The sequence below is a fragment of the Bacillus infantis NRRL B-14911 genome (assembly GCF_000473245.1).
Taxonomy (GTDB): Bacteria; Bacillota; Bacilli; order Bacillales; family Cytobacillaceae; genus Bacillus_AB; species Bacillus_AB infantis.
The window spans coordinates 3,545,341-3,776,026 of record NC_022524.1; the positions used below are offsets into that span (position 1 = coordinate 3,545,341).

The 230,686-nt window shown below is 46.9% G+C and carries 216 protein-coding genes, 2 riboswitches and 4 other annotated features (2 of these 222 running past the window's edge); of the genes, 58 read left to right on the top strand and 158 right to left on the bottom strand.

Annotated elements, in window-relative coordinates; all coding sequences use genetic code 11:
* The 8 genes from recQ to N288_RS17960 form a co-directional block, all read right to left on the bottom strand.
* Nucleotides 1-873, bottom strand: partial view of a DNA helicase RecQ gene (gene recQ / locus N288_RS17925; protein ID WP_009796036.1) — the 5' end (the start) only. The gene continues 1,287 nt to the left of window position 1, outside the view; 873 of the gene's 2,160 nt are visible here — the first part of the coding sequence; it begins with the start codon at nucleotides 871-873; its stop codon lies off the left edge, out of view.
* A gap of 207 nt (nucleotides 874-1,080) precedes the next feature.
* Nucleotides 1,081-1,881: a glutamate racemase gene (racE, locus tag N288_RS17930; RefSeq protein ID WP_009796035.1), complete on the bottom strand. Its 801-nt coding sequence runs from the start codon at nucleotides 1,879-1,881 to the stop codon at nucleotides 1,081-1,083.
* 10 nt (nucleotides 1,882-1,891) lie between these two features.
* The gene (locus N288_RS17935) at nucleotides 1,892-2,353 is read right to left on the bottom strand and encodes a MarR family winged helix-turn-helix transcriptional regulator (protein ID WP_022544251.1); all 462 of its coding nucleotides are present in this window, start codon (nucleotides 2,351-2,353) and stop codon (nucleotides 1,892-1,894) included.
* A 227-nt stretch (nucleotides 2,354-2,580) separates the two neighbouring features.
* On the bottom strand, nucleotides 2,581-2,805 hold the full coding sequence (gerE, locus tag N288_RS17940; protein WP_009796032.1) for a spore germination transcription factor GerE: 225 nt from the start codon (nucleotides 2,803-2,805) through the stop codon (nucleotides 2,581-2,583).
* Between the two features lie 260 nt (nucleotides 2,806-3,065).
* Nucleotides 3,066-3,530 (bottom strand): acyl-CoA thioesterase, encoded by a 465-nt coding sequence (locus N288_RS17945; RefSeq protein ID WP_022544252.1) that lies wholly within the window; start codon nucleotides 3,528-3,530, stop codon nucleotides 3,066-3,068.
* 121 nt (nucleotides 3,531-3,651) lie between these two features.
* On the bottom strand, nucleotides 3,652-4,413 hold the full coding sequence (sdhB, locus tag N288_RS17950; RefSeq protein WP_009796030.1) for a succinate dehydrogenase iron-sulfur subunit: 762 nt from the start codon (nucleotides 4,411-4,413) through the stop codon (nucleotides 3,652-3,654).
* Between the two features lie 3 nt (nucleotides 4,414-4,416).
* The gene (gene sdhA / locus N288_RS17955; protein WP_009796029.1) at nucleotides 4,417-6,177 is read right to left on the bottom strand and encodes a succinate dehydrogenase flavoprotein subunit; all 1,761 of its coding nucleotides are present in this window, start codon (nucleotides 6,175-6,177) and stop codon (nucleotides 4,417-4,419) included.
* A gap of 107 nt (nucleotides 6,178-6,284) precedes the next feature.
* Nucleotides 6,285-6,893, bottom strand: coding sequence for a succinate dehydrogenase cytochrome b558 subunit (locus N288_RS17960; RefSeq protein ID WP_009796028.1), 609 nt, complete (start codon nucleotides 6,891-6,893; stop codon nucleotides 6,285-6,287).
* 393 nt (nucleotides 6,894-7,286) lie between these two features.
* Here N288_RS17960 and N288_RS17965 point away from each other — a divergent pair, with 393 nt between their 5' ends.
* Complete coding sequence (locus N288_RS17965) at nucleotides 7,287-7,736, top strand: YslB family protein (protein ID WP_009796026.1); 450 nt, start codon at nucleotides 7,287-7,289, stop codon at nucleotides 7,734-7,736.
* A 112-nt stretch (nucleotides 7,737-7,848) separates the two neighbouring features.
* Here N288_RS17965 and N288_RS17970 read toward each other — a convergent pair whose 3' ends face one another.
* The 13 genes from N288_RS17970 to zapA form a co-directional block, all read right to left on the bottom strand.
* Nucleotides 7,849-9,081 (bottom strand): aspartate kinase, encoded by a 1,233-nt coding sequence (locus tag N288_RS17970; RefSeq protein WP_035403573.1) that lies wholly within the window; start codon nucleotides 9,079-9,081, stop codon nucleotides 7,849-7,851.
* Between the two features lie 146 nt (nucleotides 9,082-9,227).
* A riboswitch (Lysine riboswitch) is annotated at nucleotides 9,228-9,407 on the bottom strand.
* A gap of 69 nt (nucleotides 9,408-9,476) precedes the next feature.
* Nucleotides 9,477-11,249: an excinuclease ABC subunit UvrC gene (gene uvrC, locus N288_RS17975; RefSeq protein ID WP_009796022.1), complete on the bottom strand. Its 1,773-nt coding sequence runs from the start codon at nucleotides 11,247-11,249 to the stop codon at nucleotides 9,477-9,479.
* A 263-nt stretch (nucleotides 11,250-11,512) separates the two neighbouring features.
* Nucleotides 11,513-11,827: a thioredoxin gene (gene trxA / locus N288_RS17980; protein ID WP_009796020.1), complete on the bottom strand. Its 315-nt coding sequence runs from the start codon at nucleotides 11,825-11,827 to the stop codon at nucleotides 11,513-11,515.
* A 272-nt stretch (nucleotides 11,828-12,099) separates the two neighbouring features.
* Entirely contained in the window at nucleotides 12,100-13,077 is a 978-nt protein-coding gene (locus tag N288_RS17985) for an electron transfer flavoprotein subunit alpha/FixB family protein (RefSeq protein WP_009796019.1), read from the bottom strand.
* Between the two features lie 38 nt (nucleotides 13,078-13,115).
* On the bottom strand, nucleotides 13,116-13,889 hold the full coding sequence (locus tag N288_RS17990; RefSeq protein WP_009796018.1) for an electron transfer flavoprotein subunit beta/FixA family protein: 774 nt from the start codon (nucleotides 13,887-13,889) through the stop codon (nucleotides 13,116-13,118).
* A gap of 151 nt (nucleotides 13,890-14,040) precedes the next feature.
* Complete coding sequence (locus tag N288_RS17995) at nucleotides 14,041-14,814, bottom strand: enoyl-CoA hydratase (protein WP_022544255.1); 774 nt, start codon at nucleotides 14,812-14,814, stop codon at nucleotides 14,041-14,043.
* A 52-nt stretch (nucleotides 14,815-14,866) separates the two neighbouring features.
* Nucleotides 14,867-15,451: a TetR/AcrR family transcriptional regulator gene (locus N288_RS18000; protein WP_009796016.1), complete on the bottom strand. Its 585-nt coding sequence runs from the start codon at nucleotides 15,449-15,451 to the stop codon at nucleotides 14,867-14,869.
* Nucleotides 15,452-15,734: 283 nt separating this feature from the next.
* Nucleotides 15,735-17,438 carry a long-chain-fatty-acid--CoA ligase gene (locus tag N288_RS18005; RefSeq protein ID WP_009796015.1) on the bottom strand — a complete coding sequence of 568 codons (1,704 nt, stop codon included), beginning with the start codon at nucleotides 17,436-17,438 and terminating at the stop codon, nucleotides 15,735-15,737.
* A gap of 299 nt (nucleotides 17,439-17,737) precedes the next feature.
* A complete protein-coding gene (locus N288_RS18010; protein WP_009796014.1) occupies nucleotides 17,738-18,142 on the bottom strand; it encodes a DUF350 domain-containing protein in 405 nt (134 codons plus the stop codon).
* 14 nt (nucleotides 18,143-18,156) lie between these two features.
* A complete protein-coding gene (locus N288_RS18015) occupies nucleotides 18,157-20,511 on the bottom strand; it encodes an endonuclease MutS2 (protein WP_009796013.1) in 2,355 nt (784 codons plus the stop codon).
* Between the two features lie 88 nt (nucleotides 20,512-20,599).
* Complete coding sequence (polX, locus tag N288_RS18020) at nucleotides 20,600-22,318, bottom strand: DNA polymerase/3'-5' exonuclease PolX (RefSeq protein ID WP_009796011.1); 1,719 nt, start codon at nucleotides 22,316-22,318, stop codon at nucleotides 20,600-20,602.
* A 275-nt stretch (nucleotides 22,319-22,593) separates the two neighbouring features.
* Entirely contained in the window at nucleotides 22,594-23,136 is a 543-nt protein-coding gene (locus N288_RS18025; protein WP_009796010.1) for a CvpA family protein, read from the bottom strand.
* Nucleotides 23,137-23,144: 8 nt separating this feature from the next.
* Nucleotides 23,145-23,405 carry a cell division protein ZapA gene (gene zapA, locus N288_RS18030; protein ID WP_022544258.1) on the bottom strand — a complete coding sequence of 87 codons (261 nt, stop codon included), beginning with the start codon at nucleotides 23,403-23,405 and terminating at the stop codon, nucleotides 23,145-23,147.
* A 220-nt stretch (nucleotides 23,406-23,625) separates the two neighbouring features.
* Between zapA and rnhC the strand changes: the two genes are divergently transcribed.
* On the top strand, nucleotides 23,626-24,552 hold the full coding sequence (gene rnhC, locus N288_RS18035; protein ID WP_022544259.1) for a ribonuclease HIII: 927 nt from the start codon (nucleotides 23,626-23,628) through the stop codon (nucleotides 24,550-24,552).
* 734 nt (nucleotides 24,553-25,286) lie between these two features.
* Here rnhC and pheT read toward each other — a convergent pair.
* The 3 genes from pheT to N288_RS18050 form a co-directional block, all read right to left on the bottom strand.
* Complete coding sequence (gene pheT, locus N288_RS18040; protein WP_009796007.1) at nucleotides 25,287-27,701, bottom strand: phenylalanine--tRNA ligase subunit beta; 2,415 nt, start codon at nucleotides 27,699-27,701, stop codon at nucleotides 25,287-25,289.
* A 12-nt stretch (nucleotides 27,702-27,713) separates the two neighbouring features.
* Entirely contained in the window at nucleotides 27,714-28,751 is a 1,038-nt protein-coding gene (pheS, locus tag N288_RS18045) for a phenylalanine--tRNA ligase subunit alpha (RefSeq protein ID WP_009796006.1), read from the bottom strand.
* Between the two features lie 61 nt (nucleotides 28,752-28,812).
* Nucleotides 28,813-29,060, bottom strand: a binding site (T-box leader).
* A gap of 79 nt (nucleotides 29,061-29,139) precedes the next feature.
* Nucleotides 29,140-29,889: a TrmH family RNA methyltransferase gene (locus N288_RS18050; protein WP_009796005.1), complete on the bottom strand. Its 750-nt coding sequence runs from the start codon at nucleotides 29,887-29,889 to the stop codon at nucleotides 29,140-29,142.
* A 119-nt stretch (nucleotides 29,890-30,008) separates the two neighbouring features.
* Here N288_RS18050 and sspI point away from each other — a divergent pair, with 119 nt between their 5' ends.
* Nucleotides 30,009-30,215, top strand: coding sequence for a small acid-soluble spore protein SspI (gene sspI / locus N288_RS18055; RefSeq protein ID WP_009796004.1), 207 nt, complete (start codon nucleotides 30,009-30,011; stop codon nucleotides 30,213-30,215).
* Nucleotides 30,216-30,329: 114 nt separating this feature from the next.
* On the opposite strand, the gene N288_RS18060 is transcribed toward sspI, so the two are convergent.
* Nucleotides 30,330-31,415 (bottom strand): M42 family metallopeptidase, encoded by a 1,086-nt coding sequence (locus N288_RS18060; RefSeq protein ID WP_009796003.1) that lies wholly within the window; start codon nucleotides 31,413-31,415, stop codon nucleotides 30,330-30,332.
* 114 nt (nucleotides 31,416-31,529) lie between these two features.
* Complete coding sequence (locus N288_RS18065) at nucleotides 31,530-32,018, bottom strand: dUTP diphosphatase (protein ID WP_022544260.1); 489 nt, start codon at nucleotides 32,016-32,018, stop codon at nucleotides 31,530-31,532.
* Between the two features lie 172 nt (nucleotides 32,019-32,190).
* On the opposite strand from N288_RS18065, the gene N288_RS18070 reads away from it, so the two are divergent.
* Nucleotides 32,191-32,586 (top strand): hypothetical protein, encoded by a 396-nt coding sequence (locus tag N288_RS18070; RefSeq protein WP_009796133.1) that lies wholly within the window; start codon nucleotides 32,191-32,193, stop codon nucleotides 32,584-32,586.
* 112 nt (nucleotides 32,587-32,698) lie between these two features.
* Here N288_RS18070 and N288_RS18075 read toward each other — a convergent pair whose 3' ends face one another.
* The 26 genes from N288_RS18075 to N288_RS18200 form a co-directional block, all read right to left on the bottom strand.
* A complete protein-coding gene (locus N288_RS18075) occupies nucleotides 32,699-33,271 on the bottom strand; it encodes a TVP38/TMEM64 family protein (RefSeq protein ID WP_009796132.1) in 573 nt (190 codons plus the stop codon).
* Between the two features lie 63 nt (nucleotides 33,272-33,334).
* Nucleotides 33,335-33,604 (bottom strand): DUF1294 domain-containing protein, encoded by a 270-nt coding sequence (locus N288_RS18080; protein ID WP_009796131.1) that lies wholly within the window; start codon nucleotides 33,602-33,604, stop codon nucleotides 33,335-33,337.
* 86 nt (nucleotides 33,605-33,690) lie between these two features.
* Nucleotides 33,691-34,050 carry a 50S ribosomal protein L20 gene (gene rplT / locus N288_RS18085; RefSeq protein ID WP_009796130.1) on the bottom strand — a complete coding sequence of 120 codons (360 nt, stop codon included), beginning with the start codon at nucleotides 34,048-34,050 and terminating at the stop codon, nucleotides 33,691-33,693.
* Nucleotides 34,051-34,075: 25 nt separating this feature from the next.
* Complete coding sequence (gene rpmI, locus N288_RS18090; protein WP_009796129.1) at nucleotides 34,076-34,276, bottom strand: 50S ribosomal protein L35; 201 nt, start codon at nucleotides 34,274-34,276, stop codon at nucleotides 34,076-34,078.
* A gap of 16 nt (nucleotides 34,277-34,292) precedes the next feature.
* Nucleotides 34,293-34,796 (bottom strand): translation initiation factor IF-3, encoded by a 504-nt coding sequence (gene infC / locus N288_RS18095; RefSeq protein WP_022544261.1) that lies wholly within the window; start codon nucleotides 34,794-34,796, stop codon nucleotides 34,293-34,295.
* A 147-nt stretch (nucleotides 34,797-34,943) separates the two neighbouring features.
* Nucleotides 34,944-35,070: a sequence feature (ribosomal protein L20 leader region), on the bottom strand.
* Nucleotides 35,071-35,328: 258 nt separating this feature from the next.
* Complete coding sequence (thrS, locus tag N288_RS18100) at nucleotides 35,329-37,260, bottom strand: threonine--tRNA ligase (RefSeq protein ID WP_022544262.1); 1,932 nt, start codon at nucleotides 37,258-37,260, stop codon at nucleotides 35,329-35,331.
* 410 nt (nucleotides 37,261-37,670) lie between these two features.
* A complete protein-coding gene (gene ytxC / locus N288_RS18105; RefSeq protein ID WP_009791381.1) occupies nucleotides 37,671-38,537 on the bottom strand; it encodes a putative sporulation protein YtxC in 867 nt (288 codons plus the stop codon).
* A 240-nt stretch (nucleotides 38,538-38,777) separates the two neighbouring features.
* Entirely contained in the window at nucleotides 38,778-39,704 is a 927-nt protein-coding gene (gene dnaI, locus N288_RS18110) for a primosomal protein DnaI (RefSeq protein ID WP_009791379.1), read from the bottom strand.
* Between the two features lie 12 nt (nucleotides 39,705-39,716).
* Complete coding sequence (locus tag N288_RS18115) at nucleotides 39,717-41,114, bottom strand: replication initiation and membrane attachment family protein (RefSeq protein ID WP_035401185.1); 1,398 nt, start codon at nucleotides 41,112-41,114, stop codon at nucleotides 39,717-39,719.
* Nucleotides 41,115-41,221: 107 nt separating this feature from the next.
* Complete coding sequence (nrdR, locus tag N288_RS18120) at nucleotides 41,222-41,680, bottom strand: transcriptional regulator NrdR (RefSeq protein ID WP_009791377.1); 459 nt, start codon at nucleotides 41,678-41,680, stop codon at nucleotides 41,222-41,224.
* Nucleotides 41,681-41,785: 105 nt separating this feature from the next.
* Complete coding sequence (locus N288_RS18125) at nucleotides 41,786-42,187, bottom strand: hypothetical protein (protein ID WP_009791375.1); 402 nt, start codon at nucleotides 42,185-42,187, stop codon at nucleotides 41,786-41,788.
* A gap of 259 nt (nucleotides 42,188-42,446) precedes the next feature.
* Nucleotides 42,447-42,827, bottom strand: a complete 381-nt coding sequence (speD, locus tag N288_RS18130; protein WP_009791374.1) for an adenosylmethionine decarboxylase — start codon at nucleotides 42,825-42,827, stop codon at nucleotides 42,447-42,449.
* 576 nt (nucleotides 42,828-43,403) lie between these two features.
* Nucleotides 43,404-44,435 (bottom strand): glyceraldehyde-3-phosphate dehydrogenase, encoded by a 1,032-nt coding sequence (locus N288_RS18135; protein WP_009791373.1) that lies wholly within the window; start codon nucleotides 44,433-44,435, stop codon nucleotides 43,404-43,406.
* A gap of 235 nt (nucleotides 44,436-44,670) precedes the next feature.
* Nucleotides 44,671-45,285 carry a dephospho-CoA kinase gene (gene coaE / locus N288_RS18140; RefSeq protein WP_035401182.1) on the bottom strand — a complete coding sequence of 205 codons (615 nt, stop codon included), beginning with the start codon at nucleotides 45,283-45,285 and terminating at the stop codon, nucleotides 44,671-44,673.
* A 21-nt stretch (nucleotides 45,286-45,306) separates the two neighbouring features.
* Nucleotides 45,307-45,942, bottom strand: coding sequence for a sporulation membrane protein YtaF (ytaF, locus tag N288_RS18145; RefSeq protein ID WP_022544264.1), 636 nt, complete (start codon nucleotides 45,940-45,942; stop codon nucleotides 45,307-45,309).
* Between the two features lie 464 nt (nucleotides 45,943-46,406).
* Complete coding sequence (mutM, locus tag N288_RS18150; RefSeq protein WP_009791368.1) at nucleotides 46,407-47,234, bottom strand: DNA-formamidopyrimidine glycosylase; 828 nt, start codon at nucleotides 47,232-47,234, stop codon at nucleotides 46,407-46,409.
* 87 nt (nucleotides 47,235-47,321) lie between these two features.
* Nucleotides 47,322-49,955, bottom strand: coding sequence for a DNA polymerase I (polA, locus tag N288_RS18155; RefSeq protein ID WP_009791367.1), 2,634 nt, complete (start codon nucleotides 49,953-49,955; stop codon nucleotides 47,322-47,324).
* 196 nt (nucleotides 49,956-50,151) lie between these two features.
* Entirely contained in the window at nucleotides 50,152-51,087 is a 936-nt protein-coding gene (gene hflC, locus N288_RS18160; protein ID WP_009791366.1) for a protease modulator HflC, read from the bottom strand.
* A complete protein-coding gene (hflK, locus tag N288_RS18165; RefSeq protein WP_022544265.1) occupies nucleotides 51,080-52,048 on the bottom strand; it encodes an FtsH protease activity modulator HflK in 969 nt (322 codons plus the stop codon). Before hflK ends, hflC begins: the two co-directional genes overlap by 8 nt.
* A 242-nt stretch (nucleotides 52,049-52,290) precedes the next feature.
* Nucleotides 52,291-54,054, bottom strand: coding sequence for a two-component system histidine kinase PnpS (gene pnpS / locus N288_RS18170; protein ID WP_009791364.1), 1,764 nt, complete (start codon nucleotides 54,052-54,054; stop codon nucleotides 52,291-52,293).
* Nucleotides 54,054-54,767, bottom strand: a complete 714-nt coding sequence (locus tag N288_RS18175) for a response regulator transcription factor (protein ID WP_009791363.1) — start codon at nucleotides 54,765-54,767, stop codon at nucleotides 54,054-54,056. Before N288_RS18175 ends, pnpS begins: the two co-directional genes overlap by 1 nt.
* 221 nt (nucleotides 54,768-54,988) lie before the next feature.
* The gene (locus tag N288_RS18180; protein ID WP_009791362.1) at nucleotides 54,989-55,465 is read right to left on the bottom strand and encodes a MaoC family dehydratase; all 477 of its coding nucleotides are present in this window, start codon (nucleotides 55,463-55,465) and stop codon (nucleotides 54,989-54,991) included.
* 108 nt (nucleotides 55,466-55,573) lie between these two features.
* Nucleotides 55,574-56,512, bottom strand: a complete 939-nt coding sequence (gene mdh, locus N288_RS18185; protein ID WP_009791361.1) for a malate dehydrogenase — start codon at nucleotides 56,510-56,512, stop codon at nucleotides 55,574-55,576.
* A 130-nt stretch (nucleotides 56,513-56,642) separates the two neighbouring features.
* Nucleotides 56,643-57,911 (bottom strand): NADP-dependent isocitrate dehydrogenase, encoded by a 1,269-nt coding sequence (icd, locus tag N288_RS18190; protein WP_009791360.1) that lies wholly within the window; start codon nucleotides 57,909-57,911, stop codon nucleotides 56,643-56,645.
* Between the two features lie 240 nt (nucleotides 57,912-58,151).
* The gene (gene citZ, locus N288_RS18195) at nucleotides 58,152-59,270 is read right to left on the bottom strand and encodes a citrate synthase (RefSeq protein WP_009791359.1); all 1,119 of its coding nucleotides are present in this window, start codon (nucleotides 59,268-59,270) and stop codon (nucleotides 58,152-58,154) included.
* A 369-nt stretch (nucleotides 59,271-59,639) separates the two neighbouring features.
* Nucleotides 59,640-60,098 (bottom strand): DUF441 domain-containing protein, encoded by a 459-nt coding sequence (locus N288_RS18200; protein ID WP_009791357.1) that lies wholly within the window; start codon nucleotides 60,096-60,098, stop codon nucleotides 59,640-59,642.
* Nucleotides 60,099-60,481: 383 nt separating this feature from the next.
* Between N288_RS18200 and ytvI the strand changes: the two genes are divergently transcribed.
* Nucleotides 60,482-61,609: a sporulation integral membrane protein YtvI gene (gene ytvI / locus N288_RS18205; RefSeq protein ID WP_009791355.1), complete on the top strand. Its 1,128-nt coding sequence runs from the start codon at nucleotides 60,482-60,484 to the stop codon at nucleotides 61,607-61,609.
* 80 nt (nucleotides 61,610-61,689) lie between these two features.
* Here the strand turns inward: ytvI and N288_RS18210 are convergent, their stop codons facing one another.
* Complete coding sequence (locus tag N288_RS18210) at nucleotides 61,690-62,076, bottom strand: FxsA family protein (RefSeq protein WP_022544267.1); 387 nt, start codon at nucleotides 62,074-62,076, stop codon at nucleotides 61,690-61,692.
* A gap of 36 nt (nucleotides 62,077-62,112) precedes the next feature.
* On the opposite strand from N288_RS18210, the gene N288_RS25230 reads away from it, so the two are divergent.
* A complete protein-coding gene (locus N288_RS25230) occupies nucleotides 62,113-62,289 on the top strand; it encodes a hypothetical protein (protein ID WP_156917018.1) in 177 nt (58 codons plus the stop codon).
* Here N288_RS25230 and pyk read toward each other — a convergent pair.
* From pyk to dnaE, 7 genes are all read right to left on the bottom strand, one after another.
* Nucleotides 62,262-64,022 (bottom strand): pyruvate kinase, encoded by a 1,761-nt coding sequence (gene pyk / locus N288_RS18215; protein ID WP_009791352.1) that lies wholly within the window; start codon nucleotides 64,020-64,022, stop codon nucleotides 62,262-62,264. The two genes, N288_RS25230 and pyk, sit on opposite strands and share 28 nt — an antisense overlap.
* A gap of 173 nt (nucleotides 64,023-64,195) precedes the next feature.
* Nucleotides 64,196-65,155, bottom strand: a complete 960-nt coding sequence (gene pfkA / locus N288_RS18220) for a 6-phosphofructokinase (RefSeq protein WP_009791350.1) — start codon at nucleotides 65,153-65,155, stop codon at nucleotides 64,196-64,198.
* A gap of 270 nt (nucleotides 65,156-65,425) precedes the next feature.
* The gene (gene accA / locus N288_RS18225) at nucleotides 65,426-66,403 is read right to left on the bottom strand and encodes an acetyl-CoA carboxylase carboxyl transferase subunit alpha (protein ID WP_009791349.1); all 978 of its coding nucleotides are present in this window, start codon (nucleotides 66,401-66,403) and stop codon (nucleotides 65,426-65,428) included.
* Entirely contained in the window at nucleotides 66,397-67,263 is an 867-nt protein-coding gene (accD, locus tag N288_RS18230; protein ID WP_009791348.1) for an acetyl-CoA carboxylase, carboxyltransferase subunit beta, read from the bottom strand. The genes accA and accD overlap by 7 nt, the downstream gene beginning before the upstream one ends.
* A 198-nt stretch (nucleotides 67,264-67,461) precedes the next feature.
* Entirely contained in the window at nucleotides 67,462-68,028 is a 567-nt protein-coding gene (locus tag N288_RS18235; protein WP_050767249.1) for a FadR/GntR family transcriptional regulator, read from the bottom strand.
* A gap of 66 nt (nucleotides 68,029-68,094) precedes the next feature.
* Nucleotides 68,095-69,333: an NAD(P)-dependent malic enzyme gene (locus N288_RS18240; RefSeq protein WP_022544269.1), complete on the bottom strand. Its 1,239-nt coding sequence runs from the start codon at nucleotides 69,331-69,333 to the stop codon at nucleotides 68,095-68,097.
* A gap of 243 nt (nucleotides 69,334-69,576) precedes the next feature.
* Entirely contained in the window at nucleotides 69,577-72,936 is a 3,360-nt protein-coding gene (gene dnaE / locus N288_RS18245) for a DNA polymerase III subunit alpha (protein ID WP_009791345.1), read from the bottom strand.
* Between the two features lie 411 nt (nucleotides 72,937-73,347).
* On the opposite strand from dnaE, the gene N288_RS18250 reads away from it, so the two are divergent.
* Complete coding sequence (locus N288_RS18250; RefSeq protein ID WP_009791343.1) at nucleotides 73,348-73,683, top strand: YtrH family sporulation protein; 336 nt, start codon at nucleotides 73,348-73,350, stop codon at nucleotides 73,681-73,683.
* Nucleotides 73,680-74,183: a sporulation membrane protein YtrI gene (gene ytrI, locus N288_RS18255; protein ID WP_009791342.1), complete on the top strand. Its 504-nt coding sequence runs from the start codon at nucleotides 73,680-73,682 to the stop codon at nucleotides 74,181-74,183. The genes N288_RS18250 and ytrI overlap by 4 nt, the downstream gene beginning before the upstream one ends.
* 38 nt (nucleotides 74,184-74,221) lie before the next feature.
* Here ytrI and N288_RS18260 read toward each other — a convergent pair whose 3' ends face one another.
* The gene (locus N288_RS18260) at nucleotides 74,222-75,154 is read right to left on the bottom strand and encodes a DHH family phosphoesterase (RefSeq protein WP_009791341.1); all 933 of its coding nucleotides are present in this window, start codon (nucleotides 75,152-75,154) and stop codon (nucleotides 74,222-74,224) included.
* Nucleotides 75,155-75,334: 180 nt separating this feature from the next.
* On the opposite strand from N288_RS18260, the gene N288_RS18265 reads away from it, so the two are divergent.
* Nucleotides 75,335-75,646, top strand: a complete 312-nt coding sequence (locus N288_RS18265) for a YtpI family protein (RefSeq protein ID WP_022544270.1) — start codon at nucleotides 75,335-75,337, stop codon at nucleotides 75,644-75,646.
* A gap of 315 nt (nucleotides 75,647-75,961) precedes the next feature.
* On the opposite strand, the gene N288_RS18270 is transcribed toward N288_RS18265, so the two are convergent.
* The 3 genes from N288_RS18270 to N288_RS18280 form a co-directional block, all read right to left on the bottom strand.
* Nucleotides 75,962-77,281, bottom strand: coding sequence for a CBS domain-containing protein (locus tag N288_RS18270; RefSeq protein WP_009791760.1), 1,320 nt, complete (start codon nucleotides 77,279-77,281; stop codon nucleotides 75,962-75,964).
* Between the two features lie 131 nt (nucleotides 77,282-77,412).
* On the bottom strand, nucleotides 77,413-77,664 hold the full coding sequence (locus tag N288_RS18275; RefSeq protein ID WP_022544271.1) for a hypothetical protein: 252 nt from the start codon (nucleotides 77,662-77,664) through the stop codon (nucleotides 77,413-77,415).
* 108 nt (nucleotides 77,665-77,772) lie between these two features.
* Nucleotides 77,773-78,453: a metal-dependent hydrolase gene (locus N288_RS18280; RefSeq protein ID WP_009795444.1), complete on the bottom strand. Its 681-nt coding sequence runs from the start codon at nucleotides 78,451-78,453 to the stop codon at nucleotides 77,773-77,775.
* Between the two features lie 158 nt (nucleotides 78,454-78,611).
* Between N288_RS18280 and N288_RS18285 the strand changes: the two genes are divergently transcribed.
* The gene (locus N288_RS18285; protein ID WP_009795445.1) at nucleotides 78,612-79,706 is read left to right on the top strand and encodes a M24 family metallopeptidase; all 1,095 of its coding nucleotides are present in this window, start codon (nucleotides 78,612-78,614) and stop codon (nucleotides 79,704-79,706) included.
* 44 nt (nucleotides 79,707-79,750) lie between these two features.
* Here N288_RS18285 and ald read toward each other — a convergent pair whose 3' ends face one another.
* A complete protein-coding gene (gene ald, locus N288_RS18290) occupies nucleotides 79,751-80,872 on the bottom strand; it encodes an alanine dehydrogenase (protein WP_022544272.1) in 1,122 nt (373 codons plus the stop codon).
* A gap of 248 nt (nucleotides 80,873-81,120) precedes the next feature.
* Here ald and N288_RS18295 point away from each other — a divergent pair, with 248 nt between their 5' ends.
* Complete coding sequence (locus tag N288_RS18295; RefSeq protein ID WP_009791721.1) at nucleotides 81,121-82,446, top strand: purine-cytosine permease family protein; 1,326 nt, start codon at nucleotides 81,121-81,123, stop codon at nucleotides 82,444-82,446.
* A 41-nt stretch (nucleotides 82,447-82,487) separates the two neighbouring features.
* On the opposite strand, the gene N288_RS18300 is transcribed toward N288_RS18295, so the two are convergent.
* Nucleotides 82,488-82,673 carry a hypothetical protein gene (locus N288_RS18300; RefSeq protein WP_009791720.1) on the bottom strand — a complete coding sequence of 62 codons (186 nt, stop codon included), beginning with the start codon at nucleotides 82,671-82,673 and terminating at the stop codon, nucleotides 82,488-82,490.
* A gap of 77 nt (nucleotides 82,674-82,750) precedes the next feature.
* On the opposite strand from N288_RS18300, the gene N288_RS18305 reads away from it, so the two are divergent.
* The gene (locus tag N288_RS18305) at nucleotides 82,751-83,203 is read left to right on the top strand and encodes a universal stress protein (RefSeq protein ID WP_009791719.1); all 453 of its coding nucleotides are present in this window, start codon (nucleotides 82,751-82,753) and stop codon (nucleotides 83,201-83,203) included.
* 40 nt (nucleotides 83,204-83,243) lie between these two features.
* Here N288_RS18305 and argH read toward each other — a convergent pair whose 3' ends face one another.
* Both argH and N288_RS18315 read right to left on the bottom strand, forming a co-directional pair.
* Nucleotides 83,244-84,632 carry an argininosuccinate lyase gene (argH, locus tag N288_RS18310; RefSeq protein ID WP_009791718.1) on the bottom strand — a complete coding sequence of 463 codons (1,389 nt, stop codon included), beginning with the start codon at nucleotides 84,630-84,632 and terminating at the stop codon, nucleotides 83,244-83,246.
* Nucleotides 84,629-85,834: an argininosuccinate synthase gene (locus N288_RS18315; RefSeq protein ID WP_009791717.1), complete on the bottom strand. Its 1,206-nt coding sequence runs from the start codon at nucleotides 85,832-85,834 to the stop codon at nucleotides 84,629-84,631. Before N288_RS18315 ends, argH begins: the two co-directional genes overlap by 4 nt.
* A 225-nt stretch (nucleotides 85,835-86,059) precedes the next feature.
* Between N288_RS18315 and N288_RS18320 the strand changes: the two genes are divergently transcribed.
* On the top strand, nucleotides 86,060-86,374 hold the full coding sequence (locus N288_RS18320; protein ID WP_022544274.1) for a hypothetical protein: 315 nt from the start codon (nucleotides 86,060-86,062) through the stop codon (nucleotides 86,372-86,374).
* A gap of 73 nt (nucleotides 86,375-86,447) precedes the next feature.
* On the opposite strand, the gene N288_RS18325 is transcribed toward N288_RS18320, so the two are convergent.
* From N288_RS18325 to sppA, 9 genes are all read right to left on the bottom strand, one after another.
* Nucleotides 86,448-86,963 (bottom strand): MogA/MoaB family molybdenum cofactor biosynthesis protein, encoded by a 516-nt coding sequence (locus N288_RS18325; RefSeq protein WP_009795327.1) that lies wholly within the window; start codon nucleotides 86,961-86,963, stop codon nucleotides 86,448-86,450.
* Nucleotides 86,963-87,802 carry an EcsC family protein gene (locus N288_RS18330; protein ID WP_009795328.1) on the bottom strand — a complete coding sequence of 280 codons (840 nt, stop codon included), beginning with the start codon at nucleotides 87,800-87,802 and terminating at the stop codon, nucleotides 86,963-86,965. Before N288_RS18330 ends, N288_RS18325 begins: the two co-directional genes overlap by 1 nt.
* Nucleotides 87,803-87,940: 138 nt before the next feature.
* Complete coding sequence (locus N288_RS18335) at nucleotides 87,941-89,128, bottom strand: acetate kinase (RefSeq protein WP_009795330.1); 1,188 nt, start codon at nucleotides 89,126-89,128, stop codon at nucleotides 87,941-87,943.
* Between the two features lie 494 nt (nucleotides 89,129-89,622).
* On the bottom strand, nucleotides 89,623-90,609 hold the full coding sequence (locus tag N288_RS18340; RefSeq protein WP_022544275.1) for a class I SAM-dependent methyltransferase: 987 nt from the start codon (nucleotides 90,607-90,609) through the stop codon (nucleotides 89,623-89,625).
* A 154-nt stretch (nucleotides 90,610-90,763) separates the two neighbouring features.
* A complete protein-coding gene (gene tpx, locus N288_RS18345) occupies nucleotides 90,764-91,264 on the bottom strand; it encodes a thiol peroxidase (protein WP_009795332.1) in 501 nt (166 codons plus the stop codon).
* A 141-nt stretch (nucleotides 91,265-91,405) separates the two neighbouring features.
* Nucleotides 91,406-91,894, bottom strand: a complete 489-nt coding sequence (gene ytfJ / locus N288_RS18350) for a GerW family sporulation protein (protein ID WP_022544276.1) — start codon at nucleotides 91,892-91,894, stop codon at nucleotides 91,406-91,408.
* Between the two features lie 18 nt (nucleotides 91,895-91,912).
* Nucleotides 91,913-92,614: a DUF2953 domain-containing protein gene (locus N288_RS18355; protein WP_009795334.1), complete on the bottom strand. Its 702-nt coding sequence runs from the start codon at nucleotides 92,612-92,614 to the stop codon at nucleotides 91,913-91,915.
* Between the two features lie 146 nt (nucleotides 92,615-92,760).
* A complete protein-coding gene (locus N288_RS18360; RefSeq protein ID WP_009795335.1) occupies nucleotides 92,761-93,264 on the bottom strand; it encodes an RDD family protein in 504 nt (167 codons plus the stop codon).
* A 13-nt stretch (nucleotides 93,265-93,277) separates the two neighbouring features.
* A complete protein-coding gene (gene sppA / locus N288_RS18365; protein ID WP_022544277.1) occupies nucleotides 93,278-94,285 on the bottom strand; it encodes a signal peptide peptidase SppA in 1,008 nt (335 codons plus the stop codon).
* A gap of 144 nt (nucleotides 94,286-94,429) precedes the next feature.
* Here sppA and N288_RS18370 point away from each other — a divergent pair, with 144 nt between their 5' ends.
* The gene (locus tag N288_RS18370; protein WP_035403221.1) at nucleotides 94,430-95,233 is read left to right on the top strand and encodes an NAD kinase; all 804 of its coding nucleotides are present in this window, start codon (nucleotides 94,430-94,432) and stop codon (nucleotides 95,231-95,233) included.
* Nucleotides 95,234-95,468: 235 nt separating this feature from the next.
* Here N288_RS18370 and rarD read toward each other — a convergent pair whose 3' ends face one another.
* From rarD to N288_RS18400, 6 genes are all read right to left on the bottom strand, one after another.
* Nucleotides 95,469-96,395, bottom strand: coding sequence for an EamA family transporter RarD (gene rarD, locus N288_RS18375; RefSeq protein ID WP_009795338.1), 927 nt, complete (start codon nucleotides 96,393-96,395; stop codon nucleotides 95,469-95,471).
* A gap of 94 nt (nucleotides 96,396-96,489) precedes the next feature.
* Nucleotides 96,490-98,094 carry an amidohydrolase gene (locus tag N288_RS18380; RefSeq protein WP_022544279.1) on the bottom strand — a complete coding sequence of 535 codons (1,605 nt, stop codon included), beginning with the start codon at nucleotides 98,092-98,094 and terminating at the stop codon, nucleotides 96,490-96,492.
* 148 nt (nucleotides 98,095-98,242) lie between these two features.
* Nucleotides 98,243-99,829: an acyl-CoA synthetase MbcS gene (gene mbcS, locus N288_RS18385; RefSeq protein ID WP_009795340.1), complete on the bottom strand. Its 1,587-nt coding sequence runs from the start codon at nucleotides 99,827-99,829 to the stop codon at nucleotides 98,243-98,245.
* 139 nt (nucleotides 99,830-99,968) lie between these two features.
* Nucleotides 99,969-100,172 carry an alpha/beta-type small acid-soluble spore protein gene (locus tag N288_RS18390; RefSeq protein ID WP_009795341.1) on the bottom strand — a complete coding sequence of 68 codons (204 nt, stop codon included), beginning with the start codon at nucleotides 100,170-100,172 and terminating at the stop codon, nucleotides 99,969-99,971.
* 103 nt (nucleotides 100,173-100,275) lie between these two features.
* On the bottom strand, nucleotides 100,276-101,481 hold the full coding sequence (gene thiI / locus N288_RS18395) for a tRNA uracil 4-sulfurtransferase ThiI (RefSeq protein WP_009795342.1): 1,206 nt from the start codon (nucleotides 101,479-101,481) through the stop codon (nucleotides 100,276-100,278).
* The gene (locus N288_RS18400) at nucleotides 101,482-102,624 is read right to left on the bottom strand and encodes a cysteine desulfurase family protein (RefSeq protein ID WP_009795343.1); all 1,143 of its coding nucleotides are present in this window, start codon (nucleotides 102,622-102,624) and stop codon (nucleotides 101,482-101,484) included.
* A gap of 230 nt (nucleotides 102,625-102,854) precedes the next feature.
* Between N288_RS18400 and brnQ the strand changes: the two genes are divergently transcribed.
* The gene (brnQ, locus tag N288_RS18405) at nucleotides 102,855-104,180 is read left to right on the top strand and encodes a branched-chain amino acid transport system II carrier protein (RefSeq protein ID WP_009795344.1); all 1,326 of its coding nucleotides are present in this window, start codon (nucleotides 102,855-102,857) and stop codon (nucleotides 104,178-104,180) included.
* A gap of 58 nt (nucleotides 104,181-104,238) precedes the next feature.
* On the opposite strand, the gene ezrA is transcribed toward brnQ, so the two are convergent.
* Entirely contained in the window at nucleotides 104,239-105,936 is a 1,698-nt protein-coding gene (ezrA, locus tag N288_RS18410) for a septation ring formation regulator EzrA (RefSeq protein WP_009795345.1), read from the bottom strand.
* A gap of 350 nt (nucleotides 105,937-106,286) precedes the next feature.
* On the opposite strand from ezrA, the gene hisJ reads away from it, so the two are divergent.
* Nucleotides 106,287-107,084 (top strand): histidinol-phosphatase HisJ, encoded by a 798-nt coding sequence (gene hisJ / locus N288_RS18415; RefSeq protein ID WP_009795346.1) that lies wholly within the window; start codon nucleotides 106,287-106,289, stop codon nucleotides 107,082-107,084.
* On the opposite strand, the gene refZ is transcribed toward hisJ, so the two are convergent.
* Nucleotides 107,081-107,710: a forespore capture DNA-binding protein RefZ gene (refZ, locus tag N288_RS18420; RefSeq protein WP_035403253.1), complete on the bottom strand. Its 630-nt coding sequence runs from the start codon at nucleotides 107,708-107,710 to the stop codon at nucleotides 107,081-107,083. The two genes, hisJ and refZ, sit on opposite strands and share 4 nt — an antisense overlap.
* A gap of 231 nt (nucleotides 107,711-107,941) precedes the next feature.
* Between refZ and N288_RS18425 the strand changes: the two genes are divergently transcribed.
* Entirely contained in the window at nucleotides 107,942-108,421 is a 480-nt protein-coding gene (locus N288_RS18425; protein WP_009795348.1) for a GAF domain-containing protein, read from the top strand.
* 55 nt (nucleotides 108,422-108,476) lie between these two features.
* Here N288_RS18425 and N288_RS18430 read toward each other — a convergent pair whose 3' ends face one another.
* The 4 genes from N288_RS18430 to N288_RS18445 form a co-directional block, all read right to left on the bottom strand.
* Nucleotides 108,477-108,902, bottom strand: coding sequence for an OsmC family protein (locus tag N288_RS18430; protein ID WP_022544280.1), 426 nt, complete (start codon nucleotides 108,900-108,902; stop codon nucleotides 108,477-108,479).
* Between the two features lie 102 nt (nucleotides 108,903-109,004).
* On the bottom strand, nucleotides 109,005-110,192 hold the full coding sequence (megL, locus tag N288_RS18435) for a methionine gamma-lyase (RefSeq protein WP_009795350.1): 1,188 nt from the start codon (nucleotides 110,190-110,192) through the stop codon (nucleotides 109,005-109,007).
* Between the two features lie 128 nt (nucleotides 110,193-110,320).
* Nucleotides 110,321-112,123 carry a sensor domain-containing diguanylate cyclase gene (locus N288_RS18440; protein ID WP_022544281.1) on the bottom strand — a complete coding sequence of 601 codons (1,803 nt, stop codon included), beginning with the start codon at nucleotides 112,121-112,123 and terminating at the stop codon, nucleotides 110,321-110,323.
* 53 nt (nucleotides 112,124-112,176) lie between these two features.
* Nucleotides 112,177-112,767: a hypothetical protein gene (locus tag N288_RS18445; RefSeq protein ID WP_022544282.1), complete on the bottom strand. Its 591-nt coding sequence runs from the start codon at nucleotides 112,765-112,767 to the stop codon at nucleotides 112,177-112,179.
* Nucleotides 112,768-113,238: 471 nt separating this feature from the next.
* Here N288_RS18445 and rpsD point away from each other — a divergent pair, with 471 nt between their 5' ends.
* Entirely contained in the window at nucleotides 113,239-113,841 is a 603-nt protein-coding gene (gene rpsD / locus N288_RS18450) for a 30S ribosomal protein S4 (RefSeq protein ID WP_009795353.1), read from the top strand.
* 102 nt (nucleotides 113,842-113,943) lie between these two features.
* Here rpsD and tyrS read toward each other — a convergent pair whose 3' ends face one another.
* On the bottom strand, nucleotides 113,944-115,200 hold the full coding sequence (gene tyrS, locus N288_RS18455; protein ID WP_009795354.1) for a tyrosine--tRNA ligase: 1,257 nt from the start codon (nucleotides 115,198-115,200) through the stop codon (nucleotides 113,944-113,946).
* Between the two features lie 75 nt (nucleotides 115,201-115,275).
* Nucleotides 115,276-115,498 (bottom strand) — a binding site (T-box leader).
* 754 nt (nucleotides 115,499-116,252) lie between these two features.
* Between tyrS and N288_RS18460 the strand changes: the two genes are divergently transcribed.
* Nucleotides 116,253-119,132, top strand: coding sequence for a transglycosylase domain-containing protein (locus N288_RS18460; protein WP_022544283.1), 2,880 nt, complete (start codon nucleotides 116,253-116,255; stop codon nucleotides 119,130-119,132).
* A 40-nt stretch (nucleotides 119,133-119,172) separates the two neighbouring features.
* Here N288_RS18460 and acsA read toward each other — a convergent pair whose 3' ends face one another.
* Nucleotides 119,173-120,891 carry an acetate--CoA ligase gene (gene acsA, locus N288_RS18465; RefSeq protein WP_009795357.1) on the bottom strand — a complete coding sequence of 573 codons (1,719 nt, stop codon included), beginning with the start codon at nucleotides 120,889-120,891 and terminating at the stop codon, nucleotides 119,173-119,175.
* Nucleotides 120,892-121,139: 248 nt separating this feature from the next.
* On the opposite strand from acsA, the gene N288_RS18470 reads away from it, so the two are divergent.
* The 4 genes from N288_RS18470 (at nucleotide 121,140) to N288_RS18485 (ending at nucleotide 124,194) form a co-directional block, all read left to right on the top strand.
* On the top strand, nucleotides 121,140-121,772 hold the full coding sequence (locus tag N288_RS18470; protein ID WP_009795358.1) for a GNAT family N-acetyltransferase: 633 nt from the start codon (nucleotides 121,140-121,142) through the stop codon (nucleotides 121,770-121,772).
* Nucleotides 121,773-121,808: 36 nt separating this feature from the next.
* Nucleotides 121,809-122,456, top strand: a complete 648-nt coding sequence (locus N288_RS18475) for an acetoin utilization AcuB family protein (RefSeq protein WP_009795359.1) — start codon at nucleotides 121,809-121,811, stop codon at nucleotides 122,454-122,456.
* Nucleotides 122,453-123,625, top strand: a complete 1,173-nt coding sequence (locus N288_RS18480) for an acetoin utilization protein AcuC (RefSeq protein ID WP_009795360.1) — start codon at nucleotides 122,453-122,455, stop codon at nucleotides 123,623-123,625. Before N288_RS18475 ends, N288_RS18480 begins: the two co-directional genes overlap by 4 nt.
* 104 nt (nucleotides 123,626-123,729) lie before the next feature.
* Nucleotides 123,730-124,194, top strand: a complete 465-nt coding sequence (locus tag N288_RS18485) for a hypothetical protein (RefSeq protein ID WP_022544284.1) — start codon at nucleotides 123,730-123,732, stop codon at nucleotides 124,192-124,194.
* 58 nt (nucleotides 124,195-124,252) lie between these two features.
* Here N288_RS18485 and motS read toward each other — a convergent pair whose 3' ends face one another.
* The 4 genes from motS to N288_RS18505 form a co-directional block, all read right to left on the bottom strand.
* Complete coding sequence (motS, locus tag N288_RS18490; RefSeq protein ID WP_022544285.1) at nucleotides 124,253-124,993, bottom strand: flagellar motor protein MotS; 741 nt, start codon at nucleotides 124,991-124,993, stop codon at nucleotides 124,253-124,255.
* Nucleotides 124,983-125,801, bottom strand: a complete 819-nt coding sequence (gene motP / locus N288_RS18495; protein ID WP_009795363.1) for a flagellar motor protein MotP — start codon at nucleotides 125,799-125,801, stop codon at nucleotides 124,983-124,985. Before motP ends, motS begins: the two co-directional genes overlap by 11 nt.
* 106 nt (nucleotides 125,802-125,907) lie before the next feature.
* Entirely contained in the window at nucleotides 125,908-126,906 is a 999-nt protein-coding gene (ccpA, locus tag N288_RS18500) for a catabolite control protein A (RefSeq protein ID WP_009795364.1), read from the bottom strand.
* Between the two features lie 543 nt (nucleotides 126,907-127,449).
* Nucleotides 127,450-128,526, bottom strand: a complete 1,077-nt coding sequence (locus tag N288_RS18505) for a bifunctional 3-deoxy-7-phosphoheptulonate synthase/chorismate mutase (RefSeq protein WP_035403260.1) — start codon at nucleotides 128,524-128,526, stop codon at nucleotides 127,450-127,452.
* A 245-nt stretch (nucleotides 128,527-128,771) separates the two neighbouring features.
* On the opposite strand from N288_RS18505, the gene N288_RS18510 reads away from it, so the two are divergent.
* The gene (locus N288_RS18510) at nucleotides 128,772-130,931 is read left to right on the top strand and encodes a cell division protein FtsA (protein WP_009795367.1); all 2,160 of its coding nucleotides are present in this window, start codon (nucleotides 128,772-128,774) and stop codon (nucleotides 130,929-130,931) included.
* A gap of 40 nt (nucleotides 130,932-130,971) precedes the next feature.
* Here the strand turns inward: N288_RS18510 and ytxJ are convergent, their stop codons facing one another.
* From ytxJ to N288_RS18525, 3 genes are all read right to left on the bottom strand, one after another.
* On the bottom strand, nucleotides 130,972-131,301 hold the full coding sequence (gene ytxJ, locus N288_RS18515; protein ID WP_009795368.1) for a bacillithiol system redox-active protein YtxJ: 330 nt from the start codon (nucleotides 131,299-131,301) through the stop codon (nucleotides 130,972-130,974).
* A gap of 66 nt (nucleotides 131,302-131,367) precedes the next feature.
* Nucleotides 131,368-131,868: a YtxH domain-containing protein gene (locus tag N288_RS18520; protein ID WP_009795369.1), complete on the bottom strand. Its 501-nt coding sequence runs from the start codon at nucleotides 131,866-131,868 to the stop codon at nucleotides 131,368-131,370.
* 22 nt (nucleotides 131,869-131,890) lie between these two features.
* A complete protein-coding gene (locus N288_RS18525) occupies nucleotides 131,891-132,406 on the bottom strand; it encodes a DUF948 domain-containing protein (protein ID WP_022544286.1) in 516 nt (171 codons plus the stop codon).
* 416 nt (nucleotides 132,407-132,822) lie between these two features.
* Here N288_RS18525 and N288_RS18530 point away from each other — a divergent pair, with 416 nt between their 5' ends.
* Nucleotides 132,823-133,938, top strand: coding sequence for an aminopeptidase (locus tag N288_RS18530; protein ID WP_009795372.1), 1,116 nt, complete (start codon nucleotides 132,823-132,825; stop codon nucleotides 133,936-133,938).
* A 325-nt stretch (nucleotides 133,939-134,263) separates the two neighbouring features.
* Here N288_RS18530 and murC read toward each other — a convergent pair whose 3' ends face one another.
* The 8 genes from murC to N288_RS18570 all read right to left on the bottom strand — a co-directional run bounded on the left by murC (nucleotide 134,264) and on the right by N288_RS18570 (nucleotide 144,268).
* Entirely contained in the window at nucleotides 134,264-135,559 is a 1,296-nt protein-coding gene (gene murC / locus N288_RS18535; protein ID WP_009795373.1) for a UDP-N-acetylmuramate--L-alanine ligase, read from the bottom strand.
* Between the two features lie 234 nt (nucleotides 135,560-135,793).
* Complete coding sequence (locus N288_RS18540; RefSeq protein WP_009795374.1) at nucleotides 135,794-136,429, bottom strand: hypothetical protein; 636 nt, start codon at nucleotides 136,427-136,429, stop codon at nucleotides 135,794-135,796.
* A 40-nt stretch (nucleotides 136,430-136,469) separates the two neighbouring features.
* Complete coding sequence (locus N288_RS18545; protein WP_009795375.1) at nucleotides 136,470-137,570, bottom strand: nicotinate phosphoribosyltransferase; 1,101 nt, start codon at nucleotides 137,568-137,570, stop codon at nucleotides 136,470-136,472.
* A 79-nt stretch (nucleotides 137,571-137,649) separates the two neighbouring features.
* The gene (locus N288_RS25565; RefSeq protein WP_022544287.1) at nucleotides 137,650-140,970 is read right to left on the bottom strand and encodes a DNA translocase FtsK; all 3,321 of its coding nucleotides are present in this window, start codon (nucleotides 140,968-140,970) and stop codon (nucleotides 137,650-137,652) included.
* A gap of 349 nt (nucleotides 140,971-141,319) precedes the next feature.
* Nucleotides 141,320-142,120, bottom strand: coding sequence for a DUF1444 domain-containing protein (locus N288_RS18555; RefSeq protein ID WP_009795377.1), 801 nt, complete (start codon nucleotides 142,118-142,120; stop codon nucleotides 141,320-141,322).
* Between the two features lie 89 nt (nucleotides 142,121-142,209).
* Nucleotides 142,210-142,527 (bottom strand): thioredoxin family protein, encoded by a 318-nt coding sequence (locus tag N288_RS18560; RefSeq protein ID WP_009795378.1) that lies wholly within the window; start codon nucleotides 142,525-142,527, stop codon nucleotides 142,210-142,212.
* Nucleotides 142,514-143,557, bottom strand: coding sequence for a PTS transporter subunit IIC (locus N288_RS18565; RefSeq protein ID WP_009795379.1), 1,044 nt, complete (start codon nucleotides 143,555-143,557; stop codon nucleotides 142,514-142,516). The genes N288_RS18560 and N288_RS18565 overlap by 14 nt, the downstream gene beginning before the upstream one ends.
* A gap of 201 nt (nucleotides 143,558-143,758) precedes the next feature.
* The gene (locus N288_RS18570; protein WP_035403264.1) at nucleotides 143,759-144,268 is read right to left on the bottom strand and encodes a hypothetical protein; all 510 of its coding nucleotides are present in this window, start codon (nucleotides 144,266-144,268) and stop codon (nucleotides 143,759-143,761) included.
* A gap of 160 nt (nucleotides 144,269-144,428) precedes the next feature.
* On the opposite strand from N288_RS18570, the gene N288_RS18575 reads away from it, so the two are divergent.
* Entirely contained in the window at nucleotides 144,429-144,875 is a 447-nt protein-coding gene (locus N288_RS18575) for a YtoQ family protein (protein ID WP_009795381.1), read from the top strand.
* A gap of 41 nt (nucleotides 144,876-144,916) precedes the next feature.
* Here N288_RS18575 and N288_RS18580 read toward each other — a convergent pair whose 3' ends face one another.
* Nucleotides 144,917-145,441 carry a DUF84 family protein gene (locus N288_RS18580; protein ID WP_022544288.1) on the bottom strand — a complete coding sequence of 175 codons (525 nt, stop codon included), beginning with the start codon at nucleotides 145,439-145,441 and terminating at the stop codon, nucleotides 144,917-144,919.
* A 95-nt stretch (nucleotides 145,442-145,536) separates the two neighbouring features.
* Nucleotides 145,537-146,610: a M42 family metallopeptidase gene (locus N288_RS18585; RefSeq protein ID WP_009795383.1), complete on the bottom strand. Its 1,074-nt coding sequence runs from the start codon at nucleotides 146,608-146,610 to the stop codon at nucleotides 145,537-145,539.
* A 212-nt stretch (nucleotides 146,611-146,822) separates the two neighbouring features.
* Between N288_RS18585 and N288_RS18590 the strand changes: the two genes are divergently transcribed.
* Nucleotides 146,823-147,137, top strand: coding sequence for a PepSY domain-containing protein (locus N288_RS18590; RefSeq protein ID WP_009795384.1), 315 nt, complete (start codon nucleotides 146,823-146,825; stop codon nucleotides 147,135-147,137).
* A gap of 49 nt (nucleotides 147,138-147,186) precedes the next feature.
* Here N288_RS18590 and N288_RS18595 read toward each other — a convergent pair whose 3' ends face one another.
* Nucleotides 147,187-148,026 (bottom strand): YtnP family quorum-quenching lactonase, encoded by an 840-nt coding sequence (locus N288_RS18595; protein WP_022544289.1) that lies wholly within the window; start codon nucleotides 148,024-148,026, stop codon nucleotides 147,187-147,189.
* A 421-nt stretch (nucleotides 148,027-148,447) separates the two neighbouring features.
* Nucleotides 148,448-149,086 carry a tRNA (guanosine(46)-N7)-methyltransferase TrmB gene (gene trmB / locus N288_RS18600; protein ID WP_022544290.1) on the bottom strand — a complete coding sequence of 213 codons (639 nt, stop codon included), beginning with the start codon at nucleotides 149,084-149,086 and terminating at the stop codon, nucleotides 148,448-148,450.
* A gap of 283 nt (nucleotides 149,087-149,369) precedes the next feature.
* On the opposite strand from trmB, the gene N288_RS18605 reads away from it, so the two are divergent.
* Together N288_RS18605 and N288_RS18610 are read left to right on the top strand one after the other, a co-directional pair.
* A complete protein-coding gene (locus tag N288_RS18605) occupies nucleotides 149,370-149,549 on the top strand; it encodes a hypothetical protein (RefSeq protein WP_009795231.1) in 180 nt (59 codons plus the stop codon).
* 112 nt (nucleotides 149,550-149,661) lie between these two features.
* Complete coding sequence (locus N288_RS18610) at nucleotides 149,662-149,940, top strand: YtzH-like family protein (protein WP_009795233.1); 279 nt, start codon at nucleotides 149,662-149,664, stop codon at nucleotides 149,938-149,940.
* Here N288_RS18610 and N288_RS18615 read toward each other — a convergent pair.
* From N288_RS18615 to thpR, 4 genes are all read right to left on the bottom strand, one after another.
* The gene (locus tag N288_RS18615; protein ID WP_009795234.1) at nucleotides 149,937-150,716 is read right to left on the bottom strand and encodes a phosphotransferase family protein; all 780 of its coding nucleotides are present in this window, start codon (nucleotides 150,714-150,716) and stop codon (nucleotides 149,937-149,939) included. The genes N288_RS18610 and N288_RS18615 overlap by 4 nt on opposite strands.
* 366 nt (nucleotides 150,717-151,082) lie before the next feature.
* Nucleotides 151,083-153,224 (bottom strand): type I pullulanase, encoded by a 2,142-nt coding sequence (gene pulA / locus N288_RS18620; RefSeq protein ID WP_009795236.1) that lies wholly within the window; start codon nucleotides 153,222-153,224, stop codon nucleotides 151,083-151,085.
* Nucleotides 153,225-153,421: 197 nt separating this feature from the next.
* On the bottom strand, nucleotides 153,422-154,375 hold the full coding sequence (locus tag N288_RS18625; protein ID WP_009795237.1) for an NERD domain-containing protein: 954 nt from the start codon (nucleotides 154,373-154,375) through the stop codon (nucleotides 153,422-153,424).
* Nucleotides 154,376-154,404: 29 nt separating this feature from the next.
* The gene (gene thpR, locus N288_RS18630) at nucleotides 154,405-154,962 is read right to left on the bottom strand and encodes an RNA 2',3'-cyclic phosphodiesterase (protein ID WP_009795238.1); all 558 of its coding nucleotides are present in this window, start codon (nucleotides 154,960-154,962) and stop codon (nucleotides 154,405-154,407) included.
* A 229-nt stretch (nucleotides 154,963-155,191) separates the two neighbouring features.
* Between thpR and cysK the strand changes: the two genes are divergently transcribed.
* Nucleotides 155,192-156,124, top strand: a complete 933-nt coding sequence (cysK, locus tag N288_RS18635) for a cysteine synthase A (protein WP_009795240.1) — start codon at nucleotides 155,192-155,194, stop codon at nucleotides 156,122-156,124.
* Nucleotides 156,125-156,203: 79 nt separating this feature from the next.
* On the opposite strand, the gene dat is transcribed toward cysK, so the two are convergent.
* The 6 genes from dat to N288_RS18665 form a co-directional block, all read right to left on the bottom strand.
* Nucleotides 156,204-157,079 carry a D-amino-acid transaminase gene (dat, locus tag N288_RS18640; RefSeq protein WP_022544292.1) on the bottom strand — a complete coding sequence of 292 codons (876 nt, stop codon included), beginning with the start codon at nucleotides 157,077-157,079 and terminating at the stop codon, nucleotides 156,204-156,206.
* A 38-nt stretch (nucleotides 157,080-157,117) separates the two neighbouring features.
* Nucleotides 157,118-158,536 (bottom strand): dipeptidase PepV, encoded by a 1,419-nt coding sequence (gene pepV / locus N288_RS18645; protein ID WP_009795242.1) that lies wholly within the window; start codon nucleotides 158,534-158,536, stop codon nucleotides 157,118-157,120.
* Nucleotides 158,537-158,640: 104 nt separating this feature from the next.
* Nucleotides 158,641-159,828 carry an ABC transporter permease gene (locus N288_RS18650; protein WP_009795243.1) on the bottom strand — a complete coding sequence of 396 codons (1,188 nt, stop codon included), beginning with the start codon at nucleotides 159,826-159,828 and terminating at the stop codon, nucleotides 158,641-158,643.
* Nucleotides 159,821-160,534: an ABC transporter ATP-binding protein gene (locus tag N288_RS18655; RefSeq protein WP_009795244.1), complete on the bottom strand. Its 714-nt coding sequence runs from the start codon at nucleotides 160,532-160,534 to the stop codon at nucleotides 159,821-159,823. Before N288_RS18655 ends, N288_RS18650 begins: the two co-directional genes overlap by 8 nt.
* A 51-nt stretch (nucleotides 160,535-160,585) precedes the next feature.
* Complete coding sequence (locus N288_RS18660) at nucleotides 160,586-161,314, bottom strand: MOSC domain-containing protein (RefSeq protein ID WP_022544293.1); 729 nt, start codon at nucleotides 161,312-161,314, stop codon at nucleotides 160,586-160,588.
* A 134-nt stretch (nucleotides 161,315-161,448) separates the two neighbouring features.
* On the bottom strand, nucleotides 161,449-162,744 hold the full coding sequence (locus tag N288_RS18665; RefSeq protein WP_022544294.1) for a M48 family metallopeptidase: 1,296 nt from the start codon (nucleotides 162,742-162,744) through the stop codon (nucleotides 161,449-161,451).
* A gap of 433 nt (nucleotides 162,745-163,177) precedes the next feature.
* On the opposite strand from N288_RS18665, the gene N288_RS24860 reads away from it, so the two are divergent.
* The gene (locus N288_RS24860) at nucleotides 163,178-163,399 is read left to right on the top strand and encodes a DeoR family transcriptional regulator (RefSeq protein WP_009795247.1); all 222 of its coding nucleotides are present in this window, start codon (nucleotides 163,178-163,180) and stop codon (nucleotides 163,397-163,399) included.
* A gap of 65 nt (nucleotides 163,400-163,464) precedes the next feature.
* Here the strand turns inward: N288_RS24860 and N288_RS18670 are convergent, their stop codons facing one another.
* Entirely contained in the window at nucleotides 163,465-164,184 is a 720-nt protein-coding gene (locus N288_RS18670; RefSeq protein WP_009795248.1) for a pseudouridine synthase, read from the bottom strand.
* A gap of 99 nt (nucleotides 164,185-164,283) precedes the next feature.
* Here N288_RS18670 and N288_RS18675 point away from each other — a divergent pair, with 99 nt between their 5' ends.
* Nucleotides 164,284-164,529 (top strand): hypothetical protein, encoded by a 246-nt coding sequence (locus N288_RS18675; protein WP_022544295.1) that lies wholly within the window; start codon nucleotides 164,284-164,286, stop codon nucleotides 164,527-164,529.
* Nucleotides 164,530-164,594: 65 nt separating this feature from the next.
* On the opposite strand, the gene N288_RS18680 is transcribed toward N288_RS18675, so the two are convergent.
* A complete protein-coding gene (locus tag N288_RS18680; protein ID WP_009795249.1) occupies nucleotides 164,595-166,211 on the bottom strand; it encodes a putative polysaccharide biosynthesis protein in 1,617 nt (538 codons plus the stop codon).
* Nucleotides 166,212-166,496: 285 nt separating this feature from the next.
* On the opposite strand from N288_RS18680, the gene N288_RS18685 reads away from it, so the two are divergent.
* Complete coding sequence (locus N288_RS18685) at nucleotides 166,497-167,756, top strand: BaiN/RdsA family NAD(P)/FAD-dependent oxidoreductase (protein WP_022544296.1); 1,260 nt, start codon at nucleotides 166,497-166,499, stop codon at nucleotides 167,754-167,756.
* 17 nt (nucleotides 167,757-167,773) lie between these two features.
* Here the strand turns inward: N288_RS18685 and N288_RS18690 are convergent, their stop codons facing one another.
* From N288_RS18690 to N288_RS18725, 7 genes are all read right to left on the bottom strand, one after another.
* Nucleotides 167,774-167,956 (bottom strand): sporulation protein Cse60, encoded by a 183-nt coding sequence (locus N288_RS18690; RefSeq protein ID WP_009795251.1) that lies wholly within the window; start codon nucleotides 167,954-167,956, stop codon nucleotides 167,774-167,776.
* Between the two features lie 97 nt (nucleotides 167,957-168,053).
* Nucleotides 168,054-168,359 (bottom strand): rhodanese-like domain-containing protein, encoded by a 306-nt coding sequence (locus tag N288_RS18695; RefSeq protein ID WP_009795252.1) that lies wholly within the window; start codon nucleotides 168,357-168,359, stop codon nucleotides 168,054-168,056.
* A 163-nt stretch (nucleotides 168,360-168,522) separates the two neighbouring features.
* On the bottom strand, nucleotides 168,523-170,940 hold the full coding sequence (leuS, locus tag N288_RS18700) for a leucine--tRNA ligase (protein ID WP_009795254.1): 2,418 nt from the start codon (nucleotides 170,938-170,940) through the stop codon (nucleotides 168,523-168,525).
* A gap of 99 nt (nucleotides 170,941-171,039) precedes the next feature.
* Nucleotides 171,040-171,258, bottom strand: a binding site (T-box leader).
* A gap of 177 nt (nucleotides 171,259-171,435) precedes the next feature.
* Nucleotides 171,436-172,212 (bottom strand): 3-hydroxybutyrate dehydrogenase, encoded by a 777-nt coding sequence (locus N288_RS18705; protein ID WP_009795255.1) that lies wholly within the window; start codon nucleotides 172,210-172,212, stop codon nucleotides 171,436-171,438.
* A gap of 63 nt (nucleotides 172,213-172,275) precedes the next feature.
* A complete protein-coding gene (locus tag N288_RS18710; protein ID WP_022544298.1) occupies nucleotides 172,276-173,595 on the bottom strand; it encodes a GntP family permease in 1,320 nt (439 codons plus the stop codon).
* A 321-nt stretch (nucleotides 173,596-173,916) separates the two neighbouring features.
* Nucleotides 173,917-175,281, bottom strand: a complete 1,365-nt coding sequence (locus N288_RS18715) for a sigma-54 interaction domain-containing protein (RefSeq protein ID WP_009795258.1) — start codon at nucleotides 175,279-175,281, stop codon at nucleotides 173,917-173,919.
* Between the two features lie 457 nt (nucleotides 175,282-175,738).
* Nucleotides 175,739-176,926 carry an MDR family MFS transporter gene (locus tag N288_RS18725; protein ID WP_022544300.1) on the bottom strand — a complete coding sequence of 396 codons (1,188 nt, stop codon included), beginning with the start codon at nucleotides 176,924-176,926 and terminating at the stop codon, nucleotides 175,739-175,741.
* 245 nt (nucleotides 176,927-177,171) lie between these two features.
* Between N288_RS18725 and N288_RS18730 the strand changes: the two genes are divergently transcribed.
* Nucleotides 177,172-177,975: an alpha/beta fold hydrolase gene (locus N288_RS18730; protein WP_022544301.1), complete on the top strand. Its 804-nt coding sequence runs from the start codon at nucleotides 177,172-177,174 to the stop codon at nucleotides 177,973-177,975.
* A gap of 39 nt (nucleotides 177,976-178,014) precedes the next feature.
* On the opposite strand, the gene N288_RS18735 is transcribed toward N288_RS18730, so the two are convergent.
* Entirely contained in the window at nucleotides 178,015-178,197 is a 183-nt protein-coding gene (locus tag N288_RS18735) for a hypothetical protein (protein WP_022544302.1), read from the bottom strand.
* A 12-nt stretch (nucleotides 178,198-178,209) separates the two neighbouring features.
* Nucleotides 178,210-178,473: a YtzC family protein gene (locus N288_RS18740; protein ID WP_009795263.1), complete on the bottom strand. Its 264-nt coding sequence runs from the start codon at nucleotides 178,471-178,473 to the stop codon at nucleotides 178,210-178,212.
* A 347-nt stretch (nucleotides 178,474-178,820) separates the two neighbouring features.
* Between N288_RS18740 and N288_RS18745 the strand changes: the two genes are divergently transcribed.
* Both N288_RS18745 and N288_RS18750 read left to right on the top strand, forming a co-directional pair.
* Nucleotides 178,821-179,792, top strand: coding sequence for a TIGR01212 family radical SAM protein (locus tag N288_RS18745; RefSeq protein ID WP_009795265.1), 972 nt, complete (start codon nucleotides 178,821-178,823; stop codon nucleotides 179,790-179,792).
* Nucleotides 179,793-179,893: 101 nt separating this feature from the next.
* On the top strand, nucleotides 179,894-180,466 hold the full coding sequence (locus N288_RS18750) for a class I SAM-dependent methyltransferase (protein ID WP_009795266.1): 573 nt from the start codon (nucleotides 179,894-179,896) through the stop codon (nucleotides 180,464-180,466).
* Nucleotides 180,467-180,610: 144 nt separating this feature from the next.
* Here the strand turns inward: N288_RS18750 and N288_RS18755 are convergent, their stop codons facing one another.
* Both N288_RS18755 and N288_RS18760 read right to left on the bottom strand, forming a co-directional pair.
* Nucleotides 180,611-181,702 carry a tetraprenyl-beta-curcumene synthase family protein gene (locus N288_RS18755; RefSeq protein ID WP_022544304.1) on the bottom strand — a complete coding sequence of 364 codons (1,092 nt, stop codon included), beginning with the start codon at nucleotides 181,700-181,702 and terminating at the stop codon, nucleotides 180,611-180,613.
* Between the two features lie 11 nt (nucleotides 181,703-181,713).
* The gene (locus tag N288_RS18760) at nucleotides 181,714-182,517 is read right to left on the bottom strand and encodes an alpha/beta hydrolase (protein ID WP_009795268.1); all 804 of its coding nucleotides are present in this window, start codon (nucleotides 182,515-182,517) and stop codon (nucleotides 181,714-181,716) included.
* Nucleotides 182,518-182,684: 167 nt separating this feature from the next.
* Between N288_RS18760 and N288_RS18765 the strand changes: the two genes are divergently transcribed.
* A complete protein-coding gene (locus tag N288_RS18765) occupies nucleotides 182,685-183,197 on the top strand; it encodes a gamma carbonic anhydrase (protein WP_009795269.1) in 513 nt (170 codons plus the stop codon).
* Nucleotides 183,198-183,315: 118 nt separating this feature from the next.
* Nucleotides 183,316-184,191: a C39 family peptidase gene (locus N288_RS18770; RefSeq protein WP_009795270.1), complete on the top strand. Its 876-nt coding sequence runs from the start codon at nucleotides 183,316-183,318 to the stop codon at nucleotides 184,189-184,191.
* Here N288_RS18770 and asnB read toward each other — a convergent pair.
* From asnB to N288_RS25725, 4 genes are all read right to left on the bottom strand, one after another.
* Nucleotides 184,188-186,092 carry an asparagine synthase (glutamine-hydrolyzing) gene (gene asnB, locus N288_RS18775; RefSeq protein WP_009795271.1) on the bottom strand — a complete coding sequence of 635 codons (1,905 nt, stop codon included), beginning with the start codon at nucleotides 186,090-186,092 and terminating at the stop codon, nucleotides 184,188-184,190. The two genes, N288_RS18770 and asnB, sit on opposite strands and share 4 nt — an antisense overlap.
* 323 nt (nucleotides 186,093-186,415) lie before the next feature.
* Nucleotides 186,416-187,615 (bottom strand): methionine adenosyltransferase, encoded by a 1,200-nt coding sequence (gene metK / locus N288_RS18780; RefSeq protein WP_009795273.1) that lies wholly within the window; start codon nucleotides 187,613-187,615, stop codon nucleotides 186,416-186,418.
* 431 nt (nucleotides 187,616-188,046) lie between these two features.
* A riboswitch (SAM riboswitch) is annotated at nucleotides 188,047-188,224 on the bottom strand.
* A 115-nt stretch (nucleotides 188,225-188,339) separates the two neighbouring features.
* Complete coding sequence (locus N288_RS18790) at nucleotides 188,340-188,705, bottom strand: thiol-disulfide oxidoreductase DCC family protein (protein WP_009795275.1); 366 nt, start codon at nucleotides 188,703-188,705, stop codon at nucleotides 188,340-188,342.
* A gap of 114 nt (nucleotides 188,706-188,819) precedes the next feature.
* Nucleotides 188,820-188,942 (bottom strand): hypothetical protein, encoded by a 123-nt coding sequence (locus N288_RS25725; protein WP_009795276.1) that lies wholly within the window; start codon nucleotides 188,940-188,942, stop codon nucleotides 188,820-188,822.
* 132 nt (nucleotides 188,943-189,074) lie between these two features.
* Here N288_RS25725 and qoxA point away from each other — a divergent pair, with 132 nt between their 5' ends.
* The 4 genes from qoxA to qoxD are packed head-to-tail and all read left to right on the top strand — an operon-like array spanning nucleotide 189,075 to nucleotide 192,900.
* Nucleotides 189,075-190,022 carry a cytochrome aa3 quinol oxidase subunit II gene (gene qoxA, locus N288_RS18795; RefSeq protein ID WP_009795277.1) on the top strand — a complete coding sequence of 316 codons (948 nt, stop codon included), beginning with the start codon at nucleotides 189,075-189,077 and terminating at the stop codon, nucleotides 190,020-190,022.
* Between the two features lie 41 nt (nucleotides 190,023-190,063).
* Entirely contained in the window at nucleotides 190,064-192,016 is a 1,953-nt protein-coding gene (gene qoxB / locus N288_RS18800) for a cytochrome aa3 quinol oxidase subunit I (protein ID WP_009795278.1), read from the top strand.
* On the top strand, nucleotides 192,016-192,612 hold the full coding sequence (qoxC, locus tag N288_RS18805; RefSeq protein ID WP_009795279.1) for a cytochrome aa3 quinol oxidase subunit III: 597 nt from the start codon (nucleotides 192,016-192,018) through the stop codon (nucleotides 192,610-192,612). The genes qoxB and qoxC overlap by 1 nt, the downstream gene beginning before the upstream one ends.
* A 3-nt stretch (nucleotides 192,613-192,615) precedes the next feature.
* Nucleotides 192,616-192,900 (top strand): cytochrome aa3 quinol oxidase subunit IV, encoded by a 285-nt coding sequence (gene qoxD / locus N288_RS18810; RefSeq protein ID WP_035403236.1) that lies wholly within the window; start codon nucleotides 192,616-192,618, stop codon nucleotides 192,898-192,900.
* Nucleotides 192,901-193,943: 1,043 nt separating this feature from the next.
* On the opposite strand, the gene N288_RS18820 is transcribed toward qoxD, so the two are convergent.
* Complete coding sequence (locus N288_RS18820; RefSeq protein WP_009795282.1) at nucleotides 193,944-194,186, bottom strand: hypothetical protein; 243 nt, start codon at nucleotides 194,184-194,186, stop codon at nucleotides 193,944-193,946.
* A 271-nt stretch (nucleotides 194,187-194,457) separates the two neighbouring features.
* Here N288_RS18820 and pckA point away from each other — a divergent pair, with 271 nt between their 5' ends.
* A complete protein-coding gene (pckA, locus tag N288_RS18825) occupies nucleotides 194,458-196,047 on the top strand; it encodes a phosphoenolpyruvate carboxykinase (ATP) (protein ID WP_009795283.1) in 1,590 nt (529 codons plus the stop codon).
* An 84-nt stretch (nucleotides 196,048-196,131) separates the two neighbouring features.
* On the opposite strand, the gene N288_RS18830 is transcribed toward pckA, so the two are convergent.
* Together N288_RS18830 and N288_RS18835 are read right to left on the bottom strand one after the other, a co-directional pair.
* The gene (locus N288_RS18830; RefSeq protein ID WP_022544307.1) at nucleotides 196,132-196,578 is read right to left on the bottom strand and encodes a DUF4385 domain-containing protein; all 447 of its coding nucleotides are present in this window, start codon (nucleotides 196,576-196,578) and stop codon (nucleotides 196,132-196,134) included.
* A gap of 72 nt (nucleotides 196,579-196,650) precedes the next feature.
* A complete protein-coding gene (locus N288_RS18835) occupies nucleotides 196,651-197,529 on the bottom strand; it encodes a LysR family transcriptional regulator (RefSeq protein WP_009795285.1) in 879 nt (292 codons plus the stop codon).
* 110 nt (nucleotides 197,530-197,639) lie between these two features.
* On the opposite strand from N288_RS18835, the gene N288_RS18840 reads away from it, so the two are divergent.
* On the top strand, nucleotides 197,640-198,719 hold the full coding sequence (locus tag N288_RS18840; protein ID WP_022544308.1) for a citrate synthase/methylcitrate synthase: 1,080 nt from the start codon (nucleotides 197,640-197,642) through the stop codon (nucleotides 198,717-198,719).
* 60 nt (nucleotides 198,720-198,779) lie between these two features.
* Here N288_RS18840 and N288_RS18845 read toward each other — a convergent pair whose 3' ends face one another.
* Together N288_RS18845 and N288_RS18850 are read right to left on the bottom strand one after the other, a co-directional pair.
* Nucleotides 198,780-199,022, bottom strand: coding sequence for a DUF2584 domain-containing protein (locus N288_RS18845; RefSeq protein ID WP_009795287.1), 243 nt, complete (start codon nucleotides 199,020-199,022; stop codon nucleotides 198,780-198,782).
* A 21-nt stretch (nucleotides 199,023-199,043) separates the two neighbouring features.
* Entirely contained in the window at nucleotides 199,044-199,844 is an 801-nt protein-coding gene (locus N288_RS18850; protein WP_009795288.1) for an alpha/beta hydrolase family protein, read from the bottom strand.
* A 144-nt stretch (nucleotides 199,845-199,988) separates the two neighbouring features.
* Between N288_RS18850 and N288_RS18855 the strand changes: the two genes are divergently transcribed.
* The 3 genes from N288_RS18855 to N288_RS18865 are packed head-to-tail and all read left to right on the top strand — an operon-like array spanning nucleotide 199,989 to nucleotide 202,580.
* Nucleotides 199,989-200,984 carry an ABC transporter substrate-binding protein gene (locus tag N288_RS18855; RefSeq protein ID WP_009795289.1) on the top strand — a complete coding sequence of 332 codons (996 nt, stop codon included), beginning with the start codon at nucleotides 199,989-199,991 and terminating at the stop codon, nucleotides 200,982-200,984.
* Nucleotides 200,985-201,019: 35 nt separating this feature from the next.
* On the top strand, nucleotides 201,020-201,790 hold the full coding sequence (locus N288_RS18860; RefSeq protein WP_009795290.1) for an ABC transporter ATP-binding protein: 771 nt from the start codon (nucleotides 201,020-201,022) through the stop codon (nucleotides 201,788-201,790).
* Nucleotides 201,777-202,580 (top strand): ABC transporter permease, encoded by an 804-nt coding sequence (locus N288_RS18865; RefSeq protein ID WP_009795291.1) that lies wholly within the window; start codon nucleotides 201,777-201,779, stop codon nucleotides 202,578-202,580. The genes N288_RS18860 and N288_RS18865 overlap by 14 nt, the downstream gene beginning before the upstream one ends.
* Nucleotides 202,581-202,941: 361 nt before the next feature.
* Here N288_RS18865 and ytkD read toward each other — a convergent pair whose 3' ends face one another.
* Nucleotides 202,942-203,409, bottom strand: coding sequence for an RNA deprotection pyrophosphohydrolase (gene ytkD, locus N288_RS18870; RefSeq protein WP_009795293.1), 468 nt, complete (start codon nucleotides 203,407-203,409; stop codon nucleotides 202,942-202,944).
* 317 nt (nucleotides 203,410-203,726) lie between these two features.
* On the opposite strand from ytkD, the gene N288_RS18875 reads away from it, so the two are divergent.
* Complete coding sequence (locus N288_RS18875) at nucleotides 203,727-204,620, top strand: DUF6612 family protein (RefSeq protein ID WP_035403269.1); 894 nt, start codon at nucleotides 203,727-203,729, stop codon at nucleotides 204,618-204,620.
* A 424-nt stretch (nucleotides 204,621-205,044) separates the two neighbouring features.
* On the opposite strand, the gene N288_RS18880 is transcribed toward N288_RS18875, so the two are convergent.
* The gene (locus tag N288_RS18880) at nucleotides 205,045-205,374 is read right to left on the bottom strand and encodes a hypothetical protein (protein WP_009795295.1); all 330 of its coding nucleotides are present in this window, start codon (nucleotides 205,372-205,374) and stop codon (nucleotides 205,045-205,047) included.
* Nucleotides 205,375-205,550: 176 nt separating this feature from the next.
* On the opposite strand from N288_RS18880, the gene N288_RS18885 reads away from it, so the two are divergent.
* On the top strand, nucleotides 205,551-205,808 hold the full coding sequence (locus N288_RS18885) for a DUF6154 family protein (RefSeq protein ID WP_009795296.1): 258 nt from the start codon (nucleotides 205,551-205,553) through the stop codon (nucleotides 205,806-205,808).
* Between the two features lie 113 nt (nucleotides 205,809-205,921).
* Here N288_RS18885 and N288_RS18890 read toward each other — a convergent pair whose 3' ends face one another.
* On the bottom strand, nucleotides 205,922-206,359 hold the full coding sequence (locus N288_RS18890) for a Dps family protein (RefSeq protein WP_009795298.1): 438 nt from the start codon (nucleotides 206,357-206,359) through the stop codon (nucleotides 205,922-205,924).
* Nucleotides 206,360-206,561: 202 nt separating this feature from the next.
* Here N288_RS18890 and ytzI point away from each other — a divergent pair, with 202 nt between their 5' ends.
* Nucleotides 206,562-206,747, top strand: coding sequence for a YtzI protein (gene ytzI / locus N288_RS18895; protein ID WP_022544311.1), 186 nt, complete (start codon nucleotides 206,562-206,564; stop codon nucleotides 206,745-206,747).
* Nucleotides 206,748-206,869: 122 nt separating this feature from the next.
* Nucleotides 206,870-208,318 (top strand): cardiolipin synthase, encoded by a 1,449-nt coding sequence (cls, locus tag N288_RS18900; RefSeq protein WP_009795300.1) that lies wholly within the window; start codon nucleotides 206,870-206,872, stop codon nucleotides 208,316-208,318.
* Nucleotides 208,319-208,371: 53 nt separating this feature from the next.
* Here cls and N288_RS18905 read toward each other — a convergent pair whose 3' ends face one another.
* Nucleotides 208,372-208,845: an S-ribosylhomocysteine lyase gene (locus N288_RS18905; RefSeq protein WP_009795301.1), complete on the bottom strand. Its 474-nt coding sequence runs from the start codon at nucleotides 208,843-208,845 to the stop codon at nucleotides 208,372-208,374.
* Nucleotides 208,846-209,023: 178 nt separating this feature from the next.
* On the opposite strand from N288_RS18905, the gene yidD reads away from it, so the two are divergent.
* Entirely contained in the window at nucleotides 209,024-209,251 is a 228-nt protein-coding gene (yidD, locus tag N288_RS18910) for a membrane protein insertion efficiency factor YidD (protein WP_022544312.1), read from the top strand.
* Here yidD and N288_RS18915 read toward each other — a convergent pair whose 3' ends face one another.
* A complete protein-coding gene (locus N288_RS18915; protein WP_009795303.1) occupies nucleotides 209,252-209,815 on the bottom strand; it encodes a beta-class carbonic anhydrase in 564 nt (187 codons plus the stop codon).
* A 220-nt stretch (nucleotides 209,816-210,035) separates the two neighbouring features.
* Here N288_RS18915 and N288_RS18920 point away from each other — a divergent pair, with 220 nt between their 5' ends.
* The 4 genes from N288_RS18920 to N288_RS24870 all read left to right on the top strand — a co-directional run bounded on the left by N288_RS18920 (nucleotide 210,036) and on the right by N288_RS24870 (nucleotide 213,843).
* A complete protein-coding gene (locus N288_RS18920) occupies nucleotides 210,036-211,028 on the top strand; it encodes a metal ABC transporter solute-binding protein, Zn/Mn family (RefSeq protein WP_009795304.1) in 993 nt (330 codons plus the stop codon).
* 150 nt (nucleotides 211,029-211,178) lie between these two features.
* A complete protein-coding gene (locus N288_RS18925; protein WP_022544313.1) occupies nucleotides 211,179-212,540 on the top strand; it encodes a cytochrome ubiquinol oxidase subunit I in 1,362 nt (453 codons plus the stop codon).
* A 13-nt stretch (nucleotides 212,541-212,553) separates the two neighbouring features.
* A complete protein-coding gene (locus N288_RS18930) occupies nucleotides 212,554-213,603 on the top strand; it encodes a cytochrome d ubiquinol oxidase subunit II (protein ID WP_009795306.1) in 1,050 nt (349 codons plus the stop codon).
* Nucleotides 213,604-213,687: 84 nt separating this feature from the next.
* Nucleotides 213,688-213,843: a DUF1540 domain-containing protein gene (locus tag N288_RS24870; RefSeq protein WP_009795307.1), complete on the top strand. Its 156-nt coding sequence runs from the start codon at nucleotides 213,688-213,690 to the stop codon at nucleotides 213,841-213,843.
* A gap of 44 nt (nucleotides 213,844-213,887) precedes the next feature.
* Here the strand turns inward: N288_RS24870 and N288_RS18935 are convergent, their stop codons facing one another.
* From N288_RS18935 to N288_RS18965, 7 genes are all read right to left on the bottom strand, one after another.
* Nucleotides 213,888-214,574, bottom strand: coding sequence for a hypothetical protein (locus N288_RS18935; RefSeq protein WP_009795308.1), 687 nt, complete (start codon nucleotides 214,572-214,574; stop codon nucleotides 213,888-213,890).
* 635 nt (nucleotides 214,575-215,209) lie between these two features.
* Nucleotides 215,210-216,319: an o-succinylbenzoate synthase gene (gene menC, locus N288_RS18940; protein WP_009795310.1), complete on the bottom strand. Its 1,110-nt coding sequence runs from the start codon at nucleotides 216,317-216,319 to the stop codon at nucleotides 215,210-215,212.
* Entirely contained in the window at nucleotides 216,316-217,803 is a 1,488-nt protein-coding gene (locus N288_RS18945) for an o-succinylbenzoate--CoA ligase (protein ID WP_009795311.1), read from the bottom strand. Before N288_RS18945 ends, menC begins: the two co-directional genes overlap by 4 nt.
* A 93-nt stretch (nucleotides 217,804-217,896) precedes the next feature.
* Nucleotides 217,897-218,715 carry a 1,4-dihydroxy-2-naphthoyl-CoA synthase gene (gene menB, locus N288_RS18950; RefSeq protein ID WP_009795312.1) on the bottom strand — a complete coding sequence of 273 codons (819 nt, stop codon included), beginning with the start codon at nucleotides 218,713-218,715 and terminating at the stop codon, nucleotides 217,897-217,899.
* A 16-nt stretch (nucleotides 218,716-218,731) separates the two neighbouring features.
* Complete coding sequence (gene menH, locus N288_RS18955) at nucleotides 218,732-219,541, bottom strand: 2-succinyl-6-hydroxy-2,4-cyclohexadiene-1-carboxylate synthase (RefSeq protein WP_009795313.1); 810 nt, start codon at nucleotides 219,539-219,541, stop codon at nucleotides 218,732-218,734.
* Nucleotides 219,542-219,543: 2 nt separating this feature from the next.
* Complete coding sequence (gene menD, locus N288_RS18960; protein WP_009795314.1) at nucleotides 219,544-221,292, bottom strand: 2-succinyl-5-enolpyruvyl-6-hydroxy-3-cyclohexene-1-carboxylic-acid synthase; 1,749 nt, start codon at nucleotides 221,290-221,292, stop codon at nucleotides 219,544-219,546.
* Entirely contained in the window at nucleotides 221,289-222,695 is a 1,407-nt protein-coding gene (locus tag N288_RS18965) for an isochorismate synthase (RefSeq protein WP_009795315.1), read from the bottom strand. Before N288_RS18965 ends, menD begins: the two co-directional genes overlap by 4 nt.
* A gap of 356 nt (nucleotides 222,696-223,051) precedes the next feature.
* On the opposite strand from N288_RS18965, the gene N288_RS18970 reads away from it, so the two are divergent.
* Both N288_RS18970 and N288_RS18975 read left to right on the top strand, forming a co-directional pair.
* Nucleotides 223,052-223,984 carry a 1,4-dihydroxy-2-naphthoate polyprenyltransferase gene (locus tag N288_RS18970; protein WP_022544314.1) on the top strand — a complete coding sequence of 311 codons (933 nt, stop codon included), beginning with the start codon at nucleotides 223,052-223,054 and terminating at the stop codon, nucleotides 223,982-223,984.
* A gap of 185 nt (nucleotides 223,985-224,169) precedes the next feature.
* Complete coding sequence (locus tag N288_RS18975; RefSeq protein WP_009795318.1) at nucleotides 224,170-224,928, top strand: TraR/DksA C4-type zinc finger protein; 759 nt, start codon at nucleotides 224,170-224,172, stop codon at nucleotides 224,926-224,928.
* Nucleotides 224,929-224,991: 63 nt separating this feature from the next.
* On the opposite strand, the gene N288_RS18980 is transcribed toward N288_RS18975, so the two are convergent.
* The 4 genes in view from N288_RS18980 to N288_RS18995 are tightly spaced (at most 25 nt apart) and all read right to left on the bottom strand, a layout consistent with a single transcriptional unit that may run on beyond the window.
* Nucleotides 224,992-227,397 carry a glycogen/starch/alpha-glucan phosphorylase gene (locus tag N288_RS18980; RefSeq protein ID WP_009795320.1) on the bottom strand — a complete coding sequence of 802 codons (2,406 nt, stop codon included), beginning with the start codon at nucleotides 227,395-227,397 and terminating at the stop codon, nucleotides 224,992-224,994.
* Between the two features lie 4 nt (nucleotides 227,398-227,401).
* Nucleotides 227,402-228,838 (bottom strand): glycogen synthase GlgA, encoded by a 1,437-nt coding sequence (glgA, locus tag N288_RS18985; protein WP_009795321.1) that lies wholly within the window; start codon nucleotides 228,836-228,838, stop codon nucleotides 227,402-227,404.
* Complete coding sequence (locus N288_RS18990; protein WP_022544315.1) at nucleotides 228,835-229,863, bottom strand: GlgC family sugar phosphate nucleotidyltransferase; 1,029 nt, start codon at nucleotides 229,861-229,863, stop codon at nucleotides 228,835-228,837. The genes glgA and N288_RS18990 overlap by 4 nt, the downstream gene beginning before the upstream one ends.
* 25 nt (nucleotides 229,864-229,888) lie before the next feature.
* Nucleotides 229,889-230,686: the 3' portion of a glucose-1-phosphate adenylyltransferase gene (locus tag N288_RS18995; RefSeq protein ID WP_022544316.1), read on the bottom strand. It continues 348 nt past the right edge of the window; only the last 798 of its 1,146 coding nucleotides appear in the window; its start codon lies off the right edge, out of view; the stop codon is at nucleotides 229,889-229,891.

Sequence of the window (230,686 nt, forward strand, 5' to 3'; positions counted from 1 at the left end):
AAACGCATTGGTGGCCACCATGATGTCTGTCTGGTCATGGACGAAATCATTCTGGGCTGTTTTCCTGTCTTCCTCATTCATGCCGGCATGGTAGCGTGAAGCCGGGATGTTTTTCCCCTGCAAAAATTGCTGCAGCTGATCGGTTTCCTTGCGGCTCGAGGTGTAAATAATACCCGGCTGTCCTTGATGCTTACGGATATAACTTGCAATGAATTCTCTCTTGTTGACGCCTTTGGCCACTTTAAAAGCAAGGTTTTCCCTCGCGAACCCGGTAATGAAAATATCTTCGTCCCTGATCTGCAGCAGCCCGCAGATATCATTGGCCACATCCTCTGTCGCAGTTGCGGTGAGCCCGACAAGGATCGGCCTGCCGTTCAACTGCCCGAGCGCAGGAATAATGGAGCGGTAGCTCGGCCTGAAATCGTGGCCCCATTGGGAGATACAATGTGCTTCATCGAATACAATCATCGAAATATCGATGGAATTCAGCAGATGGATGAATCCAGTGGAATCAAAACGCTCCGGCGCAGCATAAACCAGCTTATACTCTCCATTCCGGATCCCTGAGGTCCTTTCCATCAGCTCCTGCTGAGTGAGGCTGCTGTTTATGAAAGTGGCGGACACGCCTGCTGCAAGCAATGCGTCTACTTGGTCCTTCATTAAAGAAATGAGCGGGGAAATGACGATGGCGGTGCCAGGCATCGCGAGTGCGGGAATTTGAAATGAGAGGGATTTTCCTCCTCCTGTCGGGAGGATGCCAAGAGTATGGCGGCCATTCATGACATTCTGAATGATTTCTTTTTGGCCATTACGGAAGGTGGAATAGCCGAAATATTGCTTAAGCAGCTTTTCCGCTTGTTCTATCAATATCATCACCTTTTTCTTTTAGAGATACTAGAATTGTACCATTTTCGGAAGCCTTATGCCTTTATTTCTGCTATTAACTTTTGGCATTGTTAAACATTGCTGTTGATTTTGGGCTCATTTCAGCTGTTCTGAAATGAGCCCAAAATCAACAAGGTACAATAACACAGCCTGACTTTTTAAAAAATCGAACAGCAAAAGCCCCCAATAAGGAGGCTATCCTTCCAGCTTTATTTTTTCAATATGGTCAATCGGCCTTTGCAGCCATTGGCCCGCAATCTTCGTAAAAATGCTTATGGATCCTGTCGCAAAATATTTATGGACAGGCTCGTCCGCACTTTGATTGAGCAATCCCCGGTAGTCCAGTATGGTGCTGACTTCCCTTGCGGTCTCTTCACCTGAGCTGATCACTTTCACACCCGGCCCCATGATATTTTTAATCAAGGGTTCAAGCAGCGGGTAGTGCGTACACCCAAGGATCAGTGTATCAAGATCCTTGTTCCTTAAAGGCTTCAAGGTTTCAGCAACAATTTTCTTGGCTACAGCACTCCCATATTCCCCGCTTTCCACAAGCGGGACAAATTTCGGGCAGGCCAAAGGTTTCACACATACCTTCCGGTTGATTTGCTTAAGGGCCTTTTCATAGGCTTTGCTGTTGACCGTGCCGATCGTGCCGATGATTCCGATCTTATTGCTTTTGGATACCTTTAAAGCCGCCCTTGCCCCGGGATAGATGACCCCAAGGACAGGAATGGGGAGCTTTTCCTGTATTTCCTCAAGCACGACCGCAGTTGCCGTATTACAGGCAATCACAAGCATTTTGATATCCTGAGTCAATAAAAACTCAGTCATCTGCCATGTAAACCGCCTTACTTCTTCAGCCGTCCTCGGCCCGTAGGGGCACCGGGCAGTATCTCCCAAATAAACGATATTCTCATTCGGCAGCTGCCTCATGACTTCTTTTGCCACTGTCAAACCGCCGACCCCTGAATCAATGATCCCAATTGGTTGCTTCAAACATACCGCCTCATTTTTCGCGCATATCTTGGTGTAGTTGCGTTAAGTTGTTCTTCAGTACGGTTACTTCATCCTTGGAGAAATTCTTGAGAACCTCGCGCAAGTAGATCTGCCTCTTCACGATAACCTCTTCGATGATCCGCTCTCCCTCCGGCAGCAGATGGATGCGGACGACCCGCCTGTCATTCGGGTCCTTCACTCTCTGGACGAGCTCGTTTTTTTCCATTCTGTCCACAAGGTCTGTCGTTGTACTGAAGGCTAAATACATTTTATTAGAAAGCTCGCCGATTGTCATGTCCCCTTCCTCGTGCAGCCACTGCAGGGCAACAAACTGTGGGGGCGTAATTGTATAATTGCTTAATATTTCCCGGCCTTTTTGCTTAATGATGCCGGATATGTAGCGAAGGTCTTTCTCAATATCTGCAACAATATCAATCGTTTCTTTTATGTCTTTATTATTTCCATGCGTCATCCCATACAACTCCCATTTAAGCAATTCCAGTCTTTATGCAGGCGGAAAGATTGCAGTTCTTTGCTTTATTGTCTACTTTTTTCATCCAATTTTCAAGATGGAAATCCAGGCAATGCAAAAAATGCGTCAATTCTGCAGACTGCACGTCCTGCCGGCAGGCTCTCCCCTGCAAAAATGCCCTATAAAATATGATAACCGGCAACCTTATCCAAGATTGCCGGCCATAATCAAAGTTCTAGCTCTCCCATTCGAAGGAGCTCTACAACGGCTTGAGAACGCCCCTTAACGCCAAGCTTTTGCATAGCATTTGAAATATGGTTGCGAACCGTCTTTTCGCTAATAAATAGTTCACCAGCGATTTCTTTCGTTGTCTTGTCTTGAACTAATAGCTCGAATACTTCTCTTTCACGTTTGGTGAGTAACGGCTTGTGAGTATATTCGTTCTCCTTCAAGTATTGTAACCCTCCTTGCCTTCGCCAGCTATGAACCGCGGGATGGGTATATATTTAGTCACCATATCATATGTAATCTGTACTGGCGGAGTGACTGCATTTACTGGAAGGAGAGATTATTTTTTCTAAAAGGGCCATTGCCTGGTTTAGTTGGGGGTCCGCGCCATACAGCCACATGATTTATGATTCATGCTCCATACACCTGCTCCCCCAATTATATGCAGCTGCAGGAGCAGGTGTGAAAGAACTGCTCCTGCGGCTTAAGCGTGGATGGTTTTTCCGGCTGTAAGAAGATTCCTCATTCCCTCGGTCCAGGGTACGCCTTTTCCTGTTTTCCTGGAAATTTGCACGATTGTCCCCCTGCCCGCAAAGCAGACTGCTCCATCTTTCCGTTTTGCCATATAATGAAGATCTGCTGAAGACCGCCCAATGCTTTCTGCTTTTACATGGATGCTGAGGCTTTCATCGAAAAATACCTGCTTCAGGAAATCGCACTGCAGATCGGCTACAACAGGAATCGTTTCGTTCCCAGGCTTCACCCATTCCTGCATGAAGCCGATGCTCTTGAAAAACTCTATTCTTGCTTCCTCAAAATATGTGAAGGGAACTGTGTTATTCAAATGGCCAAACATATCTGTTTCTGAAAACCGGACCTTGACAGGATGGGAAAACACAAAGCTTTCCTCCCAAGCCGCAAAGTCATCAACATAATTCATTTTACTCATGACGCGCCTCCAATAATGAATGAACATTCAGTCGTTTTATATTATTATAATTTCTTTCACCGGATTTGGAAACATCAAATGCACAAAAACCCCCTTTCAGCCTGAAAGGGGGTCTGTTCTATTAAGCCTGATCGCTTCCGAAGAAGCTTCTGAATGACTGGATTGTTGTATCCCGGTTCAATGCTGCGATTGAGGTAGTCAAAGGGATGCCTTTCGGGCAGGACTGAACGCAGTTCTGGGAATTTCCGCAGTTCGCCAGTCCGCCATCGCCCATGATCTGCTCCAGGCGTTCGGATTTATTCATTTCACCAGTTGGATGGGCATTGAACAAGCGCACCTGTGATAACGGGGCAGGACCGATGAAATCGGCTTTGCTGTTCACATTCGGGCAGGCCTCAAGGCAAACGCCGCAAGTCATGCACTTGGACAGCTCATAAGCCCATTGGCGCTTCTTCTCAGGCATGCGCGGTCCAGGTCCAAGATCGTATGTTCCGTCAATCGGAATCCATGCTTTCACCTTTTTCAGGGAGTCGAACATGCGGCTTCTGTCTACCTGAAGGTCGCGGACGACAGGGAATGTACGCATCGGCTCAAGCCTGATCGGCTGCTCGAGCTTGTCGACAAGCGCAGTACAGGATTGGCGCGGCTTGCCGTTTATGATCATTGAGCAGGCGCCGCATACTTCTTCAAGACAGTTCATGTCCCATGCAATCGGCGTCGTGCTCTCCCCTTTGGAATTTACCGGATTACGGCGGATTTCCATCAGTGCTGAGATAACGTTCATATTCGGGCGGTAAGCCAGTTTGAACTCTTCTTGATAAGGGGCTGAATCAGGCGAGTCCTGCCGGGTGATTTGAAATGTAACTGTTTTGTTTTCAGACATCGTTTATTTTCCCCCTTTCTTCTTCGTGTAATCACGTTTACGAGGCGTGATCAGGCCTGTATCTACTTCCTCGTAATGGAATTGTGGCGCTGAATCAGGACCAGCGAACTTTGCCATGGTCGTTTTCAGGAACTCATCATCATTACGGTCAGGAAATTCAGGCTTATAGTGAGCCCCGCGGCTTTCATTCCGGTTATAGGCACCAATTGTGATGACCCTGGCAAGCTGCAGCATGTTTTGAAGCTGGCGTGTGAAGACAGCTCCCTGATTGCTCCATTTTGCTGTGTCATTGATATTGATATTTTTATAGCGTTCAAGCAATTCTACGATTTTTTCATCAGTTTTCAATAGCTTATCATTATGGCGGACAACCGTTACATTATCTGTCATCCATTCGCCCAGCTCTTTATGGAGAACATATGCATTCTCTGTTCCATTAAGGGACATGATGCTGCTCCATTTTTCTTCTTCCTGTCTGACATACCTGTCGAAAACGGAAGACGAAACATCTTCTGCACTCTTTTCAAGGCCGGCGATATATTCGAGTGCTTTCGGACCTGCAACCATTCCGCCGTAGATGGCAGACAGAAGTGAGTTGGCGCCCAGGCGGTTTGCACCATGCTGGGAATAATCGCACTCCCCTGCTGCAAATAAACCTGGGATATTCGTCATCTGATCATAATCTACCCACAGTCCGCCCATCGAATAGTGTACGGCAGGGAAAATTTTCATAGGTACCTTGCGAGGGTCATCCCCCATGAATTTTTCATAGATTTCAATGATTCCGCCTAGCTTGATGTCAAGCTCTTTAGGATCTTTATGGGACAGGTCAAGATAAACCATGTTCTCGCCATTGATGCCAAGCTTCTGATTGACGCAGACATCGAATATTTCACGTGTGGCGATATCACGCGGCACCAGGTTTCCGTAGGCAGGATATTTCTCCTCCAGGAAGTACCATGGCTTTCCATCTTTATAGGTCCATACACGGCCGCCTTCACCGCGTGCCGATTCACTCATCAGGCGCAGTTTGTCATCCCCCGGGATGGCTGTCGGGTGGATCTGGATGAATTCGCCGTTTGCATAATATGCTCCCTGCTGATATACGATCGATGCAGCAGACCCTGTGTTGATGACAGAGTTGGTTGATTTTCCGAAGATGATGCCCGGGCCTCCGGTTGCCATGATCACAGCATCCCCTGAGAACGATTTAATCTCCATGGATGTGAGATTTTGAGCAATTACCCCGCGGCAAATGCCTTCATCATCGACGACAGAGCCAAGGAACTCCCAGCCTTCATATTTTGTTACAAGGCCAGCCACCTCATGGCGGCGCACCTGCTCATCCAATGCGTACAAAAGCTGCTGGCCGGTCGTGGCGCCTGCAAATGCTGTACGGTGATGCTGGGTTCCGCCGAAGCGCCTGAAGTCCAGCAGTCCTTCCGGTGTACGGTTGAACATGACGCCCATGCGGTCCAATAAATGGATGATTCCCGGCGCTGCTTCAGTCATGGCCTTTACAGGCGGCTGATTGGCAAGGAAATCTCCCCCGTAAACCGTATCATCGAAATGCTCCCAAGGTGAATCCCCTTCACCCTTTGTGTTGACCGCTCCATTAATACCGCCCTGGGCACAAACAGAGTGAGAACGTTTAACCGGGACAAGAGAAAATAATTCAACCGGAGTCCCTGATTCTGCTACTTTAATTGTTGCCATCAAGCCGGCCAGTCCGCCGCCGACAACGATTACTTTTCCTTTACTCATCATGGCTCACTCCCTCAATACTAGTACAGCTCTATTTCAAACTAAGCCTAAGCGCATTTTCCCCTGCGCTATGCTGAAAATTACAAGATTTAAGCACTCTGAAACTCTTAAACAAATGCCGTGATTGCGCGGATCCCAACGATGGAAAGGGCAATGAAAATTGCGATTGTAACATAAGTGGAAATCAGCTGTGAACGAGGAGTAACGGTGATTCCCCAGCTTACTGCGAAAGACCACAAACCGTTTGCAAAGTGGAATATTGTAGAAATAACGCCGACAATGTAGAACCAGAACATAAACGGATTCGACAAAATATTCTCCATCATCTGGAAGTTGACATCTGCGCCAAAAGCGGCAGCAACCCTTGTCTCCCACACATGCCAGGTAATGAAAATAAGCGTCACTACACCGGAAACACGCTGGAGAAGGAACATCCAGTTGCGGAAAAATCCGAATCTGCCAGCATTATTCTTAGCAGTAAAAGCAATATAAAGGCCATAGATCGCGTGGAACAGCAAAGGCAGGAAGATGACTACAGTTTCTAAGACATATCTGAATGGAAGCTGCTCCATAAAGTGTGCTGCCTTGTTAAACGACTCTTCTCCTCCTGTTGCAAAATGGTTCACTACAAGGTGCTGAACAAGAAACAGCCCAACTGGAATGACCCCAAGTAATGAATGCAGTCTGCGATTGAAAAACTCCCGATTACCTGCCATTGATTTACCCCCCCTGAATTTTGAAGAAATGATGAAAGGCCTTTTCTATGAAAATATTATTTCTGGAAAACAGGTCCTTTCCATCATCGAGAAAATGTTAATTATTCATTTTCTTACAATTAAGTGACATGTCCATTTTACTCCCATCGGAATAGAGCGTCAAGAAAACGGATACATAAAATATATGATATAAATAAAATTTTTAAAATATATTGATATTATATAAAGAACGAAAATCCTCTATTTGGCTATGATTCCTTATGTATAGGAGAATATATTGAAATAGCATTTTTTTCTTATAGGACTGAAGCTGTTTTTTCTTGAATCAGTGCTTTATTTTTATCTGGATTGTATATAATAGAATCATAGAAAGAGGGGAGACGATTGAGCAATATGACATCTGCAGAAACAAAGGCTGAGCACGGGCCGGAAACCGTCCCTGCTTTCGGCTATGAATTGATCCGGGAAGAGATTCTTACCGATATGCTCGGCAAGGATGCAGCCGAAATACTTTATTGGGCCGGCAAAAGGCTGGCAAGGAAATACCCGCTTGAATCGATGGAAGCAGTCATTGAGTTTTTTGAAAACGCCGGATGGGGAAATCTTGCTGTAAAAGAAGAAAAAAGGAGCGAAATGGAGCTCCAGCTTTCAAGCCCATTGTTCGCCAGGCGCTTTAAGGAAAATCCAGATTGCACTTTTCAGCTCGAAGCCGGTTTTCTTGCACAGCAGCTGGAATCCCAGAAAGAACTGCTCTCTGAAGCCTTTGAGCATCCCAAAAAAAGGGGCGGCCTTGTCCTTTTCACAGTGAAGTGGGATAAAAAAGACCGCATCAGCCCGCTATAATGGATAAGCTGCTGTAAGCATAAAAGAAGGGATGGCACGAAGCGCGGCGCGCATCCGGGAGGAGATCCTTCCCCGATGCATCCAGCCCGGCGCCTCTGCCATCTTTTTTGATTTACACGTTCCTCGCCGGAGTGCCTGACAGTTCGAACGCTTCGTGGAGGGCTTCCACCGCTTTGACCATAGAGCTGTCACTGATGACCGTTGACACCTTGATCTCTGAAGTGCTGACCATCTTGACCTGGATCCCATTTGAAGAAAGCACTTCGAACATCTCCGCTGCCACCCCAGGATTCGACACCATTCCCGAACCGACAATAGACACTTTTGCAAGTCCTGATTCTGATTCAATCCGGTCATATTTCAGTGTATCCCGATTGTTCTCCAGAACCTTAAGCGTTTCTTCCAGATCATCATTTTTAATTGAAAAAGACAGGCTTCCTGTTTGTCCTTCAGCAACACTCTGAATAATGATGTCAACATTGATGTGATGCGCAGCAAGTGTCGTGAAGACAGTGGACAGGCCCTTCAGGCTGTCCTCCAGCCCGAGGATCGCTACCTTGGTGATCGCATTTTCAAAAGCTACTCCCCGTACAACTAAATTTTCTTCCATCGTTGGCTCCTCCTCAATGATCGTTCCTCTTTCCCTTTCAGTGCTTGATCTGACTTCAAGCGGCACTTCATAATTCTTGGCAAATTCCACTGCCCTCGGATGAAGCACACCTGCACCGAGATTCGCAAGCTCAAGCATTTCGTCATATGACAGGGACTGCAGCTTCCTTGCTCCTTTTACATAGCGCGGGTCAGTCGTATAGACGCCTGTCACATCTGTATAAATATCGCACTTATCCGCTTTCAGCACTGCTGCCAGCGCCACTGCCGTTGTATCTGAGCCGCCGCGTCCAAGGGTGGAAATGCTCCCATCTTCTGTTACTCCCTGGAATCCGGCAACCACGACGATCTTTCCTTGATTAAGCTGATTTTGGATTTTCTCCGGATCTATATGTACAATCCTTGCGTTCCCATGCACAGCCTCAGTTTCTATTCCTGCCTGCCATCCAGTGAAGGAGATGCTTTCATAGCCTTTTTCGTTCAAAGCCATGCTCAAAAGGCTGATTGTCACCTGTTCACCTGTTGTAAGGAGCATATCCATTTCACGCTTGCTGGGCGAAGCAGAAATTTCCCTGGCCAGGCCTACAAGCTGGTCAGTCGTTTTCCCCATTGCAGATACAACAACGACTACGTCATTGCCTCTCTCTTTTTCTTCAATTGCGCGCTCTGCTGCATTCATGATTCTTTCTGTGCTGCCAACAGAAGTCCCTCCGAATTTCTGGACAATTAATCCCATCGTTTCTCCTTCTTTCATCTGGATATCGTTTTTCCGGCCGCCTGACATGTAAAAGAGAGGTTATCCATTGCTGATTTGAACACAAAAAAGCAATGAGAATAACCATCCCATTGCTGTGTTTTAAATACATATAAAATATGCCCACACAGTGAGATAGCTCTCCAAGACGGCGCTGTCTTGACAATCCAGTATTTATTCAATACAGGACCAGAAAAGAAAGAAATGAGACTTCCTTTTCTTCGGCAAACATTCCCTTTCAAAGCTTTTCACGGAAACTCATCTTTCTCCAAGCTTTTACTGATGAAGTTTGCACCTCTACCTTCACTTTAATGCTATAAAGTGATATTGCTATAAAGTTGAAATCATTATATCATAGCGTTTTTTTTATATCAATGCTATTCAGATAATTTATTTTTTAATTCCTGTGCGACATTAGCCGGAATTCCGATAGCTGTAAATTCATCCAAACCGGCTTCTTTCATTTTCTTTACGGATCCGAAGGTTTTCAAAAGCAGCTTCTTTCTCTTCTCGCCAATTCCGGGAATGTCATCCAACAATGACTGGAAGGCGCTTTTTCCGCGGAGCTGCCGGTGGAAGGTGATGGCGAAGCGGTGGACTTCATCCTGGATGCGCTGAAGCAGATAAAACTCCTGGCTGTTCCGCTCAAGCGGTATGATTTCCAGCGGATTCCCATACAAGAGCTGGGAAGTCCTGTGCTTCTCATCCTTGGCAAGGCCGGATATCGGGATATCAAGCCCGAGCTCATTTTCAAGTACATCCCTGACCGATTCAATATGGCCTTTCCCGCCGTCGACAATAATAAGATCCGGAATGGGCAGACCTTCTTTAAGCACCCTGGTGTACCGCCTCCGGACAGCCTCGCGCATGGATTCATAATCATCCGGTCCCTTGACTGTCTTGATCTTATATTTCCTGTATTCGCGCTTTTCCGGTTTGCCGTCTATGAATACAATCATGGCAGAAACCGGGTCAGTGCCCTGGATATTCGAGTTATCAAAAGCTTCAATGCGGTGCGGTGTATAAATGCCCAGCTGCCTGCCAAGATTTTCAACCGCTTTGATCGTCCGTTCCTCATCCCGTTCTATAAGGGAGAACTTCTCCTGGAGGGCAATCCTGGCATTTTTCCCTGCCAGCTTGACCAGATCTTTCTTCTGGCCGCGCTGCGGTTTGAGCACCTTTACTTCCAGGAGCTTTTCTGCCATTTCTTCATTGACCGTATCCGGCACCAGAATTTCACGCGGTTTAAAATGGTTTGCCTTTGTATAGAACTGGCCCATGAAGGTAAGCATTTCTTCCTCAGGCTCCCCGTAAACCGGGAACAGCGAAACATCTCTTTCAATCAGCTTCCCCTGTCTGATAAAAAAGACCTGGACGCACATCCAGCCCTTATCGACGGCAAAGCCGAATACATCGCGGTCAGTAAAATCGGTCGATGTCATTTTCTGTTTTTCCATCGTCGCTTCAATATGGGCGATCTGGTCCCTCAGTTCCTTCGCCCTTTCAAAATCCAGTTCCTCTGCTGCTGCCGTCATTTTGACTGTAAGCTCTTTCTTGATGTCTTTGTAGCCGCCGTTCAAAAATCGTGCAATCTCATCGACAATATCTTTATACTGCTTTTCGCTGACCGGCTTGACGCAGGGCGCCAGGCACTGGCCCATATGATAGTACAGGCAGACCCTGTCAGGGAGGGTCGAGCACTTCCTGAGCGGATAGATCCGGTCAAGCAGCTTTTTTGTTTCATTCGCCGCCTGGACATTCGGATATGGCCCAAAGTACTTCCCTTTGTCTTTTTTGACATTCCGGGTTGTGATCAGCCTTGGATGGCGTTCAGCTGTCAGCTTGATGAACGGGTAGCTTTTGTCGTCCTTCAGCATGACATTGTATTTTGGATCATACTTTTTGATCAGGTTCATTTCAAGAATGAGGGCTTCCATATCTGATGATGTGACAATATATTCGAAATCCTCAATTTCATTTACAAGGCGGAGCGTTTTGCCGTCATGTGAACCGGTAAAGTAAGAGCGGACTCGGTTCTTCAGTACCTTTGCTTTCCCAACGTAAATCACGGTAGCCTGCCTGTCCTTCATAAGGTAGCAGCCTGGCTGGTCCGGCAGCAGCATCAGCTTATTCTTGATTCTTTCGTTCATATTTTCACCCCCGGTGCAAAATCAATCTATATACACGCATTGCGTTACAAGTTTTTTAGATGCCGCCCTTCCATTTTAATAAAAATTACAAAAGGAAAAAAGCAATAAAGGAAAGGAGGGCAAGATTACTATTATAAAAATTCCACAGGACTGCGTCAATATTTTCTTTTTTTACAAAAACTTCCAGCCTGGCATCAGGAGACATAAGGCAATATTATACATAACAAAACCCCGGCTCTTAGAACCGGGGCCATCTTCAATGTTTACGCGTGTTTTGAAAGAAGTTCTGAAAGAGCTTCTTTTGGCTGGAAGCCGACCACTTTGTCAACGACTTCGCCATCTTTAAGGACCAGCAGTGTAGGAATGCTCATGACACCGAACTTGCCTGCTGTTTCCTGATTTTCATCTACATCGATCTTGACGATTTTCACTTTGTCGCTCATTTCGCTGTCAAGCTCTTCAAGCACAGGTGCAATCATTTTGCATGGTCCGCACCATGGTGCCCAGAAGTCAGCAAGAACCAGGCCAGAGCCAGTTTCTGTTGCAAAAGTTTGATCAGTCGCATTTGTAATTGCCATAATATATGCCTCCTAAAAAGTATAGAGTTTGCCGGGAAGTCCCGTCTGGATTCAGATTGAACAATACAGTTTTCCCGGGCAGCATATCTATGCCTGGCTGCCCAATCAAACCGCCAGCTCGAATTCTAATGACAGTATATCACCGTTTCCCTGACGAAGCTAATAATCTGTTTCGTCCGTAATATACCCTTTTAACACTGTTATATTCATGGTTTGACCCAGAATTAAACCAGGGGCCAAAAGAGAAAGAGCGGCTCGTGCCGCTCCCCTCATTATGCGTTTACAACGACCTTTCTGAATTCCTCGGTCAGCAGCGGGAGCACTTCAAACAAGTCTCCGACGATCCCGTAGTCTGCCACTTTGAAGATATTTGCTTCAGGATCTTTATTGATGGCTACAATCACCTTTGAATTGGACATTCCGGCTAAATGCTGGATGGCGCCGGAGATGCCGCATGCGATATAAAGATCCGGTGTAACAACTTTTCCAGTCTGGCCGATCTGAAGTGAATAATCACAGTACTCTGCATCACAGGCACCGCGGGAAGCCCCGACCGCTCCTCCAAGGAGATCTGCAAGCTCCTTCAGCGGCCCGAAGCCGTCTTCACTCTTGACGCCGCGGCCTCCTGCTACGATTACTTTCGCTTCAGAGAGGTCCACCCCTTCAGAAGCTTTTCTTACCACTTCTTTAATGATGGTGCGCAGGTCTTTGATTTCAACAGAAAGTGAAGCTGTATCCCCAGTGCGTGACTCATCCTTTTCAAGCGGTGCGATATTATTTGGCCTGATCGTTGCAAAGATCAGCCCGTCTGTGATGATCTTCTTTTCAAAAGCTTTGCCTGAATAAATCGGGCGTGTGAATACGATATTTCCGCCGCTTTCTTCGACGCTGACTGCATCAGAGATGAGGCCGGATTCAAGCTTTGCTGCAATCCTCGGCGACAGGTCTTTCCCAAGCGCTGTATGTCCGAACACGATCCCTTCCGGACCTTCAGAATCCACCACAGCCAGGAGTGCCTGTGAAAAGCCGTCTGAACTATATTGCTTCAGCTTTTCGTCCTCCACAGTAACAACCCTGTCTGCACCGTACTGGATCAGCTCTGCTCCCAGTGCGCTGACTGAATCCCCAATCAGAACGCCGACAACCTCGCCTCCTTCAGATGCAATTTTGGCAGCTGCAATCGCTTCGAACGATACATTCCGCAATGATCCGTCCCTGACTTCGCCCAATACCAATACTTTTCTAGCCATTTTGTGTACCTCCTGAGTATTTATTCTGTATCAATGAATTAAATGACTTTCGCTTCAGTGTGAAGAAGGCTGACAAGCTCTTTGACCTGGTCTTCAAGGTCGCCTTCCAGCACTTTACCGGCTTCCTTCTTCGGAGGGAGATATATTTCGATCGTCTTTGTCTTCGCCTCTACATCATCTTCTTCAAGGTCAAGATCATCCAGCTCAAGCTCCTCAAGCGGCTTTTTCTTCGCCTTCATGATTCCCGGCAGAGAAGGATATCTCGGTTCATTCAAGCCCTGCTGAGCTGTAGCGAGAAGAGGAAGGCTTGTTTCAATCACTTCAGAATCACCTTCAACATCCCGGACAATCGTTGCTGTTGTACCGCTGATGTCCAGTTTCGTGATAGTAGTGATATAAGGGATATCCAGCAGCTCTGCGACACGGGGGCCAACCTGGCCTGAGCCGCCGTCAATGGCCACATTTCCTGCCAGGATCAAATCGGCTTCTTTGTCCTTTAAGTATTCGGACAGGATCTTGGCTGTTGTGAACTGGTCTCCGGCTTCCACATCATCTTCCGTGTTGATCAGTACCGCTTTGTCAGCTCCCATCGCAAGTGCGGTCCGGAGCTGCTTTTCAGCTTCCTCCGTGCCTACGGAAATGACCGTGACTTCGCCGCCATGCTCATCCCTCACCTGGATCGCTTCCTCGACGGCATATTCATCGTACGGGTTAATGATGAATTCTGCGCCATCTTCATTGATCTGTCCGCCCGAAATGGAAATTTTCTCCTCGGTATCAAAGGTTCTTTTTAATAAAACATAAATGTTCATTATGTTCCCTCCCAAATTGATAGGTTAGATGAATCGAATAATTGTTTGCGTTTACATTTTAGAAAAAAATATCAGTTTAAAAGATTGGGAAAATTCAAGGCGGAGTAAATCCCCAGCCAAGAAGCTGAGGGAAACACTCTCTTTGCAGCAGTTATTTTCCTTTAAAAGCAGGCTCTCTTTTTTCAATGAAAGCCGAGATCCCTTCCTGCCCATCTTCAGAGGCGAACACTTTTCCAAAGAGTTCCGCTTCTTTTTCTACCCCATTATAAAACTCAGCATGCTTGGAATGGCTGAGAAGCTCAATTGCCGCTTTCAGCGCAATCGGACTCTTCCTGGCAATTTTCTTTGCCATATTAAACGCATTTTCCAGCAGCTCTTCTTCAGGGAATGCATGGTTGGCCAAGCCATACTGGACTGCCTGGATGCCTGTGATCGGATCACTTGTGAACAGCATTTCCGCTGCCCGTGCAGATCCTACCAGCCTTGGCAGCCGCTGTGTGCCGGCAAAGCCCGGGACAAGACCCAGCTGAAGCTCTGGAAGGCCCAGCTTGGCTGTTTCGGAAACAAGCCTGAAATGGCAGCCCATGGCAAGCTCGAGGCCCCCTCCAAGCGCAGCTCCGTGAATGGCGGCAATAATCGGCTTCGGAAATGATTCCATCCTTTCGAACAGATCCTGGCCGAACTTGCCCAGTTTAGAAAAGTCGCCGCTGGACTCTACCTCTGTAAATTCTTTGATGTCAGCGCCCGCTGAGAAGAAACGGCCTTCCCCATGGATGAGGACCACCCTGACCTCGTCAGTTTCTTCAATTTCATCCAATACACCGGAAAGCTCTTTAAGCACGCCGGAAGAAAGTGCATTTGCAGGAGGCCGGCTGATTGCAATCTCGGCAACCATATCCTGATGCGACCAAGTTAAATACTCCATGTTTACCCTCCTATAATCGTCGGTTTACTCTTATTATCAGAGTCTGCCTGCCCTAACGGCTGGAACAGCCGTGCACAAGCAGTTTATGGACAGCAGGGGCCAGATCAGTCAGGCTGTACTTTTGGTCGTTCATGACCCAGGTCGTTACAGTTTCGTCTATTGTGCCAAAAATCATCTGTCTGGCCAGCCTGATATCAAGCGAGGGTGAAAATTCCCCGGTTTCAATTCCTGATGCAAGTATCTGATCGATCGCCTTCAAATAGCCTTTCAGCACGTCATTGATTTTTAAGCGCAAATCCTTATTGGACTGCCTTAATTCAAGCTGGGTGACAATGGCCAGATGGTGATCTTCAGATAAAAGCTTGAAATGATTTTCGACCATCATTAATAATTTCTCTGTGGCTGAGTCATTTCCTGCAATATTCTGTTCGATTTTTTCAACAAAAGATCCCATTTTCTCTTCAAAAAGTGAAATCAGGATATCTTCCTTATTCTTAAAATATAAGTATATCGTCCCGTCAGCCACCCCGGCCTGCCTCGCAATTTTCGAAACCTGGGCCTGGTGGTAGCCGTTTTCTGCTATAACCACTACAGCAGCTTCAATAATTTGCATATATTTTGGTTTATTCTTCTTCAACATTTTTCCCCCGTTCCATTTATCAAAAAGCGCAAAGAAAGGGATAATGCTGTCATGCAGATTGTTCCTTTGTGCTAAAATGAATGAATCATCATTCATATTTTTATAATAGTATTACAAGCAAAAGTTGTCAAGAATTTGTCATGATAAAATTTTCTTATCGGCGCTGAGGCGGACAAGCTCTATTTTTCAAAATAAAGAGTCCGAATGGAGATCCGGTCTCAGGAAGGATTTGAATCTGTTTGTTTATACTTTACTCTATTATCCGCTATTTTAAAAATGATCAGGCTTGCTTTTTCTGTTCTTCTTCCAATTTCTTTTTCTCTTCTTCTACAAGAGCCCGGCGCAGTATTTTTCCGACGGCTGTTTTCGGGAGCTCACTCCTGAATTCATAAATCCTTGGAACCTTGTAGGCAGCAAGATGTTTCCTCGCAAAGTCATTCAATTCTTCTTCGGATGCCTCATGCCCTTCTTTCATCACTATATAGGCTTTGACCGTTTCCCCCCTGTATGGGTCAGGAATCCCTGCAGCCACAACTTCCTGTACGCCCGGATGTTCATAGATGACTTCTTCTATTTCACGCGGGTAAATATTGAAGCCGCCGGCAATGATCATATCTTTTTTGCGGTCCACAACATAGAAATAGCCTGATTCGTCCATATACCCAAGATCACCTGTGAGGAGCCAGCCATCCCTTAGAGTCTGGGCCGTATCTTCCGGACGGTTCCAGTAGCCTTTCATGACTTGAGGGCCCTTTACTGCTATTTCCCCGACTTCCCCGGGAGGCAGCTTTTCGCCATTTTCCATTGAGAACACCGCAGCATCTGTATCAGGCCATGGCACACCAATGCTTCCTTTAACCCGCGGACGGTCCCATAGATAGTTTGAATGGGTGACCGGCGAAGATTCTGTCAGCCCGTAGCCTTCAACGAGCTTTCCTCCCGTCACTTCCTCAAAACGCTGCTGTACTTCAACCGGCAGGGGAGCTGAGCCGCTGATGCAGGAATCGATCGATGACAGGTCATATTTCTGAAGATCCGGATGGTTGAGAAGCCCGATATAGATGGTTGGCGCTCCAGGAAACAGGGTTGGCCTTTGCTTTTGGATGGTTTTCAAAGTTGTCTCGGCATCAAATTTCGGCAGCAGGACCATCTTATATGCCTGCATAATGGAAAGGATCATCACAGTGGTCATGCCGTACACATGAAAAAACGGCAGCAGGCCGAGAACGATTTCTTCCCCGCGGCGGCATTTGTAAAGCCATGCCTGGCACATGGAAGCGTTGCTGACAAGATTCCTGTGGGTAAGCATGACCCCTTTGGGGAATCCTGTGGTCCCGCCTGTATATTGCAGCAGGGCGATATCTTCTTCATAGTCGAAGCTATGCTCCTTCAGGCTGCCGATGGGACGCTTCAATATTTCCTTCAGCAAGTGGTTATTTCCTTCATGCTTCACATTAACTACAATGCCATATTGCTTTTTCTGGATATACGGGTAGACAAGATTCTTCGGGAAAGGGAGAGCATCTTTGACAGCGGTTACAATAATATGCTTAATCTCTGTTTTTGGGACAGCCTTTGAAACACGCGGAAACAGAATATCAAGTGTGATGATGGCTTTTGCCCCGGAGTCTTTCATCTGGTACTCAATTTCTCTTTCCATATAGAGCGGATTGGTCTGGACTACCACCCCGCCCGCTATCAGGATGCCATAGTAGCTGATGACTGACTGCGGGGTATTGGGAAGCATGATGGCCACTCTGTCCCCTTTTTCGATGCCCAGCCCCTGAAGATAGGAGGCAAGCTTGAGCGCCTGCTCATACACCTCCTTAAATGTAAATTCCCTGCCCATAAAGTGAATGGCGCTTTTGGTTGGAAACTCCTCTGCTGCTCTTTTTAAATACTGCTGTACCGGTTCGTCTGTGTATGTCAAAGTCGGGGGGATATCTTCCGGATAGCTTTGAAGCCAAGGCCTTTCTTCTGTCATTTTTTTCCCTCCTTCAAAAATGATTTGTTAGAACATTCTAACTGTTCCCATTCATTATAGTATAAGGAAATAATCATGACAATCTGTATGAGCCAAAGGACCTGCTGTTTGGTTCCTGAAAAATAAAAAAACTGCAGGCATGCCCCGCATTAAGGGTTTGCCTGCAGTTTTTGCCGCCATATGCCGGCGGCTCTAACTTTATGCGATGAAAAATATATACACGGCTCCGATGACTATAAATAGCCCGCAAAGCACCAGAAGAATTTTCGCCAATTTTTCCACAGTTCTCCCGCTCCCTGTTAGATGCCTGCCCCGATGACATATGACAATCCGATTGAAATGACCATGGATATGAATCCGACCGCCTTGTTATTATTTTCGATTTCCTCATCGATCCTGAACTTCGGGGTCAGGAATTCATAAATGAAATAGCCTGCCAGCAAAAGGAAAAACCCGAAGACCCCCCAGCCGATCATGGTGAAAAGTGAATCATGCTGAGAAATGGAATGCCTGAAGATGTTGGCGATCCCGAATATCTTCCCCCCTGTTGCCATGGCTACAGCAATATTGCCTTTTTTGATTTCTTCCCAGTTTTTATATTTAGTGACAAGTTCAAAAATGGCCAAAAACACAATCATGCACAAAATGACGACGCTGTAATATGCCGCTGTCTGGATATACTCATTTTCCCAAAAACCGTTCATTCAGACTCTCCCCATCATTTGAACTCCACCACGGTTACGCCTGATCCGCCTTCACCCGCTTCCCCGAAACGGATCCGCTTTACAGACCGGTGGTTCTTCAAGTATTCCTGCACTCCCTGGCGCAGAGCCCCTGTCCCTTTTCCATGAATGATCGAGACCCGGGGATAATTGGACAATAGCGCATCATCAATATATTTCTCGACTCTGATCAGCGCATCCTCATACCGCTCACCGCGCAGGTCCAGTTCAAGGCCTACATGGGAGTCCCTGCCTTTTACGATGGCCATCGCCTTTGTTTCCTTCGGCTTTGGACTTTTAATAAACTCCAGGTCCCGTTCTTTTACCTTCATTTTCAGGATGCCGATCTGAACCTGCCACTCGTCTTCTGAAGCTCTTTCCAGAAGATGCCCTTTTTGGCCAAAGGTCAGTACCTTTACTTCATCCCCGGCTGCAAAATCATGCTTGTCAGACTTTCTTGCCTCTTTTTTGCTTTTGCTGACTTTCGGTGCAGCATCCTCCAGCTTCTTCCGGGCGTCGATCAGCTCATGCTCCTTCACTTCAGCATGCTTTTCGATGCGCATCTTTCTGAGATCACGGATGATCTCTTCTGCTTCCGCCTTCGCCTTCTCGACAATGTCAGCGGCTTTGGCGGCAGCCTTTTCCTGCATCTCGTCCTTTTGCTCATAATACTCCATCATCTGCTTCTGCATATCCTTATGGAGCATATCAGCGCCCCGCAGCAGCTCGTGAGCCTCTTCCAGCTCTTTTTCCGCCTGGCGCCTGCTGTCTTCAAGAGACGCGATCATGTTCTCGATCTGGCTGCTGTCCTCGCTCACATGGGAGCGTGCAGATTCGATTACAGAATTATCGAGGCCAAGGCGCCTGGAGATTTCAAAGGCATTGCTCCGGCCCGGTACCCCGATCAGGAGTTTATAAGTGGGGCTGAGCGTCTCAATATCGAATTCGACACTGGCATTGATAACTCCTTCCCTGTTATACCCGTAAGCCTTCAGTTCAGGATAATGGGTCGTCGCAATAACGCGGCTGCCCCTTTTGTATACCTCATCAAGGATGGAAATAGCAAGGGCTGCCCCTTCCTGCGGATCTGTCCCGGCTCCAAGCTCATCGAAAAGGACAAGGCTTTCAAAATCAGCCTTGGCTAAAATATCAACAATATTGACCATATGTGAAGAAAATGTACTCAAGCTTTGTTCAATAGACTGCTCATCCCCGATATCCGCATAGACAGCCCCAAATACAGACACCTCTGATCCATCCAGAGCAGGAATCTGCAGGCCTGCCTGGGCCATCAGCGTACACAACCCCACAGTCTTAAGCGTTACAGTCTTTCCTCCGGTATTCGGTCCCGTAATCACAATGGTTGTGTAGTCCCTGCCTAAGGAAATATCGTTAGCCACCGCTTCATCTATCTGCAACAGCGGATGCCTTGCCTTGAATAGATTGATCCTTCGCTCATTATTCACTTCCGGCTTGGATGCTTTAAGCCTCCTGCTGTACCTTCCCTTTGCAAACATAAAGTCAACCTCGGCCAGGACCTCGACGATCATATCGAGCTCAGGCTGATAGGCCGCCGCCCGTCCGGAAAGTTCAACTAGTATGCGCTCAATTTCCTGCTGTTCCTTCACCCTGATGCTCTGCAGCTCGTTGTTCAGCTGCACGATTGCCTGCGGTTCAATGAACAGCGTCTGCCCTGATGAACTTTGATCATGGATGATTCCCCCGTAATGGCCGCGGTATTCCTGTTTGACCGGGATGACAAAACGGTCATTCCGGATGGTGATAATGGCATCTGACAGCATTTTCGCCGCATTGGAAGAACGGATCATGCTCTCCAGCCGCTCACGCACACGTGACTCCCTTGTGCGAAGCTGTGTTCTGATGGACCGGAGGGCATCGCTCGCACTATCCAGCATTTCGCCGTTTTCATCGATTGCCATGCGGATGGCCTCTTCAAGCTCAGCCAGCACGATTACCCTATCCATATACTCAGTCAGTATCGGCAGTTCTGATTCTTCGTTTGAAAAATCATCAACAAAGCGCTTCAGCTGTCTGCTTGCATGGACTGTGCTTGCAATCTGCACCAGTTCCTGGGGGCTCAGCATGCCTCCAATCACTGATCTTTTTACATGGGGACGGATATCAAAAATGCCCCCAAGCGGAATATTGCCTTTTATCCGCAGCACTTTAACCGCTTCATCTGTTTCCTCCTGCAGCCGCACCACTTCTTCGTAATCGGCAGAAGGAAGGAGCACTTCTGCTTTGCTGCGTCCAAGCGAAGATGACACATGCTCAAGCAGCTGCTCCCTGACTTTATTAAATTCAAGCACCTTAAGCACCCGTGAATCCATGGAGTAATTCCTCCCTTTTTCTTTCTAGTCCTTCTCTATATAAGCCCTCAAGTCCGGCTGTAATTCTCCGCCTTTGACAAAGGGATCATCAATCATTCCGTTTAAGGAAGGAAAGAAGTTCTTCCATGCTGTAAGCATTTATCACATTTTCCTTCCTCAGCCATGCCTTTCTCCCTGCTGCAGCACCGATTTCCATATGGATGAGGGTGTCAAGCTTATGCGCATCTGTATTGATGACAAGCTTCACTCCCGCCTCCTGTGCCTTCCTTAAATGTTCTGCTGCCAAATCAAGCCGGTTCGGGTTGGCATTCAGCTCCAGGGCAGTATTTGTCTCCCTGGCAAGCTCGATCAGCATCTCCATATCCACCTGATAGCCTTCCCTCCGGCCGATCAGCCTGCCGGTCGGGTGGGCGATGATATCCACATGGCCGTTCATCAGGGCCGTCTTCAGACGTTCCATTATTTTATCCTTTGGCTGGCTGAAGGAGGAATGGATCGAGGCGATGACCACATCAACTTCTGCCAGCAAGTCATCTTCAAAATCGAGCGTCCCATCCGGAAGGATATCCATCTCGATCCCTGTCAGGATTTTGATGTCGTCATATTTTTCATTCAAACTCCTGATCTCTTCCATTTGCTTTCTCAGTCTTTCCGGCGTCAGTCCATTTGCTACCTTCAGGTACTGGGAATGATCAGTGATGGCCAAATATTGATAGCCTCTTTTGCGGCATGCCTCTGCCATTTCTTCAATAGTGTGGGCACCGTCGCTCCAGGTGGAGTGCATATGAAGATCTCCCTTTATATCTTCCAGGGAAATGAGCTCCATGCCTGCCTTAAAATCTTCTACCTCACGGCCGTCCTCGCGGATTTCCGGAGGGATGAAAGGGAGGCCGAAATGCGCATAAAAGGCTTCTTCATCCTTGAAAGTAAGGACTTCGCCCGTTTCAGCATTCTCAACACCATACTCACTTATTTTTTCCCCGCGTTCCTTTGCCAGCTGGCGCATCCGCACATTATGGTCCTTAGAGCCGGTAAAATGATGAAGCGCTGTCGCAAATTCATCCTGTGATACGATCCGGAAATCAGCAGACACATCATACTGATGATCAAATGTCAGCGAGACCTTTGTGTCGCCTGCAGCAATGACATCCTTAATGCCCGGAAGGCTGAGCAGGGCTTCTTTCACTGATGAAGGATCATCCGAAGCAATGATAAAATCCAGGTCCTTGACTGTTTCCCGCATCCTGCGCAGGCTGCCTGCCCTGGAGAACCTGATGATCGAATCCACCCCTGCAAGCCTTGCTTCAATATCCTCTGCAATCGGAAGCACAAAGGCAGCCGGGAGACGGTCCGGCCTTTTACCTGCATTGGCAAGCGCTTCAAGGATCTTTTCCTCTGTTTTCTTTCCGAAGCCTGCAAGCGCCTGAACCCCGCCGTCCCTGCATGCCTGCTCAAGGTCTTCAGCGTCCTCGACCCCAAGCTCCTTATAGAGCTTCGCTATCTTCTTGCCGCCAAGTCCCGGCAGCTGGAGCAGCGGGATAAGGCCTGCAGGCACTTCTTCCTGCAGCTCCTTCAGCACGGTTGATGTTCCTTCTTCGATATATTCCTCGATGACCGCAGCCGTCCCTTTACCGATACCGGAAAGCTTCGTGAAATCCTTTATTTCTGAAAACTTGTCATCATTTGCTTCCAGGGCTCCTGCAGCCTTCCGGAAGGCCGCGACCTTGAACGGATTTTCACCTTTCAATTCCATATATACTGCTATTGTCTCCAATAGTCTTACCACATCTTTTTTATTTGGGTTCATTTTCTGCACCTGCCTTTAGAACATTCTCTCTCCTTATCCTTACCCTGAAACAGCGATTATTCTCCCATTCCATCCAGGAGAGCATATAAGTATAATAGCAAACATAGCCTACTATCACGATTTTTTAAATAAACTGTGCTAAACACGCTGTTGATTTTGGGGAATCAGCACAGCTGAGTGGCGAGTGAAACAGAGTTTGACACGAATGAGCCCCAAAACAGCATCTACCACTAACAAAGCATTATAAAAAGAAAACTTCTCTGCTCAAAGAGAAGTTATGCAGCCTTATATTCAATCCACATTTCCTTTAGCTGCTGCGAAAGTGCAGGTGTATGGTTTATGATGAACTTTGCTGTGCCTGAATCATCGATCGGCTGCTGGACTGCTTCCACAGGGAGCAGTGCTCCTATGTATAACAGGATAAAAATGATAAGATAGACTTCAGCAAAACCGAGCAGTCCGCCTGCCCAAACATTGAGCTGCTTCAGCACAGGCAGTGAAGATACAAAATCCAGCATGCTGCCGATGATCTGCAGAATGATCCTTACAGCAAAAAAAATCACGACAAAAGCAATGGCGCGATAATAGGCATCCTCCATATTGGCATTGTCGAAAAACAGCTGAAGGGAAGAATCGCTTCCAAAATTCGGATAGGGCACCCAGAGGTTCAGCTTGGGAGCGAGGTCATCATAGTACATATTTGCTGCAATAAAAGCAACGATGAAGCCTGCTAAATGGATGAGCTGAAGGATAAAACCCCTTTTTAATCCCATAAAAAATCCAAAAACCAGTAATATTAAAATGGCGAGATCCAACATGACCCTGTTCAGTCCTTTACTCTTTTTAATTCATCTTCAAGCCGTTCAAGGCGGTCTAATATCTTAATATAATCATTAACGGCATTGACTGCCGTCAGGACGGCAAGCTTGCTGCTGTCAAGTGAAGGATTCATGGAGCTTATTTCGCGCATCTTTTCATCAACCATAGAAGCGACAAGCCGGATATGGCCTGAGCTTTCCTGGCCGACGATGACATACTGCTGTCCATAAATATCAACACTTGTGCGGTTTTTCTGCGTATCTGACAACGCTAATGCCCCCATTCCTTCCAAATCCTAATCTATATGATAACATGAACGTAAAAGAGTGGGAAGTCAAAGCCTGTCAAATTAAGCCGTATCAAGGGGAATGCTGCTGTTTTTATGGATCGTTTACATGAAGACTGATGCTGGAGTTGATCGGCGGATTCAATTTTGGCCTGTAAAGTTTTGTTTATACATATATATTTCTTTTCTAGGAGTGGTAGATATGAGCCATGTTGTACTTCAGAAACATCCCTCGGAAATCGAGGAAATGAAAGCTTACTATAAGCCGAACCTGTCCGGGAAAACACCACAGGGAGGCATTTTTGCCGCCAAAACGGCAAATTGCAGCATAACTGCATATAAATCCGGGAAGGTGCTTTTCCAAGGGGCCGGCTCTGCATCAGAAGCGGCAAAATGGGGAAGCCCTGCCGAAAAAAAGGCGGCATCACCCAAAAGCCCCCAAGGCTCCCACCTTCCGCCTTCTTTTGAAAGCCTTTCTGTCATCGGATCAGATGAGGTCGGGACAGGCGATTATTTCGGTCCAATCACTGTTGTTGCGGCATATGCAAAAAAAGAAAGCCTCCCGCTGCTGAAGGAACTTGGCGTAAAGGATTCAAAACATCTGAAGGATGACCAGATTATCAGGATTGCCAAGGAAATAAAAGAGGTTGTTCCGTACAGCCTGCTGACGCTTAAAAACAGCAAATATAACCAGCTTCAGCAGTCAGGCATGTCCCAGGGGAAGATCAAAGCGCTGCTTCACAACCAGGCAATCGGCAATGTGCTGAAAAAGATGGCACCAGAAAAGCCTGAAGCCATCCTGATTGACCAGTTTGCAAAAGAAGATGTCTATTATAGACATCTTCAAGGACAGTCTGTGATCCAAAGGGAAAATGTCTTTTTCAGCACAAAGGCTGAAGGCATCCACCTCTCGGTCGCCGCCGCCTCCATTCTGGCCCGCTACGCCTTCCTGCGGTATTTCGACAAGCTCAGTGAAGAAGCCGGATTTACCCTGCCAAAAGGTGCCGGGGCTCAGGTTGATAAAGCTGCGGCACGGCTGATCAAGGCTAAAGGAAGGCAGGTTCTGCCTGATTTTGTGAAATTGCATTTCGCTAATACAGAGAAAGCTTCGCGGATTGCAGGCATTTAGCCTGAGACTTACAAAGGAAGCTGCAGCTAATTGATTCTGCAGAAAAAAGGGGTACGGAATCTTCCGTACCCCTTTTTACGCTTATGCGACCTTTATTCAACAACGTGTCTCCTGTATTAATTAAATTATCCGGGGTGCAGAGCTGAAATCATAACTTTCGTAACCCTGTTAATCGGATTGGGAGGCACGTAGGCTCCGGCGGGACTGCACGGGCAATTTTCACACAATCCGGGCGCAGCGGGAGAAAGCCCAACTTATCCTAAGGAGCAACGGACTTTAATCAGACATCTGCAGCCTCTTTAATTGGCCCTGCAAACTTACCCAACTAATTTTAAGAACCCTGTTGATTGGAGTGCAAGGCACGCAGACTCCTGCGGGATTGCAGCGGCAATGCTGAGACCCCGCAGCGCGCAGCGGGAGGAGGCTCAGCATCGCCCCGCGGAAAGCGAAGTGCCTGGAACGGAAATCAACAGCCCCATTAGCTGAGCCTGCAAACTTGCCCAACTAATTTTAAGAACCCTGTTGATTGGAGTGCAAGGCACGCAGACTCCTGCGGGATTGCAGCGGCAATGCTGAGACCCCGCAGCGCGCAGCGTGAGGAGGCTCAGCGTCGCCCCGCGGAAAGCGAAGTGCCTGGAACGGAAATCAACAGCCCCATTTACACTAGCAACTTCCTTCAAACTCAATTTTTTTATTTACAAAAGGCAGCCTGTCGGCTGCCTTTTATATTAATATTAACCTCGCAATACTGCTCCGGCTTTTTCTTTTACTGCTTCAAGCACTTTATCATGAGCTTTGGCGATATCTTCATCTGTCAGTGTTTTCTCCGGATCAAAATATTTCAGGGAGAATGCAAGCGATTTTTTGCCAGCCTCCATCCTGTCTCCTTCATATAGATCGAACACTGCGACTTCCTTCAGAAGGCTTCCGCCAGCTTCCTTGATGATGCGCTCCAGCTCTCCTGCTTCTTTTCCAGAATCAATCACAAGGGCGATATCCCTTGTGATTGACGGATAGCGCGGAATGGCTTGATATTGAAGCGGAGCGGTTTCCTCTCCAAGCACATCCTTGAGGGAAAGCTCAAATACATAGGTTTCCTTCAGGTCAAGATCCTTCTCGACTGTTGGATGGACTCCCCCGATAAAACCGATTTTTTTGCCGGAAAGAATAATTTCAGCTGTTCTTCCCGGGTGCATGCCGTCAACTGAGGCACGCTGGTATTCAACTTTCCCTTCAAGGCCAAGGCGGGCAAATAAGCCTTCCACAATTCCTTTTAACACAAAGAAATCGACCGGCTTTTTCTCTCCCTGCCATGGGTGGGAGTGCCAAAGACCTGTGACTGCCGCTGCAAGATGCTCACGCTCCTCCGGGAGGCTCTCACTGCCATTGGACAGGAATACGGAACCTGTCTCATATACGGCAAGGCTGTCATTCTGGCGGGCTGTGTTGTATTTCAATACCTCGAGCAGCTGCGGAACAATGCTTTGGCGAAGGATGCTGCGGTCTTCGCTCATCGGCATCGCCAGCTTGATCGGTTCGCGGCTTTCAAGGGCATATTGACCTGCTTTCTTTTCGCTGGTCAAAGCATAGGTCACTGCCTGGTATAACCCGGCACCTTCAAGATAGCGGCGGACGATGCGGCGTTTCTTTTGATACTCCGTCAGGCTTCCTGGAGTCGATTCCCCGGAAGGCAATGTGACAGGCAGGTTATCATACCCATACAATCTTGCCACTTCTTCAATCAGGTCTTCCTCGATTGTGATATCACCGCGGCGGCTTGGGACTGTTACGGTAATGGAACCATTGTCTGCAGATGCCTCAAACTGAAGGCGGGCGAAGATATCTTCCACCTCTGCCATCGCCAGTTCAGTTCCGAGGACCCTGTTGATCTTTTCCAGGGAAATGGAGATGACTGCAGGCTCGATTGTGAGCGAATCAGCTTCAACTGATCCTTCAAGAACTTCACCTGAAGCATACTTTTCCATCAGTTCAGCTGCTCTTTCTGCAGCAGCACGGACACGGTTAGGGTCTACACCCTTCTCGTAGCGGGTGCTGGCTTCGCTTCTCAGGCCGTGGTCTTTCGACGCTTTGCGGATCGTTCCCGCTGTGAAATACGCAGATTCAAGAAGGACTGTCGTTGTATCTGACTGCACCTCGGAGTTTGCGCCGCCCATTACACCTGCAAGCGCTACAGGCTCACTTCCATTCGTAATGACAAGATGCTCTGCTGAAAGCTTCCTTTCTGCATCATCCAGCGTGACAATGGTTTCACCTTCATTCGCACGGCGTACAAGGATTTCTTTGGAGCCAAGGCGCCCATAGTCAAAAGCATGGAGCGGCTGACCGTATTCAAGCAGGACATAGTTCGTGATATCAACCACATTATTATGCGGCCTGATGCCCTCAGCCATCAGCCTCGTCTGCATCCATAGAGGCGAAGGGCCGACTTTCACGTTTTTGATTATCTTTGCCACATAAAGCGGGTTGTCTTCCTTGGCTTCTACATTTACAGTGATATAGTCAGAAGCTTTTTCAGCTGATTCGGCTGCCTGCGGGGATGGAAGCTTCACTTCTCTTCCCAGAATGGCTGCAACCTCATAAGCTACGCCGAGCATGCTCAGGCAATCTGCACGGTTCGGGGTGAGTCCAAGTTCCAGGATATGATCATCCCTGTTGAGCATTTCAAGCGCATCCTCGCCCACTTCCACGTCATTCGGGAAAACAAAGATGCCTTCAGAGAATTCCTTGGCCACAAGCTTGCTCTCGATTCCAAGCTCCTGAAGAGAGCAGATCATGCCGTTGGATTCTTCGCCGCGCAGCTTTGCACGCTTGATCTTGAAGTTGCCCGGCAGGACAGCGCCGACTGTTGCAACGGCAACCTTCTGCCCTTTATCCACATTAGGCGCGCCGCAGATAATCTGCACCGGCGCTTCTCCTCCTGTATCAACCAGGCATTTATTCAGCTTGTCGGCATTCGGGTGCTGCTCGCGTTCCAGCACATGGCCGACAACTACACCTTTGATGCCTTCGTTCAATATTTCGATTCCTTCTACTTCTATTCCGCTCTTAGTAATCTTTTCTGCCAATTGTGCTGCGGAGATGCCGGATAAATCTACATACTCCTGCAGCCATTTATATGAAACCAACATAAAGCAGTCCTCCTATTCCTGTACTGAAAATTGTTTCAAGAAACGAATGTCGTTTGTATAAAAATGGCGGATATCATCTATGCCATATTTCAGCATCGCAATCCGCTCTACGCCCATTCCGAATGCAAACCCGGTATATTTCTTAGGATCATAGCCTGCCATCTCAAGCACATGCGGATGGACCATGCCTGCACCAAGGACCTCGATCCAGCCGGTGCCCTTGCAGACACTGCAGCCTTTCCCGCCGCAGATCTTGCAGGAAATATCCACTTCAACAGAAGGTTCTGTGAACGGGAAGAAGCTCGGGCGGAGGCGGATTTCCCGTTCCTCGCCAAACATCTTTTTAGCAAAGACCTCAAGCGTGCCTTTTAGATCTGCCATGCTGATCCCTTCGGCCACAACCAATCCTTCTATCTGCATGAACTGATGGGAGTGAGTCGCATCATCGTTATCGCGGCGGTATACCTTGCCTGGACAGATGATTTTGACAGGCCCTTTCCCTTCATTTGCCTCCATTGTGCGCGCCTGCACAGGAGAGGTATGGGTACGGAGAAGCGTTTCTTCCGTAATATAGAATGAATCCTGCATATCCCTGGCAGGATGCCCTTTCGGCAGGTTCAGCGCTTCAAAGTTATAATAGTCGCTTTCGACTTCATAGCCTTCCGCTACTGAATAGCCCATCCCAATGAACAGGTCTTCAATCTCTTCCACGATTTTCGTCAGCGCATGATGAGTCCCGGTTCTGACTGGGCTTCCCGGAAGGGTCACATCAATGGTCTCTTCGGCCAGCTTTTGTTCAACTGCTGCCCTCTCAAGCTTTTCCTGCTTTTCTTCAATGGCTGAAGAAATGCTGTCGCGCACTTCATTTGCCAGCGCCCCCATTTTCGGACGCTCTTCCGCCGATAATTTGCCCATCCCTTTCAGGACTTCAGTAATCGGGCCTTTTTTGCCAAGATAAGATACACGGATATCATTGAGCTCTTTCAGGTTCTCAGCTTTTTCAACTGAAGTTAAAGCTTCCTGCTGCAATTCTTTTAAACGATCTTGCATCTTTTTTCCTCCTTTTTACGTAACAGCGATATTTTTAGGCAAAATAAAAAACCCCTCCCTGTTAAGGGACGAGGTTTTGGATTCGCGGTACCACCCTTATTAACAGCCGCCTTTCAAAGAAGGTGCTGTTCGCTTCATTCAGATAACGGCTGTGCCGGGGGCATCTTTCGATTTGCAGTGTCTGCAAATGTTCCCGATGCCAGCTCAGGAGGTGAACTTCACTTAAAAAATACTCTAAAATGCTTCCAGTCACGGCATTTTATCCCTGGTGAGCTTTTATAAGCTACTTTTCTCCATCATCGCTTTTTTATGTAATGCAGTTTTGCTGTTTATTATAGTATATTCTTCCCTTTGTTTCAAACTCTTTTCAAGTTTTTGCTGGCCCAATTCAATTCTTCAGATAATACAGAAGGATGCCTGCTGCGACCGCAACATTGAGCGATTCACTTTTTCCGTATATCGGGATATAAAGATTCTTATCTGTCCGCGCAAGCAGTTCAGGGCTGACCCCGCTGCCTTCATTTCCGACCAGAAGCGCAAAACGGCCGGCCGGATGGGTCTCCTTGTATGGTGATCCATTTTCAAGCGCAGTCCCGTAGACCGGTATTTCCTCTTCCTCAAGCCTGTCCATCCACTCATTGAGACTGCCTCTTATAATCGGAAGATGGAAGTGGCTGCCCTGGGCGGACCGGAGAACCTTAGGATTATAAATATCTGCACTGCCTTTCCCGACTATCACTGCATCAATTCCAGCAGCATCAGCTGTCCTGATCATGGTTCCCAGATTGCCTGGATCCTGGACAGCATCAATCAGCAGGAAGGTGCTTCCCTTTACAGAAGCCGGCGTTTTTTCTTCTTTGCATACCGCGATGACCCCCTGGGGAGTTTCGGTGTCTGAGAGTGATTTGATGATTTCATCGGTTACCATTGTTACCGGCAGCTCGCCGTAATCCCAGCGGACAGGCAGCTCTGCATTTTCACTGATGATCAGCTCGATGGCTTTTTCTCCCTTTAGGGCTTCTTCCGCCAGGTGATATCCTTCAGCAAGAAACATCCCCGTTTTATCGCGCTCTTTCTTGGCCAGCAGCTTCCTCCATTGTTTGATCTGCGGATTATTGGCAGATTGAATATGCTTCAACACGGTCTCTCCTTTATCTTTCAGCTTTCAATTTTCTTATTATAGCTTACCCTCTGTACATAATAAATCCAAAAATAGAAAACATATTAAAGAATTGAATATGAAAGGGGTGCGTGCAGATGAATCTGAACTTGCGCAATGCCATAATCCACAATGTTTCCGGCAACTCTCAGGACGAGCTGAAGGAGACCATAGTCGACGCAATCCAGAACGGCGAAGAAAAAATGCTGCCTGGCCTTGGCGTCCTCTTCGAAGTCATCTGGCAGAACTCATCAGAAGAAGACAAAAAAGAAATGCTCCAGACCTTGGAGAGCAGTTTGAAATAGGAGCTGCATGGATGGTGACAGGCACCTATACCAATTTCGAAAGTGGTATAGGTGCCTGTCACCCGCTGAAAACCAAAAAACGAACAGCCCCGCAAAGAGGGGCTGTTCTTTTTTTCAATCGAAAGTAATCCTGTCAACAGTTTCCTTATCCAAACGTTTAATCACTTCAACGATGAGCTTAACTGCATTTTCATAGTCGTCGCGATGAAGCATGGCTGCGTGTGAATGGATATACCGTGTGGCAATCGTAATGGCCAGGGACGGCACCCCATTATGTGACAGATGGATGGCGCCTGAGTCTGCACCTCCGCCGGCAATGCTGTCGAACTGATATGGGATATTCATTTCGTCCGCTGTATCTGTGACAAGGTCGCGCAAGCCTTTGTGGGAAACAAGGGATGCATCATAAAGGATGATCTGCGGTCCTTTGCCCATCTTGCTCAATGCTTCCTTCTCAGAAATCCCCGGTGTATCCCCTGCGATTCCTACATCCACGCCAAAGCCGATATCCGGTTCAATGAGGTTGGCAGCTGTCTTTGCTCCTCTCAGCCCGACTTCTTCCTGCACAGTACCGACACCGTATACCACGTTTGGATGCTCGGCATCTTTAAGCTGCTTCAGCACATCGATGGCGATGGCGCAGCCAATGCGGTTGTCCCATGCTTTGGCAAGCAGCATTTTTTCGTTATTCATCACAGTAAATTCAAAATAAGGGACTGCCATATCACCTGGCTTGACTCCCCATTCCATCGCTTCTTCGCGGCTGGAAGCACCGATATCAATGAACATATCCTTGATGTCGACCGGCTTTTTGCGGGCTTCAGGAGGAAGGATATGCGGCGGCTTGGATCCGATGATGCCTGTAACGTCCCCTTTGCTAGTTACAATGGTGACACGCTGGGCAAGCATAACCTGTGACCACCAGCCACCGACCGTCTGGAAGCGGAGGAAGCCTTTGTCATCAATGCTTGTGATCATGAATCCTACTTCGTCCAGGTGTCCGGCAACCATGATTTTCGGTCCGCCCTCTTTTCCTGTTTTCTTGGCCACAAGGCTGCCAAGGCCGTCTGTTGTCACTTCGTCTGCAAATTCTGTTATGTATTTCTTCATGACTTCGCGAACTTCGCGCTCATTGCCCGGAATGCCTTTTGCATCAGTCAATTCTTTCAGCATCGTCAGCGTTTCATCTAATTTTGCCATTTGTTTCGACTCCCTTAATATTTATTTTCTTTTCCATTATACCTTACTGTCCCATGGTGTAAAAAGAAAAATCCGAATCTTGCGGATTCCTCCCGAACGGACAAAATTAATCTGTTAGTATCCTTGCCGCTGCCTTTCATAATTCACTTCATTTTTCTCCACATAAGCCCTTTCAATTTGTTCTTCAGAAAAGCCAAGCATTTCTGCCAGACTTATATAAGCGCCCAAAAGCACATTAAAATCCTCAAGGGTCCTGGAAGCTTTGAATGTATCTATTAAATGATAGAGATTCAGAAACTGATGGGACAATGATTCGCCTTTTTCCTGCGGCTCAATGGCGGCACTTTCCCCAAATCCGCATTCAATTCCGAGTGACAGGATGAAATGGACGCCGTCGACGAATTCCTCAAGAATGACTGCAGGCTCAGAAGCCGGCTTCTGGCTCCAGAATTTAAAGCACCTCGTTTCATTGGCCAGCTCACCCAGTTCTACCAAAAGGGCAAGGATTTTTCTGTCAAAAAGATTTTCTTCTGTTAATTGGTGCTCTGTCTCAATATGAAGGTCAAGCGCTCTCTGCATATCAAAAAGCCTGTTAATATTCATAGCAATCAAACTTCTCCTTTCAAACCGGCCCCCTGGATTGGCAGCTGACGGTGATGGGCCATGGCAAAAAAATCATCCGTCAGAAAAAATTATAACAAATTAAAAAAAGAACGAAACTTTTTTGAGATATATCCGTAAGTAAAGATAAAACTGTGACCAGTGGAGGTATTTTATGATGTGGGCGATACGCTTGCTTTTGTTTGCACTCATTTTATTTCTCATCTACACATGCGTTAAATATATAATCAATCCAAAGCGGAAGCTCGAGCTTGCCCATGAACAAAAGCGCTATTATTTCCTGGATGACCAGAATAATGTCCGCAAAAATTTCCTGATTACGTACAAGGGCGTCCTGCTTGAGGGGGAGAAATATTTAGGGACCACTGACAATGCTTTTGAGGTTGTTTCCATTTTTATTTGGCCTCATAATCCGTCCTCTCTCAAAGGGATGGTAAGGGAAGACTTTCAATTCATTGAAAGAAAAATTTCGGAGCAATATCCCAATGCAAAGCTTGACTGGAAGAGCCCCATCAAGGAATTCATGAGCAAAGGCACAGACTCTATTTAAGGGAGTTTGAAAGCTGAACTTTAGAAAAAGGAAAAGGCGCCAATCATCCGGCTGGCGCCTTTTTATCATGCAAAAAATCGACTTATACCCAGCGGCCGGAGCGATGTTCTTCTTATGCTGTTTCCTTGAAAAAATCCCGCCATTGAATAACGCTCATCTTCTCTCTTAGTATATACACTAAAACTCCAAGTACCAGCAGAATTGCCAATGCGGCCGGAAGCGAAAACCGGCTGATGAACCCGCCAAACATGGTATAGCATACCGCCATAGGCAGATTGGTCAGCCAGCTTCCCTTCACAAACTCCCCAAACCGTTTATACCGCTCAAGCAGACAAAAGGTGAGCAGATGATAATGAACGAAAGGGATCAGCCGGAGAACAGCCACCTGGCCTGCAGTAAGATTCCTGTATTCGCCGAACCAGCGTTTCTTCAAAGAAGTCAGCTTACTGCGGGCAGCGGGCATTTTTTCCAGCAGCCAATAAAAGAGCATATTGCCAAGGAGAAGCCCTGCAGCAGAATAGGCGGTGCCCGGAACCATTCCGAATGCCGCCCCTCCCGCTATGCAAACAGCAGCCGCAGGCACGAAAAGAAACAGCCTTATTGTATGAAGCAGAATGAATAAGACCGGAGACAGCCAGCCGCCCGTATGGACGGCGGCCAATACGAGAGACAGCATTTCATTCATGGTTGCCACCTTCTTTGCTGTTAAATCTTGATGTTACTTTAACATATAGCAAATGAAGGCAGCTTATGACCAAACGGCAAGCAAATATATACAGACTGCCGCTTCAATTATGCTCAGCGCCGGCAGCCCGTATTTAAAAGCATCATGCTTTGTTTTATGCCTGAATTTATTCATGCCGGCGTACATTCCCGGAGCCCCAAAAACAAAAGCTATGGTCCAAAGTGTTCTTTCGCTTATCCGATATTGATTTTTCTGTGCTTTTTGTTTATCTGCCCTCATAATAAAATAGCCTGCTGCATTGATCAGCAGCAAATACAAAGCAGCCCATTGCATTAACAGCCAGCCCCTTTATGTATAGTAATATTATTGAAAAAAGCCATCCTCATAGCGAGAATGGCTTTCTAAAGGCCTCAGCCTTATTACTTGCTCAGGTTCTGCTTTGCAACAGAAGCTAATTCTGCAAATGCTTTTTCGTCAGCAACTGCAAGTTCAGCAAGCATTTTGCGGTTCACTTCGATGCCTGCAACCTTAAGGCCATGCATCAAACGGCTGTAAGAAAGACCGTTCATGCGGGCAGCCGCATTGATACGAGTGATCCATAGTTTACGGAAGTCGCGCTTTTTCTGGCGACGGTCACGGTATGCATACATTAATGATTTCATAACCTGCTGGTTAGCAACTTTATATAATGTATGTTTTGAACCAAAATAACCTTTGGCTAATTTAAGAACTTTTTTACGACGTTTGCGAGTAACTGTACCGCCTTTTACACGTGGCATATCTTTTCCCTCCTATATTCGGAAATTACTTAATGTTGTCTAGCATATGGCGAATGCGTCTGAAATCGCCTTTGGAAACAATCGCAGCTTTACGAAGCTTACGCTTTTGTTTAGTTGATTTGTTAGCAAATAAGTGGCTAGTGTAAGCGTGAGAACGTTTCAGTTTGCCTGAACCAGTCTTCTTGAAGCGCTTAGCTGTACCGCGGTGAGTTTTCATTTTTGGCATGTGGAATTCCCCCTCTTTACTTGTCGATTTTAGGTGCTAAGACCATGAACATGCTGCGTCCGTCCATTTTCGGATGTGATTCCACAGCTGCAACTTCCTTGCAGGCTTCCGCAAAACGGACTAAAACACGCTGACCAATTTCCTTATGTGTAATCGCACGACCTTTGAATCGGATCGAAGCTTTTACTTTATCGCCCTTTTCCAGGAACTTAATTGCATTTCGCAGCTTTGTATTAAAGTCATGCTCATCAATAGTCGGACTTAAGCGAACTTCTTTGATATTGATAATCTTTTGGTTTTTGCGAGCTTCTTTTTCCTTCTTCTGCTGCTCAAACTTAAACTTTCCATAGTCCATGATACGGGCTACAGGAGGTTTAGCATTTGGCGCAACAAGAACAACGTCAAGATTTACGCGTGTAGCAATTTCCAGCGCTTCATTCTTGGACTTGATTCCCAATTGCTCGCCATTTTGGTCAATTAGACGAACTTCACGGGCGCGGATGCCCTCGTTTAACAACATATCTTGTTTGCTAATAGTTAGCCACCTCCAAGGTTTTGTGCGAATACAACGTCTGAGTCAAGAGCAGCCGCAAGCTGCAGAACCTGCACCGAATCCCACGCTGCATCCAGCATGACACTGACAATATTACATCATAAAGCTTTATAGACATATAAAAAAGTGCGGATGAAATCACCCACACTTACGAAACGACAAGTTAAAAGCTGTTTCAGTAAAACCTGCCAACTGCTCTTTGCGTCAGCCAGGTGAGAAGCGGGTGCTTCTTCTTTTCCTCAAAGCCGTATTCAATTTACCTAAGTAACTATATCACAAATGATAATTTCGTGTCAAACGAATAGATGTTTTTATCACAACGATTTGAATTCTATCAAAGAAATTGATTTCTTGCAATAGTTTTCGCGGATTTTTTTTCTTAATCATTATAATGATTGGCTGTGTTATACAGAGTTTTACGCAAATGAGTCCAAATTCAACCATTAATAACAAAGTTTAACTAATAAAAAGAGAGGCCGCAGCCTCCCTGTAAAAATTGTTATCTCACTGTATCTTCCTTCAGTGCATCCTTGAATACATCAAATGACATGGTCTCAGACTTCTGCTCGCCGTATTTGCGGACATTTACCGCATTATCTGAAACTTCTTTGTCCCCAAGAACAAGCATATACGGGATTTTCTGCATCTGTGCTTCGCGGATTTTGTAGCCGATTTTCTCATTGCGGGCATCCAATTCCACCCTGTAGCCTTGAGCCTGGAGCTCTTCCTGAACCTTTTTCGCGTAGTCGAAATGGGCGTCAGGGGAAACCGGGATCACTTGTACCTGTACTGGTGCCAGCCATGTCGGGAACGCCCCCTTATATTCTTCGATAAGGAAAGCTACAAAGCGTTCCATCGTGGAGACGACACCCCGGTGGATGACGACAGGGCGATGCTGCTTCCCGTCTTCGCCGACATAAGAGAGATCAAAGCGCTCAGGCAGAAGGAAATCAAGCTGGGCAGTGGAAAGGGTCTCTTCTTTGCCAAGCGCTGTTTTTACCATCACGTCCAGCTTAGGGCCGTAGAATGCTGCCTCGCCTTCTGCTTCATAGTAGTCAAGGCCAAGCTCGTCCATCGCTTCCTTCAGCATGGATTGTGCTTTTTCCCACATCTCATCGTCATTGAAGTACTTCTCAGTATCCTGAGGATCGCGGTAAGAGAGGCGGAATGAATAATCTTCAATATTGAAGTCTTTATATACCTCGAGAATCAGGTGAACAACGCGCTTGAACTCTTCCTTGATCTGATCCGGGCGCACAAAAATATGAGCATCATTCAAAGTCATTCCGCGCACACGCTGCAGTCCGGACAGCGCACCAGACATTTCATAGCGGTGCATGGTGCCAAGCTCGGCAATCCTGATCGGCAGCTCACGGTAGCTGTGAATGCTGTTTTTATAAATCATCATATGGTGCGGGCAGTTCATCGGGCGGAGGACAAGCTCCTCATTATCCATTTCCATGACAGGGAACATATCTTCCTGGTAGTGGTCCCAGTGGCCGGATGTTTTATATAGCTCAACATTTGCCATAACTGGCGTATATACATGCTCATAGCCGAGCCGCTGTTCCTTATCAACGATATAGCGCTCAACGATGCGGCGGATGGTTGCACCCTTCGGCAGCCACATTGGCAGCCCCTGGCCGACCTTCTGGGAAGTCATGAACAGATCAAGCTCTTTGCCGATCTTCCTGTGGTCGCGCTCTTTCGCTTCCTCGAGCAGGCGCAGATGCTCAGCCAGATCTTCTTTCTTAAAGAATGCTGTACCGTAAATGCGCTGCAGCATCTTATTGTCGCTGTCTCCGCGCCAGTATGCGCCGGCAATGCTGAGAAGCTTGAATTCCTTGATCTTGCCTGTGGAAGGCACATGGACACCGCGGCAAAGGTCTGTGAAATCACCCTGCTCATAAAGAGTGACAGTTTCCCCCTCCGGAATCGCTTCAATCAGTTCAAGCTTGTACTCATCGCCGATTTCCTTGAAGAACTCGACCGCTTCTTCACGGCTAACTGCTTTGCGGTGCACATCAATGTTTTCATTGACGATTTTGGCCATTTCTTTTTCAATCAGCGGCAGGTCTTCCGGAGTCAGTGATTCTTCAAGATCCACATCATAATAGAATCCGCCTTCAATGACAGGGCCAACACCGAATTTGGCGCCCTTGTGCAGGCGTTTGATGGCCTGTGCCATTAAGTGGGCTGTACTGTGGCGAAGAACCTCGAGCGCTTCATCACTGCCCTGTGTGACAATTTCAATGGAACCATCTTCTTCAATCGGCCTGCGAAGATCGTACATTATGCCGTTCAGCTTTCCGGCCAGTGCTTTTTTCTTCAATCCCGGGCTGATGGATGCAGCCACATCCTCTGTAGATGTTCCTTTCGGAAATTCCTTTACAGCTCCATCCGGAAAAGTCAATTTAATTAATTCTGACATGAAAATTCCTCCTTATGTGCTTAAAAAACAAAAAACCCATCCCTAAAGAAGGGACGAGTTGTATTTAACACGTGGTTCCACCCAAATTCCCAGACGCAAAAAAACACGCAGTCCGGCTTAGTGAGGGATATAACGGTCCCATGCCCGCCAGCCGATACTTTGGCCAATGATAACAGCAAATCTTTTCGCCGTCTGCTGCACCCGGCTATTGTTACGGGCGCAAAATCATCGTCCTTTTCCTGGCTGTTGTTCGGAGGCGGTAAGCATTTCATCCGTGCTGGGAAGTTTTCAGCCTTGGCTTCCCTCTCTTTGAACCGTAATGAATACCCTTGTCCTCGTCGCTACATTTGTGGTGTTTGAATTATTATGTACGTTATTATAGTAGTTTATCTTGGAAAAATCAAGGGATTTCAGATTTTCTCCCTTCCTGCTGCAGAGAGGATTTTCTTCAGTTCTATAAAGGCCTCAAGAGGCTGGATGATCACTCTTTCCTCAAAAATATTGCGGACGGTCCTGGCGAGCGGACAGTCTGGTTCATTAGAATAAAGATAAATGGCTGACGGTGCCATTGAAAGGAGCGGGGCGATCGTAACGGAGTCGACGTATACTGGATGGTTAAAAAGCAGCCGGCGGTCAACCATCTTCAAGAGCTCAGCCCGCTTGATTTCAATAAGTCCTCCATCATAAAAAGCAGTCTCCTCCCCCATCACCAGATGGACAGCACTGCGCTTAGGGGCCCTGCCCTTCAGGAAGTCCCTCAGCATGTGGATGAACATTTGGTATTCCTGCTCCATTTTATATTCATCTATGGAAAGTGCTGCATATCGTTCAAGCTGGTCCATCATCGGGCGGAGACGGAATTTTACAAAAGAGTCGAACGAAAACGAAGAGATGTCCCCTGTCATTAATTCTTCAATTGCGAGGCTAAGGCTTTCCTCCGGTCCAGGACCGTCCAGAAAAGCAGACAAATCATCCCTGTTTCCCTCCAGGATAGAATGGATGATATCCAATATCTGCTGCTGCTCTTCCTCGTCTTCATAAAAATACTGCTCCGAAAGAATCCTGCGGAACCAGTCATCCTGCTTCGTTTCTATAATAAAATGTGTCATCGCCCTTTTTACCAGGTCTGCCGTCTCCTGCAATCCGCCCGTTTTAATCTGAACAGCATACCCGTCTTTAAGCTGAAGTGATGATATATTAGAGGATGACAGTCCAAGCTCCAGGAGACCCTGCAGTTTCCTCGCATCCTGCTGATTCTGGAAAATGATTTCAATCAATCATATCCCCCCTTGTTTTTTAAACAATATTCGAAGCTGCAGCAAGCGCCGGGAGATATCCTCTCCTTACCTATACGGCTTCCTTCGTTAATATCCCTGATTCCATGTATATGGGAAACTTGTACAATTTAGAAGCAGATGCGGAGCATAACAGGGATAAAAAAGGGGACATATTGGAGGAATGGAATTTGGAGAAAAAATAAAAACTGCCTTTCCCAAGGCAGTTTTCAGATTCATTCCTTATACACGGCGGTTCGGACCGTCAACCAGGACAGGCTCAGACAGGTAGCGGATGCGCTCCATGATCCGGCGCGCTTTCATTTTTTCTTCTTCACCGCGCTGACTGTAGGTCAGATGATGCTCCAGCCCCTGCATATCAAAATTGGACGTAAAGAAGGTTGGCAGGTTCTCCAGCATCCTGAACTGCAGGATCGGTCCTAATACCTCATCCCTTGTCCAGCTGGACATCGTTTCGGCGCCAATATCATCGAGCATCAGGATCGGCTCGCGCTTGATGGCCTCAAGCTTTTCATTTAAGGTCGAATCTCCGATGCTGCTTTTCATTTCCCTTAAAAGCTCCGGGACATAGACGATCATGGACGAAATCTTCTTCTTGGCAAGCTCATTGGCAATTGCACCAAGCAGAAATGATTTGCCGACTCCGAACTTCCCATAGAAATACAGCCCCTTCTGCCTTGTCCCGGGCTGATAATTTTCGACGAAGCTTTCCGCTTTATCCACCGCATCCAGTCTTGTATCCAGGTAAACATCAGCGAAGGAGGCGTTGACAATCTCTTTTGGAATATACAGGCTCCGGATCAGCTTCTCATTTTTCTTCCGTTCATCATGAATCACCTTGCGCGGGCAGCGGTTGTATTGGACATCAATGATCCCCCGCCTGATGACCAGTTCAGGATGATATCCCTGCATCATATTCTTGCATTCCCCAAGGCTTGGGCACTCTCTGCATTCCTTGCTCTGCTGGGCATACTCCGAAAGCTTGATCATGCTCCTTTCTGCCATTTCAGCTGTAATTTCTGCGCGGTGCTCCTGCAAAAAAGCTTTTACATCAGGATGGGAGAAAACTTCCTTCTTTTGCTGCTCGTACCTCTTTTGAAAGCTTTCATTACCTGCAAGTTTTTTCAATGTCTCATTGATTCTTTCCATGCTGCCACCTCCTTATTTCCGATACTTTTTAAGCCTTTCCTCTAAGGCCCGCCTTTTTGCCTCATATTCTGAGTCATTGGCGGCAGCTGCTTTTTGCGGCTGCTCTTCCTGCTGCTCATCAAACCAGTCAGGCAATGCTTCTTTTCTGATCGGCTTTTTCGCTGAAGCAGGCTTCGCCTTTTTGCCTTCTGCCCACTCCAGATACTGGCGGTGTTCATTCTTGGCCAGCATCATAGCTTCTTTAACCGTTTTAATCTGTTTTCTTGCCCAATGCCCGGCAATCTTCTCTACATATGCTTTCGTCAGCTTCATATCTGTTTTTAGCATAACATACTGAATGAGAACATTAGCAACGCCTGGATGCAGTTTCTGCTGAAACATAACGTCCTCAATGATTTGCAGATCACCTTTAGAGGGATCTGCCCCGCCGGAAATATCCTTTAACAGCTGGCGCGGGGAAGTGATCTCCATATATCTGATCAATTCTTCTTCCTGTGTTTTCGGCTCAGCGGCTTGAACCTGATGGATGCCTGGCTGGATCCGGTCTATCAGGGAAGGCAGCTGGTCCTGATGCTCAAATTGATACCAGTCACGTGCCGATTTCCGCAGTTCTTCAATATTGATATCATTATCTTCCGTCATTGCACTGATCAGGATGTTTTTCATCTGCAGGGCATCAATCCCATAAAGGAAGGACAGGTTGCTGATGGCTTCCCGGACCTTCGGGGTCAGCGCCGACTTGGGGAGAAGAGATTCATTCAACCCCGCTGCCAGCAGCTCAAAATCAAAGGATGAACCTCCGATTTTTATCTCTTCAGGGCTTGTTCTCCCTATGAAGGTAAATCCCTCTTCAAGAGACAGATCCCTTCCTGTATCCTGGTCAGGGGAGAAAGCTGCAGGATGGCCTGACTCATATACATCCTGAAAGGCTTTAGTCACTTCATCATAACCCTGCATCACGCCGGAATCATGGTCACAGAAAAAGCGCTTGAGCCTCAGAAACTGATTTTTGCCGATTTTGCGGTATAGATAAATGTTAAGCATCCCATCCAGGAAAAACTGCTCCGGACTCAGCGGCGGCTGCAGTTCGTATATAAAAGAGCGGCTGCCCTCCTCATTTTTCACAAAAGCCTTCAAAAGACCAATTCCTTCAAGCTTCAGTCTTGCTTCATAAATTTCCTTTAAGTTCATCCCCATGAAATTCATCAAGCTGTGATGGCTGTTTGATTGAGACCAAAGCCTGTTTTCCTCCAGTTCAGCCCATAGCGTCATATATAGACTGAGACAGGCCGCCCCGATTAAGGGCTGATACAACAAAGTCAGAACTTTTCTGTCATAATCATGCAAAAGACCGCTCGCGGCCACTGCATAGCGGTCAATCGGAAGCATTTCTTGCCAATGCTGGGCCATAGCTGCCAACCTTTCTACGATCTTCAGGAAACCAGCCAAAAAAGAGCCAAAGACAGTCTTTAGCTCGGCTCTGGCTGGAGGCACCTCAATGCATCACTTCCAAAAGATCATTGTTCTTTTTTGATTAATTCTTTCAACTCATCGATAAATACATTGATATCCTTGAATTGCCGGTAAACAGAGGCAAATCTGACATAAGCAACCTCATCGATTTTGGCCAGTCTGTCCATGACCATTTCACCGATAAATTCGCTTTTTATTTCAGAAACCCCCTGGCTGCGAAGCTCCTTCTCCACTTCAGATGTCACTTCTTCAAGCTCCTTAAGGGCTACAGGACGTTTTTCGCAGGCCTTGATCAGGCCCCTCAGCATCTTATCGCGGCTGAACTCCTCGCGTGTGCCTTCCTTCTTTACGACAATGAGCGGAATTTCCTCCACCTTCTCGAATGTGGTGAAGCGATAGCCGCATTTCTCGCACTCCCGCCTTCTGCGAATGGAACGGCCGTCATCGACCGGACGGGAATCAAGGACGCGTGTATTGTTATTCTGGCATGAAGGGCATTTCATACAATCAGCTCCGTATCCTCATTCATGTACTTGCTGGCCGTTTCTCTGCACGAAGGCCATTCTGTTTCTATCATATAAAAAACACATCAGCTGTACAAGCTTCCGCTATTCAGCATTCCTGCCGGAACCAAGATATGTAAGTTCTTTATCCAGTCTGCTGTAGAAACCTGTGATTTCCTTTTTCAGGGAAGGTAATGCTCCCGCAGGAGAAAATTGCTCAGTCGATATATTTACATCAATGGCAGACTCCATTCCTCTTACAGACACAATGGTGATAATGGCAAAGTACTTTTTGCCGCGGGTAATTTCCGCAGCCATTTCTCCATGCTCTTTGGCAGAGCTGATCATTTTCACACTGGGGTCCTTCCGCAGAACGTTTTCCGCGGTTTCAAAAGCCTTATTAAAGCTGGCCTTATAGTATCTTGTGCGCAGATTCTCATCCCGATGGCTTTCGCTTGTTTCACACTGTTTTTGAAAGCGGCCGAAAACTGTCCGAAAAATTGACATTCATTCATCCTCCGAGTTATCACTTTTCTCTATTTTAACACAAGAAAAGCGCCAGCGCCTTGTCAAAAACGGGACGCTGCGTCCTGCGGCAGCGTCTTGTGATCTTGAGGGGCAGGAGCTGGGGCTGTACAGCTGCCATAGCTGAAAAAAGTATCTAATCTTTATAGAAGATCATGCTGCCTGCCCTTTCTTCCGGCCAATATAAAAAGAGGTGTACGGATACACCCCTTTGATTTGTCAGTTTATCAGTTTGTCATTTTTATAGTGCGTTTGCTTGAGCTTGCTTAACTTGAACAGGACCCATGCCGCGAGGAATTTCGATATTCTCACGCGTTTGAGCGCCTAACTCTTCCGCAATATAGTCTGCAGCAATGTTAGGATCAAGATCTCCGCATGTGTATACATCAATGCTTGCATAGCCATGCTCCGGGAAGCTGTGGATAGTTAAATGAGACTCGGAAATGATTACCACTCCGCTTACACCCTGCGGCGCAAACTTGTGGAATGCGACTTCGCGGATTTCTGCACCAGACTTTAATGCAGCCCCTACAAATGTCTGCTCAATAAATTCCATATCATTCAACTTTTCAAAATCGCAGCCCCATAGCTCTGAAATAACATGACGGCCCATTGTTTCCATATTCAAATTTCCCCCTTTTTAAAAATACAAACGAATTAATGAGCTTCTTCATTTTCACTGGCCAACAACTACCACGGGGGAAAGTTAGTCCAGAGAGGTCCTAACCCTTTAAGTAGCCATCACTGCCAAAATTCAAGAAGTTCACGAGGAATAGTATACTTTGTTTATATTTTTTTTGCAACAGGAGTTTTTGATTTTTTTAGATGGCTATTTTCCTCATCATTAGATGGTCAACCATTGAAATAAATCAGGACAAAACTGGTTTACTTAAAGGACTATCCTCTAATAATGGAGTGTTGATTTCCGTTCCAGGCACTTCGCTTTCCGCGGGGCGGCGCTGAGCCTCCTCAGAGCAAGCTCTTGCGGGGTCTCAGCTTTGCCGCTGCAATCCCGCAGGAGTCTTCGTGCCTTCCACTGCAATCAACTGGTTTTAGAAATTTTAAAAGGCAAAATCATAATACAAAAAAATAAAAAATAAAAAATAAAAACAGGGTACGGAAGAATTCTTCCGTACCCCTTATGTCTAAATTCAGCGTGCTTTAATAAACAAGCATTGGCTTACAATTTTCCGGTGTGTCAGCCTGCTTTTACTTCTGTGAGTTTAGCCATTTTTCCTGCGACAAAGTTGACGAGGTCGACGACTCGGCAGGAGTAGCCCCATTCGTTGTCATACCAGGCGAGCACTTTTACTTTGTTGGGGCCGATGACCATGGTTGAGAGGCCGTCTATGATGGCAGAGTGTTCATTGGTATTAAAGTCGACAGATACGAGCGGCTCTTCTGTAATATCCAGGACGCCCCTCATGCTTCCTCTGGCTGCAGCTTCAAAGGCATCGTTGATTTCCTCGGCAGTCACTTCTTTATTCAGGTCCACCACAAGGTCAACCAGCGATACATTTGGCGTCGGGACACGGAGGGCCATTCCGTGAAGCTTGCCCTTCAGCTGGGGCAGCACTAGGGAAAGGGCTTTGGCGGCGCCTGTCGATGTCGGAATGATCGATTGTCCGCATGCCCGTGCACGGCGCAGGTCCTTATGCGGATTGTCGATATTTTTCTGATCGTTTGTGTAAGCATGGACAGTCGTCATCAGTCCATTTTCGATCCCGAATTTTTCATCAAGCACCTTTGCGACGGGCGCAAGGCAATTTGTTGTGCATGATGCGTTAGAAATGATGTCATGCTCATAAATATTTAATGCGCTTTCATTTACTCCCATCACAATGGTGACATCCTCATTTTTACCCGGAGCAGTCAGTATAACCTTTTTAGCTCCTGCCTCTAAATGGAGCGCTGCTTTTTCGCGGGAATTGAATTTGCCTGTTGCTTCTATAACAATATCAATCTCCAGGTCCCTCCATGGGAGTTCAAGGGGATCTCTGCTTGCCAGCAGCCTGATGCGCTTCCCATTTACGACAATTGCATTATTTTCAGGAATCACTTCGCCTTCAAACATCCCGTGATTCGTATCATATTTAATTAAATGAGCCAGAGTTTCAGCAGGATAGCTGGCGTTGATTGCTGCAATTTCAAGGTTTTCCTCCATAATTGCCTTTCTGAACACCATTCTTCCGATCCTTCCAAAACCATTAATCGCTATTCTCGCCATCATTATACGGCCCCTTCCGAATAAGTGTTATACTTATGTTGTTTACCTTTGCTATTAGTATAACATATATAAAACCTTTTGTGCTCCTGATTGTGCACATTTTCAAAAAGTCTAATTATTCAGAATAACATTTTTAGACTTCAGTTCAATATAGTCAGCTTTAAGCCTTTTATGAACGGAAATAACAAAGCACATACTATAAATGTTTTGTTTTTTAAACATAAAAAAGAGGAAGGCATCAGCTCTTCCCCTTTTCCTCCGGCAGCCATAGATCAAGCAGCCCGGATAACTGCTCCTTCGTCTCCTCAATGGTGCCATTATTATTAATAACCGCATCTGCCAGCCTGACTTTTTCAGTAAGAGGCATTTGAGAATTGATGCGGGCCTCCGCTTCTTTTTCACTTAATGAATTACGGTTCATCAGGCGCCTCAGCTGAGTTTCCCCATCTGTATAAACAAGCAATGTCTTATCTGCCAAATGTTCCAGCTTGCTTTCGAACAGCAGCGGTATATCCAGCACTACTAGCTGCTCCCCTTTTTGGATGGCCTGCTCTTTTTTTTCCAGCATTCTCTTGCGGACTGCAGGATGGACAATCGCATTAAGAGCCAGCCGTTCCTCTTCATTATGAAAAATGATGGCCCCGAGCTTTGCCCGGTCAATTTCTCCATCAGGCTGCAGAATCCCGGTTCCAAAGCGGCTGACAATACCGTTATATGCTTCTTCTCCCTTTTCCACTGCAAGCCGTGCTTCCAAATCTGCATCAATGACCGTAACCCCTTTTTCCATCAGCATGGAGGATACGGTGCTTTTCCCGCTGGCGATGCCTCCAGTCAATCCTATTACTAACGGCATATTCTGTCCTTTCCGGACTCGTTATATTTTCCAGATTCCGATGACAATCAGCAAAAGCCCAGGAATAAAAGAAAAGCGCTGCACCCAGCTGCTGTGGCTGAAAATGGTGCCGATTTTCATTCCGGCAAAAACAAATAGCGAGCTCATCGCAGCCACCGCAGCGGCCAGATAGCCGGGAGAATATCCCAGCATGGCGGCTCCTATCCCTGCTCCAAACGCATCCAAAGATAAAGCAAGGCCCAGCATAAATGCTTCAATCCCTGTAATCGTGCCTGATTTATCAAAATCGGCAGCCATGGGCTTTTGCAGGATGTTTATAACAAGGCCTAATGATTTAATTTCAAAATTGACAATCGTTTTCTCATGGGGAAGAACATCTTTTGATTTTTCCGGACGGAAAAACTGGTACAAGACCCAGGCTCCAAGGAGAATCAAAAGAATTCCGCCAAGACTCTCGGCAGCTTGAGGTGACAGAAAACTCTCGATCACATGGCCGATGGTCATTGCTGTTATAAGCGTTATAGCCGAACAGCAGGCAATAATTAAAATCGACTTTAAGGGTATGCTCATTTTCCTTAACCCATATGTCAAGCCAACACTGAAACTGTCAAGACTGACAGCAAATGCAAGCATAAGAAGTGAGAGTGTGTGTACCATGGATCATGCTCCTTCCTCCTGTAAATCGCTAGGATAGTATATGGAAGAAGCCAATCCAATGTTATTAGAAAAGCGGAAGCGGCTTGCCCAGAGCCGACAAGCATAGGACGCGCAAGAATAAAAGGCGTTCTTCGCCTTTAATTCTTGCGCGGCTTATGACTCGAGGCTCTAGCCGCTGTAGCTAGACAAATCGAAATGCGGAGGGCGCTTGCTCAGCCCCGACAAGCATAAGACGCTTTGGAATTGAAGGCGTTCTTTGCCTTCGGTTCCAAAGTGGTGGCTTATGACTCGAGCACCTAGGAGCCGCAGCTGAATCGAAATGCGGAAGCGGCTTGCCCAGGGACGACAAGCATAAGGCGTCCAGGAATAAAAGGCGTTCTTTGCCTTTAATTCCTGGGTGACTTATGACTCGAGTCCCTAGCCGCTGCAGCTGGACAATCGAAATGCGGAGGGCGAAAGTCCCTCTACTTCACCTGGCACACAGGGCAGAAGACTGTGCCCCGCCCGCCGACGATGATTCTTTCGAGTGTGCTGCCGCATGTTTTGCATGCCTCTCCTTTTCGCCCGTAGACGAAAAGCTCGAGCTGGAACATGCCGATCTGGCCCTGTGAATTCACATAAGACCTGATGGTGCTGCCCCCCTTCTCAACTGCTTCAGAAAGTGTGGCGACAATCTCCTTATGCAGCCTGCCGATTTCATCATCAGAAAGAGAACTGGCCAGCCTTTCAGGGTGGATGCCCGCTCTGAACAGCGCCTCATCCACGTAGATATTCCCAAGTCCGACGACTGCTTTCTGATCTAAAAGGGCAGTTTTGACCGCTCGATTGGTGCCGGCCAGCCGCTGCTGCAGAAACTGGGGAGTAAATTCTTCCGAAAACGGCTCAGGCCCCAGCTGGGAAAGGGGCAGACTCGCAAACTCCTCTCCCTTGGCAAACAGGTGCATTGTCCCGAACTTCCTTACATCCCTGTAGCGGAGTTCAGAACCGTCTGTGAAATGGAAGATAACATGGGTATGCTTATCCTTGTCCTCTTCTTTTGAATAGAGAGCATACTTGCCTTCCATGCGGAGATGGGAAACCAAAGCATAATCGTCTGTATAAATGATCAAGAACTTTCCGCGCCTTCCGACATCCAGGATAGTCTGTCCGGCAAGCGCATCGGCAAACTGCTCAGCTTCACCAGGCTGCTTGATCATCTTCGGCCAATGGATGGACACTTGCCCGATTTCTTTGCCGGTGACAAGCTCTTTCAATGTTTTCCTGACTGTTTCTACTTCAGGCAATTCAGGCATGATTCATTCTCCTTTCTTCTTTCTTCAGCCCGGGCTGTTGGGAAGGAAGAAAGCGCCCGGCTGTACCCAAGCGCTTGCTTCTTCCTTCTATTTTGCATCAAACCATGTCGGGCCGTATGAGAAGTCGACCTTTAGCGGGACATCCAGATCTACTGTATTTTCCATCACGTCGGGCACAATTCTCTTTAGTATCTCAATTTCTTCCTCAGGCGCCTCAAAGATCAATTCATCGTGCACCGATAAAAGAAGGCGGGACTGCAGTCCTTCTTCCCGAAGCCGATCGGCCATGTCAATCATGGCTTTCTTAATAACATCGGCAGCACTGCCCTGAATGGGCGTATTCATGGCTGTCCGCTCTGCAAAGCTCCTTAGATTGAAATTCCTGCTCGTAATCTCGGGAAGATATCTTCTTCTGTGAAGAAGTGTCGAAACATATCCCTTCTGTTTCGCCTCCTGGATGATATCGTCCATATACTCGCGGACTCCGGGATAGCTTTCCAGATAGCGGTCGATGAACTGCCCGGCTTCCTTCCTCGTAATCCCCAGGCTTTGCGACAATCCATAATCGCTTATTCCATATACAATTCCAAAGTTGACTGCTTTCGCGTGGCGCCTCATGTTCGAAGTCACTTCGCCTTCTGAAACATGGAATACCTCCATAGCTGTCTTTGTATGGACATCCTGATCTTCACGGAAAGCCTCGATCAGCTTTTCATCGCCAGCAATATGCGCAAGCACCCTTAGCTCGATCTGGGAATAGTCGGCTGCAAAAATGACCCAGCCTTTTTCAGAAGGTACAAATGCCTGCCTGATCTTTCTGCCCTCTTCCAGCCGGATCGGGATATTCTGCAGGTTCGGATCCGTAGAGCTGAGGCGCCCCGTTTGTGTGAGTGCCTGATTAAAGCGGGTATGAACCTTCCCTGTTTTCTTGTCCGTCACCTTCAGCAGCCCTTCAATATAAGTCGACTGCAGTTTGCCGAGCTGCCTGTACTGCAGGATTTCCCTGATGATCTCATGCTTATCTTCCAGCTTTTCCAGAACATCAGCAGAAGTAGAATATCCTGTCTTTGTCTTTTTGACAGGAGGCAGGCCGAGCTTTTCAAAGAGGATGACCCCAAGCTGTTTAGGAGAATTAATGTTGAAAGCCTCACCCGCGAGCTCGTGGATGCGCTCTTCAATATCGCCCAGCTTCTGATTGATCTGTTCTCCCATCGCCTGAAGCCTTTCAAGGTCGACTTTGACGCCCTGCGACTCCATATCAGCCAAAATAAGCGAAAGCGGCATTTCCAGATCATAAAAAAGCTCATACTGCCTGTTTTCCTTTAACTCATCTTCAAGCTTGTCCCTAAGGGCTTCCAGGGCTGCAGCTTTTCTGGCAAGATGCCCTGCCAGCTCTTCCTGTGCCGGAATCTTTCTTTTCGCACCTTTCCCGTAGACAGCATCATCCGTCTGTACACCATTATACCCATGGCGTTTGGCAACAGAAGCAAAGTCTTCGATTGATTCTGACGGATTGATGATATAGGAAGCGATAAGAAGGTCAAACTCCACTCCTTTTAAGTGGATGCCGTGATGGCGCAGGGAAACCTCCGTTCGCTTGGCATCATAGACAATCTTCTTTTTAGATTCGTCCTCGGCCCATTTCTTAAAGGTCTCAGAGCTTAGTGCAAGCTCAGCGGGAATAAAATAGACCCCATTTCCGCTTGCAGCCGAGAAGCCGGCTATTTCGGCGGTATGATAATTCTCTTCAAGCATCTCGACATAAAAAGCAGTTTCGTCTGCAAATAAATCGTCCAGGATGTTTTCTGCTGTTTCAAACTGGATATCTTCAAGGGGCGCAGCAGTTTCTTCTGGTAATTCCCCGCCAATCTTTTCAAGAAGCGAGTTGAATCCGAGATCTTTGAAAAGGGAAACGACTTTGGCCTGGTCGTAGCCTGAATAGCCCACATCTTCTACCTTCACTTCAACAGGCGCTTCCCTTGTGATGGTGGCAAGCTCCTTGCTCATCACTGCCAGATCTTTGTGCTCCTCAAGCTTTTCCTTCAGCTTCTGGCCGCTCACACGATCGATGGATCCAAGCAGGTTTTCAAGCGTTTCAAATTCCTTCAGCAGCTTGATGGCTGTTTTCTCTCCTACACCGGGCACCCCTGGGATATTGTCTGAGCTGTCCCCCATCAGGCCTTTCATATCAATGATCTGGCCAGGCGACAGGCCATATTTTTCCCGGATATGTTCCGGAGTATATTCTTCTATATCCGTTATTCCCTTGCGGGTGATTCCGACGGTAGTATGTTCAGAGCTTAACTGGGTCAAATCCTTATCCCCGGAAATGACTTTTACCTCGAAGCCCTCCTGCTCTGCCTGGAGGGAAAGTGTGCCGATGATATCATCCGCCTCATAATTTTCAAGCTCATAGCGCGGAATCTGATAAGCATCAAGCAGATCACGGATGAAGGGGAATTGTTCAGACAGCTCCGGCGGAGTTTTTTGCCTGCCTCCCTTATATTCAGTGAATGTTTTATGGCGGAATGTTGTTTTTCCTGCATCAAAAGCAACCAGAATATGAGAAGGATCCTCATCCTCCAGGATGCGCATGAGCATCATCGTAAAACCGTAAACCGCATTTGTATGTATGCCTTTGTCATTATTCAGCAGCGGAAGCGCGAAAAAGGCCCTGTATGCAATACTGTTTCCATCAATCAATACAAGCTTTTTAGCCATTGGTCCATCCTCCTTGCAGCGTAGTTCTTGAAAGCCCGGGAAGCGCACTCTTGTTCAGCACTGCCGCATCTTCAGCCAGTCAAAATAACCCTCACCCTGGCAGAAAAGTAGCTTAACAAAAAAAACCGTTATTCTTCTTTCATTTTATCACGACTGGATAAAGAAAGAAAAATAACGGCGCGCAGCTATTTGCCTGCTAGTTTGTATACCCCATCAACAGGCGGGCATACGGCGAATCGGAAGGAAGCACAATAACAGACTCCCCATTGATCGTCTTTTTATAAGATTGAAGTGTTCTGTATAGAGAGTAGAAATCAGGATCTTTTGAAAACGACTGATTGTAGATGCGGGCAGCTTCTGCCTCACCCTCCGCCCGGATCGTTTCTGCTTCAGCCTGTGCCTTTGAAAGCATCTCTTTAACGTTCATGTCTGTTTCTGCTACAATCCTGTTATTTTGCGCATCACCCTGTGAAAGATATTCCTGTGCCTTTGTATCCCGCTCGGAAATCATCCTTGTGTATACAGACTGCTCATTTTCGCTTGGCAGATCGGTCCTTTTCATCCTGACATCCGTCACAACGACCCCATACTGGTCCCTGGACAGCATCTCATTCACCTGTTCAGTGATCCTGTCATTGATTGAACCGCGGGAAGAGGCTTCTTCATCAGTGATGATGTCCTCATATTCCAAATTTCCTAGCTCTGCCCTTACCACCGAGTAGATGAATTCTTCCATTCTTGACTCTGCTTTTTCCATCGTCTGGGCATTTGCAATCAGCTTCTTGGGATCCTCGATTCTCCAAACGGCATAATTATCAATAATGATCCTTTTCTTATCTTTCGTATTAATTTCCGCTTCATTGACATCATAGGTCATCTGATACTTAGGCAGGGAAGTGACACTCTGGATGAAAGGAAGTTTATAGCTGAGTCCGGGATCCTTCTCAATCCTGACTACTTCTCCAAACTGGCGGATAACCCTGTACTCGCCTTCCTTCACGATAAAGAGGTTGGCAAAGACCAGAATCAGTGCTGCGATGACAACTACAAGAAAAATGCCTGCTTTAATATAGTTTCGCCATTGAAACCCGTTTCCGCGCTCATTTATATTCACTACATTCTGATCATCCATTGCTTTCACTTCCTTCCTCTGCCGGTGCCTTAGGCTGCTCCTTCTCAAGAGGCCTGATCGGGAAATATTTCATGGTATTCCCGTCATCATTCATGATATAGATTTCAGCACCGGGAAGAACCTGCTCAAGCGTTTCGAGCACCAGCCTCTCCCTTGTGATATCAGGGCTGTTCTTATATTCCGCGTACAGCTTATTGAATACGGCTACATCACCAGTCGCTCCCTGGATCCTTGCAGTTTTATCTCCTTTTGCCTTGGAAATCATGGCATCCTCTTCACCGGCTGCCTCATTCATTCTCTTATTCTTATATTTCTTGGCTTCATTTATTTTAGTATTCATCGTCTCACGGGCATCTGTTACATTGGTGAATGCCTTGCGGACTTCATCATTGGGAAGTTCGACATCCTGAAGTTTGACTGCCAGTATCGATATGCCAATATCATATTTTTCAATCAAAGAAGTCAGCATCTCTCTGACATCCCCTTCGATTTGCGCCTTGCCTGAGGTTAAGGCGTCATCGATCTTGGAATTGCCTATGATGCTTCTTAATGAGGCAGAAGTTGCATCATACATGACTTCCTCAGGATTATCAGCATTAAAAAGGAATTTTTCAGGATTTGTAATTTTCCATTGCACCACAAGGTCTGCATGGACTATGTTCTCATCCCCTGTAATCATCTTTGTATCTTGAGGATGTTCCTTTACCTTCCCATCTTTTTCTTCATAACCGAATTGAAGGCTGAAGGTTTCTTTCGATAGCTTTTCTACTGATTGAATTGGCCATGGCATTTTAAAATGCAGTCCAGGCTCATTGATGCCCTGTTCCACTTCACCGAATGTCAATATGACAGCCTGTTCAGATTCGTCGACTGTATACCAGGTCGTGAATGCTGCAATGCTCAGTATGATAATCAGGACCGCGAGGCCTAATATCGTATAAATCCTTTTTAAACTGACCATTCCCTTGCTCCCCTTTCTGTTTTTATCTCTGCCTCTTAATACGGCTGTATAACAGAAAGGTTTCAATATGATTACAAAAAAGCTGAATAAATGGCGAAAGACGAAAGCGGGGTCTGCTTTCGTCTTTCTGGTTTGGCTCCTTGGATGAAGGGGTTTTTCATAAATGATTGTATCAATGGAATATTAAGGCACAATAAACACCATGTAAAGAATGTGTAAACTTAAATCCATATGTACGCATTTTATGAAATTTCCCTGTGCAGCTGCACTTTAAAAGTTGTCCCCTTCCCCACTTCACTTTCAACCGTAATGCTGCCTTTGTGGGCCTCAACGAGATGCTTAACGATTGCAAGGCCAAGGCCAGTGCCTCCGGAATTCCTGCTCCTTGCTTTGTCGATCCTGTAGAACCGTTCAAAGATCCGGGGAATTTCATCCTGGTCAATTCCCATGCCTGTATCCTTAACCTCAACCTGGACCTTATCTTCCTTTTCCTCCAGCGATACGGATATTTTTCCGCCCTGCGGAGTATAAGTAATGGCATTGGTCAGCAGGTTGATGAACACCTGCTTCAGACGGTGAGGATCTCCCTTGATCCACCCATTTCCCGATTGATCTGAATACTCTATATCAATAGCCTTATCCTTTGCTTTTCCATTCAGTATCGCCAGGCATTCGCCAAGCAGGCTGGAAAGATCCATCTCCTGGACAGAAAGCCTGAACCCCTGCTGTTCTGTTTTGGAGAGATCCAGCAGATCCTGGATGAGCGACTGGAGGCGGTCGCTTTCTTTCAATATAATGTCCAGGAAAGCCGATAACGCTGCTTGATCATGCATAGCACCGTCAAGCAGTGTTTCTGAAAAACCTTTAATAGAGGTGATCGGTGTCTTCAGCTCATGAGAAACATTAGCGACAAAGTCCTTTCTCATCTGTTCGAGCTTTTTTAATTCCGTTATATCATGGAAAACAAGCAGGATACCTTTCCATACATCATTCGTTCCGATGATCGGGACTCCATACACCTCAAAATGCTTGCGCTCAATTGCAACCGGGATCACCATTTGCTTTCTTGTTTTCTGTTCTGTCATGAAGATATCTTCAACCAGGTCGGTTATTTCTTTTTGTTCAATCACTTCATAATAAAGATTGCCGACATAGCCGTGAGGCTCCAGGCCGAAGATTTCATAGTATGGCTTATTCACAAGGCTGATATAGCCCCTGCTGTCAATTAAAATAAGGCCGCTCCCCATGTTTTCAATCAGGGTTCCCAGCCGGTCCTGCTGCATTTCCTGGGCCTTAACCATATCCTGCAGATTTCTGGCAAGGACATTGATCGAGGAGCTGAGCATACCGGTTTCATCTATATTATCCTCATACGTCCTTGCACGATAATTTCCTTTTGCAAGTTCAATGGCGACGTTAGTAGCTGATTCAATTGGCTTCGTATATCTCGCAGCAATCTTTGAGCCCAGGAGGATGATGACTGCAAGTGCAAGCCCAAGGCTGACAGTCAATATCCACCAAATCTGCCTGTAGGCTTTTTTCAGCTCTGTCATCTGTGAGCTGAGAAATATATAGCCTTCATTTGCTCCATCCTGGATAATCGGCTTCCAATAATAATGCAGATCAAAGCCGCCTTCAACCTCGAAGACCTCCTCATCTCTGCCTGTTTTGCTTAGGATTCCCTGTATAATCCCTTCATGCCTGCTATCAATGCTTTCTCTTTCACCTTTGCTGTCATAACGGATGGTGCCGTCATCATTGACAATGGTGACACGGACACCCAGCATTTCCCCAAAATCGAGGATGGTTTTTTGGCTCAGCGCATCAATCCCCCCGCTGTCTTCAATATATGTAGAAAGCATCTCACTTTCCTTGATGAGCCTTTCATCGAATGACTTAAGATAATAGCTTTTAAACAGCTGGCCCAGCAGGAGGCCCAAACCTACCAAAACAGCAATGATAAGCGTGATCAGGGCAAAAAGAAGCCTTGTGCGGAATTTGGTCATCAGCCCTTCGGCTCCTCCAGTTTATAGCCCAGCCCCCTGATTGTTTTTATATAAGCCGGCTTTTTCGTATTCTCCTCAATCTTTTCCCGCAGATGGCTGACATGTACATCCACGATTCTTGTATCGCCTGCGAAATCATAATTCCATACAGCACTCAGCAGCTGGTCCCTCGTCAGCACCCTGCCTTTATTTTGGGCAAGGTAAAGCAGGAGTTCAAATTCCTTCGGTGTCAGTTCCAGCAGTTCTTCCGAGAAAAATGCCTCATAATGCTCCGGGAAGATCTTCAGCCCGCCTATCCGGATAGAATCAGAATCCTCTTCAGCCTGCTCCTGCTGCCCGGCCGTCAGCTGAGTCCTGCGCAGGATTGCTTTTACCCGGGCAACAACCTCTCTCGGGCTAAAAGGTTTTGTCATATAATCATCAGCGCCAAGCTCCAGGCCAAGCACCTTATCAAATTCATCATCCTTTGCAGTCAGCATGAGGATGGGTGTATGTATTTTTTCCTGGCGAAGCTGCTTGCAGACCTCTATGCCATTGAGCTTTGGCAGCATTAGATCCAGCACGATCAGATCCGGCCTTTCCTGCAGGGCAAAATCCTTGCCGGACTCTCCATCCATTGCAGTGATTACCTCATATCCTGCCTGTTTCAGGTTATACTCCAAAAGGGTGACAATGGATTGTTCATCATCAACTACTAGCACTTTTTTATCCATAAAGGCCTCCAATAATCTATATTACCCCTGTAAAAACCCCAAGTACCACAGCTCTATTATAATATATGGGGCCGGAGGAAAAGCAATAAGGAATATTCCGGGATAAGAAATATGATTTACAGGATGTCTCACAACCGGTGGACAGTCCGAGCATGAGATTTAAGCTAAAAAAGATTAAAAAGATCCGGAATGCTTCCATTCCGGGTCTAAATATTGTCTATTTAAAAGTTATCCAATGCGCTGCCTTCCATTCCTTCCAGGCGGTATGGAGGGCATACAAGGAGAGAACCGCTTAATGCGAGTTCGCCTTCTTCCGTGATGGCCTCCACTTTGATTGTTACTGTATGGCTGCTTTGATTTACGTCATCCACCAAAAATAAAAATTCGATGACAGAATAATGGAACACAGGTTTATGATACTCAATCTCCTGTTTAAGAATATGAGAACCCGGACCAGGCAAATACTTGGAAACCGCCGAAGATATGATGCCATTCAGCATGATATTGGGTACTATCGGTTTTTTATAAGGCGTCTGGGAAGCATAGTCATGCTGGATATAAAGAGGATTTGCATCATTGGTCAAGCCAAGATAAAGCAGCAGATCCTTATCCTCTATTTTTTCTGTTAATGTCAGCTTTTCCCCTGCTGTTATTTCTTCAATTCTCCTGCCCAGTTTGCGCTTTTTTCCTAGAAGCAAGGAAGAGCACCTCCAATTTTTGTAATCGTTTTCATTTATAAGTTTGATAATTCAGTTATTTATTTTAAAAAAAATCGGGGGTATTCCCCCCCCCGATCTGATTGTTTATCAAGCAAGCACATCCATCACATTTCGGACAGCCTCCGCCGATTTATCCAGCGCAGCTTTTTCTTCGTCTGTCAGTTCCAGTTCAATGATTTTTTCGATCCCGTTCGCCCCAAGAATGGTTGGAACGCCAAGATAAATGCCTTCATAACCATATTCCCCTTCAAGATAAGCAATGGAAGGCAGCACCCGCCGCTGGTCTTTAAGGATTGCTTCGCACATCTCCACCAAAGAAGCAGCCGGAGCATAATAAGCGCTTCCGTTTCCAAGAAGGTTAACGATTTCTCCTCCGCCTTTGCGTGTCCGCTCAACGATTGCATCCAGGCGGTCCTTCGGAATCAATGTTTCCAGCGGAATGCCCCCTGCATAAGAATAGCGGACAAGCGGCACCATGTCATCTCCATGTCCGCCAAGGACGAAGCCTGTAATATCCTTAACAGAAAGGTTAAGCTCCTGGGCGACAAAGGTGCGGAAACGCGCCGTATCAAGGATGCCTGACTGGCCTATTACCCGGTTTTTCGGGAAGCCTGACTCTGTGAAGACCGTATAGGTCATGGCATCAACCGGGTTTGTCAGGACAATGATATAGCTTTCAGGAGAATATTTTACAATTTCCTGCGCGACGCTTTTCATGATTTTTTGGTTGGTCTGAACAAGGTCGTCGCGGCTCATGCCAGGCTTGCGTGCAATTCCGGCTGTAATCACCACGATATCGGAATCCTTCGTATCTTCATAGCTGGATGTGCCTGTTATATTGGCATCAAACCCCTGTACAGGACTTGCTTCAAGCATATCAAGCGCTTTTCCTTTTGTAGGGTTTTCCATTTGAGGAATATCCACAAGGACTACATCCCCAAGCTCCTTTTGGGCAAGCAGGAAAGCTGTCGTTGCTCCGGTAAATCCTCCGCCGATTACAGAAATCTTTTTGCGTTTCAATGTCATGACATGTTCCCCCTTAAGGAATGGTTTGGTACGCAGCCTGCAGCTGGCAGGGCAGCGGCCGGATATCTCCGATTATGTAAGAGGCCGTCCTCTGATGAGAACCGGCCTCCTGAAAAAGTTCCTGCTGGTTTTACTTCATGTTCTTGATCAGCTCATCGCCGAACTCAGAACATTTCACTTCTGTCGCACCGTCCATCAGACGCGCAAAGTCATAAGTCACAACTTTTGATGCAATTGTATTTTCCATGGATTTGACGATTAAGTTCGCAGCTTCAGTCCAGCCAAGATGCTCAAGCAGCAATACGCCTGACAGGATAACTGAAGATGGATTAACTTTATCAAGACCGGCATACTTAGGTGCAGTGCCGTGGGTTGCTTCAAAGATTGCATGTCCTGTTACATAGTTGATGTTTGCTCCAGGAGCGATTCCGATGCCGCCTACCTGTGCAGCCAGTGCATCAGAGATATAATCTCCGTTCAGGTTCATTGTAGCCACTACATCAAACTCGCGCGGACGTGTAAGGATCTGCTGAAGGAAGATATCGGCAATGGCATCCTTGACGATGATTTTGCCTGCAGCTTCTGCATCAGCCTGTGCATTATTGGCAGCTTCTGTCCCCTGCTCTTCTTTGATGCGGTCATACTGGGCCCAAGTGAATACTTTGTCGCCGTATTCCTTCTCAGCCAACTCATAGCCCCAGTTTTTGAATGCGCCTTCTGTGAACTTCATGATATTGCCTTTATGTACAAGCGTTACTGATTTGCGGCCTTCCTTGATGGCATAATCAATAGCTGCACGGACTAAACGGCTTGTGCCTTCTTCAGACACTGGCTTGATGCCGATTCCTGATGTCTCAGGGAAACGGATCTTATTGACGCCCATTTCGTTTTGAAGGAAAGTGATCAGCTTCTTCACTTCATCAGAGCCTTTTGCATATTCAATCCCTGCATAGATATCTTCCGTATTTTCGCGGAAAATAACCATATCAGTATCCTGAGGACGCTTGACTGGAGATGGGACACCTTCGAACCAGCGTACAGGGCGCAGGCAGACATACAGGTCAAGCTCCTGGCGAAGGGCAACGTTCAATGAACGGATCCCGCCTCCGATTGGAGTTGTCAGCGGACCTTTAATCGCAATCAGGTATTCGTTGATAAGTTCAAGCGTTTCAGATGGAAGCCATTCGCCCGTCTGGTTGAATGCCTTTTCACCTGCAAGAACCTCTTTCCAGACGATTTTGCGCTCGCCATTATAAGCTTTCTCAACTGCAGCATCCAATACTCTTGATGCTGAAGCCCAAATATCCGGTCCAGTTCCATCTCCCTCGATAAATGGGACGATAGGATTGTTAGGCACGTTTAAAGCGCCGTTCGTTACAGTAATTTTTTCACCTTGCATGGTTTCTCCCTCCAAATTCTTAAGCATAGGCCGGCACACATCACCCCAGCAGCAGAGACCAGCGGGAAAAAGCTGGCCGGAAATGCCGATCGGTGCGCGGTTTTCTCCAGGAAACGGAAGTTTAAAAGTGCAGCCTATCATTCTATCATGCTGCCATCCTATCCTCTTTAAAAAGAGGCATCCGAATTCCCTTCTTCTATTACATCAATTTTTTACTGAAAAGTAAAATTGTTTACTATATTATCCGCGTTCAGCAACCGGAACATATGTCTGCATACCCGGTCCTGTATAGTCGGCGCGCGGACGGATGAGGCGGTTGTTTTCGTATTGCTCCAGAATATGGGCAAGCCATCCGGATACGCGGCTTACGGCAAAGATCGGCGTAAACAGGTCATGGTCGATTCCCAGGCTGTGATAAACAGATGCAGAATAAAAATCAACATTTGGCGGAAGGTCTTTCTCTCCTGTCACAATGTCCTCAATCTGTGTTGACATCTGATACCAGTGCGGCTCACCAGTCAGATGAGTCAGCTTTTCAGACATTTCCCTCAGGTGTTTGGCGCGCGGATCGCCTTTACGGTATACGCGGTGGCCAAAGCCCATGATTTTTTCTTTATTGTCCAGCTTCTCGCGAATATATGAATCTACATTATTCAATTCGCCGATTTCTGTAAGCATCTTCATGACGGCTTCGTTTGCTCCTCCATGAAGAGGCCCTTTAAGAGCGCCGATGGCTGCAGTGACACCGGAATAAACGTCAGATAATGTCGCTACACAGACACGGGCAGTGAAAGTGGATGCATTCAGCTCATGGTCGGCATGCAGGACAAGCGCCTTGTTGAAAGCTTCAACTGCGATATCTTCCGGCTCGTTGCCAGTAAGCATATAAAGGAAGTTGGCAGCAAAAGTGAGATCCTTTCTAGGGGCGATCGGATCAAGCCCTTTGCGCACACGTGCAAATGCCGTAACGATCGCAGGCATTTTGGCCTGCAGGCGGACTGCTTTGCGGTAATTGGCCTCTTCATTCATTTCATCTGCTTCCTCATCATATAAGCCAAGCAGGGACACAGCTGACCTCAGCGCAGCCATAGGATGCACCTTATCAATCGGATACATTTTGAAATGTTCAAGCACTTCCTGAGGAAGTTCCATATCTTCTGCCAGCTGGTTCTTAAGCTCTTCCAATTGTTTGGCAGTCGGAAGCTTCCTGTGCCACAATAAATAGATTACCTCTTCAAAACTTGCATTTTCCGCCAGATCATCGATATTATATCCCACATAAGTGAGCGTATCATCGATGATCGAGCTGATAGAGGAAGTAGTCGCCACTACCCCTTCAAGTCCTCGTGTTGCTGTCATATGAACCTCTCCTTTACAAATTGATTTTCCCCTTGCCGGTATGCCTGTAAACATGCCGGCATGTCCAAAAATAGCACCGGTAAAAGATCATTCTGTTCAGCCCGACCGAGCCTGTTGTGTAATAGACTGCAGAGCTGATGCTGCAGGTTTTTGAACAAAGCTCCGCAAGCCTGATATATCGAGCGCTTGCTCGGAACCAGTATTAAAAAAAAGAAAATGCTTTCATTTTTTCGTTGCCGCCTTTTACTGATTCTGGCGGCAGGAAATTGTAAAAAGGTTACGCTTACAAGTCCTATTATAAACAATTATCTGATATTTGTGAATGAAAAGGCACTCGAAATGTGAAAAAATTATTATTTTTGGAGAAAACTATTTTAGAAATTCAAATAGTCTCATTGCCATGTAAGCGATTCCAGCTCCGATCAATGGCCCGACTGCAACCCCCTTAAACAGGGATACGGCCAGAATGGTCCCAAGAACAAGCGCTGCCGTAATATGCGGATCCTCGGTCAGCAGTGTCAATCCGCCTTTTGCAATCAGCGCGACTGCCATTCCCGAAATCAGGGCAATCCAGGCGTACGGCGATTTAAAAGCTGCTGTCAGTTCCTTGAAACCGATATCTCCGCTTGCAATCGGGGCCAGTACTGCGATGGTAATGACCGTGACTCCCCAATTGACTCCTTTTGACTGCAGCACGGAAAATATCTTTGAATCAGCACCAATGGCTTTTATAGCCACCAGCACCATGACAGCGAGGACAAGAGAGTTATTTTTCGCAGCCAGCCCGATGGCCAGCAGCAGGATCAAAAAAATAAGCGACTGGGACATATTATTCTTCCTTCCTTCATACTTTCATTATTTTAACATAATATAATTAAGGTTTTTTATTGATTTGCCTGACAATGCGCACATGCTGCCACATTGCTTTTCAGTCTGGTCTTCCTCCTGATTCTGATGCTATTGAAGCTGCTTAATCGCTTTTTCTTTTGAAACATATGCAGCAGGACAATGGACCGTCTTCAACGAATATGTCACTATATGCTGGTCCTGGCTGCTTTAGCGCCTGCCCCAAAAAATCATCTTTTTTCCGGCAGTGCCGAATCTTATTCCAGCGGGGAACGTAAATATGAAGTGATGCCTGCTGAGCAGTGCAGTACGGCAGAGGGCAGCACCCGGCGCAAATTTGAATATCCCAAGGAGGAAAAACGGTTTTGAATACTGTTTATCTGAATCGATCCCTGAGATTTATTGTAGTTATTGGAGCAGTCCTCCTGCTCCTGGCTGGTTTATTTTATGTTTCAAAGGTAACCTATCCGTTTATAATCGGATTCGCCATTGCGTTTCTGATGAATCCGCTTGTCAATTTCCTCGTCAGGAAAGGGAGGATGCCAAGGGCTCTCGCCGTTCTTATCAGCCTGATTCTTATTTTTGCCTTTTTTGCCGGTCTTATTACTCTGCTGATTGCCGAGATCGTCTCTGGTGCAGACTACCTGGCACAGGTGGTCCCGAATCATCTTGAAACGCTGATTACATATGCCGAAGACTTTTTTGCAGGACAGCTGATCCCGCTTTACAATCAGCTCACCAGTATGTTCAACAGCCTGGATACGGGACAAAAGGATACCATCCTCGCCAATATCCAAAATGTAGGCTCCAGATTCGGAGCGACCGCAGGATCTTTTATACAATCGTTTTTTGAAAAAATCCCAAATATCCTTTCCTGGTTCCCTAATGCTGCAACCGTCGTGATTTTTTCCCTTCTGGCCACTTTTTTCATCAGCAAAGACTGGTACAGGCTTTCCATCCTGGGGAACAGGCTGCTCCCTGAAAAAGCAAAAGCCAGCAGCGCAACAGTTTTCACCGATCTGAAAAAGGCCTTATTCGGGTTTGTCAAAGCACAGGCTACCCTGGTCTCTATCACTGCTATCATCATATTAATCGGGCTGCTCATCCTTCGTGTAGATTATGCCATCACGATTGCCCTCGTTACAGGGATCGTTGACATCATCCCTTACCTGGGCACAGGCCTGATTTTTGTCCCTTGGATTATTTACGAGGCCATTGCAGGAGAAATGAGCACCGCAGTCGGACTGGGAGTCCTATATGTCATCGTCCTTGTACAAAGGCAGATCATGGAGCCGAAGGTGCTTTCCTCCAGCATAGGCATGGATCCGCTCGCTACCCTGGTTGCTTTGTTTGTCGGCTTTAAGACAATCGGTTTTCTTGGCCTCATTGCCGGCCCTGTAGTCCTTGTCATTATCACGACCCTCCATAAGGCAGGCGTGTTCAGGGATTTATGGCTTTACATTAAAGGTAATGACAGAAGAAAGCCTGTATGAACAGGCAATGAAAAGAAGAAAGTCTGCCATGCAGGAAGCGGGGGAATAAGGAACCCGCTGCTCCAGGGCAGACTTTCTTTCTATCTGATAATCTTAATGTTTCCTCTTTGAATCCTGCTCCTGAAAATTTTCATCAGGATATTTTTGAAGAATATCCTTGAAGGGGGCAGCAGCAGAAGGAAACCAGTTATATCTGTAATAAACCCGGGCGTCAAGAGCAGCGTGCCGCCGACTAGGATGCAGATGCCATCCAGGACCGCATCTCCCGGAAGCTGGCCGCGGCCGAGCTGTTCCTGTACCCTGCGGATTGTCTCAAGCCCCTGCTTCTTTGCCAGGTAAGCACCCAGCAGGCCTGTACAAATGATGAGCAGGATGGTCAGCCATACACCGATGACCTTTCCTGACAGCAGAAGAACTCCTATTTCAGCTGCCGGGATGACGATCAACAGCAGAAGAATATAGCGCATTTCTTTTCCTCCAGTCTTGAACAGGTGGTGGATTACATGCCAGAAGACATTTTTTCTAAAATACCTGCCTGTCCCTATTATAAAACTGTATGGCTTAAAAGACCAATTATGCAGGAACAGCACATCATAAAATTAATTTTTGACAAAAAAGAAGAAGGGCGGCAAAACCCTTCTTCTTTTCTTAATTACAGGACGCTGGCATGTCCATTATAGATGATGCCTCTGCGCGAATCGACTGTGATTTCCTGGCCATCCTTGAAAATGGAAGTAGCGTTTTCCGCACCCACGATAACAGGAATTCCAAGATTAAGGCCGACAACAGCTGCATGGCTTGTCAATCCGCCCTCTTCCGTAATCAAGGCACTGCATTTTTCAATGGCAGGAACCATATCACGGTCAGAGCCGACTGTGACAAGAATGGAACCTTGCGTGACCTTTTCAATCGCTTCCTTTGCATCCTTTGCGACAACCACTTTCCCGAACGCTGATTTGCGGCCGATGCCCTGTGCTCTCAGTGCTGCATCGCCAATCACGTGAATCTTCATCAGATTCGTTGTTCCTGCCTCGCCAACAGGGACGCCTGCAGTGATGACAACCAGGTCGCCTGAACCGACTAGTCCGCTGTTCATGCTTTCCTGTACAGCTGAATCGAGCATATCATCCGTCGTTGAAGCTTCCTGTCCGACCTGAGGATATACACCCCAAACCAATGAAAGGCGGCGTGTAACAGATTCTTGGGAAGTTACCGCAACAATCGGTGCCTTTGGACGATATTTTGAAATCATCCTTGCTGTATGGCCGCTTTCCGTTGGAGTGATGATTGCATTAACATCGAGATTCAAAGCAGTATGTGCCACAGACTGGCCGATCGCATCTGTGATATTATGTTCGTTATCCTTGCTGCGGTTAGAAAGGATTTCTTTATGATCAAGCGCTGATTCTGCACGGGAAGCGATGTTATGCATCGTCTGCACTGCTTCTACCGGGTATGTGCCTGCTGCTGTTTCGCCGGATAGCATGATGGCATCTGTGCCGTCAAAGATCGCATTGGCCACATCGCTTGCTTCTGCACGCGTCGGGCGCGGATTGCGCTGCATAGAATCAAGCATCTGTGTAGCGGTAATAACAGGCTTGCCTTGAATATTGCACTTTTTGATCAGGCTTTTTTGCACAAGAGGAACCTCTTCTGCAGGGATTTCAACACCAAGGTCGCCGCGGGCTACCATCAGACCGTCAGATACTTCAAGGATTTCATCGATGTTGTCGACGCCTTCCTGGTTTTCGATCTTAGGGATGATTTGGATATGTGAAGCATTATTATCTTCAAGCAGCTGCCTGATTTCAAGAACATCCGAAGCACGGCGCACGAATGATGCAGCAATGAAGTCTACTCCCTGCTCAATTCCAAAAAGGATATCATTTGCATCCTTCTCTGTAATTCCTGGAAGTTTTACAGAAACGCCTGGAACGTTAACGCCTTTTTTATTTTTCAAAGTTCCGCTGTTGAGGATCTTTGTATGAATTTCACTGTTGGCCTTATCAATCTTTGTTACTTCTAATCCGATCAGGCCGTCATCCAGCAGGATTTTTGAACCAGTATGGACATCGTCAATCAGTCCGGCGTATGTAACTGAAAATTTATCGGCATTCCCCAGAACTTCATTCATTGAAACAATGATATTGTTTCCGGCTTCCAGCTCGACTGCCCCGTTTTCCATATTGTTTGTACGGATTTCAGGTCCTTTTGTATCAAGCAGGATTGCGACCGTCTTGCCAGTGCTTTTAGAAGCCTCGCGGATGTTTTTGATCCTTGCTCCATGTTCTTCAAAATCTCCGTGGGAAAAATTCAGACGGGAAACGTTCATTCCAGCTTCAATCAGCTGTGTCAATTTCTCAATACTTTCACTGGCAGGGCCAATCGTACAAACGATTTTCGTTTTGCGCATATTTCACAAACCTCCTGATATATTTGCACAGTCAGATTCCTCCTACTGTACCTGTGCTTGCTTCTGCAAGCCATTGCGTTCATAATCCAGGGCGTTCCGGCTCCTTAATCCGATCATGAGCCGGCCCTGATGAAAAGGCGGGGAGGCTTCCTCGCAAGCCTCCGCCATTTTCTTTAAATGGAAAGCTCCTGTGACAGTTTGTACAAGTCAAGGTCAACAGTGTGCTTTCTGCCCAATGCTTCAATAATATCATAATCAACCAATTTATTCTGCTCCATGCCTACTGCACGGCCGCCTTTGCCATCCAGCAGCAATTCCACAGCACGGGCGCCGAGCCTGCTTGCCAGCACACGGTCAAAAGCAGTCGGAGATCCGCCGCGCTGGATATGGCCCAGTGTTGAAATCCGGTTATCAGTGCCGGTGGCTTCTTTCAGCTGCTTTCCGAACTCATGGCCGCTGCATACACCTTCAGCAACCACGATGATACTGTGCTTCTTGCCGCGTTCATTCCCTTTTTGAAGACGATCTGCGATATCATTCATATCGTAATTTTCTTCTGGGATCAGAATGGTTTCTGCTCCGCCTGCAAGGCCAGCCCAAAGGGCGATATCTCCTGCATTCCGGCCCATAACCTCAATGATGAAGGTTCTTTCATGAGATGTAGCTGTATCGCGGATTTTGTCGATCGCATCAATAACTGTATTCAAAGCCGTGTCAAAGCCGATTGTAAATTCTGTACCAGGGATATCATTGTCGATTGTGCCCGGCACCCCTACACAAGGATATCCTTGCTCAGTCAGGGCTTTGGCGCCCATGTAGGAGCCATCCCCGCCGATTACGACAAGGCCGTCAATGCCATGCTTTTTGAGCTGATCGATCCCCTTTTGCTGTCCTTCTTTTGTCTTGAACTCTTCGCATCTTGCTGAATAAAGCATTGTGCCGCCGCGGTGAATAATATCGCCGACTGAACCAAGCTCCAGTTTCTTGATATTTCCGCTGATCAAGCCTGCATATCCGCCGAAAACGCCATATACTTCAATTTCATGGAAGATCGCCTTTCGGACTACGGCACGCACAGCTGCATTCATTCCGGGAGCGTCCCCTCCGCTTGTTAATACGCCAATTCGTTTCAACATAATCACCTCATTAATTGTCAATAGCAATAAACTATGTAAATGGATAAAATAGGAAAGATCTATATTTGAGAGGATAGTTCATACCCTCTTATTATAAACATAATAGCAGGGAATATTTCTAAAATACCATGAAGAATGGTCTATCTCAACTTAATCCTGCACGAAACAGCAAAAGACGGAATTATCGCTAAAATGAAAGCGTTTAACCTTTAGCCTGACGACTTTTCCCATGTGGAGTAAAAGAAAAACGTGCTGGAAGCACGTTTTTTAATTTACCCCAATATAGTCATTCAAAAACGAGTATTCACCGATCGACTTATATTTTTCATATCTTTGGCTGACAAGCTGCTCCACCGGCAAGCCTTTCAACTCCTTCAGTGCCGAGTACAAGATGCTCTCGATTTCGAAGGCCTGTCCTCTCGCATCTTTATGAGCTCCCCCTTTGATTTCCGGGATCACTTCGTCTACAACTCCCAGCTCTTTCAGATCCGGAGCGGTGATTTTCATTGACTCTGCCGCCCTTTTCGCCTGGGCTGCATCTTTCCAGAGAATTGCTGCTGCCCCTTCTGGTGAGATGACGGAGTAGGTGGAGTTTTCAAGCATCATAATGCGGTCCCCGACTCCCAATGCCAGGGCGCCTCCGCTGCCGCCTTCACCGATGACGACACAAAGGACGGGCACCGTGAGGCCAGCCATTTCAAATAGATTTCGGGCAATGGCTTCGCTCTGTCCCCGCTCTTCTGCTGCCTTCCCGGGATAAGCGCCTTTCGTGTCAATGAAGCAAATGATCGGACGGCCAAACTTCTCCGCCTGCTTCATCAAACGGAGTGCCTTGCGGTATCCTTCAGGATGAGGCATCCCGAAATTCCTGCGTATATTTTCCTTGGTATCCTTGCCGCGCTGCTGGCCGATTACCGTGACAGGAAGTCCCCTGAACTTTGCAATACCTCCAACAATGGCTTCATCATCCCCAAAGGCCCTGTCTCCATGGCACTCAAAAAAGTCAGTAAAGATGTGGGATATATAATCAAGCGTCGTTGGCCGGGAAGGATGGCGTGCAATCTGCACCCTGTCCCAAGGCTTCAGATTCTCATAAATATCCTTCTCCAGCTTCTCAAGGCGGTTCTCAAGCTTGGTTATTTCGGCAGAAAGGTCGACTTCTGCATCTTTTGTAAAATCCTTCAGCTCGGCAATTTTCTTTTTCAGTTCGACGACCGGCTTTTCAAATTCAAGTTCTCCTACCATTCGAAGTCACCTCCTTGATGAATGCTGAGTATGTTGGCTACTTTCTCCTTCAGCTCCGTCCTTGAAACCACTGCATCAAGCTGGCCATGCTTAAGCAGGAATTCAGACGTCTGAAAATCTTCAGGCAGTTCTTCTCTTATCGTCTGTTCAATGATCCTCCTGCCCGCAAAGCCGATCAGTGCTCCAGGCTCTGCCAAATTGTAATCCCCCAGTGAGGCAAAGCTTGCTGAAACGCCTCCTGTAGTAGGATGGGTCATGATCGAGATAATCAGGCCGCCATTATCGCTGAAGCGTTTCAGCGCAACGCTGGTCTTGGCCATCTGCATAAGGCTGAGTACCCCTTCCTGCATCCTTGCCCCGCCGGAAGCAGTGAAAATGATGAACGGAACAGCCAGTTCATCCGCTTTTTCAATTGCCCGGGTGATCTTCTCCCCGACTACAGATCCCATGCTTCCCATCCGGAAAGTCGAATCCATTACAGCCACAGAAACTTTCATGCCTTCTACTTCACCAGTCCCCGTTACGACAGCCTCATTGATGCCTGTCTTTTTGCGGTCTTTCTCCAGCTTCTCTACATAATCCGGAAAGCCAAGCGGATTTTCAGAAATCATATTAGCATTAAGCTCTTCAAAAGTATGCGGATCGAGGAAGCTGTTAAGCCGCTCACGGGAATTCATGGAATGATGGTGCTGGCAATGGAAGCACACTTTTAAATTTTTGGACAGCTCTTTCGTATACATGATCTTTTTGCAATTAGGACATTTCGTCATAATTCCCTCTGGAACATCATGCTTTGCGGTTTCCGAAGGTATGGTTGCATATTTCTTCTTTTTTGGTTTACTGAATATATCTTTAAGCAAGGTGAACCTCCCCCATTCGTTACATAAGCAATTAATATCAGGCAAATGCCTCAGGAACTATCAGCCCCAATATACTTAAATACTGCTTAAGATCCAGTGGTCAGACCACCGATCTAAAAAACGAAGCCTTTTCAGGCGCTTCGTATGTTTGTCCCTATCAATATAGAACAATCGCTTTGCAGAATCTGCAAAAAACTGTCACCGCTGAATCGACAATTTCCTCAAATCCCGGTACACTCTTCTGACTTCTGATTCTTTCCGGGTTGAAAGAGCGTCGATAAGATTTGTATACTCTTCGAGTGTGGCATCGGCTCCTTGCAGATGCAGTGAATTGTAATAATCCTTCAGGATCAGCCACATTCTGATGAACAGATGGTTATCCGCCAGGCTGACAATTTTGTAAAAAAAATCATCATCTGCAAAAGCAGATGAATCCACCCACTTCCGCAGCTCCAGAAGCTGGGCATCTTCTGCCTTGCGCATGACCAGCCACAGGCAGTCCATCTCAATCAGGTACTTGGTTTCCCTGACATCATGCTTTGATCTTTCATCCTGCAGGATGAATGTACTCAATAATTGTACAAGCTGGTGCCCCCTGAAGTCACGGATGAATGTCCCTTCCCCGCGCCTTGTCTCAATAAGGCCAAGCAGTTCAAGCGCCCGCAGCGCTTCCCGGACGGAAGAGCGCCCGACATTCAGGCGCTCTGTCAGTTCCCGTTCAGAAGGCAATTTGTCCCCAGGCTTCAAGCCATCCTCCTGGATCATCGATCTTAATTCTTTCACGATTTCAACATATACTTTGGAGCCTTCCGACAAATTCACGCTCTCTGATCACTCACTTTTTCCAATGACTGCAAGTCTGCTTGTTTTTGCCTTTACTTCTTCAGGATCCACTTTGATCCTGGCTACGCCCGTCTCCATGGCTGCCCTCGCTACCGCTGCAGCCACCGCCGGCGCAACCCTCGGATCAAACGGTCCCGGAATGACGTAGTCTGCAGTCAGCTCTTCTGTGCTGACCAGGCTTGCAATTGCTTCGACCGCAGCCACTTTCATTTTCTCATTTATATGTGTTGCCCTCACATCCAGGGCTCCGCGGAAGATTCCGGGAAAAGCAAGGACATTATTCACCTGGTTAGGGAAATCCGACCTTCCGGTGCCCACAACCATTGCGCCTGCCTCTTTTGCTTCTTCAGGCATGATCTCCGGATTAGGATTGGCCATCGCAAAAATAATAGGATCCTGCTTCATCGACCTGACCATGTCTGCTGTCAGAGCTCCTTCTGCAGAAACTCCAATAAATACGTCTGCATCGACAATGACATCTGCCAGGCTTCCTTGCTTATTGTCGCGGTTCGTATATTTCGCCACTTCATTTTTAATATCATTCATGCCCTGCGGACGGCCTTCAAAAATGGCGCCTTTTGTATCGCACATGATAATGTCCCTGACGCCATAGCTGTACAGCAGCTTAATGATGGCAATTCCGGCAGCGCCTGCACCATTAGCTACAACTTTGACCTCATTCATCTTCTTACCTGCAAGCTTAAGGGCATTGACCATCCCTGCAACTGTCACAATAGCTGTGCCATGCTGATCATCGTGGAAGATTGGTATATTGGTTTCTTTTTTCAGCCTTTCTTCAATCACGAAGCAATTAGGAGCCGCAATATCCTCCAAATTGACGCCCCCGAAGGTTGGCTCAAGAAGCTTAACAGTTTCAACGATTTTATCAATATCGGTTGTATTCAGGCAGATGGGAAAAGCATCAACGCCTGCAAAGCTTTTAAAAAGGACCGCTTTCCCTTCCATTACAGGAAGCGCAGCCTCCGGGCCGATGTTGCCGAGTCCAAGCACGGCTGTACCGTCTGATACTACAGCAACCATATTGCCCTTCATTGTATACTCGTATACTGTTTCCGGTTTATCATATATCGCCTTGCACGGCTCAGCCACTCCCGGCGAATAAGCAAGGCTCAGATCCTTGGCATTACGTACCTGGACCTTGGATTTTGACTCCAGCTTTCCCTGGTTTTCGCGGTGCATATGCAAAGCTTCTTCTCTTAGTGTCAAAACGGCTCACTCCTTCGTTTATGCAGAAAGGTTTCAATTGCTATATTATTAAATGACTTATTTTAGTGGTCAGACCAGTCAATCTATTTACCAATATAACATATCCTGATTTGATGTAAAGACAAAACAACCGGTCCAAATGACGTATTTTCGTCCGTTTCTGCCTAATTTCAGGACGACTTGCTGCTGTAACCTTTCTGCCGGAAGAAGCAAAATTCCTGCCTGAAACAGGCAAGAATCCCACTATTTTATAATTACATTTTCAGTGCCTAGCACGCTGCCCAGATCTTTGAGCAGCTTTTCTGTGGCATCTGCTCCGTTTCCTTCTGCCAGGCGGATCGTCTTTTGAGATCCTGCATAATGAAGGACGACCGGAACTGATCCAGGATTCCTCCCCAGGATAGCTTTGAGCTCCTTCAGGCCTTCAGGTGTTTCTATATCTTCAGGGACCTTCAAATATAAGGTCCTCTCATGCTTGCCTGCTTCTGCAGCTGCCTGTCCCATATCTGCGGCACGGTTCACAATAAACTGCCTCTTTCCATCCCGCTCCTCGGCTTTGCCTTCCAAGAGAAGGATAGCTCCCTGCTTCAGAAGTGCAGAATCCCTTTTATATACCGCAGGGAATACAACTGCCTCCATTTCTCCGCTCTGGTCATTCAGGGACAGGAAAGCCATGGCCTCTCCCTTCTTCGTCCTGATTTTTTTTACTTCTGAAAGATAAGCGGCAGTTCTTATATTCCGGCTGCCAGGTTCCATATCTGCCAGCTGTGTGACACCGAGGGAGGCAAAACTGGCAGCATAAACGGAAACAGGATGGTCTGACAGATAAAGTCCGAGATACTCTTTTTCATACTGAAGCTTATCTTCAATGCGGATGGGGTCATTTTCCGCGTACTTCGGCTTGATGGAAAATTCATCTTCAGAGAAGAAATCCTCCTGGCCGGACTCATCCGGCTTAACCAGTTCTGCATGCTCAATCGCTATATCCAGAGTGGCAAGCAAAACAGCGCGGTCCTCCCCGAATTCGTCGAAGCTGCCGGAATGCACAAATGCCTCCAGAATTTTTCGTGTGGCTGATTTTGCAGGTACCCTGATGCAAAAATCAAACAAATCCTCAAAACGCTTCTGCCTTCGGGCGTGAAAGACATCCTTCAGGACAGAGGCGCCTATCCCTTTCACTGCTGCAAGGCTGTAGCGGATGCCGCCGCTTTCTGCCTGGAAGGAATAGCCGCTCGAATTGATTGATGGCGGAAGAAGCGTGAGCCCCAGATGCTTCAGCTCACGGATATACTGGGCAAGCTTATCTTCATTGCCTGAAGCCTGTGAAAGGAGTGCAGCCATAAAGTTCAAAGGATAATTAGCTTTTAAATAGGCAAGCTGGTAAGCGATAAAGCTGTAGGCGACAGCGTGGCTTCTGTTAAAGCCGTAATTTGCAAAGCGCACAATCAGGTCGTAAACTTCCTGAGCTGTTTTCTCGTCATAGCCGCTGCTCACAGCACCTGATGCAAAATGGGCCCTCTCCCGGTCCAGCACATCCTTCTGCTTTTTACTCACAGCCCTTCTCAGCAAATCTGCTTCTCCCAAAGAGAAGCCGGCCATCTTGGAAGCAATCTGCATGATTTGCTCCTGGTAGACAATGACTCCGTAAGTTTTTTCTAAATACGGCTTCAAATCCGGATGCGGGTAAGAAATCGGCTCTTTCCCATGCTTCCTGTTAATGAAGGATGGGATATTCTCCATCGGTCCCGGCCTGTATAGTGCATTGACCGCCACAATATCTTCAAAGCGGGTCGGCTTCAGCTTCTTGAGTACATTCCGCATCCCATCAGATTCAAGCTGGAAGACACCTGTCGTCTCCCCGGAGCTAAGAAGCCGGTATGTCTTTTCATCATCCAGGGGGATCTTTTTTATATCAGGTTTCTTTCCTGTTTTCCGCTGAATGGAGGATAAAATCGTTTCAATAAGGGAAAGATTGCGCAGCCCCAGGAAGTCCATTTTTAAAAGGCCGGCAGCCTCCAGATGCTCCATTGAGTATTGCGTCAAATAGACTCCTTCATGGCCCTGCTGGATTGGAACCACATTAACAAGGGGAAATTCGCTGATAACCACACCTGCAGCGTGTGTGGATGTATGCCTTGGAAGCCCTTCGATTTTCAGCGCTGTTTCAAATAACCTCTTATTCAGGCTGGATTCAGCCGTAAACGCCCGCAGCTGTTCTGATTCTTTGTAGGCTGTTTTCAGGTTTGTGCCTGGTCGGGACGGGATCAGGCGAGAAACCTGCTCAAGCTCTTTTGCATTCAGGCCGAATACCCTTCCGGTATCCCGCATTGCCGCTTTGGCTGCCAGCGTGCCGAAAGTGATAATCTGGGCCACATGGAGCTCTCCGTATTTTTTTGCGACGTATCTGATGACCTCATCCCTTCTATGGTCCGGAAAGTCTATATCAATATCTGGCATGGATATCCGCTCCGGATTAAGAAAGCGCTCAAACAGGAGCTCATGCTCAATTGGGTCAGCATCGGTTATATAAAGGACGTAAGACACCATGGATCCGGCCGCAGATCCCCGGCCGGGGCCAGTTAGGATGCCGTTTTCTCTGGAGAATTTGATGAAATCCCAGACAATCAGAAAATAATCGCTGAACTTCATTTTTTTAATGATGCCTAACTCATATAGAAGGCGTTGGCGATGGACTTCCGAAGCCTCGGGATAGCGCTCCGCAAATCCCTTCCAGCACAGCTCTTCCAGCAGTGTATCCGCATCCCCCTCCGGGACAGGGTATTTTGGCAGATGCTTCTTATCAAGCTCCAGCATGACATTGCACTGCTCCATAATTTTAATGGTGTTCTCCAGTGCTTCAGTGCTTTCTGTAAAAACCTCTGACATTTCTTCTGCTGTCTTAAGATAATATTCATCGCTTTGAAGACGGAAGCGGTTTTCGTCCTGGAGTTTATCGCCATTTTTAATGGCCAGAAGGCATTCCTGGGCAAAAGCATCTTCTTTTTCGGCATAAAACACCTGGTTTGCCGCAGCGGTCTGAAAGCCATGGTTTACAGACAATTCCTTCAGCTTTCTGTTTATCTTCTTTTCTTCCGGAAGGCCATGATCCTGATAGGCCAGATAAAACCGGTCTTTTCCGAAAATCTCTGTATAGAGGCGAATGGCTTCAAGCGCCTTCTCTTCTTCACCGCCGGCAATATACTGTTCGATTTCTCCTTCCAGGCCCGGTGTAAGGGCAATAAGCCCTGAGGAATAATGCTTCAGCCATTTTACCGGGATCCCCCCGTCCGCTTTCGTTTGAAGAGTGCTCGATATTTTCAGGAGGTTCTGGAAGCCGTCCTGGTTTTGGGCCAGGAGCACTAAAGGGCTCGGCCCCTTTTCCCCTCCCGCGGATTCAATATCTGCACAAAGGCCGATGATCGGTTTAATAGAATGCTTGAGACATTCCTTGTAAAACTGAACCGTACCATACATTACATTCCGGTCTGTCAAGGCAATGGCGCTGAAGCCTTTCTGCTTTGCCCGCGCAACAAGCTGTTCAACCGAAACCGTACTTGTCAGCAGGCTGTATGCACTATATACATGAAGGTGAATAAATGACATTAACTCACACCCTTAATCCGTCGTTCCGGGCACAAAGCCTGGCAGGGGTCTTCAACCTCTCCCGCCGGCCCCGCACTAGAAAGAAACTTTTATAATATCAATTATAGAACGTCCGTTTCCAAAAAGAAAATAAGAAATGCGGAAGCGGCTTGCCCAGAGACGACAAGCATAAGACGAGCAGGACGGAAGGTTGTTCTTTAACCTTCTGGCCTGATTGGCTTATGACTCGAGTCTCTAGCCGCTGGAGCTGGACAATACGAAATGCGGAAAAGCCTTGCTCATCTGCCTTAAAAATCCCTCCAAACTTTCCTGATCCTGAACATAATAGCTGAAGTTTGTCCATAAGATGGAATAGGGGAAATTTATGAATCTTTTAAACGAGCGACTATCTCGATAAGGAAGGATTACACTATGAAACACCAGCCATTTTTTGCTTCAATGATGGAAAGCTATTTTATTGCACTGGGTGTTTTGATTGGCGGATCGATTATCGGGGGGCTTGCAGCTTTCCTGACCGGCAAGCCGCCTCTGACTGAGGTGTTCCGCCTCTCCAATATGATCAGGATCTGGGCGATCGTCGCCGCGATCGGGGGCACTTTCGATGCTGTATACAGCTTTGAAAGAGGGCTGTTCCAGGGAGAGACAAAAGATATTTTCAAACAGTTCATGCTCATTCTTTCCGCGCTGGGCGGAGCACAAACGGGGGCACTGATCATCAGCTGGCTCACACAGGAGCATATATCATGAGGATCCCTCCTTATTACAGGAAGCCGGCATGGCAGCAGCTGTTTGCCGGCATGGCCATTGGCGGCGCCGTCAGCTGGTTCATCTTTTTGTTCATTTTTGGCGTATGGCAGGAGGACTACAGTTTTAAGATAGAAAAACAGGAAGAAACAATTGCAGGGCTAAGAAATGATATCAAGCTCTGGCAGGAGAGCTTCAAGGAACAGAATAAGAAAAGCCTTAAACAGATGACTGTACAGGACATAAAAGTAAAAATAACCAACGCCGATAAATATAAGCTTGATACATTGAGTGTGCTTCAGGTCGAGGACAGCGTCAAGGAGGATATAAGAATTCTGGTGGCAAAGGATATGGAAAGCGTATCGAAAAGCACAGGACTGATCAGGAAGGTCATTGAAAACCGGACATTCCGCATCAATGATAAAAGATACCGCCTGGAAGTAAGTGAAATGGTCATTTTTACAACATTGACGATTTCCTTGAAGATATCTTTTGAAGACTAAGGAAAGGGCGCCCATTATACCGGCGCCCTTTCAGCCTGTTACAGGCAGATTTCCTCCAAATCTTTGATAACATCCTTCTTTTCTTCCCATGAATGGATGGAAGCTCCTGCTGCCAGGGGATGTCCCCCGCCTTTATACTTCTTGGCCAGGCCATTGATGACCGGCCCCTTTGAACGGAGGCAGACCCTGATCTGATCTTCTTCCTCGATAAAGAATACCCATGCTTTGATTCCCTGGACATTGCCAAGTACCCCTACAAGAAGGGATGCATCTGAAGCCTTAAGTCCATATTGCTCCTGAAGCTCCCTGCTGATTGTCACAGATGCTGCGCCGTTGGCAAGAACCTCGAAATTCTGCAGAACATATCCGTTCAGTTTGACGACATTCGGCTTCAGCTCATACATTTTGTCGTAAAGATCTGTCCGTGAAAAATTATAGCGGATCAATTCACCAGCAATTTCAAAGGTTTTTTCCGTTGTGCTCGGAAACAGGAATCGTCCCGTATCCCCGACAATTCCCCCGTATATCAGCCTGGCTGCCTCATCAGACATCTTTAATCCTGCATCCTTCCCCTCCAGGTAGAACTCATAGATCATTTCACTGACAGAGCTGGCATCGGTTTCAACCCACATAATGTCGCCATAAGGATCTTCGTTCGGGTGATGGTCGATTTTAATGAGCTTATCGCCCATCGTATATCGCTGGTCACAGACCCGCTCCTGATTGGCTGTGTCGCACACAATGACCAAAGCCCCTTTATAGGCTTCATCCGGGATGCTGTCAAGCCGCCTCATAAAGTTCAGCGACTCTTCCTCCTTCCCGACCGTATATACCGTTTTTTCCGGGAAAGATGTTTTAATGATTTCCGCCAGCCCGCCCTGGGAGCCGTATGCATCAGGATCAGGCCTTACATGGCGGTGGATGATGATGGTATCATATTTTTTTATTTCATCAAGAATTTTTGATTTCATTGTGGTCTCCTTTTAGAAAGAATATCTAATTATTAGCATAAAAGAATCAAAAGAAAAAGAAACGGCCTGCTCTTTTTATGGCTTTTCCTCCTGATTATCGTTAAAATAATATAGGTGCCGGCTCATAATCAGGCTGACACTTATATTAATCCCAAGAGAATGATGCCCGGAGGAATTCAAATGCCTGTTTTAGTCATACTGATTGTTATTTCCATTGCATTCTATGTATTCTATAAAATAAAGACTGTGAGAAGCCGGAGGCCTGCGGAAAAAAAGTGGCTGTCTGCCAAGTCAAGCATCGCGCTGGGACTGTTTGTCGCCTTATTCGGCATCAACCAGCTTTTCCTTTACAGCACAACTGTCACCTATATTGTCGCTGCCGTCTTTATTATTCTCGGCGGAATCAATGTCTGGGCAGGTTTTAAAGCCTACCAGCATTATCTTCCTTATGCCGCTAAGGAAGCAGAAGATCTCCGCAAACAGCAAAATTAAAGCCTTTTTCAAAAAGCCGTTCCTTATGGAAGCGGCTTTTATTTATGGCTTGGTTCAAGATGCGGAAGCTGCCTAATGGGCAAGCCGCCTCCGCTTTTATCATTTATAGTTATTCCTCTTCGGTCTTGGAAAACAGTCCAGTTCCGGGCGCTAGCCCCTCGAGTCATAAGCTAATCAGGCCAGAAGGTTAAAGAACAACCTTCCACCCTTCTTGTCTTATGCTGGGCCCACAGGATGTGGGTCATGCAGGCGTTGCCACAGGACGTGGCGTTCTTAGCCTGCGTTCTTTAATATAGCAAAGCTTTTCTGCATTTCTTAATGCCGGTCAATGAGCTGGCACATCATCATGGCTTTTCCTACGAGAATGCCTTCACTGAAAACTTCGACGTCTACTTTGCCGAATTTGCGACCGGCTTCAAGTATTTTTGGAACGATTTCGAGTACGCTGTCGATCTGGACAGGCTTCAGGAAGTAGATAGTCATATTCTCAACAACAAGATCCCCTTTTTTATAGCTTCTCAGGACTCTGTTGGCTGCTTCGGTGACAATGGTTGTGAACACGCCGTAAGAGATTGTGCCGAGGGGATTGGTCATCTGGGGGCTGACCTCGCAGCGGTATACATCTTCTCCCCTCGCCTTTCCGCGCGACAGGACCAGCTGGCTTGTTACAGTATCATCAATTGTCTCTCCCACCTGCGGCTGCCTCTGGATCATCTGCAGCGCCTTGAGTACATCCTGCCTGCTGATGATCCCCTGGAGCCGATTGGCTTCATCGGCAACTGGAAGAACCTCGATGCCTTCCCAGACCATCATATGGGCGGCTGATGCTACACTTGTCTTCCCGTTTACAGTCATCGGGCTTTTGGTCATCAGCTTATCGATAGCTGATTCCGGAGCATGTCCCATTATATCCTTTGAAGTGATCATGCCCTGTATTTTCATATTCTGATCCACGACAGGGAAGCGGCTGTGAAGGGTTTCCCTGTTGCGGCCATGCCATTCTGAAACAGTTTCAGAGGAATAAAGGAACACCGTTTCCTGCAGTGGGGTCAAAATATCCTCTACCATGACAATCTCTTTTTTGATCAGCTGATCATAGATGGCCCTGTTGATCATCGTGGCAACAGTAAACGTATCATAGCTAGTCGAGATGATCGGCAGCTGAAGGTCATCTGCCAGCTTTTTGACCTCATCATCCGTATCGAATCCGCCTGTAATCAGGACCGCCGCCTCTGCTTTAAGTGCAAGCTCATGGGCGCGTGTCCTGTTTCCTATGATCAGCAGGTTCCCGGCGCCTGTATAGCGCATCATGGCTTCCAGCTTCATGGCGCCGATCACGAATTTATTAAGGGTTTTATGGAGGCCGTCGCGGCCTCCAAGGACAGTCCCATCTACAATGTTGACCACTTCAGCGAATGTCAGCTTTTCAATATTCTCTTTTTTCTTCCTTTCGATCCTGATGGTGCCGACTCTTTCAATCGTGCTAACATATCCTTTATTTTCAGCATCCTTGATTGCACGGTAAGCCGTTCCCTCACTGACCGACAAGGCCTTTGCTATCTGCCTGACAGATATTTTCTCGCCGATCGGAAGCTCATCTATATATTGCAGAATTTGTTCATGCTTAGTAGCCAAAACCTTCACCCTTTATTTAAAATTGCTGTTCGTCTTGTAAATTTTTCTTATTTTATTATAAGGTGAATTCCCGGCCGATTCAATTTACGATTGATGTTATAACACATATCCGCAGGACAGGAGCCCTCAGGTTATTTGCTGAAGCTCCTGGCCGGCCTCTTTTTCCTTCTGGCTGCTGCTCCCGCAGAAAGCCTTGCCTTCGCTTTGGCCTGCGAAAACAGCAGGCCGGATAGATTGCCGGCCACCACAAACAGGGCCAGCAGCAGCCAGGCCCCGGCAAAGATGCCTTCCGCCCCCGGGCTTTCAATCGACAGCTTGGGGACCGCATAGTACAGCATCATCCCGCACAGCAGGATACACAGTAAATACCGATTGTTTTTCATTGCAACTCCTCCTTTTTCTATTTTATATCTATGCGGACATGCCTGAAAAAGACCTTTAGATAAGGAGGGGGCGGCTGCAGAAAAAAAGAAGTGCAGCCGCAGCTGCACTTATAGTTCGATGGACTCCCCTGCTTCAAGCACCTTGCCTTTGCCTGAAGGAAGCATTTCAATAAATTTCTGCGGATCCTGTTTGATCGGGGGGAAAGTATTAAAATGGATCGGTACTGTCACCCCTGCCTTCAGCAGCTCAGCTGCATATGCGGCATCTTCAGGCCCCATTGTGAAGTTATCGCCAATCGGCAGGAATGCAACATCAATCGGATGGCGCTCGCCGATCAGCTTCATATCTGAAAATAATGCCGTATCTCCTGCATGATAAACCGTTTTTCCCTCAGCCGTGAAAAGGACGCCGGCCGGCATGCCAAGATAGATAATCTCTTTATTTTCTGTCATCAGCCCGGTGCCATGAATGGCAGGTGTGAGCTTTACCTTTCCAAAGTCGAACTCATAAGCGCCTCCGATGCTCATCGCATGCGTCCTGATGCCCTGCCAGCCAAGATAAGCAGCAAGCTCGGCATTTGCAATAACAAGAGAATCATTCTTCCTTGCCAATTCCACTGTATCCCCAAGATGGTCGCTGTGGCCGTGTGTCAGGATGATGACATCCGGTTTGACGTCCTCTGCCTTCAGGTCTGTCAGTTCATTCCCTGTGATGAATGGATCGAATAAAATCACTTTGCCTTTTGTTTCAATTTTTACGACAGCATGCCCATGGTATGAAACCTTCATCGCTATCTTCTCCCTTCAAACTCTTATGTAATTCAATGTTCAACAAAAATACAGGATTTCCTCCCTGATATAGTCCTATACCCTTTCTAATTCACAATTAAAAGTTTACAATTAACATGAAGCAAATTGCACTTACATACGATTTAGGAGGTTTTTGCATGGACAGCAGAATCAGCAAGTTATCACAATGGATGAAGGAAGAGGATATTGACTTCAGCTTTATCACTTCTCCCGATAATGTCTTTTACTTAAGCGGGTTCCTAAGCGATCCGCATGAACGCCTCCTTGGCCTTGGCGTTTTCCAGGATGAAGAGCCTTTCCTTGTCTGCCCCGGGATGGAAAAAAATGATGCTAAGAATGCCGGATGGAATTATGAAATCATCGGCTACAGCGATACGGATAATCCATGGGAATTCATCTCTTCGGCCATCCAGAAAAGAAATCAAAAAGTCAGCAGGGCTGCAGTTGAAAAAGAACATATGAATGTAGAGCGTTATGAAGCAATTTCTGCTTTATTCTCCAGCGCGGCATTCGTTCCTGCAGAAGAAAAGCTGAGAAAGCTCAGGATGGTGAAGGATGACAAGGAGCTGAAAATCATCCGTGAAGCATGCGCCCTGGCCGACTTTGCCATCCAGACTGGCTGTGAAGAAATTAAGGAAGGAAAGACCGAGATGGATGTCCTCGCTGCGGTCGAGTATGCCTTGAAGAAAAAGGGCATCAATGAAATGTCCTTCTCCACGATGGTCCTGACCGGCGCAAACGGCGCTTCCCCCCACGGGACACCGGGAATGACCAAAATCAAGAAAGGCGATCTTGTCCTTTTTGATTTAGGTGTCGTAGTCGACGGCTACTGCTCAGACATCACCCGCACTGTCGCATACGGTGAGATCAGCGAGAAGCAGAGAGAAATATATGATACAGTCCTTAAAGCGCAGCTGGCCGCCGTGGACGCATCAAAGCCGGGGGCTGCCTGCTCTGAAATAGATATGACGGCAAGGAATATCATTGCAGAGGCCGGCTACGGGGAATACTTCCCTCACCGCCTCGGCCATGGTCTCGGAGTAAGTGTACATGAGTATCCTTCGTTGACTTCAGCCAACTCCCTTCAGCTTGAGAAAGGCATGGTATTTACCATTGAGCCTGGCATTTATGTTCCTGGTGTGGCAGGCGTCCGGATAGAGGATGATCTGGCCGTAACAGAAAACGGTGTTGAGATTTTAACGAAATTCCCGAAGGAACTTCAATTTGTCTGATTGAAGGAAAAAGATCCGGAGCAGCGGCTCCGGATCTTTTCTATTTACTGCTGCTCAAGCAGCGTCGCTGTATCAGAATAGTCAAGGCCATGTGCCTCGGCTACAGCTTTATACGTAACATAGCCGTTAAGAGTATTGATTCCCTTCAGCAGAGCTTCATTATCAGCGCAAGCCTGCTTATACCCTTTATTGGCGATCTGGACTGCATACGGCACAGTCACGTTCGTCAGGGCAATCGTTGAAGTGCGCGGCACGGCGCCAGGCATATTGGCAACCGCGTAATGGACTACACCGTGTTTTTCGTAAGTCGGGTTGTCATGGGTAGTGATTCTGTCAGTTGTCTCAAAAATCCCTCCCTGGTCGATCGCAATATCAACCACGACTGAGCCTGGGTTCATGCTCATGATCATTTCTTCTGTCACAAGCTTTGGCGCTTTTGCTCCCGGAATGAGAACGGCACCGATCACTAGATCAGAATCTTTGACCGCTTCTGCAATATTATAAGGATTGGACATCAATGTTGTCACATCATTGCCGAAGATATCATCAAGCTGGCGCAGGCGTTCCGGGCTCAGGTCGATGATTGTCACCTTTGCACCAAGTCCTACTGCCATTTTAGCTGCATTCGTACCGGCTACACCGCCGCCGATGATTGTTACTTTTCCGCGCTGCACGCCAGGCACACCGGATAACAGGATCCCTTTGCCGCCATGGACCTTCTCCAGGAACTGCGCCCCGATCTGGGAAGCCATCCTTCCGGCAACCTCGCTCATTGGGGTCAAGAGAGGCAATGCATGATTGGCAAGCTGGACCGTTTCATAAGCGATCCCAACCACTTTATGATCAATCAGAGCCTTCGTCAGCTCCGGCTCTGGAGCTAAATGCAAGTATGTAAATAAAATCAGGCCTTCACGGAAATAAGCATATTCACTAGGCAGGGGCTCTTTTACCTTCATGACCATTTCCATGGACCATGCTTCCTCTGCACTGTTTAAAATTTTCGCGCCAGCAGCTGTATAATCTTCATCAGTGAAACCGGATCCCATGCCAGCCTGGGTTTCAATAAATACTTCATGACCAAAGTTCAGCAAATTGACAACGCCAGCCGGTGTCATTGCGACACGATTTTCATTGTTTTTTATCTCTCTGGGTATTCCGATACGCATGCTGCATACCTCCTGCAAAATATAGTAAATAGGATAGAACCGATACTACTATAACACCTTTATAGGAAAAGAAGAAAGTAAAATTTTTTTATCGCCTGCAAACCCTTACATTGCCGTGATGATACGCTCTTTGTTAAAATGCTGAGTTATTCGGTTAAGATGACTGCTTTCCATGCCCGGGACAAAAAAATATCCTTCAGTTCCACCGATTATTGTAAAATGTATTTAGAAAGAGAGCTGATGCAAGTATGGCGTCAACTGCCAACATACAAAAAGACAGCCGGGGTAAAATTGAGCAGCTTGGGCTGGAGGCCGTTCCCTCCCATCTTAAACAGACACCCTGGTATGATTTCATGATTCTGCAGATGGCCTTTTCGGTAAATTCGGGGAATTTCCTTGTCCCTGCACTTGCCGTGATTTCAGGGGGCCTTTCTTTTTATGCTGCCGCAGCATCCACCATGATCGGGGCGGCTTTCGCCTTTCTGTTTGTGTCCTTCTTGACGCTGCCCGGATCCCGCTACGGGCTGCCTGCCCAATATGCGATCAGAAGCATGCTTGGCACAGGGGCGGCAAGATATATTTCGTCTCCGATCCGTACTTTGACCTCATTATACTGGTTTGCTGTCCAGACGATCGGCGGAACTGCTGTACTGACCGAGCTGGGCAGCAGGCTTTTTTCTGTCAGGCTGCCTTTTCTGGCAGTGTCGGTCTGCCTGGCCCTGATCATGGCCATATTAGCGCTTGTCGGCTTTGATGCGGTGAAAAAAGCAACCCGCTATTTTATGCCATTTCTGCTGATCGGCCAGGCTGCACTGTTTGTCCTGCTGATCCAAAAAGCGAATCAGACTGATCACAGCACAATCTTAACCCATGGCAGCTGGGAGTTTTCTTCATTCCTGTTCTATTCAAGCCTGGCTTTTGTCCAATACGTTTCAGGATTAAGTGCTTCTTCTGATATGGCAAGGTACGCGAAGTCTGAACGCGGCGCTTTCTGGGGGCTTTTTTCCGGGAACACAGCCGGCTTTGCCATCACAGCCGTTTTAGGGGCATTGTCTGCAAGCCTCCTGGGAGAGCTGAATCCATTTGTGTCGGCAAGCACCCTCACATCTTCTGTTTCCGTACTGGTGCTGATTTTCGCCTGTGCCATGATGTCGATGATTTCCATCAACCTGAACAACGCCTATACAGGCGGATTCAGTCTGCTGAATACATTCCAGGGGCTCGGCAGGATAAAGAGTGCATGCCTGTTCGGGCTCGCTGCGGTCATTCTGAGCTGCTTTCCTGATATCGTTGAATCAGCGCAGAAATACATCTCTCTGCTCGGCACCTTTGTCATTCCCATTTCTGCGGTTATTGCAGCAGATTTTCTTTTCATAAAAAGGCGGAAGCTGACTGAGGCAGATCTGCTGGTCCTGCGGGAGCCTGGTTTTGTCAATAAGCAGGCAATCATCAGCATGGCTTTCGGGATCATCTCTTACAGCCTCCTGCCTGAAAATGCTTCTCCAGGTTTTGTTTCATTTATAGCCACCGCTTCCCTTTACATTTGTCTTCAGCTGCGAAAAGGAAGGCAATAACGAGAAAGTGCAGGACAGCGCCCTGCACTTTTTTCAATGTTTTATTTTGTTTCCTCTTCGCTGCTGTAAGTGTCGACTCTTCCATTTTCCTGATCGATGACACCGCTGTTGTACGAATCCATGATTTGTGCACTTACCTGGCTGTGTCCCTGGTCGTCATAGATATAATGAGACTGCCCTTTCGGCTCTTTTGGCATCTTCATTTCCCCCTTATCGATTTTTTTCATCTATACTATCTTTCGAATTTCTGTAACAGTTATGCATTTTGGGGTAATGTATAATAAAGGTAAAGGAGGAGATGCAAATGACGCTCACGTACAAAAATATTTTAGTAGCAGTAGACGGTTCCAAGGAAGCGGAATGGGCCTTCAAGAAGGCGGTCGGGATCGCAGTCAGGAACAAAGCCAGGCTGACCCTTGCCCACATTATCGATACGCGCACCTTCGCAACTGTCGAAGCCTATGACAGGACGATTGCTGAAAGGGCTGACATGTTTGCAGCCGAGCTGCTTAAAAAATATCAGCAGGAAGCAGTGGAGGCTGGAGTAGAAAATGTGGAATATGTGACAGATTATGGTTCTCCGAAAGTAAAGATACCCAAGGAAATTGCCAAGGTCCAGCATGCAGATCTCATTGTCTGCGGGGCAACTGGTTTGAATGCAGTTGAACGCTTCCTGATCGGCAGCGTTTCCGAACATATCACCCGCTATGCCCCATGTGATGTGCTTGTGGTCAGGACCGAAAAGGACCCGGAATAATAGTTAAAAGGCCGCTGCTTCCCTGCAGCGGCCTTTATTGTTATGAGTAGGCTTTATCCTTCAGGCGCCCTTTTGCTTTTTCCAGCGCCTTCTTTATTTGGGCAAACCCTGTTCCGCCCTGGCTGTTCCTTCTTGCAACAGCCGCCCGCGGGTCAAGGACCTCGTAAATATCCTCCTCAAAAAGGGTGCTTGCCTCCTTATACACTTCCATCGGCAGGCCGGAAAGGAAGCAGCCTCTGTTCACACAATCAAGGACAAGCTTCCCGACAATTTCGTGGGCTTCCCTGAATGGCAAGCCTTTACCGGAAAGATAGTCAGCCAGTTCTGTCGCATTGGAAAAATCGCTTTTCGTGGCCTTTTCCATTACTTCACTGTTAACCGTCATGGACCCAACCATGCCGGAAAAAATTTTAAGTGAGCCAATAACCGTTTTAACTGTATCAAACATTCCCTCTTTATCTTCCTGCATATCTTTGTTATAAGCAAGAGGCAGCCCCTTCAGCACTGTGAGCAGGCCGACAAGGTTGCCGTAGACGCGGCCGGTTTTTCCGCGTATCAGTTCTGCCATGTCTGGGTTTTTCTTTTGCGGCATAATGCTGCTTCCTGTAGCAAAACTGTCATCGAGCTCGATGAACCGGAATTCCTGGCTCGACCAGAGAATGATTTCCTCGCTGAAACGGGACAGATGCATCATCAGAATGCTGCTTGCTGAAAGGAATTCAAGGATAAAGTCCCTGTCGCTTACAGCATCCATGCTGTTTTCATAGATGTCATCAAACCCAAGCAGACTGGCTGTCAGCTCGCGGTCGATTGGAAAGGTTGTACCGGCAAGGGCGCCTGCACCAAGAGGAGAAACATTGATCCTTTTCAGATTCTCGCTGTATCTCTCCTTATCCCTTTCCAGCATCCAGAAATAAGCCATCAAGTGATGCGCAAATGAAATGGGCTGTGCTCTCTGAAGATGAGTATAGCCCGGCATGAGGGTTTCCACATTCTCCTCTGCCTGGGAAAGCAGAGCTGCCTGGAGCTCTTCAATCAGCTTGATAACATGTGCTGCCTGTTTCTTTAAATACAAGTGCATATCTGTTGCTACCTGATCATTCCTGCTTCTGCCTGTATGAAGCTTGCCGCCGACAGGCCCGATTTCGTCCGTAAGCAAGCTTTCCAGGTTCAGATGTATATCCTCCAGCTTTACAGAGAAAGGAAGCCCTTCCTCCTGGGACTTTTCCTTTAACAGCTTGAGTCCCTTCTGGATCTGAGCTGCTTCCTCCTGTTCAATAATCCCGCAGCGGGACAGCATTTCCACGTGTGCAAGGCTTCCCTCTATATCTTCCTCAACAAGCTCCTGGTCAAAGGAGATGGAGGCTCCGAATTCATCGACCCATTCTTCTGCCGATTTCGTGAATCTTCCTCCCCAAAGCTTTTTCACACTGTCACCTTCTTATTCTGGACAATGCTTTGAACCTTGGTCGGCAGGCCCCATAACTGGATAAAACCAACCGCGGCATTATGGTCGAATTCATCTTCAGATGTATATGTGGCCAATTTTTCATCATAAAGGGAAAAAGGAGATTTTCTGCCTTCGACGATGCTGTGCCCCTTGAACAATTTCACCCTTACAGTTCCTGTCACATGCTTTTGCGTTTCCTCAAGGAAAGCCGTTAAAGCCTTTTTCAATGGCGAGAACCAAAGCCCTTCATAGATCAGCTCAGTCAGTTTTTTCTCGATGACAGGCTTGAAATGGGCAAGCTCTTTAACAAGCGTGAGGTCTTCAAGCTCTTTATGCGCTTTGATCAGCGTCATGGCTCCCGGACACTCATAGACTTCCCTTGATTTAATGCCGACAAGTCTGTTCTCAACATGGTCAATGCGCCCGACTCCATGCTTGCCTGCCATCAGATTCAGCTCCAGAATCAACTCGGATAACGGATAAGCTTTGCCGTTCAGGCTTACCGGCACCCCTTTGCTGAATTCGATTTCTACGATATCAGGTGTGTCAGGCGTATACTCAAGGCTTGTTGTCAGGTCGTAGGCCTCTTCAGGCGGAGCCGCCCACGGATCTTCCAGAATCCCGCACTCATTGCTGCGGCCCCAAAGGTTCTGGTCTATTGAGAACGGAGAATCCAGATTGATCGGAATCGGGATATTATTATCCTTTGCATATTGGATTTCTTCTTCTCTGGACCATTTCCATTCCCTTACAGGCGCGAGCACCTTGAGGTCTGGATTAAGTGCCTGGATCGATACCTCGAATCTTACCTGGTCATTTCCTTTTCCTGTACAGCCATGCGCAACAGCAGCGGCGCCTTCCTTTTCAGCCACTTCAACAAGCTTTTTAGCAATAAGAGGCCTGGAAAGAGCAGATACAAGCGGGTATTTGCCTTCATAAAGAGCATGCGCCTGAAGGGCAGCAAGTGCATATTCATTCGCAAACTCTTCTTTCACATCCAGTACATATGACTGGACTGCTCCCACTTTAAGCGCCTTTTCCTGGATGAACTTCAAATCCTTGCCTTCCCCAACGTCAAGGCAGCACGCAACCACTGAGTATCCCTGGTCGCCAAGCCATTTGATCGCCACAGAAGTATCCAGTCCGCCTGAGTATGCTAAAACAACTTTTTGATTTGACATGAAAATTTCCTCCTCTATAGATGAACGAATAAATATTCATTTAAATTATGTTTTTATACAATTAACTAGTTAATACTCTAACAATATTCCAGGATTAATTCAATAGTTATTCGTTAAAATGTATAAAAATTTATTGGTGACAGGCACCTATACCAGTCGGCCGACTGGTATAGGTGCCTGTCACCATGTACAATAAAAGCAGCCTATTTTTGGGGGACGGATGAGATGGAGGATGTTTTCATTTTGGATAAGCGCCTGGGGATTGCTGTTCCTGTGCTGGATGGCGAGTGGGAAGAGTACCCGCAGGAAGAGCGCCAGGAAATTCTGTTTACTTGGGAGAAGATACGCGGGGGGATCCCGGACAGGATATCAGAGCTTGAGACGCAGATAAACCGCAGACAGGACCAGCTCGCAGATGAAGAGAATTTTGAGCTTTCATGCAAATTGAACAGTGAGATCGCTGATCTTGCTTCCATCATCAACGATCTTTGGCTGTGGTACAGGGCTAATCAGGAAATCGGGGGAAAGCTGCATCGCTGATTTAAGCTCTATAGAGAATATTATTCAGGCAAAGCAAAAAGGCGGGGCGCCATGATGGCGCCCCGCCCCCTTTTTATACAAGATCTTTCTTTACTTCCCTTATAACATGCCCCAGCTCCGGGATGATCAATTTATTCATGGCCAGCCTTACTGCACCTGAAGATCCCGGTGTGGAAAAGACAGCTGTATTCTCGATGATGCCCGCAGAAGCGCGGGAGAGAATTGCAGCAGAGCCGATGTCCTCCTTGTAGCTCAGCATACGGAATAATTCCCCGAAGCCGCTAATTTCCTTTTGATAAAGTGCACTCACCGTTTCAATGGTTACATCCCTTAAAGCGATTCCTGTCCCGCCATTGGTAAGGACTGCATCGATATCCGGATCTGAACATCCCTCCAGGACCGCCTGACGGATCTTTTCTTTTTCATCGGCGACAATCTGGTAGGAACTTACCCTGTGGCCCTCTGCTTCAAGAAGTTCCTTCATCAGCCTCCCGCTTTTATCGGTCTCCGAATTTCTTGTATCACTGATGGTAATAATTTTGCATCTGACTGTTTTGGGGGCTTCTTTTTTGTGTTCCTCGCTGCTCATCAAACTTCACCCTGTTTCTTCAGCAGATACCTGTACTGATAATATTTATGGGCAAAATCAGTGACCTTCCTTGTAAACTGATAGTTTGCCCCTGCTCCTATGGCCATGCTGACAAGCGGGATGCCCTGGATGGATTTCTTTTTGAAAGCCGTTATAGCCAGGCCTTTAAACAGCTGTTTGATTGGCTGGCCCATCCAGGCAATGTCCGTCAGTTCCTCCTGGCCCTCATAAAAATAAGCTTCTTCCGCATTCTCCAGTTCGGCCAGAAGCTGGTCCCAGGCCTGCCCCTGAAGCCGCGGCGGCAGGATCGATGCACAAAACACCTTTAAAGAAGCCATCATCTCATAAGGTGTGTTCACTTCAATCCCATATGTCATCGCGATGAGCTGGACTGCACGCAAATTGATGACAGCCATGGCAGGAAGATCGGATCCAAGCAGCAGCACACCGCCGGTCCCCGATGCCCCTCCCTGTGCAAATGAGTAAAGGCGGTGGCGGGCAATCTGCTGATTGGCTATGTATTGCAGCTGATTGATGTCCAATGAAGCCAGATCTTCCACTGTTTCAATGCCGGCATCAAAGATGCGGCCTGCAGATAGGATTCGTTCCTTTGCATCCAGCTGGAGCTGTGAGCTTTGGATCAAGGCATGGAGATGGAACAGCCAGTTATCCAGGGAAGCAAAAAATTGCTGCTGAGTTTTCTCGGGAAGCAGCAGGAACGCCTTTTCTAAATATTTGTCATAGGTCAGCTCCAAATCATTGGATTCATACTGTGCCAGCTTGTCTTCCCATTGTGCGATCTCAGATAAAGCCTGTTCTTCCCGTCCGTTTAGTGCCATATCTTCATCCTCCTTGCCGGTGTTTTTGTTCAGTATAGCATATTGATTCAGGCAAATCCTGTTTCATTGGATGGAGAAGGCAGAAAAACAAAAGGACAAAAAAGCCTTGGCTTCTTTGTCCTTTCAATCATTCAAATATTATTTCGCAAGCCTTACAACATCCCTGGCAATCATAACTTCTTCATTTGTCGGAATAATGATAACCTTGACCGGTGAGTGAGGATAGTTGACAAACGTTTCCTCACCGCGGACCTTGTTCAATGCAGGGTCCCAATATACGCCCATGAATTCCAGTCCCTGAAGGACACGCTCGCGGATTTCAGCACTGTTTTCGCCGATGCCTGCTGTAAAGATAATGGCATCAACTCCGTACATGCGTGAAGCATAAGAGCCGATATATTTGTGGATCCGGTTTGCAAACACTTCGAGAGCAAGCTCTGCTCTTTCGTTTCCTTCAGACGCTTGTACCTCGATGTCGCGAAGGTCGCTTGAGAAGCCAGAAACTCCAAGCATTCCGCTCTCTTTATTCAGTACATTAAGCACTTCGTCAGCTGACTTGCCTGTTTTCTCCATGATGAATGGAATCAAAGCAGGGTCAATATTCCCTGAACGGGTACCCATTGTCACACCGGCAAGAGGTGTGAAGCCCATGGATGTATCAATTGATTTTCCGCCTTCAATGGCCGCGATGCTTGCACCGTTCCCCAGGTGGCAGGAAAGCAGGCGAAGCTGCTCAAGCGGACGGCCAAGAAGCTCTGCTGCACGCTCTGATACATATTTATGTGAAGTTCCGTGGAAGCCGTATTTACGGATGCCGAACTTCTCATAATACTCATAAGGAAGGCTGTACAGGAATGAGCTTTCAGGCATAGTCTGATGGAACGCAGTATCAAAGACAGCTACTGCCGGTACATTTGGAAGCACCTGCTGGAATGCCTTGATTCCTGTAATATTTGCAGGGTTGTGAAGAGGTGCCAGCTCGGAAAGTGCATCGATTTTGCTCAGTACCTCTTCCGTGATAACCGCAGAATCTGCAAACTCTTCTCCACCGTGTACTACACGGTGGCCGATTCCTTCAATTTCATCCAGTGATTCGATGATCTTCAGATCAGTCAGCTTATTGAGCAGAAGCTTGACTGCAACCTCATGATCAGGGATTTCCGTTACTTCCGTCTGCTTCTCTCCGTTAACAGAAATACTGAAAACTGCATCGTTCAGACCGATTCGTTCAATAAGACCTTTTGTGATTACTTCTTCGCTTGGCATTTCAAATAATTGAAATTTCAATGAAGAACTTCCAGCATTAATTGCAATAATTTTTGCCACGATATGTCGCTCCTTTTAAATGCGGACTCGCATACGTCCTGTATGTTTAACCAGTGCAATGGGGACCATGGGGAAATATGTATCTCTTTTCCCTCCAGGATGCCAGCCTTTATATAACACCGATGCTAATCTAATGCCTGATGTGGTACACATTTATTGTGTGCAACTGGCATCATTTTATCTCTCAATTCCCCATTTAATCACTGTGCTTGCATGATTTCAAGGAACATTCAAAATTGGTATCGTTTACAGTTAAAATTAAATGTATTCCGACATTTCGGTGATTTCCGTTTCATATTTTCCATTACCCCTGCGGCTCTTCAGCTAAAACAGAACTTCCAATTAAAGACTCCAGACTAAATGCGGCAGCATCCTCTTAACACTCTCCGGAAGACTTATGCCAGCAGGTTTTAAGTCTGGACAGCTCCATTAATATTTTCTTCTCATTCAAATAGAAAAAGCATGATCCAGTTTGGGACCATGCTTTTTGCACTCTATATCTTATTTTCCCTGAACCAGGCATCCACCTGCTTAAGGATTCTCTCGACCTGTTCCGTTTTTGAAAGGCTCGGCATGTTTACAAGCAGGGCTTGCTTTGGAGCTGTGACCCCTTCACCCTTTTTCTGGAGGATAAAGACGCTTTTTGCGGCATTTTTATTTTTAAACAATGTTTCCGGGAGCTGGAGCAGGCCCTGGATGATGCTTGTCTTGCTTATATACGCCTTCAGTTTGTCCGCCTGTTCGCTTTCAAACAGGCCATTTGGCACAATCAGGAACAGATAGCCGCCTTCCTTAACATGGCGCATGCTCTGTTCCAGGAAAAGGTGATGGGCATAAGAATGGCCCTCGTCTGCCTTCAGCTCATAGTCCTGCGCCCTTATGTCGTTTGGATAATACCCCACTGGAAGGTCGCTGATGACTGCATCCACGCTTTCAATGAACAGCGGCTCAAGGCTGTCCTGGTTATAGAATTGGATGGGGTGCTTCTGGAGGTTGGCATTGATGTAGGCAAGCTTAATGAGGAGGTCGTCCACATCTGACCCGACTGCTTCAATGCTTTTTCCTTCCTGCTGATTGATGACAGTCGTAAGGAGATTGCCTGTCCCGACCGCTGGATCCAGAAGGCGGAAAGATTTCGCCCCGACAAATTTATTCACCAGATAACCTGTCAGCATTCCGACAGCATCCGGTGTCATCTGGTGGTTTGGCTGCACATTTTCCTTCATGCCCTTTAAAATGGCCAGCTGAAACGACTTTCTGATATTCTCGCTTGTATATAGGTCAAGATTCAGCGACTCATAGCTTTTTTTCAGCCTTTTTACATTAAGCTCACTGAGTCCGTCCTGGAGAATGGACTCTTGAAAAATATTATCGCCTGTTTCTGCAAGCGCCTCTAAATATGTACATTGCAGCTCTTCCTGCAAGATCATAGCTGTTTCATTAAAGACTGAGAACAGTTCTTCTACGGGAGTGATACTCACTAATTCATTCCTCCTGCTAAAATATTATTGTCTTATTGTAACGGGGTTCCGGCAGGATCACAAGCCCGCCGCCTGCCATTCAGGAGATTAAGGAATACAGCCTGGGCATTCTTAAGGCATACAAAAACCCCGATTGCCCGGGGTTCTTCGAAGTTTATTCAGCTTGCCTTGCAGCTTCCACTGCAGCTTCGTAGTCAGGATGGTCAGTTGCTTCGCTCACATATTGGGCATAAACCACTTTGTCATTGGAATCAACAACAAATACTGCCCGTGCAAGAAGGCGGAGCTCCTTTATTGCTACTCCGTAAGCTTCACCGAAAGAAAGGTCGCGGTGGTCTGAAACTGTCTGCACATTTTCAATGCCGGCAGCTGCGCACCAGCGCTTCTGTGCGAAAGGAAGATCTACGCTGACTGTAAGAACTTTTACATTATCAAGCTTTGATGCTTCTTCATTGAATCGGCGCGTCTGAGCGTCGCAAACGCCTGTATCAATAGAGGGAACAACACTAATCAGTCTTACCTGGCCCTTGGAATCCGCAAGCGTTACCTCAGATAAGTCATTGGCAAGCACTTTGAATTCCGGAGCCTGGTCTCCTGCTTTCACTTCATTCCCCAGCAAAGTAACCGGATTTCCTTTAAAAGTAATTGATGCCATTGGTTTCTTCCTCCTTATTTTTCATATATGTACAGTGCAATCATACTTCCTGGAAAATCATTTTGCAATGAAAAGCCATTTATTCCGGCAATAGAAAAGGCTGTCTCCGGGGAAGAAGACCAGCCTTTTCAAACATCCATTTTAGAAGTCCAGGTCATGCTTTGGTCCATTGTATTCGTTCGAGCGGTTCTGGCTGCTTTGGCCTTCGCTCTTTCCATCCTGGCTGCTGTTCCCTGATCCGTTATTTTTTGACATCATCTGCTGGATCTTATCAACAGCCTGAGGGGCCAAATCAAGGATTTTTTCATATAGATGTGTGCTCTCGTCCAGATGGACCATTTTAACTCCGTGGGAACTTACGATTAAAAAAGCAATCGGCGTTATGGAAACTCCGCCGCCGCTTCCTCCGCCAAACGGATGCTTCGGTTTGCCTTCTCCCTCGCGGCCTGAACCTTCAAGCATGAACTCACTGCCGCCTGCTGCAAAGCCGAAACCGACCTTTGATACGGTAAGGATCACACTTCCATCAGGAGTTTCAACCGGGTCCCCGATGATTGTATTCACATCAATCATTTCTTTCAAATTTTCCATTGCGGTCGTCATCAAGCCTTGTATCGGATGATCAGACATAATAAACTTCCTCCTCATCTAAACGGATTTTGTTTTATTATCAGATAGCACGGATAACGGCTTTGTCCTAAAGTCCGGCATTCCGCCTTTCCAATATTTAATCAGTTTAATTCCTGCCAACATAGCTTGCCCGATGCGGAATTGAAACATACATGAAAAACGGGTTTGGGAAACTGCAGCCTGAAAATGGGGGGTCACCGACAAAACGGGCATGTCCCTCATCCTCATATAGTGGCTGAGAATGCCGACCAGGCTTCCTTTTGCAGACCAGATTATCCCTGCAAGGACAGCAGTGTGCGCCGCATCACCGATTCCGGCCAATGTATGCCATTCGATATCCCTGATTGCCACCTTTTTCAGAAATCGCCGGATGATCGTGTGGAGGCCAAATACATGGCGTATCAGCTCCTCAGCATCCTTGATACTGTTCAGGAAGTCCTCCGGCGTGAACTTTTTCCGGTCTTCCTGCTTCTTCTCCTCCTCCCGGCCGGCTTCCACTTTCTCTTCAACCACAATGGAAGGGGAGTCATCATCGATTTTTATCAGCGGAACCTGTATGTTATAGCGGATAAGCCCCAACCAGGCCCGGAACTTTATTGATATATGGTCATTGTCCTGGCCATGATAAAAGTTAAAGTAAACTGTTAGCTTTGAGAAAAGAAGAATAATGAGCAAAAGCAGAATGACTGCCGCTGCTGCTCCAAGGATCAGCCACCACATCCGATCACCCCCTATTAACAGGCTGGTGTATTTTTTCGCATTAGTCTCCTGCTAAAGATATCCAGACGCTAAATCTAGGCTTTCCTTTTGGGAAAAAAAATAAACCTGCCGGCAGCAGGCCGGCAGGCGATTCTTTCAATTATTCCTTATTTTCTTTCGTGAATAACGCTTGTATCGGCAAACAGGTCATGAAGCCCCTGTTTTTTCGGCAGAAAAGCGACAATGACATAGCCAATATAAATAGTGGCTGAAATGAAACGACCGATCCACTCCCTGAACAATATGGTGCTCCAGGACATTTCTTCATCTTTAAGACTGACTACTTTCAGCCCAAATATCATTTTCCCGAGCGTCTGCCTGAAATACTTTGTCATCAGGACAAAATAGGCATAAAAAATGATGCTTGTTACGATATTTGCGGGAGTGAAAATCCCGGAATCGGCAAGGGGAAGATCCGCCGCCCGAAAAATCGGATGCACGATAATGCGGTTAATGCTGCCTATGACAATGAGATCGGCCAGATACGCCCAGAACCTCATCCAGAAACCGGCAAAACGGACTGATGCCGCATGATCTTCATATGACGGGCTGGCTGGTGAATGATTGTCAGCAGGCAAATCCTTGTCCAAATGGCTGTCTAATGTGGTCATTTGCCATCCCTCCTCATTCTGAATACATGTACATCAGCCGCGGGGCATTCGGCTGTGACAACAGCTTCATCATGCCGGCCATTTCAATATCATCGCCCATCACTTTCCGCGCACCCATGCTGAACAAGGAGCCAAAGCCCATATTTTCCGAATAGCTGACTACCTGTGCACCCTTAAGCTTATGGTCTTTCTCCAGTTCATCTACAACATCTTCAAAGAAGCCGAAACCATCAATCAGATTGAGCTCTTTTGCCTGGCGGCCGTCATAGATCCGTCCGTCGGCGATTTTCCTCACCTGATCTGCCGGGATGCCCCTTCCTTCTGAAATGACTTTAACAAAGCCCTCATAAGAATTGTCGATCATAGACTGGAGGATCTCCCGTTCTTCTTCCGTCATCTCCCTTGAAGGGCTCATAATATCTTTGTAAGGTCCACTCTTGATCGTGACAAATTCTACGCCATACTTTTCGGCAAGCCCTGCATAATTATATCCCTGCATGATGACACCCAGGGAGCCTGTCAGGGTTTCAGGACTGGCATAGATTTTTTCAGCAGGTGCTGAAATATAATAGCCGCCGGAAGCAGCCATGGACCCCATTGATATGTACACAGGCTTTTTCGCTTCCTTCTGGATTTCCACGATCTTATCATGGATCTCCGAGCTTTCCACTACACCGCCACCCGGGGAATTCACGCGAAGAATGACCGCTTTCACACTATCATCCTCTTTAACATGGTCCAGCTTTTTCATGAAAGATTTGTGGTTATAGCCGGGACTGGCAAACAGTGAGCTGGCATCTCCTGCATCCTGGATGGTCCCATCTACATTCAGGACGGCAATTTTCTTTGAACTGCTGCCCGGTTCAATGATTTCTTCAGAAAATGCTTCATCAACTGGAAACATATCCGCAAATGTGCTTTCGGCATTTCTAAATGCGAAAGTCGACAGCACACTAGTAATAATGGAGAAAAACAGCAGTGCAGCGGCTATTCCAAGAGCCGCCCATCTTTTCCCATTCATATCTTCTCCTCCTTTTTTTCCTTTTCCAAGTGTTAATACGCAATAACTTTTAAAATGTTTCAAAAACATGTACACTGATGACAATAAACGTTATTGCCGCAAAATACCAATCATACGCAAATATTATCATTTTGAATGGGAGGAATGAAAGTGACGCGCCGAAACTTATATTTTTACCATAAGAAAGATTCTGAAATGATGGAAAAAGCAGGCCATCTTTATGAGCTTGCCGAAAAATACGGCTTTACCATAGTCAATGACTTTAAACAGGCTAATATCATTGTGAGCATTGGCGGTGACGGGACATTTCTTCAGGCGGTCCGCAAGACCGGCTTCCGCGAGGACTGCCTGTACGCGGGCATCTCTACGACCGGCACATTAAGCATGTACTGCGATTTCCATATTGATGACACATCCAAGATGGTTGAAGCGATGGCCAATGAGCAGATTGAAGTCAGAAGATACCCGACGATGGAGATAAAGGTGGATGATGAATCCTCCTTCTATTGCCTGAATGAATTCAGCATCCGGTCTGCGATCATCAAAACATTTGTTATGGATGTATTTATCGATAATCTCCATTTCGAAACCTTCAGGGGCGACGGGATGATTGTCGCAACTCCGACAGGCAGTACAGCCTATAATAAATCGGTCAATGGCGCCATCGTTGACCCTATGCTCCCTTGCCTCCAGGTCAGCGAACTGGCATCCCTGAACAATAACCGCTACAGGACACTGGGTTCTTCATTCATCCTGAGCAGCGGCCGCAGCCTGACCCTCAGAGTCATCCAGGACGGCAATGACCATCCGACAATGGGAATGGACAACGAAGCACTAAGCATCCAGCATGTCGAAAAAATTGAAGCCAAACTGAGCGGCAAACAAATCAAGACTGTCAAACTTAAGGACAACTCCTTCTGGGAAAAGGTAAAGAGGAGTTTTCTATAAAAAGGCCAAGATTGTCTGAACAAGTCATGTATCCCAGGAGCCGGTTGGAATACATGACTTCCTTTTTTTTTCACACTTATGTATCCCAGGTGCCTGATGGAATACATGACTTTCTTTTTTTCTCCAGCCCATAACATCAAAATACAGTTCGTCCCACAGCCAAAAAGGCTCTTTGGCCGCTCCTGCCGAGGGATGTTCAAATTAGAAAAAGGAAGAGGCCGCTGCCTCTTCCTTTTTACATCCCCAGCCCTTTTCCATGCTTCCATTTCATATTGGCAAATAATTTCGTTCTGGACAGCGAGTAGACGGTCAAAGCAAGCCAAATGAACAAGAATGCAACCAGATGGGTCTTTGTGAATTCTTCACCATATACGAAAATGCCGAGCAGCAGTGTCAATGTCGGGGCGATATACTGCAGATAACCCAGCATGGAAAGCGGTATTTTCTGTGCCCCTTTGGCAAAATACAGAAGCGGGATCGCAGTGGCTGCTCCTGCACCGATCAGCAGGAGATCCGTTCCTGTGGAAATGGCCAGGAAGGACTGCTTTCCGGCTGCAAATAAATAAATCAGATATCCAAGTGCCAATGGCATGACAACCATCGTTTCGAGCGTCAGTCCAATGGCAGATTCCACCTTGATCAGTTTCTTTGCCAAACCGTAAAGGCCAAAAGATAAAGCAAGCACAACCGCAATCCATGGAAAACGTCCATAAGAGAGGGTCATGATAAGCACACCCGCTGCAGCCAGCAGGAAAGATACTGCCTGCACAGAGGAAAGCTTTTCTTTTAAAACAACTATTCCCAGAAGGACACTGACCAGCGGGTTGATATAGTAGCCAAGGCTTGCTTCAATCATTTGGCCGGAATTGACTGCCCAAATGTATATGAACCAGTTGCAGCTTATGAGCAAGGAAGCAATTGTCAGAGCGAGCATTTGCTTCTTGTTGTTCCGTATTCCTCTCAATGTCCGGACAAAATCCGGCCATTTCCTGGTCAGGACAAGTACAGCCAGCATAAAGATGAAGGACCAGAAAACCCGGCTGGCCAGGATTTCATCAGCACTCACATGATTGAGAAGCTTCCAGTAGATCGGCAGGATGCCCCATATCAAATAAGACAGCCCTGCGTACAGGGCCCCTTGTTTTACTTCAGTATCTGTCATTGTTGGTTAGCCTCGATTCTTTCTAATATCGAAATAATTATAAAGCCAAAAGAAAAAAACTGGCAACCTATTCGTTTTAGCAGGATTCGCTCGTTTAAATCTGTCCGCGCTTATAAACGGTTTTTCCTCCTATTACTGTCTCATTGACTCGTGTACGGAGGAGTGCCTCCGGATCTTCTTCGAATATATTCCGGTCAAGGATTGTGAAATCAGCAAGATATCCTTCCTTGATCATTCCCCTGTCAACTTCATGGCAGATTGCATATGCGCTGCCTTTTGTATATAAGGAAACAGCTTCGTACATGGATAATGCCTCCTCTTTGATATAGGCAATCCTCCCGGGGTCATCGCTGCTGGTTCTTGTAACCGCCGAATGGATGCCGAGGAGCGGGTCAGCCTGCTCGATTGGCGCATCAGATCCGCCTGCACATGGGATGCCTTCATCAAGCAATGTTTTCCAGGCATAACAGTAATCCATATGCTCTTCACCGATCCTGCTGATGACCCACGGAAAGTCAGAAGCCAGGAATCTTGGCTGTATATCCAGTATAAGAGGAAGCTTTTTTGCCCTTGAAATGAGTTCTTTCCGCAGTATCTGTGCATGAATGAGCCGGTCCCTGCCTTTTCCTTTCAGCGGGTATTTTTCAATGCTGTTCAGTGACATTTCAAAAGCCCTGTCACCGATGGCATGTATGGCCACCGGCATATCCAGCTCCCTGGCTTTTTTCAATAGCCCGTCAAGCTGATCCTGTGTAAAAATAGCCACTCCTGAGGTTGAAGGATCATCCGCATACGGATGGCTCAGCAAAGCAGTCCGGCCTCCCAATGCCCCGTCTGAAAAAATCTTCATTGCACCGAATTCTATCCACTCATCTCCGCCAAGATAATTTCCGCCCTCAAGCTTCATGTCATTGATTACCTCGTGATGGACGAGCAGGTGGGCCCGGAAAGGCAGTTTATCTTCACCGATGACCTCCTTGAAAGTCCTATAGGTCCCATGGAAACCGCCATAATAATTAAGATCCTCAGTATGTGCCCCTGTCAGGCCCAGTGCGTAGGCATCCTGGATGGCTGCACGCATTGCCGTCTCCAGATACTCCTTTGAAGCACCAGGGAGAATAGAGAAGATCAGCTCCTGTGCCTGGTCCTTCAGCAGGCCTGATGGAAGGCCTTCTTCATCTTTTTCAATGACTCCCCCTGGAGGGCAAATGGTTTCAGGGGTAATTCCGCCTGCTACCAATGCTTTCGAATTGACTGCAATTGCGTGCCGGCAGATCCTTTTCAGGCAGACTGGATGTCCAGGGACTGCTTCATCAAGCTCCTTTGCCAGAATGGGGGCAGGGATGTCCCATAAATTTTCGTTCCAGCCCTCGCCAATGACCCAGCTGCCTTTTGAAAACTTCCCTGCATACTCTTTAACTGCCTCCAGCACTTGCGATTTTGAGGTATAACCAGACAGATCAAGCCTTATCAGCCTCTCCCCATGCCCAATCAAATGCATATGGCTGTCCACAAAACCGGGCAGCATCAGCCTTCCCTCAAGGTCCCTCATTTCAGAGGGTTTTACCGAGAAGTTTCTTTTCAAGTCTTCCAGCGGCCCTGCCCTCAGGATCTTTCCATTCTCCGTCATAACCGCTTCGGCTTTATGCCCTTCTTCCTGAAGGGTATATATATGTCCTCCATGCCATAGTGTCCGCATCTTCTTATTGCTCCTTTTCTTCCTAATTCTGCACATAAAAATCCTCTGTGCCTGCTGATCTGATTATATCTTCTTTCGGGACACAAAAAAACTGAGCTTTAAAAAAGCTCAGCGAAATCTTTTTTATAGAGGATCTCCCAGCTGGATACTAGCTGCGGGCAGCCTCCTCCATTTCTTTTTTCCTCAGCTCTACCCTGCGGATCTTTCCTGAGGTGGTTTTTGGAAGCTCTGAAAGAAACTCAACCCTGCGGGGATATTTATAAGGGGCAGTCAGCTCCTTTACATGCTCCTGCAAGGTATTAATGAGATCCGGCTTATCTTCCGCGATGCCATCCTGCAGGACGATAAATGCTTTGACGACTGCTCCGCGGATTTCGTCCGGGCTGGCCACGACGGCACATTCCTTGACGTACGGATGTTTGACAAGAGCATCCTCCACCTCAAACGGCCCGATTGTATATCCGGAGCTGATGATAATATCATCTCCCCTGCCTTCAAACCAGAAATACCCGTCTTCATCCTTTTTCGCTTTGTCTCCGGTCACATAATATTCACCCCTGAATTGCATGGCGGTCCGTTCAGGATCCTTATAATAATTTTTAAATAACGCAGGGGTTTCAATATGGACGGCGATATCCCCCACTTCCCCAGGTCCGCATGCCTTTCCATCTTCATTGATGATCTCAACAGAATTGCCGGGAATCGGCTTTCCCATCGAACCAGGCCTAAGCTCCATCCCTTTTGTTATGCCGACCAGCAGGGTGTTTTCCGTCTGGCCGTATCCGTCCCGCACTTCAATATCAAAATGCTTTTTGAAAGCATCAATCACTTCGCGGTTAAGCGGCTCTCCGGCTGAGACTGCACTATGAAGATCCGGGAGGCTGTATTCAGCAAGATTGTCGACCTTTGCCATCAGCCTGTATTCTGTCGGGGTGCAGCAAAGAACATTGACTTTATAATCCTGAAGGAGTGCAAGATATTTTTTCGGCTCGAATTTTCCTGAATACACCAGTCCTGTTCCCCCAGAACCCAGCACAGAGAGGAAAGGGCTCCATATCCATTTCTGCCAGCCGGGGCCGGCAGTGGCCCAGACAGTATCCCCCTCCTTGATGCAAAGCCAGTTGGGCCCGGCGGCACGGAGATGTGCATATGCCCAGCCATGTGTATGTACAACTCCCTTAGGATTGCCCGTGGTACCGGAAGTATAGGACAGGAAAGCCATGTCGTCCCTGTTTGTTCCAGCAGTCTCCATGATATCAGAGGCTGCCTCCATCTTTTCATCCAGCGGAATCCAGCCCGGCACAGGCTCTCCAATCACAAATTTAGGCAGCGAAGCAGCTTCCGTAACACCTGCAAATTGCTCTGTAAACGGCGAAAAGCATACAATGGCTTTCACATCGCCATGATTGATCCTGTATTGGATATCTTTAGAGCGGAGCATCTCTGAGCAGGGAATGACTACCAGGCCCATTTTAAGTGCCGCTATGTACGTCTGGTAAGCTTCTATAAGGCGCGGGACCATGATCAGGACTACATCCCCCTGCCTTAGGCCGCTCCCAAAGAAAACGTTTCCAATTTTATTGGCATTGGACAGGAGTCTGGAATATGTAATTTCCTTTCTTTCTCCTTCCCCGCTTTCCCACAGGATGGCAGTTCTTTCAGGAGCTTCTGCAAACTTTTCCATTTCAGAGACCAGATTATATTTTTCTGGCGCCAGCAGATCTTCACGCTTCATGTTATATGTCCTCCTAATCTGAAATTGTATCCTTATGGTTTATTATACATAATTTTTTAAAAATTTAAAAATGTATAACGAAAAGTAAAGGAGCAGGCTGTCAGCCTGCTCCCTTGTAGCCATATTATTTATTTTTCGATTAGCGTTGGAAACCTCCAAGCTGTTGTTCAGCCATTTGAACTAAACGCTTAGTGATTTCTCCTCCTACTGAACCGTTAGCACGTGAAGTTGTTTCAGCGCCAAGGTTAACACCAAATTCAGTAGCGATTTCGTATTTCATTGAGTCAAGAGCTTGCTGTACGCCAGGTACTAGAAGCTGGTTAGAGTTGTTGCTGCTTGCCATGTGATCTCACCTCCTTGTGAGTTTAGAATGTGTAGAATCACATGGCTTCATACAAATTTAAATTGGTAATGTTTTCATCATCCCGTTCGAATTTTCATTCTCCCTAGAAAAGATCGTCCTCACTTCCACTGCCTGCTTCATACGGCTTGATGTGAATAGTTTCAATATGCTCCACAGCTTTTGCAATAAGCGCATCAAAATCAACAAAACTTTCATAATATGCTGCTTTATCAAGCTTGGGCTTCGTTTTTGGAGAAGCCGGGACAAATACGGTGCAGCAGTCATCATATGGCAGGATGGATATGTCATGGGTGTCAATTTCCTGTGCAATCTCAATAATATCGGTCTTGTCCATTGTTATCAGCGGGCGCAGTACCGGTGTGCTTGTCACTTCATTAATAGCGTACATGCTGTCCAGTGTCTGGCTTGCAACCTGCCCGAGGCTTTCACCGGTAATGACTGCGAGCCCGCCATGCTTTTCCCGGACGAGATCCGTAATTTTAAGCATCAGCCTTCTGGTGGTTGTCATCGTATAATTTTCAGGCACCTGCTTTTGGATGAGCTGCTGGATTTCCGTAAAAGGAACAATGTGAAGGACCATCTGCCCTGTATATCCCGCCAGCTTTTCTGCCAGGTCAATCACCTTTTGCTTCGACCTTTCGCTGGTGAAAGGAGGGCTGTAGAAATGGACGGCTTCTACATCAAGCCCTCTCTTCATGGATAAATAGCCTGCGACGGGGCTGTCTATGCCGCCTGACAGCATGAGCATCGCCTTGCCGCCTGAGCCTGCCGGCATCCCTCCGGCTCCCTGGATATTTTCGCATGAGAGATATGCGGCTTCCGGCCTTATCTCAGCCTGGAGATTGATATCAGGCTGTTTCACATCCACTTTCAAGCCTTCCATATTCTTCAGGATATGTGAGCCAAGTGCATGGTTCAGTTCTCCGGTGTCAAGGTGAAAGCTTTTATCCGCTCTCCGCGCCGATACCTTGAAGGTATCTCCATCCTTGTATACCCGTTTTAAAAGTGCCAGGGCAGCTTCCTTGATTTTTTCTATATCCTTTTCCGTTTTTACAGCAGGACTGAAGGATTGGATGCCAAAAACCCCTTTGAGCTTCTCGATGATCTCGTCCCCATTTTCACCGTTAAGCTGGATGAACATCCTGTCCCTCTGGCCTTCGATCCTGACGGCTGGGTAGCTGTGCAGAACTTTTTTAATGCTTTTTTTCAGCTTCTCGACAAACTTCCCCCTGTTTCGGCCTTTTGTTGAAATTTCTCCATAGCGGATTAATATGCGGTCATAATTCATTTATTTCATTACCTTCCTTAACTTTTTCGCTGTTTCTTCAATTGCCTGCAGCACAGCTTCTGCTTCCTCTGCTGTATTATCATAAGAAAGGCTGATCCTGATGCTGCTTGCTGCATCCTCCTCAGGAATGCCCATTGCCAGCAGTGTCTTGCTGACTGATTTCTTCTTCGAGGAACAGGCGCTGGTGGTGGAGACATATATATTTTTTTCCTCAAGGCTATGCACAAATACTTCTGCCTTCAAGCCTGGTGCAGAAAAATTAAGAATGTGCGGGGCCGAGCCTTCAAGCGGTGTATGGACAGAGATCCCTTCAATGGATTCCAGTCCTTCCCTCAGCAAACATTTAACCCTATTAAGCTGCTCCAGTCCGATCCTGTGCCTCTCAAGGCTGATTCTGAGCGCCTTGGCCATACTGACAATTCCAGGTACATTCTCTGTACCGCTCCGCTGGTTCCATTCCTGGCTTCCGCCTGAAAACAGCGGTGAAAGCTTGACGCCTTCCCTGATGTAAAGGACACCCGTGCCCTTTAAACCGTGGAATTTATGGGCAGAAATGGTGCAAAGGTCTATTTCATTTTCTTGAAAATCAAGCGGCACCTTTGCAATTCCCTGTACATGATCCACATGGAAAAGCACTTTCGAATAAGACTTGAGCATTTTGCCGATTTCAGCAATCGGCTGAATGGTGCCAACCTCATTATTAACATGGATAACACTCACAAGAATTGTATCATGGCATAGGGCAGCCTCTATGTCCTCCGGCCTGATTCTCCCATCCTCGTCTACAGGGATATACGTAACGCGGAAACCGAGCTCTTTCAGCTGTTCAAAGGCTTCTGCCACTGACGAATGCTCTGATTCAGTCGTAATAAGATGGCGCCCCCTGCTTTTATGCATCATGGCAGTCCCTTTTACAGCCAGATTATTGCCTTCGGTTCCGCCCGAAGTAAAGAAGATTTCCTTCTGGCCGGCTCCCAGGAGCTCGGCAATCTGCAGCCTGGCTTGTGACAGGAGCTTTTCTGCCCTGCCGCCGATTCCATGCAAAGATGAGGGATTGCCAAAGTAATCTAAGGCCACCTTATTAAATGAATCCAGCACTTCTTTATATGGTTTAGTGGTTGCACTATTATCAAAGTAAATCATGGGTCTTCCCCTTCCTTGAAAAACCGTTTAGCCAATAGTAAATCTTATCATACTGGGACAATGTTTTCATCTGCATAATCTTTTAGTTTTCTTTTGGAAGCAAAAGCAGAACAGAGGCAACAATAAAAATCTGAATGTTTTGACTGTAATTCCATTCGACAAATTTCTCACTTCCTGTGTTAGTATGTTAAATGTTCTAAACATTTCGATAGACAGTCATGGAGGTTTGTATGAATAATAAGAGCCTATCCAGCAGGGAAATAATCGCAATAGGACTGATGCTTTTCGCTCTTTTCTTTGGCGCAGGGAATATGATTTTCCCTCCATATCTCGGGCAGGAATCTGGTGTCAACATGGGAAAAGCCATCATTGGATTTCTCATAACCGGTGTCGGCCTCCCGCTTTTGGGAGTCATCAGCATAGCCAAAGCTGGTGATCTCCGAACGCTGGCTGGAAGAGTCCACCCTTTATTCGGGGCTGCCTTTACATTGCTTTTGTATCTGGCCATCGGCCCGCTATTCGGGATTCCGCGGACCGGAACCGTTGCCTACGAAATTGGCATCACTCCGTTTTTGCCTGATACCGTTCCTAAATATGGGATGGCGCTGCTTTTTTATACCATTATCTTTTTTACCGTCACAGCTTGGCTTTCAATGAACCCTTCTAAGCTTGTAGACCGGATCGGAAAATTATTTACTCCGATTCTCCTTGCTATATTGGCCATTCTGGCTGTAAAAAGTATAATCACCCCTTTAGGTGAGCCAATGGCTCCAAAAGGCGCATATGCCGAGACCCCTTTCTTTAAAGGATTTATCGAAGGCTATTTGACCATGGACGCTATCGCCGCCCTTGTTTTTGGCATAGTTGTGATTGGTTCAATAAAAGAAAGAGGCATCAGCAGTTCAAAACAGATTGCAAAAATATGCATCTATTCCGGACTTATTGCTGCCGCTGCCCTTATGCTCGTTTACCTTTCGCTCGCCTACATCGGGGCATCCGGTGAAGAATCTATTGGATTCCAGGATAACGGGGGAGCTCTTCTTTCCGCCGCCGCTTCCCGTCTTTTCGGATCTTTTGGCGCTGTCATCCTTGGGCTGGCCATTACTTTTGCCTGTCTTACCACTTCTATTGGACTCGTCTCATCCTGTGCGCAATATTTTTCAAAAGTTGTGCCAAGCATATCTTACAGGTCATTTGTGCTAATTTTATCCTTATTCAGCATGATGATCGCCAATATCGGCTTGACACAGCTCATTTCTGTATCTTTGCCAATGCTCACGATGATCTATCCGCCCGCAATCGTACTGGTATTGCTTTCTTTTCTGCATCATGCCTTTGGAGGCTCCAGAGCTGTATATGCAGGAGCCCTGATACCGGCGGGGCTGATCAGTACCATTGATGCAATAAAGGCAGCGGGGGCAGATACCCGGATTTTTTCAGACATGCTGGGATTTCTTCCTCTCTATTCAGAAGGACTCGGCTGGGTCATTCCGGCCGTTGCCGGGGGACTGCTCGGCCTGCTCATTGCCGGAAGGGGCAAAAAGACAGCAAAATAGCCTGGCCAATTATTTTCCTAAAATAAAAAACCAGATCTGCCAAAGCAGATCTGGTTTTTTATGCATTTTCTTTTTCGCCGATCATATCTTCTATTCTTTTCAAAGCTCCTGGCTCAATCTCTTCAATAGATGAGGCGGCCTGCTCCAATGCCTCTTTATAATTGTAGTTCCTGAATGAATCCTCCGCTTCCCTCAGTGCTTTAGCGATGGAAGGATATTTGCTGCGGTACCTGTTTCCATACTGGATCACCTTTTCAGCCAGCTGGACGGTTTCAATCATTTCAGCCGTGCTGTCTGCAGCTTTATCAACTGTCATGACCGCTATTTCCAGATACTGCTGGACAGCAGGTATATCAAGGGGCTTCTCATCAAGCTTCTCAATGACATTTTGAATGCTTTCCTTCGTATCTTCCATTAAATACCGGTAGTTTTGGGACAGTCCCGGTATATTGCTCTTTGATACGAGCCTGATGGTTTCAGACAGCTTTTTGCTGATTTCCTTTACCTTCTCCCGTGCCGCAAGCTCGTCCTTCCTCAAGGCCTGCAGTTTTTCGGCAAAATGCACCTGCTCTTCTGACAGTGCTTCCAGTTCATTTTTAATATATTCCAATTCTTCACCAAGTACCGAATGGGCTGAGCTTTGATTGCTGATTTTATGCTCAAGTATTTCGAAGCGTTTGAAGAGCTTGGTCAGCTTCGTTTCCAGCAGGCTGTGTGTTTCCTCGTCCTTTTCCTGGAGATGGTAGCTTTGCTGTACGATGCCGAGCTCTTTCTTCAGCATAAAGTTTGCATCTTTGGCATTGTACAATTCAGTACGGACCTTTTCATCATGCGATTGGATGAACTTCCTCGCATACACTTCTTTTTCAAGCAGATCATAGAGCGCATCGATTCTCTGCTTGATATCCTCAAGGCCCTCATGCGCTTCACCGGTCTCTCCCCGCTCAATCATGGCGAGATATCCTGCAGCCTCTTTTTCTAATGACTCAGTTTCCTTGTCCACTTCTACATGTTCAAGCATATATCCCTGCTGCTCCATTTCACGGAAGCCTTCTCTCACCTCGAGAAGCTGGGATGGGATATTGGACCCGGCATCCACCAGCAAATCGGGGATAGCTTCCATTTTCTTTTGGATGCTGTCCAGCTGGGTCTGGATGGTCAGGACAATTTCCCTGGCCTGAAGATAGTCGCCGTTTGCTGTCCGGTCCTCAAAGTCCTGGAACTTCGCAAAAGCTTCATCAAGCTGGATGCCCAGGATGGTTTCAGCCTTTCCATAAGTATGCCGGTGGGCAAGCAGCGCCTTTTTGCATTCCCTGTACAGATCTTTGAGTCCGTCGATCTCGGTGCGGTTTTTTTCTTCGCTTCCGACCAGCTCATTGATTTCAGCAAGAAGGGATTTGATTTTATCCTCTATGCCTGCAAGGCTTTCCTCGATTGCCTGCTGAACTTCCTTTGCCTTCTTAAAGCGGTAGCGGTCGATATATTCCTCAGCATCAAACAGCAGCTCCTCCACTCCAGGAAGCTGCCCGGTAACGATATCGTCCCACTCATTCCTCCAGCGTTCGAACAGCTCCTCTGTCTGGCCAGTCATATTCAGCTGCTTCACTTTGGACATTTCGTCGAGGACCGGCCTGTCCGTTATGTCCATTTTCCAGCCTTCCAGCCGGTCTATTTCTTTATAATATTTCTTTTTCATTAGATAACCCGTCAGAAATAGTGCAATCACGATCACTATTCCTCCAATTATGTATTCCATTGAAAGCCCCCTGTTCTGCTGCCGAGCTGATAACTGATAGATATATGTAAAAAAAACTTGAAATATGCAATTCAATGTTTTTATGATACCATGTAAACGACAATTTTTGACTATTAATTTAATTTTTTTTGAGAGAAACTTGCTATTATAACCCGCTTGCCGTTTTTGTGCAAAACCCGGGATTCAGAATTGACTGATCCAGTGCTCCCCAATTGAAGCATGAACTTGCTTTCCCTCCAGAAAACTGGAACCTGACGTCTTTTAGCCCGGCACCTATAATTGAACAATACGTTTTGCCGCATTACAAATAATTCGCATTTTTAAATTTCGACAGAATGGAGCGATGCCCTATGCTAAGGGATGGACATATACATACACCTTTTTGCCCCCATGGTTCGAAGGATGCTTTTGAAGAGTATATCGACAGGGCCCTTTCGCTCGGTTTTGCAGAACTGACCTTCACTGAGCATGCCCCGCTCCCCGATGGGTTCACAGACACAGCCCCTGCACGGGACAGCGCCATGCAGGCAGATGATCTGGAAGCCTACTTCGAGGAAATCAGCCGTGTAAAAGCTCTCTACAAAAATAAAATCAAGATCAACGCAGGGCTTGAAGTGGATTTTATAGAGGGTTTTGAAAAAGAAACAGGCAGCTTCCTCTCGAAGGTCGGGCATCTTCTGGATGACAGCATTCTTTCGGTCCACTTTTTGTATTATGATGGGCAATATGACTGTGCAGATTACAGCCCGGACGTCTTCTGTTCCATGATCAGCCGATACGGCTCCACAGAGGCTGTTTATAGAAAATATTACGAAACGGTCAGAAAGTCGATAGCAGCTGACCTGGGTCCATATAAACCAAAGAGGATCGGCCATATTTCACTGATCCATAAATTCCAAAAAAAATATCCTGCCGGCTTTGAAGACAAACAGGAGATTTCAGATATCCTTCAGTTGATGAAACTCCACGGATACGCACTGGACTGCAATGGGGCCGGCACCGCAAAACCGCTCTGCCGGGAGCCTTATCCTCCGGAATGGGCAGCTTCGATGGCCAAGTCCCTTGGCATTCAGCTCGTCTATGGTTCGGATGCACACCAGGCGAAAGAACTGAGTCAGGGCTTCAGCAGTTTCCCCTTTGAAGGCTAATTGGCCATGACGACTTCCCTTGCAGCATGTTCCAGGACGGCTCCGTCAATCCAATTATAGATTTCAATTAAGTATTTATCTGCGAAATATCTTTCGTTTGGAAAAACGTGAAGCACCTCTGACACATACTGCATATTTAAAAATGGCATCGACAACAGCCCTTTAAACTGGATGATTAAATAACTGGGGTGCTGAGAGCGGAATTCCTTCGCTCTCATCCCGATTTCAAATACTTTATTCAGATAATATTTTTCCTTCATCAAATATGTCGACATGATTTCCCTCACCACCTGGGAATCAAGCGAAACTTCCCTCAGGATAAACCTGGTCAGATGAATATTCCGGCTATGATACATCAGGATATTTTCTGAAATGATCTTCAGGGCAGCCGCTGCTCCCAGGTGCAAGCAGGAAAAACCCTTCTCTATTTCGGCAATATATCCCTCAAAAAATTCCGTGAAACAGTGTTCCAGCAGACCATGTTTATTGTGAAAATAATAGGCGATATTGGCGGCATTCACCTTAGCTTTCGCGGCTATATCACGTATGGATGTACCGGTGAATCCGTTTGTATTAAAAAGGGAAATCGCTGCAGCAACAATGGCATCTTTCGAATTTTTTTTCATCATCCTACCTCGCTTCTTAAATTCCCATTGGCACAACGCAATATGGATGGATATACAGGGACTGGACAGCAGAAAGTGATCAACCTCGCATATCTGTGCAATTGCCTTTCTTAATTAAACATTCTTTTTATTTTCCGGTTGTCCTTTTAAAAAATATCGACAAAGTCTCCTCTTTTTCACCCGGATTTGATAGAATGAATAATAATTCTCGGAATAGTGGAGGGAAACACGTTGTTTAAAGTCGAAACATACAGCGAAGACCGCAAAAAAAATTACGCATTATTAAATAAACAGCTCCATGCTCTTTTGGAGGGCGAACCAAACCGCATTGCAAATCTGAGCAATGCAGCAGCACTTCTGAACCAATTTCTTGATCGCATTAACTGGGCCGGCTTCTATACCATGGAGGGCGGGGAACTGGTACTCGGTCCTTTCCAGGGACTCCCGGCCTGTGTAAGGATCCCGCTTGGAAAAGGCGTCTGCGGCACTTCTGCCCAGAAGCGCGAGACATTGCGCATTGAGGATGTCCATGCATTCCCTGGGCATATCGCCTGTGATGCAGCATCCCAATCAGAAATTGTAGTTCCCATCATAAAGGATGGAGAAGTATTCGGTGTCCTTGATATTGATTCTCCTGAAAAGAACCGCTTTGACGAAATCGACCAGCAGGGCCTCGAAGACTTTGTTGATACACTTGTCAAACATCTATAAAACAGCAGCAAAAAAGCCTGTTCCTTTTGGAATCAGGCTTTTTTTTCTGCTATTTTTACAGCTTCTGTCCGCCGGCAGATCCGTTAATAGAGTAGCTTACCGTGATATCTGCATTTAAAGACTTTGAGACAGAGCAGTATTTATCCTTTGAAAGCTTGATGGCCCTGACCACTTTTTCTTCCGGAAGCTCCCCTTCTAACGCATAGTGGATGTGGATATCGGTGAACCTTTTCGGATGCTCTTCAGCCCTTATCCCTTTAATGTCCATATGGAAGGAAACTGGCTCAAGCCGCATCTTTTTCAGGATGGACACAATATCAATTCCCGTGCAGCCTGCCGCCGCGCCCAACAGCAGCTCTGTCGGCCTTGCCCCGGCATTCTCTCCCCCGGCTTCCCCGGATGCATCCATCACAATTTTATGGCCTGAAGGTGCAGCCCCCGCAAACGCCATGTTTCCAGTCCATGTTACCGTCATATCCATGATATATCCTCCTTTTTGGTCACAATCTTTCTTTTTATATTCTTCCGGCAGAAGGTCGGGGGCATTCAATTATTTTTGCCGCTGCTCTGTAAAGCTCCATTCTTATTCTATTGAAGAAAAGGCCTGCTCCAAGTCATCCCGGATATCTTCCCATGCTTCAAGGCCGGCAGACAGCCTGAGCATAGTGTCCGTTATCCCCATTTCCTCCCTCGTTTTCGGCGGGATCACCGAGTGTGTCATGGTGGCAGGATGCTGGATAAGGGTTTCTGCATCTCCCAGGCTTACAGCAATTTTTATGAATTGAAGCTGGTTCATGAACTTTTGGGCCGTCTCCTTCGTGCCAGTAATTGAAAAAGAAAGGATCCCGCCTCCGCTCCTCATTTGCTTTTGCATGACAGGATAATCTTTATGCTGCGGATCGCCAGGATAATAAACGTCCGTTACTTTTGGATGTCCCTTTAAATATGCGGCCAGCTTTTCCGCGTTGCTGGTATGGCGATCCATCCTGACCGGCAAAGTCTTCAGCCCCCTCAAAAGAAGCCAGGCATCAAATGGGGAAATAACACCACCGATATCCTTTTGGGTTGTAAAGGAGATTTCATCCATCAGCTCTTTCCTGCCCGCAGCAATGCCGGCAATCACATCTCCATGCCCGCATATATATTTAGTTGCACTGTGGATAACAATGTCGCAGCCCAATGACAGCGGATTTTGCAGATACGGCGAGCAGAAGGTATTATCCACTATAACCGGGATTCCCTTTTCCCTGGCAGCCTCCACGGCCATTTCCAGATCAACGAGTTTCATAGTCGGATTGATTGGCGTTTCAATATAAAGACAGGCAGTCTCCGGCCTGATTGCCCCCAGCAGCTGCTCCTTTGATTCCATCAGAGAAAAATCATGATTGATATTGTATTTCTTTTTCATCAGCTGAAGAAGGCCAAAGGTACACCCATACACTCCCTGTGAGCATAATATATGATCCCCTGCCTTTGTCAGGGCAACCAGCACCGCTGAGACGGCAGCCATCCCCGAACTGAAGGCCAATGCAGCCTCAGCCTGCTCGAGGGCAGCCATCCTTTCTTCAAGGACAGAAACAGTCGGATTGCCGAGCCGTGAATAGATATATCCTTCTTCCTCTCCAGAAAACCTCCGTTCTCCCTGTTCTGCATGATCGAACACAAACGTGGAGGTTTGAAAAATCGGGGGTGCCAGACTCCCTTTAAACTCACGGGCATCATATCCTTCATGAATCACTTTTGTCTCGAACCGCATATTCTTTTTCTCCATTGTGTATCCCCCTTGATTGAAAGCGTTTACAATATTCTATATTTACAGGATATGTTATTTTTCAGATTTTGCAAAGCAATTTGAGTGCTGAAAGAAAAGGAAAAAAGACAGGCTTGGCTGGCCTGTCTTTAAAGAATGCTGAATCCCTGGACCACAACCTGGTTTTTTCCGGATTCTTTTGCTGTATACAAAGCTTTATCAGCCCGCTTGAACAGGCGCGAATATGAATCCTCCCTTTCCACATTCCAGTGGGACACCCCGCAGGAAATGGTAACAACGGGATTCGTACTCTCAGAGACCTTCCTGACAATCCGTTCTGCAATTGCAACGCCCGTTTCCAGGGAAATAGAAGGCAGATAAACGGCAAGCTCTTCCCCCCCCCATCTGGCGGCAACATCAGTGCTGCGGATGCTGTTCACAATAATCCCGGCCACCTGGACAATGACTTCATCACCGACCTGATGGCCGTATGTATCATTGACAGATTTGAAATTATCTATATCAACCAGGATAAAAGCACCCTCAGCATCCTCGCTTAAGGACTGATGTATCCTTTCATCCAGATAATTCCGGGAATAAAGCCTGGTCAGGTGGTCTGTGACGACCATCTTTTCAAGCTCCTCTCTCAGCATTGAGTTTGTAAGGGCCAAAGTGGAATGGTGAATCAGGGACTGAAGAAGCTTAAATGTCTCAAATGAAAAATGATAAGGATCACGGTGCAGGATAAGGGCAAATCCTTTCAAGACACCAGACTGGGACATCGGGACCGCCATGACTGATTTGAACTGCTCGGCCAGGGCATCGTTCTGGAGGTCAAGCTCGCCAATGAACAGGCTATCCTTATCCTGCCTGATCTTTTCTTTAATATATTTTATATAGATGCCGGATTCCCTTGTCCGGAAGAAAGAAGTGCTTCCTTTTAGAATGCTGACCTGTTCGGATTCTTCAGATAAAAGGACAAAGCCTGCCTCTTCCGCATCAAATGACTTGATGATCTGTTCAGCCATATAGGTCATTGTTTCCGTCAGCCGAAGATTGGAATTAAGCTGGTGCGAAGTCTCATTTATTAGCTGGAGGTCGGCAATCAGCCTCTTCGACTGGTGATACAGCTGGGCGTTCTCAAGTGCACCGCCTGCCGTATTGGCGAGGATGGAAATGAATTCGACTTCGCTTTCAGGAAAGACCAGTGCATTCGGCGCAATGACCTGGAGCACGCCATATACACCCTGCTTTCCTTTTAGAGGGGCATAAAGGACAGACCTCTTCTCCGAAATCGAATCCTCAAACTGAATGGCGCCTGTGACATATGCCTGCATGGCCGCAATATTCTGACTGTCATATTTAAGATCTTTTAAAGGGAGATCCCCATGGCTGTTATTGTCATGGGACAGCATTAGATAATAGGTAAAGTCAGGATATACTTCCTGAAGGGTTTTAATGATCTCTCCGAGAACAGCATCCATATCCATTGAGGAATGAAACTGCTCTGTAACGCGAAAAAGCTGCTTGTAGCGCTTTTCCCTGGCTGAGATCCCCCCGAGTTCCCTGGCCTTCATAATGAAGGCGGCACAGGCAGCGCCGAGCTCCCTAAGGCTTTCTTCAGTCAAGGGTTCCGGCAGCCCGTTCAGCTCAAGGATTCCCAGATCCATTGACCTGGCAGAAAGCGGAACCTGGCAGCACGCGGAACCCCTGAGGCCCGCTTTCCCTGACGGCTGTCCATCCTGCCCATATCTCCCAGCTGAGGAATCTGTACTCCTGACGGTGCCTCCGGGATCCCGATAGCAGGCTTCGGAGGCTTCAGCAGACTCTTTGACCGCTTCAAGCATTTGCACAATTAAAGAATCAGACTGAATAAATCCGTCATCTGTATCAATCAGGTCAAAAAAGCGGCTTTTCAGGCATAATATTTTCTGGCTTTTGAGCATTTCCATATTCATCACCCTATTTACCCAGTTCATATAGGCATTCTCATATAAATGCCGTTTTACAGCGTCCTGCCGGAGGCAATCCTCAATCCTCCATCAAGCAGGATAAGCCATGAAGAATGATCGGCTGTGAGGGCATGGATGCTCTCCGGCCTGCCTGCTTCATTGAAGGCTACTTCATATTGGCCCTCCGTTTCAAGAACGGTATGATTTGAAGTCTTCCTTACTTCAAAAGGCTCGCCATCCGATGTGATGGTGCCCCGAAGGCCCGGTTCACGGTCCTGCACTTCCAGGTCCCGATCCAGATAAACCCAGTCTCCATCCAACTCAGCCCAGAACCCGGCACCGTCACGATCAACCGCCAATTGCTCAGAGGCATTCTCCAGGGGTGCAGATTTGATCAGGCGAAACTTAAAATCATTGTCTTTTTCTACCTCATAAAGGGCCAGCACATGGTCCTCTTTTTTTTCATCATATAAAACAACGAGGGGGTCGCCTTCGGCAGTGCCCTCCTTTATGACCAGGGCAAGCGGGCTCCCTGTCCCGCTCACTGGCTTAAAATACTGGAAGTACATGGCAGCAAGGGCCACGACAGCAAATGCCAAAGCCAGAAAAAGGCGGACGTTTTTTTCCTTCTTCGTTTCTCTCAATTTCATCAACACTTTTACTAGAATTAATTAAGACTATTATACCACAGGAAAATTCTCCCCGTTATGATATGATAAAAATATTTTCCAGTAAATTGCCCTCTATGCCTGCATAATGAGATAATAAAAAGGATGAGGCAGGAGCACTTATTCCAGGAAAAGCAAAACATGCCTTGACATAAACTTTATAAAAATTATATAATATCCTTTGTGTAAAATATCGCAGCAAATGTGACACTTTAGGTGATCATTTTGTTCCTCAAATAAGGCACCGCTTCCCATCTCTTTTGAGGCGGAAAGCACGGGTTTGAGCCCAAGATGCCGGTAAGCATGGCGTTTTAGCCTTTTATTCGAAGGGGTACTGTGTAACCCGCTGCTGCTAGGGCGAAGGTACATGAAAACAAAATGAGCTTAATGATCGTACGCATCTGTTTTTATTTTACAACAAAATAAAAACACAAGGAGGAGTCATTCATGGCTCGTTATACAGGTCCAAGCTGGAAACTATCCCGCCGTCTTGGAATTTCTCTAAGCGGAACTGGTAAAGAATTAGAAAAGCGTCCTTACGCTCCAGGACAACATGGTCCAAACCAGCGCAGAAAAATTTCTGAGTACGGTTTACAATTACAGGAAAAACAGAAACTTCGCCACATGTACGGAGTTACTGAGCGTCAATTCCGCAACCTATTCGACAAGGCCGGCAAAATGGCTGGTAAGCACGGTGAAAACTTCATGGTTCTTCTAGAATCACGTCTTGACAACGTTGTTTACCGTTTAGGTTTAGCTCGTACTCGCCGTCAAGCTCGTCAGCTTGTAAACCACGGCCACATCATCGTTGACGGAGGACGCGTTGATATTCCTTCATACCGCGTTCAGCCTGGTCAAACGATCACATTGCGTGAAAAGTCACGCGGTCTTGACATCGTTAAAGAAGCAATCGAAGTAAACAACTTCGTTCCTGACTTCTTGACTTTCGATGCTGACAAACTGGAAGGTTCATTCACTCGTCTTCCTGAGCGTTCTGAACTTCCTGCTGAAATCAACGAAGCTCTTATCGTTGAATTCTACTCTCGTTAATCGGGAAAAGCACAAGAAAGCACCTGCCTTTTGGCTGGTGTTTTCTTTTTGCTATCTAAACAGAAAGGTCCGCCTCCTGCTGGAAGCGGACCTTTCTGCGGTTTAATATCTGATAAGGAAATATTTCTTTTTGCCTCGGCGGATGATTGTGAACTGGCCTTCAATGCGGTCTTTTTCTGTAAGTTCATAATCTGTTGCTGTAATTCTTTCCCCATTTACATAGACGGCGCCGTTTGATACATCTTCCCGGGCCTGGCGCTTGGATGGAGAAATCTTGGCAGCCGTCAGCAAATCGACGATGCCATTCTCTTCGCCTGTCGGCTCATAGGATGGCACATCCTTGAAACCTTGGGTGATTTCTGATGCTGTAAGGTTTTTGACATCGCCGCTGAACAGTGCGGCAGAGATTTTGATTGCCTGTTCAAGCGCTGCTTCACCATGGATCAGCTTTGTCATCTCTTCAGCAAGCGCCTTTTGCGCTTTGCGGAGATGAGCTTCCTCAGCAAGCGAATTCTCAAGCGCCTCTATTTCTTCCTTTGGAAGGAAAGTGAAGTACTTCAGGTATTTGATGACATCGGCATCAGCGGTATTGATCCAGAACTGATAGAACTCATATGGAGAAGTCTTTTCAGGATCGAGCCAGATTGCCCCGCTTTCCGTTTTGCCGAATTTAGTGCCATCTGCCTTTGTTACAAGCGGAATCGTAACACCATAGCCTTTGGCACCTTCAGGCATCATCTTGCGGATGAGCTCAAGCCCTGTCGTGATATTGCCCCACTGGTCACTTCCGCCGATCTGCATTTTGCAGTTATGCTTCTCATAAAGATGAAGGAAATCCATTGCCTGCAGGATGGTATAAGTAAACTCCGTAAAAGAAATACCCGTATCAAGACGTGAAGCGATAGTATCCTTTGCGAGCATATAATTGACACCGACATGCTTTCCATAATCCCTCAGGAATGTAACAATGTCCATGGAGCCTGCCCAGTCATAGTTGTTGACCATAAGGGCACCGTTCTCACCCTCGAAGCTGAAGATTTTCTTCAGCTGCTTCTGGATGCTGCTGACATTATGCTGGATGGCTTCCAGCGTCTGCAGTTTGCGCTCCTCGCTCTTTCCGCTTGGATCTCCGATAAGTCCTGTGGCACCGCCGACAAGCACAATCGGCCTGTGGCCTTCATTCTGAAAACGGCGCAATGTTAAAAACGGCAGCAGATGGCCGATATGCATGCTGTCAGCCGTCGGGTCAATCCCGCAGTATAGCGAAATCTTCTCTTTTTTCAGCAGCTCCTCTGTTCCCTCTTCATCTGTCTGCTGGTAAACAATGCCTCTCCATTTTAAATCCTCAAGCAAACTCATCATTCTTCCTCCATTCATTTCTTTAAACGCCGGCAGCCTCCGTCGGAAAAAAACAAAAAAGCGCCCCTGCAAATATGCAGGGACGCTTGACAGCGCGGTACCACCCAAATTGAGGACACAGCTGTCCTCCGCTCTTTTCCTGATAACGGTTCAACCGTCCATTGCTACTACTGCATAAGCAGATTCACAACAGAAGCTCCGGGAGGTAATTCATCCTTCTGCATGCACCGGCTCACAGCACCCGCCGGCTTTCTGAAACAGAGACAGAAGCACTACTCATTCCCATCAAAGCAGCTATTCAAATACATAAGATAATACAAAAGTTTTACCATAAAGAAAGGGGGTGTGTCAAATCGAAATGCGGAAAAGCCTTGTTCAGCCCCGACAAGCATAAGACGATCAGGACGGAAGGTTGTTCTTTAACCTTCTGGCCTGATTGGCTTATGACTCGAGGGGCTAGGCTTTGGAGCTGGACAATTTGAAATGCGGAGGCGACTGTTTAGAATTAAGGAACGCAGGCTAAAAACGCCACGTCCTGTGGAACGCCTGCATGACCCGCGTCCTGCGGGCCCAGCATAAGGCGCTTTGGAATTGAAGGCGTTCTTTGCCTTCGGTTCCAAAGTGACTTATGACTCGAGCACCTAGGAGCCGGAGCTGGACAATCGAAATGCGGAAAAGCCTTGTTCAGCCCCGACAAGCATAAGACGATCAGGACGGAAGGTTGTTCTTTAACCTTCTGGCCTGATTGGCTTATGACTCGAGGGGCTAACCCCCTAACCAGGGCACCCTGAACTGCAGATATTTGCGAGTTTTCAACTATATTTGCGGGTTTTTCAATATATTTGCGACATTTCTGATATATTTGCGAGTCTCACCATATATTTGCGAGTTTCCCCATATATTTGCGACCTCCTTTTAAGCAGCCTCCCTCCATATTAAAAAACTTACAAATCTGCCGCCTGATAAAAAAGGAAATTTCAGAAAAATGTCAGTGCTTGTCAAATGGCGCCTGGGTTTGTGCTATAATGTATGTGGTTTTGGGGGTTTATAAAATGAAGGGGGAAAAACATAATTTGAACAATAAATTCAGGTCCTGGCTAAGCCTTTTTACAAATAAAAAGACAGTAAAAGGCGCTTCTATTACCTATCAAGTCGTGTGGAATTTAACTCTTCTGTTCATTATACTCGTTGTTCTCGGAGGAGCTTTTGCAGGAGGAGTGGGTGCCGGGTATTTTGCCTCCCTGGTGAAGGATGAGCCGATCCGTTCCTATGAGAGCATGAAGAAAGATATATACAATTATGAAGAAACATCAGAGCTTTATTTTGCCGATAATGTCTACCTCGGAAAGCTCCGCACAGACCTTGAGCGGGAGGAAGTAAAGCTTGAGGATGTATCAGAATATCTGAAGGACGCAGTCATTGCGACAGAGGATGAATATTTTTATGAGCATGATGGTGTTGTGCCAAAAGCAATTCTGCGCGCACTCTACCAGGAAGTATCAAACAGCGCTGTACAAAGCGGCGGAAGCACCCTGACACAGCAGCTGATCAAGAATCAGATTCTGACAAATGAAGTGTCATTCGAGAGGAAGGCAAAAGAAATCCTGCTCGCGCTCCGGCTCGAAAAATTCTTTGATAAAAAAGAAATCCTTGAAGCCTACCTGAATGTGTCAACATTCGGGCGCAATTCATCCGGCCGGAATATCGGCGGCGTACAGGCAGCAGCAAAGGGAATCTTCGGGGTTCCTGCCAAAGACCTGAATATTGCCCAGTCCGCTTTTATCGCCGGTCTTCCGCAGAGCCCTTTCGGATATACCCCTTTTACAAACAAAGGGACCGTCAAAGAGGATCTGGAACCTGGATTGTCAAGAATGAAGACCGTTCTGAAACGGATGTATGACGACGGAAAGATTTCCGATAAAGAATATCAGGAAGCTCTTGCTTATGATATTACCAAAGATTTCGTTCCTGCAGGCTCAAGTGCGGTAGAAAAATATCCTTGGGTCACATTTGAAATTGAGGAGCGTGCAGCCGAAGTCATGTCCAAGGTGCTGGCTGAAAAAGACGGCGCAATGGAGCAGTACAACAGTGACGAAGAAACCAAGCAGCGATACCTCGCTCTGGCTGATAAGAATCTGCGCCAAAACGGCTACAAGATCCATTCAACCATCAATAAGGAAATCTACGATAGAATGCAGCAGGTAAAAAATCAGTATCAGCATTACGGTCCTGATAAAGCCCAGAAGATGACTGATCCAGATACCGGAGAAGAGGTAAGCATCATGGAACCGGTCGAGGTCGGTGCTGTCCTCATCGAGAATTCTACCGGAAAGATCATCAGCTTTGTGGGCGGCCGTGACTATAAGAAAGAAAAGCTGAATCACGCCACACATGCGGTCAGGCAGAACGGCTCTACCATGAAGCCGCTCCTGGTTTACGCACCTGCCTTTGAGCTTGGAAAAGCATCTCCGGGCACCATACTTCCAGATGTGCCGCTGATGCTTGCACCTGGCTTGAATAGGCCATGGCCAAATAACTATGATTTGCGCTATACCGGACTTGTAACGGCAAGATATGCTCTTGCGAAATCTTATAACGTACCTGCCGTCAAGCTATACAAGGATATTGTCGACCAAAGGCCGGCAGAATACCTGAAAAAAATGGGCTTTACCTCGCTGATTGAACCGGATTATACGAACCTGTCCACTGCTATCGGATCTCTTGAAAACGGTGTGACCGTTGAAGAGAACACTAATGCATTCGGGACTTTTGCCAACAGCGGCAAATTCGTTGATGCCTATATAATTGATAAAATCACTGACAGAGACGGGAATATCGTTTACCAGCATAAACCTGAGCCTGTTGAGGTCTTCAGCCCGCAGACGGCATATCTTACTTATGATATGATGCGGGATGTCATTAACAGCGGTACAGCCACTTCTTTGAAAAACAGACTGAAATTCAGTTCTGACTGGGCCGGGAAAACCGGTACAGGCAATATGTTCCATGATGCATGGTTTGTAGCGACAAACCCGAATGTTTCTTTCGGCATCTGGACAGGATATGACACGCCCAAGTCATTAAAAACAGGCGGCATGAGCTACAGCATGCGGAATATTTATCTTTGGGCAGATCTGATGAATGCAGCCTACGATGTAGCCCCGGATCTCGTTGATCCGAGCGAAAGCATCAAGATGCCAGGAGGGATTGTCAGAAGATCCTTCTGCGGTGTATCCGGCCTTCTTCCATCCGAAGCCTGCTCACAGGCCGGCCTGGTGGAGACAGACCTGTTTAACAGCAAGTATGTACCGACCAAAACGGATGACAGCCTTGTGAATGGTAAATTCGTCCGCATTGGCGACAGAAAATATCTGGCGCTTGATTCAACGCCAGCCGAATTTGCTGAATCAGGGCTTATCCTTAACCCTGATTATATTGAAAAGCTATTTGGCGTGAATGTGGATCCTGGCCAGCTGATCCCGCAGAAGGACAGATGGTCTAAAGTTCTCGTTCCCCAGGATAAAATCGAGGATAACGGCAAAACACCTTCCGCTCCATCAATCAAAGCTTCAGGAAGCTCCATTGTATGGGGGCAGCATCCTGAATCAGATGTGATCGGCTACAGGATCTACAGCGGCGGAGCCAAAGTCGGCAGCGTGAGAGCTGGCTCTGGCCTTTCATTCAGCGGCGGCAATGGTTCCTATTATGTCACGGCCGTCGATATTGCCGGCAGGGAATCAGGTGCATCAAACACGATTCAGATCGGCCAGGCCGCTCCGCCGGTGACGGATAAGCCGAAGGAAACGAAGCCGTCCGATCCTCCTGGAAATAAACCAGAGGAAAAGCCGGAAGACAAACCGGATGAAGAAAAGCCTGCTGAAAATGAACCAAACCCAGATGATGGAGGTCAGGATGAAAGCGGCAGTGAATAATATAACAAAGGGAGAAGCCAATATGGCTTCTCCCTTTGTGTTAATCTTCCATTGTCGATAAATCGCCTGTAGGCAGATCCAGTTCCCATGCTTTAAGGACCCGGCGCATGATTTTTCCGCTCCGTGTTTTTGGAAGCTTGTCGCGGAATTCGATTTCGCGCGGCGCTGCATGAGCGGCCAGGCCTTTTTTGACAAACTGGCGGATATCTTCAATCAATTCGTCAGACGCTTCATAGCCATCTCTCAGTGCAATGAAAGCCTTGATGATTTCCCCGCGGACAGGGTCCGGTTTGCCAATGACCCCAGCTTCAGCGACAGCCGGGTGTTCAACAAGCTTGCTCTCTACTTCGAATGGCCCTACCCGCTCTCCGGAGGTCATGATGACATCATCAATTCGACCCTGGAACCAGAAATAGCCGTCTTCATCCATATAAGCTGAGTCACCGGAAACATACCAGTCTCCAGGCATGAAATAGGATTGATATTTCGGTTCGTTATTCCAGATCGTCTGCATCATGGACGGCCAGCCTTTTTTGATGGCCAGATTCCCCATCCTGTGAGGCGGAAGGATATTTCCCTGATCATCCACAATGGCGGCTTCTACGCCTGGTATCGGCTTGCCCATGGATCCCGGCTTGATCTCCATGCAAGGATAATTACAGATCAGCTGTGCACCGGTTTCAGTCATCCACCATGTATCATGGATTCTCAGATGGAAGACCTTCATTCCCCATCTGACAACTTCAGGATTCAGAGGCTCCCCGACACTTAAAATATGGCGCAGGCTGCCCAGGTCGAAGTTCTTCACCACTTCGTCTCCTGCACCCATCAGCATACGGAAGGCTGTTGGCGCACTGTACCAGACCGTCACTCCATATTCCTCGATCATTTTATACCATGTTTCAGGATTGAATCGCCCGCCGACAATAACATTCGACGCACCAGAAAGCCATGGAGCAAAGATTCCATAGGAAGTCCCTGTCACCCATCCAGGATCAGCCGTACACCAGTAGACATCCTCTTCCTGCAGATCCAGCACCCATTTGGCTGTCTGGTAATGCTGGATCATAGCGTTATGTACATGCAGGACTCCTTTTGGCTTCCCTGTGGAGCCGGAGGTATAATGAAGGATCAGCCCATCTGTGCGTTCCACCCACTCTATCCCCAGCTTTGTGCCGGCCTCGGCGAATCTTTTATTAAAGTCGATAAACGGGCCATCTTCTTCTATTCCATCCCCAACCAGGAATACAGTCTTCAAATCTGGAAGCTCATCCACCGGCACCCGGCCAAGCAGCTCTGGCGTTGTGACCAGAACTTTCGCCCCCGAGTCTTCAAGGCGGTCGCGGACTGCTCCTTCCATGAACGCTTCGAATAAAGGCCCTACAATAGCCCCGAGCTTAATGGCTCCAAGGACAGAGAAATACAATTCAGGCGAACGCGGCATGAAAATAAAGACGCGATCCCCTTTCTCGACATCACCATAATTTTTTAAAACATTGCCGGCCTTGTTGGAAAGATCCTTCATTTCCTTGAAGGTATACTTCTCTTTTCTTTGGCCGTCCCGGTAATATAATGCCACTTTGTTTTTCCGGAAAGATTCTGCATGTCGGTCTATGGCTTCATAAGCCATATTGACTTTCCCGGTCTCGCTCCACGAAAACTCTTTTTCCGCTTCCTTCCAGTCAAATTGACTGTACAGTTCGTCATAGTTTGCCAGATTGAAATTCCCCTGGACTGCTGGCAGCGCTTCCACTTTCATTTGCATGCTCCCCCTTTTACAATGTTTGTCATTATTATAGTACAAAACATTTCTTTTCTCAATTTTTAAAATATTGCAAGCGATTGCGGTTAGCCGATTTAATACTTTTGTCATACAGGAAATATACGAAACTTCAAGATTAAATATTTGCAATTTATTGATAAAATAGTTTGGAAGCGCTTTTACCGCTGTTTTTTATGTATAATAGGAGTACAACTGAAATGCAATGATTTTTTGGTGGTGAATCGATGGAACATACAATGACTTATAATGCGAAAGAATTGAAGACAGTTAAAGGGAGCCTGATCATCGAGGGTCCCGTCCCGTCAGAAAAATTGGCACAGTATGAGTTTCACGAGGACCTGGTCGCATTCCGCCCTCCGCAGCAGCAGCATAAGGCCCTGATTGAAATCGCGTCCCTTCCGGAAGGCAGGATCATCATCGCCCGGGACGGGATGACGATTGTCGGCTATGTGACCTATCTGTACCCCGATCCCCTCGAAAGATGGTCGGAAGGCAATATGAAAAACCTGATAGAGCTGGGAGCCATTGAGGTGATCCCGAAGTTCAGGGGTGCAGGCACAGGAAAAAGCCTTTTGCAGGTATCCATGATGGATGATTATATGGAAAATTATATTATCATAACGACAGAATATTACTGGCATTGGGACCTTAAAGGGACAGGATTGAATGTGTGGGAATATCGCAAGGTAATGGAAAAAATGATGAATGCAGGCGGGCTCGAATGGTATGCCACGGATGATCCTGAAATCAGTTCCCATCCGGCCAACTGCCTGATGGCAAGGATCGGCAAAAGGGTGGACGCTGAATCCATCCAGAGATTTGACCAGCTCCGCTTTATGAACCGATTTATGTACTAGCCTTTTCTATTTCTCTAGTTAAGGGGGAAAATCTCCATGATTGTAGAAGACATAATGAAAGTCGATGTTGCCGCACTCTCTCCTGACCATTCTATTGCAGAAGCCCTCAGGCTTATGAATGACAGGAAAATCCGCCATCTTCCGATCATAGATTCGGAGCGCCGGTTAGTCGGCATCATTTCTGACAGGGATATCCGCGATGCGGCTCCTTCCATTTTCCAGCTGGATGCCGACAGGAGCGAGCTGGGCAAGCCGCTGAAGGCAATCATGAAAACAGATATCATCACCGGCCATCCGCTTGATTTTGCGGAGGAAATTGCAGCAGTGCTATATGAACATAATATTGGCTGCGTCCCAATCGTGAAGGAAGGGACACTGGTCGGTATTGTAACGGAAACGGATCTGCTTTATACCCTGGTGGAGCTGACAGGCGCCAACCAGCCAGGTTCCCAAATAGAAGTGAGGGTTCCGAACAGGGCCGGCGTTCTGTCAGACCTGACAGAGGTTTTCAAAGATCGCAAGGTCAATATCCAAAGTGTCCTCGTCTACCCTGACAAGCAGGATGAACAATTTAAAATCATTGTGCTCCGGGTCAGGACCATGAATCCGCAAACCTTGATATCAGACCTGAAAAAGGCCGGGCATCATGTGCTGTGGCCGAATGGCCAGGGGATGCTGCCATGACCCGCGACAGCATTTTTATTTTTTCAGAGGAGCTGCTGAACTATAAGTTCAATCCCCAGCATCCTTTTAACCAGCTGAGATTAAAACTTACACTTGATCTTCTTCAGCAGGCCGGAGCAATTGATGCCGGCAGCATCATTCCGCCCAGACCTGCTTCCGATGAGGAAATATGCCTTATCCATGATCCCAATTATGTACAGGCGGTGAAGCTGGCAGGCCAGGGCAAGCTTCCGGCAGAAATGGCCGAAAGCTATGGAATTGGTACAGAGGATACTCCGATATTTGCTGATATGCATGAAGCAAGCTCCCTGCTTGTCGGGGGAAGCCTGACTGCGGCAGATTATGTAATGGAGGGCAAAGCGCAGCATGCCCTCCATCTCGGCGGAGGCCTTCACCACGGTTTCCGCGGCAAAGCTTCGGGATTCTGCATTTATAATGACAGCTCTGTTGCCATAAAATATCTTCAGGAAAAATATAAAGCCCGTGTCCTGTATATCGACACTGATGCACACCACGGTGACGGTGTTCAATGGGCGTTTTATGATGATCCTGATGTGTGCACCCTGTCTATCCATGAAACAGGCCGCTATCTTTTTCCAGGGACCGGCAATGTCAATGAAAGAGGGCAGGGGAAAGGGTATGGCTATTCTTTTAATATCCCGGTGGACGCTTTTACGGAAGATGAATCATGGCTTCAGGCTTACCGCGATTCAGTAAGAGAGATCGCCGACTTTTTCCGCCCTGACGTCATTGTGACACAGAATGGCGCCGATTCTCATTATTTGGATCCGCTTACACATTTATCTGCGACCATGAAAATCTATCGTGAAATTCCTAAGCTGGCCCATGAAATAGCCCACCAATATTGTGATGGAAGATGGATTGCCGTCGGCGGAGGCGGCTATGATATCTGGCGGGTTGTGCCAAGGGCCTGGGCCCTGATCTGGATGGAGATGACGGGAAACTCCAATTGCTATGGGAGATTGCCGGAGGGATGGATTAAGACTTGGAAAGATCAGGCTCCGGTAGAGCTGCCGGAAGAGTGGGATGATCCTGACAATCTGTATCCGCCCATCCCGCGAAAACCTGAAATAACCGAGAAAAATGCCAATACAGCAGCCAAGGCTCTGTATCCTATCCGGAATAAGACACATTCTGAATCCCTCTAGTCTTTCCGGCAAAAAATCCTGCAAGCCATGCCCTTTGTCCAAGCTCATCCTTTCAGTTTGCATACAATATGCTGCGATGCTTTCTATGAAAGGAGATATGCAAATTGGGGAAAATGAGGACTCTCTCCACAGGTGTCCTGCGCAAAGAGCCAGGGACAGTGGCTGCGGTTATCAATCTGGCCAATACAGGGCAAAGCGGGCAGGAAGTGACTGTGGAAGTATGGAACTGGTCGTCCTATTCAAAACCGGCAAAGCTTCCCGTCCTGATTGGGAAGAATAATGCGGTGATGTTCCCGCATAAGCTGGAATCTGAGAAGCTGGCGGTCATGTATACAAATCTTGCTGGTGTACTTTTCTATGAAATCCGGATTATCGGCGGCGATGAAGTTATAGCGAATTGCTTTGGCAGGAATGCCAGCCTTGCTGCCCAGGAAGGAAACACAGTTCTTCACCAGCAGCTTACGCCAATAGGCGGGAATGATGATGGCAAATTTGAGTTCAATTTAGAATCCTTGCCCTGGCCATGGCTGCTCTCGGAGTTTGGAAAGAACTTTCTGGACAAGAAATAACAAATGGAATAGAAAAAAGGCTGTTTCTCAAGAAAGAGATACAGCCTTTTTCCTATTCCTATGAATCTGTATTTTCCTCATAGCGGGGATCTGAAATGATAACTTCAACCCGCCGGTTCTTTTCAAGATTTTCCGCCGAATCATTCGGGACGAGCGGCCGGGTGTCTCCGTAGCCAACAGCAATAAAGCGTTTGCTGTCAACGCCTGTGCCTGCCAGATACCTGATGACACTGCTTGCCCGCGCGGCAGAAAGCTCCCAATTTGACGGATATCGGTAGGTGGCAATCGGCCTGTTGTCCGTGTGCCCCTCTACCTTGACTAGGTTCGGCATACCGACAAGCAGTGACCCCACCTTATCCAGAAACCCGCTGTTCCTGTCGATGATTTCAGCTTCACCTGATTCAAACAGCACCTGCTCTTGTAGGACCAGCACCACACCGCGCTCTGTCCGGTTGGCCACAATAACATCCTCAAGGCCGTTCTTTTCAAGATAGCCTTCCACTTCCTGCAGAAGGTTCTCCAGTCTCTCCTCTTCCTGCCTGTCCGAATCCGGCCCCTGGTTCACAACATTCTTGTCATTTTCCGAAGGATTTTCAAATGGAATGATTGAAGGATAAAAATCCATGAACTGCTTGTCCTGGAACGATTCAGAAACGGCCTTGAATTTGACAATATCAATCTGCGACATAGAAAATAACAAAATGAAGAATACGAGGATAAGAGTGACAAGATCAGAAAATGTCACCATCCACTTTGGCGCACCCTTCGGCTCTGTTCTCGGTCGTCTGTTAATCGCCATATTCTAGGCCCTCCGCTGATGCTTGAGCCTCATACTTCTCTTTTCTTTCCTGGGCAGAAAGGAAAGCGCCCAGCTTTTCTTCCAGCAGCCTCGGGTTCTGCCCTGCCTGTACACCGAGAACGCCTTCAATGACAATTTGCTTCAGAAATACTTCCTTCTCAGTTTTCAGCAGAAGCTTGGCTGCCATCGGCAAAAAAACAAGATTGGCCAACAGCGAACCATATAAGGTCGTGAGGAGGGCAATTGCCATGTTCGGCCCAAGGCTTGCAGGATCATTCAGATTCTTCAGCATCAGTACAAGCCCGATGAGAGTCCCGATCATCCCCCAGGCAGGAGCATATTCTCCTGCTTTTTCAAGGATGCTCCTGCCCTTCCGGTGCCTTTCCTCCATGGCCGCAATCTCGGCATTCATAATATCATTGATCACATCCGGCTCCAGCCCGTCGACAGCCAGCAGGACACCCTTCCTGATAAAAGGATCTTCCATCTGTTCTATCTCGGTTTCAAGGGACAGCAGTCCTTCCCGGCGGGCCTTGTCCGATAGCTTGACAAATACATCGATGATCTCGGCCAAATTCTTTTCATCATTTGAAAAAGATTGGCGGACCACTGTAAAGGAATGCTTGATGTCCCTCAATGGAAAGCTGACCAGCAGGCCGGAAATCAGTCCGCCAAGGATAATCAGCATAGAAGCGGGATCCACAAAAGACAGGAAGCCGCTGAAGCCCCCGTTTGTCATAATTCCAAAAACCAGCATTGCAAAACCGATAAACAAGCCAATCGGTGTAAGAGTATCGAGCTTTCTCATAATTCCTCTCCCTGGTTAGCTTATAATCCAATAACACCTGAGAGCAGAATCCCCTGATCCTGGCATGAAGGATTCTGCCCGCTCTCTTTTTATATCGGCATTATTATTATTTTGTTGAGTCTCGATATTCAATCCGGTGAGGCAGGACGACAATGTTTTCCGTTACTTTCTCTTTGTTCATATATTTGGTCAGGAGGCGCATGGCAACCGCCCCGATATCATAAAGCGGCTGGACGACGCTCGTAAGCTGCGGCCTTACCATCAAAGCAAGGCGTGTGTTGTCTGAGCTGATGACTTCAACGTCGTTAGGTACAGAAAAGCCTTTGTCCTCTGCACCATGGACAACACCCAGGGCCATTTCATCAGACCCGGCAAAGATGGCTGTCGGCTTTACAGATGCCTCCATCAGCTTTTCAAACGCTTCGATTCCGGAATCATACGTATAATCTCCTTCTGCAACCAGCTCTTCCCTATATTCAATGCCTGCTTCACTGAGTGCCCTTTTGTAGCCGGCAAGCTTTTTCGCTTCATTGATCGGTTCATGCAGCGGCCCGATGGCAATGCCGATCTCCTTATGGCCTTTTTCAATGAAAGTCTGTACCGCATCATAAGCGGCCTGCTCGTAATTGATATTAACAGAAGGAATTTTCTCTGATTCCTCAATGGAACCGGCCAGAACGATCGGTACTGGGGATTTTTCGAACTCATCCACATGTTCAGCTGTAATATTTCCGCCCATGAATACGATCCCGTCCACTTGCTTGCCCAGCATAGTATTCAGCAGGTGAAGCTCTTTATCTTTATTCTGATCAGAATTGCTCAGGATAATATTGTACTTATACATCGTTGCAATATCCTCGATGCCCCTTGCCAGCTCTGCAAAGAAGGTGCTGGAAATATCCGGGATGATGACGCCTACAGTGGTCGTTTTCTTGCTGGCAAGTCCCCTGGCAACGGCATTTGGACGGTATCCAAGCCTCTCGATGACCTCAAGCACTTTTTTCCTTGTTGCAGGTTTTACGTTCGGGTTTCCGTTTACTACACGGGAAACCGTTGCCATTGAAACATTTGCTTCACGGGCAACATCATAGATTGTTACATTCATTTAAAACACTCCTTTTTCACTTGAACATTCCTCTTTTACCACACTGTCTTAGCCAGTATCCTTTGCCAATCAGCTTTATTAATAAAAGGCTTTGTTAAACATTGCTGTTAAATTTTAGGATCATTTCAACTGTGCTGAAATCGTGTGAAACAAAGTTTCGCACGCATGAGCCCGAAATCAACAAGGTACACTAACACAGCCTAATAAAAAGAAAAATATAAATTGATTTGGCCATGCATTTTTTAAGTTCATTACTTATGTTGTCCTGATATCCCAAACAGTAACGCAATTTTCCTGTTTGTGAATAACTAAACTTGTCTAATTATGTCTTTAATCATACGACAGACAGGCGTTTGCCGCAATGTAAAGCCCTTTTATTTTACAAAAAAGCGGCGATTTATTCAAAGACATCACTCCGTAAATGCCAAAACCTCTTTATATTTTATGCAAATGACCTTCCCATCAAAGAAAAGGGCTCTCCTGAAAAAATCAGAAGAGCCCTTTTTATATAGCCGGCAAAGGAATATCCCTGTATGCTCTGCCTTATACTTTTACAAAGGAAGAAGCCTTAAGCTGTGCCATGAAATCGTCAAACTGATTCAGGTCCATCTGCTGTGCTGAATCCGAGAGAGCCACAGCAGGATCAGGGTGGACTTCGGCCATGACGCCGTCTGCACCGATTGCCAGTGCTGCTTTGGCAGTTGGAAGAAGCAAATCCCTTCTTCCGGTAGAGTGGGTGACATCGACCATAACAGGAAGATGCGTTTCCTGCTTCAAGATTGGAACGGCAGAAATATCAAGCGTATTGCGTGTTGCACGTTCGTATGTGCGGATGCCCCTCTCGCAGAGGATGATCTGCCCATTGCCCTGAGCCATGATATATTCAGCGGCATTGATGAATTCTTCAATGGTAGCCGCAAGGCCCCTCTTAAGCAATACCGGTTTATTGGCTGCACCCGCTGCTTTCAGGAGCTCAAAGTTCTGCATATTCCTTGCACCGATCTGAATGACATCCAGGTATTCTGAAGCTGTTTCAATATCAGCAGGATTGACTATTTCACTGATAACAGCAAGGTCATATTCATCTGCGACTCTCTTCAGGATTTTCAGGCCTTCAAGTCCCAGCCCCTGGAAATCATAAGGAGAGGTTCTAGGCTTATAGGCACCGCCGCGGAGAAGCTTCATGCCCTTGGCCTTTACTGCTGCCGCAACTGTAGCCACTTGTTCATAGGACTCGACAGCACATGGACCAAAGACAAAATGCGGGTTGCCGTCGCCGATTTTTTCGCCTCTTAAATCGACAATGGTATTTTCCGGCTTTTTCTTCCGGGAAACAAGGAGCGCTTTGCGGTGGTCATCTTTCTGCAGTTCAAGCCCTGCCTTAAAGATTTCCTTGAACAGGTGCTCGATCGTTGAGTTTTCAAACGGCCCCTCGTTATGTTCTTTAATGGAATCCAGCATTTTTCTTTCACGGACAGGATCATAGCGGTTAACACCCTGAGTTTCCTTAACCCTTCCAATTTCCTGAACAAGGCTTGCCCTCTCGCTGATCAATGATAACAGCTGAAGATTGATTTCCTCTACTCGTTCGCGCAGCTGATCTAATTCTTTATTGCTCATCATGTCCCGTCCCTTCTCTTTGGCTGAACCGAAGTATTGCGCCCTAAATTAGCATCCGCAACGGTTCTTCTTTATCGGCCTGTTAAAATATGATACATTTTTTATAATTAGGGATTATTATATATGAATTAACTGCCAATGTCACGTATTTTTTCTTTATTAATTAAACGCTTTTAAGCATTAAAGAAATTTACCTATGGAGATAGGCTTAAGTTTCCTCTATCCTGTAAAAGAAGGTGCATCCCTTGCTTAAAAATAAAATATTCGCCCTTGATATCGGCACCCGTTCAGTGGTCGGAATCATCCTGGAAGAACAGGACGGGCAGTTCAAAGTAATAGATATCCACACGAAAGAACATAAAGAACGAGCCATGCTTGATGGACAGATCCACGACGTCATCTCTGTATCCAAAATCATCGCTGAGATTAAGGAAGACCTTGAAGCAGCCCATGGCCCCTTAAAAAAGGTCTGCGTCGCAGCTGCCGGAAGGGCCCTCAAAACTAAAAGGGCCCAGGCATCCGTCAATATCACCGGCAAGCCAATAATCCAGAAGGATGATATCCTCCATCTTGAGCTGAGCGCGGTTCAGCAGGCGCAGGCAGAAGTAGCGGAAGAGCAGAAGTCGGATAAAAGCCATTATTATTATTGTGTCGGATACTCTGTGCTGCATTACAGGCTGGATGGTGAAGAAATTGGCAATCTCATTGACCAGCAGGGAGAAGAAGCTTCAGTCGATATTATTGCAACATTCCTTCCCAGAGTGGTCGTTGAGTCGCTGATTTCTGCCCTCCACCGTGCCGGCCTTGAAATGCAGGCTCTTACACTCGAGCCTATTGCCGCCATCAATGTCCTCATACCGCCGTCCATGAGGAGGCTGAACGTTGCGCTTGTCGACATTGGGGCGGGTACTTCTGATATTGCCCTTACAGATTCCGGAACCGTTATTGCATATGGTATGGTCCCTGTTGCAGGGGATGAGATCACTGAGTCACTCAGCGATCAGCTTCTTCTCGATTTCCCTTTGGCTGAAGAAGCAAAACGGAAACTGCTTGATCACAATACGATTAAAACGACAGATATTCTCGGCTTTGAAACAGACTGGGACAGTGAAGATATTATTTCACAGATTGAACCGGCAATCGAAAAGCTTGCAGATTCGATTTGTAATGAAATTCTGCAGCTCAATAATCATAAATCTCCCAAGGCCGTCATGCTTGTGGGGGGCGGGAGCCTTACGCCGCGCCTGCCCCAAATGGTTGCAGCCCGCCTGGAACTCCCGGAGAACCGGGTTGCCATCAGGGGGATTGATGCAGTCGCTTCCCTGGCCTTCGCCGACCATATATTAAAAGGCCCTGATCTTGTTACGCCGGTTGGGATAGCGATAGCGGCCTTGCAGTCTCCTGTCCAATACAGGACCGTTTATGTAAATGATCTGCCTGTCCGCCTTTTTGAAGTGAAAAAATTGACTGTGGGCGACTGCCTCCTTGCTGCCGGGATCAAAATGAGCAAGCTTTATGGAAAGCCCGGCATGGCCAAGATTATATCCTTGAATGGCCTAAGCATCACGATACCTGGAGAGCACGGCAATCCGCCTGTTCTGCTGCAAAATGGCTCTGCCTGTTCTTTGGATGACGGAGTCAAGGATGGAGATATGCTGACAGTTGCCAGGGGCGCTGACGGAAGAGCATCTTTTCTTAAAATTAAGGACCTGGTCGATACCATTCCGGATAAAAACGTGATCGTCAATGGGAAGGACTATAGTGTCAAAGCAATCATTTCCAAAAACGGTATAGCAGCGTCTTCGGAAGATTCTGTGGAGGACCGCGATAAAATTGAGTGCAGAAGTGCTGACAGCATTGAATCGGTCTTAAAGACTCTTAACCTGGGGGACTTATTAAAAAGCATAAAGCCCTTCCATCTGAGGATTAACGGAAAAGAAACATACATTCCCTCTCTTTCTGGAAGGCTGACCCGAAATGGGATTGATGCCAAACCTTCAAGCGGCTGTGAAGATGGGGATGTGATTGAAGCCGCGGGAAAACACCAGGCGACAGTGGCCGAGCTGGCTGAAAAGAAGCAGCTGACACTTACGCGGAAATTGCCTGTATTCTTTAACGGCGAGCGCATTACCCTGACAAGGGATGCAGCCGAGGTTTGGCGCGAAGATGTGAAGCTGAAAGCTGAGAATATAATCAGGAGCGGGGATTCAATCCAGATCAGGAACCTCCCTGAAGAACCTTTTATTTTCCAGGATCTTTTCACCTATGTTGAAGTAAAGCCGCCCGCTCATGCAGCCGGCAGCTTTGAACTAATGAGGAATGGAAGGAAATGCTCCTTCCATGAACCGGTAAATGCTGGGGACACCCTCCATATCCACTGGCCTGAGCACATTAAAGTAAAATAAATTAAAAAGGCCGTCCCTTTACCGGAACGGCCTTTTGGTGTCAGCTGTTTTCACTTACAGCCTTCGCCAGTGAATCTTCCGTTATTTTCCAGTGTGATGCATGCCATACAACATCTTTGTTCAAGAAAAGAATCGCCTGAGGGGATTCATGCTTAATATGATATTCCTCAGCCACATGATTGGAGACAGGGCGGGCATCCTGTACAGTTAAAAAATAGGCAGGAACGCTGCTGTTAGAAGACGTGAAGCTTTCATACTCTTCATAAGCCGCCTGGCTTACAGGGCAGGTGGTGCTGTGCTTCAGTAGAAATGCCGGGCTCTTTTCTTCTAAAATGCTATTAAATTCTTCGATTGAATGTATTTGTTTCATCTTATTTCCTCCTGAAATAAAGAATGCGGCAGAGTCATTTTAACACTCCACCGCCTGATTTCCTAATTATCGGTATTTCATTTCTGTTTCATCAAAAGCGTTCTTTGTTTCCTCCAGCTTCTGCTGTATGCTTTCCCCATCCTCTTCTGAAAGCATTGCAGCTGAGCCGGAAGGCACTGTTTCAGTGAACGCCTCCTCTTCTTCGCTGGAATCCTCAGATTGGCTGCCGGCCTTTCCTGACATGCCCTTTACCTTTTCAACCAGGCCTGAAGACTGCTTTGAAACGCTCTGAGTAAGTGTGCTGGTCTTTTCTTTGGCTGCTGATGCCAATTCAGAACCTTTTGTCACAGCTGTCTCTTTAAGATGGCCAGTTTTCTCCTTCAGCACCGCAGCCTGCTCATTCAGGTCTGTCCTCAGCTCTTTCCCTGTCTTAGGGGCAAGGAATAATGCTGCCGCAGCACCCACCATTCCGCCGACCAGGGCACCAATCAGAAAATCCTTGGAATTAATATTATCTTCCTGCCTTGTCTCGTTTGCCTGCGTAGTCATTCTTTCATTGTAAGCCATGTGGGATCCTCCTACACTTCCTTTAATATTTTGCTCTTTCTCTTTCCCGGGCTCTCACAGCCGCTCTTTCTACTGCTCTTTCTGCGGGCGGTATATCCTCAATATGGTTCTGGAGCGGAGAAGACTGCTGTTTGCGAATCTTCCACTTATCTTTTAGCTCAAGGAATACATTGCTCCATTGAACCACCTGGGAGATTTTATCCTTATTCTGTTCAACCTGCGTATTGACCGATGAAGAAATGGATTGAATCGTCCCATTGAACTTTCTGACAGAATCTCCGACATCCCTCACCGCATTGACCACTCCATTAAGGCTTTCCGACTTCTGCTGAATGTCGCTCGCAAGGGCATTCGTCTTATGAAGCAGAACAGTGGTCTCACGGGTTACACCGTCCAGCTGCTGTTCAAGCCCATCTAAGGTAGTTGACACACTATCCAATGTTGTCGCCAGGGATTTCAATGTTCGGGATAGGAAAATGACGAGCACTAAAAAGGCTACTGCTATTAAAGCCACGCTCAAATATAGAATAATTTCCAAAAGAAGCACCTCCATGATTGTTATATATTTATTCTATTACCCGGGGATAGGCACCCTAAACCAGGGCCGTCCTTGTAAGTAATTCCATCAGCCGGCCTGAATCTCCTGCTTTTTGCGGCATTTAGCATTATAATTGCAGGCTGTGTTAAACATTGCGGCTGATATTGGGGATCATTCAGCCAGATATTCTTCATGGCTAAAAGGCGCTTGTAAAGCAGATGAGTTTCACAATGAGCCAAAAATCAGCATGAACTAAAAAGCTGATGCAGATTGACTATGTACGAAAATATTATATCCATCACCATGGAGCTTTTGCAAATCCCCACAGGCACAACTGCCAGTATAATCATTTAAAGCAGAAAAAAGCTTTTTCGGGTACAATAATAGCTGTACGAAGAAATGAAGGAGGAATCAGGATGAAAGATCCCCGGATTCAAACATTGGCAAAAAATTTAATTAATTATTCAGTGCGCCTTCAAAAAGGTGAGAAAGTTTTAATTGAAAACTTTGGACTTCAGCGCGAACTGGTTACTGCACTTGTCGCTGAAGCCTATGCAGCGGGCGGCTTCCCGTTCGTGCTGCTGAAGGACCAGCAGGTCGACAGGGCGCTCCTGCTCGGCGCGCAGGATGAGCAGTTCGATATGATGGCTGACTTTGAAGCAAACGTGATGGGCAAGATGGATGCTTATATTGGCCTTAAATCTGGAGATAACATCAATGAACATGCCGATGTGCCGGATGACAAAATGAAAATCCACGGCAGCACGATCGGTAAGAAAGTCCACAGGGAAATCCGCGTGCCAAAAACAAAATGGGTTGTACTGAGATATCCTAACTCCTCAATGGCACAGCTTGCGAAAATGAGCACAGAGGCGTTCGAGGATTTCTATTTTAATGTCTGCAATCTGGATTACGGCAAGATGGACAAAGCGATGGACAGCCTTGTGGAGCTTATGGACAAAACAGACAAAGTAAGGCTGACAGGCCCCGGGACAGATTTGACCTTCTCCATTAAGGATATTCCGGCAATCAAATGCTCTGGACAGATGAATATCCCTGACGGCGAAGTCTATACGGCTCCTGTGAAAGATTCTGTTAACGGCGTGATTACATATAATACTCCATCTCCTTATCACGGATTTACTTTTGAGCATGTCAAGCTTACCTTTAAGGATGGAAAGATTGTTGAGGCGTCAGCAAATGATACAGACAGAATCAACAAGATCTTTGATACAGATGAAGGCGCCCGCTATATCGGGGAATTCGCCATCGGCGTGAACCCTTATATCCTCCATCCGATGCAGGACATTCTTTTCGATGAGAAAATTGATGGCAGTTTCCACTTCACGCCAGGGCAATGCTATGATGAAGCCTATAATGGCAATTCATCCAATATCCACTGGGATATGGTCAATATCCAGCGTCCGGACTATGGCGGAGGGGAAATCTACTTTGACGATGTCCTGATCCGGAAGGATGGAAGATTCGTCATCCCTGAACTCGATGCGCTGAACCCTGAAAATCTTAAATAAACAGGAATAAAAGCGCAAGCTCCTTGATCACCTTAAGAAACGCAGACTAAGAACGCCACGTCCTGTGGCAACGTCTGCATGGCTCCCATGCTGGAGCCCTCAAGACGAACCTCCCGGAAACCTTTTTGGGTTGTTTGGCTAGTGACCTGGGCGCAGCTGCTGGACGTGGATCAAGAATTGAAAATTATACACAAGTCTTACAATTTATAAATTCCTTAACAGCAAAAAAGGATGCAGCATGAGCCTGCATCCTTTTTCTTATGTAGCCAAAAGGCCTTTCCGGAGAGCGCCAGGAGACAGCCTGCCCAACGCTTCTGCACGGAACTTATAAAGTGCCCTCATATGCTTCCTGGAATTTCTGGATGTCTCCCGCTCCCATAAAGAGGATGACACTGTTTTCGTGCTGTTTCAGCGCACTTGTATCTTCTTCTTTCATGATTTCCGAGCTTGGGATCCTGTCCTGAAGATCTGTAATGGTCAGCTTTCCATGGTTCTCCCTGGCTGAACCGAAAATATCGCAAAGATAAACTTTATCAGCTTTATTAAGGCTTTCGGCAAAGTCATCCAGGAATGTCTGTGTCCGGGTAAAGGTATGAGGCTGGAATACAGCCACTATTTCTTTTTCCGGATATTTCTGCCTGGCTGCCTCGACCGTCGCGCGAATCTCCGTCGGGTGATGAGCATAGTCGTCAATGATAACCTGGCTTGCCACTTTCTTCTCCGAAAATCTTCTTTTCACTCCCTCAAATGTCAGCAGGAGATCTTTGACGATTTCAGAATCAATTTCCTCATAATGGCAAAGTGCAATAACGGCCAATGAATTCAGTACGTTATGGTCGCCGAACTGAGGGATTGAGAAAGTATCATAAAAGGTGTTGCGCACAAAAACATCAAAGGTTGTTCCTTCCGTGCTCTTGATGACATTTCGTGCCTGGAAGTCATTTTCCTCCCCAAATCCGTAAAACAAGACAGGAACTTTTGCCTGGATCTTTTGCAGCTGCTCATCATCGCCGCATGCAAAAATACCCTTATTCACCTGCCATGACATCTCCTGGAATGCAGAGAACACATCATCAATATTGGCGAAATAATCAGGGTGGTCAAAATCTATATTCGTCATGATTGCATAATCAGGGAAATATGAAAGAAAATGCCTTCTATATTCGCAAGCTTCAAAAACGAAATATTCAGCATCGGCATCCCCTCTGCCCGTTCCGTCCCCAATAAGGAAAGAAGTCGGTTTTGCTCCCTTCATAACATGGGCCAGCAGCCCTGTAGTGGAGGTCTTGCCATGCGCCCCAGTAACAGCTACACTGGTGAACTTCTTCATAAAGTCCCCAAGGAAGCGGTGGTAGCGGACGATCGGAAGGCCCAGCTTCATGGCTTCCTGAATTTCTTCATGCGTATCCGGGTACGCATTGCCTGCTATAACGGTCATTCCAGGCTGTATGTTTTCCTTTTGGAAAGGAAGGATCTTTATTCCTGACTGTTCAAGCGAAATCTGTGTAAAAAAACGCTTTTCTACATCAGATCCCTGAACATGATAATTCATATCATGAAGGACTTGAGCCAAGGCGCTCATTCCAGACCCTTTTATACCTACAAAATGGTAAATAGTCATATAAAGAACCTCCAACTGTCGTCTATCTGTAACACAGTATATGATATCTGACTATAAATTGCTCATATATTCATTACGGACAAACGTTTCCTGCATAAGCAGATTAAAGTATTATATCATCTTTCAAGCACAAAAACTATGTAGCACAACACTCCGGCTGGCGGCAGGGGCGGCCTGAACGGGGTTCGGCCGGGATCGCATGGCTAAAATTGGCAAAAATCAGCGTGAATAGACTCACATATCACCAATGAACAGGAAGGCCACGGCAGTCTTTTTTAGAAAAGGCCTATAGGCCATACCTTCCCGAACAGCCTCATTGTAACTCTCCACAACAGCGTCTGTATTGTCCATTGGAAAAGCAGGGCCAAAACAGAAGGTCCGGGAGAAAACGGGTATGCACCTGATGAAATAGGAGCGCCCCTCCTCAAGGCTGATGCTTTCCGCGGCTTTCAGCTGAAGCTTTTCCCCGGTCAGAATATCATAGGCAGCAAGTATTTCTCCTTCTGCCCTTTCAATCTTTACAGGCTGGAGGACAGAGCTGAGGAAAAGCGCTCCCTGAATGAGATCTGCCTCGGCTAATTGGCCGGTATTCCGGCGGAGGAAAAGGTTAAACATCGTAAAGCCCCTGATGCTTATATAATCGAATAAGAACCAGTCCTCAAACACTTCTTCCTGTTCACTGCTGAATGGGATTCCGCCCGGCAGGCCGGCTGCTTCCCGGAAAATATGGCGGGCACGGACCTTTTCTCTTATGTTCGCATTCACCGCAAAATCCTTCTGTGCTTTCCGGTAAAGGGCCAGCGCGTTCTCTTCACCCTTAGCCTGCTTCTGTTTGCGGTAGGCTTCCAAGTCTTTAATTGTATTCTCCATATCCGGGTGCTCCCTCCAATTCCCCAGGGCCGAAAATGAATTAAAACTCTACTTTTTCCAGCCGCGGATTCGGCCTGTAGCGCCTTCCTGCTTTTGCAGCATGCTTACCATTGATCAGAACATTATCTCCGGTGAAGCCGATATTGATCTTCAGCAGGCTGTTGCCTATGCCGTAAGTATCGACTGGCACACCGTTTTCTTCAAATTCCTGGATTCTCATTTCATTAAAGCCGCCGCTGACAACAATTTTCACATGATTATACCCTTCGTCATCCAGCGCCTTCCTTAATGCAAAAATCAGCTCCGCATTAACGCCCCGTGGATCAAAGGTCCCGAGAAGATGCTGATTCCTCAGGAAATATTGGTCGATCATTGTCCTGGAGGTATCAACACGGACACCCTTCAGCTCATCGCCGAATTCCCTCGCAACTTTCAGGGAATCTGTTATAGCATCATTATTATAATCAACAAGCGCAATCAGGGCATCCTCAGGGTATGTCTCCTGATATGCCTTGGTTGCTGCCACCAGGTCCCCGTCAAACATCTGGATAAGGGCATGCGGCATTGTTCCCATCCCCTGCTTGCCCCACCATTCGTTCATGGCATGGGTAGCCTGGGCAGTCGCTCCGCCTATATGGGCGGCATAGCCGTCTCCGGCCTGGGTGATATAATGGTCATCCCGGTCACCCATGAAGATGACCTGTTTTTGCCTGCCTGACGTTCCTGCTGCCTTGACCGTGTTATACACATTAGTGGCAACTGACGTTCTCCTCGCAAGGATGCCGTCAATGATCCCCTCAAGATAGCCGAAGCTCTGATAGGGCCCGGTAATCGTCATGACCGTTTCGAATGGGCTGATTTTATCTCCATCTTTCAAAGAAAAGATTTCCAGCTCATCCGGATTTTCGGCGAATGTATGGATCAATGCAATCACTTCATCGGTCCCGCAAAGGACAGCATGATTTTTCTGGAAGAATTGCATGGTCACGATATTGTCTTTGTGATATTTCTTGACAATCTCCCGTGTCTTTAAGAAATAGACAGCTGAAAACCAGCCGTCTCTTACTCTTTCATCAAATTTAAAGGTCTTATTTGTAAGCCGCTTGATCTTGCCTTGAATCTTTAGCTCAATTTCTTTCATCCTAAAGCTCCTCATACCAAATCAGTTATAACTACCGTTATTTTAGTATTCTTTACATGCATGTAAAGAATACCACGTATTATAGCATTGTACTAGTGTCTTGCATGGCCTCGAGGTCTGTTTCCGTGATCAGCACATCACGCGGCTTGCTTCCTTTTGCCTCAGAGATATAGCCGCAGTCCTCCATCATGCCGATCAGCCTTGCAGCACGGTTATAGCCGATCTTAAAGCGCCTCTGGACACTTGATGTCGATGCGCTGCCCTGATCGACAACATACTCGCACGCCTCATAGAAAAGCTCATCTTCCTCCTCGGTTGCCTGTGCTTTTTTCAGGAGCTCTTCCTGTTCAAATAAATAATCCGGCTTGCGCTGGCTCCTCGCATGGGCGACGACTTCATCAATTTCTGCATCGGAAACATAAGTTCCCTGAAGCCTGACCGGCTTGGATGAGCCATTTTCCAGGAAGAGCATATCCCCTCTGCCCAAGAGCTTTTCGGCACCGCTGATGTCGATGATGGTTCGTGAATCGACCTGGGAGGATACAGAGAATGCCACCCTTGTCGGGACATTGGCTTTAATCAGGCCAGTGATGACATCGACAGACGGCCTTTGTGTGGCGATGATCAAATGAATGCCGCATGCCCTCGCCTTTTGGGCGATCCGGCAGATTGCTTCCTCAACATCTGCCGGGGACATCATCATCAGGTCAGCAAGCTCATCAATGACAATGACAATGAACGGAAGCTTGTCAGAATAGCGTTTATGCTGTTCAGCCAGCTGATTGAAACGGTTGATATCCCTGACACCTGCGTGTGCAAACAGCTCATAGCGCCGCTCCATCTCTTCCACCGCCCATTTCAGTGCTGCAGTGGCGGCCTTCACATCTGTAATGACCGGGCTGACAAGATGAGGTATCTGGTTGTATGGAGCAAGCTCGACCATTTTCGGATCGATCAGCAGAAGCTTCAGCTCATCAGGCGATGCTTTATAAAGAAGGCTGACAAGGATTGAGTTGATGCAGACGCTTTTTCCGGATCCGGTTGCACCGGCAATCAGTCCGTGAGGCATCTTCCGCAGATCAGTGACGATCGGGCTTCCCGAGATGTCCAGCCCAAGGACTGCAGTCAGCGGCGATTCTCCGTCCCTGAACACAGGCGTATTGATGATCTCGCTGATCAATACCGGCCTGCTCTTCTGGTTCGGTACCTCAATTCCGATGGTATGCTTGCCCGGGATCGGCGCTTCCATACGGATATCCCTGGCGGCCAGGCTGAGCTTAATATCATCAGTCAGGTTCGTGATTTTATTTACTTTAACTCCGGGCTCCGGCTGAACCTCAAATCGGGTAACAGAAGGCCCCTGGGTTACATTAACAACCTTTGCCCTGACATTGAAATTCTTCAGTGTCAGATTAAGGAACTCTTCCTGCTCCAGCAGCCACTCCTCATTGTCCTCAGGAATGACTGGAGGGGCAAGCAGGCTTTTTGCCGGAAATTCATAGGCCTTGTATTTCGGATCTTCTGCCGGCTGGCCATACTGATGGAATCCGTCCAGTTCCTGTCGCGTCCCTGCTTGTGTCTGTTCAGCTGGCTCTTCAGCCTGCTGATGGAATTGTGCTGGTTCTGCCGCTGCTGCAGTTTCATTTGGCTGTGGAGCATAATTATAATCAGAAGCGAGGGCATTATCCTCGCCGCGTCCCTGTACATTTGTATTTGCAGGCGCTTCATTCCCGATAACTTCAGCTGAGACAGCCGGCGGCGTTGCTTCTTCTGTATTTTCCCGGGTGACAGGCATTTGCTTCACAGCGGTATTTTGTTCTTTTTTCTTCTGCTCTGCAATCCTTCTGTCCTGCTTCAGCATAATCACATTGAAAGGCAGCGGTGATCTTGGCTTCGGCTTCGGCTCTTCTTCTGCCCGGGGAGGAATGTCCTCACGGGTTTCCCCGGCCCTTCCCTCTACAGTTTCCGGCTCCGCCTCATCCAGCAGCAGGGCAGACGCTGCTTCATGCTGGCCGGTTATCTGAGTACACTGTTCACCTTTGACAGATCCTGCCTGGAGTTCAGCATTTTTTTCAGCATGGTCTCCGGATAGTACTGCTGCTTCTGTTTCTTTATCAATTTCATTCTTATCCGGCAAATCTGCAGGATCGTCCGCAGGTTCCGGCACTGCTTCAAAATTAAGTGGAGCCGGCCCGGTTCCCGACGGGTTATATGGGATATCCTTGTTATATTCTTCAGTATCTATTCTATTTGGCTCAGCGTCTTCATGCAGGATTGTATCGCTGCTGTTAACCAGCGCTTCACCTGCATTTTCATCTTCCGCCTCATCGGGCTCAAAGTCTAATTTGGTGGCCGGGGCAGTACTATATCCGGCCTCAGGAGTGCTGCTGTCCATTACTTCAGGGTTACTGCTGGTGATCCCTTCAGTCATGCCATCCAGCGGCGGGGTACCGTCGAAAGGTTTGATGCTGCTGTCAGCTTCAATTCTGCCGGCCGGCAGCTCTGCATATGAATCGCCACTTTCAAGCATCTCCCTCTCCTGCCCTGCTTCTGTTGTCACGACAAGTTCGTCTTCGTCCGCTTTTGCAGAAAAAGCTTTTTCAGCAGCTGGATTGGAGAGGCCGCCCGTATAGGTGTCAGCATCCGTTACTTTAGCAGGACTCTCTTCTGCACTGCCTGGCACGGCAGAGGCTTCTTCGTATCCTACCCTTAAATCAGGGCTGATGGTTCCTTTCAGGTCAGAGATGCCTTCCGGCTGTTCTCCAGGCACTGGCTCTGGCGGATTATTCACAGTATTGCTTTCTTTTTCCCGGCCTCCATCAAGGACCGTTTTCTTCAGAAAATCAATATCATCGAAAAGTGGCGCGTTTTTCACCTGGTCAAAGCTATTCATCTCATAGACTACTGATTCTTCCTTTTTCTTCGGCCGTTCGAACCCGTATATCGGGGAAGGAATTTCCGTTGGCCTGAAGGGGCGCCGGTGGCGGTTGTCTATCGGCGGCTCGCTCTTGCTTTTTTGGGAAGGCTTCGAATAAGATTCATGCTGCTCCGGCTGCCGTTTATTTCTTTTTTCTTGACTATCATTCAGCGGGCCGGCCTTTCCCCGCCCATGCTTCCAGGTTTCTGCCGCCGGCTGCTCCCTTTGGCTTCTTCGCGGATTATGTCCAGGATTTTCCGGCTTTTCTCTGGGTCTCCTTTCCTTTACCGGTGAGCCTTCATCAGGAATAAGCGGAAATCTGAACTGACCCTTAGGGTACTGGTAGAGGATCCTGGCCTCCATCTCACGTCCGTCTCTGTCTTTTTTCGGTTTTGCCGGTTCTATGTACGGCTGCTCTTCTTCTGTTTCTTTATACTCGTCTTCATTATTAAACACTCGGAATAGTTTTTTTATCCAACTCAATATCAATCACTCTTTCTTAAAGGCTGTTTAGGCAAAGCTGTCGGTGTATGGGGATGCTCAAATTTCTGGTACAAAAGCAGAATAACCCTTAAGATTCTATGAAAAGGGCAGCTTATTCTTCCTACCCTTTTATTTTATCAGCTATTCATAAAAATTCGAGTTAAAAAGAGAGAATGAGCCTTTTTATAGGCTTTATGGGTAAAATTGCCACAGTTTCCCTCATCATGCTTATACTTTTGGCATAACCAGTTTAACATCGGGTTTACAACTGTTACAGGCAGTGTAACCTGCAGGCTTTTCCCTGTCTATCAGATATAAAAAAGGACCACATTTCGTGATCCTTCCCCTGTCACTTTTTCTTATTTTTGCCGAGAATGAAAATCGGCTCAAGTTCCCCGTTTTCATAAAGAAATGATAATGCCGTAATCGGTACCCTGCCGCTTGCAAAGAAGCTCATGTTCATCTGGGCGAGGATATCATAGCCTGTATTATTCCGCACATCCGCTATGATCAGGACGTCCTGATGGGGAACGGCAAGTGCCATCTCACCGGTTATCTGCTGCTCCATGCTCTTCAGAAAAGCTTCATTGAGGATGCGGCTCGCATCATAGCCGTCATTTGCGTTCAAAAAATAAAAGATATTGCCGGCCACTTCGTCCTTTTTAATCCCGGTTGACAGGGACCTGACATTAAATAAGGCAATCTCCCTGATCCTTTCAGCTGTCCAGCCCTCTTTTTCCATGAGCGCTGAATCAATGAGCCTGTAGGTTTTGCCCTGGTCAAGGGCATAATAGATCCTCGTTTCTGCTGTATGTTCGTCAAACAGGAACAAGATTCCTTCTTCAGATTCCTGCGGAAAAGAAGTTGACCTGATGACAGGGAAGATATTTTTTTCATGGCCTTCAAGCCCGGATTCTCCCGACATGGCCCTGAGTCCTTCTTCCACATAATAGGCCACCTCTTCAATCGCCTTGTCCTTCTGCTCCTGCCATTTAGCAATGATGCCAGGCAGCGAAATGGTGATCCCTTTGCCCGTCCCTTTATTTTCAATCCGGAGGGTATCCTTTTTTTTATCAAATTCGAAAGACCGGTTATCAGCATCCAGCCTCTTCATTAATTCATCCTTCATTTTCCTGCTGTCCATTTTCATCCTTTTTCCCTCCTTAACGGGAAATTTCTGCAGTTTCCATTGTACAATAGAAAGCCCTCCATCTCAAAGAAGACGGAGGGCAAAAGATATCAGCGGCTGAGGCCGGCGATGAAATTCTCGATTTCTTCCTGTGTTTTCCTATCCTTGCTGACAAAGCGGCCTGATTCCTCTCCATCCCTGAAGGCAATGAAGCTCGGGATGCCGAAGATATCAAGCTGCCCGCACAGATCAATATATTCATCCCGGTCTACATATACAAAGGTATAATCGCTGAACTTTTCTTCTACCTCTGGAAGGATCGGTTCGATGATGCGGCAGTCAGGGCACCAGTCTGCTGAAAACATAAAAATATGCTGCCCCTCATTTTTCATTTGCTCAAACTGTTCCATTGATTCAAGCTTTTTCATTTCTTTTTCCTCCTGTCTGGATCAGCATATCGTCATGTTTGATCCAGCCTTTTTTCCTCATATACTCAGATAATAACAAGCTTATTGCGGCTGGTCCAACAAAATGCAACATGACTATTTTCAGGAAGACAACCGAGCTGAATCCCATTGCTGTCACAGTCATGATCTGCCCGACAAGGCCAGCTGTCCCCATTCCCGCACCTGCCGCATTGTTCTCGAGAACAAATAAAGTGGTACCAAGCGGTGCAAGAACTGCACCCGCAATGGTCGGCGGGAGAAGGATCATCGGATTCCTGATGATATTCGGCACCTGCAGCATTGAAGTTCCAAGTCCCTGGGCAATGAGGCCGCCTACTTTATTTTCCCTGTAGCTGCTGACTGCAAAACCGACCATTTGGGCTGCACATCCAATTGTTGCCGCCCCTGCTGCAAGCCCGTGCAGATCAAGCATCAGCGCAATGGCTGCACTGGAGATAGGTGCTGTAAGGGCGAGGCCCATCAGCACTGCCACAATGATTCCCATTAAAATCGGCCTTTGCTCCGTCCCCCACATGATCATGCTTCCAAGACCCTTTAACAGGAAGCTTATTCCGGGTCCTATCAGCGCTGCCGTTCCATAGCCAGCCAATATCGTAACAAAAGGCGTAACAATAATATCGATTTTCGTCTCCTTGCTGACAAGCTTTCCAATCTCCACAGATATCAGGGCAGCTGCAAAGCTCCCGGCTGGTCCGCCCAGCGCGGCCCCTGCTGCCCCGCTTGCAATCGCAGCGAACAGTACCAGCGGCGGCGCATTCAGCCCATAAGCAACAGCAACGCCGATTGCCGGCCCCATAAGCCCCATCGCGAGCGTCCCCATTTCTATGAAAAAACTCCCGCCATATCCTGCCGGCAGCTGCTCTCCCACCGTCTTAATGATCAGACCTATAATCAGAGAAGAAAACAGGCCTAATGCCATGCTGCTCAATGCATCTATAAAGTAAACCCTCGCAGACAGGCTGACCCCTTTTCTCTTCACAAACTCTCTCATTTAAAATCCCCCGTTCATTCTTCATTGTCATGTGTCAAGACAGATGTTACAACCTATATTGTAAGCATGTACAATGTAAAAAGGAAGAAAAATATACCCGGAACCTTCCTAGTATGGGCGCTTTCTGTTATGAGAAACCAGATTTTCCTTTTGTCCTTAGAAAAAACACAAAAAAAAGCAAAGGGACACCCCTTTGCCTGCCTATTTCATCCGGACGGAATTGACGATATCAATCATCATTGAAGCATCTGCTTTCAGGCTGGAGGTCTTTGTTTCCGTTGTGATCTTGACCCCATCAGCTCCGACAATCAATTCGCTTCTGTCATCATCCAGCTTTTTAATTAGAATAAATCCGAATCTGCCATCATATTGGAAGGTTTCATCCACCTCATAGCTTTCGTTCTGAAGTTTCGCAGACTTATAAACCACCTTGCTGCCTTTGCCCTCATTCTGGTTATAAAACAGGATATATGTTTTGCTTCCATTTTTTAAGATTAGATTGTTTGGGCTCTCTTCTTCAACCTCGACACCAAAAGGCAAATAATAATCTATCTCTTCATTTTCATTATTTGCATCCTTGGGCTTTTGGGTGAAAGCTGTCTCCGCTGCCTTCTTCGCTGCTTTCTGCTCCTCTTGGAAGGATGCAGAACAGGCGCTCAGGAACAGAACGGAGCATATCATTAGCAAGGCGGCGATGCTGATTTTTTTCATACTATTTTCCTCCCTGCTGGAAAAAATATCGTCCTTTTCTATCATAACCGTCTTTTTAATTATCTGACAACCCCTCCTGCCGGTTTTTCAGGCCTGCGGACGGTTTGTTATTAACAGAAGTGGTAAAATGTAAGATATCTACCAAAGAGGAGGAAGTATGATGGAATTGACAGTTTATCTGGCAGGCGAGATTCATACAGACTGGAGGGGAGAGCTGAAGGAAAAAGCAAAAGCCCTTCAGCTTCCGGTCCATTTTGTCGGACCGATGGAAAACCACGAGCGCTCTGATAAGATTGGGGAAGAAATACTTGGGGAACAGCCGGGCCCTGTTTACCTCGACCAGGCTTCTTCAAGCATCAACAATCTGCGGACCCAGCTGCTGATGGAAAAATCCGACCTGGTCATTGCGCTGTTCGGCGAGCAGTATAAGCAATGGAACACGAGCATGGATGCCAGCACTGCCCTTGCACTGAAAAAGCCGCTGATCCTGATCAGGCCTGAAAAACTGCACCACCCGCTTAAAGAACTCTCACAAAAAGCAAACGCAACAGTCGAAACCGTTAATCAGGCAATCAAAATTCTTTCATATGTCTTTGAAGAAAACTGAAATGCGGAAGCGGCTTGCTTAATACAAGCTGGGGAGAGGCGTCAACGCATCTCCCTATTTCTGTTCCGGTACTCCAGCTGCCCGGCGAGCAGCCTGACAACATGCGCGAACATTTCGGCCCTGTCGACCCTGCCATTTGTGAACACACCGATGGCGCCTTCTTTTTTCCGGATGTTTTCTTTTTGGGCATATTCATCCATGACAGGCCCAAGCTCTCGGCCTGCGAGCAGCTCTTCGGCAATTTCCTGCGGAAGGGGAATTCTGGCCCCTCCAGCGACAATTGTTTCTTTGCCTTTTTGCGCAAGCGCCCCCCAATTGCAGAGAAACAAACCTGCAGCTGTGTTCTGAACCCCTCCTTCCAGACCGATTCCTATATCGCCATCTCCTTCTTTCAGTGCAAGCTCCGCTCTTTGTACAGCCCCTTTAATCGTTTCATCATCTGTAAAAGGCTGGTCACTCACACCGGAAGGTACATCCACAGAATCGACTTTAAAGCCGCTTTCATTGAAAATGGCTTCCACAGCACCTATTTTCGCCGGATTTTTAGAACCTATTATAATTTTCATAAAGCTGTTCTCCTTTTTCATTGCTGCAATCTATATTGCCCCATTTTGACCCATTGAAAAGAGGCAGCACTGCTGCTGCCTCCGGGCTGTTGTTTTTACGCGTTCTCGCGGATGGATGCGACAGTGGCTTTGTCGCAGGATTTAACAAGCTTGACCAGAAGCTCTTTTGCTGCCGCATAATCATCCACATGGATAATGGAAGCGTGAGTATGAATATAACGGGAGCAAATGCCGACTACCGCACTTGGGACTCCTTCATTTGAAGTGTGGACACGCCCTGCATCTGTTCCGCCCTGGGAAACAAAATACTGGTAAGGCACATTATTCTTCTCAGCTGTATCCAGCACGAATTCCCTCATGCCGCGGTGCGTAACCATGGAGCGGTCCAGAATGCGAAGCAGCGCACCTTTCCCAAGCTGGCCGAATTCCCTTTTGTCGCCTGTCATGTCATTCGCAGGGCTTGCATCCAATGCAAAGAAAATATCAGGCTTGATCATATTGGCGGCTGTCTGCGCACCTCTCAGCCCGACTTCTTCCTGGACTGTCGCCCCGGAATAAAGGATGTTCGGCAGCTTTTCGTCTTTCACTTCTTCCAGAAGTTCGACCGCAAGCCCGCATCCATAACGGTTATCCCAGGCCTTCGCCATGATTTTCTTTTCATTTGCCATTGGCGTAAACGGACAGATAGGGATGATCTGCTGGCCGGGCTTAATGCCGATCTTCTCTGCATCCGCACGGTCATCTGCACCGATGTCAATCAGCATATTTTTAATATCCATTGGCTTGCTGCGCTTGGCTTCATCCAGCAGGTGCGGAGGGATGGAACCGATGACGCCTGTGACCGGGCCATTATTGGTCATGACCTGCACCCTCTGGGCAAGCAGGACCTGGCTCCACCAGCCGCCAAGGGTCTGGAAGCGGATCATGCCGTTATCGGTGATGGAGGTAACCATGAAGCCAACCTCATCCATATGGCCTGCTACCATCACAGTCGGGCCTTCCTCATCTCCCCTTTTTACTCCAAATACTCCCCCAAGCTTGTCCTGGACCACTTCATCAGAATACTGGCCAAGCTGCTCTCGCATAAACTTGCGGACTAAATGTTCATTCCCCGGCGCTCCCGGCAATTCTGTCAGTGTTTTAAAAAGCTGCAATGTTTTATTGTTCATTGTACCTGCTCCTTTAATGGGATTTATATCATTATTATGTATACAGTTATTTTACAGAACTTTCTTACCTCTTACCACCTTTTCCTCCTAGCCGTCCCCCAGATATGGTTCCATGTTCTTTCACTTTATGTGAATTCCTTTAATATATCCGGTTACATTTGGTAGAATGGAATAAAGAACAACAATGATGGAAAAAGACGGAGGGGCAGATCATGAACTGGAAATCATTTTTGCTTGGTGTTGGAGTCGGAGCAGCAGGCGGCTTGGCTGTGAAGGAATTAATGGCAGATAAAACCGCGGTTTCTCCAGAGAAAGCACTTGACCAGGCTAAAGCCGCTTTCAAGAAAAATGGCCCGATCAGCGGATCATGGATACATATGCAGCCTGAACCTTATGAGAAGCATGGGCTTAGCTATAATGTCTATAAAGGCGGCATTTCAAGGACAGCTGATGGAGAGGTATCTCAATACGAGTTTGTCGCAGACAGCCGCACCGGAACGATTTTGGATGCCTATCCGCTGTCTTAAAGATTGCAAGCTAAAGGCCGGATTCTTTTATCCGGCCTTTAGCTTGCCTTTATCTGGTGCGTTTCAGCTCTTCCTTCAGCTGTTTATCCCCGTCCCATTTCACCGCCCGGAAATAGGCATCATGGTAAAACGTAAACCATGCATCCCTGCTGATTCCGTACTCAAGCCATTTCTGCTTCGCAGCGATTGAATCCATCGGATAATCGTCAAAGGCAAGAACCCATAGAACATTCTGGTGGGCATGTGTCGGCATGATGTCTGCCATATGAACGATTGTTTCCCCTTCTTCCTCGATGAGAATAATGGCATGTCCATCACTGTGACCGCCTGTGTGGACCATTCTCACTGGACCGAAGCTCCATTCATCTTTGAATGTGATCACCTGGTCCTCTATCCCGCTCCAATTTTCTTTCCAGTATGTATTCCTGGACCGGATGTTCGGATTGCGCATCTCTTCCCACTCGGTTTCCGATACAATGATTTTTGCATTGGTGAACACTGAAACAAATTCTTCTCCTTCAAGTCTGGTAAGGCCGCATGCATGGTCGAAATGCAGATGGGTCATCAGTACATAGTCGATATCCTCCGGGCTGAGGCTAAGCTCTCCGAGGGATTTTTCAAGACTGGATTCTTCTGTCACTCCGTAGTTCCGCTTTTGCTTTTCGTTAAGCTTGCCTGAGCCAATGCCTGTTTCTATGAGCATCTTTTTCCCGTTAGCTTCCACAAGGATTGGATCTGTTCTAAGCTCGATCTGGTTATTTTCATTGCAGGGATATTTCTTTTCCCACAGAGCTTTTGGGACAACGCCGAACATGGCGCCGCCATCCAGATGTGTGACCCCGCCGTTGAGCCACGTGAGCTTGACTGTTTTTAATTTTAAGGTTTCCATTTGGACACTCCCTTTTTCAGCAGATTGTATGTATACCTGTCTTGTTCATTTTATCATTAGGAGTGGAGTTGGTGGAATATTTAGTCTTTTTCGCTTGCTTCTTGAGATAAGTTTTCTGCTTTTTACTTAGCTGTTAATTTCCGTTCCAGGCACTTCGCTTTCCGCGGGGCGGAGTTGAGCCTCCTCGCGCTTGCGCGCTGTGGGGTCTCAACATTTCCGCTATCTCCCACAGGAGTCTGCGTGCCTTCCACTCCAATTAACAGGTTTTCAAACTTTTATGATTATGAAAACCAAGCCTTTTTGTTTCCAAGGCAATTTATCCCAACTTAATTACATAGATAGAAAAAAACAAAAAGAGCACGAAATATCCGTACCCCTTTTGTCTATACCAGCGCTGCCGGCCAGGACAAGCGCTCCATAATTATTGATATCTCACTTCAGAGCGGTAGATTCTGCTGCCTCTGCCGGAGAATTTTTCTTCGTATTCGGTCATGATATTGCCTTCATAGTCGCTGTTGTGAAGGTCGAGGCTGACGTAAGTGAGGAGGAGTCCGTATTCGGAGAAGCTTGTAAGTGAATATTCGAACAGCCCCTGGTTGTCAGTCTTGAAATGGATTTCTCCTTTATCGACAAGGATGCTTTTGTAGACATCAAGGAAACTTTTGAAAGTGAGCCTTCTTTTTTCATGACGGGTCTTTGGCCAAGGGTCTGAGAAATTAAGGTAAACCCTGTCTACGTCCCCTTTATCGAAATACTCAGCCAGGTTCTTGGCATTGGCATTCATCAGCTTAAGGTTTGGAAGCTCTTCTTCAATAAGCTTATCAAGGGCAGTCACGATGACGCTTTCTGCCAATTCTATGCCGATATAGTTGATATGAGGATTGGCCTTTGCCATCCCTGTGATGAATCGGCCTTTCCCTGTTCCAATTTCTATATGGAGCGGCTGGTCTTCTTCAAATACTTCAGCCCATTTTCCTTTATGCTGAATCGGCTCCAGGATGACATACTGCGGATGCTGCATTAATTTATCTTTAGCCCAAGGCTTGTTTCTTTGTCTCATGAGGACACCCCTAAATAATAATATCGTTCAAACAATACCATGCCTTCCCTATCGATGCAACCCTCGTTCAGGAAGGATCGGGGAGCATCCGGCCGCATATGTAAGGGCACTGTCTGTTAAAGCGCGTTCATCTTATGTTACCGGAAATATCTCCTGTATATCAATCGAAACCGCGTTTTTCATTTATATGATGTTTTGTTAAGGTTTTAAGAGTGTACTCGAACGGAAAAACCCGAGCCTGAAATGCTTTTCCTTCAGGCATCAAAAGGAGCTGGAAATATACATGGGAAAATTGATTGAGACAGGATTGGAAATGGCCGTCCTTTTAGTTATAGGCATCATGTTCCTTGGCTACAGTGTGACTGTCTATCCGTATGAGAAGCTTAGGAACAGAAAATGGACTCAGAAAGTCAGATCAAAGAGACAGAGCCTTTATATCGGAAAGCCTGTCAACCATCTATAAAAGATAAGCTGATGAATAATAAAAAAAAGGAATTCACATGATAAATGTGAATTCCTTTTTTTGTTGGTGCCTCAATCCCATTCATGTACAAATAGAAAGGATGCTGAATCATATGCCGCTGTGCCATACAGATCAACTAACCCTGCTGAGGGATATATTAAGCAGCCATCAGACAGACTGCTGCGGGTCGGTTTCAGAGTGTGAACAATTGGAGCGCTTGGTAAAATCCCTCATGGTCAATGCAAATATCGGCCAGGAGGTAAGGACAGTACTGGAGCAGATTTACAGCTACAGCCAAAACGGCGCCGGCTCTTCCAATCTCGACGGCCATATAGAGCTGCACCAGCAGGAGCTCTCCCAGTGGGTAGAGAGCATTGACCAGCTTTCCTAGCCTAGGTCAAGCTCCTTGATGAACTGGATCCACTTATCCATTTCTTCATATCTCCCCTTGCTTTTATGCCATTGAATCGATGTCAAAGTCTGGGCAGCCACATACCATTTCATGCGAAGGGCAAGGGAGGATGTTAATTCCATTCCATACCGCTTCAGCCAGGAATGCCATTTATCACGGGGGATGTACCAGTATAAGAGCATCCCGAGATCAATGGCAGGGTCGGCAATCATTGCCCCATCCCAATCAATCAGATACAGCTGGTCGTTCTCTGTGAGCAGCCAGTTGTTATGATTGACATCGCAGTGGCAGACGACCATATCTTCACAGAAGATATTCCCCTTCTCCTTTTCAAGGAACCCGAGGGCTTTCCTGACAGCATCCAGTCTGCGGATTTCTTCATCCAGCTCTTCTGTGACCGCGTTCAGTATTGCCTCTGGCTTCAGGGGAGATTTTCCCAGCCTGCTAAGCATCCCAAGGAGCGGCCTGGAGTCATGGATTTTCTTGAGAAGCCTGGCTACCCGCTCATCTTCCATATCCCCCGGCTTCAATTCCCTTCCGGCAAGCCATTGCTGGGCTGTTATGACGTCCCCATTTTCAAGCCTTTTTGTCCACACAAGCTTTGGAACAATTCCTTCTGCTGACAAAACAGCGAGAAAAGGCGATGAATTCCGCTTCAAGAATAATTGCTGCTCTTCATGCTGGGCAAAAAACGCTTCACCTGTCGCTCCTCCGGCAGGAACTATCTCCCAATCTTGTCCGAATAAATGTTCCAAAATTGTTCACCTACAATGTTTTTCTGCAAATTAAATGCGAGTAAGGAAAGTGCAAGGCCCGCATCTCAGCCAGGCCTTTTACAGTCTCCTATCTATATATGCGGAACTGCAAAGAAAGCAAAGCCCGCTCCTGTCCATTCCGCCGCTAATTGATTAAAGGACTATTGTATAGAAAAGCAAAGTAAAATAAAAAAAAGCTATTGAAGCAAATGTCCTGCAATAGCTATCTTATAAATTTTATCTCTTAGCGTGTTTTCTAGTCAAGTCAATCAGAGATAAAAACAGTATTTTATTATAATGATTTCTTTTTCAATTTTTATGGTTTGATCCCGATTCAGCTTCGGGCGGGCAAAAGGGCAGCTTCTTTCACCTTCTGGCAAGGATCAGCAGGCTGCATGGGGCAATTATTGCAGCGCCCGAATTCACAGTATTTACCGGTTCTGCACCCGCCCTGTCTCCGTCCGCCAAAACTTCCCATTCTCCATCAGCAGGGAACTTCCGCTCTTCCCGGGAAGGATTGAAACATACCCTGATGGAATCATAGCCCCCGAATTCCCTGATATCCTGCAGCTCGAATGCAATCATCGGCTCTTCTGCCTGGATGAACTGCATATGCCTCCTGATCAGGTCTGTGCTGTGAAAACGGAAAGCTTTGATGTTCTTCCTTATGCTAATCAGCCCTTTTATATAGTCCACATTATCCTGATAGTGAAGCCGGCGCTCCCAATCAAGCCAGTTGACCTCATTTGGGGACCGATAGCTGTTGCCGTCCCCATTTTTTGTCCTGAAGAACTCCTGTCCGCTGTGAAGGAAAGGAATTCCCTGTGCAAGGATGACCATTGCCGTCGCAAGCCGGTGGTGCTTCTCCTTGAATTCCTCTCTCTCTTCAGGGAAACATGCGCCAAGCTTATCCCATAGTGTATGGTTATCATGCGATTCGGCATAGTTCACAGACTGCCCCGGAGAACGGAAGAGAGGCTTAGCCTTTTTCCCCATTCCGATGCTTCCGGCAAGAACCTGTTTCGCATCCTCGCGGTAATGTGCATTTCCCAGTGCATATCCTTTATCATAAATATTGAATGTACTTCCCTTAATAGAATCCCTGAACCAGTCATTGAACTGGCCGATCCTCTCGAGCTTGCCCTGGTTGCGCAGATTGGCCTTTTGTTCCTGCGGGAGAGGAGTGTTAAGGTCCCACCCCTCCCCAATGATGAGAATATGCCTGCCGGCTTCATCTGCAGCTTTCCTGACCTCCTGCATCGTCCCGACATCCAGGATTCCCATCAGATCAAAGCGCAGCCCGTCAATTTTATATTCATGCAGCCAGAACTTCACGGAATCGACGATGAACTTCCCTGCCATCTTCCTCTCAGAGGCAAAGTCATTGCCTACCCCGGTTCCATTTGATGGCATCCCGAACTCATCGTGCCGGAAGTAATAGCCTGGTACAAGCTTTTCAAAATCGGATGATTCCCTTATATAGACATGGTTGTACACAGCGTCCATTATGACCCGCAGGCCCTGGGAATGGACAGCTGAAATCAAATCCTTCAGCTCAAGGATCCGCAAATACGGGTCTGAAGGATCCTCGGAGTAGCTGCCATCAGGTGCGTTGAAGTGGAGCGGGTTATAGCCCCAGTTATAATCTGATTTTCCCCCGAGCTCATCCACCCCCGCAAAGTCGTGGAAGGGGAGGAACTCGATATGGGTCGCCCCCAGCTCCTTTACGTAGGAAAGGCCGGTCGAACAGCCCTCCGGCCCCTTTGTACCCAGCTCTGCCGCACCGCGGTATGTGCCTTTTTTATCCGCGCCGCTCCCGGGATGGATGGTAAAGTCCCTGATATGGGTTTCGTATATAACCGCATCTGTATCATGTTCCAGCTCCGGAAGCTCAAGCTCAGGCATCTTTATTTTCCCGGGGCTGGCAACGACGGCTTTCTCCCCATTGGCTGTAAGCGCGGCAGCATATGGGTCTGCAGCCTCCCGCCACTCAAGATCGATGCATACCTTGTAAGAATAGGCATGAAGTTCAAGATCTCCCTCGGCACAATAGGACCAGACACCGTAATCTCCTCTTTCCATTGCATATTCCGTGATACCCTTCCCTGGCTCTTCTAACGACAGCCTGGCTTGAGTGGCGGTAGGGGCCCATAGCTTGAACACTGTCTGTTCTTCTGTATAAAAGCACCCCAGGCTCCCGCTATAATAATATTTTTCATCAAATGCCTCTGTCCGGATGACAGATCCAATCTGAAGGTCTGTCTTCCCCCCATGTTCATCATGGATCCAGCAGGTTGTTCCGAGATCCAGATCACCTTCGAAGGTGCAAATATATTTAATCTCCTCTTCCAGTTCCTGCTGTTCTTTAATAAAGAGCTCCTTCTTCCCTTCCTGGCCTGAAAGAGCAAATTCAGAACAGCTGCCATTGTAATAAGAACGGGGAAGCAGGATGGCAATGATATTCAATTCATCAAGGTATGCATGGTACATCCGTTCCACTGTGATCATCGTCTCACTCCGCTTCTATTCTCGGCTTTCCTCCGAGTACTTCCTTATTACCTGTAATACAGGCTGCCCCAAACCTTGCCCAGGGCATTTTTTAAAGGGTGTCTTAACAGCTATTCACACGAACGAGCCCAAAATCAGGATGAATTACTACAAGACCTTTTGATAATTGCCCAGGCATGTATTTAAGATCATGTGCCTTATTCAACTTCTCCCCATTCCGGGCGTTTCACACAGGTTGTCTGGCAATATTGCAGGAGGATCTGCGCGCTTTTAAGCTGGATATGCTTGATGGGGGACGTGTTTTTCCTCATAGCTTCAAACCACTCCTCGAATCCGCGCTTCTCAATCAGCTCCACCCCATATGGTACATTCGGATAATCAAAATAGCCTTTCCGGCTTACTAATACTTTATGTACCGGGAAATCGATTTCATACATTTGAAAAATGCTCTTTACAATTTTTTCTGTCCGGTCCAGGGCGATGAGCGGATTCAGTATTTTCTTTTCTTCCTTCCCTGTCCTTTTTAACCAGAAATGCTCCTTGGAACCGATGAAAACAGCCTGCTCATCTTCTTCCATAAAGGAAAGGCAATAGGCCCCAGTCGGGGTAATAAAGACCGATTCTGCCTCTACAGGCGCTTTTTTCAAACGGAATACCGGCTTATAAAGAAGCAGATAGGTGTCCGGAAAACGCTGAAGGAGGAAGCGGAGCTCGGGGTCATAGAAAAAGGATCTCTGAACAAATGATTTTTCCATGATGGTCGAGCTCGCCCACTTCATTTGAAATCTAAAAAGCTGATCCAGGAATTGCTGCTTCAATTCATCTGCCGTATCCGGCCTTGAGGCAAACTGCGGATCAAAATCGAGCTTCTCTTCCACTGCCTTTTCAGGAACCGGCTCAGCGTCCTCTGACTTCCTCTTCAGGCTGAATATTCCCTTAATCCTCTCTGACAGGGGCTGTTTCTCTTCCAGCTTCCAATCATCCTCTGCTTGTCCCGGTTCAGGGCCGAAAAACCGACCATCGTTATTTTCCCATGCGTCCAAAAGCTGTGCCCACCGCTGCTTCTTCAGTCGGACATATCTGGAAGGATATAAAAAGATATCCTGTTCATAGCGTGAAATATAATCCTGTAGCTTTATTAACTGTCCCATTCCCTCTGCCTTCCTTGTTTCCTTGTATTTTATTTCAGTGTATAAACCTCGATTGCTTCGTATTTAGGACTTCTATCCATATGCGTCTGATATAAAACCACTTCTGCGGCAGGAAATGAGATTGTCTCTGTTAAAACAGATTCATTTCCCAAAAGGTCCGGCTCAAAAGGGCTGCTGCCTGCCCACTTCCTTGCCAGAGTGATATGCGGCTTAAATGGCCGGGTCTCCAGCTGAAAGCCTGCTTCCTTACAGGCATCAAAAACTTTCTTCCTTACCTCGGCAAGCCTGGGCTGGGCTGCTGTGTCCGACCAAAAGATCCTGGGCTGATCCGGCTTTCCGAAGACGCCAAACCTTGAGGTGGATAGGCTGAAAGCTTCCTCTTCCTCAAGTGCCTTCCTGACAAGCCTGGCTGCATGCTGCAGCTGATCCTTCCCTGCATTTCCCAGAAAGGCCAGCGTAATATGATAATCCTGATAATGGACCCATTTTTGAAATTCAAGCATTCCTGCTGCCGCTTCGCATTTCAGCTTCAGCTTTTCTTTGGCATCGTCAGGAAGCCGCACAGCAAAAAAATAATGTGTTTGCATCAATAAAACGCCCTTTCCACGACATTTCTATTTATTTTAACAAAATTTGCACAGCCGGGAACAAAAAGCTGCCGGAAAATCCTTAAGATTTGATAGCCTTCCCACCTTTTAGGTATGATTATGGAGCAGAGCATTAAATGAAAATCATTTAGTTTTCCCTCCTTTTGCATGAGATTTGCTGAAGGAATGCAAAATAGCTTTATTATTATTTTTAGAAAGGAAGAGTTTTATGAAGGTTGTAGACAACCTGTCTGACTTGATTGGCGACACGCCGCTCGTGAAGCTGAACAGGCTGGCCCCAGAGAATGGAGCAGCCATTTATGCAAAGCTCGAATTTTACAACCCGAGCAAAAGCGTCAAAGATCGGGCAGCTTTTAATATGATCATTAAAGCAGAGGAAGAAGGAAGGTTGAAAAAAGGGTCAACCATCATTGAGCCTACAAGCGGGAATACCGGGATCGGCCTTGCGATGAATGCTGCTGCACGCGGCTATAAGGCCATTCTTGTTATGCCTGACACAATGACACTTGAACGGATCAATCTGCTGAAAGCGTATGGGGCGGAAGTGGTCCTCACACCAGGTGATGAAAAGATGCCCGGATCAATCAAAAAAGCGCTGGAGCTTGCAGAGGAAATCCCGGACAGCTTTGTCCCGATGCAGTTTGATAATGAAGCAAATCCCGATGCCCACAGAAAATCAACCGCACTTGAAATTATTGATGGGATGGAACAGATTGGAAAGCCCCTGTCTGCTTTCGTCGCGACTGCAGGCACAGGCGGAACGATCACCGGAACCGGAGAGGTGCTGAAAGAGAAATATCCGGGTCTTGAGGTCCACGTTGTTGAACCGAAGGGCTCTCCAGTCCTTTCAGGAGGCAAGCCCGGCAAGCATAAGCTTGTAGGCACCAGCCCCGGTTTTATCCCTGAAATCCTTAATCAGGATGTTTATGATGAAATCCACCAGATCAAGGACGAAGAGGCTTATGACACAACAAGGAGGCTCGCCAGGGAGGAAGGCATCCTTGTCGGCCCTTCCTCAGGGGCAGCCTGCTTTGCGGCCATCGAAGTCGCCAAAAAGCTCACACCCGAAGATGCAGTCGTCTTCATTGTGTGTGATACAGGAGAAAGATACCTTTCCAGCGACCTGTTCCGTTTTGAGTAAGATAGTATAAATGACGGAAACAGCTTTATATGAAAAAACCGGCCATGCCTCCTGATCTGGAGTGCCTGGCCGGTTTTTTTCAGCTGTTCAACGCACCTGTTTGAATGCTTCCGCATTCCTTTTCAATTTTTTCGAGGAATAGGCCTTGCAGCTTCTGCGTCAGCTCTCCTGGCTTACCGTTCTTCACAGGACTGCCGTCAATCCCGATGACCGGCATCACTTCAGCTGTTGTGCTGGAAATGAAGATTTCATCTGCACCAAGGAGCTCATCAATCGTGAATGCTTTTTCCTCAAACGGAATATCATTCTCATGGGAAATCTCGAGCACTTTTTGCCGTGATATCCCATTAAGAATGAAATGGTCAGCCGGATGTGTCACCAGTTTATCGCCGCTTACGATGAAGATATTAGATGAGCTGCCCTCGGTCACTGTATGGCCCCGATGCTGGATGGCTTCAAAGCACCCAGACTGGGCTGCCTTCTGCTTGGCCAGCAAATTGCCAAGCAGGTTAAGGCTTTTAATATCGCAGCGGAGCCAGCGGATATCTTCAGTCAGTATTGCCTTGATCCCCGATTTCATATTCTCCTCCGGCCGCGCAGCTTCACGGGTATAGGCTACGAAAGCGGCAGGGACTTCACTGCCCGGAAAGGCGTGATTCCTTGGCGAAATGCCCCTTGAATACTGAAGGTAGACTGTTCCGAAACCAATTTTGTTCTTCCCGATCAGCTGTTCCAGTTTCGTTTTTAGCTCTTCCTTTGTAAAACCAGGGTTCAGTCCGATCTTTTCACAGCTTTCAGACAGCCTGTTCAGGTGTTCCTCAGCTGTAAACATTTTGCCGTTATATACCCGGATTACTTCATAGACACCATCGCCAAACTGATAGCCTCTGTCTTCAATGTCAACCTTGGCATCTTTGCGTTCAATCAATTCCCCATTCAGGATTGCATATTCCACTTTCGTTCCTCCCCTATACAATATTCAGCCTGTTTCTTTTATTTTGCCAGCTCATAAATAGCCTGTGCATAGATGGCTGCAGCTTTTACAAGGTCCTCAATAAACATATATTCATCCTTCTGGTGGGCAATGTCCTCCCTGTCAGGGAATAATGGACCAAAAGCGACACCGGCCTTCAGGGAACGGGCATACGTTCCTCCCCCGATCGAGATGAGCTTGGCCTCATCTCCAGTCTGCTCCTCATACACTTTTTTCAGCGTCTGGATCAGGAAAGTATCCTCATCCACATGATGGGGCTTGGAATCTGTAAAGTTTTCGAGGCGGAACCCTTCTTTTCCAGCAGCAGCCATGACCGTTTCCTTGGTTAAAGCCATATCATTGGTGACAGGGTAGCGGAGATTCAATCCAAGCCGTCCGCCTTCTGCCTGTGAATAGCTTATCTTTCCAAGATTGATGGTCAGGTCGCCTGTGATATCGTCAGAGTAGGCCGCGCCCAGCTGCCTGCCGCGGGAATCCTTGAAGAAATAGCGGTCAGCAAAGCTGAAAAATTGGGCTGCCTTTGAATCGATTGAAAGCTCTGACAGGAATTTAGCTAAATATAAGCCTGCATTCTTCCCGTTATCAGGCTCCATTCCATGTGCAGAAATTCCTTCAACCTCAAGAATCAACTCACCATTATCCACATGATAGCTGCCTTTCAGGTCATGCTGCTTCTGGAAATCTACAAAACGCTGCAGCACCTCTGTCTGTTCATGATGGACGAGCAGGGATGCTTTGGCATAGTCAGGGACCATGTTGTATCTTCGGCCGGACTGGAATGAAGCAACTTCTGCCTTGACATCGCCATCCTGATTTTCTGCTGTGCTTTCCTGAACAAGGTCAAAGTCGGAAATTCCTTTTTCTGCATAGATGATCGGAAAATCAGCATCTGGGGCGAAGCCGATATCAGGCATCTGCTCGTGCTTGAAATAATGGTCCACACAGCGCCAGTCGCTCTCTTCGTCCGTCCCGACGATCATCCGCACTTTTTTGCTCAGCGGCAGCCCAAGCTCCTTGACTATTTTCATAGCATAATAAGCGGCCATTGTAGGCCCTTTATCATCCAGCGCCCCGCGTGCAAAAATCTTTCCATCCCTTATTTCTGCAGCAAAAGGATCGCTTGTCCATCCGTCACCTTCAGGAACAACATCCACGTGGCAAAGAATCCCGACGATTTCTTCTCCACTCCCAAACTCAATATGTCCAGCAAGATTGCCGGTGTTTTTCACGGAGAATCCGTCCTTGCTGCCCAGCTCCAGCATAAAATCAAGTGCTTCTTTGACTTCTTTTCCCAGAGGGGCATCTTCAGTCGCATTCTCTTCATCAAGAATGCTCCTGATTTGCAGAAGCTTCTGGGTATCAGCCAGGAAAGCCTGCTCACGTTCTTCTATTTCTTTCTGCCAATCAATGTTTTTCATACAAATCCTCCTTATGTACATTCCAAAAGCAGACCGGCTGCATCCGGAATAATTAAACCAATTTCGCTCTTCCATTATAAATCATTTCAATGGAAAACCTTAAATCAAAGAGAAAGGCTGCCAGCAGGCATCTGGCCTGTCAGCCAAAGTCCTCCCGCTGCCGCCAGTATAACAAGAATGATGGACAGAAGAAAGAGAGCCCATACCGCTTTGGTCCTTGCCGAAAAATACGCATCTCTTTCACCGTATTTTTTTGTGAGGGGGTGGGAGATCGTGATTTTTCCCCAAACCATCTGCAGCCAGGAAAACATCATGATGAGGAAGCCGATGGCTATAAGTGTTTTTAACCAGATAGGCGGAATGATGACGATCGCTGCCACTGCAGGTGATATGATTTTTAAATAGTTTCCCCAATAAGACGGGTTGCGCAGGAATACTTTAATGAAAACTTCCAGAAATCCGGCAGAGACCGTCCTTTTTTTAAAGATCCTTTTTGATTGCCTGAACAAAAAAGGCTTTTTTCTTACTGCGGAAGGCGAAGGCATCTCTACCTCATAGGAAAGCTGGAAAATTAAGCCTGTATATTTGACTCGTTCCTCCCTCTCAAATGCCGCTTCAGTATCAAAGGTATGTGTTTTGGACAGATTCCTATTGTATAGGAAGCTTCCCAGGGCAAGCAGCAGAATAGCCGACATATTAAAGGCCAGCAGATTTCCCCCGAGCCACAGGGCAAAAACCAGCTGGACCATCCAGCTTAACAGCACAAAGCTTGCAAGACTGAATAGTATCCTTAAAAGCTTCCCTTCTATCTTCCTCAGATTTTGCTTCAGCCACATAATAAATACTCTGCAGGAAAAGAAAAACAGGAAATAAGAAACGGCATATAGCATTGTAAAGCCGTAGTGCCCTATTAAAAAGGGAAGCAGCAGAATGGCTATGAAGGCTGCCTGGCATGCTCCAGCCAGAAGAGAATAGAAAAAAGCTCCTTTTTTAAGGCCGAAATAAAGCTTCCGGTTTTTAATTAGAAATACCTTATCTGCCTCCTGGATAAAGGTTCGGTAATGGCCGCCCCATGAGGCAATATAGCCTGGAAGGAACAGGAAAGCTGCCGGCACCATTAAAATCCACCCGGGCATTTCTGTCCACCAGGATCTGTATATGAAAAAGGAGATGACTGCTGCAGGAACCGCCAGATAAAGGATGATGGTCCAGTCCGCAATTGATCTGAAGACGCTGTACTGATATTTCCATTCTGCCGAAAGCCTTTTAAAAAGGAGCCTGCTGCTAGTCATTTACATGCTCCTCTGAATACATATGGAAGCAATCGAACAGCGACCCGCCCGGCAGGCCGCATTGCTGCCTGATTTCATCCATGGTCCCTGATGCCGCGACCCTGCCTTTATTAATGATTATAAACCTGTCGCAAACCTTTTCGGCAGTGTCCAGAACATGGGTCGACATCAAAATGCCTGCACCCTTTTGGCGCTCCTTTTCGACTGATTCCAGGAAAAGCCTTGTTGCATTCGGATCCAGGCCGATGAAAGGCTCATCAATGATATATACAGAAGGGTTGATGATCAGAGAGAGGACCAGCATGGCCTTCTGCTGCATCCCTTTTGAATATGTATGGGGATAATCATGTGCATAGTCTGCCAGCTTATACAGCTCCAGCAGCTCTTCCGCCTGCTTCCTGTATTCCTGATCGCTGAGCCCTTCTACTGCAGCGATGAAGTCGAGATGCTCCCATAATGTAAGCTCGTCATAAAAGATGGGCCGCTCGGGAACATAAGAATATTTGATCCCCTCTTTAAAAACGGTTTCTCCTTCTGTATAATCCATTAGGCCAAGGATCGTTTTGATCGTAGTGCTCTTTCCCGCACCATTCGCCCCGATCAGGCCGATCAGCTCTCCTGAATGGACTTCAAATTGAATATCCTGCAGATATGGAGCCTCTTTGCTGTATCCCGCCTGTTTTATTTGCGCTGTTAATAGTTTCATTGTTTTCCCCCCGATATATATACGGCGAAGAGAAGGAAAAAGTTTCCTTGGTCAATCTGCAAGATAGATTGCATCACCTGTTCGGATCGGACCTGTACGCACCACTGAAGCATAGACGCCGAAATGATTGCTCCTTTCTTTGGCAACCATTTTCAGAAGGGCGGCATCCTTACCGGCATCCTCCGGATCGACTGTGATGATCTGGCATCTTTCACAATGACGCTTAATCATGATAGCGGATCCTCCGCTGCCGATGATCAGCTTTTTCCCAAACCAGCTTTCTTCTGCAAAGGGAACAGATCCTTCAATATCAAGGATAATATTGGCCCGGAAGCGCCGGTGATCAACTTCTCTGCCCCGCATTTCACCGAGCTTTCTCAATGAAGCGGCGGAAACGAGCTGCAGATGCTCCTCTTCTATTGGACCTAAAGGTATACTCTTTGGCGAGTATTGAATCTGCTCAGTTTTTTTGCCTGTGAGGCTTTCTAAATAACCTGCTACGCGGGGATCGCCCCATTTGGCGCTACTTCCGTCAGGCATTCTGATGATGACTGCCGGAAACATGTTATCCTGTTCCTTTCCTGCAAAACGCGCTGAAAATGTGGCCATCTCGGGAGCCTGGGTAATGGTCAGGAATTTCCCGGGCCTCGACGTGTCCAGGAAAGCATGGCTCCTGTCTCCATATAATCCGTAAGACATCAGCCGCGTCTCTGCCACACTTTCACCGCCAAAGGATTTGACAGGGTGCCTGATGATTTCTTTAATCGTTCCCACCTTCATATCTCTCTCCCCTTTCCCGCTGTTTTTTTCCATATTATAGCACGGTGTTTGTTCAGACGGCAGACAACGCTTACTCGATAAACTCATGGTAAGCACCAAAAAACGCTGCTGAACTCTTCAGCAGCGTTCATTTCTTATTCATAATAAGGCTTAAGCACTTCCAATACTTCAGGGTTTCCGTATTCCTGAGCGTAATCATAGGCTGTAAGGCCCTCTGCATCTGTATATAACGGATCTGCCCCATATTCCAGAAGCAATTCAGCCATACTGGCATCATCTGCAAAAACCGCGCTCATTAAAGGCGTTGTGTCATAGGCATCCACTGTATTTGGATCAGCTCCGTGTTCTGCCAGGAGCCGGGCGGCATCGGCCTGTCCGCTGTACACGGCCCAGTGCAGGGCAGTTGAGCCTTCACTGTCAGCAGCATTAATGTCAGCTCCATTCCCAATCTGGTTTTCAATAGAGGCGAGGTCACTTGTCTCTGCAGCCTCCATCAGAGGCGTAATTCCTTCCACTTCTTCTACTGGTCCATCAATTGGCATATCTGAGAGCATATCAAGATTTTCGATTCCTTTTAAGCCAAACCATAGCCCTGTTCCGGCAAGGGCCAGAAAGAGCACAGCTGCGATAGAACCAATCCAGACAGTACTTCGCTTCTCTTTAAGCACCAGTGCCGTTTCCGGGGCAAAAAACTGTGCCAGTGCATGCAGCCTTTTCGGAAGATGCGGATGAGTGGAAAGCTTCTCATTCAGCCATATGAAAATGCCCTGCTCCGACTCGATCTGTTCCATATAGGTTTCCTGGTCGACCTTCTTATATAATTCTTTCCCGATGGCAAGCATTGTCAGCGCATTCCTGGAAGCTTCATAAGACTCAGTATAGTAGGCAGCATAGCGGTCACAGGTATACTCGCAAGCTCTTAAATACGCATTTCCCAAAAATGGCACCCACAGAGCAGGCAGCAGGAGGAAGCTGACTGTCACATGCCTTCGTTTCAGATGGGCAAACTCGTGTGCCAGTACAAACAATACCTCCTTCTCCGCTTTCTGCTCAATCAATTCAAAAATACCAGAATACAGCACCACCATATTTTTTCTGAAAAACCTGGATGCAAAAGCATTGAGAACCCCTTCGGATTCCACAATATAAATATCCGGGACTTTCGCAAGCCCCATCTGCCCGGCCACTGAAACCGCCTTTCCATACAGCTCTGGGAATTGCTTTTCCCCAAGCTTTACACCGTTCCTGCGGATTCCGGCCATCATCAGCCCGTGGAGAATGATGGTGGCAGTCAGCAAAATGGCCAGCATGATAATGCCAATAATAGTTATAGATAATAGCAAATACGTAAGGATGCCGAATAAAATGACAAAAGCAAAATAGAGACTTTCTTTTCTGTGTACGAGCTGTTCACGCAACGAATGATTCAAATAATTCCATCCCCTTCGGTTATCTGCATAAATTACTCATTGATTATAATGAATTTCCCCATTTGGGAATACAGGTAAATAGGCCCATTAAAAAAAAGCTGGTAAACACATATGCAGATACTTAAATGCATAGAGATGTAAAGAGAGCCAGGCATCATGCAAGTTTCTGATCAGGCAGGCACCAGTATGGAAATGGAGCCAATTTCAACCAAAATGTGTTAATCTTTTGTAAATTCAAGTATTAAAGTAGCATTATCAAGCAAGAAAGAGTACAATTATTGTAGAAGTATGACATCTAGAACATTCTTTAATGATTAGAAAAGGAGTTGTCTGGGGAAAAGAAAACTACATACCTTGAAGACATGTTTCTTCATCGAAGCTGTCGGTTGCAGGAATTTGCCAAAGGTTTGAAAAAAGGATAGGGAGTGGTTCTTTGAAACCTTCGACTAACCGGATGTTAAACCGCATTAAAGCCGTCTACATGTTTATTTGTAAGCGCGGAACTGTAACAACTCAGGAGCTTGTAGAGGAATTTGGTATTACTCCTCGCACCATACAACGAGATTTGAATGTCCTGGCCTATAATGATTTAGTCATCAGTCCGAGCAGAGGAAAATGGACGACGACGCAAAGAAAAGTTAAATTATCATCGTAAATACAGTCTCCCGGGCTCGGGGGATCCATAAACAAAAAAATCGCCCTTATCAGGCGATTTTTTTGTTACTTCACTTCATATTCCATCAGAGACTGCAGCTCTTCCTCTGTCAGCTCCCTGTACTCACCAAGCTCGAGCGTCTCATCAAGCCGCAGCGGCCCCATCGAAAGCCTCTGCAGATATACCACTTTCTTCCCTACAGCTTCAAACATTCTTTTGACTTGGTGAAACTTTCCCTCTGTGATCGTCAATTCGATATCAGACCGTTCTCCGGACTTCAGGATATTGAGCTCTCCCGGCTTTGTCGCATAGCCGTCATCCAGGATGACTCCTTTGCGGAAGGCAGTGACATCTTCTTCCGTCACTTCCTGGTCTATGACTGCAAAATACGTTTTCGGCACATGCTTCTTTGGGGAGAGCAGGCGGTGGGCCAGCTGGCCATCATTCGTAATCAAAAGCAGACCCTCCGTATCCTTATCAAGCCTTCCGACCGGAAAAGGTTCAAAGATCAGATCCTCTGCCTCAAGGAGATCAATGACCGTTTCATCTCTGTTATCTTCTGTTGCTGAAATGACGCCCGGCGGCTTGTTCATCATCAAATAAATAAATTCCCTGTATTCGACGGTTTCTCCGTTTATACGGATCAGATCTTTTTCAGGATCGACATGCTGCTTGGCATCTTTGATCTTTTCATCATTGACGGTCACCGAACCGTCCTTAAGCAGCTTTTTTACCTCTTTCCTGCTGCCGTATCCAAGATTGGCCAGCACTTTATCAATTCTCATCCTTCTTCCTCCTTAAAAATTTCAGTCCCGGGACCACTGCTTTTATCATAGACTGTACTATCTGGTTATTTACCTGAGTATAGTAGAACTTTTTACAAAATGAAAGGAGCGCTTCTTATTCACTATTTTCCCGTCTGCCCTTATCCCCTGCACCCTGTCTTCCGTACATCTCCTTCTTTTTTATCCCAGGGAGATGCCCAGATTCTGCAGCGCGTCATCGAGCTTGAACGCACCGTCGAGCAGCTTAACAAACAATGCAGCCGGTTCAACAGGAGGCTGAACCGCATTGAGCGCAGGCTCGGGCTCGGTGGATCCGCCCCAATCTACTATAATCCGGAGCTCTAGCACCCCTTCACGGAAAAAAATGAAAGGCCCCGCTTCGTGCTGCGGCGGCCTTTCGTTTGGCTTTATTAAAAGCGGAGGCGGAGCTTCTGTTTGATTTTCTCCACTCTTTGTCCAAATAGGAAATAAACAAGCCTTGTTCTGAAGGCCAAGTAAAAATAGATGGCTGCTCCAATGCCTGCACAAATGAAAATGATGATCAGCGACTGGATGGTAGAAGCCGGAGACAGGAATAATGTCAGCAGTTTATAGGATACTGCAGTTCCGGCAAACATGAATGCCGTGAACAGGATGATCAGCAGGCTCCTTCTGACGACCAGGCGGAATGGATATTCTGCATAGGTCCTGATGACATATAAATTGATCAGTATGGCTGCAGTGTATCCAAGGGTTGTAGCCAATACTGCTCCCTGTGTTTCCATCAGCTTGATGAGCGGAATATTCAGGCTCAGCTTGACGAGCAGACCGACAAGCAGGCTCAGAATCGTGAATCTCTGTTCATTGATGCCCTGCAGGATCGCCGCTGTAACGGAGAACAAGGAAAACAGCATCGCCACCGGGGCATACGTTCTCAAAACCTCTGTACCCAATTCCTTATGCTCGTAAAAGACAGTGAAAACCGGCTCAGCCAGCAGTGAAAGCCCCGCTGCGGCAGGCAATGTAAGAAAAAGGAGCACCTGGAATGTCTGGTTCAGCTGCTTGTTCAGGCTCATACGGTCATTATCTGTGAACGCCTTCGTTATGGCAGGGACAAGCGTCAGTGAAAAGGCCGTTGCCAGCGACACTGGGATGATCACCAGCTTATGCGCCTGAAAGTTCAGCACCGCCAGTGATGACTCAGCCTGCCCGGCAAGGCCAATTTCTGCCATCGCCCTGTTGAATGTGAGCTGGTCAATGATTTGAAACAAGGGGTTGGCAAGGCCGACAAAGATAAATGGTGCAGCATATATGAGAATTTCTTTATACATATCCTTCAGGGAAATATCCATCGTCCCTTTGTCTTGAAGGAGGAGGTCATCCAAATGGGATTTCCGTTTATACCAGTACCAGAACAGTACCGCAAGGCTGCCAATTGCTCCTATGAATGCAGCAAAAGTTGCCACGCTGACAGCTTTGACCAGGCTTCCGCCCATCCAGTTCAGGACAATATAGGCACCGGCAAGCAAAAAGACAATGCGGACAATCTGTTCAACAACCTGTGACACGGCAGACGGTCCCATCGATTGATGGCCCTGGAAGAATCCTCTGATTAAACTCATGAACGGGACAACAATCAAAGCAAAGCTTACTGCCCTGATGACAGTAATAACATCACTGACACTGGAGTCCAGATCAGAGTCAGGAATGAATAATTCTGCAAGGACCGGGGCCGAAAAATAAAGAATTAAAAATGAGAAAATCCCGCTGCAGAGCATGACGACAAGGCCGGACTTAAAAAGCTTTCTGCCGACAGCATACTCTTCAAGGGCATTATACTTGGCGATAAACTTGGAAACAGCAAGGGGGATCCCCGCTGTAGCAATGCTGATAAAAATCGTATACGGAACATAGGAGTACTGGTATAAAGCACTTCCATGGTCCCCTACAATCCGGTAGAACGGTATCACATAAAACAGGCCCAGAACCTTTGAAATAATGGTTCCGAGGGTTAAAATAAAGGTACCTCTTAAAAGCTTAGATGACATATAATCCCTTCCTAAAAAGAAAATCTTGCTTCATTCATCCATGCGGCCGGCATCATGCCGCAAGACCGCCAATTTTATCAGTTTCTGTCGAAATGTAAACACACTATTAGTAGTTTACCCTTCTTTCGCCCCCAAAGCTACTAGATTGCCGGGCGTCCCACCAGAAAAATACGCAGATCGGGCAGGCCCCGCCAGATTAGACGTGTTCCCCCTGAATAAATTTGCCTTTCCCTTCCGTTTGTACTAATGTTAAAAAAGCAAAAAGTAAATAAAGTTGGTGAAAAAATGTACGATGTAATTGTAATTGGAGGCGGTCCATCAGGCCTGATGGCTTCGATTGCGGCGGCAGAAAAGAGAATGAAAGTCCTTCTTATCGACAAGGGAAACAAACTTGGCAGAAAGCTCGCCATTTCAGGCGGAGGCCGCTGCAATGTTACGAACCGCCTGCCCATCGATGAGATCATAAAGCATATACCCGGCAACGGCAGGTTCTTATACAGCGCATTTTCTATTTTCAGCAACGAAGATATCATCAGCTTCTTCGAGGATATGGGCATCCAGCTGAAAGAGGAAGACCATGGCAGGATGTTCCCTGTCACAGACAAGGCCCAGTCGGTCGTTGATGCGCTCCTTTCAAAAATGAAGGAGCTCCGTGTCGAGGTGAAAACCGATTCACCGGTGGAGGATATTTCTTATGGGGAGAATGGGCATACAGTATTTCTGAAAAATGGAGCAAAGTATGATGCCAGGTCGCTGGTTATTGCGGTGGGAGGCAAGTCAGTCCCACATACCGGTTCTACAGGGGATGGCTACGCATGGGCGGAAAAAGCCGGACACACGATCACCGATCTGTTCCCGACAGAGGTGCCTGTCACTTCTTCTGAGCCATTTATAAAAAATAAAGTTCTGCAGGGGCTCGCTCTCAGGGATGCAGCTCTAAGTGTCCTGAATCCTAAAGGCAAGCCCCTTATCACCCATAAGATGGACATGCTCTTCACCCATTTCGGCGTAAGCGGCCCTGCCGTCCTGAGATGTTCGCAGTATGTGGTGAAAGCGATGAAGAAGTGGGATCTTAAACAAGTCGTATTAAGCCTTGATGCTGTTCCGGACCGGAAGGAAGAGCCGTTATTCCAGGAAGTGTCCTCCATCATAAAGGCTGATCCAAAAAAGAGCATTAAAAACATCCTGAAAGGACTTTTGCCGGAACGCTACCTGCTGTTCCTGCTCGATTGGAATGAAATCGATCCATCTGCTCAGGGCGGGACCATTTCGCATGAAAAGATCCGCCTGTTTGTAAAAAGCTGCAAGGCATTTCAATTTAAAGCCGATGGCACCCTTCCGATTGAAAAAGCATTCGTCACTGGCGGCGGTGTATCCACAAAAGAAATCGAACCGCAGACAATGGCCTCCAAGCTGATGCCCGGCCTCTACTTTTGCGGTGAAATCCTGGATATCCACGGCTATACCGGCGGCTATAACATCACCTCAGCGCTGGTGACAGGCAGGCTTGCCGGTTCCAATGCAGCAGAAGCTGCGTCCTATTAAAAAAACGGCCCATCTGTTCAGGACCGGTAAACAACCATGGCGGAAAAGCAGTAAATTTGTTCTTCTTCCTCTTCCTGGATGGCTGCAACATTATATTTAATATCGATCAGCCTGTTTTCATCAATCCGTTCCAGGAAATGGTTCATATCCTTTTCAAGATCTTTTTCATGCTCATGGTCAAAGAGCTTCACTTTAATCAACTTTGTCCCTCCTCAATTGCTTTTTTAAGAGTATGGACGAAATATTCAGAAACTATAACCATGATAAAAAGCTGCCTGCGACAGGCAGCTTTCTTCTTTACTTCGTTTCGCCTTTCCATTCGAGCATTCCGCCAGCCATATTGCGGACTTTATAGCCCTGGTCCTGCATGTAATAGCAGACGTTCTCACTGCGGCGGCCGGAGCGGCAGATGAAAATATATTCTTTCTCATCATCAAAATAGTCCATATTGGCAGGAATATCTCCCATCCTGATATGCTTGGCGCCGGGAATCATGCCCTGCTCCACTTCTTCGTCTTCCCTTACGTCTACAAGCTCGAGCTTCTTGCCTTCCTTCAGCAACTGTTCCAGCTCTTCTGTTGTGATAATTTCAATATTTTCCATCTATGACACCCTCTCATTAATTCGTCTACCCAATATGATTAGTATAAACAAAGGAAGTAAAATAAGGCAAAAAACTGGTTCCATTGATGACAGTTTCTATCGCAATCATCTTCCCTGCCTTAAAAAATCCCCCGTTTCTCGCTGAAACAGGGGATTCCTTGCTTTAGTTGGCTACAATATTAACAAGCTTTCCTGGGACGGCAATGACCTTGCGGATTGTTTTGCCATCAATCTGCTCCTGGATTTTATCATCATCCATTGCAATCTGCTCCAAGGCTTCACGTCCCGCATCAGCAGGCACCATTAGCTTCGCTTTAACCTTGCCGTTGACCTGGATGACGATTTCAACTTCATCATCGACCAACTTGGCTTCATCATAAGCAGGCCAAGCTTCATAAGAGATAGTGCCGCTGTGGCCAAGCTTCTCCCAAAGCTCTTCTGCGATATGAGGGGCAATCGGCGACAGCATTTTAACAAAACCTTCAATATAGCTTACCGGCAGTGTCTCTGCTTTATAAGCTTCATTGATGAATACCATCAGCTGTGAAATGGCTGTATTGAACCGCAGCCCCTCATAGTCTTCTGTTACCTTTTTAACTGTCTGATGGTAGGCTTTTTCAAGGCTTGATTCCGGCTCTGCATCCTTTATTCTGCTGTGCAGGTTTCCATCAGTGTCAATCAGCAGCCTCCAAACACGGTCAAGGAAGCGGCGGGCTCCGTCCAAACCGTTTGTTGACCAGGCAACAGAGGCTTCGAGCGGCCCCATGAACATTTCATACAGGCGCAGTGTGTCGGCCCCATGTGACTCGACGATTTCATCCGGATTCACTACATTGCCTTTTGATTTGCTCATTTTTTCATTGTTCTCTCCAAGGATCATCCCCTGGTTGAACAGCTTCTGGAACGGCTCCTTGGTAGAAACCACACCGATATCATACAGGAACTTATGCCAGAAGCGTGCATACAGCAAGTGCAGAACCGCATGCTCGGCACCGCCGATATAAATATCAACCGGAAGCCATTCTTTCAGCAGGTCGGCATCAGCGATCGCATTTTCGTTTTTAGGATCGATATAGCGCAGATAATACCAGCAGCTTCCCGCCCATTGCGGCATTGTATTGGTCTCACGGCGCCCTTTTTTGCCTGTTTCAGGATCTGTCACATTGACCCACTCATCAATATTGGCGAGCGGTGATTCTCCTGTTCCGGATGGCCTGATTTCAGTTGTCTTCGGAAGCATCAGCGGCAGCTCTGATTCCGGTACAGCAGTCATTGTGCCGTCTTCCCAATGAATGATCGGAATCGGCTCTCCCCAATAGCGCTGGCGGCTGAACAGCCAGTCGCGGAGGCGGTAAGTTACTTTCTTCGTCCCGATGCCCTTTTCTTCAAGCCACTCAATTGCTTTGGAAATGGCTTCTTCCTTCTGAAGGCCGTCAAGGAATCCGGAGTTCACATGCTCCCCGTCGCCTGTATACGCTTCTTTTTCGATATCTCCGCCTGCGACAACTTCCTTGATCGGCAGGCTGAATTCCTTCGCAAACTCATAGTCGCGCTCATCATGCGCAGGAACGGCCATGATGGCCCCGGTTCCATAGCTTGCAAGCACATAGTCGGCAATCCAGATCGGCATTTTTTCGCCGTTAACAGGGTTGATGGCATAAGCGCCGGTAAATACGCCTGTTTTCTCTTTCGCCAGATCTGTACGCTCAAGGTCGCTTTTGCTCTTCACTTTTTCAAGATATGCTTCGACCGCCTCAACCCGGTCTTCAGCCGTAATGCTTTCAACAAGAGAATGCTCTGGTGCAAGCACCGCATAAGTCGCACCAAACAGCGTATCAGGACGTGTTGTAAAGACGGTGAATGTTCCTTCATGGTTCTCAATGCTGAAGGTTACTTCTGCTCCTTCTGAACGGCCGATCCAGTTCCTTTGCATGTCCTTCAGGCTTTCCGGCCAGTCAAGCTCTTCCAGATCCTCAAGCAGCCTGTCGCCGTAAGCCGTGATTTTCAGCATCCACTGCTTCATCGGGCGGCGCTCTACCGGGTGCCCTCCGCGCTCACTCTTGCCGTCGATTACTTCCTCATTAGCCAGGACTGTTCCAAGTGCCGGGCACCAGTTGACAGCCACTTCGTCAATATAGGCAAGCCCTTTTTCATACAGCTTAGTGAAAATCCATTGTGTCCACTTATAATATTCCGGGTCCGTCGTGCTGATTTCCCGGTCCCAGTCATATGAAAATCCAAGCGATTTGATCTGGCGGCGGAATGTATCGATATTTTTCTTCGTGAATTCTGCCGGATCATTGCCTGTGTCTAGGGCATATTGTTCTGCCGGAAGCCCGAAAGCATCCCAGCCCATTGGATGGAGTACATTATAGCCCTGCATCCTTTTTACACGGGACAGAATATCTGTCGCTGTATATCCTTCCGGATGCCCGACATGAAGTCCGGCGCCTGAAGGATACGGGAACATATCAAGCGCATAAAAATTGCTTTTTCCCTTTTCCTCGCCCATTTTAAATGTTTTATTGGCTTCCCAAGACTTTTGCCATTTCTTTTCAATCTCCCTGTGATTGAAGCTCATTGTGCTTTCCTCCTGCATAATATGAATTTTTCTTTTGGGGAAAGGTTTTGCCGGTCTGCTTTACAGCGAAAAAGACCATAAAAAAACCCCTCATCCCAAAACAGGGACGAGAGGATATGTATTCTCCCGCGGTACCACCCACATTAGCGGCATTGCCGCTCTCTTCATTCATCCTTAACGCGGAAAACGGCAGGCATTACTGTGGTTCACACCTGCAACTCCAAGGCGAGTTCATGACAGTCCCGGCTGGCTTGCACCTCCCGCCAGCTCTCTAATGAGCGGAACTACATCATTACTATTCCTCATCATAGTTTTTGCTTTAAAATATATAAAGCTATTGTATTAAAATTCTCCTTTGTATGCAAGTATGCTCTTCAATTAGAAAAGTTATACTTTTCAATGTATGCAAAGGCTGTGCTCTCGTGCAAACAGCTTCACTATTCTTTGTGATGGCAAATAAAAGACGCAGCAGCCTTGCCGGCTGTCTGCATCTTTTCATTGCATTGTGTATCCCCCGTCAATAACAACGGCCTGCCCCGTTATGCCTCTCGCATCTTCTCCTGCCAGGAAAAGGGCATAGGCGGCAACTTCTTCTACTGATAAAAGCCTTTTCTGGGGAACCAGAGGATAAAGTACTTCTTCGAGTACCTTTTCCAGCGGGACTTTTCTTGTAACTGCCAGGTCCTTCAGCTGATTTCGGACAAGCGGGGTATCCACATAGCCCGGGCAGATGCTGTTCACGGTGATTCCATAGGGCGCAGCTTCAAGGGCAGCTACTTTTGTCAGCCCGATGACCCCATGCTTGGCGCTGTTGTAGGCCGCCTTCCCTGCAAACCCGACCAGGCCATTGATCGAGGCCATATTGATGATCCTTCCAAAGCCCTGTTTTTTCATAATCGGCAGACTATGTTTGATGGCAGTGAAAGGAGCCGTCAGCATGACCTTAAGCATAAACTCAAATGTTTCTGTCGGAAAATCTTCAATCATGGATACATGCTGAAGTCCCGCATTATTGATTAGTACATCTAATCCCCCAAATTCTTCAACCGCAGAATGGATGGACTTTTTGATTTCTTCTTCAAGTGTCACATCGCATCTCAGGCCCACTGCCCTGAACCCTTCTGCCCTCAGCTGCTCTGCAGCTTTTTCAACCTGTTCTTCCTGAATATCTGTCAGGACAAGATTTGCTCCTTGCCTGGCAAAGTTTTTTCCTATCTCATACCCTATCCCCTGGGCAGCCCCGGTGATAAGAACTGTTCTTCCTTGCACCATTTCTTTTCTCCTTCCATAAAGGAAAGGAAGGGATTGGATAAATCTCTTCCTTTCCGAAAAATGTTATATGCCCAGTCCAAGCGAGAATAAGAGGATCGCCAATGCCAGGCCGAGCAGAGGTACGATGACGGTCACAATGCCGACAGCTCCATACGCATCCTGGTGGGTCTCTCCGCAGATGGATCTGACTGTGGTAACCACATAGCCGTTATGCGGCAGGGAATCCAGAGCACCTGATGAAATGGCCGCTACACGGTGCAATGCTTCTGGGTTGACTCCCATATCCATATAGTGCGGCGCAATCAGCGGCAGGGCGATTACCTGGCCTCCGGATGCGGAGCCAGTCATCCCGGCGATAACACTGACCGCGATTGCTCCTCCGATCAAAGGGCTTCCGGGGATATCTGTCATAAAGTCGACCGCAGTCTGGAACGCAGGCACTGCCTTGGCCACCCCGCCGAATCCTACGACCGCGGCGGTATTGCCGATGGCAATAAGCGCTCCAAGCGTCCCCTCGGAAACAGCATTCCAGAAATTCCTGAAGTACTTCCTGTTTAGCAGATAAGTAGCGATGACTCCTCCCAATAAAGCAATGATAAGTGCGGATTGTGCGAGTGAGTCATGAAAAATAAAGGCAATGACCAGCACGACTGCCAAAGGCAGGACTCCCATTACAGGATGCGGAAGTTCTTTTTTCTCGGCCACCGGATCTGTTTCCCTGGAAATAAAGGATTCACCCTTGCTGACGGCTTTTGTAATGATCCTTTTCAGCCACCAGTAGCCGAAAATCATCATGAAGACTGCGACAATAAGGCTGACCTCCCAGCCAGCGTACGGGGATGTACCCAAGTGTTCAATCGGGATCCAGTTCTGGATTTCAGGAGATCCCGCAGAAGTCATAGTGAAGGTGACCGACCCAAATGCAAGGGCGGCCGGAATGAAGCGGCGCGGAAGATTGGCCTGCTTAAAAAGGCTCAATGCCATCGGATAAACGGAGAAAGCTACAACGAACAAACTCACGCCACCATAAGTCAAAACCGCACAAGAAGCTACTATTGCAAGGACAGCGTATTTCATTCCCAGCTTTCCAACAATCAATTCAGCGACACTGTCGGCTGCACCGCTGTCTTCCATGACTTTTCCAAAAATGGCGCCAAGCAGGAACATCAGATACCAGGATGTTACAAACCCTGAAAAGCCCGACATATAATTTCCTACCAGGTTGGCCTCCCCCTCGCCCGCCAGCTGCGGAAATAATGGCATCCCGCTCAACACGGCAACAAACAGAGCTGAAAGCGGCCCGACAACAAGCAGGTTCATGCCCCTCATCGTCAGGAATATCAGGAGGGCAAGCCCACCTACCAATCCAATCATACTAAGCATTCGTTTTCCCCCTTATTTATCTCCTTATTTGAAACCGTTTACATTTAAATGGATAACACCCTCCCTTCTTAAGATTTTGTCTGCCCATATTCCAATGCAAGATATGTGCCAAGTGTCCGAATAAGCAGCAGCAGGTAAAGGAGGCTATTCTGCGAATTTTTTTCCGGATTTCCGGAAAAAAAGTTTTTGCCTATAAAATTTGCGGAGGTTCTGGATTACTAGATAATCGCCTTCAATAAACAAGCAAGAGAAATCTTTATCTTCTTTTCAAAAAAAAACAAAAGTCCGGAAGACCGGAATATTTTCCGATTTTCCGGACTGCTAGATTTCCAGCCCGTATTTTTTCACCTTTTCATAAAAAGTCGACTTGCTGATGCCCAAAACCTTAGCAGCTTTCAGCTTATCATCTTTATACTTTTCCAGGCTCTGCGCCAGGACTCTCTTCTCTGTCTCTTCAAGGATTTCCTTCAGTTTGCTCGTCCCAATCGGGAGAATGGCCCTTTCCCGCAAATATTCTGGAAGAGACCCTTTCCGGATTCGTTCATCACTGGTCAGGTAAATGGATGCTTCCATCACATTTTCTATTTCCCTTATGTTTCCCGGCCAGCTGTAGGCCTGAAAAATCTGGCGCACCTCTTCATCAATGCCCGTTATTCTCTTTCCTGACTTTTTAGTAATTTTGCCTGTAAAATAGTCGACCAGCTCTTCAAGGTCTTCCATTCGCTCTCTAATGGGCGGAATGAAAAACGGAACTACATTTATTCTGTAAAACAGATCCTCCCGGAACCGTTTTTCTTCCATCATTTTCTCCAGAGGCCTGTTTGTCGCGGCGATGATCCGGACATCGACTGAGATAGGCTTAACAGAGCCCACTGCCTCGACTTCACCTTCCTGAAGGGCGCGAAGAAGCTTAACCTGCATATTGAGCGGCATATCGCCGATTTCGTCCAAAAATAAAGTCCCACCATGCGCCAGCTGGAACTTCCCTTTTTTCCCGCCCTTTTTCGCCCCGGTAAAAGCTCCTTCCTCATATCCAAAAAGCTCGGATTCAAGGAGATGCTCCGGTATCGCACCGCAATTAATTTTGACAAAAGGCTGATGGCTCCTGGCGCTGAGCTGATGAATGCTGTGGGCAAAAAGCTCTTTTCCTGTCCCGCTTTCACCCCTGATCAGAATGGATATATCGCTGGAAGCGATCATTTTGACTTTTTCCTTCAGGCTGGCAATCTGCTTTGATTTCCCCAAAATATCCTCGAGGCTGTATTTCACCCCGCTGTCGATATGCTGGATATAATGCTGGATTTTATTCAGCAGGCTTTTGACATGGCTGTTCATCTTCATCCATTCCTGTGTATCGCGGAAAAAGACGGTTCCGAATGCGCCGATGATTTCTCCTCCTGACATGATCGGCATCCTGTTGGCAATCATATAATTCCCTTTTATATACTGCAGATCTGCCACTTCTTCTTTCCCGGTCGAGGCAACGATATGCATTCTTGTATTTTCGATCACTCCGGTCACATGCCGGCCGATTACTTCATCGCGTTCACAGCCGATAAACTCGCAATAATTGCGGTTGATATAGATGATTTTGCCTTCCTTATCGACCACTACCAGCCAGCCGAAAGCATTTTCAACAATCGTTTCCAGGATCTCGTATGGAAGCTCCATTAATGTTTTATTCATCTGCTTCTCCCTTTAACTCTAATCTTACTTTGAATTTTATCACATTTTTCTGATAATAAAGGAGGGAGGATAAAAAATTGGGACAAGCTGGTTTGGCATTTCCTTTTGTATACCCTTCTCTAAAAGAAGGGTTGGCGCAGTCATGCAGTCTGTTCATTTCCGTTCCAGGCACTTCGCTTTCCGCGGGGCGACGCTGAGCCTCCTCGCGCTGCGGGGTCTCAGCATTGCCGCTGCAATCCCGCAGGAGTCTACGTGCCTTGCACTGCAATGAACAGGTTTATTTAAACTTTGATGGCAGTTAGAACCGCTTTGGAAGAATTCAAGTATAATTTCCCCCCATCTTATCGCCTGCCTTTGTAAATAAATACTTCACAGAACAATTGGACAGATTGAATGTCAGAAATGTGGGTGAAACATGGAATAGCACAACCAAATAAAAAGCGCCGGAATCCGGCGCTTAGGATGCACGAACAGTCATTTCTTCCGACTGTTTCAGCTTTTTATCATACATGATGGTTGTAAAGATGGAAATGACCAGCAGTCCGATCAATACGGAGAACAGCATGCCCATCCCATTTAAATCTACAAGGATTCCTCCAAGAAGCGGGCCGATCATCCGGCCGCCGGTCGCCGTACTGTTGACGATTCCCTGGTAGAAACCTTCCCGCCCTTTTGGGGCAAGATCATTGGCGATAGTCGGCACAGCCGGCCAAATGAGCATTTCACCGATTGTGAGAATGACCATGGAAGCAATGAATGCAGAGAATTGCTCAGCAGAAGCTGCCAGGGCAAATGAAACGATGAATATGATGATCCCGGTAATGATCTGTGTCTTCAGATTCTTGCCGATTTTTTTCAGAATTACATTTAAAAACGGCTGTCCAAGGACGATAAGTGCTCCATTGATTGTCCACAGCAGGCTGTATTGCTTCAGGGAAATATTGATTTCCTGTGTATAAGCCGCAATCGTGGACTGCCACTGGACATAGCCGACCCAGCACAACAGATAGCCGGCACAAAGGATCAATAATGCGTACAGCTTGGCATGGTTCTTGATCCTTTTGTTTTCTTTCAGGACAGATGTCTGGTTTCCGGAAATCGTCTGGATCCCTTTATACCCAAAGACAGCTATCAAAAGGAAAATGATATACATCAGTGCATTCGCAAGAAAAATCAATTGGAAGGAATAGGAGGCGACAAGCCCTCCAAGAGCTGCTCCAACCGCGACACCCAGATTCTGAGCTACATAAATGGCGTTGAACGATTTCCTCCCGCCTTCCTTCCAGACCGAACCGGCCATGGCATACATGGATGGAAAAACAATCCCGGATCCGAATCCGATGACAGTCAGGAAGATCACATAATGCGGCCATCCATGCCAGATGGTAAGGCCTGTGAGAGCTAATACTGTAATGCCTATTCCAAGGAGGATCGATTTATATCCCCCGATTTTATCAAAAAGATATCCGCCGTATAAATTTCCGGCAACACTGGCTGCAGAATTGAGCATCAGCACAATCCCCGCAACCGACAGCGACTTGCCCAGATGGTCGTGAATGTAAATGGCATTAAGAGGCCACAAAAAAGAAGAGCCTGTTACATTCACCGCCATCCCTATAATTAAAAGCCAGAGGGCACGAGGCATGAAAAACGCTCCTTTGCTTAAATAATATTTCGAACACCAAAACAATTCTAGTGGTTTTTACCCTTCCCTGCAATAGAAAAGTTTCATGTTTTTTCGCCTAAACTTTCCAGGGATTGAATAAAAATAAACAGAAGAAAATATCGTCCTGCCCAGCAGCTGTTTTTCTCAATGGATAACAGGCGGAAAGCGTGTATAGCATGTGGGTTTATATTCATTTTCCATCTAAAAATAAAGGAGGAGTTTTCATGCCAAGGGCAGCCATCAGCGATTACCTTGAACTGTATTATGAGGATTCAGGAACCGGGACACCGGTCATTTTCATACATGGCGTCTGGATGAGCAGCGCTTTTTTCAGAAAGCAGCTCGGAAGGATTTCCGGGGCGAGAACCATTGCCGTCGATATGAGGGGGCATGGGAAATCAGGCAAGCCGCACTCCGGCCATACCATTTCTTCATATGCCAGGGATCTTCATGACTTTATGGAAAAGCTTGAGTTAAAAGATGTGGTCCTTGCCGGCTGGTCAATGGGAGCTTTTGTCGTCTGGGAGTATATTAAGCAGTTCGGGGAGGAACATCTTAAGGGAACGATCATCGTTGATGAACTGCCTTCTGATTTCAAGTGGCCTGATTTTCCAATGGGTGCGTTTGATATGCCTGCCCTTATCCATTTTATGCAGGAGATTCAAAATAACAGGCACGGGTTTGTGAGCGGATTCCTGCCGCTAATGTTCAAAGAAACCATTGCGGAAAGAGATTTTGAATGGATGATGGATGCTGTTACCGCAATGCCTGAATCGATCGCTTCAAGCATCTTGTTTGATCAATCAATCGTTGATTACCGTGCGCTCTATCCCACCCTGAAAAAGCCGTCCCTGCTCTGTTATGGACGGGAGGAAAAACTGATACCTGTCGCGGCTGGCCAATATATACAGGAGCACAGCACTGATTCTGAGCTGGTCATCTTTGAAGACAGCTGCCATTGCCCTTTCCTTGAAGAAGCTGATTTATTCAATCAAACGGTTGAAGGCTTCCTTGCCAGGCTGGGATAATAGGTGAAGCCGGCTCATTCTGGATGAGCCGGCTTCTTTTTATGAAAGCTGTTCAGGCTCAGGATGCTGCTTCGACTTGATGGGCTGGCTCCCGAGATTTTTTTCATATTTCTTTTTTGATTCTTTTACAGGATCATAATCCCTGCCAAGCTCAATATCCTGGTTATTGATGCCGTTTCTTGTCTTTTGTTCCGGATTATTCTGCTTTGAACGTTTTTTCATCATGCTTCCCCCTTAATGCCTGAGCAGTGTCATGCTGTTCTGAAGCTGCTGCAGCTGAAGCCTCATCCTGTGGAGCTGCTCCCGCTGCTGTGCATTGGCGCTGTGGGCAAGATCAGCCATATCATTGAAGGCAGCCTCAAGCCCCTGCATTGCATCTGTGTATTCATGATTATTGAAGTGTTCCTGCATGCTTGCCTGCTGGTACTGCTCGTTTGCATTTCTTATCGCATCTTCACACTGCTGAAGAAATTGTTCTACAGATTGACGGGTAGCCATCTTATACCCTCCTTATAAATCAGTGGAGAAGCTTTAAGCTTCCCTATTAGTGTGTTTCACGGGGACATTTCTATCACAGACATAAGGCGGGAAATCATGGCAGACCACTCCCATATCGAGCTGATTGGCAATTTTGCTCTGTTAAAAAGTGCTGTTGAATTTGGGCTCATTCAGCTAGATAATTATCTGCCAGTTTTTCAGCACAGCTCAAAGGCATGTAAACTTTTGCCTCAGACGAATAGCCCAAAATCAATAAAGTAAATACCGCATGCCCCTTCAATTTAATTTATGGTAAAATCCATAATAGAAAAGCGGATGCCCCGCGTCCATTAAAGGAGGTGTCTGACATGAATCAGGCCAATCCTTTTTCATTTGCCTCAGACAATAAAAGATACCATACGTGGAATTACCATCTCCGCCAGGTTTTTGGCCATAAAGTCTTCAAAGTGGCTCTTGATGGAGGTTTTGACTGCCCGAACCGGGACGGTACACGTGCCTTTGGCGGCTGTACTTTCTGCAGTGCTGCCGGCTCAGGCGACTTTGCCGGCAACCGGGCTGATGATCTGGAAAACCAATTTAATGAAATTAAACAAAAGATGCATCATAAATGGAAAGATGGCAAGTATATGGCTTACTTCCAGGCCTTCACCAACACACATGCACCTGTCGAAGTATTGAGGGAGCGCTACGAAAAGGTGCTTGCCCAGGAAGATGTTGTCGGCCTGTCGATAGCGACACGCCCGGACTGCCTTCCAGATGATGTTATCGAATACCTGGCTGAACTGAACGAAAGAACTTATCTATGGGTAGAGCTTGGCCTGCAGACAGTGCATGAGGGTACTGCCCGGCTGATCAACAGGGCGCATGATTATCAGTGCTATACTGACGGTGTCAGCAAACTCCGCAGGCATGGCATCCGCGTCTGTTCGCATATCATCAATGGCCTTCCGCTTGAAACGCCGGACATGATGATGGAGACGGCCCGTGAGGTGTCCAAGCTTGATGTTCAGGGAATAAAAATTCACCTTCTTCACCTCCTGAAAGGAACACCGATGGTCAAGCAGTATGAGAAAGGGATGCTTGAATTTCTCTCCCAGGAAGACTATGTCCGCCTCGTCTGCGATCAGCTTGAAATCCTTCCTCCAGAAATGATTATCCACCGGATAACGGGGGACGGACCGATCAATCTTATGATTGGCCCTATGTGGAGCGTCAATAAATGGGATGTCCTCAATTCCATTGATGCAGAGATGAAGCGCCGCGGCAGCTGGCAGGGAAAATATTATACACAGCCTTCTGAAACCGGTGCTTTACAGTAAGTCATGTCCGCATCAGCTGCACCGGAAACGATCGGTGCAGCCTGTTTTGTCTTAATAGCTTATACCTATAATACATACAGTTATGCAATTGGAGGTTTGTCATGAAACTTGAGAGAATTCTTCCCTATGCCCGGACCATCCTTGAGAAAGCGGTAAGTCCCGGGGATATTGTTGTAGACGCCACTCTTGGCAATGGCCATGATGCCCTTTACCTGGCCAATCTGGTCGGGCCGAATGGGCGGGTATATGGGTTTGACATCCAGGAACAGGCTATACATAATAGCAGAATCCGCTTATCCGGACATGGCATGGAAGAGCGCGCAACCCTTTTCCACAGCGGCCACGAACAGCTCCTGGAATGCATACCGCCTGTCCATCATAAGAAGATTGCTGCGGCCATCTTCAATCTGGGCTATCTGCCGGGAAGCGACAAAACTGTGGTTACCCGGCCGCGCACAACCATTTCTGCAATTGAACAGCTCCTGGAAGTCATGCCAGCAGAAGCTGTCATCGTCCTGGTGATCTACCATGGACATTTTGAAGGAGCGGTTGAAAGGGACTATCTCCTGCGATATGTTAAAACCATTGAGCAGGAGCGCGCTCATGTCCTGCAATATCAATTTATCAACCAGGCCAATAAACCGCCTTTTATTATAGCCATCGAAAAAAGATGAAAGCCTGCCGCTGTGCAGGCTTCTTTGTTTTAGCGCTGCAATGACGGGAGGAAAGACTTCGGGGTGCAGGCCGGGCAGGTTTTAATGCCTCTTTTATCCAATAAAAAAAGCGCTGACCTGGGACAGCGCTTTACAATGCAATTTTTAAAAAAGCAGCCTGGCTAATCCAGCGGGCACCCATTTTTGCACAGTCCGATAGGCCCTTCCATTCACATAAAAGAAATAGCTGACCGGACCGCCTGTTTTTATGATATGGCGGGCCAGGCGGCGCACATGCTTTTGCCTGCGCACTTTTTCATCGGAGAGATAAATGCCGAGCAGCCCCCTGTTGATGAGCCGGTGGAAGCTTTTGTGCGGCAGGCCTTCAATATGCTTATCCGCCTCGGCAATAAAGTGCTGCAATCGTGCAAAAAGCTGCTGTTCATCCTGATAATAGAAGCAGAAATTCAAATCTCCTCCCTCCAGGTCTTCCTCCTGGTCGATCAGGTAATCGAGGAGGATATGAAGTCCCTGGATATAAGGAAAATAGCCGCGGCGGATTTTTGCTGCATCCTCCTCGGCAAATTCATCAGACAGGGCGCAGGACACAAGACTGAAAATCCCGAGTGTAGAGCCTGAACAGGCTGAAAATTCATACCACTCCATTTCAGGAACAAGTCCTCTGTATTCTGCATGCCAATTTTGCAGCCTATTGACCCGTTCTTCGGGACAGACATGTTTATGGATCTGCAGATCGGAGTAATAGCGGCAAAGCTCCTTTAAATAAGAGCGGATGCTTTCATAATGCCTGCAGCCCCTCAGCATCCCCCGGCAGGCTCCGGCCAATTCTGCGAGATAACCGCCGTCCTCTTTCTCCTGCCGCTCCCGGTAGTAATCACCTGATCCCGGCTCCAGGGAAAGGGCATCTTCCATAGCCTCATGAAGGGCGGAGAAATCAGCAGGATCCTGGGAGGTGCTTCTGTCACAAAGATTGTCCAGATAATCGCTTACCGTCTGATAGGCGACAATGAACCGGACAGCCTCCTTATACCGGTCCTTGGCCAAAAGGGCCATGATGGCGCCTCCCTCGCAGTGGAAGGCTTTATGGCCGATGCTTGCCAGCGCCTGCTTTCTAAGCTCAGGATCAGGGATGTTCCCGGCCCTTTCCCTCCAGTACGCCAGCTCGCGGTGGACTTCAGGGATGATTTTTTTATATACCTTTGTCATTAAAGGGATTGGCATGGAAGGTACAGTCATTTCAACACCTCTTATACAAGGTAGCCGAGCGTTTTCAGCTGGCTGTCGACAAAGTCCTTGGCATATTCGAAAATTTCTTCCCGTTCCGGTTCATTGAAGATTTCATGATAGCATTTAGGCCATTCCTTGAACCTTTTTTCAGACAAGGGCGCCTGATTGAACCAGTTTTTAACCGTCGCTTTATTGACAATCTTGTCCTCCCCTCCCTGCATAACAAGCATGGGGATATCCTGTGTCTTTTCCTGATTTTCAAAAGCGAGCTTAATGGCATGGACCAGCTCCCTGTACCATCTGACAGACACCTTTGTCACATAAAGGCTGTCATTCAGATCTGCCTCCTGGACATCCTTGTTTCTTGTGGCCATTTCAATCGTCAGTCCGGAACTCATCCTGAGGCTCGGCGCCACTCTATTAAGTCCGTAAGATAAAAGATTCAGCATACCGGATGGCTTTTGAATGAGCCCTAGACATGGCGAGGACAAGATGATCCCTGCCAGATTCATCCGTTCTTCCTGAAGCAGCCTGATTGACGCCAGGCCTCCCATGCTGTGCCCCAGCAGAAATACCGGCAGTTCAAACTGATAGGCAGCCTGGATCCAGTCCTTAATCTCAAATATGTATTCATCAAAGGAGTCGATATGGCCTCTTCTTGATCTGGTTGTCATGCCCTGGCCGGGAAGATCGCCCATAATTACATGAAAACCGGATAAACGCCACATTTCGATAAGCCAGCCGTATCGGCGATGATGCTCCATAGCACCATGGACCATAACGATCACCGCTTTAGCTTCACCTTCAGCTTCCCATTTCCACATAGTCTTCCTCCTGTTAGTACACAAATTTTCTACTAGCATTATCCTATAATCTGAAGCTGTTTGCCAAATGGCAGCTTCGCCAGAAAATACAATCTCCTGAAAAAAATGGCGGCTTGCTCCGACAAAAAATGATAAAATCTAACTATTACAACTAGGGAGTGTATAAAATGATCTACCCATATAAAGGGAAATTCCCCCGCATTTCGCCGACAGCGTATATCGCTGATTATGCGACCATCACCGGGGATGTTGAAATTGGCGACGAATCCAGCATCTGGTTCAATACGGTTATCCGCGGCGACGTAGCCCCGACAATCATCGGCAAAAAAGTAAATGTGCAGGACAATTCCGTCCTTCACCAAAGTCCTGGCAACCCGTTAATCATTGAAGATGAAGCGACCATCGGACACCAGGTCATCCTTCACAGCTGCATCATCCGCAAAAAAGCGCTGGTCGGCATGGGGTCTATCATCCTCGACAATGCCGAAATCGGGGAAGGCGCCTTTATCGGGGCCGGCAGCCTGGTAGCTCAAGGCAAGAAGATCCCGCCCAATACACTTGCATTCGGAAGGCCAGCAAAGGTAATCAGGGAACTGACAGAAGAGGATATTAAGGATATGGAACGGATCAGCCGCGAATATGCCGAAAAGGGCCAGTATTATAAGTCGCTCAAAGACTAGAAGGCGGCTGCATAACGGACAGGCTAGTTACTTTATAGTTACCCTATTGGAAAAAACTTATGCTTATCAGCCAAAAGCGGCTGAATGGGCTGGAACACGATAACACAAGGTGGTGCAAATGAATTATCTCTTTATTGTTATTCTATTGCTGCTGATCTTTTTTCTTTCTCTTCTTTTAAAAGCAAAGAAAGGAAAGCGTCTCTTCAGCCCTTTTATTCTATTTATCTTCATTGCTGTACTCCTTGCAGGGGCCATAGCCATTGACCATAATCAGCCAGGTTCGCCAGGCGGTATTGCAGACCGGATCAAGTCCTGGATCAAATCTCCTTTGACATCGGCGAGTTCCTTTTTGGACAAGACACTTGACCGGCCTATCATAAAAATCAAGGATGAGGTGCTGCTTGACGCCCCTGTTCTGCATCAGCTCCCTGAGCTTCCGCGGGGCTGCGAGGTTACTAGTCTCAGCATGCTGCTGCAGCATGCCGGGGTTCAGGCAGATAAAATGACGCTCGCAAAGGAAATAGAAAAAGAACCGACTCCCTACAAAAAGGAGAATGGCAAAGTATATTACGGCCATCCGAACGACGGCTTCATCGGTGACATGTATTCCCTTGATGGGCCAGGTCTTGGTGTATACCACAAGCCGGTCAAGGATCTGGCCGAAAAGTACCTGCCCGGCGAAATAATTGATTTGACCGGTTCTGATTTTACAGAGCTGAAAACGCATCTATCAGATGGACAGCCTGTCTGGGTGATTACGAACACGGCCTATCAGAAATTGGCTCCGGATTATTTTCAGACATGGGAGACGCCTAGCGGGCCGGTTAAGATCACTTATAAAGAGCATTCTGTCCTGATTACAGGATATGACTCTGGATACGTATATTTTAACGATCCGCTCACAGGAGAGAAAAATAAAAAAGCACCCATTGATGGCTTTGAAGAAGCCTGGGTGCAGATGGGAAGACAGGCAATTACCTATCTTTCCCGCTAGCCTTTCATAGGCTGAAAGGATGGTTCGCTGATCAGTTCCTTTTCAAATGAATATTTCTTTTCGACATACACATCATGCCAGAGCATAAACATGAGCACAGTCCAGATTTTCCTGCTGTTGTCTGCTTTATCCTGGCAGTGGTCTTCAAGAAGCTTCAGAATATAGTCTTTATTAAGCAAATGATCCGTGCTGCTTTCGCGGATTATTTTTTTTGCCCACCCGTTCATCTCGTCCTTCAGCCAGTGGCGGATCGGGACAGGGAAGCCAAGCTTTTTGCGGGTTAGCACATGGTCAGGCACAACGCCCTCCGCCGCTTTTCTCAAAATATATTTGGTCGTTCCATTGGCCGTTTTCAGGTTTGTCGGAATCCTTGAAGCTACATTGAATACCTCTTTATCAAGGAATGGCACGCGAAGCTCAAGGGAATGGGCCATGGTCATTTTATCAGCCTTCAATAGAATGTCGCCGCGCATCCAGGTGTGGATGTCGATATACTGCATACGGTCCACAGGATCATAGCCCTGGCTCTCCGCATATAAAGGCCTTGTGATATCTTTATAATCGATGCCGTTCTGGTAGACGCCAAGCAGCCTGCGCTTTTCTTCTTCAGTGAACATTTTTGCATTTCCGATATATCTTTCTTCCATCGGAGTCACGCCGCGTTCAATGAAGCTTTTGCCTTTCATGCCCTCAGGCATCATCCTGGCAATCAGCCTCAGGAAAGCTTTCCCGACCTGCGGTATTTTATTGAACATTTCAAGCGACTGGGGCTCACGGTAAATATTGTAGCCGCCGAACAGCTCATCCGCACCTTCGCCTGAAAGGACAACCGTTACATGCTTGCGTGCTTCACGGGCAACGAAATATAAAGGCACACATGCCGGATCTGCGAGCGGATCATCCATATGCCACATGATCCTAGGCAGTTCATCCATATACTCCTGCGGTGTGATCACATAGCTGATGTTTTCAACACCCAGCTTATCCGCTGTTTCTTTGGCTACATCAATTTCGCTGAATCCGTTCCGCTCAAAGCCGACAGAAAATGTCTTGATATTCGGATGGTATTGTTTTGCAATGGATGCAATGATGGAAGAATCGATGCCGCCGGACAGGAATGAACCAACCGGTACATCGCTTCGCATATGCATTTTAACAGAATCGAACAGGACGTCTTTTATTTCTTTCACAAATTCCGGCTCAGACTTTTGGACAGGCTGGAAGGAAGCCTTCCAATAGCGTTTGATGTCCATCGGAGAACCGATTTTCTTTGTGAAATAATGGCCCGGTTCAAGTTTATGGATGCCAGCGGACATTGTTTCCGGCTCCGGAACAAACTGGTACGTCAAATAATGCTGAAGGGACTCATAGTTAAGGACGTCATTTTCCAGCGCCATCAGGATACTTTTCTTTTCAGAAGCAAAAAATGTTTTCCCATCATTTTCGAGGTAGAAGAAAGGCTTGATTCCGAAATGGTCTCTAGCCCCGTATAAGGACTGCTCCTGTTTATCCCAGATGACAAATGAGAACATGCCGCGGAGTTTTTCAACCGCTTTTTCCTTCAGGTGGCTGTATAGCGCGATGATTACTTCTGTATCTGAATTGGTCTCAAATGTAAGGCCTTCTTTTATGAGCTCTTCGCGAAGCTCCACATAGTTATAGACTTCGCCATTGAAAATGATCCAGTATCTCTCATTTTCATAGGTCAGCGGCTGATGGCCGCATTCGATGTCAATGATGCTCAGGCGGCGGAAGCCGAACTGGATATGTTCATCATTGTAATAGCCTGCATCATCAGGCCCCCTGTGGGTAATGATATTATTCATATTTTCAAACTGCTGCTTTTGCGCATCGTTCAGAACTTGCGCATTTTCATGGACACAGCCGATAAAACCGCACATTATGTAGTTCACCTTCTTCAATTTAGTCAAAATCCCATTCCGTCTGAAAAAAACAGCGGAAGGCATTCATGCCGGTGCAGTGCTTGCCCGGCCAGCCATAATCTGCCATATCACACATTAATCCCAAAAAACATACTCTCTAATACTACCACTAAACCTGAAAAAATGGCACTATCAACATGAAAAACAGGCAGGGGAAAAATTAGGCATTTACAAGAATTATTCACAGATCAGCAGACCGTTAAACGCTCTATCCCTTTAGACGAAATATAAAAGCGGGAGCTGCATATTTCAGCACTCCCGCTTTTTTGTTCTTATAAGGATTATTTTCCAGCCTGCTGGCGCAGTGTATCTGCTTTGTCAGTGCGCTCCCAAGGAAGATCAACATCTGTACGGCCGAAATGTCCGTAAGCTGCAGTCTGCTTGTAGATAGGGCGGCGCAGGTTCAGCATATTGATGATGCCTGCCGGGCGAAGATCAAAGTTATCGCGGACAAGGTCGACAAGCGTATCTTCGCTCACAGTTCCTGTTCCGAATGTATCAACAGAAATGGAAACCGGCTGCGCTACCCCGATGGCGTAGGCAAGCTGCACTTCAACCTTATCAGCAAGGCCGGCAGCGACGATATTCTTCGCTACATAGCGGGCTGCATAAGCTGCTGAGCGGTCAACCTTTGTAGGATCCTTGCCGGAGAATGCGCCTCCGCCGTGGCGTGCATATCCGCCGTAAGTATCAACAATGATTTTGCGGCCAGTCAAACCTGCATCCCCTTGAGGTCCGCCGATAACAAAACGGCCAGTAGGGTTGATGAAGTATTTTGTATTTTCATCGATCAGTTCTTTTGGAACGACCGGATTGATGACATGTTCTTTCAGGTTGCGCTGGATTTGCTCCAGGCTGATTTCAGGATGGTGCTGTGTGGAGATGACAATGGTATCGATGCGTACCGGCTTGTCGTTCTCATCATACTCAACAGTCACCTGTGTCTTGCCATCCGGACGCAGATACGGAAGAATTTCTTCTTTGCGCACTTCTGTCAGGCGGCGTGATAATTTGTGCGCCAGGGAAATCGGAAGAGGCATAAGCTCTTTCGTTTCATTGCAGGCAAAGCCGAACATAAGGCCCTGGTCCCCTGCGCCGATCGCTTCGATTTCTTCATCTGACATTTGGCCTTCACGCGCTTCAAGCGCCTGGTCTACACCCATTGCAATGTCAGCTGACTGCTCATCAATGGAAGTCAAGACAGCACATGTTTCGGAATCAAAGCCGTATTTAGCACGGGTATAGCCGATATCCTTGATTGTTTCGCGGACAAGCTTAGGAATATCAACATATGTAGATGTTGTAATTTCACCTGCAACAAGGACTAACCCTGTTGTAACAGATGTTTCAGCAGCAACGCGGGCATTTGCGTCTTTTGCTAAGATAGCGTCTAAAATTGCATCAGAAATCTGGTCACAGATTTTATCCGGATGACCTTCAGTAACTGATTCAGAAGTAAACAAACGGCGTTTATTTGACATCTGATTTCCTCCTTATTTATAAGAATAGAGTGAGGTTCTTATCCGGCGCTACACCTTATTCTTCCCCTCGGATTGATACGGTACTCATTCCCTAAGTAGTATTGAATAAACATGGAGTTTTTATCCCGCTCTCGCGTATGCATTGCTTCACAATCTGCATAACCGGCTGGTTCCATCCCCCGGTACGTGCATTCTCAGGCAAGTGCTGAAAAGGCAGGTCACCGCCGATGCAGAAAACCGGTCAAAGGCATTATATATAAGCCAGGCACAATAGAAATTGTATGATTTTATCCTGTTAAATGCATAGCCCTTGTAAATCAGCTTTATGCAAAAACTTCCATAATATGCAATTAAAAGACATCCCTCAAAATGCAAAATAAAAAACCTTCCCAAAGTGAAAAGGTTGAAAGCAAAATGATTCGCGCCTTTCACTCTTATCGTTCAAGGAATCTTCCTTGCGTCAGGTTAGCACCTTTGCTAAAAACAGACCATTGCTGGCTGGTAATTTGAACCGTTATGCTCTTTTCAGCATATATCCGTTTTCAAAAGCATCATTAGCAGGTTGCTGGGTTTCATCGGGCCTGTCCCTCCACCAGCTCGGGATAAGAGAGTATCCGTTCAAGGTAAAATCATAACGTACAGATGTAGCGGCGTCAATCATTTTCTCCGCTATAGCAAGAAGAAATTCATCCTGCACCTGCAGAAAATCCGATATGGAAATTAATCACAGGGAACAGCTGCCGTCCTTGCATTTCTTCCTAAGCAGTTTGTGTCTGTTCCGTGCAATCCACCGGTATACCGGAACCCCGGCAGCAGATGCGAAAGGAAGGTGCATAAAGAGCCCGAGAACGAAGGTCAGGGGGAACAGCAGCAGCAGCCTTCTTACTGCATAGAAACCTTTCAGGACCTTTTTTTCAGGAGTTATAATATGAAGCTCTTTCCTCAGCTCCCTGCTGCTGAACTGAATTTCTCCATGCTCCTGTTCATATTTCTGGAGTGAAACCCAGTCTACCCTGTGGAGCAGGTCAAGCTTTTGGAAAGATTTTTTTGTCATCTGGCAAAGCTGGCAAGTATTGTCGTAAAGGGCCATCGTTTTCACATTACCATCTCCCGCCTGTAAAATCGTGCTTTTTATTAAATTTTACCATACCTTTCAATCAATATAGAAGCAGTGTAAACTTATATCTATATAATATATGTTTCATTATAAATAATGCCTCTTCTGCTTAGCTGCAGGAGTTTCCCCCGCCTTGGCAAGCCCCCTTAATTTCTGTTGTGCAAATAATATGCCGCAAAGTTCGGAAAGAATTTCTATCTTCTTGAACAATTTGTGACACCTTTCACATTCTATTGAATTACCCTTTAAAATTGCTTATGATGATAACAGATTGTGAACTATGTAACATATACACTATTATTATGTTATTAAACTTTCAGCCATTGAGAAAGGGGCTTATCCATGAAAAAGAAATATTCTTTGCTTTTAGGAATATTTACAATCATTACTATTCTATCAGGCTGTGAGCCGCTGATGGTGCTGGATCCCAAGGGGCCTCAGGCCGCCGTCCAGGCAAAAGACATCATCCTGTCAACGGCAATCATGTCTGTCATCGTCCTTGTGGTTTTTGCCATGCTTGCTTATATGCTCTATAAATACCGCTCTTCAAAGCAAAGCAAGGATTATGAACCGCCGCATATTAAAGGAAATCTTCTGGTCGAAGCGGTCTGTGTCGGTATCCCCGTCCTGATCGTCATCTTCCTATCGGTTGTATCCACACAAAGCAACTATAAAGTGGAATCAGCACCTACAGGATACGGCGACAAAGAGCCTTTAGTCGTATATGCATCATCTTCTAACTGGAAATGGCATTTCAGCTATCCAGAAGAAGATATCGAAACAGTCAACTATCTATATGTACCGACTGACCGCCCGCTTGAATTTAAGCTCTATTCATACGGACCGATCACAAGCTTCTGGATCCCTCAGCTTGGCGGACAAAAATATGCCATGGCTGATATGGTCAACACATTGCACCTGGGAGCAGATGAACCCGGTGAATATATGGGGCGCAATGCCAACTTTAACGGAAAAGGCTTTGCTGAAAATACATTCAATGTAACAGCCATGCCGCAGGAAGAGTTTGACCAATGGGTTGATGACGTGAAAGATACGGCTGAGCCTCTTACGGAAGAAAAATTCAATGAACTGCTTGAACCGGGGCATCTTGGACAGTCAACTTATACCGGAACACATCTTGATTTCATGCCCGCACCTGAAGGCGAGCATGGCGGCCATAACCATGGTTCCAGCTCTGACAGCCATGATGCTGACTCAGATCATGAACATATGGATATGGAAGAGGACGGATCTGGCGACAATGGCCACTCAGAACATGAAGGCCATTAATAAGAACAGACCCGCTACCCTAGAAAGGAGTTTAAAATCCTATGGAATTCTTTGAACGTTTTGCCATTCCGCATCCCAGCCCTGTAATCTATGCGTCAATGGTTGCTATAGGTTTAACGGTTATTGCCATCATTGCAGGCTTGACTTATTTTAAAAAATGGGGCTATCTGTGGAGAGAATGGCTGACAACAGTCGATCATAAACGGATTGGGATCATGTATCTGATTTCTGCCCTGCTCATGCTTTTCCGAGGCGGCGCAGATGCCATCATGATGCGTGCCCAGCTGGCTGTGCCGGACAATACCCTCCTTGACGCACAGCACTATAATGAAATTTTCACAACGCACGGAACAGTTATGATTCTGTTCATGGCAATGCCATTCATCATGGCTTTCATGAACTTTGTTGTGCCGCTTCAAATCGGGGCACGCGACGTTGCTTTCCCTAAACTTAATGCACTCAGCTTCTGGCTCTTCTTCATGGGTGCCATGCTGCTGAACATCTCATTCGTTATCGGCGGTTCGCCTGATGCCGGCTGGACTTCCTACTTCCCTCTTGCAGGGACTGAGTTCAGCGAATCAGTCGGAACCAACTATTATATGTTCTCACTGCAAATCGCTGGTTTGGGTACATTGATGACCGGTATCAATATGGTAACCACCATCCTCAGGATGCGTGCTCCTGGCATGACATTGATGAAAATGCCAATGTTCACATGGTCATCACTTGTTGCCAGCATCATTATCGTATTTGCTTTCCCTGTACTGACTGTTGCTCTTGCAATGGGATCTCTTGACAGATTATTTGCCACCAACTTCTTTACGACCAGCAATGGCGGTATGGATATGCTGTGGGCAAACTTCTTCTGGGTATGGGGACACCCTGAGGTATACATTCTGATACTTCCTGCTTTCGGTATATACAGCGAGATCATCTCAACGTTCGCACGCAGGAACCTTTATGGCTATAAATCAATGGTAGGATCCATGGTGATCATTTCACTCTTGTCCTTCCTTGTCTGGACCCACCACTTCTTTACAATGGGCCAGGGAGCTTTGACAAACAGTATTTTCTCTATTACAACCATGGCGATTGCCGTGCCGACCGGAGTTAAGATCTTCAACTGGCTCCTGACGCTCTGGAAAGGGAAAATTACGATTACGACGCCAATGCTTTATTCCCTTCTCTTCATCCCGATTTTCACAATCGGCGGGGTAACAGGTGTCATGCTCGGAATGTCGGCTGCAGATTACCAGTATCATAATACAATGTTCCTGGTTGCCCACTTCCATATGGTTATTATTCCGGGTGTAGTTTTCGCGATGCTTGCCGGTTTCCATTTCTACTGGCCGAAAATGTTCGGCTACATCCTGAACGAAAAGATCGGGAAGCTGACTGCATGGATTATCTCCATGAGTACACTCCTTGCTTTCATGCCGATGTTCTTCTCAGGATTGGACGGACAGGCGCGCCGCGCGTACACTTATTCTGAAGCTACTGGATACGGCATCTGGAATATGCTTTCCTTTATTGGAGCTGCAGGGCTTGCTGTCGGATTCGCCCTGATTGTATACAATGTGTATTACAGCACACGCTATGCTTCAAGAGATATCGGTTCAGATCCTTGGGATGCACGTTCCCTTGAGTGGGCGACAAACACACCGGTGCCGGTATATAACTTTGCCGTACTGCCTGAGGTGAAGACTTCTGAAGGCCTCTGGGATGCGAAGAAACACGGACACAACCTATTCCCTGGCAAATATGAAGAAATCCATATGCCGAATAACAGCGGCTTGCCATTTATCTTAAGCTGCATCTTCTTTGCATGGGGCTTCTCCTTCATCTTTGCTATGTGGATTCCAGTCATCATCACAACGATCGGAATCTTTGCCTGCATGGCAGTATGGTCGTTCCAAAAGGATTATGGCTACCATATCCCGGTTAAGGAAATCGAAAAAACTGAAAATGAAACTAATATGCGGGGTGCTAACTAATGAAAATAGATCACTCGCTGCCGCTTGAATTTAGTACTGAAGAAAATAAGACAAAGATATTGGGATTCTGGATTTTCCTTGGTGCGGAAATCATGCTTTTCGCAACACTCTTTGCCGGATATTTTACCTTGGTGGACAGGACCGGAAGCGGTCCGTCTGCCGGTGAAATCTTTGAGATCTCACCTGTTTTGATAGAGACATTTGTTCTTTTGACGAGCAGCTTTACGATCGGGCTGGCGATTCATGCCATGAGGCTCGGCAATAAAAAAGCGATGCTTGCATTCTTTGGGATTACCATCCTTCTTGGACTTGGATTCCTGAGTGTAGAAATATACGAGTTCATACACTATGTCCATATCGGTGCAGGACTTCAGACAAGCGCCTTTACAGCGATCCTGCTCACTACACTGGGGACTCACGGACTCCACGTTACGTTCGGGATTTTCTGGGGACTGGCAATCATGCTGCAGGTGAAAAAACGCGGATTGAATCCCCACACTGCCAATAAGTCATTCATCTTTTCACTGTATTGGCACTTCCTTGATGTTGTGTGGATCTTCATCTTCAGCTTCATTTACCTGAAAGGACTGATGTAAACAATGAGCGAATTATTTCCTCGCAAACAAGTGATGGGCTTTGTATTCTCACTAATCCTGACAGCAGTGGCCCTCATGGTTTACTTCTTTGACATGTCCTATGCAGTCGGGCTGACGATCCTTGTTATTACGGCATTCATACAGGCTGCACTGCAGCTGGTCGTATTCATGCACGCAGGAGAATCAGATGACAAAGGAACGATTTTCACCAATATTTATTATTCGATCTTTATAGCCCTGGTGACTGTGTTTGGTACATTGCTTACCATGATTTGGGGTTATATGTAAAACTAAAAGCGGAAGCGCCTTGCTTTAACCATAAAAAATAGGAGCGTCAAATGGCGCTCCTATTTTTTTTTGCCTTATAAATGAAGGCTGTTGATTTGCGTTCCAGGCACTTCGCTTTCCGCGGGGCGACGCTGAGCCTCCTCTTTGCTGTGCTCCTGTGGGGTCTCAGCATTGCCGCTGCAATCCCGCAGGACGTTGAATCCTCTTCCTCGATATTTCTTCGCACGAGAAAAATGCGCATGCATTTTATGAGGAGTCTACGTGCCTTGCACTCCAACCAACAGGTCTAATTAACTTTTTTGCAGGTTTGATTCCGGCATTTCATTAATCCATTACTGTACCTCAGAATAAAGATTGGCTCATTTCGTAAAGGGTCGTTGCTTATTCTTATAACCAAGAACAGTTTACATTTTGTGGTATTACTTTATGAGAGGCTTATTCGAATGATTGAGCAGTTTAGTGAAGGATTGGTTATAAAAATCTGGAAGTCTTCCCGTTACTTGAGTGGCCAGCAAGCCATAAAATAAGCGGAGATTTTCCGGTTAAGGGAAGCGAAGTTGCCCTTTTTCCTGTTTTTTGAGTTGATAGCCGGAATTTCTCCGTCTATTTGAGCTATTTTTAAAGCTTTTTAGAAATTAGGGGGAATTCATCCACTTATTTTACAACCTGTCACTGATTCCCACATTCAGGTCCGGGAAGGTCTGCTCTTTTGAACGCCCCCCGTATAAATGAGGACTGCTGATTTGCGTTCCAGGCACTTCGCTTTCCGCGGGGCGAAGTTGACCCTCATCGCGCTCCGCGCTGTGGGGTCTCAACATTTTCGCTGCAATCCCGCAGGGGTCTTCGTGCCTTCTCCAATCAACAGGCTTACTTAACTTTTTGTGCTTTCGGGTTCCGGCGATTTATTGCCATTACTATACCTAAGAGAGATAAGGAAATCAGAACATCAGATCTTAAGTGGCACCTAGAAATCAAAAAGGGGACTGAAAAGCTTTTTCAGTCCCCTTTTTCCTGCAAAATAAAAGGAGCGTCATCCGACGCTCCTATTTTTTGTGCTGTACTGTCAGTCTGCAGCCTTCTGTTTTTTCGAGCATTTCTTCTGTTGCTTTAAAGAAGATGCCCATGAGGAAAATGAAAACTGCTCCTATGACCATTCCGATTCCGATAGGAGTCAGTAAGCTGGAACCGTTTGCAAAAAATCCAGCCAGAAAAGTGAGAATTCCAGCTGCCAGGATGGCTCCGCCGATATTTTTGGTGAAGATTATAACCTTTTGATTGCTGTTCATGCTTATCGCTCCCCTTTTTTTCCTTATTATCCCTCTTCGTTCACCATATTGTCAATATATATTCACGAAATATCCCTTGACTTTGTTATTTTTTTACCCTTAACAACAAAAAATTATGCAGCTTTCCTCTCAGAATAGGTGAATTGTTACAATTTCTTGTTAACACAAGGAAAAAAGTTAAATAGTATAGATTAATAATTTAAATGTGTTATACTATTTTTGAGATGTAATCACTTTCAAAAACAAATTGGCAAAGGAAGGTATTCATCAGATGAATTCTGTAAGCATCCCAAACGAACTCAGCACCCTATTGCAAGGCCAGAATATTCAAATGCAATTGTCTGTACCCCAGCTTGTGGAAAAAGTACTGAATAAACAGGAAGGCGTCCTGACGGCAACTGGTGCAATCTGCGCCACAACCGGAAAATATACCGGCCGGTCGCCAAAGGATAAATATATTGTTGAAGAAGCATCCGTGAAGGATAAGATCGACTGGGGACCAGTGAACCAGCCTATTTCCGAAGAGATCTTTTCCAGTCTTTATACTAAAGTGATCGATCATTTAAAAGATAAAGAAGAAGTTTACGTGTTTAAAGGTTTTGCAGGAGCCGACACAAAGCACAGGCTTCCTATTCAAGTAATCAATGAATATGCATGGCACAATCTTTTTGCCCATCAGCTTTTCATACGTCCTTCTGAAGAAGAGCTGCTCGAACATGAAGCTGCCTTCACTGTCATTTCCGCCCCTGATTTTAAAGCAGATCCGGCTATTGACGGGACACAGTCCGAGACGTTCATCATTGTATCCTTCGAGCGCAGGACTATATTGATTGGCGGCACGGAATATGCCGGGGAAATCAAGAAGTCGATATTCTCTATCATGAATTATGTCCTTCCGGAAAACGGCATCCTGTCTATGCACTGTTCGGCAAACGTCGGCACAGAAGGCGATGTGGCCCTTTTCTTCGGGCTGTCCGGAACAGGGAAAACGACACTTTCCGCTGATCCAAACCGCCGCCTGATCGGAGATGATGAGCACGGCTGGTCATCAACAGGAGTTTTCAATGTCGAGGGTGGATGCTATGCAAAATGCATCGGCCTGACACGCGAGAAGGAGCCGCAGATTTTTGACGCCATCCGCTTCGGATCTGTCCTGGAAAATGTCATCGTCAATCAGGAGTCACGCCTTCCTGATTATGACGATAATACATTGACAGAAAATACCCGTGCGGCCTATCCGCTCCAGGCTGTCGACAATATCGTCGATCCTAGCGTCGCCGGCCATCCGAATACGATTATTTTCCTGACGGCGGATGCGTTTGGGGTACTGCCTCCAATCTCCAAGCTTTCTAAAGAGCAGGCCATGTACCATTTCTTAAGCGGCTATACGTCAAAGCTTGCCGGAACTGAGCGCGGCATCACTTCCCCGCAGGCCACATTCTCAACCTGCTTCGGGTCACCGTTCCTGCCTTTGCCGGCAATGAGGTATGCTCAAATGCTCGGCGAGAAAATCAGCGAGCATAATGCCAACGTCTTCCTTGTCAATACAGGCTGGACAGGCGGGGAGTACGGAACAGGCAGCCGCATGAAGCTTGCCTACACACGCGCAATGGTTCAATCTGCTTTGATCGGTGAACTGAATCATGCTGAGACAGCAAAAGATGAAATCTTTGGCCTTGAGATTCCGCTTCACGTGCCTGGTGTTCCTGATGATGTCCTTCAGCCAGTAAAAACATGGGCAGATCCGGAAGCATATGCCGAAAAAGCAAAAGAGCTTGCCGCCCAATTCAGGGCCAATTTCAAAAAATTCACAGACGTACCGGCTGAAATCGAGGAAAAAGGCGGTCCTTCAGAGGCCTGACTATTGATTAAAGCCGAGATTCTTTTAACAGTGAATAGGTAAAAGCAGCAAGCCGTGCCCGGAATCCTGGCACGGCTTGCTGTTCTATCCATATTTCTTTTGATGGGCTTTTTTTAGTTCCAGGTACTCCTGGTCCTCTCTGAACAGGTTCCATTTTTCCTTAAAAATACGTGCCGACTCCGCTTTTTCCTCATCAAGGGTCCTTTCCTTTACCTCCCCATCATCATCATACTTGCGTCCGCCTTTATAATTCGCATACCGCCTTGCACGCGTATAACCCATCTGAATGAATTTACGGCTCATGTCCATGCCGGGAAAATCTCCTTTTTTCTTATACTCCAAATAAAGCTGATAAATCTTTTCCGATGACTCCTTTGCAATCTCCGGCGTCCGGAAACGCCAATGGGGAAGAATTTCACTTTTATATGGTTCGACCAGCAGCACCCCCTGCTCCCCTCTCCCAACCCTGTATTTCTCCGGATTTTTGCGGAAATCGATCTGTTCAAAGTCCATTTTATAATCAAATGCCACTGTTATCATCTCCCTGCTTATCCATTCCTTTTCAGCCAGGCTTCAAAACAACATGCAGCAGTTTGCCCTCTTTTAGATTCTGTAATTGGATAGAAAGCTTAAAAATTCCCTCTGCTTTGAATGGCTGTACCGCATGATTGCATAGGCAGCTGCTTCCGGCAGCTGTATATTCCTGCACTCTACCTCCAATAGCCGTCCTTCCAGAAGCTCCCGCCTCACAGTCGACTCAGGCAGGAAAGATACACCAAGGCCTTCGGCTATAAAGCGCTTGGTTATATGCGTCTGCGACACCCGCATCATTTTCACGCGGGGATAACGAATCTTTACCGCCCTGCAAAGCTGGTCCCAATAGCCTGGGTGGTTATGTGTCAGAAGATAGGCAGACAAGAGAACCTCTTCTTCATCAAGGGGCGGGGCACTTTCCGAATCTCTCCCGTCATGTCCGGCGACAAGCATTACCCTGTCATTGTATAGAAGCTCTGATATCATTTGCGGGTCAGCGGCCGGAAGACATGAAAGGCCAATATCCACAACCCCCTTGCTGACAGCTCCTTCTATATCGGACGAATCAGCGATGACGACTGAAATCTCGACCTCTGGATGCTGTTTTATATAGCTTTTCAGTACATATGGAAGGATGGTATCAGCAACAAGCGGGGAAATGGCAATATTCAGCGATGAAGTGAACCCCTGTGAAATGGACTGCAGATCTTCGAGACTTTCCTGATGGACAGCCATCAGCTTCCGGCAGTGTTCCAGATATCTTCTGCCTTCTTCGGTCAGTTCCACCTTTCTGCCTCCCCGTTCAAAAAGAGCTGCCCCGGTCTCTTTTTCCAGCTGCCTTATATGAACTGTAACAGTAGGCTGCGAGATATAAAGCAGGTCTGCCGCTCTCCGGAAGCTGCCAGTCTCTGCCGCTGCAATAAATGTTGTCACCCAGCTTAAATCCATAGCTCCACCCTTCCTGATTAATTTTCTTAATCATTTCAATTAAAAATAATTAATTTTCTTAATAATTAATATTTTATACAATGAAAGCAGATAAGGAAAGGAGAATGAGAATGATTGCTAAAGGATTAAAAGGAATCCTTGCTGCTGAAACCTCCGTTGGCCATGTGGATGGATTGAAGGGACAGCTGATTTACCGGGGCTATGAAATCGGAGAACTGACCAGGAAGTGCTCTTTTGAAGAAGCAGCTTTCCTGCTTTGGCATGGCCGCCTGCCCGCCCGCGGGGAACTGGACGATTTGAAGACTGAACTCCACTCATTCAGGGCGATTCCTCCGCATGTGGCCAGCATTATAACAGCCATGCCCGTGTCTTTCAGCATGATGGACGTGTTAAGAACCGCTGTATCCTCACTTGGAGGAAGCCTGGAAAAGCCAGCAGTAAGGCAGGCTGTCCAGCTGACCGCTCTCATACCAGTGATGATCGCTTTCAGGAGCCGGCTGCTGGAAGGGAAGCAGCCGGTAGATCCTGAACCCTCTTTGGGCCATGCTGCCAATTATCTTTATATGCTGAAGGGACAAATCCCTGAAAAGGCCCATTCAGAGGCTTTGGAAACGTATCTGCTTCTTACAATGGAGCATGGGATGAATGCTTCGACCTTTTCAGCAAGAGTGACTGCATCCACAGAATCAGACCTTATTTCAGCCATTACTTCAGCAATCGGCACAATGAAAGGCCCGCTTCATGGAGGGGCTCCATCAGGAGTGATAGAGCTGCTGGATGAAATAATGGAGCGGGGAGATGCAGAAGCTGTCATCAGGGAGAAATTGGAGCGGGGGGAAAAGCTGATGGGGTTTGGCCATCGCATATACAAAACGCTGGATCCGCGGGCAGCAGCATTAAAGGATAAGCTTCAGCAGTTTGCCGGCCATGATACATGGCTTGATATGGCGCTGGTAACGGAACAAACAGCATTGAGGCTTCTGGGGGAATATAAGCCGGGCCGGTCATTATATACAAATGTCGAATATTACGCAGCAGCCATCATGAAAGCCCTGAAGATGGATTCCTCCCTCTTTACACCTACATTCACTGCTGCCCGGATAGCAGGCTGGACAGCACACGTAATTGAACAGGCCGACAACAATGCGATCTTTCGTCCAGAGTCGCTGTATATCGGTCCGCTTCACTAATCTTTCCTCTTCGGCCGTTTACAAAAAATGAACAGGCCTCCATCACAGGGGCCTGCCTTTTTAGTTAGTCGAATTCAGTGCTACCAGCTGATAGGTGATGCGTGTTTTTCCATCTCGCATTTCAAGCTTCCTGATCAGGGCAGTTCCGCTTAGATCAGCTTCTTTTGTTTTGCGGACTTCTACGGGGATGTCCAGCGGATAAATCCTGTAGCCTTCTTTTTCAAGAGTAAAATAATTGTCTTCAAGCCTGGTTTCCCTGCCCTTTGTCACAATCATTGTATTTAATTCCAAAGGCATTCCCATAGGATATCTCTCCTTCATTCTCTAATCTACTCTTATAGTACAGTATTCAGCCTGTTTTTTCATCCATGCAGTTAAATCGGAAACCACCCTGCGGTTGACAGCCGGCGGGAAGTAGTGGGTATATTCGTTGAAATACCAGCTCTCGACCGGCTTCCCCAATGCCTTCAGCCGCTTTTCAAGCCTGTAGGCGTGCTCGACAGAAACATTGTGGTCCTTAGCTCCATGAATGATCAGCACGGGAGGCCCCATATCCTCAAGATGATAGAGGGGGGTCCTGCTTTCGTACCGTTCAGGATATTTAACCGGTGTTCCCCCAATTACCCGCTTCATCATTCTCCGCAAATCCTTCCTCTCCACATACGTCAATGCCATATCGCTGACTCCGCCCCATGTAACGACAGATGCCGCTTCAGGATGATGGATGGCTGCAAGGAGCGCCATGACTCCTCCCCTGGAAAAGCCAAAAATATGGACTTTATCTACACGGGGATGATTCTGAAGAAGGCGGAAGCCTGAAAATGCATCTTCCCTGTCTTCACCTGCAAAATCTTCATTCCCTTCCCCTCCCTGGTTTCCCCGGTAAAATGGCGCAAATACAATAAAACCTTCTGAAGCAAATTGGACAATCCGCCCCGGCCTGACTTTCCCCACATTTTTGATTCCGCCCCGCAAATAAAGGAATCCATCATATATCTCCCCATCCTTCGGCTCTGCCAGCAGGCCTTTAATCTTTAATCCCCCGGCTGTATAAGTGATAAGGCTCAATTCAATGGCAGGGTTTGGGGAAGGATAGCGCTGCCTGTCTATAATCATTTCTTCCATCAATTCTCATCTCCTTAACCCTGCAGAATAATAGGCACAAAGCCTTCCTTTAAATTTCCGTTCCTGGGCATTCACACATTTTTTTCCCAAATCATACGATAGCTTAGATAAGAACACACACCTTTACACACGGGAGGCAATAGCATGAAAAGAGCTTTAAAAATAGGTTTTTCTTTGCTGGCTGTATTTGTACTGCTGGTGCCGCTGGCGGCTTGCGGCAAAGACGAAGTCCAGACTGTCAGGATTGCGGAAGTTACCCGTTCCATCTTCTATGCTCCCCAATATGTTGCCATTGAAAAGGGATTTTTCAAAGAAGAAGGCCTTGATGTCAAACTGACAACCACCCCTGGCGGAGATAAAACGATGACAGCCCTTCTTTCGGATGGAGCAGATGTGGCGCTTGTCGGATCGGAAACCTCCATCTATGTATACGGCCAGGGCACAAATGATCCTGTCATCAATTTTGCGCAGCTGACACAGACAGATGGAACCTTCCTCGTATCCCGGGAAAAGATCGACGACTTTACATGGGATCAGCTGAAGGGGAAAACCTTCCTTGGCCAGCGCAAAGGCGGAATGCCTCAGATGGTAGGGGAGTTTGTATTGAAGAAGCATGGAATTGATCCCCAGGAAGATTTAAACCTGATCCAAAATGTAGATTATGCCAATATCGCTCCAGCCTTCGCTTCAGGCACAGGTGAATTCGTTCAGCTTTTCGAACCGACTGCCAGCGTGTTTGAAAAAGAAGGCAAAGGGCATATTGTCGCCTCCTTTGGCACAGAATCCGGTCATGTACCTTATACCACCTTTATGGCAAAAGAAAGCTATATGAAAGAAAACAGTGAAACGGTTGAGAAATTTGCCCGTGCAATCTATAAGGCACAGCAGTGGGTTGATTCGCATGAGCCCCAGGAAACTGCTGAAGTAATCCAGAAATATTTCGAGGACACTGACCTTGACATCATCGAAATGGTAGTGGACCGCTACAGAAGCCAAGGCTCGTTTGCAGCTGATCCTATATTGGATGAAGAGGAATGGAAAAACCTCCAGGATATTATGGATGAGGCCGGCGAACTTCCAAAACGGATTGATCATGAAACATTAGTTAATACAGAAATTGCCGAAAAAGTGATGAAGTAGGCAAGGCTCTGAATTAAAGAAACGGAGGGTGAAAAATGGACTTTCTCGAGATTGAACAGATCAATCATACTTATTTTACCAAAAACACTGCAAACACGGCCCTCTCTGATATTACCTTAAGCATTAAGGAAGGGGAATTTGTCTCCTTCCTTGGCCCAAGCGGCTGCGGAAAGACTACGCTTCTGTCCATTATTGCAGGCCTTATAGAACCCTCAGAGGGCAAGGTCTCTCTTGAGGGGCGCCCAGTCAATGTTTCTGAACGGAAGATCGGTTATATGCTCCAGCAGGACTATCTGTTCCCCTGGAAAACAATCGAGGAGAACATCTTGATCGGCTTAAAGCTTGCAGGAGAAGACACCGGAAGCAAAAGGGATTATGCTTTCAGCCTGCTTGCTGAAATGGGATTATCCGGTGTTGAAAAACAGTTCCCCAAACAGCTGTCGGGAGGCATGCGCCAGCGGGTGGCCCTGGTGCGCACCCTTGCTGCTGAACCAAAGCTGCTGATGCTCGACGAGCCCTTCTCCGCCCTTGACTATCAGACTAAACTGAAGCTTGAAGACCTTGTCTCAGGCACGCTGAAAGCTTTCGGAAAAACGGCCATCCTTGTGACACATGATATCGGCGAGGCCATTGCCATGAGCGATAGGATATTCATGTTTTCCCCTCGCCCCGGAAGGCTCCATAAAACCTTCCACATCCCGGATGAACTGCGGAATCTCAGCCCTTTTCAGGCCAGAAGCCATTCTTTATATTCTACATTGTTCCAGACTGTATGGAAGGAGATGGAGTCCCTTGAGTCAGAATAACAGGATTGAAGCCCTGCATCTTGAATACAAGAAGGGGCTGAGAAGCGAGAAAAGGCGGGTCCGCTTTTTTCAGCTGGTCATATTCGCTTTCTTTTTTGCCGGCTGGGAGATATTCAGCAGGAACGAATGGATTAATCCGCTGATTTTCAGCTCGCCATCAAAGGTATGGGAGCTGTTCCTGTCCAAGCTGAGCGACGGCTCTCTCCTGGCCAACCTCGGAATCACCCTTTCGGAAACTGTGTTCGGCTTTGTCCTGGGAACCTTCCTTGGCACATTGCTGGCTGCCATTCTCTGGTGGTCTCCTATCATCCAGAAAATACTGGATCCGTATCTTGTCATACTGAATGCCATGCCCAAGGTTGCTCTCGGGCCAATCCTGATTGTTGCCCTCGGTCCGAGCTTTACATCCATCGTCGCCATGGGCGCCATCATATCAGTCATTATTACAACCATAGTCGTTTATACATCCTTTAAGGAAGTGGATCCCAACTATCTGAAGGTGCTCCAGACCTTTGGCGCCACCAGGGCCCAATGCTTTAAGGAAGCCATCCTTCCAGCTTCCTTCCCTGTCATCATCTCCACATTGAAGGTCAATGTCGGCCTGTCCTGGGTCGGAGTGATTGTCGGAGAATTCCTGGTTTCTTCAAAAGGACTTGGCTATATGATCATTTACGGGTTCCAGGTATTCAACTTTACGCTTGTCATGCTGTCGCTCCTCATCATCGCTGTCTTTGCCACTATTATGTACCAGCTTGTGGATCTGCTCGAGAAAAAGCTGATTAAAAGCTGAATGTTGCCAGCCTAGGCGTTTCAATTTTCCCCTGCCCTTTAATGGGGCTGTTGATTTGCGTTCCAGGCACTTCGCTTTCCGCGGGGCGGCGCTGAGCCTCCTCGTCGCTGCCGCTCCTGTGGGGTCTCAGCCTTGCCGCTATCTCCCACAGGAGTCTACGTGCCTTCCACTCCAATCAACAAAGTTTTTAAAAAAAATTGGGTCAAGGTTGCAGTCTGCTTATATTTATTGGTAAAACGTTTATGTTAAAAACTAAAAAAATGAAGCGGGAAAGCACCGCAGCAGATACCGACTTGCCGGCTTGGGAGTACCCTCCGACCGCCAATTTTGATGCACTTGCCAATCGGAAGGCTGTTGCCCTTCAAAGCTGTCCTTCCACCATTTCAATGCTCCTTTTTACCACGTCATCCTTCATGATAAAGCTGAAGCGGCTGTCCATCCTCTCCGCCAGCAAATCCCCTTTAAATAGAACCGGTCCATCCGTCTCCAGATAAGAATCCTTTTTCTCCAGCTCTGCTGCATGCCCCCAGTAAATGGCCTTTACAAAAGACAGGCCATCCAGCTTTACCTCATATTCGCCGATAAACAGCAGATCATCAAGCAGGGCTCCTGTCTCTTCCCGGACCTCTCTCCTCGCTGCCTCTTCAATCGTTTCTCCCGCTTCACATTTTCCGCCCGGGAACTCCCAGCCCCTCTCCTGGTGATCCGTCAGAAGCCAGCTATCTTCATACCGGCATATGACAAGGACATGCTTTGCTTTTTCAAGGAATGATCCCTTCTGGAAAGACAGTCTGACAGTCCCCCCATTGTAATCTTTGAAAACTTCCATTCAAGTCCACTCCTGTTTTCCTTTTTCTCTATTATAGAAGAAGCTTTCAGCAGGAAACCACTTTCGCAGCGCATACAGGTAAATTTTTCATATAAAAACAGATTAAGCTCTTCCTAAATAGGGAAAGGACCTGTGAATCCATACAATTTTCCTATGAAACTCGCAGTGGATACATAAATATCCCTGTATAGGGCGTGTTATAAAGGGAGGGAGCGTAATCAAGATATTTATATTTAGGCTTAATGGACCATATTAGGCAATTCTCGAAACTTTTCGGCAAACCGTCCGTAAAAAAGATAACAAATACTAACAGAGGAGTGTATATTTTGAAAAAAATTCTATCATTAGCAGCTAGCCTTATCCTTTTATTCATGCTGGCAGCATGCAACCAGACGGCTGCCCCTGTCAGTGAGAGCAATAACTCAGATGAAAATGGCACGGCTGCAGAAAATGGCGAAACAGCAGAGAATGAATCTGACCTTACGCTTGAGGAAGTTTTGGATAAAACGACAGAGGCTTCAGAAAACCTAAATAGCTTTTCGGTCGATATGACAATGGATCAGATGATCAGCGCCGGCCAGGAGGAAGAAAACATGAATATCAGCTCTGATATCCAGATGGATGTCGTTACAGAGCCAATGGCCTTTTACCAAAAAACGGCCATGTCCCAGGACCAGTCCGGTGAAACTTATGAGACTGAAAGCTATTTTACTGAAGAAGGCATGTTCATGTATGACCCTGCTGGAGAAACATGGATGAAGTTTCCCAAAGAAATGTCAGACCAGCTGATCCAAATGTCCGGTCAGCAGACAAATCCGGCTGAAGAATTAAAAAAGCTGCAGGAATTTACAGATGACTTCACATTTGAACAGGACGACAATCATTTCATTCTCAAACTGAAAGCATCAGGAGAAAAATTCACTGAACTTATGAAAGAAACAATGGCTGATACACTGCCGCCGGAAATGGCTGCTGATGAAGAAGTATTTAACAATATGAAGATTGAAAACGTCGATTACACCATTCTGGTTGATAAGGAAACTTTCTATCCTTCATCACTGAATATGGATATGACTATGGAAATGGCAGTTGAAGGGCAGACAGTCTCACTCAATCAAAAAATCGAGGGCAAATACTCAGACTACAACGAGGTAAAAGAAATCACAATCCCTCAAGAGGTTTTGGACACAGCAGTTGAAATGGAGATGTAAAATAGCAAACATAATCGGGGCGGGGAAAGATTTCCTTGCCCCTTTTTTGTATTTTATTGTGAAAAGTCTTTTTACCTGCATAGGGCATCGTGCGCTGAAGTTCAACTAAAAAAATCCTTCCTTTAATGGGGCTGTTGATTTGCGTTCCAGGCACTTCGCTTTCCGCGGGGCGGCGCTGAGCCTCCTCGTCGTACCTCCTGCGGGGTCTCAGCTTTGCCGCTGCAATCCCGCAGGAGTCTACGTGCCTTGCACTCCAATCAACAGGGCTTTGAAATAAATTGGGCAACTGTACCCCGCAGGCCAGACAGGAAAACAGATCCAATGAAAAGACTTGACTGTTAGAAATATATTCGTAAAGCACAGTAGTAACAAGATACTTCTTATACCTTCCTCATTCGCCTGAAACGAAGTATAGGAAACTTTTTTAATTTCTCCCCCCAAGAATACCCATCTCATCAATATGCTTCCTGGCTTCTTCATCCCCAAGCTCATAAATCATTTTGTATGCCCCAGCCAGGCCTTCATCATAGGCATCATTCTCCCGGTCATAATGATACTGGACATACGGAACATGGGCACGGAAGAAATTCTGCCAGTCAGTTGAGTGATTCTGGTCAAAATACTCCCTAAGCCTGGTGATTTCTTCGTCATTGGCCTCTATTTTAAAATTCCAGGGCGAACTGTCCGAACTCTGGGATATTTCTCCGCTGGCAACGCTTATATAATACACTTTCCTATTTTCCATCCTGGTCATCCCCTTTTTATTTCCTTCTTATCTTTGTTTCCCTCAAGGAAGGCAATTTTATTCTCGGGGAATACTTTTCATAATGAAGGGTATTTACTAAATATAATATAGAAAGACTGGCGGGCAGGATTTTTCCTGGCCGCCGCGAATATACATTAGCAATCCATCTTGAGGAGGTGTACCATATGAAAATTGTTGACGAGCTCTACGAATTGTACCGCGGAAAGCTGACAGGGGATGAGGAAGACATTGATATGCTTGCATTCGCTTTTCTTGAGGAAATGAGCTATGATGACCTTCTTTCCCTCCTGAAGGAAATGGATAAGCAGGAGCTTTACAGCCTGATGGGCCTTTATTTAATCGAAAGCCTGAAGGGCAAATTTGCCAATGAGGACTACGGCCAGGAAAGGCATCCGATATTTCCTCAGCGGAATATTCATTAATTTGATACATAAATAGAGAAAGGAAAAGCCAGTATCATATTCCAGGCTGCTCCTTTCTCTTCTTTTTTTGCATACCAAAAAAGCATCCGGCAGCTGCCGGATGCTTTTTATCCTTATCCTAAGAATGCTTTGAACATCCAAATATGCTTTTTCAAGCTCTGCTTCACAGACAGCAGCATATCCGCTGTGCCCTCATCATTTGCCTCTTCAGCAATTTCGATGGCACTTTGCAGTTCATCCTCCATCTTGATGAAATCATTGCAGATGCTCCTGACCATATCCTCTTCTTTTTCAGAGCCTGACGCTTCTTCAACAGAAGCCATTTCAAGGCATTCCCTCATCGTAGCAACAGGGCTGCCTTCCAGGGCAAGCACCCTTTCAGCAAGAACATCGATATGTTCATTTGCCTCGTTGTACAGCTCCTCAAATTTTTCATGAAGGGTAAAGAAGTGGCGGCCCTTTATGTACCAGTGGTAATTATGGAGCTTTACATATAATACCGTCCAATTGGCCACCTGTTTATTAACTGCTTGTACTAATTGATTTGACATACTATCAACCTCCCTTCTTTATAGTACCCACCCTCCGTTTTTTAAAAACATGCTGCTGCTTTTTTTATGAAAACCCACCAGGCCAATGTTTCATGATAAAATACGAATGTTGGAAAACCCGCGATTATCAGGCAATTTAAAGGGAAAAATACAGAAGCATGTGGGCAGCTGTTCTTCCCGTCTATTCAAAAGGAGGGAAATCATGTATATCATTTTAATTATCAGCATCATTATTGTTTTAGTCGTACTGCTCCTGAGTGTAGTCACAACCTCCAAGGCTTATACGTATAAACATACCGTCGATCCAATTGAGAACAACCCCCACCTGAAAAATGAAGAGGGGGAAAATACAGAAGCAGAGCAAACAGAGACAGAAAACAAGGCTTAAACAACCTATTCTAATTACCATTTGAAACGGTGCATAAGCGGCCGGCACTATCCTATTATTGATGCCGGCCGTCAGACTGCTGGATGCAAGCGGTTTTGCCTTAGCAGGGAGAGTGTTTTTTCATGGATGTTTATTCGATATTTATCAGTCTGATTTTTGTGCTGAATGTGATTTTTGCCATCATTGTTATTTTCCTGGAGCGGAGGGACGCAGGAGGCACCTGGGCGTGGCTGATGGTCTTATTCTTCATACCGATTCTTGGTTTCATCATGTATTTCCTGTTTGGCCAGAACCTTGCGCGAAGGAAGATGTTTCAATGGGAGGACCGGGAAAAGGTCGGCATAGATGAAATGATCAGACAGCAGGTTCAATCAATTAAAAATCAATTGTTTTCCTTTCGCAATGAAACCATCAGGGACAGCTATGATTTGATCTATATGCATTTGATCAATAATGAAGCCGTCCTTACCCAGGATAACGAAGTTGAGATATTTACCGACGGAAGGAAGAAATTCGATTCTTTAATCGGCGATATAAAATCGGCACAGGATCATATCCATCTGCAGTATTATATTTTTAAAAAGGACAACCTCGGCAAAGGGCTTGTTTCCCTTTTAACCGAAAAAGCAAAAGAAGGAGTAAAGGTCAGGGTCCTGTATGATGAATTGGGCTCCAGAGGCGTGACTAAACGTTTCTTCAGGGAGCTGCGTGCAGCCGGAGGGGAAGTGGAAGCTTTCTTCCCGTCAAAGCTCCCTTTTATCAATATCAGGGTCAATTACCGCAACCACCGGAAGCTTGCCATCATAGACGGCAAGATTGGCTATGTGGGAGGTTTTAATGTCGGAGATGAATATCTGGGACTGGATCCTTCCTTCGGATATTGGAGGGATACCCACCTGAGGATTACCGGAGAGGCTGTCCACGCTATCCAGACAAGATTCATCCTTGACTGGAACCAGGCGTCACACCGCCATGATATCCATTATCATACCCGGTATTTTCCGGAAAGCGCCGGCAGCGGAAATATCGGGATCCAAATCGTCAACAGCGGTCCTGACTCAGAATGGGAACAGATTAAAAATGGCTATATCAAGATGATCAGCTCGGCTAAGGAGAGCATTATGATCCAGACGCCGTACTTCATCCCTGATGCGAGCCTGCTTGATGCACTTCGGATTGCTTCACTTTCTGGGGTAAAAGTAAAAATCATGATTCCGAATAAGCCGGACCATATGTTTGTCTATTGGGCAACTTACTCATACATCGGGGAAATGCTGAAAACCGGAGCAGAAATTTATATTTATGATAATGGTTTCATTCACGCCAAAACCATTGTGGTCGATGAAAAGATTTCTTCCGTCGGTACAGCCAACATAGATGTAAGAAGCTTCCGGCTGAATTTTGAGGTCAATGCCTTTATATATGATAAAGAGGTATCCGGCCAGCTTGCCGGCAAATTCCGTGATGATATTGAACTTTCCAGCCTGATGGATGCAGAGCGCTACAGCAAAAGAAGTTTTTACATCCGCCTTAAAGAATCCATATCGAGGCTGCTGTCGCCCATTTTATAATAGCTGACAGCAAAAAAACCGGCATTATGCCGGTTTTTGCGCACTGCGTTCTATTAAGCAAATACTTGCTTCAGATCTTCCTTGCTTTGATCCAGCCAGAAGCGCATAAGACGCTTTGCCCCTTCAAGGTCATGTAGCTTGGCCTGGCCGCACTGTTTTTCGTTTGCAGCCGGAATTTCAGTGATCTCAAGAGCATCCTTTAATGTATCTTCAAGCAAATCAATGATTTCTTCCACTGTCGGCTCCCCGCTGACAACAAGATAGTAGCCAGTCTGGCAGCCCATTGGAGAAATATCAATAATATCGAAATGATCGTATTTCTCTGCATGGGTACGGATATTAAAAGCAAGCAGATGTTCAAGCGTATGGATGGTGTCCGGCTTCATCGCCTGCTTGTTTGGCTGGCAGAAGCGGATATCGAATTTATTAACAACTCCGTCACTTCCCACTTTGTGGACACCGCAATGTCTTACATATGGAGCTTTAACGGCATTATGATCTAATTCAAAGCTTTCTACTGAAGGCATGTAATCACTCCTTATAAGTCTTAATTTCAATTATAACGCAAAAGCCGACTATTTTCATCAAATTAATATAGAATAAAATTCCCAGTCCGTTACCAGCATAACTATGCATGCAGATGGACTCTTATGATTCCAAAACAGTATAATCAATAATTATGATGTAGAAAGGATGAGGCAGTACATGCTTCAAAAGATGATGATCGGACTGATCCGTTTTTATCAGATTGCCATTTCGCCCCTTAAGCCGCCGTCCTGCCGTTTTTACCCGACCTGCTCCCATTATGGCCTGGAGGCCGTCAAAAGATTTGGCCCCTTTAAAGGGGGCTGGCTTGCTGTGCGCAGAATAACCAAATGCCACCCATTCCATCCTGGAGGCTTTGATCCTGTTCCTGAGAAAAACGAGAAATGACTATTGCCCGTACCCGTCAACCACCAGGTCCAGTTTTCCTGTTTCCGGATTGATGACAAGGCCATGGACCGGTACATCCTTCGGCATGAGCGGGTGCTTTTTGATCATATCGGCGCTGTGGGCGACACTTTCGCTTACGGAGCTGAATCCCTTAAGGAACTCTTCTACATTGATCCCTGAATATGCCAGCGTTTCAAAGGCAGACTCGTCCACGCCTCTCTTCTTCATTTCTTCAATCACAAGCTCCGGCTTGATGGCGCTCATTCCGCAGTCATGATGGCCGATGACGAAAACTTCGTCCGCCTGCAGCTGATAAACAGCCACCAGGATGCTTCGCATGATGCTGCCAAACGGATGGGCCACAAGCGCACCTGCATTCTTGATGATTTTGACATCCCCATTCGCAACATTGATGGCTTTTGGCAATAACTCAAGCAGCCTTGTGTCCATACATGTCAGGATCACCATCCGTTTATCGGGAAACTTTGTTGTTGCAAACTCCTCGTAACGCTTATTTTCAACGAAATCCTTGTTATGGTCTAATATTTGCTGTAACAGTTTCATAATATCCTCCTGTAGGCTTTATAATGATTCACTACCTTCTAGCATACATAATCCCGTTCTCTTAGACAAAATTTTTCCCTTGCTTTTCACAGAAAAATTTTGTAAGATTACTTAGTAAAATCGTAACGATTACGTATTATATAATCAACATTAAGAACATATGATCATGTATCACAATCAAATCGAAATAAATACGGTTTACTTATGAAAGGCGGTTATTATGAGAAAGTTAATCATGCTCCTCACCCTATTGCTGCCGGTCAGCCTTTTTCTGGCAGGCTGCGGGGACGGAAATGCAGACCAGGCGGAGGAAAATACAAAAAATCAGCTGAATGTGTATACAACGGTATATCCGCTCCAATATTTTGCGGAAAGAATTGGCGGCAGCTATGTAGATGCCCAAACCATCTATCCTCCGGGAGCTGACGAGCACACATTCGAACCCTCGCAAAAGGATATGATGGCTCTTGCCGATTCAGATCTGTTCATTTACATCGGCCTTGGCCTTGAAGGATTTGTGAGCAAAGCCGAAGGCACCCTCGAGAATGAGAATGTAACATTGCTGGCGGCAGGAGAAAATATTGATATGGCCGGTACAGAAGATGGGCACGCCCATGAAGAAGGAACAGAAGCGGAAGGCCATGAAGAAGACGGACACAGCCATGAAGATGATGGACACAATCATGGCGATGTTGATCCTCACGTATGGCTTGATCCTCTTTATGCTGCCGATCTGGCTGAAGCTATTAAAGATGAGCTGGCAGAGAAGATGCCGGAGCGCCAAAAGGAATTTGAAGAAAATTTCCAAAAGCTTGCCGCTGAACTGGATTCCCTCCACCATGAATTTAAGGAAACTATTGATTCTGCAAAACATAAAGAAATCATTGTCTCCCATGCAGCATACGGATACTGGGAGAAAAGATATGGTTTAGAGCAAATCAGTGTTTCAGGTCTCTCCACATCCAATGAACCAACACAGAAGGAATTGGAAAACATTATCAAAACAGCCAGGGAGCACGGCTTGAACTATATCTTTTTTGAACAGAATGTAAGCTCAAAACTGACGGAAATCGTCCAGAATGAAGTTGGCGCCAAATCGCTGCAGCTTCATAATTTGTCTGTGCTGACAGATGAAAATATCGATAATAAAGAAACCTACTTTACCCTGATGGAAAACAACCTGAAAGGGATAGAGAAAGCCTTGAATAATTAAGGATACAGCAGCAGGTAATATTCCTGCTGCTTTTTTATATGAGCGAAATTCACCTGTCATTTTCTTTCTGTTTTCAAGGAAATGTTTACATATTCCAGAATGAATCGCAGACACTATGTAAATGGAAGAATTGGCGAAAGGAAGATAAATATGAATGACTTGGTAATTGCGCGCTCTCTGTTTGGGACAACAATGGGTTTCCATATTATTTTCGCGACAATCGGCGTTGGGCTTCCGCTGATGATGCTGACAGCAGAGCTTATTTATCAGAAAACAAAGGACCATGACTATGTCATCATGGCGAAGCGCTGGACAAAAGCCTTTGCTGTCCTCCTCGGAGTCGGCATTCCGACAGGAACCATTGCGGGCGTTCAGCTCTCCCTGCTTTGGCCGGGCTTTATGGAAGTGATTGGGCGGGTTATGGCCCTTCCGTTCCAGATTGAGATTTATGCCTTTTTCATTGAAGCATTGTTTATGTCCATTTATGTCTATGCTGCTGAACGGATCCCTCCGTGGATGAGGATTTCGAGCCTTGTCCTCGTTGCACTCGGTGCATTTGCTTCTGCTGTCCTGATAACAAATGTCCATGCCTTTGAAGGGACACCGCAGGGCTTCAGGATTGAAAACGGAGAAATTGTAGACATTGATCCCTGGGCAGCCTTCTTCAATCCAAGCTTTCTCGTGACAGCAGGCCATGTGGCTGTTTCTGCCTATACAACAGGCGCCTTTGTAGTCGCGTCTGTGGCTGCTTTTAAGATGCTGCGCAATAAGTTCGGGACAAGGGTATATGATTTTCATAAAAAAGCACTCATGCTGAGCCTGATTGTCGGCGGCATTTTCTCATTGCTGACTGCCTTGAACGGCCATGCTTCCGCCCAGTATCTCCATGAGTACCAGCCGGAAAAACTCGCTGCCGCGGAGGGGCTTTTTGAGACGCAGTCACATGCCCCGCTTGCAGTCGGAGGCTTTACCGACCGGGAGACACAGGAGGTAAAATGGGGCATTGAAATTCCATGGGCGCTCAGCTTTCTGGCAGGAAACAGCTTTGACACAGTGGTCATCGGCCTGAACGATTTTCCGGAAGAATTGTGGCCGCCGCTTTTTGTCCATACGCTCTTCAATGGGATGGTGGCCATAGGCAGTCTGCTGATCCTCCTTTCCTTTGTAGCGTTTTTCTGGAATAAATTCTTAAAAAAAGACAGGTTCCCAAAAATATTTATGTGGGCGTTTGTGCTGTCCGGCCCTGCCGCTGTCCTCGGGATTGAATTCGGGTGGATTTTCGCCTGCACAGGCAGACAGCCCTGGACAATTTACCGGGTCCTGTCAACTGAGGATTCGGTAACGACGGCCGGGAACCTTGGCATCTTATTTGTCCTTTTTGCTGCCGTTTATGTCATTCTCGGACTGACGGTTGTACTGGTGCTTCTGTATTATTTCAAAAGAAATACGGTACTCGACGATATCAACCGGACCAAGGAAAAGGGAGTCCCGCTGTATGGCTCCAATACATAAGGGGTGAGAAAGCATGTCAGATGCTCTATTAGCCATCACAATCCTGTGGGGATTTGTATTCATCTATGCTGTCATGGCAACGATGGATTTCGGCGCCGGCTTTTGGTCGATGGTCTATATGAAAAGGACCAAAACAAAGGCCACTAACATCGCCAACCGCTATCTTTCCCCGACATGGGAAGTGACGAACACTTTCATTGTGGCACTCGTCGTTGCAATATACAGCCTGTTTCCGGGCGCAGCTTACACATTGGGCACCGTGCTGCTTGTACCTGGGAGCATGATCCTTTTATTGCTGGCCATCCGAAGCGCATTTCTTGTGTTCTCGAACATTGCGAGTGACTATAAAAAGCCGCTCACCATCATATCCGGGATTTCGGGGATTCTGATTCCCGGCCTATTGATCAGTGTGCTGCCGATTACACACGGCGATTATATTGACTTTTCAGATGGCGGCCAGTCGCTTAATCTGGCCAAGCTTTTCACAAGCCAAAACGAGTATGCCTTTTTCGGCTTTGCCGTCAGCAGCACTCTGTTTCTTTCTTCTCTTCTTCTGGCCGATTATTCCAAGGCAGCGGATGAAATGGATGCTTACTATGTTTACCGCCGGGATGCCCTGATGATCGGGCCCGTATCGCTCTTAATGGGTGTTGTCATTATGCATACCCTCAGCCTTGAAGCTGCCTGGCTGTATAATAAAATGATCGAGGATATGCCCATTCTGATGCTGTCAGTAGGTTTATTTCTACTGGGAATCCTGGCGCTGCTCCTGCCTTCATTTACAAAAAAAGGGACGAAAGGAATCCCAAGGCTTGCTGTCATCGCTGTCACACTGCAATATTTGGCAGCCAGTTTTGTTTACGGAAAGGCACATCTCCCATACATGGTCTATCCTGAGGTCACCATTGAATCAGGGTTTACAGACCCCAATTCATTCAGGGCCGTGTTTGCCACCTATATTGCAGGCTTTGCCATTCTTTTCCCCGGTTTTGTCTACTTCTGGAGCCTTTTTATGAAAGACAAACGCTACCTGAGGCAAAAGGGCAGCAAACAGCCGAACTAAAGCTTCCCTTTTTCTGTCACGTATTCCCACCAGCCGGGCAGCAAAAGCTAATGCTGTATCAAATACTTTAAGGAGTGGATACAGATGGCACAGGATGTACTATGTGAAGTAAACAACTGCACCTACTGGAAAAAAGGGAATAACTGCGGCGCCGACCAGATTTATGTTGTCAGCCATCATGGCGAACAGGCCGAGAACAGCCATGAAACGGACTGCAAAACCTTCAAGCCGCATGAATAGGAAATGTAAAACGCCAAGCCGGGAAATTTGTCCTGGCCTGGCTTTTAAATAGTCCATTCTCCTGTAACCAGCGCAGACAATTTCAGCTTGCCTTCTGCATCTTGCTGAAATACCAAGTACAGACTCCTCCAATCCATCCCTCCATATTTATCTGTTCCATTCTGATAAAACTCTACCGTTTTTGAATCAGGAAAGACTTCTTTAATATTATTCTTCGTGTTGCCTCTCTGCTGCACATCCCCCAATATGATCTGATCCGGCTCTGTAAATCCTTTATACCGGTCAAAATAAGCCTGCGGCACCGACCGGATGGGCTTGCCGCTTCCATCATGGTATCCCCACAAATATTCTTTTTCAATGCTGCTTAGATTCTCCATCTCTTCATTAGACAAGACGACTGCATCGCTTTCAATAAATTCGTATGGTGAAATCAACAGACCCTTCTCTTTAGAGACGTATTCTGAGATTGCGCCGTAGTTTTCATTTTCCAGCGCCTTCACAATGCTCTTTGCCATTTCTTCTGCCGATTGTTCAATTGGCTCATCATTTTTTTCATGCTCTTCTACCTGACCTTCCTTTCCGCCTTCTGGCTGCTGTCCATTTACATTCCCAGGACTGGCTGTTTCTTCCACGGCACCTGCTTCTTCCTTTGTACCATCCCCTGACCCGCCTTCTGAACATCCGGCTAAAAGGGCAGCAAGAAGAACAGCAGCAGTTAGTTTATGCACCATAGATTAACCTCCTTTCTGTTATCTATATTATTCTCATTCACTATGCCGGGTTATGGTAAACATGAGTTGTTTGAGGATAAAATGGGGAGCAGACTAAAGGAATTGGGGAGTGTATTAATATATAATCCTGCGGTGAATATTCCTTTATATTCAAAGTTCAATTCGTGATTTGCGGGAGTTCAATTTTTTAATATTTGCGTTAAACTGACCCGCCCTATAATCAAAATCTATAAAAGGGCAATCCCCGCCCAGCCAAAAAAGGGCGACTTCCCGGACCTGAATAAGGGAACCGGTGACAGGTTGAAAAATAAGCGGAAGAATTCCCCCTAAATTCAAAAAATCTCTAAAAATAGCTTAAATAGACGGAGAAATTACGGCTATCGGATCAAAAACAGGAAAGCGGGCAACTTCGCTCACCATAACCGGAAATTCTCCGCTTATTTACACCCACCAGTGCCATATTAAGCATCCTAACCAGAGAATCTCCGCTTATTTTAAGGCTCTATGGTCACTCAAATAAGGATAAGACTTCCTTTTTTATCTTTCCATCCAATCAAAAAATCAACAACAGACCTTAACAGAGCCTTATATTTAAAACAGACACTGCCATTAAGCAAGTGCCTGTTTTTTGAGGTTTAAACGAGTGACACAGCTTCTTCCTTCAATGTCACTTCCGCCAGCCTGCGCCTGTTTATTTCAAAGCCTATTCCCGGCCCCTCAGGAACATTTATAAAACCATCCTCCACAGTGACTCCGGGCGTGATGATATCTTGTTCCCAGTAGCGCTCAGAGCCTGATATGTCCCCTGGTATCTCAAAACCCGGCAGTGAAGCGAGAGCGATATTATGGGCCCTTGAAACGCCGAATTCAATCATGCCGCCGCACCATACCTGAATTCCATTCTGCAGGCAATAATCATGGATCTGCTTAGACTCTGATAATCCGCCGACCCGGCCGGGTTTAATATTGATCACTTTACAGCTGCCAAGCTCTGCTGCCTTCCTCGCATCACGGAAAGAGACAATGCTTTCATCCAGGCAGATCGGGGTGCTGATGCTTTTTTGCAGGACACTATGGTCGATAATATCATCATGGGCAAGCGGCTGTTCAATCATCAGCAGCCTGAATTCATCAAGTGCCTTCAGCCTGTCTTTATCCTTGAGCGTATAAGCGGAATTGGCATCGGCCATCAGGTCGATATCCGGATATTCTTTCCGGATAGCTGATAACAGCTGCAGATCATGTTCCGGACTGATTTTCACCTTGATGCGCCTGTAGCCTTGCTGAAGAAATCCTTCGATCTGCAGGAGACTTTCCTTTACGGTTTTTGCACCCACAGCGACACCAGAGCCAATCATGCTTCTCGTTCCTCCCAGCAGAGAATGGAGCGGCGTTCCTTCCTGTTTGGCCTGGAGGTCCCATAATGCTGACTCCAGTCCCGCCTTTGCCATCTGGTTTCGCCTCACAGAGCTGAACAGGATGTGAGCATCTTCCGCCTTCAGGCCGGGATTCTCCTTCAGCAAAGGAATGAGAAAATCCTTGATGACATGATAGCATGTCCTGACAGTCTCTTCCGTGTACCAAGGAGAAGAAAAAGCAACCGCTTCTCCAAATCCGCTCAATCCGTCCCTGTCTATCAGCTCGATAATAATGGCTTCCCTGCTGCTGACGGTGCCAAGATGGGTGGAAAAAGGCTTTTTCAGCTGCATGCTGATCACATGCAATACAGCCTTTTTTATATTCATGATTCTTCTCCGCCCTTCCCCAGCATGGTGCGCAGCTCTCTTCGCAAAATTTTTCGCGATGCATTCCTCGGAATTTCTTCAACGAAATAGCAGGCTTTCGGTACTTTATACTTTGCCAGCCTTCCGAGGCAGAATTCCTCGATTTCTTGAGATGACAGTTCTGCACCATTCATGGTCTGGATGAAAGCAGCCGGCACTTCTCCCCAATCCGGGTCCTTCACACCGATGACACCTGCATCAGCAACCGCAGGATGTGAAGTGAGCACTCCCTCGATTTCTGCCGGGTATATATTTTCCCCGCCGGAAATGATCAAGTCGGATCTCCTGTCAAGTACATAAAGAAAACCTTCCTCATCAAGCATGCCGATATCTCCTGTGTAAAACCAGCCGTCCTTCATCGCCTTGGCCGTCTCCGCTTCCCTGTTCAAATATCCAGGTGTGACATTAGGTCCTTTAACGGCAATTTCACCAGCCTGGCCTCTTTCTGCTTCCCTGTCTCCCTCCATGATTCTCAGTTGGGAAGGAAATAACGGCTTCCCGGCCGAACCGAGCTTTGAGAAGCTGTATTCAGGAGCAAGTGTCACGATTTGGGATGAAGTTTCAGTCATGCCATAGCTTTGATAGACTGGCAGACCCTTTGCCGTGCATTTTTCGAGCAGATCGCGCGCAGCGGGTCCGCCGCCAAGAAGCATGCAGCGAAAATGAGATGGCAGTCCGTTATCTCCAATTGAAGCAGCAAGCCTTGAAAGCATTGTGCTGACGACAGACATGATCGTCACCTTTTTCTCCCGAATGTCCGTTATGATCTGCTCCTCGCTGAAAGATCCGTGCAGAACGACGGGGATTCCGTAGATCAGGCTTCTCATCAGGATGGAGTAGCCGCTGATATGGAATAAAGGGACGGCGCACAGCCAGCAGTCATCTTCCCTGACGCCAAGATTGAAGGCTGATCCCGAGGCACTCCACCAGTGGTTTCCATATGTCTGAAGAACTCCTTTCGGATGTCCGGTCGTCCCGGAGGTGTACATGATGGTGCACACCTGATCCAGCGAAACTTCCTCCACCGCCATAATGGCAGCTGAAGGCTGTTCAGCGAGCACCTCCTTCATCACCAAGCTGCAGCCATCCAGTGACAGCTCCCGGGCTTTATCTGTAAATGCTGCCTCTGTAATCAGAAGCGTAGCATTGGAATCTGCCAGCTGCCAGCCGATCTCCTCAGCAGTCAGCCGGTTATTCAGGATAACCGCTGTGGCTCCCAATAGCTGAAGGGCAAGCAGGATGAAGACAGAATCAGAATGATTTTTCAGGAGCACCCCGGTATATGAGCCCCTGACTGCCCCTGCACCAGCCAGCTTTCCGGCCACCTGGGAGGCTGCATCGTATAATTGTTTGAAAGTATAGGCATTTCCTTCAAAATAGAGGGCGTGCCTGTCCGGTGTTAAATCGGCTCTTTTCTTTAAAAATTGCGGGAGAAATTCACCCATTGGCTTCACCTTCCTTGCATATCCAGCGTTTTAAAATGCCATAGAAAAACAGCCTGATGGTTTGCCATCAAGCTGTTTTTATTATCCTATTAATCAAGGGAAACGCGGGAATTGCCCAAAGTCCGGCTTGCGCTTTTCTTTGAACGCATCGCGGCCTTCCTTCGCTTCATCTGTTGTATAGTAAAGAAGCGTAGCATCCCCGGCGAACTGCTGAATTCCAGCCAGTCCGTCTGTGTCTGCATTGAACGCTGCTTTCAGGAAGCGGATGGCTGTCGGGCTCTTCTCAAGGATTTCCTCGCACCACTGAATTGTTTCTTCTTCCACTTTTTCAAGCGGCACAACTGTATTGACAAGCCCCATATCAAGAGCTTCCTGTGCGCCGTATTGACGGCATAAGAACCAGATTTCGCGGGCTTTCTTATGGCCGACGATTCTTGCCAGATAGCCTGATCCGTACCCTGCATCAAAGCTTCCGACTTTAGGGCCTGTCTGTCCGAAGACCGCATTATCAGCAGCAATAGTCAGGTCACATACGATATGAAGGACATGGCCTCCACCGATTGCATAGCCTTTTACCATCGCAATGACAGGCTTTGGAATGACACGGATAAGTCGCTGCAGATCCAGGACATTCAAGCGCGGGATTTCATCTTCGCCCACATATCCGCCGTGCCCGCGGACCTTTTGGTCGCCGCCGGAACAGAATGCTTTCTCCCCTGCACCAGTCAGGATGATAACACCTACGCTTGCATCATCGCGCGCATAAGCAAAAGCATCAATCAGCTCCATTACGGTTTTCGGACGGAAGGCATTATGTACTTCTGGCCTGTTAATTGTGATTTTAGCAATTCCGTTGTAAGTTTCGTATAAAATATCTTCATAATTGCGTCCAGCAATCCATTCTACAGTCATAACGGAATCCTCCTTTTTATAATTTCTGCAAAAACTCACTTACTATTGTACCAAACTTTTCTGGTTCTTCCACATGTATTGCATGTCCGGCTCCAAATACAGTCTCCCATTGGCATACTGGAATCAGCTTGGACATCCTTTCAGCCAGTGTGCAGAATTTTATATCCTCAGAGCCTGTGACCAGAAGGGTGTCTGCCTTTATATGCGGGAGCTTGCCCCACCAGGATGGCTGGGCCCCTGTCCCCATCCCCCTCAGGCTGAATTCAAGTCCTTCGGGGCTGTTCTGAAGCCGCTGCTCCCTGATCTGCATTTGGACATCAGCCGGCAGCATTTTCTGCGTTTTGAACAAAGGGATGTTTTCCCAGTAATCAACGAATGCTTCAATTCCGTTCTCTTTTATGTATTCCCCAAGCCGCTCATCCTGATTACGCCTATTCTTTCTTTCTTCAGCAGTCTCTAATCCAGGCGAAGCACTCTCAAGGATCAGCTTTCTGACTTTGCCGGGATATAGGGCGGCAAATGACAAAGCCAGACGCCCGCCCATTGAGTAGCCCAATAGATCGGCCTTTGGTATCTGCAGCGATTCCATCAGCTCATGGATCATCCGGGCAGCTGCAGTGACAGTATAGCTTTCTTCCGAAGCAGGCATAACAGTGTCTCCGTGTCCGGCGATATCTATGGATATGAGCATGTATTCTGATTTCCAGCAGGGAATGAATGGGTCCCAGGTGGAACGGTCGCCTGTGAACCCGTGAAGCAGGATTAGAGGAAAACCGCTGCCTTCTATTTCGACATGGTAGGAGCCTCCGCCGCTTACAAATTTCATTCTTATTCTCCTTTTAGGAACAGGTTTATTTCCCGGGAAACACGATTCCACAATTCTCGATGCTCAGCAAGGTTTTTGTCCCGGTTTGTCATTATTTCGGTTACCTTTAGGCTGTGATCACCATAGCCCTCTTTAATGGCACGCTCAAATTCTTCCCAAGTTTCAGCGCGGTCGTATTTCGCGCCGTAAAGCTTTGCCGCATGCTCAAAATCTAAATCCAAAGGCGTGCCAAAAAGGAGCTCAAAATTCTTTTTCTCGCCTGCCTGGGGCAGGAATGAGAATATACCGCCGCCATTATTATTGATGAGCAGGATATGGACATTGATATTGTGGAGCTTTGAAGCAATCAGGCCATTAAGGTCATGGAAAAATGTCAAATCCCCCAGCACCAGATAAAGCGGCTGAGAATATAAGCCGGCACCCAGTGCAGTGGAAATGATTCCATCGATTCCGTTAGCACCCCTGTTGCCCATCGCGCGAATGCTTTTGTCATTATTATGGAAGAAGGTGTCGAGATCACGGATCGGCATGCTGTTTCCGACAAACAGTGTACTCTCATCAGGCAGTAGTTCTGCAAGCTGGAGGAACAGCTTCCCCTCGCTCATCTCTATAGCCGAGCCGGCCTCTGCAAGCACCAGCTTCGTTTTTTCATTAACCTCTTTCCATAGCGCACTATATTCGCCCCCAGGCTCCCTGCGACCAGCAAAGCTTTGTACCTTCTCACAAAAGAGGGCCTCACTGCAATAGACCATCTCTGAAGAAAGCAGGGACGGGTCACGCCAGCCTGCACCGCCATCGACAACAATTTGCCTGCTATCTTTGTTTTCCTTTAAGAATATGGTGAGTGCCTTTGAGACAGGCATCGATCCGAAGCGGATTACCACATCCGGATTCAGGGCTTCTTTCGCTGCATCTGTCCTCAGGAAGCTGTCATATCCGTCAATAACAAGCGCTTTATCATGCTTGCCGCTTCTCAGCTGTGAGAGCGGATCCGCTAAAATCGGAAAATCCAGCGTCTCTGCCAGCTTGACCACTTCAGCTGCAAAGCGGCTGTCTTCATGGGGTCCGCAAATGATGATGCCTTTTTGGAAGGATGAGAGGTCGTCTGCCATCTCTCTGAAAACAGAATCCGGAAGAGCAAGCTCCCCCTGCTGGATGGAAACAAAACCCTCAGGCCTTTCCCGGCTTTCGAACAGATTTTCATCGAGCTTAGGTATAAGGGGCTCGCGAAAAGGAAAGTTGAGGTGGACAGGACCGGCAGGGGCCTTCACTGACTCTGCATATGCCCTGGCACATACTGTCCTGGCATATCTGATCATTTCATGTGAGCTCTCGGGCGGAGCCATTTCTGCAAACCATTTAACATGCCCGCCGTAAAGGTGGATCTGATCGATTGCCTGAGGTGCTCCTACATCCCTCAATTCATGAGGACGGTCTGCCGTCAGGACGACGAGCGGGACTCTCGAGATCTTTGCCTCAACAACAGCCGGAAAGTAATTCGCCGCGGCTGTCCCTGAAGTACAAAGCAGTGCAGCCGGTCTGCCTGATGCTTTGGCGATTCCGAGGGCAAAGAAGCCGGCCGAACGCTCATCGACGTGAATATGCACATTGAGTTCCGGATGTTCCGCCATAATCATGGCCATCGGCGTAGAACGGGATCCCGGGCTGACAACAACGTCCCGGACACCGGTTTTGGCCAGCTCCGAGACAAATGCAGCAATATAAGTTGTTAATGCTTCTTGATGATTCATTCTGTTAGTCCTCCCAGAGCTGACCGCATAGGACGGAATTTGATCTTGGTTTCCATGAATTCGCTCTCAGCGTTTGAACTCTCCACGATTCCGCATCCGGCAAATAAAGAAGCCTCATTTCCCTGAAGAAGGCCGGAACGAATCGATACAGCAAATTCTCCATTGCCGCTGTAATCAAGCCAGCCCAGCGGCCCCGCATAATAGCCCCGGTCAAGTTCCTCAATCTCTCTGATCATATCCACAGCTTCCTGCTTGGGCAGTCCGCCGAGTGCAGGGGTCGGATGAAGTTTGTCAACCAGCAGGAGCAATGAAGCTTCCTCTTTCGTCATCCCCTCCACTGGTGTGTACAAATGCTGGATATGCTTCATTTTCATTAGCCGGGGCTTTGAAGGAATTATAATCTCCTCGCAGGCTTCATCCATGGCCGTTTTTATCATTTCAACCACATACTGATGTTCTATGAGATTTTTTTCATCCGATAATAATGCCTCCCCAAGTGCCTGGTCATCCGCAGGAGTCTTTCCCCTCGGAATGCTCCCGGCAAGGCAGGTCGAATAAAGGCTTTTTCCTTTCTTTTTAACAAGCCGTTCAGGGGAAGCCCCGATAAAACAGTCCCCTTGGGATTCAAAAGCAAAGATAAAGCTTTCATTCTGTTCATTGTGAAGCTTGCCCAGTACCTGCTCCGCTTTTATTTTCCCGGAAAAAGAAAGCCGGAGTTCCCTTGCAAGCACCACTTTCTTAAGCTTTCCAGCCTTTAGATTTTCGACCGCTGAAGTGACTGAATCCATCCACTCCTGCGGGTGAATTTCCTCTTCAGAGATAAGCCTGCTTTCCTCCTCCTGAACAGATGCCCCAATCCCTTCGAGCAGGAGGCGCCTTTCTTCCCTGATTTTCTCAGCAAGCGACACATCATCATGTTTCGTGCAGACAACATTTGTCGTCAGGAATGTTTGTCCTCCAGTCTGCGTCAGCAAATACCTCGGAACATGAAAAAGAGAATCCGGATATTTGGACCATAAAGCGGTCTTTTCCTTTTCCGGATCAAAAGAGAATCCCCCGAACAGGGCAGGGCCTGCAGCGGCGGCAGAGTATTCATTATATATGACTGCATTGCGGATAAAGCGCTTCCACTCTTTTTCTACATGAGAAAAACGGCCGGAAGCCATATCCGACTGAATAAGTTTGCATATTCCCAAACCGGCTAGGATGGTTTCATTCGAAGGATCTTTCCAGTAAAAGCGTTCACCAAAAAACGCCTGTCTTCCTGAAGCAAAAAATGATAATGGGTCAATATGGTCCAGTTTATGGACTTCACTGACAAGGATAGGCTCCGAAAAAGCCCCGGCCCTTTTAATTGCTTCCAGGATTCCTTCCTTAAGTTCCGTATCCTGTATCGTAACCAAGAAAATCCCTCCAATAACAGCTTTACCGCTGTTATTCTTTCGTTTTTCAGCTTATTTTAAGATACACCTCATGATTATATGATGTCAACAACATCGGCCTGAGGATGCATGTATCATCAATATTATAAAAGCCTGCTCTTCACGTTTTCCTTCCATATCCTATGTTTGGCAGCACGATGCCTGAAAAAAGGCGGAAAATCAGGTAATTCCCGCCTCGGCAGTATGCAAAAATCCATTGACACCCCATTGATCTTTGCTAAACTTGAGTATGTCAGGACATTTTTGACCTGCAGCTGATTTTAAGCTAAAATATAAAGGTTTGTTATACAAAGAATATATTAAGGGGAGAGTCAAAAATGCAACCACAAACGCATCCCGATCCTTCGCCTGCCATGAAATCGGGCGGATGGAGAGTCTGGTGGCAATTAACCAGGCCGCACACCTTGACGGCAGCTTTTGTGCCCGTCCTGCTGGGCACTGCTTTGGCAATAGATACAACAGATATCAGCTTCAGCCTTTTCTTGGCCATGCTCGTGGCCAGCCTTCTGATCCAGGCGGCTACGAATATGTTCAATGAATATTTTGACTTTAAGCGCGGCCTTGATACAGCTGAATCCATTGGGATTGGCGGCGCCATCGTGCGTGAAGGGATTAAACCTAAGACAGTGATTCAGCTTGCCTTTGCCCTTTACTTCATCGCGCTGCTCCTTGGCGTTTATATCTGCATGAACAGCAGCTGGTGGCTTGCCGCGGTAGGACTTGTCTGTATGGCAGCCGGCTATTTGTATACTGGAGGCCCTTTCCCGATTGCCTATACGCCATTTGGGGAAATTGTAGCAGGCTTCTTCATGGGTATGATGATCATCCTCATATCCTTCTTTATCCAGACAGGCACAGTTACCACGCTTAGTGTGATGATTTCAGTTCCTATTTTCATCCTCGTCGGACTGATCCTGATGGCCAACAATATCAGGGATCTGGATGGAGACAAGGAATTTGGCAGGAAGACCCTGGCAATTCTGCTCGGCAGGGACAAGGCAATATACTTCCTTGGGATCATGTTCACCATTTCTTATATATGGATATTCGTAATGATAGCTGCAGGCTATATCTCTCCGTGGCTGGCCATTGTCGCTCTCAGTGTCCCAAAGGCTGTGAAGGCAACAAAGGGCTTCATCGGCAAAACAAAGCCTGCCCAAATGATGCCTGCCATGGTGGCTACCGCTCAGACGAACACCATTTTCGGTTTTCTGCTGTCTGTCGGCCTGTTTCTGGGATATCTGCTGTAAAAAATTGATATTATAGCCTTCTGCACTGTGCAGAGGGCTTTTTTTGCGGTCTTCCCGCCATGTTTCATTGGCTGAATAAAGGGTAATTTCTAAGCAAGGCAAATAGGCCTGCATGCAACTGTCTCTTTAGCCGGAAACGGCCTTTTATTCTAATAAATACTACTTATGGAACAGGATGTGGAACAATGATTACAAAGGATCAGATCAACGATTTGAAGTCTATGCTGGAAGAAGATAAGAAGACCATTGAAGAACAGCTGGACAGTGATACGAACAGCCGCTTTGACAATGAAAGCGCAAGGGATACAGTCGGTGAACTTTCTATGTACGATAACCACCCCGGTGATGCGGGCACTGAGCTTTTTGAAAGAGAGAAAGATCAGGCAATCGAAGAGCATCAGAACGAGGAATTGGATAAAGTGAACAAAGCCCTCCAGGCAATTGAGGATGGGACTTACGGAAAGTGCAGGGAGTGTGGAAAGGACCTTCCATTTGAAAGACTTGAGGCAGTCCCAACGGCTTTATATTGTGTTGACCATGCTCCTTCTCAGCATCCTGCATCAGACCGGCCTGCAGAGGAAGACGTGCTGAGTCCCAATCATGACAACCATTTTAATTTTGATGATTACAAAGACATTAATGATGAACAGGACAGCTTTGAACAGGCTGCCAGCTATGGCACCTCCGAAACACCGTCCGATTTCAACGGTCAGCATAAGGATTATAACAGTCTGTATGATACGGATCATAATGATGAAGGATTCACAGAAGAATATGAAACCTTCAGTGCGACTGATATAGAAGGGAAAAATCGAAGGGTTGTCCGCTCGGATACAGAAGAGCAATACCAGCAGGAATTGGAAGATGAAAATCTGGATGCGCCGTTCGGCAAGGTCCCTTATAAAAAAGGGGACAGCTATCTGGAGGATAAGGAAAACAAATGACAGCTGAAAAACGGCAAACAAAAGGCCTGTGGGTAACCAGGCCTTTTGCTTCGTCTGCAAAATTTATTTAGAATGGCTTGCTGCCGGCTGGATATGCCAAATTTCTTCGGCATATTCACGAATGGTGCGGTCGCTGGAGAAATGACCTGATGCGGCTATATTCATCAGGCTTTTCCGCTGCCAGCCAAGCCTGTCTCCATACGCATTAGCTGCCTGTTTCTGTATGGCAGCATAGGAATCGAAGTCGCGGAGGACAAAATATTGATCGTTATGCATCAGCAGCGAATCCGCGATGCTTTCAAATTCATCCCCGGCATAAGGGAAAAATCCATTGGTCAGCTGATTGATGATGGTGCTGATCCTTTTATCAAGATGATAATAGTCCATTGACCGGTATTCACCATTCTGCTGATAACGGAGAACTTCTTCGGCAGCCAGCCCGAAAATGAAAATATTCTCTTCCCCAACCCTCTCCAGTATCTCTACATTGGCGCCGTCCAGAGTACCGACGGTCAGTGCCCCATTCATCATAAATTTCATATTGCCCGTTCCTGATGCCTCCTTGCTGGCGGTGGAAATCTGTTCACTGATATCTGCAGCAGGGAAAATTTCTTCGGCAAGGGATACCCGGTAATTTTCAAGAAATACGACTTTAATCAGCTTATTCGCTGCCGGGTCATTATTCACTTTTTCAGCAACTGTATTGATGAGTTTGATGATCTTTTTCGCATAATAATAGCCTGGAGACGCCTTAGCACCGAATATGAAAGTCCGGGGCTGAATGTGGGAATCCCCCTCTTTTATCCTATTATACATATGCATTATATGAAGCACATTCAACAGCTGCCTTTTATAGGCATGAAGCCTCTTTACCTGGATATCAAAAATAGATGACGTATCAATGGAAAGGCCTGTCTGCTGCTTGACCCGGCGGGCAAGCCTTTGTTTATTTTCCTCTTTGATCAGCTCAAGCTCCAGGAGCATACTGCTGTCTTCAGCAAATTTGGCCATCTCTCCCAAGCGCTGGGGCTCCTTTATCCAGCCGGGACCGATGGCTTCTGAGATCAGGCCCGCAAGGCGGGGGTTGGAATTCAGCAGCCACCGTCTGTGTGTAATGCCATTGGTTTTATTGTTGAATTTTTCGGGATACAATTCGTAAAACTGTTTCATTTCTCTGTGTTTAAGAATTTCTGTATGAAGAGCCGCCACTCCATTGACACTGTGGCTTCCGGCAAGGGCCAGATGCGCCATTTTCACTTCTCCATCGGAGATGATGGCCATTGACCGGATCCGCTCCCAATCACCGGGGTACTTTTCCTCCAGCTTCAGGCAGAACCGCTTGTTGATTTCTTCCGCAATCATAAAGATTCTCGGAAGAAGAGGCTGAAATAGACGGATCGGCCATTTTTCCAATGCTTCGGAAAGCGTCGTATGATTTGTATAGGAAATGGTTGAAACCGTAATATCCCACGCTTCCTCCCAGGCCATCTTTTCTTCATCTACAAGAATTCTCATCAATTCCGGAATCGCAAGCACCGGATGGGTATCATTTATATGGATGCTGATAAACTGATTAAAATCCTTCATATTTCCATGCTGCTTTTTAAAGGACTCTATAATCGACCGGATACTCGCTGATACAAGAAAATACTGCTGCTTAAGACGGAGGATTTTCCCTTCATCATGTGTGTCATCCGGATACAGGAATTCCGAAATCAGCTCAGTTTCCCTTTTGTATTGCATAATATTTTTATGCTGAGGAAAAGGAGAAGGCTCTGCACTCCAGAGCCTCAATGTATTGACTGTCTCAGTTTGGTACCCTGCAACCGGCATATCATACGGAACTGCAGTAACCGTTTCACCAGGCAGATGCCTGAAAACCAGCCTGCCTTCCTCCTCGCTGCATTCCACTCTTCCCCAAAAAGGGATTTCCACTGCAGAATCAGCCTTTCTTATTTCCCAGACGTTTCCGTGCCTCAGCCACTGTTCCGGCAGCTCGACCTGATATCCGTCGACAATCTTCTGCTCAAAAAGCCCATGCTTATAGCGTATACCGCACCCATGCCCTGGCAGATCGAGCGATGCAAGGGAATCAAGGAAACAGGCCGCAAGCCTGCCAAGCCCCCCGTTCCCCAGGCCCGCATCGGGCTCTGACTCTTCAAGATCGCCCAGTTCAATGCCAAGGTCCTGCAGCCCCTCCTCAACGACTTTATGAATGCCGAGATTAAGCAGATTATTGCGCAGCAGCCGTCCAAGAAGGAATTCAATGGATAAATAATAGACCTGTTTTTGCTTGATCATCCTGCTGCGCTCATTTGTGTTGATCCAGTTCATACTGACATATTCCCTCACCATATGTCCGAGGGTCTGGTACTGATCGCGCTTCGTGCTGTCAGGAAAGCTTTTCCCGCTGGTCATTTCAAGCCTTGTCAAAAAGACCTCCTTGAACTCTTCCTTATCCGAAAACATCCTCTCACTCCCCTGAAACAAGCCCTTCGTAAAGCTTGCTGTACTTGAACGCAGACTGGGCCCAGCTGTAATCCAGGCTCATCGTCCTCTTGACCAGCTCTTTCCACTCTTCTTTCCGGCTATAATAGTAAATGGCCCGGTTAATGGTATAGAGCATATCGTGGGCATTAAAATTAGTAAAGGAGAAGCCGTTTCCTTCTCCTGCCTCCCCATTATATGAATGGACTGTATCGTTTAATCCCCCCGTCTCCCTGACAATCGGTATCGTCCCGTACCTCATGGCGATCAGCTGTCCGAGGCCGCATGGCTCAAACTTTGAAGGCATCAGGAATAAATCTGCGCCTGCGTATATTTTATGGGCCAAATCCTCATTAAAGCGTAGATACGCTCTCACCTTTTCCGGATATTCCTGCTCCATTCCGGCGAAGAATTGTTCAAATTCCTCTTCTCCGGTGCCAAGGACAATGAATTGTACCTCCGCTGACATCAGCTCTTGAAAGACACACTTTACAAGATCAAGGCCTTTTTGGCTCGTCAGTCTTGTAATCATTGCAATAATGGGTACTTCCGGGTGTTCCGGGAGGCCGGCCATCTTTTGAAGGCTGCGTTTATTTTTGCCTTTATTTGTTAATAGATTCACATTATACGGCGCAGCAATCATCGGATCATTTTCCGGATCATAAAAATCAGCATCAATCCCATTAAGTATGCCGGCCAGGTCACCGTCCCGCATCCTAAGCAGCCCATCAAGCTTCTCTCCATAATATTCATTCTGAATTTCAGCTTTATAGGTAGGACTGACGGTTGTTATTTTATCGGCAGATGTAAGGGCCGCCTTCATAAAATTGATGCAGCCATAAAATTCGAGCTGCTCTGCATTAAAACAAAACTCTTCAAGGCCAAATAAGTCACCTAGCGCCTCTTTTGGCATGATGCCCTGGAACTGAAGATTATGAATGGTAAATACGCTTTTTATAGAAGCATATTCCTTTATGTGTCTGTATTGGACACTCAGCAAGAAGGGGACCATGCCTGTATGCCAGTCATGGCAATGAATAATATCAGGATAGAAATCAAGCTCTCTCATGCTTTCCAGGACAGCCCTGCTGAAGTAAGCAAATCTTTCTCCATCATCAAAATATCCGTAAAGCTGGTCACGTAAAAAATAATACTCGTTATCGACAAAATAAAAAATGACACCGTCATGGACAAGCTCTTCGATTCCGCAGTACTGGTTTCGCCAGCCCACGGAAACGCTGAACTCCCTGACCTTTTTCATTTTCTTCTTATAAGTTTCCGGTATGCTCCCATACTTTGGCAGAATGATTCTTACGTCCGTTCCCAGCTTTTTCAATTCTTTCGGCAAGGAGCCTGCCACATCGGCAAGCCCCCCTGATTTAACGAATGGCACACATTCAGATACAGCGAATAAGACTTTCATGAATTCATCAGCGCCCCTTGTATAGTTCCTTTCCGGATTACGATTGGCTGCACAGGAGAACCTTCCATGACAGTCCCTGATTCAATTCTGACATCTTTGTCGATGATGACTGAATCCAATATACAGTTTTCTCCGATCTGGCATTTTTGCATAATGATGCAATTTTTCACAACTGATCCTTTTCCAATCCTGACAGCCCTGGAGATGATGCTGTTTTCAACCGTTCCCTCTATAAGGCATCCGTTTGCCACCATGCTGTTCTTCACCCCTGCGCCTTTCAGGTACCTCGCAGGCGGCTCATCCTTTACCTTCGTATAAACTGGCTGATCTTTACGGAACAGCTTGTTGAAGGTTTCGGGCTCAAGCATGCTCATGCTTGCCAGATAGTAGCTTTCAATCGAGTCGATCCTCGCAACATGCCCTGTATATTCGTACGCACAGACCTTATAAACATGGTTCAGGTCGGCTGCTATATCGCTCATACAGGAATAGCCTGTTTCATTTCTGTTTTCGATGAATTCGATCAGCTGGGAAGTTTTCACAAGATACATTTCAAGGGATTTTCCGTTATGCCTGAGTTCCGTAATGTCACATCCGGATTGGATATGCCTCTCAAGGGCCGGCCGAAAGTCCATATTAAGAACAGTGTAGCAATTTGCTATTAAAGAATATTCCTGATTGCTGCGGTAGAAATAATCAAGGTTGGCTGCAAAATGATTGAAGGAACCTACCCCCTGCCTAGGCCCATCAAGGAGCGGAGATGGAAAGAAAAAGAGGCCGTCTCTCTTTCTGTTCAAATCCCAGTTCTTTCCTGATCCAAGATGGTCCATCAGTGACCTGTATTGAAATTTCGGGAAAATGGCCACACTGGCAATCCCTGAATTCACCATGCTGGAGAGAACAAAATCTATCAACCGGTAGCGGCCTGCAAAGGGCACTGCCGCAAGAGAGCGGTGGACTATCAGTTCTTCCAATCCTTCATGGTAGGTTGTTGCATCTATAACGCCCAGCAATCTCTTATTCAACTATATCCCCTCCTGATTTATATTCCTATGAATGGATTTCCTTAATCATTTCCTCTGTCACAAGGATTATTTCACCCTCATTTTCATCATCTCTGATAACCGTTCCGTCCGGTATGTGCATATCAGAAGGAACAATTGCTCTTTCAATAAAGACATTTTTTCCGATGACAGCATTCGGCATAATGACCGACTCTTTTATAATTGAACCCGCTTTGACCTCTACTCCCTGAAAGAGGACCGTTTTATAAATTTCCCCCTCAATAACACAGCCTTCATTGATCATGGATTCATCCACTTCCGCCATCGGTGCGATATATTGCGGCGGATGGTTGGGGTTAACAGAATAGATCCTCCAGGAATAGTCATTCAGATCCAGCTGGCAATCGTCATCCAGCAAGTCCATATTGGCTTCCCAAAGACTTTGCACAGTCCCCACATCCTTCCAGTAACCGCTGAAAGGATAGGCATAGAGACTTTTGCGGTCATTCAGAAGCCTTGGAATAATATCCTTTCCGAAGTCATGTGAAGAGTCCTTATCCAGATCGTCCAGTTCCAGATACTCCTTAAGTACGTCCCATTTAAATATATAAATTCCCATCGAAGCCATATTATTTCTCGGATTCTCCGGCTTCTCATCAAACTCTGCAATGCTCAGATCATCGTTCGTATTCATGATTCCGAAGCGGCTGGCTTCCTCCCAGGGAACTTCTTTGACGGAAATGGTAGCATCAGCGTTCTTTTCAATGTGATAATCAAGCATCAGGTCATAATTCATTTTGTAGATATGATCACCTGACAGGATGAGCACATACTCAGGTTCATG

Bases quoted from the DNA above. Each gene is read 5' to 3' on its own strand.
- N288_RS18125 (WP_009791375.1), bottom strand. From the start codon at position 42,187: ATGTCAATTTTTCGGACAGTTTTCGGCCGCTTTCAAAAACAGTGTGAA.
- pulA (WP_009795236.1), bottom strand. From the start codon at position 153,224: ATGATCACAGTGGAACGGATGTACCATGCATACCTTGATGAATTGAAT.
- N288_RS18390 (WP_009795341.1), bottom strand. From the start codon at position 100,172: ATGGCAAGCAGCAACAACTCTAACCAGCTTCTAGTACCTGGCGTACAG.
- N288_RS17970 (WP_035403573.1), bottom strand. From the start codon at position 9,081: ATGGGATTAATTGTCCAGAAATTCGGAGGGACTTCTGTTGGCAGCACA.
- N288_RS18560 (WP_009795378.1), bottom strand. From the start codon at position 142,527: ATGAAAAAGCTTGAATCAATGGAACAGTTTGAGCAAATGAAAAATGAG.
- mutM (WP_009791368.1), bottom strand. From the start codon at position 47,234: ATGCCTGAATTGCCTGAAGTAGAAACAGTCAGGAAAACATTGAAAGAG.
- N288_RS17965 (WP_009796026.1), top strand. From the start codon at position 7,287: ATGACATCTGCAGAAACAAAGGCTGAGCACGGGCCGGAAACCGTCCCT.
- N288_RS17935 (WP_022544251.1), bottom strand. From the start codon at position 2,353: ATGACGCATGGAAATAATAAAGACATAAAAGAAACGATTGATATTGTT.
- N288_RS18505 (WP_035403260.1), bottom strand. From the start codon at position 128,526: ATGAGCAATAAAGAATTAGATCAGCTGCGCGAACGAGTAGAGGAAATC.
- N288_RS18440 (WP_022544281.1), bottom strand. From the start codon at position 112,123: ATGGAAATGCTCAAAAGCCAGAAAATATTATGCCTGAAAAGCCGCTTT.
- N288_RS18885 (WP_009795296.1), top strand. From the start codon at position 205,551: ATGAAAATTGTTGACGAGCTCTACGAATTGTACCGCGGAAAGCTGACA.
- N288_RS18675 (WP_022544295.1), top strand. From the start codon at position 164,284: ATGAAAGGAGCGCTTCTTATTCACTATTTTCCCGTCTGCCCTTATCCC.
- motP (WP_009795363.1), bottom strand. From the start codon at position 125,801: ATGAGAAAGCTCGATACTCTTACACCGATTGGCTTGTTTATCGGTTTT.
- N288_RS18175 (WP_009791363.1), bottom strand. From the start codon at position 54,767: ATGGATAAAAAAGTGCTAGTAGTTGATGATGAACAATCCATTGTCACC.
- N288_RS18545 (WP_009795375.1), bottom strand. From the start codon at position 137,570: ATGAAAGAAATTGAGCTAAAGATTCAAGGCAAGATCAAGCGGCTTACA.
- hflK (WP_022544265.1), bottom strand. From the start codon at position 52,048: ATGGTCAGTTTAAAAAGGATTTATACGATATTAGGCCTCGCGGTCCTG.
- ytaF (WP_022544264.1), bottom strand. From the start codon at position 45,942: ATGGTACACACACTCTCACTTCTTATGCTTGCATTTGCTGTCAGTCTT.
- polX (WP_009796011.1), bottom strand. From the start codon at position 22,318: ATGAACCCAAATAAAAAAGATGTGGTAAGACTATTGGAGACAATAGCA.
- qoxD (WP_035403236.1), top strand. From the start codon at position 192,616: ATGAGCGAATTATTTCCTCGCAAACAAGTGATGGGCTTTGTATTCTCA.
- motS (WP_022544285.1), bottom strand. From the start codon at position 124,993: ATGGCGATTAACAGACGACCGAGAACAGAGCCGAAGGGTGCGCCAAAG.
- N288_RS18015 (WP_009796013.1), bottom strand. From the start codon at position 20,511: ATGGATTCACGGGTGCTTAAGGTGCTTGAATTTAATAAAGTCAGGGAG.
- N288_RS18930 (WP_009795306.1), top strand. From the start codon at position 212,554: ATGTCAGATGCTCTATTAGCCATCACAATCCTGTGGGGATTTGTATTC.
- N288_RS17960 (WP_009796028.1), bottom strand. From the start codon at position 6,893: ATGGCAGGTAATCGGGAGTTTTTCAATCGCAGACTGCATTCATTACTT.
- refZ (WP_035403253.1), bottom strand. From the start codon at position 107,710: ATGAAAAAAAATTCGAAAGATGCCATTGTTGCTGCAGCGATTTCCCTT.
- N288_RS18265 (WP_022544270.1), top strand. From the start codon at position 75,335: ATGCCTGTTTTAGTCATACTGATTGTTATTTCCATTGCATTCTATGTA.
- N288_RS18075 (WP_009796132.1), bottom strand. From the start codon at position 33,271: ATGAATGAAATGCTGTCTCTCGTATTGGCCGCCGTCCATACGGGCGGC.
- murC (WP_009795373.1), bottom strand. From the start codon at position 135,559: ATGACTATTTACCATTTTGTAGGTATAAAAGGGTCTGGAATGAGCGCC.
- N288_RS18300 (WP_009791720.1), bottom strand. From the start codon at position 82,673: ATGAAAAAAATCGATAAGGGGGAAATGAAGATGCCAAAAGAGCCGAAA.
- menB (WP_009795312.1), bottom strand. From the start codon at position 218,715: ATGACTGTAGAATGGATTGCTGGACGCAATTATGAAGATATTTTATAC.
- N288_RS18580 (WP_022544288.1), bottom strand. From the start codon at position 145,441: ATGAAAATTATAATAGGTTCTAAAAATCCGGCGAAAATAGGTGCTGTG.
- N288_RS18595 (WP_022544289.1), bottom strand. From the start codon at position 148,026: ATGGAAACCTTAAAATTAAAAACAGTCAAGCTCACGTGGCTCAACGGC.
- N288_RS18355 (WP_009795334.1), bottom strand. From the start codon at position 92,614: ATGTGGTGGCTGATCCTTGGAGCAGCAGCGGCAGTCATTCTGCTTTTG.
- N288_RS18070 (WP_009796133.1), top strand. From the start codon at position 32,191: ATGATGTGGGCGATACGCTTGCTTTTGTTTGCACTCATTTTATTTCTC.
- mbcS (WP_009795340.1), bottom strand. From the start codon at position 99,829: ATGAAGCGTGAAGATCTGCTGGCGCCAGAAAAATATAATCTGGTCTCT.
- sspI (WP_009796004.1), top strand. From the start codon at position 30,009: ATGAATCTGAACTTGCGCAATGCCATAATCCACAATGTTTCCGGCAAC.
- N288_RS18760 (WP_009795268.1), bottom strand. From the start codon at position 182,517: ATGTGGAAATGGGAAGCTGAAGGTGAAGCTAAAGCGGTGATCGTTATG.
- rplT (WP_009796130.1), bottom strand. From the start codon at position 34,050: ATGCCACGTGTAAAAGGCGGTACAGTTACTCGCAAACGTCGTAAAAAA.
- N288_RS18540 (WP_009795374.1), bottom strand. From the start codon at position 136,429: ATGGAGAATACAATTAAAGACTTGGAAGCCTACCGCAAACAGAAGCAG.
- N288_RS18135 (WP_009791373.1), bottom strand. From the start codon at position 44,435: ATGATGGCGAGAATAGCGATTAATGGTTTTGGAAGGATCGGAAGAATG.
- acsA (WP_009795357.1), bottom strand. From the start codon at position 120,891: ATGAAAGTGGAAGCGCTGCCAGCAGTCCAGGGGAATTTCAATCTGGCA.
- N288_RS18235 (WP_050767249.1), bottom strand. From the start codon at position 68,028: ATGATCCAGGAGGATGGCTTGAAGCCTGGGGACAAATTGCCTTCTGAA.
- N288_RS18475 (WP_009795359.1), top strand. From the start codon at position 121,809: ATGATTGTAGAAGACATAATGAAAGTCGATGTTGCCGCACTCTCTCCT.
- brnQ (WP_009795344.1), top strand. From the start codon at position 102,855: ATGAATAATAAGAGCCTATCCAGCAGGGAAATAATCGCAATAGGACTG.
- N288_RS18715 (WP_009795258.1), bottom strand. From the start codon at position 175,281: ATGAATAAAACATTAATGGAGCTTCCATACGAGATCCTGGAAACGATT.
- N288_RS18845 (WP_009795287.1), bottom strand. From the start codon at position 199,022: ATGGGAATGCCTTTGGAATTAAATACAATGATTGTGACAAAGGGCAGG.
- N288_RS18890 (WP_009795298.1), bottom strand. From the start codon at position 206,359: ATGTCAAATCAATTAGTACAAGCAGTTAATAAACAGGTGGCCAATTGG.
- N288_RS18625 (WP_009795237.1), bottom strand. From the start codon at position 154,375: ATGGGACAGTTAATAAAGCTACAGGATTATATTTCACGCTATGAACAG.
- N288_RS18605 (WP_009795231.1), top strand. From the start codon at position 149,370: ATGGGAAAATTGATTGAGACAGGATTGGAAATGGCCGTCCTTTTAGTT.
- N288_RS17985 (WP_009796019.1), bottom strand. From the start codon at position 13,077: ATGGCTAGAAAAGTATTGGTATTGGGCGAAGTCAGGGACGGATCATTG.
- sppA (WP_022544277.1), bottom strand. From the start codon at position 94,285: ATGAATGGGAAAAGATGGGCGGCTCTTGGAATAGCCGCTGCACTGCTG.
- N288_RS18905 (WP_009795301.1), bottom strand. From the start codon at position 208,845: ATGCCTTCAGTAGAAAGCTTTGAATTAGATCATAATGCCGTTAAAGCT.
- N288_RS18575 (WP_009795381.1), top strand. From the start codon at position 144,429: ATGGAATTGACAGTTTATCTGGCAGGCGAGATTCATACAGACTGGAGG.
- N288_RS18770 (WP_009795270.1), top strand. From the start codon at position 183,316: ATGAATTATCTCTTTATTGTTATTCTATTGCTGCTGATCTTTTTTCTT.
- N288_RS18735 (WP_022544302.1), bottom strand. From the start codon at position 178,197: ATGAAAAAACGTTCAAAGCAGAATAATCCGGAACAAAAGACAAGAAAC.
- N288_RS18740 (WP_009795263.1), bottom strand. From the start codon at position 178,473: ATGGCTACCCGTCAATCTGTAGAACAATTTCTTCAGCAGTGTGAAGAT.
- leuS (WP_009795254.1), bottom strand. From the start codon at position 170,940: ATGAGCTTCAATCACAGGGAGATTGAAAAGAAATGGCAAAAGTCTTGG.
- menH (WP_009795313.1), bottom strand. From the start codon at position 219,541: ATGAAATTTGTAAGCGGCGGAGGCTCCTACCATGTCGAAATAGAAGGC.
- ytzI (WP_022544311.1), top strand. From the start codon at position 206,562: ATGTATATCATTTTAATTATCAGCATCATTATTGTTTTAGTCGTACTG.
- pnpS (WP_009791364.1), bottom strand. From the start codon at position 54,054: ATGACCAAATTCCGCACAAGGCTTCTTTTTGCCCTGATCACGCTTATC.
- N288_RS18480 (WP_009795360.1), top strand. From the start codon at position 122,453: ATGACCCGCGACAGCATTTTTATTTTTTCAGAGGAGCTGCTGAACTAT.
- N288_RS18320 (WP_022544274.1), top strand. From the start codon at position 86,060: ATGGAGGATGTTTTCATTTTGGATAAGCGCCTGGGGATTGCTGTTCCT.
- dnaI (WP_009791379.1), bottom strand. From the start codon at position 39,704: ATGGAAAGAATCAATGAGACATTGAAAAAACTTGCAGGTAATGAAAGC.
- N288_RS18315 (WP_009791717.1), bottom strand. From the start codon at position 85,834: ATGTCAAATCAAAAAGTTGTTTTAGCATACTCAGGCGGACTGGATACT.
- qoxC (WP_009795279.1), top strand. From the start codon at position 192,016: ATGAAAATAGATCACTCGCTGCCGCTTGAATTTAGTACTGAAGAAAAT.
- N288_RS18935 (WP_009795308.1), bottom strand. From the start codon at position 214,574: ATGGTGCATAAACTAACTGCTGCTGTTCTTCTTGCTGCCCTTTTAGCC.
- N288_RS18280 (WP_009795444.1), bottom strand. From the start codon at position 78,453: ATGAAGGTTTCATACCATGGGCATGCTGTCGTAAAAATTGAAACAAAA.
- N288_RS18115 (WP_035401185.1), bottom strand. From the start codon at position 41,114: ATGGCCCAGCATTGGCAAGAAATGCTTCCGATTGACCGCTATGCAGTG.
- thiI (WP_009795342.1), bottom strand. From the start codon at position 101,481: ATGAATTATGACCGCATATTAATCCGCTATGGAGAAATTTCAACAAAA.
- N288_RS18840 (WP_022544308.1), top strand. From the start codon at position 197,640: ATGATTGCTAAAGGATTAAAAGGAATCCTTGCTGCTGAAACCTCCGTT.
- N288_RS17995 (WP_022544255.1), bottom strand. From the start codon at position 14,814: ATGGAGTATTTAACTTGGTCGCATCAGGATATGGTTGCCGAGATTGCA.
- N288_RS18570 (WP_035403264.1), bottom strand. From the start codon at position 144,268: ATGAAAAAAATCAGCATCGCCGCCTTGCTAATGATATGCTCCGTTCTG.
- megL (WP_009795350.1), bottom strand. From the start codon at position 110,192: ATGGAGAAAAAGAATATGCGGTTCGAGACAAAAGTGATTCATGAAGGA.
- N288_RS18275 (WP_022544271.1), bottom strand. From the start codon at position 77,664: ATGAAAAACAATCGGTATTTACTGTGTATCCTGCTGTGCGGGATGATG.
- polA (WP_009791367.1), bottom strand. From the start codon at position 49,955: ATGGCTAAAAAGCTTGTATTGATTGATGGAAACAGTATTGCATACAGG.
- sdhA (WP_009796029.1), bottom strand. From the start codon at position 6,177: ATGAGTAAAGGAAAAGTAATCGTTGTCGGCGGCGGACTGGCCGGCTTG.
- N288_RS18470 (WP_009795358.1), top strand. From the start codon at position 121,140: ATGGAACATACAATGACTTATAATGCGAAAGAATTGAAGACAGTTAAA.
- N288_RS18025 (WP_009796010.1), bottom strand. From the start codon at position 23,136: ATGTTGGATCTCGCCATTTTAATATTACTGGTTTTTGGATTTTTTATG.
- ytkD (WP_009795293.1), bottom strand. From the start codon at position 203,409: ATGGAAGTTTTCAAAGATTACAATGGGGGGACTGTCAGACTGTCTTTC.
- sdhB (WP_009796030.1), bottom strand. From the start codon at position 4,413: ATGTCTGAAAACAAAACAGTTACATTTCAAATCACCCGGCAGGACTCG.
- N288_RS18750 (WP_009795266.1), top strand. From the start codon at position 179,894: ATGAAACTTGAGAGAATTCTTCCCTATGCCCGGACCATCCTTGAGAAA.
- N288_RS18330 (WP_009795328.1), bottom strand. From the start codon at position 87,802: ATGGCACTAAACGGACGGGAAGAACAGGCTTTATCTGAGATCGCACAA.
- ccpA (WP_009795364.1), bottom strand. From the start codon at position 126,906: ATGAATGTAACAATCTATGATGTTGCCCGTGAAGCAAATGTTTCAATG.
- N288_RS18860 (WP_009795290.1), top strand. From the start codon at position 201,020: ATGGACTTTCTCGAGATTGAACAGATCAATCATACTTATTTTACCAAA.
- ald (WP_022544272.1), bottom strand. From the start codon at position 80,872: ATGCGTATCGGAATACCCAGAGAGATAAAAAACAATGAAAATCGTGTC.
- N288_RS18210 (WP_022544267.1), bottom strand. From the start codon at position 62,076: ATGCGCTATATTCTTCTGCTGTTGATCGTCATCCCGGCAGCTGAAATA.
- N288_RS18325 (WP_009795327.1), bottom strand. From the start codon at position 86,963: ATGAGCAGCGAGGAACACAAAAAAGAAGCCCCCAAAACAGTCAGATGC.
- N288_RS18250 (WP_009791343.1), top strand. From the start codon at position 73,348: ATGAAACACCAGCCATTTTTTGCTTCAATGATGGAAAGCTATTTTATT.
- N288_RS18565 (WP_009795379.1), bottom strand. From the start codon at position 143,557: ATGAGAGAGTTTGTGAAGAGAAAAGGGGTCAGCCTGTCTGCGAGGGTT.
- pckA (WP_009795283.1), top strand. From the start codon at position 194,458: ATGAATTCTGTAAGCATCCCAAACGAACTCAGCACCCTATTGCAAGGC.
- mdh (WP_009791361.1), bottom strand. From the start codon at position 56,512: ATGACATTGAAACGCAAAAAGATTTCTGTAATCGGCGGAGGATTTACC.
- N288_RS18745 (WP_009795265.1), top strand. From the start codon at position 178,821: ATGAATCAGGCCAATCCTTTTTCATTTGCCTCAGACAATAAAAGATAC.
- N288_RS17990 (WP_009796018.1), bottom strand. From the start codon at position 13,889: ATGAACATTTATGTTTTATTAAAAAGAACCTTTGATACCGAGGAGAAA.
- N288_RS18820 (WP_009795282.1), bottom strand. From the start codon at position 194,186: ATGAACAGCAATCAAAAGGTTATAATCTTCACCAAAAATATCGGCGGA.
- nrdR (WP_009791377.1), bottom strand. From the start codon at position 41,680: ATGAAATGCCCTTCATGCCAGAATAACAATACACGCGTCCTTGATTCC.
- N288_RS18650 (WP_009795243.1), bottom strand. From the start codon at position 159,828: ATGACTAGCAGCAGGCTCCTTTTTAAAAGGCTTTCGGCAGAATGGAAA.
- uvrC (WP_009796022.1), bottom strand. From the start codon at position 11,249: ATGAACGAAAGAATCAAGAATAAGCTGATGCTGCTGCCGGACCAGCCA.
- cysK (WP_009795240.1), top strand. From the start codon at position 155,192: ATGAAGGTTGTAGACAACCTGTCTGACTTGATTGGCGACACGCCGCTC.
- citZ (WP_009791359.1), bottom strand. From the start codon at position 59,270: ATGACAGCAACACGAGGACTTGAAGGGGTAGTGGCGACTACTTCCTCT.
- N288_RS18380 (WP_022544279.1), bottom strand. From the start codon at position 98,094: ATGCGGACACTATGGCATGGAGGACATATATATACCCTTCAGGAAGAA.
- trmB (WP_022544290.1), bottom strand. From the start codon at position 149,086: ATGAGACAAAGAAACAAGCCTTGGGCTAAAGATAAATTAATGCAGCAT.
- menC (WP_009795310.1), bottom strand. From the start codon at position 216,319: ATGAATATAAAAAAGGCTGTATTGCATGTGATCAGCATGCAGCTGAAA.
- N288_RS18530 (WP_009795372.1), top strand. From the start codon at position 132,823: ATGAAAGATCCCCGGATTCAAACATTGGCAAAAAATTTAATTAATTAT.
- qoxB (WP_009795278.1), top strand. From the start codon at position 190,064: ATGGAATTCTTTGAACGTTTTGCCATTCCGCATCCCAGCCCTGTAATC.
- N288_RS18585 (WP_009795383.1), bottom strand. From the start codon at position 146,610: ATGAACAATAAAACATTGCAGCTTTTTAAAACACTGACAGAATTGCCG.
- N288_RS18520 (WP_009795369.1), bottom strand. From the start codon at position 131,868: ATGGCTTACAATGAAAGAATGACTACGCAGGCAAACGAGACAAGGCAG.
- dnaE (WP_009791345.1), bottom strand. From the start codon at position 72,936: ATGTCATTTATTCACCTTCATGTATATAGTGCATACAGCCTGCTGACA.
- pheT (WP_009796007.1), bottom strand. From the start codon at position 27,701: ATGTTGGTTTCATATAAATGGCTGCAGGAGTATGTAGATTTATCCGGC.
- rpmI (WP_009796129.1), bottom strand. From the start codon at position 34,276: ATGCCAAAAATGAAAACTCACCGCGGTACAGCTAAGCGCTTCAAGAAG.
- N288_RS18430 (WP_022544280.1), bottom strand. From the start codon at position 108,902: ATGGATATGACGGTAACATGGACTGGAAACATGGCGTTTGCGGGGGCT.
- rnhC (WP_022544259.1), top strand. From the start codon at position 23,626: ATGAGCCATGTTGTACTTCAGAAACATCCCTCGGAAATCGAGGAAATG.
- N288_RS18980 (WP_009795320.1), bottom strand. From the start codon at position 227,397: ATGTTTTCGGATAAGGAAGAGTTCAAGGAGGTCTTTTTGACAAGGCTT.
- N288_RS18945 (WP_009795311.1), bottom strand. From the start codon at position 217,803: ATGGGTGAATTTCTCCCGCAATTTTTAAAGAAAAGAGCCGATTTAACA.
- N288_RS18010 (WP_009796014.1), bottom strand. From the start codon at position 18,142: ATGAACGGTTTTTGGGAAAATGAGTATATCCAGACAGCGGCATATTAC.
- N288_RS18925 (WP_022544313.1), top strand. From the start codon at position 211,179: ATGAATGACTTGGTAATTGCGCGCTCTCTGTTTGGGACAACAATGGGT.
- N288_RS18360 (WP_009795335.1), bottom strand. From the start codon at position 93,264: ATGACCACATTAGACAGCCATTTGGACAAGGATTTGCCTGCTGACAAT.
- N288_RS18705 (WP_009795255.1), bottom strand. From the start codon at position 172,212: ATGGTGCAAGGAAGAACAGTTCTTATCACCGGGGCTGCCCAGGGGATA.
- N288_RS18725 (WP_022544300.1), bottom strand. From the start codon at position 176,926: ATGCCTCGTGCCCTCTGGCTTTTAATTATAGGGATGGCGGTGAATGTA.
- N288_RS18710 (WP_022544298.1), bottom strand. From the start codon at position 173,595: ATGCTTAGTATGATTGGATTGGTAGGTGGGCTTGCCCTCCTGATATTC.
- N288_RS18060 (WP_009796003.1), bottom strand. From the start codon at position 31,415: ATGGCAAAATTAGATGAAACGCTGACGATGCTGAAAGAATTGACTGAT.
- coaE (WP_035401182.1), bottom strand. From the start codon at position 45,285: ATGCCGTTAGTAATAGGATTGACTGGAGGCATCGCCAGCGGGAAAAGC.
- N288_RS18970 (WP_022544314.1), top strand. From the start codon at position 223,052: ATGCAACCACAAACGCATCCCGATCCTTCGCCTGCCATGAAATCGGGC.
- ytfJ (WP_022544276.1), bottom strand. From the start codon at position 91,894: ATGTCTGATCATCCGATACAAGGCTTGATGACGACCGCAATGGAAAAT.
- cls (WP_009795300.1), top strand. From the start codon at position 206,870: ATGGATGTTTATTCGATATTTATCAGTCTGATTTTTGTGCTGAATGTG.
- N288_RS18400 (WP_009795343.1), bottom strand. From the start codon at position 102,624: ATGATTTACTTTGATAATAGTGCAACCACTAAACCATATAAAGAAGTG.
- hisJ (WP_009795346.1), top strand. From the start codon at position 106,287: ATGCTAAGGGATGGACATATACATACACCTTTTTGCCCCCATGGTTCG.
- infC (WP_022544261.1), bottom strand. From the start codon at position 34,796: ATGTTGTTAAACGAGGGCATCCGCGCCCGTGAAGTTCGTCTAATTGAC.
- N288_RS18880 (WP_009795295.1), bottom strand. From the start codon at position 205,374: ATGACCAGGATGGAAAATAGGAAAGTGTATTATATAAGCGTTGCCAGC.
- N288_RS18670 (WP_009795248.1), bottom strand. From the start codon at position 164,184: ATGAGAATTGATAAAGTGCTGGCCAATCTTGGATACGGCAGCAGGAAA.
- N288_RS18005 (WP_009796015.1), bottom strand. From the start codon at position 17,438: ATGACAGAAGAAAGGCCTTGGCTTCAAAGCTATCCGGAAGATATCCCC.
- N288_RS18660 (WP_022544293.1), bottom strand. From the start codon at position 161,314: ATGAAGGTGGGAACGATTAAAGAAATCATCAGGCACCCTGTCAAATCC.
- hflC (WP_009791366.1), bottom strand. From the start codon at position 51,087: ATGGATGATCAGAATGTAGTGAATATAAATGAGCGCGGAAACGGGTTT.
- N288_RS18295 (WP_009791721.1), top strand. From the start codon at position 81,121: ATGGCGTCAACTGCCAACATACAAAAAGACAGCCGGGGTAAAATTGAG.
- N288_RS18370 (WP_035403221.1), top strand. From the start codon at position 94,430: ATGAAAGTGACGCGCCGAAACTTATATTTTTACCATAAGAAAGATTCT.
- trxA (WP_009796020.1), bottom strand. From the start codon at position 11,827: ATGGCAATTACAAATGCGACTGATCAAACTTTTGCAACAGAAACTGGC.
- N288_RS18260 (WP_009791341.1), bottom strand. From the start codon at position 75,154: ATGAAATCAAAAATTCTTGATGAAATAAAAAAATATGATACCATCATC.
- N288_RS18920 (WP_009795304.1), top strand. From the start codon at position 210,036: ATGAGAAAGTTAATCATGCTCCTCACCCTATTGCTGCCGGTCAGCCTT.
- glgA (WP_009795321.1), bottom strand. From the start codon at position 228,838: ATGAAAGTCTTATTCGCTGTATCTGAATGTGTGCCATTCGTTAAATCA.
- tpx (WP_009795332.1), bottom strand. From the start codon at position 91,264: ATGGCATCAATTACTTTTAAAGGAAATCCGGTTACTTTGCTGGGGAAT.
- N288_RS18730 (WP_022544301.1), top strand. From the start codon at position 177,172: ATGCCAAGGGCAGCCATCAGCGATTACCTTGAACTGTATTATGAGGAT.
- N288_RS18200 (WP_009791357.1), bottom strand. From the start codon at position 60,098: ATGTCCCAGTCGCTTATTTTTTTGATCCTGCTGCTGGCCATCGGGCTG.
- qoxA (WP_009795277.1), top strand. From the start codon at position 189,075: ATGAAAAAGAAATATTCTTTGCTTTTAGGAATATTTACAATCATTACT.
- N288_RS18850 (WP_009795288.1), bottom strand. From the start codon at position 199,844: ATGGAAGAAATGATTATAGACAGGCAGCGCTATCCTTCCCCAAACCCT.
- ytxJ (WP_009795368.1), bottom strand. From the start codon at position 131,301: ATGAAACAAATACATTCAATCGAAGAATTTAATAGCATTTTAGAAGAA.
- N288_RS18680 (WP_009795249.1), bottom strand. From the start codon at position 166,211: ATGTCATCTAAGCTTTTAAGAGGTACCTTTATTTTAACCCTCGGAACC.
- N288_RS18790 (WP_009795275.1), bottom strand. From the start codon at position 188,705: ATGGCCCTTTACGACAATACTTGCCAGCTTTGCCAGATGACAAAAAAA.
- N288_RS18755 (WP_022544304.1), bottom strand. From the start codon at position 181,702: ATGACTGTACCTTCCATGCCAATCCCTTTAATGACAAAGGTATATAAA.
- N288_RS18765 (WP_009795269.1), top strand. From the start codon at position 182,685: ATGATCTACCCATATAAAGGGAAATTCCCCCGCATTTCGCCGACAGCG.
- thrS (WP_022544262.1), bottom strand. From the start codon at position 37,260: ATGTCAGAATTAATTAAATTGACTTTTCCGGATGGAGCTGTAAAGGAA.
- N288_RS18835 (WP_009795285.1), bottom strand. From the start codon at position 197,529: ATGGATTTAAGCTGGGTGACAACATTTATTGCAGCGGCAGAGACTGGC.
- rarD (WP_009795338.1), bottom strand. From the start codon at position 96,395: ATGACAGATACTGAAGTAAAACAAGGGGCCCTGTACGCAGGGCTGTCT.
- accA (WP_009791349.1), bottom strand. From the start codon at position 66,403: ATGGTAGGAGAACTTGAATTTGAAAAGCCGGTCGTCGAACTGAAAAAG.
- N288_RS18685 (WP_022544296.1), top strand. From the start codon at position 166,497: ATGTACGATGTAATTGTAATTGGAGGCGGTCCATCAGGCCTGATGGCT.
- N288_RS18855 (WP_009795289.1), top strand. From the start codon at position 199,989: ATGAAAAGAGCTTTAAAAATAGGTTTTTCTTTGCTGGCTGTATTTGTA.
- N288_RS18080 (WP_009796131.1), bottom strand. From the start codon at position 33,604: ATGCAATGGGCTGCTTTGTATTTGCTGCTGATCAATGCAGCAGGCTAT.
- speD (WP_009791374.1), bottom strand. From the start codon at position 42,827: ATGGAAACAATGGGCCGTCATGTTATTTCAGAGCTATGGGGCTGCGAT.
- tyrS (WP_009795354.1), bottom strand. From the start codon at position 115,200: ATGAGTTTGCTTGAGGATTTAAAATGGAGAGGCATTGTTTACCAGCAG.
- N288_RS18975 (WP_009795318.1), top strand. From the start codon at position 224,170: ATGATTACAAAGGATCAGATCAACGATTTGAAGTCTATGCTGGAAGAA.
- ytrI (WP_009791342.1), top strand. From the start codon at position 73,680: ATGAGGATCCCTCCTTATTACAGGAAGCCGGCATGGCAGCAGCTGTTT.
- N288_RS18695 (WP_009795252.1), bottom strand. From the start codon at position 168,359: ATGGAAAATATTGAAATTATCACAACAGAAGAGCTGGAACAGTTGCTG.
- ezrA (WP_009795345.1), bottom strand. From the start codon at position 105,936: ATGGAATACATAATTGGAGGAATAGTGATCGTGATTGCACTATTTCTG.
- N288_RS18065 (WP_022544260.1), bottom strand. From the start codon at position 32,018: ATGAATATTAACAGGCTTTTTGATATGCAGAGAGCGCTTGACCTTCAT.
- N288_RS18915 (WP_009795303.1), bottom strand. From the start codon at position 209,815: ATGAAACTGTTACAGCAAATATTAGACCATAACAAGGATTTCGTTGAA.
- thpR (WP_009795238.1), bottom strand. From the start codon at position 154,962: ATGCAAACACATTATTTTTTTGCTGTGCGGCTTCCTGACGATGCCAAA.
- asnB (WP_009795271.1), bottom strand. From the start codon at position 186,092: ATGTGCGGTTTTATCGGCTGTGTCCATGAAAATGCGCAAGTTCTGAAC.
- yidD (WP_022544312.1), top strand. From the start codon at position 209,024: ATGCTTCAAAAGATGATGATCGGACTGATCCGTTTTTATCAGATTGCC.
- N288_RS18655 (WP_009795244.1), bottom strand. From the start codon at position 160,534: ATGAAACTATTAACAGCGCAAATAAAACAGGCGGGATACAGCAAAGAG.
- N288_RS18590 (WP_009795384.1), top strand. From the start codon at position 146,823: ATGAACTGGAAATCATTTTTGCTTGGTGTTGGAGTCGGAGCAGCAGGC.
- N288_RS17945 (WP_022544252.1), bottom strand. From the start codon at position 3,530: ATGAGTAAAATGAATTATGTTGATGACTTTGCGGCTTGGGAGGAAAGC.
- pepV (WP_009795242.1), bottom strand. From the start codon at position 158,536: ATGAAAAACATTGATTGGCAGAAAGAAATAGAAGAACGTGAGCAGGCT.
- N288_RS24870 (WP_009795307.1), top strand. From the start codon at position 213,688: ATGGCACAGGATGTACTATGTGAAGTAAACAACTGCACCTACTGGAAA.
- N288_RS18285 (WP_009795445.1), top strand. From the start codon at position 78,612: ATGGACAGCAGAATCAGCAAGTTATCACAATGGATGAAGGAAGAGGAT.
- N288_RS18305 (WP_009791719.1), top strand. From the start codon at position 82,751: ATGACGCTCACGTACAAAAATATTTTAGTAGCAGTAGACGGTTCCAAG.
- pheS (WP_009796006.1), bottom strand. From the start codon at position 28,751: ATGCAAGATCGTTTAAAAGAATTGCAGCAGGAAGCTTTAACTTCAGTT.
- rpsD (WP_009795353.1), top strand. From the start codon at position 113,239: ATGGCTCGTTATACAGGTCCAAGCTGGAAACTATCCCGCCGTCTTGGA.
- icd (WP_009791360.1), bottom strand. From the start codon at position 57,911: ATGCAAGGTGAAAAAATTACTGTAACGAACGGCGCTTTAAACGTGCCT.
- pyk (WP_009791352.1), bottom strand. From the start codon at position 64,022: ATGCGCAAAACGAAAATCGTTTGTACGATTGGCCCTGCCAGTGAAAGT.
- N288_RS18610 (WP_009795233.1), top strand. From the start codon at position 149,662: ATGCCGCTGTGCCATACAGATCAACTAACCCTGCTGAGGGATATATTA.
- N288_RS18460 (WP_022544283.1), top strand. From the start codon at position 116,253: ATGAAGGGGGAAAAACATAATTTGAACAATAAATTCAGGTCCTGGCTA.
- metK (WP_009795273.1), bottom strand. From the start codon at position 187,615: ATGTCAAATAAACGCCGTTTGTTTACTTCTGAATCAGTTACTGAAGGT.
- N288_RS25230 (WP_156917018.1), top strand. From the start codon at position 62,113: ATGCCAGAAGACATTTTTTCTAAAATACCTGCCTGTCCCTATTATAAA.
- menD (WP_009795314.1), bottom strand. From the start codon at position 221,292: ATGAATCATCAAGAAGCATTAACAACTTATATTGCTGCATTTGTCTCG.
- N288_RS18555 (WP_009795377.1), bottom strand. From the start codon at position 142,120: ATGAAAATGGACAGCAGGAAAATGAAGGATGAATTAATGAAGAGGCTG.